192 protein-coding genes, 4 tRNA genes and 1 pseudogene (2 of these 197 cut by a window edge) are annotated in these 230,686 nt (G+C 71.7%); 73 read left to right on the top strand and 124 right to left on the bottom strand.

Annotated features, from left to right (window positions below):
• Positions 1–589: the 3' portion of an SDR family NAD(P)-dependent oxidoreductase gene (locus OG259_RS27965; RefSeq protein WP_328944760.1), read on the top strand. Its footprint begins 173 nt before the window's first position; the window shows 589 of its 762 coding nt (coding positions 174–762); its start codon lies beyond the left edge, outside the window; its stop codon occupies positions 587–589.
• A gap of 15 nt (positions 590–604) precedes the next feature.
• On the opposite strand, the gene OG259_RS27960 is transcribed toward OG259_RS27965, so the two are convergent.
• Entirely contained in the window at positions 605–1,018 is a 414-nt protein-coding gene (locus OG259_RS27960) for a VOC family protein (protein WP_328944759.1), read from the bottom strand.
• 112 nt (positions 1,019–1,130) lie between these two features.
• On the bottom strand, positions 1,131–1,580 hold the full coding sequence (locus OG259_RS27955) for a group III truncated hemoglobin (RefSeq protein ID WP_328944758.1): 450 nt from the start codon (positions 1,578–1,580) through the stop codon (positions 1,131–1,133).
• A gap of 342 nt (positions 1,581–1,922) precedes the next feature.
• Between OG259_RS27955 and OG259_RS27950 the strand changes: the two genes are divergently transcribed.
• Positions 1,923–3,080: an alkaline phosphatase PhoX gene (locus OG259_RS27950; protein ID WP_328944757.1), complete on the top strand. Its 1,158-nt coding sequence runs from the start codon at positions 1,923–1,925 to the stop codon at positions 3,078–3,080.
• A 134-nt stretch (positions 3,081–3,214) separates the two neighbouring features.
• Here the strand turns inward: OG259_RS27950 and OG259_RS27945 are convergent, their stop codons facing one another.
• The 3 genes from OG259_RS27945 to dusB form a co-directional block, all read right to left on the bottom strand.
• A complete protein-coding gene (locus OG259_RS27945; RefSeq protein WP_328944756.1) occupies positions 3,215–4,237 on the bottom strand; it encodes an ArsR/SmtB family transcription factor in 1,023 nt (340 codons plus the stop codon).
• 567 nt (positions 4,238–4,804) lie between these two features.
• Positions 4,805–7,516: a pyruvate, phosphate dikinase gene (gene ppdK / locus OG259_RS27940; protein ID WP_328944755.1), complete on the bottom strand. Its 2,712-nt coding sequence runs from the start codon at positions 7,514–7,516 to the stop codon at positions 4,805–4,807.
• A gap of 366 nt (positions 7,517–7,882) precedes the next feature.
• On the bottom strand, positions 7,883–9,019 hold the full coding sequence (gene dusB, locus OG259_RS27935; protein ID WP_266891669.1) for a tRNA dihydrouridine synthase DusB: 1,137 nt from the start codon (positions 9,017–9,019) through the stop codon (positions 7,883–7,885).
• A 52-nt stretch (positions 9,020–9,071) separates the two neighbouring features.
• Here dusB and OG259_RS27930 point away from each other — a divergent pair, with 52 nt between their 5' ends.
• On the top strand, positions 9,072–10,529 hold the full coding sequence (locus tag OG259_RS27930; protein WP_328944754.1) for an MFS transporter: 1,458 nt from the start codon (positions 9,072–9,074) through the stop codon (positions 10,527–10,529).
• Here OG259_RS27930 and OG259_RS27925 read toward each other — a convergent pair.
• Positions 10,516–11,400 (bottom strand): MmyB family transcriptional regulator, encoded by an 885-nt coding sequence (locus OG259_RS27925; protein ID WP_328947194.1) that lies wholly within the window; start codon positions 11,398–11,400, stop codon positions 10,516–10,518. The genes OG259_RS27930 and OG259_RS27925 overlap by 14 nt on opposite strands.
• 110 nt (positions 11,401–11,510) lie before the next feature.
• Here OG259_RS27925 and OG259_RS27920 point away from each other — a divergent pair, with 110 nt between their 5' ends.
• Positions 11,511–12,953 (top strand): MFS transporter, encoded by a 1,443-nt coding sequence (locus tag OG259_RS27920; RefSeq protein ID WP_328944753.1) that lies wholly within the window; start codon positions 11,511–11,513, stop codon positions 12,951–12,953.
• A gap of 75 nt (positions 12,954–13,028) precedes the next feature.
• On the opposite strand, the gene OG259_RS27915 is transcribed toward OG259_RS27920, so the two are convergent.
• Positions 13,029–13,247: a DUF6243 family protein gene (locus OG259_RS27915; RefSeq protein WP_328944752.1), complete on the bottom strand. Its 219-nt coding sequence runs from the start codon at positions 13,245–13,247 to the stop codon at positions 13,029–13,031.
• A gap of 238 nt (positions 13,248–13,485) precedes the next feature.
• Between OG259_RS27915 and OG259_RS27910 the strand changes: the two genes are divergently transcribed.
• The 3 genes from OG259_RS27910 to OG259_RS27900 all read left to right on the top strand — a co-directional run bounded on the left by OG259_RS27910 (position 13,486) and on the right by OG259_RS27900 (position 16,003).
• Positions 13,486–14,523 carry an aldo/keto reductase gene (locus OG259_RS27910; RefSeq protein WP_328944751.1) on the top strand — a complete coding sequence of 346 codons (1,038 nt, stop codon included), beginning with the start codon at positions 13,486–13,488 and terminating at the stop codon, positions 14,521–14,523.
• A gap of 41 nt (positions 14,524–14,564) precedes the next feature.
• Positions 14,565–15,155, top strand: coding sequence for a TetR family transcriptional regulator (locus OG259_RS27905; protein WP_328944750.1), 591 nt, complete (start codon positions 14,565–14,567; stop codon positions 15,153–15,155).
• Between the two features lie 104 nt (positions 15,156–15,259).
• Positions 15,260–16,003 (top strand): VC0807 family protein, encoded by a 744-nt coding sequence (locus OG259_RS27900; RefSeq protein ID WP_328944749.1) that lies wholly within the window; start codon positions 15,260–15,262, stop codon positions 16,001–16,003.
• Positions 16,004–16,066: 63 nt separating this feature from the next.
• Here OG259_RS27900 and OG259_RS27895 read toward each other — a convergent pair whose 3' ends face one another.
• Positions 16,067–17,449 carry a glycine--tRNA ligase gene (locus OG259_RS27895; protein ID WP_328944748.1) on the bottom strand — a complete coding sequence of 461 codons (1,383 nt, stop codon included), beginning with the start codon at positions 17,447–17,449 and terminating at the stop codon, positions 16,067–16,069.
• Positions 17,450–17,615: 166 nt separating this feature from the next.
• Between OG259_RS27895 and OG259_RS27890 the strand changes: the two genes are divergently transcribed.
• From OG259_RS27890 to OG259_RS27875, 4 genes are all read left to right on the top strand, one after another.
• Positions 17,616–18,605 carry a metal ABC transporter substrate-binding protein gene (locus tag OG259_RS27890; RefSeq protein WP_328944747.1) on the top strand — a complete coding sequence of 330 codons (990 nt, stop codon included), beginning with the start codon at positions 17,616–17,618 and terminating at the stop codon, positions 18,603–18,605.
• Between the two features lie 26 nt (positions 18,606–18,631).
• Positions 18,632–19,405 carry a metal ABC transporter ATP-binding protein gene (locus OG259_RS27885; RefSeq protein ID WP_328944746.1) on the top strand — a complete coding sequence of 258 codons (774 nt, stop codon included), beginning with the start codon at positions 18,632–18,634 and terminating at the stop codon, positions 19,403–19,405.
• A 16-nt stretch (positions 19,406–19,421) separates the two neighbouring features.
• Complete coding sequence (locus tag OG259_RS27880) at positions 19,422–20,315, top strand: metal ABC transporter permease (RefSeq protein WP_328944745.1); 894 nt, start codon at positions 19,422–19,424, stop codon at positions 20,313–20,315.
• A 71-nt stretch (positions 20,316–20,386) separates the two neighbouring features.
• Complete coding sequence (locus OG259_RS27875) at positions 20,387–20,797, top strand: Fur family transcriptional regulator (RefSeq protein WP_055603560.1); 411 nt, start codon at positions 20,387–20,389, stop codon at positions 20,795–20,797.
• A gap of 61 nt (positions 20,798–20,858) precedes the next feature.
• On the opposite strand, the gene OG259_RS27870 is transcribed toward OG259_RS27875, so the two are convergent.
• A complete protein-coding gene (locus tag OG259_RS27870) occupies positions 20,859–21,404 on the bottom strand; it encodes a YcxB family protein (RefSeq protein ID WP_328944744.1) in 546 nt (181 codons plus the stop codon).
• 98 nt (positions 21,405–21,502) lie between these two features.
• On the opposite strand from OG259_RS27870, the gene OG259_RS27865 reads away from it, so the two are divergent.
• Positions 21,503–22,552 carry a helix-turn-helix transcriptional regulator gene (locus OG259_RS27865; RefSeq protein ID WP_328944743.1) on the top strand — a complete coding sequence of 350 codons (1,050 nt, stop codon included), beginning with the start codon at positions 21,503–21,505 and terminating at the stop codon, positions 22,550–22,552.
• Positions 22,553–22,697: 145 nt separating this feature from the next.
• The gene (locus OG259_RS27860) at positions 22,698–25,421 is read left to right on the top strand and encodes a M4 family metallopeptidase (RefSeq protein WP_328944742.1); all 2,724 of its coding nucleotides are present in this window, start codon (positions 22,698–22,700) and stop codon (positions 25,419–25,421) included.
• A 58-nt stretch (positions 25,422–25,479) separates the two neighbouring features.
• Here OG259_RS27860 and OG259_RS27855 read toward each other — a convergent pair whose 3' ends face one another.
• The 4 genes from OG259_RS27855 to OG259_RS27840 form a co-directional block, all read right to left on the bottom strand.
• A complete protein-coding gene (locus OG259_RS27855) occupies positions 25,480–26,304 on the bottom strand; it encodes an isoprenyl transferase (RefSeq protein ID WP_328944741.1) in 825 nt (274 codons plus the stop codon).
• 17 nt (positions 26,305–26,321) lie between these two features.
• Positions 26,322–27,071, bottom strand: a complete 750-nt coding sequence (recO, locus tag OG259_RS27850) for a DNA repair protein RecO (RefSeq protein WP_328944740.1) — start codon at positions 27,069–27,071, stop codon at positions 26,322–26,324.
• Between the two features lie 282 nt (positions 27,072–27,353).
• Positions 27,354–27,569: a hypothetical protein gene (locus OG259_RS27845; protein ID WP_030317441.1), complete on the bottom strand. Its 216-nt coding sequence runs from the start codon at positions 27,567–27,569 to the stop codon at positions 27,354–27,356.
• Positions 27,566–27,787 carry a hypothetical protein gene (locus tag OG259_RS27840; RefSeq protein WP_328944739.1) on the bottom strand — a complete coding sequence of 74 codons (222 nt, stop codon included), beginning with the start codon at positions 27,785–27,787 and terminating at the stop codon, positions 27,566–27,568. The genes OG259_RS27845 and OG259_RS27840 overlap by 4 nt, the downstream gene beginning before the upstream one ends.
• Before the next feature lie 132 nt (positions 27,788–27,919).
• On the opposite strand from OG259_RS27840, the pseudogene OG259_RS27835 reads away from it, so the two are divergent.
• The 7 genes and pseudogenes from OG259_RS27835 to OG259_RS27805 all read left to right on the top strand — a co-directional run bounded on the left by OG259_RS27835 (position 27,920) and on the right by OG259_RS27805 (position 35,254).
• Positions 27,920–28,514: pseudogene (locus tag OG259_RS27835) on the top strand (Scr1 family TA system antitoxin-like transcriptional regulator).
• Positions 28,496–28,690, top strand: a complete 195-nt coding sequence (locus OG259_RS27830) for a DUF397 domain-containing protein (protein WP_328944738.1) — start codon at positions 28,496–28,498, stop codon at positions 28,688–28,690. Before OG259_RS27835 ends, OG259_RS27830 begins: the two are co-directional and overlap by 19 nt.
• Positions 28,687–29,481, top strand: a complete 795-nt coding sequence (locus OG259_RS27825; RefSeq protein WP_328944737.1) for a hypothetical protein — start codon at positions 28,687–28,689, stop codon at positions 29,479–29,481. Before OG259_RS27830 ends, OG259_RS27825 begins: the two co-directional genes overlap by 4 nt.
• Positions 29,482–29,633: 152 nt before the next feature.
• Entirely contained in the window at positions 29,634–30,467 is an 834-nt protein-coding gene (locus tag OG259_RS27820; RefSeq protein ID WP_328944736.1) for a hypothetical protein, read from the top strand.
• A 137-nt stretch (positions 30,468–30,604) separates the two neighbouring features.
• Positions 30,605–31,975: an FAD-dependent oxidoreductase gene (locus OG259_RS27815; RefSeq protein ID WP_328944735.1), complete on the top strand. Its 1,371-nt coding sequence runs from the start codon at positions 30,605–30,607 to the stop codon at positions 31,973–31,975.
• Between the two features lie 70 nt (positions 31,976–32,045).
• Complete coding sequence (locus tag OG259_RS27810) at positions 32,046–33,779, top strand: LuxR C-terminal-related transcriptional regulator (RefSeq protein WP_328944734.1); 1,734 nt, start codon at positions 32,046–32,048, stop codon at positions 33,777–33,779.
• A 95-nt stretch (positions 33,780–33,874) separates the two neighbouring features.
• Positions 33,875–35,254, top strand: coding sequence for an FAD-binding oxidoreductase (locus OG259_RS27805; protein WP_328944733.1), 1,380 nt, complete (start codon positions 33,875–33,877; stop codon positions 35,252–35,254).
• Between the two features lie 9 nt (positions 35,255–35,263).
• Here OG259_RS27805 and OG259_RS27800 read toward each other — a convergent pair whose 3' ends face one another.
• The 3 genes from OG259_RS27800 to leuA all read right to left on the bottom strand — a co-directional run bounded on the left by OG259_RS27800 (position 35,264) and on the right by leuA (position 39,429).
• A complete protein-coding gene (locus tag OG259_RS27800) occupies positions 35,264–35,956 on the bottom strand; it encodes a TerB family tellurite resistance protein (protein ID WP_328944732.1) in 693 nt (230 codons plus the stop codon).
• 121 nt (positions 35,957–36,077) lie between these two features.
• Positions 36,078–37,436: a choice-of-anchor A family protein gene (locus OG259_RS27795; RefSeq protein WP_328944731.1), complete on the bottom strand. Its 1,359-nt coding sequence runs from the start codon at positions 37,434–37,436 to the stop codon at positions 36,078–36,080.
• A gap of 229 nt (positions 37,437–37,665) precedes the next feature.
• Positions 37,666–39,429, bottom strand: coding sequence for a 2-isopropylmalate synthase (leuA, locus tag OG259_RS27790; RefSeq protein ID WP_328944730.1), 1,764 nt, complete (start codon positions 39,427–39,429; stop codon positions 37,666–37,668).
• Positions 39,430–39,723: 294 nt separating this feature from the next.
• Between leuA and OG259_RS27785 the strand changes: the two genes are divergently transcribed.
• Both OG259_RS27785 and OG259_RS27780 read left to right on the top strand, forming a co-directional pair.
• The gene (locus OG259_RS27785; protein WP_328944729.1) at positions 39,724–40,776 is read left to right on the top strand and encodes a M4 family metallopeptidase; all 1,053 of its coding nucleotides are present in this window, start codon (positions 39,724–39,726) and stop codon (positions 40,774–40,776) included.
• 21 nt (positions 40,777–40,797) lie between these two features.
• Entirely contained in the window at positions 40,798–41,049 is a 252-nt protein-coding gene (locus OG259_RS27780; protein WP_328944728.1) for a protealysin inhibitor emfourin, read from the top strand.
• Positions 41,050–41,052: 3 nt separating this feature from the next.
• Here OG259_RS27780 and OG259_RS27775 read toward each other — a convergent pair whose 3' ends face one another.
• From OG259_RS27775 to OG259_RS27745, 7 genes are all read right to left on the bottom strand, one after another.
• Positions 41,053–42,396, bottom strand: coding sequence for a TerD family protein (locus OG259_RS27775; RefSeq protein WP_328944727.1), 1,344 nt, complete (start codon positions 42,394–42,396; stop codon positions 41,053–41,055).
• A 50-nt stretch (positions 42,397–42,446) separates the two neighbouring features.
• Entirely contained in the window at positions 42,447–43,397 is a 951-nt protein-coding gene (era, locus tag OG259_RS27770) for a GTPase Era (protein WP_374115426.1), read from the bottom strand.
• Positions 43,398–43,418: 21 nt separating this feature from the next.
• Positions 43,419–44,387, bottom strand: a complete 969-nt coding sequence (locus OG259_RS27765; protein ID WP_328944726.1) for a WxL protein peptidoglycan domain-containing protein — start codon at positions 44,385–44,387, stop codon at positions 43,419–43,421.
• 62 nt (positions 44,388–44,449) lie between these two features.
• Positions 44,450–45,781 carry a beta-xylosidase gene (locus tag OG259_RS27760; protein ID WP_328944725.1) on the bottom strand — a complete coding sequence of 444 codons (1,332 nt, stop codon included), beginning with the start codon at positions 45,779–45,781 and terminating at the stop codon, positions 44,450–44,452.
• Positions 45,782–45,996: 215 nt separating this feature from the next.
• Entirely contained in the window at positions 45,997–46,473 is a 477-nt protein-coding gene (locus OG259_RS27755) for a hypothetical protein (RefSeq protein ID WP_266891734.1), read from the bottom strand.
• A 242-nt stretch (positions 46,474–46,715) separates the two neighbouring features.
• On the bottom strand, positions 46,716–47,078 hold the full coding sequence (locus OG259_RS27750; RefSeq protein ID WP_328944724.1) for a cytidine deaminase: 363 nt from the start codon (positions 47,076–47,078) through the stop codon (positions 46,716–46,718).
• A gap of 116 nt (positions 47,079–47,194) precedes the next feature.
• On the bottom strand, positions 47,195–48,016 hold the full coding sequence (locus tag OG259_RS27745; RefSeq protein WP_443052143.1) for a helix-turn-helix transcriptional regulator: 822 nt from the start codon (positions 48,014–48,016) through the stop codon (positions 47,195–47,197).
• A 180-nt stretch (positions 48,017–48,196) separates the two neighbouring features.
• Between OG259_RS27745 and OG259_RS27740 the strand changes: the two genes are divergently transcribed.
• Positions 48,197–49,600, top strand: a complete 1,404-nt coding sequence (locus OG259_RS27740) for an MFS transporter (protein WP_328944722.1) — start codon at positions 48,197–48,199, stop codon at positions 49,598–49,600.
• A gap of 19 nt (positions 49,601–49,619) precedes the next feature.
• Here the strand turns inward: OG259_RS27740 and OG259_RS27735 are convergent, their stop codons facing one another.
• The 5 genes from OG259_RS27735 to OG259_RS27715 all read right to left on the bottom strand — a co-directional run bounded on the left by OG259_RS27735 (position 49,620) and on the right by OG259_RS27715 (position 54,069).
• Positions 49,620–49,973: an MmcQ/YjbR family DNA-binding protein gene (locus OG259_RS27735; RefSeq protein ID WP_328944721.1), complete on the bottom strand. Its 354-nt coding sequence runs from the start codon at positions 49,971–49,973 to the stop codon at positions 49,620–49,622.
• Positions 49,970–51,265 carry a hemolysin family protein gene (locus tag OG259_RS27730; protein WP_328944720.1) on the bottom strand — a complete coding sequence of 432 codons (1,296 nt, stop codon included), beginning with the start codon at positions 51,263–51,265 and terminating at the stop codon, positions 49,970–49,972. Before OG259_RS27730 ends, OG259_RS27735 begins: the two co-directional genes overlap by 4 nt.
• Positions 51,266–51,270: 5 nt before the next feature.
• Positions 51,271–51,768 (bottom strand): rRNA maturation RNase YbeY, encoded by a 498-nt coding sequence (ybeY, locus tag OG259_RS27725; protein WP_250760877.1) that lies wholly within the window; start codon positions 51,766–51,768, stop codon positions 51,271–51,273.
• A 10-nt stretch (positions 51,769–51,778) separates the two neighbouring features.
• Entirely contained in the window at positions 51,779–52,822 is a 1,044-nt protein-coding gene (locus tag OG259_RS27720; protein WP_328944719.1) for a PhoH family protein, read from the bottom strand.
• Positions 52,823–52,950: 128 nt separating this feature from the next.
• The gene (locus OG259_RS27715) at positions 52,951–54,069 is read right to left on the bottom strand and encodes a carbohydrate kinase family protein (RefSeq protein ID WP_328944718.1); all 1,119 of its coding nucleotides are present in this window, start codon (positions 54,067–54,069) and stop codon (positions 52,951–52,953) included.
• Between the two features lie 271 nt (positions 54,070–54,340).
• Between OG259_RS27715 and OG259_RS27710 the strand changes: the two genes are divergently transcribed.
• Positions 54,341–55,669, top strand: a complete 1,329-nt coding sequence (locus OG259_RS27710) for an MFS transporter (RefSeq protein WP_328944717.1) — start codon at positions 54,341–54,343, stop codon at positions 55,667–55,669.
• A 136-nt stretch (positions 55,670–55,805) separates the two neighbouring features.
• Here the strand turns inward: OG259_RS27710 and OG259_RS27705 are convergent, their stop codons facing one another.
• The 5 genes from OG259_RS27705 to OG259_RS27685 all read right to left on the bottom strand — a co-directional run bounded on the left by OG259_RS27705 (position 55,806) and on the right by OG259_RS27685 (position 60,551).
• A complete protein-coding gene (locus OG259_RS27705) occupies positions 55,806–56,807 on the bottom strand; it encodes an adenosine deaminase (protein ID WP_328944716.1) in 1,002 nt (333 codons plus the stop codon).
• A gap of 13 nt (positions 56,808–56,820) precedes the next feature.
• Positions 56,821–57,723: a ribonuclease Z gene (locus OG259_RS27700; protein ID WP_328944715.1), complete on the bottom strand. Its 903-nt coding sequence runs from the start codon at positions 57,721–57,723 to the stop codon at positions 56,821–56,823.
• 23 nt (positions 57,724–57,746) lie between these two features.
• Positions 57,747–58,106, bottom strand: coding sequence for a histidine triad nucleotide-binding protein (locus OG259_RS27695; RefSeq protein ID WP_328944714.1), 360 nt, complete (start codon positions 58,104–58,106; stop codon positions 57,747–57,749).
• 76 nt (positions 58,107–58,182) lie between these two features.
• Positions 58,183–59,277, bottom strand: a complete 1,095-nt coding sequence (locus OG259_RS27690; RefSeq protein ID WP_328944713.1) for a tetratricopeptide repeat protein — start codon at positions 59,275–59,277, stop codon at positions 58,183–58,185.
• Positions 59,274–60,551, bottom strand: coding sequence for an ATP-binding protein (locus OG259_RS27685; RefSeq protein ID WP_328944712.1), 1,278 nt, complete (start codon positions 60,549–60,551; stop codon positions 59,274–59,276). Before OG259_RS27685 ends, OG259_RS27690 begins: the two co-directional genes overlap by 4 nt.
• A 76-nt stretch (positions 60,552–60,627) precedes the next feature.
• Between OG259_RS27685 and OG259_RS27680 the strand changes: the two genes are divergently transcribed.
• Positions 60,628–60,990: a hypothetical protein gene (locus tag OG259_RS27680; RefSeq protein WP_328944711.1), complete on the top strand. Its 363-nt coding sequence runs from the start codon at positions 60,628–60,630 to the stop codon at positions 60,988–60,990.
• Between the two features lie 38 nt (positions 60,991–61,028).
• Here the strand turns inward: OG259_RS27680 and OG259_RS27675 are convergent, their stop codons facing one another.
• From OG259_RS27675 to hrcA, 4 genes are all read right to left on the bottom strand, one after another.
• The gene (locus OG259_RS27675) at positions 61,029–61,772 is read right to left on the bottom strand and encodes a 16S rRNA (uracil(1498)-N(3))-methyltransferase (protein WP_328944710.1); all 744 of its coding nucleotides are present in this window, start codon (positions 61,770–61,772) and stop codon (positions 61,029–61,031) included.
• A complete protein-coding gene (locus OG259_RS27670; protein WP_328944709.1) occupies positions 61,769–62,848 on the bottom strand; it encodes a nitronate monooxygenase in 1,080 nt (359 codons plus the stop codon). The genes OG259_RS27675 and OG259_RS27670 overlap by 4 nt, the downstream gene beginning before the upstream one ends.
• 147 nt (positions 62,849–62,995) lie before the next feature.
• Positions 62,996–64,132 (bottom strand): molecular chaperone DnaJ, encoded by a 1,137-nt coding sequence (gene dnaJ / locus OG259_RS27665; RefSeq protein WP_328944708.1) that lies wholly within the window; start codon positions 64,130–64,132, stop codon positions 62,996–62,998.
• Complete coding sequence (gene hrcA / locus OG259_RS27660; RefSeq protein WP_266891771.1) at positions 64,133–65,152, bottom strand: heat-inducible transcriptional repressor HrcA; 1,020 nt, start codon at positions 65,150–65,152, stop codon at positions 64,133–64,135.
• 148 nt (positions 65,153–65,300) lie between these two features.
• Between hrcA and OG259_RS27655 the strand changes: the two genes are divergently transcribed.
• The gene (locus OG259_RS27655; RefSeq protein WP_328944707.1) at positions 65,301–66,029 is read left to right on the top strand and encodes an MBL fold metallo-hydrolase; all 729 of its coding nucleotides are present in this window, start codon (positions 65,301–65,303) and stop codon (positions 66,027–66,029) included.
• Between the two features lie 10 nt (positions 66,030–66,039).
• On the top strand, positions 66,040–66,840 hold the full coding sequence (locus tag OG259_RS27650) for a DUF3097 domain-containing protein (RefSeq protein ID WP_328944706.1): 801 nt from the start codon (positions 66,040–66,042) through the stop codon (positions 66,838–66,840).
• Between the two features lie 144 nt (positions 66,841–66,984).
• Here the strand turns inward: OG259_RS27650 and hemW are convergent, their stop codons facing one another.
• The 3 genes from hemW to lepA all read right to left on the bottom strand — a co-directional run bounded on the left by hemW (position 66,985) and on the right by lepA (position 72,228).
• A complete protein-coding gene (gene hemW / locus OG259_RS27645) occupies positions 66,985–68,217 on the bottom strand; it encodes a radical SAM family heme chaperone HemW (RefSeq protein WP_328944705.1) in 1,233 nt (410 codons plus the stop codon).
• A 69-nt stretch (positions 68,218–68,286) separates the two neighbouring features.
• The gene (locus OG259_RS27640; protein WP_328944704.1) at positions 68,287–70,164 is read right to left on the bottom strand and encodes an AMP-dependent synthetase/ligase; all 1,878 of its coding nucleotides are present in this window, start codon (positions 70,162–70,164) and stop codon (positions 68,287–68,289) included.
• A gap of 198 nt (positions 70,165–70,362) precedes the next feature.
• Positions 70,363–72,228, bottom strand: a complete 1,866-nt coding sequence (gene lepA / locus OG259_RS27635) for a translation elongation factor 4 (RefSeq protein WP_266891780.1) — start codon at positions 72,226–72,228, stop codon at positions 70,363–70,365.
• 184 nt (positions 72,229–72,412) lie between these two features.
• Here lepA and rpsT point away from each other — a divergent pair, with 184 nt between their 5' ends.
• On the top strand, positions 72,413–72,679 hold the full coding sequence (gene rpsT / locus OG259_RS27630) for a 30S ribosomal protein S20 (RefSeq protein ID WP_030317512.1): 267 nt from the start codon (positions 72,413–72,415) through the stop codon (positions 72,677–72,679).
• Between the two features lie 201 nt (positions 72,680–72,880).
• Here rpsT and holA read toward each other — a convergent pair whose 3' ends face one another.
• Entirely contained in the window at positions 72,881–73,873 is a 993-nt protein-coding gene (gene holA, locus OG259_RS27625; protein ID WP_328944703.1) for a DNA polymerase III subunit delta, read from the bottom strand.
• A gap of 38 nt (positions 73,874–73,911) precedes the next feature.
• On the opposite strand from holA, the gene OG259_RS27620 reads away from it, so the two are divergent.
• Complete coding sequence (locus OG259_RS27620; protein ID WP_443052027.1) at positions 73,912–74,172, top strand: hypothetical protein; 261 nt, start codon at positions 73,912–73,914, stop codon at positions 74,170–74,172.
• A 120-nt stretch (positions 74,173–74,292) separates the two neighbouring features.
• Here the strand turns inward: OG259_RS27620 and OG259_RS27615 are convergent, their stop codons facing one another.
• The 10 genes from OG259_RS27615 to OG259_RS27570 form a co-directional block, all read right to left on the bottom strand.
• Positions 74,293–75,186: a YceI family protein gene (locus OG259_RS27615; protein ID WP_328944701.1), complete on the bottom strand. Its 894-nt coding sequence runs from the start codon at positions 75,184–75,186 to the stop codon at positions 74,293–74,295.
• Between the two features lie 98 nt (positions 75,187–75,284).
• Positions 75,285–76,130, bottom strand: coding sequence for an arylamine N-acetyltransferase family protein (locus OG259_RS27610; RefSeq protein WP_328944700.1), 846 nt, complete (start codon positions 76,128–76,130; stop codon positions 75,285–75,287).
• A gap of 38 nt (positions 76,131–76,168) precedes the next feature.
• Positions 76,169–77,431 carry an MFS transporter gene (locus OG259_RS27605; protein ID WP_443052026.1) on the bottom strand — a complete coding sequence of 421 codons (1,263 nt, stop codon included), beginning with the start codon at positions 77,429–77,431 and terminating at the stop codon, positions 76,169–76,171.
• Positions 77,432–77,436: 5 nt separating this feature from the next.
• Positions 77,437–78,060 (bottom strand): winged helix-turn-helix domain-containing protein, encoded by a 624-nt coding sequence (locus OG259_RS27600; protein ID WP_328944698.1) that lies wholly within the window; start codon positions 78,058–78,060, stop codon positions 77,437–77,439.
• A 43-nt stretch (positions 78,061–78,103) separates the two neighbouring features.
• Complete coding sequence (locus OG259_RS27595) at positions 78,104–80,647, bottom strand: ComEC/Rec2 family competence protein (RefSeq protein WP_328944697.1); 2,544 nt, start codon at positions 80,645–80,647, stop codon at positions 78,104–78,106.
• Positions 80,644–81,687: a helix-hairpin-helix domain-containing protein gene (locus tag OG259_RS27590; RefSeq protein WP_443052025.1), complete on the bottom strand. Its 1,044-nt coding sequence runs from the start codon at positions 81,685–81,687 to the stop codon at positions 80,644–80,646. The genes OG259_RS27595 and OG259_RS27590 overlap by 4 nt, the downstream gene beginning before the upstream one ends.
• Positions 81,688–81,866: 179 nt before the next feature.
• The gene (locus OG259_RS27585) at positions 81,867–82,712 is read right to left on the bottom strand and encodes a DegV family protein (RefSeq protein WP_328944695.1); all 846 of its coding nucleotides are present in this window, start codon (positions 82,710–82,712) and stop codon (positions 81,867–81,869) included.
• Positions 82,713–82,834: 122 nt separating this feature from the next.
• A complete protein-coding gene (locus OG259_RS27580; protein WP_328944694.1) occupies positions 82,835–83,584 on the bottom strand; it encodes a hypothetical protein in 750 nt (249 codons plus the stop codon).
• A 193-nt stretch (positions 83,585–83,777) separates the two neighbouring features.
• Positions 83,778–86,651, bottom strand: coding sequence for a leucine--tRNA ligase (leuS, locus tag OG259_RS27575; protein WP_328944693.1), 2,874 nt, complete (start codon positions 86,649–86,651; stop codon positions 83,778–83,780).
• Between the two features lie 331 nt (positions 86,652–86,982).
• Positions 86,983–87,055, bottom strand: a tRNA-Ala gene (locus tag OG259_RS27570).
• Between the two features lie 124 nt (positions 87,056–87,179).
• Here OG259_RS27570 and OG259_RS27565 point away from each other — a divergent pair.
• Positions 87,180–88,400, top strand: a complete 1,221-nt coding sequence (locus OG259_RS27565; RefSeq protein ID WP_328944692.1) for a glycosyltransferase 87 family protein — start codon at positions 87,180–87,182, stop codon at positions 88,398–88,400.
• Here OG259_RS27565 and OG259_RS27560 read toward each other — a convergent pair.
• Together OG259_RS27560 and OG259_RS27555 are read right to left on the bottom strand one after the other, a co-directional pair.
• Positions 88,379–88,612 (bottom strand): hypothetical protein, encoded by a 234-nt coding sequence (locus OG259_RS27560; protein WP_328944691.1) that lies wholly within the window; start codon positions 88,610–88,612, stop codon positions 88,379–88,381. The genes OG259_RS27565 and OG259_RS27560 overlap by 22 nt on opposite strands.
• 137 nt (positions 88,613–88,749) lie before the next feature.
• Positions 88,750–90,183 (bottom strand): MFS transporter, encoded by a 1,434-nt coding sequence (locus OG259_RS27555; RefSeq protein ID WP_328944690.1) that lies wholly within the window; start codon positions 90,181–90,183, stop codon positions 88,750–88,752.
• 101 nt (positions 90,184–90,284) lie between these two features.
• On the opposite strand from OG259_RS27555, the gene OG259_RS27550 reads away from it, so the two are divergent.
• On the top strand, positions 90,285–91,193 hold the full coding sequence (locus OG259_RS27550) for a helix-turn-helix transcriptional regulator (RefSeq protein WP_328944689.1): 909 nt from the start codon (positions 90,285–90,287) through the stop codon (positions 91,191–91,193).
• Positions 91,194–91,196: 3 nt separating this feature from the next.
• On the opposite strand, the gene OG259_RS27545 is transcribed toward OG259_RS27550, so the two are convergent.
• The 7 genes from OG259_RS27545 to OG259_RS27515 form a co-directional block, all read right to left on the bottom strand.
• Positions 91,197–91,269: transfer RNA gene (locus OG259_RS27545), tRNA-Ala, on the bottom strand.
• 95 nt (positions 91,270–91,364) lie between these two features.
• Complete coding sequence (locus OG259_RS27540; protein WP_328947193.1) at positions 91,365–92,018, bottom strand: histidine phosphatase family protein; 654 nt, start codon at positions 92,016–92,018, stop codon at positions 91,365–91,367.
• Complete coding sequence (gene rsfS / locus OG259_RS27535; protein WP_266891812.1) at positions 92,015–92,482, bottom strand: ribosome silencing factor; 468 nt, start codon at positions 92,480–92,482, stop codon at positions 92,015–92,017. Before rsfS ends, OG259_RS27540 begins: the two co-directional genes overlap by 4 nt.
• Before the next feature lie 83 nt (positions 92,483–92,565).
• Positions 92,566–94,326 (bottom strand): LCP family protein, encoded by a 1,761-nt coding sequence (locus OG259_RS27530; protein ID WP_328944688.1) that lies wholly within the window; start codon positions 94,324–94,326, stop codon positions 92,566–92,568.
• Between the two features lie 19 nt (positions 94,327–94,345).
• On the bottom strand, positions 94,346–94,966 hold the full coding sequence (nadD, locus tag OG259_RS27525; protein WP_328944687.1) for a nicotinate-nucleotide adenylyltransferase: 621 nt from the start codon (positions 94,964–94,966) through the stop codon (positions 94,346–94,348).
• 51 nt (positions 94,967–95,017) lie between these two features.
• Positions 95,018–95,182 (bottom strand): hypothetical protein, encoded by a 165-nt coding sequence (locus tag OG259_RS27520; RefSeq protein WP_266891817.1) that lies wholly within the window; start codon positions 95,180–95,182, stop codon positions 95,018–95,020.
• 83 nt (positions 95,183–95,265) lie between these two features.
• Positions 95,266–95,538, bottom strand: coding sequence for a hypothetical protein (locus tag OG259_RS27515; protein ID WP_328947341.1), 273 nt, complete (start codon positions 95,536–95,538; stop codon positions 95,266–95,268).
• A gap of 128 nt (positions 95,539–95,666) precedes the next feature.
• Between OG259_RS27515 and OG259_RS27510 the strand changes: the two genes are divergently transcribed.
• The gene (locus OG259_RS27510) at positions 95,667–96,791 is read left to right on the top strand and encodes a M48 family metallopeptidase (protein WP_328944686.1); all 1,125 of its coding nucleotides are present in this window, start codon (positions 95,667–95,669) and stop codon (positions 96,789–96,791) included.
• A 76-nt stretch (positions 96,792–96,867) separates the two neighbouring features.
• On the opposite strand, the gene OG259_RS27505 is transcribed toward OG259_RS27510, so the two are convergent.
• From OG259_RS27505 to OG259_RS27475, 7 genes are all read right to left on the bottom strand, one after another.
• On the bottom strand, positions 96,868–97,953 hold the full coding sequence (locus OG259_RS27505; protein ID WP_328944685.1) for an SCO2583 family membrane protein: 1,086 nt from the start codon (positions 97,951–97,953) through the stop codon (positions 96,868–96,870).
• Positions 97,954–98,107: 154 nt separating this feature from the next.
• The gene (locus OG259_RS27500) at positions 98,108–98,668 is read right to left on the bottom strand and encodes an SCO2584 family spore wall biosynthesis protein (protein WP_328944684.1); all 561 of its coding nucleotides are present in this window, start codon (positions 98,666–98,668) and stop codon (positions 98,108–98,110) included.
• An 86-nt stretch (positions 98,669–98,754) separates the two neighbouring features.
• Positions 98,755–100,038 (bottom strand): glutamate-5-semialdehyde dehydrogenase, encoded by a 1,284-nt coding sequence (locus OG259_RS27495; protein WP_328944683.1) that lies wholly within the window; start codon positions 100,036–100,038, stop codon positions 98,755–98,757.
• 112 nt (positions 100,039–100,150) lie between these two features.
• Positions 100,151–100,672 (bottom strand): hypothetical protein, encoded by a 522-nt coding sequence (locus OG259_RS27490; protein ID WP_266891828.1) that lies wholly within the window; start codon positions 100,670–100,672, stop codon positions 100,151–100,153.
• A gap of 157 nt (positions 100,673–100,829) precedes the next feature.
• Complete coding sequence (gene proB, locus OG259_RS27485) at positions 100,830–101,933, bottom strand: glutamate 5-kinase (RefSeq protein WP_328947192.1); 1,104 nt, start codon at positions 101,931–101,933, stop codon at positions 100,830–100,832.
• A 168-nt stretch (positions 101,934–102,101) separates the two neighbouring features.
• Positions 102,102–102,569, bottom strand: a complete 468-nt coding sequence (locus tag OG259_RS27480) for a GtrA family protein (protein ID WP_328944682.1) — start codon at positions 102,567–102,569, stop codon at positions 102,102–102,104.
• Positions 102,569–103,564, bottom strand: a complete 996-nt coding sequence (locus tag OG259_RS27475; RefSeq protein ID WP_266891832.1) for a glycosyltransferase family 2 protein — start codon at positions 103,562–103,564, stop codon at positions 102,569–102,571. Before OG259_RS27475 ends, OG259_RS27480 begins: the two co-directional genes overlap by 1 nt.
• Positions 103,565–103,797: 233 nt before the next feature.
• Here OG259_RS27475 and OG259_RS27470 point away from each other — a divergent pair, with 233 nt between their 5' ends.
• The 3 genes from OG259_RS27470 to OG259_RS27460 all read left to right on the top strand — a co-directional run bounded on the left by OG259_RS27470 (position 103,798) and on the right by OG259_RS27460 (position 109,598).
• Positions 103,798–105,468, top strand: coding sequence for a hypothetical protein (locus OG259_RS27470; RefSeq protein WP_328944681.1), 1,671 nt, complete (start codon positions 103,798–103,800; stop codon positions 105,466–105,468).
• A 90-nt stretch (positions 105,469–105,558) separates the two neighbouring features.
• Entirely contained in the window at positions 105,559–108,429 is a 2,871-nt protein-coding gene (locus OG259_RS27465) for a bifunctional glycosyltransferase/CDP-glycerol:glycerophosphate glycerophosphotransferase (protein WP_328944680.1), read from the top strand.
• Positions 108,430–108,491: 62 nt separating this feature from the next.
• Positions 108,492–109,598 carry a glycosyltransferase gene (locus OG259_RS27460; protein WP_328947191.1) on the top strand — a complete coding sequence of 369 codons (1,107 nt, stop codon included), beginning with the start codon at positions 108,492–108,494 and terminating at the stop codon, positions 109,596–109,598.
• Between the two features lie 85 nt (positions 109,599–109,683).
• Here the strand turns inward: OG259_RS27460 and galE are convergent, their stop codons facing one another.
• The 8 genes from galE to OG259_RS27420 form a co-directional block, all read right to left on the bottom strand.
• Positions 109,684–110,670: a UDP-glucose 4-epimerase GalE gene (galE, locus tag OG259_RS27455; protein ID WP_328944679.1), complete on the bottom strand. Its 987-nt coding sequence runs from the start codon at positions 110,668–110,670 to the stop codon at positions 109,684–109,686.
• A 15-nt stretch (positions 110,671–110,685) separates the two neighbouring features.
• Positions 110,686–112,290, bottom strand: a complete 1,605-nt coding sequence (locus tag OG259_RS27450) for a glycosyltransferase family 2 protein (protein WP_328944678.1) — start codon at positions 112,288–112,290, stop codon at positions 110,686–110,688.
• A gap of 171 nt (positions 112,291–112,461) precedes the next feature.
• Positions 112,462–113,901, bottom strand: coding sequence for a GTPase ObgE (gene obgE, locus OG259_RS27445; protein WP_328944677.1), 1,440 nt, complete (start codon positions 113,899–113,901; stop codon positions 112,462–112,464).
• Between the two features lie 107 nt (positions 113,902–114,008).
• Positions 114,009–114,263 carry a 50S ribosomal protein L27 gene (gene rpmA / locus OG259_RS27440; protein ID WP_024756701.1) on the bottom strand — a complete coding sequence of 85 codons (255 nt, stop codon included), beginning with the start codon at positions 114,261–114,263 and terminating at the stop codon, positions 114,009–114,011.
• Positions 114,264–114,276: 13 nt separating this feature from the next.
• The gene (gene rplU, locus OG259_RS27435) at positions 114,277–114,597 is read right to left on the bottom strand and encodes a 50S ribosomal protein L21 (protein WP_015033583.1); all 321 of its coding nucleotides are present in this window, start codon (positions 114,595–114,597) and stop codon (positions 114,277–114,279) included.
• A gap of 249 nt (positions 114,598–114,846) precedes the next feature.
• Positions 114,847–118,722 carry an Rne/Rng family ribonuclease gene (locus OG259_RS27430; protein ID WP_328944676.1) on the bottom strand — a complete coding sequence of 1,292 codons (3,876 nt, stop codon included), beginning with the start codon at positions 118,720–118,722 and terminating at the stop codon, positions 114,847–114,849.
• A 233-nt stretch (positions 118,723–118,955) separates the two neighbouring features.
• Positions 118,956–119,747 carry a TIGR03936 family radical SAM-associated protein gene (locus OG259_RS27425; protein WP_328944675.1) on the bottom strand — a complete coding sequence of 264 codons (792 nt, stop codon included), beginning with the start codon at positions 119,745–119,747 and terminating at the stop codon, positions 118,956–118,958.
• A 256-nt stretch (positions 119,748–120,003) separates the two neighbouring features.
• Complete coding sequence (locus tag OG259_RS27420) at positions 120,004–120,639, bottom strand: hypothetical protein (RefSeq protein WP_328944674.1); 636 nt, start codon at positions 120,637–120,639, stop codon at positions 120,004–120,006.
• Between the two features lie 271 nt (positions 120,640–120,910).
• Between OG259_RS27420 and OG259_RS27415 the strand changes: the two genes are divergently transcribed.
• Positions 120,911–122,887, top strand: coding sequence for a glycosyltransferase (locus OG259_RS27415; protein WP_328944673.1), 1,977 nt, complete (start codon positions 120,911–120,913; stop codon positions 122,885–122,887).
• Positions 122,888–122,983: 96 nt separating this feature from the next.
• Here the strand turns inward: OG259_RS27415 and OG259_RS27410 are convergent, their stop codons facing one another.
• Positions 122,984–126,592 (bottom strand): bifunctional glycosyltransferase/CDP-glycerol:glycerophosphate glycerophosphotransferase, encoded by a 3,609-nt coding sequence (locus tag OG259_RS27410; RefSeq protein ID WP_328944672.1) that lies wholly within the window; start codon positions 126,590–126,592, stop codon positions 122,984–122,986.
• 420 nt (positions 126,593–127,012) lie between these two features.
• Between OG259_RS27410 and OG259_RS27405 the strand changes: the two genes are divergently transcribed.
• Positions 127,013–129,334, top strand: a complete 2,322-nt coding sequence (locus OG259_RS27405) for a bifunctional glycosyltransferase/CDP-glycerol:glycerophosphate glycerophosphotransferase (protein WP_328944671.1) — start codon at positions 127,013–127,015, stop codon at positions 129,332–129,334.
• Positions 129,335–129,404: 70 nt separating this feature from the next.
• Here the strand turns inward: OG259_RS27405 and OG259_RS27400 are convergent, their stop codons facing one another.
• The 10 genes from OG259_RS27400 to folC form a co-directional block, all read right to left on the bottom strand.
• The gene (locus OG259_RS27400; protein WP_328944670.1) at positions 129,405–131,333 is read right to left on the bottom strand and encodes a TIGR03960 family B12-binding radical SAM protein; all 1,929 of its coding nucleotides are present in this window, start codon (positions 131,331–131,333) and stop codon (positions 129,405–129,407) included.
• A gap of 52 nt (positions 131,334–131,385) precedes the next feature.
• Positions 131,386–132,903 carry a CYTH and CHAD domain-containing protein gene (locus OG259_RS27395; RefSeq protein ID WP_328944669.1) on the bottom strand — a complete coding sequence of 506 codons (1,518 nt, stop codon included), beginning with the start codon at positions 132,901–132,903 and terminating at the stop codon, positions 131,386–131,388.
• Between the two features lie 63 nt (positions 132,904–132,966).
• Positions 132,967–134,166 (bottom strand): rod shape-determining protein RodA, encoded by a 1,200-nt coding sequence (rodA, locus tag OG259_RS27390; RefSeq protein WP_328944668.1) that lies wholly within the window; start codon positions 134,164–134,166, stop codon positions 132,967–132,969.
• Between the two features lie 3 nt (positions 134,167–134,169).
• Entirely contained in the window at positions 134,170–136,389 is a 2,220-nt protein-coding gene (gene mrdA, locus OG259_RS27385) for a penicillin-binding protein 2 (RefSeq protein ID WP_328944667.1), read from the bottom strand.
• 19 nt (positions 136,390–136,408) lie between these two features.
• Positions 136,409–137,077: a rod shape-determining protein MreD gene (gene mreD / locus OG259_RS27380; RefSeq protein ID WP_328944666.1), complete on the bottom strand. Its 669-nt coding sequence runs from the start codon at positions 137,075–137,077 to the stop codon at positions 136,409–136,411.
• Positions 137,074–138,066 carry a rod shape-determining protein MreC gene (gene mreC, locus OG259_RS27375; RefSeq protein WP_266891863.1) on the bottom strand — a complete coding sequence of 331 codons (993 nt, stop codon included), beginning with the start codon at positions 138,064–138,066 and terminating at the stop codon, positions 137,074–137,076. The genes mreD and mreC overlap by 4 nt, the downstream gene beginning before the upstream one ends.
• 92 nt (positions 138,067–138,158) lie before the next feature.
• Complete coding sequence (locus tag OG259_RS27370; protein WP_266891865.1) at positions 138,159–139,178, bottom strand: rod shape-determining protein; 1,020 nt, start codon at positions 139,176–139,178, stop codon at positions 138,159–138,161.
• A gap of 300 nt (positions 139,179–139,478) precedes the next feature.
• On the bottom strand, positions 139,479–139,892 hold the full coding sequence (ndk, locus tag OG259_RS27365; RefSeq protein WP_015033594.1) for a nucleoside-diphosphate kinase: 414 nt from the start codon (positions 139,890–139,892) through the stop codon (positions 139,479–139,481).
• A 66-nt stretch (positions 139,893–139,958) separates the two neighbouring features.
• Positions 139,959–140,324, bottom strand: a complete 366-nt coding sequence (locus OG259_RS27360; RefSeq protein WP_328944665.1) for a DUF4233 domain-containing protein — start codon at positions 140,322–140,324, stop codon at positions 139,959–139,961.
• Between the two features lie 5 nt (positions 140,325–140,329).
• Positions 140,330–141,829: a bifunctional tetrahydrofolate synthase/dihydrofolate synthase gene (gene folC / locus OG259_RS27355; RefSeq protein WP_328944664.1), complete on the bottom strand. Its 1,500-nt coding sequence runs from the start codon at positions 141,827–141,829 to the stop codon at positions 140,330–140,332.
• A 101-nt stretch (positions 141,830–141,930) separates the two neighbouring features.
• Here folC and OG259_RS27350 point away from each other — a divergent pair, with 101 nt between their 5' ends.
• The gene (locus OG259_RS27350) at positions 141,931–142,953 is read left to right on the top strand and encodes a rod shape-determining protein (protein WP_328944663.1); all 1,023 of its coding nucleotides are present in this window, start codon (positions 141,931–141,933) and stop codon (positions 142,951–142,953) included.
• A gap of 106 nt (positions 142,954–143,059) precedes the next feature.
• Here the strand turns inward: OG259_RS27350 and OG259_RS27345 are convergent, their stop codons facing one another.
• Positions 143,060–144,199 (bottom strand): sensor histidine kinase, encoded by a 1,140-nt coding sequence (locus OG259_RS27345; protein ID WP_328944662.1) that lies wholly within the window; start codon positions 144,197–144,199, stop codon positions 143,060–143,062.
• A gap of 156 nt (positions 144,200–144,355) precedes the next feature.
• Complete coding sequence (locus OG259_RS27340; protein ID WP_328944661.1) at positions 144,356–146,983, bottom strand: valine--tRNA ligase; 2,628 nt, start codon at positions 146,981–146,983, stop codon at positions 144,356–144,358.
• Between the two features lie 138 nt (positions 146,984–147,121).
• Between OG259_RS27340 and OG259_RS27335 the strand changes: the two genes are divergently transcribed.
• Positions 147,122–148,081 (top strand): hypothetical protein, encoded by a 960-nt coding sequence (locus tag OG259_RS27335; RefSeq protein WP_328944660.1) that lies wholly within the window; start codon positions 147,122–147,124, stop codon positions 148,079–148,081.
• A gap of 69 nt (positions 148,082–148,150) precedes the next feature.
• On the opposite strand, the gene clpX is transcribed toward OG259_RS27335, so the two are convergent.
• The 5 genes from clpX to OG259_RS27310 all read right to left on the bottom strand — a co-directional run bounded on the left by clpX (position 148,151) and on the right by OG259_RS27310 (position 152,809).
• Positions 148,151–149,434 carry an ATP-dependent Clp protease ATP-binding subunit ClpX gene (gene clpX / locus OG259_RS27330; RefSeq protein WP_024755522.1) on the bottom strand — a complete coding sequence of 428 codons (1,284 nt, stop codon included), beginning with the start codon at positions 149,432–149,434 and terminating at the stop codon, positions 148,151–148,153.
• Positions 149,435–149,590: 156 nt separating this feature from the next.
• Positions 149,591–150,253, bottom strand: a complete 663-nt coding sequence (locus OG259_RS27325) for an ATP-dependent Clp protease proteolytic subunit (protein WP_328944659.1) — start codon at positions 150,251–150,253, stop codon at positions 149,591–149,593.
• A 63-nt stretch (positions 150,254–150,316) separates the two neighbouring features.
• The gene (locus tag OG259_RS27320) at positions 150,317–150,934 is read right to left on the bottom strand and encodes an ATP-dependent Clp protease proteolytic subunit (protein WP_266891887.1); all 618 of its coding nucleotides are present in this window, start codon (positions 150,932–150,934) and stop codon (positions 150,317–150,319) included.
• A 240-nt stretch (positions 150,935–151,174) separates the two neighbouring features.
• Positions 151,175–152,560 carry a trigger factor gene (gene tig, locus OG259_RS27315; RefSeq protein ID WP_328944658.1) on the bottom strand — a complete coding sequence of 462 codons (1,386 nt, stop codon included), beginning with the start codon at positions 152,558–152,560 and terminating at the stop codon, positions 151,175–151,177.
• A 172-nt stretch (positions 152,561–152,732) separates the two neighbouring features.
• Positions 152,733–152,809 (bottom strand) — tRNA-Pro (locus OG259_RS27310).
• 132 nt (positions 152,810–152,941) lie between these two features.
• Between OG259_RS27310 and OG259_RS27305 the strand changes: the two genes are divergently transcribed.
• A tRNA-Gly gene (locus OG259_RS27305) sits at positions 152,942–153,015 on the top strand.
• A 160-nt stretch (positions 153,016–153,175) separates the two neighbouring features.
• Positions 153,176–154,741 (top strand): hypothetical protein, encoded by a 1,566-nt coding sequence (locus OG259_RS27300; RefSeq protein WP_328944657.1) that lies wholly within the window; start codon positions 153,176–153,178, stop codon positions 154,739–154,741.
• 73 nt (positions 154,742–154,814) lie between these two features.
• On the opposite strand, the gene OG259_RS27295 is transcribed toward OG259_RS27300, so the two are convergent.
• Entirely contained in the window at positions 154,815–155,009 is a 195-nt protein-coding gene (locus tag OG259_RS27295; protein WP_266891893.1) for a hypothetical protein, read from the bottom strand.
• A 145-nt stretch (positions 155,010–155,154) separates the two neighbouring features.
• Positions 155,155–156,300 (bottom strand): PP2C family protein-serine/threonine phosphatase, encoded by a 1,146-nt coding sequence (locus tag OG259_RS27290; protein ID WP_266891895.1) that lies wholly within the window; start codon positions 156,298–156,300, stop codon positions 155,155–155,157.
• Positions 156,301–156,406: 106 nt separating this feature from the next.
• Here OG259_RS27290 and OG259_RS27285 point away from each other — a divergent pair, with 106 nt between their 5' ends.
• The gene (locus OG259_RS27285; RefSeq protein WP_328944656.1) at positions 156,407–157,636 is read left to right on the top strand and encodes a GNAT family N-acetyltransferase; all 1,230 of its coding nucleotides are present in this window, start codon (positions 156,407–156,409) and stop codon (positions 157,634–157,636) included.
• A gap of 13 nt (positions 157,637–157,649) precedes the next feature.
• Here the strand turns inward: OG259_RS27285 and OG259_RS27280 are convergent, their stop codons facing one another.
• Both OG259_RS27280 and OG259_RS27275 read right to left on the bottom strand, forming a co-directional pair.
• Positions 157,650–158,459, bottom strand: coding sequence for an Fpg/Nei family DNA glycosylase (locus tag OG259_RS27280; protein WP_328944655.1), 810 nt, complete (start codon positions 158,457–158,459; stop codon positions 157,650–157,652).
• Positions 158,459–158,953 (bottom strand): ribose-5-phosphate isomerase, encoded by a 495-nt coding sequence (locus tag OG259_RS27275; RefSeq protein ID WP_328944654.1) that lies wholly within the window; start codon positions 158,951–158,953, stop codon positions 158,459–158,461. The genes OG259_RS27280 and OG259_RS27275 overlap by 1 nt, the downstream gene beginning before the upstream one ends.
• A gap of 196 nt (positions 158,954–159,149) precedes the next feature.
• Here OG259_RS27275 and OG259_RS27270 point away from each other — a divergent pair, with 196 nt between their 5' ends.
• Positions 159,150–160,610 carry an amino acid permease gene (locus OG259_RS27270; RefSeq protein WP_328944653.1) on the top strand — a complete coding sequence of 487 codons (1,461 nt, stop codon included), beginning with the start codon at positions 159,150–159,152 and terminating at the stop codon, positions 160,608–160,610.
• A gap of 74 nt (positions 160,611–160,684) precedes the next feature.
• Here OG259_RS27270 and OG259_RS27265 read toward each other — a convergent pair whose 3' ends face one another.
• Positions 160,685–161,281: a biotin transporter BioY gene (locus OG259_RS27265; protein ID WP_266891904.1), complete on the bottom strand. Its 597-nt coding sequence runs from the start codon at positions 161,279–161,281 to the stop codon at positions 160,685–160,687.
• Between the two features lie 256 nt (positions 161,282–161,537).
• On the opposite strand from OG259_RS27265, the gene OG259_RS27260 reads away from it, so the two are divergent.
• Positions 161,538–162,911: an amino acid permease gene (locus OG259_RS27260; protein WP_328944652.1), complete on the top strand. Its 1,374-nt coding sequence runs from the start codon at positions 161,538–161,540 to the stop codon at positions 162,909–162,911.
• A 116-nt stretch (positions 162,912–163,027) separates the two neighbouring features.
• Positions 163,028–164,446, top strand: a complete 1,419-nt coding sequence (locus tag OG259_RS27255; protein ID WP_328944651.1) for an amino acid permease — start codon at positions 163,028–163,030, stop codon at positions 164,444–164,446.
• Positions 164,447–164,545: 99 nt separating this feature from the next.
• Here OG259_RS27255 and OG259_RS27250 read toward each other — a convergent pair whose 3' ends face one another.
• Positions 164,546–165,442, bottom strand: a complete 897-nt coding sequence (locus tag OG259_RS27250) for a hypothetical protein (RefSeq protein WP_328944650.1) — start codon at positions 165,440–165,442, stop codon at positions 164,546–164,548.
• Between the two features lie 187 nt (positions 165,443–165,629).
• On the opposite strand from OG259_RS27250, the gene OG259_RS27245 reads away from it, so the two are divergent.
• On the top strand, positions 165,630–166,274 hold the full coding sequence (locus OG259_RS27245) for a superoxide dismutase (protein WP_266891910.1): 645 nt from the start codon (positions 165,630–165,632) through the stop codon (positions 166,272–166,274).
• A gap of 138 nt (positions 166,275–166,412) precedes the next feature.
• Here OG259_RS27245 and OG259_RS27240 read toward each other — a convergent pair whose 3' ends face one another.
• The gene (locus OG259_RS27240; RefSeq protein WP_328944649.1) at positions 166,413–167,048 is read right to left on the bottom strand and encodes a DsbA family protein; all 636 of its coding nucleotides are present in this window, start codon (positions 167,046–167,048) and stop codon (positions 166,413–166,415) included.
• A 172-nt stretch (positions 167,049–167,220) separates the two neighbouring features.
• On the opposite strand from OG259_RS27240, the gene pepN (OG259_RS27235) reads away from it, so the two are divergent.
• Complete coding sequence (gene pepN / locus OG259_RS27235; RefSeq protein WP_328944648.1) at positions 167,221–169,782, top strand: aminopeptidase N; 2,562 nt, start codon at positions 167,221–167,223, stop codon at positions 169,780–169,782.
• 179 nt (positions 169,783–169,961) lie between these two features.
• Positions 169,962–170,966, top strand: a complete 1,005-nt coding sequence (locus tag OG259_RS27230) for a hypothetical protein (RefSeq protein ID WP_328944647.1) — start codon at positions 169,962–169,964, stop codon at positions 170,964–170,966.
• Between the two features lie 4 nt (positions 170,967–170,970).
• Here OG259_RS27230 and OG259_RS27225 read toward each other — a convergent pair whose 3' ends face one another.
• The 5 genes from OG259_RS27225 to OG259_RS27205 form a co-directional block, all read right to left on the bottom strand.
• A complete protein-coding gene (locus OG259_RS27225; RefSeq protein WP_328944646.1) occupies positions 170,971–172,113 on the bottom strand; it encodes a serine hydrolase domain-containing protein in 1,143 nt (380 codons plus the stop codon).
• Between the two features lie 112 nt (positions 172,114–172,225).
• Positions 172,226–172,693, bottom strand: coding sequence for an NUDIX hydrolase (locus tag OG259_RS27220; protein ID WP_328944645.1), 468 nt, complete (start codon positions 172,691–172,693; stop codon positions 172,226–172,228).
• A gap of 9 nt (positions 172,694–172,702) precedes the next feature.
• Positions 172,703–173,272, bottom strand: coding sequence for an HPP family protein (locus OG259_RS27215; protein ID WP_328944644.1), 570 nt, complete (start codon positions 173,270–173,272; stop codon positions 172,703–172,705).
• Positions 173,273–173,340: 68 nt separating this feature from the next.
• A complete protein-coding gene (locus tag OG259_RS27210; RefSeq protein ID WP_328944643.1) occupies positions 173,341–174,249 on the bottom strand; it encodes a pyridoxamine 5'-phosphate oxidase family protein in 909 nt (302 codons plus the stop codon).
• A gap of 11 nt (positions 174,250–174,260) precedes the next feature.
• Positions 174,261–174,716: a VOC family protein gene (locus OG259_RS27205; RefSeq protein WP_328944642.1), complete on the bottom strand. Its 456-nt coding sequence runs from the start codon at positions 174,714–174,716 to the stop codon at positions 174,261–174,263.
• Between the two features lie 131 nt (positions 174,717–174,847).
• Between OG259_RS27205 and OG259_RS27200 the strand changes: the two genes are divergently transcribed.
• The 3 genes from OG259_RS27200 (at position 174,848) to pepN (OG259_RS27190) (ending at position 179,274) form a co-directional block, all read left to right on the top strand.
• Entirely contained in the window at positions 174,848–175,390 is a 543-nt protein-coding gene (locus tag OG259_RS27200; RefSeq protein ID WP_328944641.1) for a CGNR zinc finger domain-containing protein, read from the top strand.
• A gap of 103 nt (positions 175,391–175,493) precedes the next feature.
• Complete coding sequence (locus tag OG259_RS27195) at positions 175,494–176,513, top strand: aspartate-semialdehyde dehydrogenase (RefSeq protein WP_328944640.1); 1,020 nt, start codon at positions 175,494–175,496, stop codon at positions 176,511–176,513.
• Between the two features lie 184 nt (positions 176,514–176,697).
• Entirely contained in the window at positions 176,698–179,274 is a 2,577-nt protein-coding gene (gene pepN, locus OG259_RS27190) for an aminopeptidase N (RefSeq protein ID WP_328944639.1), read from the top strand.
• Positions 179,275–179,342: 68 nt separating this feature from the next.
• Here the strand turns inward: pepN (OG259_RS27190) and OG259_RS27185 are convergent, their stop codons facing one another.
• From OG259_RS27185 to OG259_RS27165, 5 genes are all read right to left on the bottom strand, one after another.
• Positions 179,343–181,067: a VCBS repeat-containing protein gene (locus tag OG259_RS27185; protein ID WP_328944638.1), complete on the bottom strand. Its 1,725-nt coding sequence runs from the start codon at positions 181,065–181,067 to the stop codon at positions 179,343–179,345.
• 128 nt (positions 181,068–181,195) lie between these two features.
• Entirely contained in the window at positions 181,196–182,317 is a 1,122-nt protein-coding gene (gene alc / locus OG259_RS27180; RefSeq protein WP_328944637.1) for an allantoicase, read from the bottom strand.
• Between the two features lie 59 nt (positions 182,318–182,376).
• Positions 182,377–183,303 carry a LysR family transcriptional regulator gene (locus OG259_RS27175; RefSeq protein WP_266891936.1) on the bottom strand — a complete coding sequence of 309 codons (927 nt, stop codon included), beginning with the start codon at positions 183,301–183,303 and terminating at the stop codon, positions 182,377–182,379.
• 10 nt (positions 183,304–183,313) lie between these two features.
• Positions 183,314–184,240 (bottom strand): DMT family transporter, encoded by a 927-nt coding sequence (locus tag OG259_RS27170; RefSeq protein ID WP_443052024.1) that lies wholly within the window; start codon positions 184,238–184,240, stop codon positions 183,314–183,316.
• A gap of 5 nt (positions 184,241–184,245) precedes the next feature.
• The gene (locus OG259_RS27165) at positions 184,246–185,187 is read right to left on the bottom strand and encodes an EamA family transporter (RefSeq protein ID WP_328944636.1); all 942 of its coding nucleotides are present in this window, start codon (positions 185,185–185,187) and stop codon (positions 184,246–184,248) included.
• 135 nt (positions 185,188–185,322) lie between these two features.
• Between OG259_RS27165 and OG259_RS27160 the strand changes: the two genes are divergently transcribed.
• A complete protein-coding gene (locus tag OG259_RS27160; protein WP_328944635.1) occupies positions 185,323–185,829 on the top strand; it encodes a MarR family winged helix-turn-helix transcriptional regulator in 507 nt (168 codons plus the stop codon).
• Positions 185,830–185,994: 165 nt separating this feature from the next.
• On the opposite strand, the gene OG259_RS27155 is transcribed toward OG259_RS27160, so the two are convergent.
• The 3 genes from OG259_RS27155 to OG259_RS27145 are packed head-to-tail and all read right to left on the bottom strand — an operon-like array spanning position 185,995 to position 188,541.
• A complete protein-coding gene (locus OG259_RS27155; protein WP_266891942.1) occupies positions 185,995–186,222 on the bottom strand; it encodes a hypothetical protein in 228 nt (75 codons plus the stop codon).
• 20 nt (positions 186,223–186,242) lie between these two features.
• Positions 186,243–188,342: a 4-alpha-glucanotransferase gene (malQ, locus tag OG259_RS27150; RefSeq protein WP_328944634.1), complete on the bottom strand. Its 2,100-nt coding sequence runs from the start codon at positions 188,340–188,342 to the stop codon at positions 186,243–186,245.
• A 1-nt stretch (position 188,343) separates the two neighbouring features.
• A complete protein-coding gene (locus OG259_RS27145; RefSeq protein ID WP_328947340.1) occupies positions 188,344–188,541 on the bottom strand; it encodes a hypothetical protein in 198 nt (65 codons plus the stop codon).
• 237 nt (positions 188,542–188,778) lie between these two features.
• On the opposite strand from OG259_RS27145, the gene OG259_RS27140 reads away from it, so the two are divergent.
• A complete protein-coding gene (locus tag OG259_RS27140) occupies positions 188,779–191,994 on the top strand; it encodes a beta-N-acetylglucosaminidase domain-containing protein (protein ID WP_328944633.1) in 3,216 nt (1,071 codons plus the stop codon).
• Between the two features lie 76 nt (positions 191,995–192,070).
• Here OG259_RS27140 and OG259_RS27135 read toward each other — a convergent pair whose 3' ends face one another.
• Entirely contained in the window at positions 192,071–192,634 is a 564-nt protein-coding gene (locus OG259_RS27135) for an HNH endonuclease (protein WP_030325842.1), read from the bottom strand.
• 237 nt (positions 192,635–192,871) lie between these two features.
• On the opposite strand from OG259_RS27135, the gene OG259_RS27130 reads away from it, so the two are divergent.
• The 10 genes from OG259_RS27130 (at position 192,872) to OG259_RS27085 (ending at position 205,096) form a co-directional block, all read left to right on the top strand.
• A complete protein-coding gene (locus tag OG259_RS27130; RefSeq protein WP_443052022.1) occupies positions 192,872–193,951 on the top strand; it encodes a mechanosensitive ion channel family protein in 1,080 nt (359 codons plus the stop codon).
• 243 nt (positions 193,952–194,194) lie between these two features.
• Positions 194,195–195,409: an ROK family transcriptional regulator gene (locus tag OG259_RS27125; protein ID WP_328944631.1), complete on the top strand. Its 1,215-nt coding sequence runs from the start codon at positions 194,195–194,197 to the stop codon at positions 195,407–195,409.
• A gap of 72 nt (positions 195,410–195,481) precedes the next feature.
• Positions 195,482–196,828, top strand: a complete 1,347-nt coding sequence (locus OG259_RS27120) for an ABC transporter substrate-binding protein (RefSeq protein WP_328944630.1) — start codon at positions 195,482–195,484, stop codon at positions 196,826–196,828.
• Positions 196,829–196,961: 133 nt separating this feature from the next.
• Complete coding sequence (locus OG259_RS27115) at positions 196,962–197,843, top strand: carbohydrate ABC transporter permease (protein WP_328947189.1); 882 nt, start codon at positions 196,962–196,964, stop codon at positions 197,841–197,843.
• A gap of 2 nt (positions 197,844–197,845) precedes the next feature.
• The gene (locus tag OG259_RS27110; protein ID WP_328944629.1) at positions 197,846–198,730 is read left to right on the top strand and encodes a carbohydrate ABC transporter permease; all 885 of its coding nucleotides are present in this window, start codon (positions 197,846–197,848) and stop codon (positions 198,728–198,730) included.
• A gap of 7 nt (positions 198,731–198,737) precedes the next feature.
• Positions 198,738–200,003, top strand: coding sequence for a 6-phospho-beta-glucosidase (locus tag OG259_RS27105; RefSeq protein WP_328944628.1), 1,266 nt, complete (start codon positions 198,738–198,740; stop codon positions 200,001–200,003).
• Positions 199,994–200,983, top strand: a complete 990-nt coding sequence (locus tag OG259_RS27100; RefSeq protein WP_328944627.1) for an N-acetylglucosamine kinase — start codon at positions 199,994–199,996, stop codon at positions 200,981–200,983. The genes OG259_RS27105 and OG259_RS27100 overlap by 10 nt, the downstream gene beginning before the upstream one ends.
• A 257-nt stretch (positions 200,984–201,240) precedes the next feature.
• Positions 201,241–202,668 carry a hypothetical protein gene (locus tag OG259_RS27095; protein ID WP_328944626.1) on the top strand — a complete coding sequence of 476 codons (1,428 nt, stop codon included), beginning with the start codon at positions 201,241–201,243 and terminating at the stop codon, positions 202,666–202,668.
• A gap of 11 nt (positions 202,669–202,679) precedes the next feature.
• Positions 202,680–203,711, top strand: coding sequence for a glutamate ABC transporter substrate-binding protein (locus OG259_RS27090; protein ID WP_328944625.1), 1,032 nt, complete (start codon positions 202,680–202,682; stop codon positions 203,709–203,711).
• Between the two features lie 107 nt (positions 203,712–203,818).
• A complete protein-coding gene (locus OG259_RS27085) occupies positions 203,819–205,096 on the top strand; it encodes a hypothetical protein (protein ID WP_328944624.1) in 1,278 nt (425 codons plus the stop codon).
• Between the two features lie 42 nt (positions 205,097–205,138).
• On the opposite strand, the gene OG259_RS41800 is transcribed toward OG259_RS27085, so the two are convergent.
• Complete coding sequence (locus OG259_RS41800; protein ID WP_443052021.1) at positions 205,139–205,426, bottom strand: hypothetical protein; 288 nt, start codon at positions 205,424–205,426, stop codon at positions 205,139–205,141.
• A gap of 10 nt (positions 205,427–205,436) precedes the next feature.
• Here OG259_RS41800 and OG259_RS27080 point away from each other — a divergent pair, with 10 nt between their 5' ends.
• The 4 genes from OG259_RS27080 (at position 205,437) to OG259_RS27065 (ending at position 212,005) form a co-directional block, all read left to right on the top strand.
• Complete coding sequence (locus tag OG259_RS27080; protein ID WP_443052020.1) at positions 205,437–207,677, top strand: tetratricopeptide repeat protein; 2,241 nt, start codon at positions 205,437–205,439, stop codon at positions 207,675–207,677.
• Positions 207,678–207,679: 2 nt separating this feature from the next.
• On the top strand, positions 207,680–209,095 hold the full coding sequence (locus tag OG259_RS27075) for a PP2C family serine/threonine-protein phosphatase (RefSeq protein WP_328944623.1): 1,416 nt from the start codon (positions 207,680–207,682) through the stop codon (positions 209,093–209,095).
• A 61-nt stretch (positions 209,096–209,156) separates the two neighbouring features.
• Complete coding sequence (locus tag OG259_RS27070) at positions 209,157–210,488, top strand: vWA domain-containing protein (protein WP_328944622.1); 1,332 nt, start codon at positions 209,157–209,159, stop codon at positions 210,486–210,488.
• 41 nt (positions 210,489–210,529) lie between these two features.
• Complete coding sequence (locus OG259_RS27065) at positions 210,530–212,005, top strand: FHA domain-containing protein (protein ID WP_328944621.1); 1,476 nt, start codon at positions 210,530–210,532, stop codon at positions 212,003–212,005.
• On the opposite strand, the gene OG259_RS27060 is transcribed toward OG259_RS27065, so the two are convergent.
• A complete protein-coding gene (locus OG259_RS27060) occupies positions 212,006–213,004 on the bottom strand; it encodes a methyltransferase domain-containing protein (RefSeq protein ID WP_328944620.1) in 999 nt (332 codons plus the stop codon).
• 85 nt (positions 213,005–213,089) lie between these two features.
• Here OG259_RS27060 and OG259_RS27055 point away from each other — a divergent pair, with 85 nt between their 5' ends.
• From OG259_RS27055 to OG259_RS27030, 6 genes are all read left to right on the top strand, one after another.
• On the top strand, positions 213,090–213,494 hold the full coding sequence (locus tag OG259_RS27055) for a globin (RefSeq protein ID WP_328944619.1): 405 nt from the start codon (positions 213,090–213,092) through the stop codon (positions 213,492–213,494).
• A 147-nt stretch (positions 213,495–213,641) separates the two neighbouring features.
• Positions 213,642–214,073, top strand: coding sequence for a hypothetical protein (locus OG259_RS27050; RefSeq protein ID WP_328944618.1), 432 nt, complete (start codon positions 213,642–213,644; stop codon positions 214,071–214,073).
• Positions 214,074–214,209: 136 nt separating this feature from the next.
• Positions 214,210–217,563, top strand: a complete 3,354-nt coding sequence (locus OG259_RS27045; protein WP_328944617.1) for an FtsX-like permease family protein — start codon at positions 214,210–214,212, stop codon at positions 217,561–217,563.
• Between the two features lie 101 nt (positions 217,564–217,664).
• Entirely contained in the window at positions 217,665–220,460 is a 2,796-nt protein-coding gene (locus tag OG259_RS27040; RefSeq protein ID WP_328947187.1) for an FtsX-like permease family protein, read from the top strand.
• Complete coding sequence (locus OG259_RS27035; RefSeq protein ID WP_328944616.1) at positions 220,457–221,458, top strand: ABC transporter ATP-binding protein; 1,002 nt, start codon at positions 220,457–220,459, stop codon at positions 221,456–221,458. The genes OG259_RS27040 and OG259_RS27035 overlap by 4 nt, the downstream gene beginning before the upstream one ends.
• A gap of 48 nt (positions 221,459–221,506) precedes the next feature.
• Positions 221,507–222,253 carry a hypothetical protein gene (locus OG259_RS27030; protein ID WP_328944615.1) on the top strand — a complete coding sequence of 249 codons (747 nt, stop codon included), beginning with the start codon at positions 221,507–221,509 and terminating at the stop codon, positions 222,251–222,253.
• On the opposite strand, the gene OG259_RS27025 is transcribed toward OG259_RS27030, so the two are convergent.
• The 8 genes from OG259_RS27025 to OG259_RS26990 all read right to left on the bottom strand — a co-directional run.
• A complete protein-coding gene (locus tag OG259_RS27025) occupies positions 222,159–222,581 on the bottom strand; it encodes a GNAT family N-acetyltransferase (RefSeq protein ID WP_328944614.1) in 423 nt (140 codons plus the stop codon). The genes OG259_RS27030 and OG259_RS27025 overlap by 95 nt on opposite strands.
• Positions 222,578–223,252, bottom strand: a complete 675-nt coding sequence (locus tag OG259_RS27020) for a hypothetical protein (protein WP_328944613.1) — start codon at positions 223,250–223,252, stop codon at positions 222,578–222,580. The genes OG259_RS27025 and OG259_RS27020 overlap by 4 nt, the downstream gene beginning before the upstream one ends.
• Complete coding sequence (locus OG259_RS27015) at positions 223,249–223,671, bottom strand: acyl-CoA thioesterase (RefSeq protein WP_266891986.1); 423 nt, start codon at positions 223,669–223,671, stop codon at positions 223,249–223,251. The genes OG259_RS27020 and OG259_RS27015 overlap by 4 nt, the downstream gene beginning before the upstream one ends.
• A gap of 2 nt (positions 223,672–223,673) precedes the next feature.
• A complete protein-coding gene (gene ettA / locus OG259_RS27010; RefSeq protein WP_328944612.1) occupies positions 223,674–225,338 on the bottom strand; it encodes an energy-dependent translational throttle protein EttA in 1,665 nt (554 codons plus the stop codon).
• Between the two features lie 326 nt (positions 225,339–225,664).
• On the bottom strand, positions 225,665–227,116 hold the full coding sequence (locus OG259_RS27005; protein ID WP_328944611.1) for an LAETG motif-containing sortase-dependent surface protein: 1,452 nt from the start codon (positions 227,114–227,116) through the stop codon (positions 225,665–225,667).
• A 225-nt stretch (positions 227,117–227,341) separates the two neighbouring features.
• Positions 227,342–227,863, bottom strand: coding sequence for a single-stranded DNA-binding protein (locus OG259_RS27000; RefSeq protein ID WP_328944610.1), 522 nt, complete (start codon positions 227,861–227,863; stop codon positions 227,342–227,344).
• 168 nt (positions 227,864–228,031) lie between these two features.
• Positions 228,032–229,705 carry a GTPase gene (locus tag OG259_RS26995; RefSeq protein WP_328947186.1) on the bottom strand — a complete coding sequence of 558 codons (1,674 nt, stop codon included), beginning with the start codon at positions 229,703–229,705 and terminating at the stop codon, positions 228,032–228,034.
• A 289-nt stretch (positions 229,706–229,994) separates the two neighbouring features.
• Positions 229,995–230,686: the 3' portion of a dynamin family protein gene (locus OG259_RS26990; protein WP_443052142.1), read on the bottom strand. 919 nt of this gene lie beyond the right edge of the window; only the last 692 of its 1,611 coding nucleotides appear in the window; its start codon lies off the right edge, out of view — the gene reads right to left on this strand; its stop codon occupies positions 229,995–229,997.

The raw sequence follows: 230,686 nt of genomic DNA, 5'->3' as shown, positions 1-230,686 counted from the left end.
CGCGGCCGTCACCGCCGACGTCGCCAGCGCCGGGTCCGTACGGGAGCTGGTCCGGCGTACGGTCGAGGTCTTCGGCGGTCTCGACGTGGCCGTGAACAACGCGGGGGTCTTCCGGGGCGGCCACAGCGCCGCCGACTTCCCCCTGGACGACTGGCAGACGCTGCTCGACATCAACGTCACGGGGGTGCTGCACGCCCTGCAGGCCGAGGTGGCGCACATGCGGGCGCACGGCGGCGGGGCGATCGTGAACATCGCGTCGAACCTGGGCCCGCACGTCCGGATCCCCGGAGTCTTCGGCTACCAGGTCTCGAAGGCGGCCGTCTCGGCGCTGACCAGGGCCGCGGCCCTCGACCACATCGCCGACGGGGTCCGGATCAACGCGGTCAGCCCCGGCGCCTCGGAGTCGTCGATGTCGCTGCGGCCCGGCGAGACGGAGGCCGAGCGGGAGGTCCGGATGAAGCAGGAGTCGCCGCTGGGCCGGATCTCCTCCGCCGCCGAGGTGGCGGCGGCCGTGCTGTACCTCGCGTCGGACGCGGCCGGCTCCGCCGTCGGCACGGACCTGGTGATCGACGGCGGCGTCTCCGCCTGACGCAGGGCGCCGGGCTCAGCCCTGGGCGGCCGCCGGGTCCATCCAGAAGACCTCCCACTGGTGGCCGTCCAGGTCGGCGAAGGAGCGGCCGTACATGAAGCCGAGGTTCATCGGCTCCTTGGCCGGGGTGCCGCCGGCGGCGAGGGCGGCGTCGGCCAGCTCGTCGCACTTCTCACGGCTCTCGGCGCTGAGGGTGACCAGGACCTCGGTGGTCTTGGTCGCGTCGGAGATCTCCTTGCCGGGCGCCATGAACGACGTGAACTTGGGCTCTTCGAGCAGCATCGCGAAGATCGTGTCGCTGAAGACCACACAGGCGGTGGTCTCGTCGCTGAACTGCGGATTGCTGGAGAACCCGAGCTTCTCGAAGAAGGCCTTGCTGGCGTCGACACTCTTGACGGGCAGGTTCACGAAGATCATCTGCGGGGCCATGATGCGCTCTCTTCCTTCGGCCGGCCGGCCCGCTGGGTGCGTTCCGGCGCTTTCGAGAGGTAAGACGGGCGTCCCGCCCGTAACTCATCGCTCTCCCGAAGATTTTTCGCGCTCAGGCCACCGACCGCAGCTCAAGGGCCGCCAAGGGTACGAACCCGCCGCCGGAGCCCGCCGTGTCCGCCCCGGGCCCGGCGAGCCGCCGCAGCAGGGCGAGCGCGATCCGCTCGCCCTGCGCCTTGGCCCGCTCGGCCCGGGGCCCGGTGTGGAGGCCGTCGACGCAGGCGTGCCAGAGCTGCACCCAGCGCCCGAAGTGGGCGGCGGTGAGGGGCCGGGCGGAGTGGAGCGCGGCGTGCGGGGCGAAGGCGTCGCGCCCGTAGTCGGCGGTACGGAGGAGGGCGCGCTCCCAGAAGTCGGTGATGCGCGGCAGATGGGCCTCCAGGTCGGTCCCGGCGATCTCGGTGAAGAAGGGCCCGATGAGCGGGTCGGCGAAGGCGGCGGAGTAGAAACGGCGCAGCAACACGTCGAGGTCGTCACGATCACGGATGTCCCGGCTGGCGCTCATGGGTCCATTGTCCCGTCCCGGCGGTCGACGCCCAAGTGCCGAAGGTCCCCGCCTCCGGCCTCCGGGCCGCCGGGCCGCCAGGCCGCCGGGCAGGCGGGCAGGCGGGCAGGCGGGCAGGCGAGCAGGCGAGCAGGCGTACCGGATCGAGCAGGTGTGCGGGGACCGCCATGGCCCGAAGTCCGCCCCCGGCACCGACCTCGACGCCCCGCCGGGTAGCCGCCGCTTCCCCTTCACCGCTTGTTGATGCACAGTCAATTCCGTACTCCTAGGTTCCGGAAGCGCGCGACCCCGTCGCCCGACCGGCGTGGCGGGGCGGTTCACCACCCTTCTCAGGAGTGAGACGTGGAGCGACGCAGTTTCCTGCGTGGAGCGGTCATCGGCACGTCGGCCGCCGCCTTCGGCGGCAGCCTGTGGCACGGCGCGGCCTTCGCCGCCCCCGCCCAGCCGGGCGCGGGCCCGTACGGAGCACTCGGCGCGGCGGACGCCAACGGCATCCTGCTGCCCGCCGGGTTCACCAGCCGGGTGATCGCCCGGTCCGGCCAGTCGGTCCCGGGCACCTCGTACACCTGGCACAACGCCCCCGACGGCGGCGCCTGCTTCGTCGACGGCACGGGCTGGATCTACGTGTCGAACTCGGAGATCAACCCGAGCGGCGGCGCGAGCGCGGTGAAGTTCGATGCGTCCGGCACGATCACCGGCGCGTACCGCATCCTCTCCGGCACCCGGCAGAACTGTGCCGGCGGCGCCACCCCGTGGAACACCTGGCTCTCCTGCGAGGAGGTGTCCCTCGGCTACGTCTACGAGTCGAACCCGTGGGGCGGCACCGCCTACCGCCGCGACGCCATGGGCCGCTTCAAGCACGAGGCCGCCGCCGCCGACCCGGTCCGCAAGGTGATCTACCTGACCGAGGACGAGACGGACGGCTGCTTCTACCGCTTCATCCCCACCACCTGGGGCAACCTCTCCTCCGGCACCCTCCAGGTCTTCAAGGCCTCCACCGCCACCTCCGGCACCTTCACCTGGCAGAACGTGCCGGACCCGGACGGCTCCCCGACCACCACCCGCAACCAGGTCTCCGGCGCCAAGCGCTTCACCGGCGGCGAGGGCTGCTACTACGCGAACGACACCGTCTGGTTCACCACCAAGGGCGACAACCGCGTCTGGCAGGTCAACCTGGCCTCCGGCACGTACGAGCTGGCCTACGACGACTCGCTCGTCGTCGGCGGCGGCGCCCCGCTCACGGGTGTCGACAACGTCACCGGCACCTCCTCCGGTGACCTGTTCGTCGCCGAGGACGGCGGCAACCTGGAGATCTGCGTGATCACCCCGGACGACGTCGTCGCCCCGTTCCTGCGGGTCAGCGGTCAGTCCTCCTCGGAGATCACCGGCCCCGCCTTCTCCCCCGACGGCACGCGGCTGTACTTCTCCAGCCAGCGGGGCACCAGCGGCAGTTCCTCCGGCGGCATCACCTACGAGGTGACGGGCCCGTTCCGCACCTGACGGCCGCCCGGCGACGGGCCCTTCCGCGACTGACGGCCACGACGCGACGGGCCCGTTCCGCGCGTGACACCCACGGCGCGGCGCGGGCCCGTTTCGCGCGGACCCGTGCCGCGCGGCCCCGTTTCGCGCCGGACCTACGACGCGGCGGGCCCGTTTCGCGCGTAGACCCGCAGATCCACCGTCCGTTGGGCGCCGCCGAGCAGGGCGGCGCCCAACGGCGTCAGTGTGTGCAGGACCGCGTTGCCGTGGCGCAGGGTCGCGATGAGCCCGGCCTCGCGCAGGACGCCCGCGTGCTGGCTCGCCGAGGCGAGCGACACCCCGGCCCGGCGGGCGAGTTCGCTCGTCGTACCGCCGTCGCCGATGGCGTGCAGGACGGCCGAGCGGGTCTGGCCGACCAGCTTGGCGAGCGAGGAGCCGCCGGGCGCGCGGACGGTCGGCGCCTCGCCGTGGGTGACCGGGTAGACGAGGACCGGCGGCAGCGCGGGATCGCGCAGCACGACGGGGGTCCCCCGGCAGAAGTACGAGGGCTGCAGCAGCAGTCCCCGCCCGTCGAGGTGGACGTCCCGGTCGACCGGGTAGTCGGCCTCCAGGACGGGCGCGCGCCAGCGCAGCATCGGCGGCAGCGAGGCGAGGAGCTCGTCGGCGCCGCCGTCCAGGAGCGCCCGGCCGCGGCGGGCCCGGTCGGCCTCGACGCGGGCCCGGATGTGCGGCCAGTACGGCTCCACGGCGGCCCGGTGATAGCTCCGCAGCGCCCCCACGAGCCGGTCGAAGGGCTCCGCGCCGCCGTCGGCGAGGGCACGCAGCGAATGGGGTACGGTCCGCCCGCCGGACCGGTCGGCGGCGAGCAGCGAGAGCTCGCCGCGCAGTCGGCCGGCGTCGGTGGCACGGATCGCCTGGAGGCCCTCGTCGAGCCCGTGGACGCCCTCCGGAGGCGTCAGGAAGTCGGGAAAATAGCCGCGGCTGGGGACGAGAGCCGCGAGGAGACGGGTCTCACCGCCGAGCCGCATCCGGGTTTCGGAGCGCCATTCTCCGAAGACGACGGGGCCGCGCCGGTCCCTTAAACGGTGAAAACTCAGAATCGTTTCCCACAGAACATCGGGCCGGGCGGCGGTCCGCACCCCCGCCAAGTCGTTTCCGGTGAAATGAATCCGCAGCATGACGTCCCCACCTGTGCACTCGCAACCACCCCCGACGACGAGTATGCACAGCATCACAGCACGTTACCAGGGTGTTTCAGCCACAGTTGAAAAGCATCGCGGCAATCGGGGCGGAACCGAAAAGCTGTACGGGTCGGGCAGGAAACCTTCAGGACCGAGGTGACGTGGTGAAGACCGTGGGGGGCTTTGCCCGTCCGGCGGCGGTCGGCGAGGTTGCGGCTCACCTGCCCGGCATCGGTAAAGGGCGCGGCCTCCGGGTGGGGATCCGGAGGTCGCGCCCGCACCATTCTTTGCGGTGAGGAAGCGAAGAAGTTCAATGGCCAATAATTCAATCAGGCGCAATTGAACAACTACTCACATCCGCTCAACAAACAAACGACGGGACGGACACCTCCGCACAAAGGTGTCCGTCCCGTCTCTGTGATTCCGGAGCCGCCGCCCGTCGGTGAGGGTGGAGAGATGACCGACGACGACCCCGGTGGTACCGGGGTGGTTCCGTGATTCCCGCTGCTGAACGGGGGTTCAGGAGGGCCCGACCGCCGCTCCTGACCCCCCGTTCAGCAGGACTCAGCGGCTGTCGCTGCCCTTGGACTCGGCCGCCGCGCGGCCGGCCTCCAGACGCGCCACCGGGATCCGGAAGGGCGAGCAGGAGACGTAGTCGAGACCGACCTCGTGGAAGAAGTGCACCGACTCCGGGTCGCCGCCGTGCTCGCCGCAGACACCGAGCTTGATGTCGGGGCGGGTGGCGCGGCCGGCCTGGACGGCGCTGCGCACGAGGGCGCCGACACCGTCCTTGTCGATGGTCTCGAAGGGGCTGACGCCGAAGATGCCCTTCTCCAGGTACGCGGTGAAGAACGAGGCCTCCACGTCGTCGCGGGAGAAGCCCCACACCGTCTGGGTCAGGTCGTTGGTGCCGAAGGAGAAGAACTCGGCGGCCTCGGCGATCTGACCGGCGGTCACGGCGGCGCGCGGCAGCTCGATCATGGTGCCGAGCGCGAGCTTCAGCTCGACGCCGGTCCGGGCCTGGACCTCGGCGATGACCGTCTCGGCCTCCTCGCGGACGATCTCCAGCTCCTGGACGGTGCCGACGAGCGGGATCATGATCTCGACGCGCGGGTCGCCCTTGGCGTCGATGCGCTGGGCCGCGGCCTCGGCGATCGCGCGGACCTGCATGGTGAACAGGCCGGGGATGACCAGGCCGAGGCGGACACCGCGCAGACCCAGCATCGGGTTCTGCTCGTGCAGCCGGTGCACGGCCTGCAGCAGGCGCAGGTCGTTCTCGTGCGGCTCCTTGCGGGACTCGGCGAGGGCGACGCGCACCGACAGCTCGGTGATGTCGGGCAGGAACTCGTGCAGCGGCGGGTCGAGCAGCCGGACCGTGACGGGCAGCCCGTCCATGGCCTCGAAGAGCTCGACGAAGTCGGTCTTCTGCAGCGGCAGGAGGGCTTCCAGGGCGTCGTCGCGCTCGACGTCGGTGTCGGCCAGGATCAGCCGCTCGACGAACTGGCGGCGCTCGCCGAGGAACATGTGCTCGGTGCGGCAGAGGCCGATGCCCTGGGCGCCGAAGCGGCGGGCGCGGTTGGCGTCCTCCGCGTTGTCGGCGTTGGCGCGGACGCGCAGCCGGCGGACGCGGTCGGCGTAGGCCATGATCCGGTGCACGGCGGCGACGAGCTCGTCGGCGTCGTCGGCGCCGGCGTGCATGCGGCCCTCGAAGTACTCGACGACCGGGGACGGTACGACGGGTACCTCACCGAGGTAGACCTTGCCGGTGGAGCCGTCGATGGAGACGACGTCGCCCTCCTCGACGACCTGGCCGTCGGAGGTGGTCATCCGGCGGCGCTTGGTGTCGACCTCGAGCTCTTCGGCGCCGCAGACACAGGTCTTGCCCATGCCGCGGGCGACGACGGCGGCGTGCGAGGTCTTGCCACCGCGGGAGGTGAGGATGCCCTCGGCGGCGATCATGCCGTCCAGGTCGTCCGGGTTGGTCTCGCGGCGGATCAGGATGACCTTCTCGCCCGAGCGGGACCACTTGACGGCGGTGTACGAGTCGAAGACGGCCTTGCCGACGGCCGCGCCCGGGGAGGCTGCGATGCCGCGCCCGATCTGCTCGACCTTCGCGTCCTCGTCGAACTTGGGGAACATCAGCTGGGCGAGCTGCGCGCCGGTGACGCGCTGGAGCGCCTCGGCCTCGTCGATCAGGCCCTGGTCCACGAGCTGCGTGGCGATGCGGAAGGCGGCACCGGCGGTGCGCTTGCCGACGCGGGTCTGGAGCATCCAGAGCTGGCCGCGCTCGATGGTGAACTCGATGTCGCAGAGATCCTTGTAGTGGGTCTCCAGCGTGTTCATGATGTGCATGAGCTGGTCGTACGACGTCTTGTCGATCGACTCGAGGTCGGCCAGCGGCACGGTGTTGCGGATACCGGCGACGACGTCCTCGCCCTGCGCGTTCTGCAGGTAGTCGCCGTAGACGCCGGCGTGACCGGAGGCGGGGTCGCGGGTGAAGGCGACGCCGGTGCCGGAGTCCGGGCCGAGGTTGCCGAAGACCATCGAGCAGACGTTGACGGCGGTGCCGAGGTCGCCCGGGATGCGCTCCTGGCGGCGGTACAGCTTCGCGCGGTCGGTGTTCCAGGAGTTGAAGACGGCCTCGATGGCGAGGTCCATCTGCTCACGCGGGTCCTGGGGGAAGTCGCGGCCGGTCTCGGCCTTCACGATCTTCTTGAAGTGCTCGACGACCTTCTTCAGGTCGGCGGCGTCGAGGTCGGTGTCGCTCGCGACCTTCTTCGAGGCCTTCGCCTCGTCCAGCGCGTCCTCGAAGAGCTCGCCCTCGACGCCGAGGACGGTCTTGCCGAACATCTGGATGAGACGGCGGTACGAGTCCCACGCGAAGCGCTCGTTGTCGGCCTGGCGGGCGAGGCCGACGACGGACTCGTCGGAGAGGCCGATGTTGAGGACCGTGTCCATCATGCCCGGCATGGAGAACTTCGCTCCGGAGCGGACGGAGACGAGCAGCGGGTCGTCCGCCTGCCCGAGCTTCTTGCCCATCTGCTGCTCAAGGGCGTCGAGGTGAGCACTCACCTCGTCGCGGAGCTCGACCGGCTCCGAGCCGCTCTCGAGGTAGACCTTGCACGCTTCGGTGGTGATCGTGAAGCCGGGAGGGACCGGGAGGCCGAGGTTGGTCATCTCGGCGAGGTTCGCGCCCTTGCCACCGAGCAGGTCCTTCAGGTCCCTGTTGCCCTCGGTGAAGTCGTACACGAACTTCTGATCATTGTTTTCCGACACGGGTCCCGACTCCTCGATGACTCGGTTGGCTGCCCTGACGGCGAGGAACATACCCAGATCGAAGGCTTCTGGGGAGGTACGCCTAGCGGTCACGTGGCCTTAACCACCCGTCCGCCAGCACTTCGAAAGTAACCGAGAAGTAGCTTCCGGTTTCAGACCCCGAAGACGACATGACCCAAACCAGAGGGAAGTCGCTCACATGAGCGCGCATACGAGCACTTGCGTTCAAGTCTTGAACGCAAAAAGGGTGGCACCCCGTGCCACCCTTCAGGCGATGCAGCCGTTTGTAACCTGCTCATCTGAGCACCACCCCCCTCAAGGGTGGCGAGGATCACTCCCCCGGAAAGGCCGAATCGAGGCCGAATCTCAGCCGCCGGACGTGTCCAGCTCGGCTTCCTCGCTCACGCCGGAGCAGTCGTACGGGTCCTTCAACCAGCCGTCCGGCAGGACAACTCGGTTGTTTCCGGACGTACGACCCCGAGGACCGTCCGCACCGACCGGCCACGACTGGTCCAGGTCCAGCTCGCTCAACTGAGCGCTCAGTTCGTCGAGGGAAGAGGTGATCGCCAGCTTCTTGCGCATCTCGGAGCCCACCGAGAAGCCCTTCAGGTACCAGGCCACATGCTTGCGGAAGTCGATGACACCGCGTGCCTCGTCGCCGAGCCACTCCCCGAGCAGCCGCGCGTGCCGCACCATCGCGTCCGCGACCACCCGCAGCCCGGGAGCCGCATAGGCCCCCGTGCCCTCGAAACCCGCCACCAGGTCCGCGAAGAGCCACGGCCGCCCCAGGCAGCCGCGCCCGACGACCACGCCGTCGCAGCCCGTCTCCCGCATCATCCGCAGGGCGTCGTCGGCGGACCAGATGTCGCCGTTGCCGAGGACCGGGATCTCCGGCACGTGCTCCTTGAGGCGCGCGATCGCGTCCCAGTCCGCCGTGCCGCCGTAGTGCTGGGCCGCCGTCCGCCCGTGCAGGGCGATCGCCGTGACGCCCTCCTCCACCGCGATCCGGCCCGCGTCCAGATACGTGATGTGGTCGTCGTCGATGCCCTTGCGCATCTTCATCGTGACCGGCAGGTCGCCCGCGTTGGTCACGGCCTCGTTCAGGATCGCGCGCAGCAGCGGCCGCTTGTAGGGCAGGGCCGAGCCGCCGCCCTTCCGGGTCACCTTGGGGACCGGGCAGCCGAAGTTCAGGTCGATGTGGTCGGCGAGGTCCTCGTCGACGATCATCCGCACGGCCTTGCCCACCGTCACGGGGTCCACCCCGTACAGCTGGATCGAGCGCGGCTGCTCGGTCGCGTCGAAGCGGATGAGCTGCATCGTCTTCTCGTTGCGCTCGACCAGGGCGCGTGTCGTGATCATCTCGCTCACGAACAGCCCCTTGCCGCCGCTGAACTCGCGGCAGAGGGTACGGAAGGGGGCGTTGGTGATGCCGGCCATCGGGGCGAGCACCACCGGCGGCTGCACGATGTGCGGCCCGATGGCGAGAGGGGAGAACGCGGTCATTGGGCCATTGTCGCGCACTGCGGCGGTCATTAGTTAGCCGTACTATCCGAACATGCCAGAGCTCACACGCCCGCAGCTCCCCCGGGGCCGGCAGCTCGTCGTCCTGGCGATCTGCTGCATGAGTCTGCTGATCGTCAGCCTGGACAACACCGCCCTGAACGTCGCCCTGCCCTCCCTGCGGCGCGACCTGGGCGCCTCCGTCTCCGGTCTGCAGTGGGTCATCGACGCGTACACCCTCGTCCTCGCCTCGCTGCTCATGCTCGCGGGCTCCACCGCCGACCGCATCGGCCGCCGCAAGGTCTTCGTCACCGGCCTCGTCGTCTTCGCACTCGGCTCGCTGCTCTGCTCCCTCGCCCCGAACCTGGAGGCGCTGATCGCCTTCCGCGCCGTGCAGGCGGTGGGCGGCTCGATGCTCAACCCGGTCGCCATGTCGATCATCACCAACACCTTCACCGAACCCGCCGCACGCGCGCGTGCCATCGGCGTCTGGGGCGCGGTCGTCGGCATCTCCCTGGCCCTGGGGCCGCTGGTGGGCGGTGCGCTCGTCGAGTCGGTCGGCTGGCGGGCGATCTTCTGGGTCAACCTGCCGGTCGCCCTCCTCGCCCTGCTCCTCACCCTGCGGTACGTCCCCGAGTCCCGCGCCCCCCGGCCCCGGCGCCCGGACCCCGTCGGACAGCTCCTGGTGGCGGCCCTCCTCGGCTCGCTGACGTACGCGATCATCGAGACCGACCCGCTCTTCGCGGGGATCGCGGCCGGGGCGCTCGTCGGACTGCTCGTGTACGAGCCGAGACGCCGCGAGCCCCTCATCGACCTGCGGTTCTTCCGCAGCGCGCCGTTCAGCGGGGCCACCGTCGTCGCGATCTGCGCCTTCGCGGGGTTCGGCGGCTTCCTGTTCCTGAACACCCTGTACCTCCAGGAGGTACGCGGCCTCTCCCCGATGGACGCCGGCCTGTACATGCTGCCGATGGCGGGCATGACCTTCGTCTTCGCGCCGCTGTCGGGGCGGCTCACGGGCGCGCGTGGGCCCCGTCTGCCGCTGCTCCTCGCGGGCACGGCGATGGCGGCGGGGGCGCTGCTCTTCGCCGCCTTCGGGGCTGAGACCCGTGATCCGCTGCTCTTCACCGGCTACGTGGCCTTCGGCATCGGCTTCGGGCTGGTGAACGCCCCCATCACCAACACCGCCGTCTCCGGGATGCCCCGCGCGCAGGCCGGGGTGGCGGCGGCGGTGGCCTCGACGAGCCGCCAGGTCGGCCAGACCCTCGGGGTGGCGGTCGTCGGCGCGGTGCTCGCGGCGGGCGTGGGCGCCGGGATGTCCCCGGACGACTACGTGGCGGCGGCGAGGCCGGCGTACTGGGTCGTGACGGCCTGCGGCCTCGCCGTCCTCGCGGTCGGCGCGTTGACCAGCGGAAAGTGGGCCCGGCGTACGGCGCAACGGACGGCACGGTGCCTGGAGACGGAGGACGGGCCTCAGGTGGGGGCGGGGGCGGGCACGGGCCTCAGGCGGCGGTGAGGGCCTCGTCGTCCCGACGGATCTCCTGTTCGCGTACGACGAAGTCCAGCAGCCGTTGGACTCCGGCGCGGGTCGCGTCGTCGACGGGGACGTAGGTGACGAGGTGCGGCCCGGCGGTCGGGCCGAGCCAGAGGTTGGTGTGCTCGAACTTGAGCACGCCCACGTGCGCGTTGTGGATGACCTTGGTGCGACCGCCCGGGGCGACCACATCGTGCCGCGCCCAGATCTCCCGGAACTCCGGCGAGGCCGCTTCGAGCCGCTGGACCAGCGCCTTCCAGGCGGGCTCGGCCAGGTGCTCGGCCATCGAGGCGCGCAGCTTCCCGGCGAGGATGGGCAGGAGGTCCGGAAGGTCGGTGGCCGCGGCCCGGAAGTCGTTGTCGGTGAAGGCGAGCCACAGGGAGTTGCGGTCCTCGCGGGGCAGCGCGTCCAGGTCGCAGAAGAGTCGCCCGAAGGTCCGGTTGTGGGCGAGGAAGTCGAAGCGGCTGTTCTGGACGGCGGCCGGGACGGGCTCCAGCTGCTCCAGGAGCGCGCGCAGCGCGGGCGTCACGGCCGGGCAGGGCGCGCCGGGGTGCGGGTCGGCCTGCCCGGCGAGGGCGAAGAGGTGGCTCCGCTCGGTCGGGTCGAGGAGCAGCGCGGCGGCGAGCGCGTCCAGGACCTGCGGGGAGACCTGGATGTCACGGGCCTGCTCCAGCCAGGTGTACCAGGTGACGCCGACGGCGGAGAGGTGGGCGACCTCCTCGCGGCGCAGGCCGGGGGTGCGGCGGCGGCGCCCCCGGGGCAGGCCGACCTGCTCGGGGGTGATGCGCTCGCGGCGGCTGCGCAGGAAGGCGGCGAGTTCGTGTCGTCGCGTACCGGGTCCGGCCGTCTTCATGGTCGTCACGCTCCCAGGGTGCCGGGGCGGTCAGCCCGTCGCCAGGTAGTGCTTGTACCAGGATAAAGACACTCTGGTACCAGGCTGAGAGGCGGCGGATCGTCGGATGCGTGACTTCGACCTCCGTTTCTCCCAGAGCCGGCACCCCGGCCGTCCCCGACAGCCGTCCGGCGCTCGGCGCCCTCGGCCTGTTCACCGTCCTCCTCGGGGCCGCGCTGCCCCTGATCGACTTCTTCATCGTCAACGTCGCCCTGCCGTCCATCGACCACGACCTGGCGGCGGGCCCGGCGCTCCTCGAACTGATCGTGGCCGGTTACGGACTGTCGTACGCCGTCCTGCTCGTCCTGGGCGGGCGGCTCGGCGACCTCTTCGGGCGCCGCCGGCTCTTCCTCGCGGGCATGGCGGCCTTCGGCCTCACCTCGCTCGCCTGCGGTGTCGCCCCGGACGCCTGGACGCTGGTCGGGGCGCGGGTGGCGCAGGGCGCGGCGGCGGCGCTGATGCTGCCGCAGGTCCTCGCGACCATCCACTCCTCGACGGAGGGCGCCCGGCGGGCCAAGGCGCTGAGCCTGTACGGGGCGACCGCGGGGCTCTCCATGGTGACCGGGCAGATCCTGGGCGGGGTGCTCGTGGCGGCCGACCTCGCGGGCTCCGGCTGGCGTGCGGTGTTCCTGGTGAACGTGCCGGTGGCGGTGGTGGGCCTCGTCCTGGCCGTCCGTACGGTCCCGGAGACCCGGTCGGACCGCCCGGCGCCGGTGGACGTGGCGGGAACGCTGCTGCTCGCCCTCGCGCTGATCACCCTGCTCGCACCGCTGACGGAGGGCCGGGCCGCGGGCTGGCCGCTGTGGACCTGGGTCTCCCTCGCGGTGTCACCGTTCGCCGCGGCGGCCTTCTGGTGGGTGGAGCGGCGGGCGGACCGCCGGGGCCGCACCCCGCTGGTCCCGCCGAGCCTGCTCGACCTGGTCTCGCTGCGGCGCGGGCTGCTCCTCGTCCTGCCGCTGTCGGGCGGTTTCGGCGGCTTCATGTTCGTGATCGCGGTGGCGCTCCAGCAGGGTCTGGGCCTGGGCGCGGTCGCCTCGGGCCTGGCGCTCGTCCCGATGGCGGTGGCCTTCTTCGGGACCTCGCTCGCGGGTCCCCGGCTGGTGCGGCGCTGGGGCACGCGCGTGGTGGTGGCGGGCGCCCTGCTCCAGGCCCTCGGCCTCGGGCTGATCGCCCTGACCGCCTGGCGCTCCTGGCCGGACATGTCGGTGCTCGGCCTGCTTCCGGGCATGGCGATCGCGGGCATCGGGCAGGGCCTCCAGCTCCCGGTGCTCTTCCGGGTGGTGCTCTCCGAGGTGCCGGCGGAACGGGCGGGCGTGGGCAGCGGCGTGATGGTGACCACCCAGCAGACGGCGCTGACCCTGGGCGTCGCCACCCTGGGCACCCTCTACCTGAGCCTCACCGCCTCCGCCCCGGCCGACTCGGGCACGCCCCTGACGGTGACGGTCCTCCTCCAGCTGGCGATGGCGCTGTTCACGGCCCTGCTGGCACTGCGTCTGCCGAGGACGGTGCGGTAGCGGACAGGGGGTCGAGACGGGCGAAGGGCCCGAGGCGGCGAACGCCTCGGGCCCTTCGTCACGCGGTGGCCGCGGCTACTCCTGGCCGGTGCCCGTGGTGTCGGCGCCGGCCGTGGTCCCGGTGGCGTCGGCTCCCTGGGTGCGCTCGCGCATCTTCTTCAGGAGGTCCTGCTTGCGGTCGTCGGCGGAACGCTGGGCCGCCGTGCGGGTCTGACCGCTGCCGTGCTGGTCGGCGCGGGACAGCTTCTTGCGCTGTCCTCCGACGCCCAGGAGGTTGTTGCGGCTCTTGGACATGGTGTTCTCCCGTCGCTGAGGTGGGCTGTGGTCGAGCTGGATCTCTGCCGGCGACGGCTCTCACTCGTAGATCTGGAAGAACGCATTCATGCCGGTGACGCTACCCCGGCCCCTTGGCGACGGCACTCGGTTTTCTCTGCCCCACCCGAACGAATGACAGATATTGAAATCTGTCATCGGTCATGTCATGGTTGTCGTGTCACACCGTCCGTCCCCTCCCGAACCCCAGGAGACAGCCATGACCACCACCAGGCAGCCCGTCCCCACCCGCCCGCTCGGCACCACCGGCCCGCGGGTCTCCGCCCTCGGCCTCGGCTGCATGGGCATGTCCGCGCTGTACGGCGAGAGCGACCGCGCCGAGTCGATCGCGACGATCCACGCCGCCCTGGACGCGGGGGTGACCCTGCTCGACACGGGCGACTTCTACGGGATGGGGCACAACGAACTGCTGATCGCCGAGGCGCTGCGGAGCGCGCCCGTCGCCGCCCGCGAGCAGGCGCTGACCAGCGTGAAGTTCGGCGCGCTCCGCACGGTCGAGGGCGGCTTCACCGGGTACGACGGGCGGCCGGCCGCCGTGAAGAACTTCGCGGCCTACTCGCTCCAGCGCCTGGGCACCGGCCACATCGACATCTACCGGATCGCCCGCGTCGACCCGGACGTGCCGATCGAGGAGACCGTCGGCGCCATCGCCGAGCTGGTCGAGGCGGGGCACGTGCGGCACATCGGGCTCTCCGAGGTCGGCGCGGACACCCTGCGCCGGGCGGCGGCCGTGGCCCCGATCGCGGACCTCCAGATCGAGTACTCGCTGATCTCCCGCTCCATCGAGGAGAAGATCCTGCCGACCGCGCGCGAGCTCGGCATAGGCATCACGGCGTACGGGGTGCTGTCGCGCGGACTGATCAGCGGCCACTTCAGCCGGGACCGGGAGCTGGCGGCGAACGACTTCCGGGGCATGAGTCCGCGCTTCCAGGGCGAGAACCTCCAGCGGAACCTGGACCTGGTGGACCGGCTGCGGGCGCTCGCCGAGGCCAAGGGCGTGACGGTCGCGCAGACCGCGATCGCCTGGGTCCTCGCCCAGGCCGGGCGACAGGGCGCGGACATCGTCCCGCTGGTGGGCGCCCGCCGCCGGGACCGGCTCGCGGAAGCCCTCGGCGCCCTGGACATCACGCTCGACGCCGCCGACCTGGCCGCGATCGAGAAGGCCGTCCCGGCGGGCGCGGCGGTCGGCGAGCGGTACCCGGCAGCACAGATGGCACACCTGGACAGCGAGCACTGACCGGCCCCGGGACGGCGACGACTGACGGGTACTGTCATTCCATGGCCGCCACCGAGACCCTGACCGCAGAGCGCATCCTCGAAGCCACCGAGGAGGTGCTGCGGCGCTACGGGCCGGCGAAGGCGACCGTCGTGGACGTGGCCCGGGTTCTCGGCGTGAGTCACGGCAGCGTCTACCGCCACTTCCGCACCAAGGCGGCACTGCGCGAGGCGGTGACCGAGCGGTGGCTCGAACGGACGATCGTCGCGCTCCGGCCGTACACCGAGGCGTCGGGGTCCGCCGACGAGCGGCTGACGGGCTGGCTGACCGAGCTCTTCACCCTGAAGCGCCGCAAGGCGGGCGGCGACCCGGAGCTGATGGCCACCTTCCAGGTGCTGATCGGCGAGAACAGCGCGGTGGTCCACCGGCACGAGGAGCACCTGGTGGAGCAGATCGCCCGCATCGTGGAGGACGGCCACCGCGAGGGGGTGTTCGCCGCACCGGAGCGGGACTACGCGACGACGGCGCGGGCGGTCTTCGACGCCACCGACCGTTTCCACGACCCCGCGCACGCCGCCGACTGGTCGACCACGGACATCGAGGACGCGTTCGCGGCGGTCATCTCCCTGACCCAGCGCGCGCTGCGAGCCTGACCCGCACCCTTTTGAAGATCATTTGGCTCGGACTTTTCCGTTCCCTGTCCGGATCCTGACTAGCGTCCTTCAGACCGCACCAGAAGACGCTCCCAGGGGGAACCATGTCCGCGCACGAGGGGCCACCGGCCGTACCGGCCACAGCGACCGACGAACGACCCGGGCCGCCGGCCCGCTCCGGGGCCGCCTCGGCGATCGGCTGGGTCCTGACCATCGGGCTCAACGTCGTCGCGCCGATCCTCACGTACAACACCCTGACCGAGGACCACGGTTGGTCCGAGTTCGCCGCCCTGCTCGCCGGCAGCGCCTGGCCGGTCCTGGACAGCGCGATCATGGTCGCCTGGCGGCGCAAGATCGACGAGTTCGCCGTCGTGACCCTGGTGTTCCTGGTGATCACGGCCCTCGTCTCCCTGATCGGCGCGCACACCGGCCGCGCGTTGCTGATCAAGGACTCGGGCATGACGGGCCTGTTCGGGCTGCTCTGCCTGGCCACCCTGCTGGCGCCGCGGCCGCTGATGTTCTACTTCGGCCGCAAGTTCGCCACCGACGGCACCCCGGCGAGCACCGCCTGGTGGAACGGCATGTGGCAGTACGAGGGCTTCCGCTCCACCATGCGCACGATGACGCTGGTGTGGGGCGTGGCGTACGTGGTCGAGGCGGCCGTTCGCGTCGCCCTCGCCTACGCGCTGCCGACGAAGACTATGGTCACCCTGAGCCCGGTCATGATCTACGGGGTGCTCGGCGCCCTGGGCGTGTGGACGGCCTGGTTCGGCAAGCGTCGCGCGGCCGAGGGCGCGCGGCGCCAGGCCGAGGCCGCGGCGGCGGCGGCGGCGGCGGCGGCCGCCTGACGGCAGGGGAAAGCCCCCGGTTCCGAGTCGGAACCGGGGGCTTTCCCGTGCGTACGAACAGACTCAGCAGCCGAGCAGGCGGCTGCCCAGGTAGCTCTGGATCTGGTCGAGGGAGACGCGCTCCTGCTTCATGGTGTCGCGCTCGCGCACGGTCACCGCGTTGTCGTCGAGGGTGTCGAAGTCGACGGTCACGCAGAACGGGGTGCCGATCTCGTCCTGGCGACGGTAGCGGCGGCCGATGGCGCCGGCGTCGTCGAACTCGATGTTCCAGTTCTGGCGCAGGTCGGCCGCAAGGCCCTTGGCCTTCGGCGAGAGCTGCGGGTTGCGGGAGAGCGGCAGGACGGCGACCTTGACCGGCGCCAGGCGCGGGTCGAGACGCAGGACGACGCGCTTCTCCATGACGCCCTTGGCGTTGGGGGCCTCGTCCTCGTTGTACGCGTCGAGGAGGAAGGCCAGCATCGCGCGGCCGACACCGGCGGCGGGCTCGATGACGTACGGCGTGTAGCGCTCGCCGGTCTCCTGGTCCAGGTAGGTCAGGTTGGCGCCGGAGGCCTTGGAGTGGGCGTTCAGGTCGTAGTCGGTGCGGTTGGCGACGCCCTCCAGCTCGCCCCACTCGCTGCCGCCGAACTGGAAGCGGTACTCGATGTCGGCGGTGCGCTTGGAGTAGTGGGAGAGCTTCTCCTGCGGGTGCTCGAACCAGCGCATGTTCTCCTCACGGAGACCCAGGCCCGTGTACCAGTTCCAGCGCTGCTCCATCCAGTACTCCTGCCACTGCTCGTCCTCGCCCGGCTTGACGAAGAACTCCATCTCCATCTGCTCGAACTCGCGAGTGCGGAAGATGAAGTTGCCCGGAGTGATCTCGTTCCGGAAGGACTTGCCCATCTGGCCGATGCCGAACGGGGGCTTCTTGCGCGAGGTCTGCTGCACCTGACCGAAGTTGGTGAAGATGCCCTGCGCGGTCTCGGGACGCAGGTACGCGACGGAGCCGGTGTCCTGGGTCGGGCCGAGGTGGGTGGAGAGGAGGCCGGAGAACTGCTTGGGCTCGGTGAAGGTGCCCTTGTTGCCACAGTTGGGGCAGTTGAGGTCGGCGAAGCCGTTCTCGGGGAGACGGCCGTGCTTCTCCTCGTACGCCTCCTCCAGGTGGTCCGCGCGGTAGCGCTTGTGGCAGGAGGTGCACTCGGTGAGCGGGTCGGTGAAGGTGGCGACGTGGCCGGAGGCCTCCCAGACCTCGGTGGCCAGGATGACCGACGAGTCGATGCCGACGACGTCCTCGCGCGAGGTGACCATGTAACGCCACCACTGGCGCTTCAGGTTCTCCTTGAGTTCGACACCCAGCGGTCCGTAGTCCCAGGCGGCCTTCTGGCCGCCGTAGATCTCACTGCACGGGTAGACGAAGCCACGGCGCTTGCTCAGGCTGACGATGGTGTCGATCTTGTCGGCGGCCACGGTGCTCTCTTCATTACGACGACGAAGTGCGAATGCCTCAGGTTACCGGCGCCCGCACCCCCCGTATCAAATCGGTTCGGTACGCGGATCCTCCGAGGGGGCTCGTGGGCGGAGCCACACGTACGACAATTGACAATCGTTTCCAGTTTTGTTGAAAATGAGTGTCATGAACGTACGCCGCCTGATACCCACCACCGCCGTCGCCGGAGCCGTCGCGCTCGGGCTCGTGACCCTCTCCGCCTGCGGCGGCACCTCCGACGCGGCCGACAAGGGCAGCGACGGCAAGCTGGACGTGGTGGCGTCGTTCTACCCCATGCAGTACCTGGCCGAGCAGATAGGCGGCGGCCACGTCGCCGTCGAGACGCTCACCAAGCCCGGCGTCGAACCCCACGACCTGGAGCTCAAGCCGAGGCAGATCGGCGAGCTCGGCGAGGCCGACGTCGTCCTCTACCTCAAGGGCGTCCAGCCCGCCGTCGACGACGCGATCGCCCAGGCCGGCGTCGAGAACACCGTCGACGCCGCCACCCTCACCAAGCTCGAGGCCCACGGCACCGAGGTCGGCCACGCGGGCCACGACCACGCCGAAGGCGAGCACGCGGAAGAGGAAGCCGGTCACGACCACGGCTCCGAGGCCGGCGCCGACCCGCACATCTGGCTCGACCCCGTGAAGTACGCCGAGGTCGCCAAGGGTGTCGGCACCGCACTGGAGAAAGCCGACCCGGCGAACGCCGCCGACTACAGGAAGAACACCGACGCGCTGGTCAAGAAGCTCGGCGACCTCGACACCGACTTCGCGACCGGTCTGAAGAACACCGCGACGAAGACCTTCATCACCACCCACTCCGCCTTCGGCTACCTCGCCGAGCGGTACGGGCTGGACCAGGAGGGCATCTCCGGCATCGACCCCGAGTCCGAGCCGAGCCCCGCCCGGATCAAGGAACTCCAGGACATCGCGAAGAAGGACAAGGTCACCACCGTCTTCTTCGAGACCCTCGCGAGCGACAAGACCGCCAAGACCCTCGCGGGCGACGCCGGCCTCAAGACCGACGTGCTCGACCCGCTGGAGGGAATCACGGAGACCTCCAAGGGCGATGACTACATCGAGGTCATGCGGTCCAACCTCGCCGCGCTGCAGAAGGCTCTCGGCGCCAAGTGATCACAGCACAGCAGGAGGTACGAGCCATGGCAGCCCCCGAAGCGGAACCCGTCATCTCCGTCCGCGGAGCCTCGGCGGCCCTCGGCGCCCGGCCCGTCCTCCGGGGCGTCGACCTCACCGTCCGGCGCGGTGAGGTCGTCGCGCTGCTGGGCGCCAACGGCTCCGGCAAGTCCACCGCGGTCCGCTCCGTCATCGGCCAGGTGCCGCTGACCGGCGGCACGATCGAGCTGTTCGGCACGGAGCGGAAGCGGTTCCGCGACTGGGCCCGGGTCGGTTACGTGCCCCAGCGCACCACCGCGGCGAGCGGCGTCCCCGCCACCATCCGCGAGGTCGTCGCCTCCGGCCGGCTCTCCCGCCGCAGGTTCGGCTGGCTGACCAAGGACGACAAGGCCGCCGTCGAGCGGGCCATCGGTCTCGTCGGCCTCGCCGACCGCGCCAAGGACTCCGTCTCCGCCCTCTCCGGCGGCCAGCACCAGCGGGTCCTGATCGCCCGCGCGCTCGCCTCCGAGCCCGAGCTCCTGATCATGGACGAGCCGATGGCCGGCGTCGACCTGGCCAGCCAGGAGATCCTCGCCTCGACCCTGCGCGAGCAGGTCGCCGGCGGCACCTCCGTCCTCCTCGTCCTGCACGAGCTGGGCCCGCTGGAGCCCCTGATCGACCGCGCGGTCGTGCTCCGCGACGGCTGTGTCGTCCATGACGGCCCGCCGCCCGAGGCGCTCGGCCAGCACGCGCTGCCGGGCCACGACCACGTCCATCCGCACGCGGCCGGGGAGCCGCTCCGTACGGGTCTGCTGACCTGAGGAAGCTGACCTGATCATGGAAATCCTCCAGCTCGCCTTCATGCAGCGCGCGCTCCTCGCGGCCGTGCTCGTCGGCATCACCGCGCCCGCCGTGGGCATCTACCTGGTCCAGCGCCGACAGGCGCTGATGGGCGACGGCATCGGCCATGTCGCCATGACCGGTGTCGGCCTCGGCTTCCTCCTGAACTCCAGCCCGGTCTGGATGGCGACCGCCGTCGCCGTCGTCGGCTCGGTCGCCATGGAGCTGATCCGGGCGTACGGGAAGACCCGCGGCGACCTCGCGCTCGCGCTGCTCTTCTACGGCGGCATGGCCGGCGGCGTCCTGCTGATCAACCTCTCGCCGACCGGTTCCAACGCCAACCTCAGCTCGTACCTCTTCGGCTCGCTCTCCACGGTCTCCACCGAGGACATCACCGCCATCGCGATCCTGGCCGCCTTCGTGGTCCTGGTCACGGTCGGTCTGCGCCGGCAGCTCTTCGCGGTCAGTCAGGACGAGGAGTTCGCCCGCGTCACCGGCCTCCCTGTGCGGGCCCTGAACCTGCTGATCGCGGTGACGGCCGCGGTGACCGTCACGGTCGCCATGCGGGTCGTCGGCCTGCTCCTGGTCAGCGCGCTCATGGTGGTGCCGGTCGCGGCGGCCCAGCAGCTGTCGAAGTCCTTCCGCGCGACCTTCGTCCTCGCGGTGGTGACGGGCATCACCGTCACCCTGGCGGGCACGGTCACCTCGTACTACCAGGACGTGCCGCCCGGCGCGACGATCGTTCTGTACGCGATCGGGGTGTTCGTCCTGCTCACCCTGCTCGCCACACCGCTCGCCAAACGGCGGGCGCGGGCGGCCGAGGCGGGCGCGGAGAGCTGTGACGCACCGGTTCCGGCCACCCGGCGGCCCTCGGACGACGTGAAGGTCTGATCCGGCCCGGACTCAGGTGCGTGGGGGGCTGGCAGAATGGCGGGGGCAGACAAGCATTCAAGGAGGCCCCCGTGGTGACGGCAGGACCCCCCGTACGAGGCCGCTCGACCAAGCAGCGTGCCGCCGTCTCCGCGGCACTGAACGAGGTGGACGAGTTCCGCAGCGCCCAGGAGCTGCACGACATGCTCAAGCACCGCGGCGACTCGGTCGGCCTCACCACCGTCTACCGCACGCTGCAGTCCCTCGCGGACGCGGGCGAGGTCGACGCGCTGCGCACCAGCGAGGGCGAGACGGTGTACCGCCGCTGCTCGACCGGCGACCACCACCACCACCTGGTGTGCCGTCTCTGCGGCAAGGCCGTGGAGGTGGAGGGCCCGATGGTGGAGCAGTGGGCCGAGACGATCGCCTCGGAGCACGGCTTCGTGAACGTGGCGCACACGGTGGAGATCTTCGGCACGTGCGCGGACTGCGCCGGCAAGTGACCTGACAGGCGACGAACGAGGCGGCCCGTACCGGATCTCCGGTACGGGCCGCCTCGTTCGGTCATCTCCTGGTGATGTGCCGGTCGAGGACCGCCCGCAGCCGGTCGGCGTCGGCCGGGTCGGCGAACCCGCTCTTGGGCAGGTACGCGAAGCCGGTGCCGGTCCGCCGCGCGGTGAGCAGGACGAAGAGCCGGGGGGTCTCGACGTACTGGGGCAGCATGGCCCAGCGGATCACGACGTCGGTGTCCCGGGTGATCCACCGTCCGCCGTCCGCGTCCACGAGGGCCCTCGCCTCGCCCTGCGACCGGATCATCAGGAAGAGGCTGCGGGCGGTCGCCCAGGGCAGCACCTCCGCGGCGGACACGGCCAGGAGGCCGAGCAGGGTCATCACCACCGCCGTCCCCGGATCCGGGTCGCGCACGACCAGCAGCTCCAGGGCCGCGACGGCGAGGGCGAGCACACAGGCGCCGCGGGCCGTCCACCGCAGGACCCGCCACCATCGGGTGGCCCGCAGACGGACCCGTACCGCCTCGCTCACGTCCGTGAAGACCGGGGGGTAGACGAGTTCGAGCCCGTCCCGGGTGCCGTTGTCCGTCGCTTCGTTCACGGCGGAGAGCGTAGCGGTACGAACAGCCGGGCACCGTACCGGTTTTCGATCATCCCCCTTAGCCTGACCCCCGTCGTCGGCCGCGGGAGGGGAAGCGCATGGAGAGCACGCCGAAGGACCTGCCTGCGGCCCCCGATTCCTCGCTGCTCTCGCTCCTGGGTCTCGACGCCGAGCAGGACGCCGTCTACCGGCTGCTCGTCGACCGGCCGGACAGCGTCCCGGCGTCGGTCACGGAGCCCGGCACGGACCCCGGGGCGGTCGTCCGCGCACTCCAGGGGCTGGTCGACCGGGGGCTCGCGAGTGCCGAGCGGGACGGGGACGGCGTACGGTACCGGGCCGCGTCGCCCGTCCTCGCGCTCGGCCCGCTCCTGGAGTCGCGCCGGTCCGCGCTGCACCGGGTCGAGCATTTCGTCTCCGAGCTGGCCGAGCGGCACCGGGCGGCGGCGTCGTCCCTGACCGGCGGCGTCCCGGTGGAGGTTCTGACGGGGGCGGCGGCGATCCGGCGGCGGCTGGTGGAGATGCAGCGGAAGGCGCGGCACGAGCTGCGGTCGCTGGTGCCGGCGATGGGCAGGACGGTCGCGATCAGCTTCGAGGACAACCTCGACGCGGTCGAGCGCGACGCGATGCGCCGGGGCGTGGTCGTGCGGGCGGTGGTGGCGCGCGCGTGGCTGGAGGAGCCCCGGGCGGCCCGGTGGCTCACCGCCCTGGCGTCGGAGGGTCAGCGGATCGCGGTGACGGAGTCGCTGCCGATCAAGCTGGTGCTGGTCGACGAGGACGTGGCCCTGCTGCCGCTGGATCCGGCGCGGGACGAGACGGTCGAGGAGCCGGTGGCCCTCGTGGTGCACCGCAGCGGTCTGCTCACGGCCCTGATCTCGCTGTTCGAGCAGTACTTCGCGCTCGGCCGGGAGTTGAGTCCGGCCGTCCGGGGGTCGGAGTCCGAGGGGCCGGGGCCGCTCGATCCGGTGGACCGGCAGATCGTGGCGCTGCTGCATGTGGGGCTCACGGACGCGGCGATCGCCCGGCAGTTGGGGATCGGGCACCGGACGGTGCAGCGGCGGCTGCACGAGCTGATGGAGTCGGTGGGGGCGGCGACCCGGTTCCAACTCGGCTGGCACGCCTCGGAGTCGGGCTGGCTGCCGGCACCGTGACGGCGGAGCGAGGCGGCTTTACGCCTGGGCGGTTTTGCGCCGTGTCTCACCCCTTGTAAGCGGAACCTCACCTACCGAACCATCGACCCCATCAGTCGCGAGGGTCCTTCCGGCCCTCGCGAACGTGTGTGATGGGGAGGGCTTCGTGAGGACTCAGAGAACCCGACGGATACGCCGGATGCTCGCGACCGGTGTGGTCATGGCGGCCACCGGTTCGGTGCTGCTGACCGCTCCGGCGCAGGCCGAGGAGGTGAACGAGCCCACCCCGGCCGCCACACAGGAGGCGCCGGAGGCGGTGGTCGCGCCCCGCATGACCCAGGGCCTCGACGGCGCCACCACCCGCCGGGGCACCCCGGCCGAGGCGGCCCGCGCCCATCTGAAGGCCCACCAGGACACGTACCGCGTGCCGGAGACCGACCTCGCGACGGTCAGGACGAGCGCCGACGGCGGTCAGGCCTCGGTCCGTTTCCGGCAGAAGCGGAACGGCGTGCCGGTCTTCGGCGCCGAGTACGCAGTGCAGACGGAGGCGGCCGACGGAGGTCAGCACGTGACCTCGGCGACCGGCACGCTCTACCCGGAGCTGACCGTCTCCACCACCCCGAAGGTCACCGAGGCCACCGCCGAGCGGCGGATGCTCACCCTCGACACCCGCCTCGCGGCCGCCGAGGGCACGGCGACCGAGCGCCACGGCCTGACCGTCCTGCCGGGCGCCGACGGCGGCCGTCTTGCCTGGCACTTCACGGTGACCGGTGCGACGGCGGCCGGTGAGCCGCTGCGCCAGGAGGTCTTCGTCGACGCCCACGCCGGCGGCATCGCCCTCTCGTACAACAACATCGACGCCGCGACGGCCGCCCCCGAGAAGGGCACGGGCGTCCGCGTCGACGGCACGGAGACCCCGCTCGACGTCAACAAGGAGACGGACGGCTCGTACACCCTGGTCGACTCGGCGCGGGCGATGTTCCCGGTGACCGGCGGCCAGGTCATCACGTACGACGCGAACCGCCAGAGCTATCTGGACGTCGCCAACGGCCCGGTGAGGGAGGGCACCACGATCGTCTCCTCCCCGACGAACCGTTTCGCCGGTACGGCGACGAGCTCGGGTGCGGTCGACGCCCACGTCAACGCGAGCAAGGTCTACGAGTACCTCAAGGACCAGCTCGGCCGGGACGGTGTCGACGGCAAGGGCGGCACGATCCACTCCGTCGTCAACGTCGCCAGGAGCGGCAAGGACTACGCGAACGCCTTCTGGGACGGCACCAAGATGGTGTACGGCCACATGAACGGCGTACCGCTGTCGGTCGGGCTCGACGTCGTCGGCCACGAGATGGCGCACGGCGTCACCGAGCACAGCGCGGGGCTGGTCTACCTCAATCAGTCCGGCGCGCTCAACGAGGCGATCTCGGACTACTTCGGCAACGCCATGGAGACCGCCGACAAGGGCGTCGCCATGACCGACCCGACCTCGGGCCTGATCGGCGAGTACCTCTGCAACGGCACCAAGCCGCTCGCCGAGTGCGCCCTGCGCGACATGAACGACGGCCGGGTCGCGGGCGAGGACTACCTCCCGGCCTCGCTCGACATCGACAACGGCGGGGTGCACCTCAACTCCACCGTCGTGTCCGGCGCGATGTGGGACATGCGCAAGAGCATGGACACGAAGCTCGCCGACCGGATCGTCTACCGGGCCGCGCAGAACTACCTCACCCCGCTCTCCGGTTTCAGCGACATGCGGAACGCGGTCACACTGGCCGCGAAGTCCCTCAAGGTCTCCAAGGCCGACCTGGCCGTGATCGACGCCGCCTTCGAGGCCCACGGCATCCGGGAGGGCTGGGAGAAGCGCGGCGGCACCCACGACGGCCGGACGGTCGCCGCCGACGTCCTGCCCGCGTACGAGGTGTACAGCGGCGTCGACGAGCAGGCCGCGCAGATCAGCGGCGACGTGTACGCGATCGGCCACGGCTCGGCGGAGGCCTGGGGCGCGAACAGCGCGGCCTTCGGCATCACCGTCGGCCGCTTCTCGAAGGAGCACGGGACGTCGGACCACGAACTGGCCGAGAAGGACGCCTACCTCCTCGACCCGTCGGTCGACGACGACCGGATCGTCTTCACCCGGATCACCGCCGACTCGGTCGGTGTCTGGACGGCGAAGGACAAGGGCCACGGCAAGATCCGGAAGCTGGTCGACGGCCCCGCGGACGAGCTGGAGCCCGCGACCGCCGACGGCCGCCTCGCCTACATCAGCCGCGAGGGCGCCGAGTCGGACGTCATGCTCCTGGACCGTGACGGCACGACGGTGAACCTGACCCCGGCGGTCGGTTCGGACGCCACCAACCTGACGATGAAGCACGGCACGGTCGCCTGGCGCGACGAGCGCGGCAAGTTCGTCAACGTGTACGACATCGCCACCGGCGAGACCAAGCGGCAGAAGATGACGAGCTTCGCGCTCGGCGAGATCACCGACGTGCAGCTGTCGAAGGACCGGGTCTTCTGGCGCGAGACCACGGCCTTCCTCTTCCGCCTCGACTCGTTCTACTCGGCGCCGCTCTCCGACCTCACGAAGCGCGCGTCGCTGAAGAAGCCGGGCACGACCTACGGCGGCCAGTTCTCCGTCAGCGACGAGTACTTCGCCTACTCGACGTACGACGCCTCGGGCGCGCTGGGCGGCTGGACCGGGAAGATCGGCAAGGTGTACGCGGCTCCGCTCGCGGACGTCGTCGACGGCACCCCGGAATTCCAGCGGATCTCCTGCTCCTCGGGCATGCAGCTGGCCCCGGCGCTCGGTGACGGGCAGCGCGCGGCCTGGCTGGACACGACGGCCGCCTCGACGGACGTGGTGACCCGGAAGACCTTCGCCGGCACCTGCTCCTGATCACATGACGAGGCGCCCACCGTCCGAGGACGGTGGGCGCCTCGTCGTCGGCTTCGGCTCAGCCCTTTTCGAGGACGGCCATGTCGGCCGGGTCGACGCCGCCGAAGCGGCGGTCGCGCTGGGCGTACTCGACACAGGCCCGCCACAGGTCGCGGCGGTCGAAGTCGGGCCACAGCACGTCCTGGAAGACCATCTCGGCGTACGCGCTCTGCCAGATCAGGTAGTTGGAGGTGCGCTGCTCGCCGCTGGGCCGCAGGAACAGGTCCACGTCCGGCATGTCCGGGTAGTAGAGGTACTTCTGGATGGTCTTCTCGGTGATCTTCGCCGGGTCGAGGCGGCCCGCCTTCACGTCCTCGCCCATCGCCTGCGCCGCGTCCGTGAGCTCCGCGCGGCCGCCGTAGTTCATGCAGAAGTACAGCGTGAGCTTGGTGTTGTCCTTGGTCTGCTCCTGCGCGATCTGGAGCTCCTTGGCCACCGACTTCCACAGCTTGGGCATCCGGCCGACCCAGCGCACCCGCACGCCGAGCGAGTCGAGCTGGTCGCGGGACTTGCGGATGAAGTCGCGGTTGAAGTTCATCAGGAAGCGCACCTCCTCGGGCGAGCGCTTCCAGTTCTCGGTGGAGAAGGCGTACAGCGAGATCGAGCCCACGCCCATCTCGATCGCGCCCTGGAGCACGTCGAGCACCTGCTCGGCGCCGACCTTGTGGCCCTCGGTGCGGGGCAGGCCGCGCTCCTTGGCCCAGCGGCCGTTGCCGTCCATGACGATCGCGACGTGCTCGGGGACCAGCTCGGACTGGAGCTTCGGCGGCCGGGCACCGGAGGGGTGCGGCTCGGGGGTGCTGTACTCCCGGCGCTGGCGACCGAGCAGTCGTGCGATGGCCATGACGTGGTCTCTCCTACCTAGCTTTTCTCTACGTACCGCAGCGAGCGCAGGCCGCGCTCCAGGTGCCAGTGCAGATAGGCGGACACGAGTCCGCTGCCCTCCCTGACGTGACGCGGCTCACACGCGTCCGCCGTCGCCCAGTCGCCGGTGAGCAGCGCGCTGAGCAGGCCGATGGCCTCCGCAGAGGGTACGACGCTTCCGGCCGGCCGGCAGTCGCCGCATATGACGCCACCTGCCGCGACCGAAAAGAACCGGTTGGGGCCGTGAAGTCCACATTTGGCACAGTCGTCGAAGCTGGGCGCGTAGCCGTTCACGGCGAGCGAGCGGAGGAGGAAGGCGTCCAGGATGAGGTGGGGTGCGTGCTCGCCCCGGGCGAGGGTCCGCAGACCGCCCACGAGCAGCAGGTACTGCTGCACGGCGGGCTCGCCCTCGTGGTCGGTGAACCGTTCCGCCGTTTCCAGCATGGCGGTGCCGGCGGTGTAGCGGGCGTAGTCGGTGACGATGCCGCTGCCGTAGGCGGCGATGGTCTCGCTCTGGGTGCAGAGCGGCAGGCCGCGCCCGATCAGCTCACTCCCCCGGGCGAAGAACTGCACGTCCACGTGCGAGAACGGTTCGAGTCGCGCGCCGAACTTCGACTTGGTCCGCCGGACCCCGCGCGCGACAGCGCGTACGCGCCCGTGACCGCGCGTGAGGATCGTGATGATGCGGTCCGCTTCACCCAGCTTCTGGGTGCGCAGCACGATGCCGTCGTCACGGAACAGACTCATGCGCCCATTCTCGCGTACGGGAGGGAGCCTCCGGACCGGTACGGGGTGACGGCGGCCCGGCGCCCGGGGAGCAGCCCTCGGCGGCGGCGGCGATCAGCGCCTGGAGCTGTTCGGTCCCGCGACCGGCCCGGCCCGGCTCCGCCGGAGGCCCTGCCGGAGAAGCACCTCAAGCCCGTGTTCGTACGCGACCTCCCGCCGCGCCGACCCGGGCACCCTCGGTACGACGGACGCCCGGCCGGGTTCCCTCCCGGCCGGGCGTCCCTGGTTCCGCACGATGCGGAGTCAGGGCACCTCGCCGCGACTCCGCGCGTTCACGTGCGCCGTGGCCGCGCTCAGCCGCTCGGCCGAGGTCGCCTCTCGTACCCCGTCGGGCTCCACGTCCCATTCCCGCCCGCCACCCAGCGGCCGGACCTGGACGTAGGGCCCCTCGTGCCCCATGACCCTCCCGACCCGCCCGGTGCGGATCTCGACGACGTACGACCCGATGGGCAGTGTCATGACCGGTCCTCCTCCCCCGGCAGGACGGCGGCGGCGAGGAGCCGGGCCGTTTCCACCGTGCAGCATCCCAATGCGACGAGCGGCCTCGGAGGATCGGCGGCGAGGGTGACGACGTCGAGCCCGAGCGAGGGAAGCCGGATTCCGGCCCTCGCGAGCGCCTCGCGCAATTCCGTCACTGCCTCTTGTGCGACGTCGATGGCCCCCGTGGTCGTCTTCATGATGTCTTCCTTCACCAACGTATGCCTTTCTGAATCCATTTCCTGCTTCGCCTCACCAGGGTGGGGGCGGATCCGTAGAATCGACAGATGCGCAGGTCGTACAACTACGGCGCAGGCTTGGGAAGTTAGCCCATGGCCAAAGGCAAGCAGCAAGACAGCGCATGGGTGTTCTTCGGGGAGGTACTGAAGGAGCGCAGAGAGGCTGCGGGCCTTACCCGGGAAGAACTGGGCGGACTGGTGTTCGTCTCGGGCGCCTACATCGGCCTGTTCGAGCAGGGAATTCGAAAGCCGCAGCTGGATGTGGCAATGCGAATCGACGAGGTCCTGCAAACCGGCGGCATTTTCGAACGGACGTGTCGCCGACTCATCGACAAGTCGCCGTACGCCTCTTATTTCCACGAGGTGGCGGAGCTGGAGTCGGTGGCGACGAAGATCTGCGAGTTCGCGCCGACGGTGGTGCCGGGCATTGGTGACCGTCCTGCCCCGATCGGTCGGCGCGCACGCCTACATGACCGGCTCGCTCAAGCTCATGGAGTTCCAGGACCAGCCGCCAACCGCCTATGCGGAGACGGGGTTTTCGGGCACGCTCCTCGACGATCCGGCAGTGGTGAAGCAGGCACAGCGCGCCTACGATCTGCTCAGGGTCGCCACACTGTCGCCGGAGGCGTCCCTCGCACTGATCGAGTCGGCGGCGGAGGACTGCAGACGATGCCCGAGTACGGCCTGACCGACAGCCACTGGTTCAAGAGCTCCTACAGCGACGGCGACGGCGGCGACTGCATCGAGGTCTCGCACGACGTCCCCGGTGTCGTCCCCGTCCGCGACAGCAAGAACCCCACCGGCCCCGCCCTCCTCGTCCCCGCCGCCGCGTGGACCGCGTTCGTCGCCGGCATCAAGAGATGACGACGCCGGTCGTGCTGCGCGGCGGCAGCGACGCCACCCTCCGGTTCGAGGGTGGGGCCGTGAACCTCCGCCAGGCGGACGGGGAGCACCACATACCCCTGGCAGCCGTCGCGCGCGTCCGCGCCGGAGGCGGGGTCGTCGAGATCGAGCTGACCGCGCTCGACGAGGACGAGGCGGTCACGTACCGCGTCGAGAGCGCGAGCGCGGCGGACGCCACCGCCTTCGCCGAGGCCGTCACCGCCGCCCTCCCCGAGCACGGAACGGTGAGCGACGGCTCCGAAATCGTCGTCAGCCGGCTCACACCCGTCCCGCTCCCGCGGCGGATCGCGGAGTGGGGCGGGGCCGCGCTCTGCGCTCTCGTGCTGCTGGGCATGCTCTACCGCGACGTGCGGCGGTCGGCCGACCATGGCGAGTACGGCTGGGCCCTCGTCTTCGCCGGTCCCGTCGCCTTCGTGGGGGCCGCCCTCGCCTTCAATGCCGGCCATGCGCTCCACCGGCGGTGGTCCTACCGGCGGGACGGCAGCACGGCGACGGCGGAGTTCTCCCACCGGACGGACGGCAGGAGGGCCCGTCGGGTGTACCGGTACACGGACGCGACCGGGCGGAGCCACACGTACACCTCGAAGAGCGGCGGCGGCGAGGTCCGGGTGAGTTACCTGCCGCACGCCCCGCACCGCGCCGTCACCGCCCTGACGCCCGGGCGACTGGTCGGCCTCGTGACACTGCTCCTGGCCGGAGCGGCCGTCTGCACGGGCGGGATCTTCGGTGTCGTCCTGTCGCTCGGCGACTGAGAAGGGCGGGCCCCCGGCGCCACCGCGGTGGGCGCCGGGCTCTGCGGTGGGCGCCGGGCTCCACGGCACCGGACAGGTCGTCCAGCGGGTGCAGTGAACCCCGGGGACCGGAGGGGTTCAGCCGTGCGTGATCACGCCCTACCCTCTCCGTCATGCCCATCACCCCGTCCACCCCCGTCATCCAGGGGGCCGGGAGGACCTGCCTCCAGCTCGACGGCGACGCACTGCTCCTGAGCCTGCCGCACGAGCAGGCGCTCATCCCGCTGGCGGCGATCGAGCAGATCACGGCCGCGGGGCGGACGGTCACCGTCGAGCTGACGGCTCCGGCGGGAGCCACGCGGTACGTGCACAGGATCAACGGGGTGAGCGAGGCGGCGGGCACCATGTTCGCCGCGACCGTGAACGCCTCGCTGCCCGGGACGACCGGGCGGGACACGACGGCCGACGGGACCGCCCTCGTCGAGACGCGCCCCCTCCCCCTGACCCGGCGGGCGAGGAAACTGCGCCGCATCCTGTGGGGGTCGGCCGGCGCCCTCGGACTGCTCGCCGCCCTGTGCGTACTCGTCGCCGTCGCCGGGGAGCCGATCCTCCTGCTGAGCCTCATACCCGGAGGCCTCGTCTCGACGGCGGTCCTCGCCATCGGCTCGAACGCGCTGGCCAACTGGTACCGCGAGTGGCGTCTGATCCGGCACGGCATCACGACCTTCGCGGCCGAGGTCCCGGAGAGGCCGGGGATGTACCTCTACACGGACCCGGCCGGGCTGATCCGCCACGTGTTCACCTGGGCGGGCGGCATGGCCGTCAAGGTCAGCTACGACCCCGTCGACCCGGGGAACGTCGCCCTCCCGAGGGCCGCCCTGTTCCGCCGCGGGGAACTCTGCCTCGGACTGTTCTTCGCCCTCTTCGGGCTCGCCGCGTTCGTCGGCATGATCGCACTGACCGTCATGGCGTTCGTCGACCCCGAGGCGATCTCCGGCACCACCTAGCACCGCTTATGGAAGTCATAAGTCCGCCTTATGAGGCCATAGACCGGGGGCGGGTACCACTCCGCTCCCGGGATTATTTAGGGTGACCTAAGTGTCGGCGGCTTCGCCGCCACGTCGCTTGCGAAGGGAACCCAGTCATGCCCCGCCCCCTCCGGGTCGCGATCGTCGGCGCCGGCCCCGCCGGAATCTACGCCGCCGATGCGCTGCTGAAGTCCGAGGCCGCCGCCGAGCCGGGTGTGTCCATCGACCTCTTCGAGCGGATGCCCGCCCCCTTCGGCCTCATCCGTTACGGCGTCGCCCCCGACCACCCGCGCATCAAGGGCATCGTCAACGCCCTCCACCAGGTCCTCGACAAGCCGCAGGTCCGCCTCTTCGGCAACATCGACTACGGCACCGACATACACCTCGACGACCTGCGCGCCTTCTACGACGCCGTGATCTTCTCGACCGGCGCCATGGCCGACCGCCCGCTGAGCATCCCCGGTGTCGAGCTGGACGGCTCGTACGGCGCCGCCGACTTCGCCTCCTGGTACGACGGCCACCCGGACGTCCCGCGCACCTGGCCGCTCGAAGCGGAGAAGGTCGCCGTCCTCGGCGTCGGCAACGTGGCCCTCGACATCGCCCGCATCCTCGCCAAGACCGGCGACGAGCTGCTGCCGACCGAGATCCCGGCGAACGTCTACGACGGCCTCAAGGCCAACAAGGCCGTCGAGATCCACGTCTTCGGACGCCGCGGCCCGGCCCAGGCCAAGTTCAGCCCCATGGAGCTGCGCGAGCTGGACCACTCGCCCACCATCGAGGTCATCGTCAACCCCGAGGACATCGACTACGACGACGGCTCGATCGCCGAGCGGCGCAAGAACAAGCAGACCGACATGGTCGCCAAGACTCTGGAGAACTGGGCGATCCGCGACGTCGGCGACCGCCCGCACAAGCTCTTCCTGCACTTCTTCGAGTCGCCCGTCGAGATCCTCGGCGAGGACGGCCAGGTCGTCGGCCTGCGCACCGAGCGCACCGAGCTGGACGGCACGGGCAACGTCAAGGGCACCGGCCAGACCACCGACTGGGACGTCCAGGCCGTCTACCGCGCCGTCGGCTACCTCTCCGACGAGCTGCCCAAGCTGCCCTGGGACGCCGTCAGCGGCACCGTCCCGGACGAGGGCGGCCGGGTCATCGAGGAGACCGGCGAGCACATGGCCTCCACGTACTGCACCGGCTGGATCCGCCGCGGCCCCGTCGGCCTCATCGGCCACACCAAGGGCGACGCCAACGAGACCGTGGCGAACCTCCTGGACGACTTCGCCAACGGGCGCCTGCTCACCCCCGACACCCCGGAGACGGACGCGGTCGTGTCCTTCCTGGAGGGCAAGGGCCTCACGTACACCACGTGGGAGGGCTGGTACGCCCTGGACGCCGCCGAGAAGGCGCTCGGCGAGCCGCAGGGCCGCGAGCGCATCAAGATCGTCGAGCGCGAGGACATGCTGCGCGCGAGCGGCGCCATCGAGTAAGGCCTGCGCCTTCGCGGGCCCTCGCCCCTTCCCGGTCCTACCCTGAAAGGACCGGGAAGGGGCGAGAGCCATGTCCGCACCCACCACGACCGACGCGGTCGAACGCGCCAGGGACGCCGCCGCCCGTGAGTCCTGGGCAGAGGCGTACGAACTGCTGCACGACCACGACCGGCACCCATCGCGCGGCCTGACCGCCGACGACCTCACCGTCCTCGCCGACTCCGCCTGGTGGTCCGGGCACGTCGACGAGTCCGTCACCGCCCGGCTCCGCGCGCACGCCGCCTATCTCGCGGCCGACGACCACCGGGGCGCCGGACTCACCTCCTGGTGGCTGCACTACGAGTACGCGAGCCTCGGGCGGCCCGCGGCGGCGGCCGGCTGGCTCCACCGCGCCCGGCACCACCTGGAGGACTTCCCGGACTGCCCGGAGCAGTGCTTCCTGGCCTGGACGACGTCCGAGGAGGCCGAGGCACACGGCGACCACGAGGCCGCCCTCGCCGCGACCCGCCGCATGACCGCCCTCGCCCTCGCCTCCGGCAGCCCCGACCTCCTCGCCCTCAGCCGCCAGGCCGAGTCCCATGTGCTCCTCGCGGCCGGCCGCAGGGCCGAGGGCCTCGCCCTCCTCGACGACGCCATGTGCGCGGTGGTCGCGGGCGAACTGAGCGGCATGGTCACGGGCTGGCTGTACTGCCTGGCCCTGACCCAGTGCATGGAGGCCGCCGACCTCTCCCGGGCCGTGGAGTGGACGAACGCGGCGATGGAGTGGTGCGCCCCGCCCTGGTCGGGCCACCCGCCGGCCGACGACACGACGGCAGCCGCCCGTACCCCCGGCCCGCTCCCCATGACCGTCCCCTCCGGCGAGAACCCCTTCCGGGGCGTCTGCCGGGCCCACCGCGTCGAGGTCCTCGACCTCCTCGGGGCCTGGGCACTCGCCGAGGCGGAGGCCCGGCAGGCCTGCCGCGAGGTGCCGGTGGACTGTCTGGAGTCGGCCGCCGCCGCGTACTACGCCGCCGGAGACGTCCAGCGGCGCCAGGGCCGCCTGGAAGCGGCCGCCGTCTCGTACGGGCACGCCCACGAACTGGGCCGGATCCCGCAGCCGGGCCTCGCCCTCCTCCGCCTCGCGCAGGGCCGGGCCGAGGCGGCGGTGGCGGGCGTCGACCTGGCCCTGGCCTGCCGGAACGACCCCGACCACGACGTCCTGGGCCGGGCCCGGCTGCTCGCCGCCCGTACGGAGGTGGCCCTCGCCGTCCGTGACGTGGCCGGAGCGGCGCGTGCCGCGAAGGAGCTCGACGCACTCGCCGGGGACGGAGACGTACCGCTGCTGCGTGCCCTGGCCGACACGGCCCTCGGCTCGGTGGCCCTCGCCGAGAAGGGACCCGACGCCCTGCTCCCGTTGCGCCGGGCGCTCGCCGGGTGGCTGGAACTGCGCGTGCCGTACGAGGCCGCGCAGGTGCGGATGCTGCTCGCGGCGGCCGACCGGGCCGCCGGCGACGAGGAGGCGGCCCGCCTGGAGCTGGGCACCGCGCGGGCGGTCTTCGAACGTCTCGGGGCCGTACCGGACGCCCGGCGCGCGGCGGCGCTGGTCAGCGGCGGGTCACGGCGGCGGCTGCCGGGCGGGCTCACCGCGCGGGAGGCCCAGGTGCTGCGGCTCGTCGCCTCCGGCGGGACGAACAAGGACATCGCCCGTGAGCTGGTGATCAGCGAGCACACGGTCGCCCGGCACCTGAACAACATCTTCGCCAAGCTGGGCGTCGGCTCCCGCGCCTCGGCCACGGCCTACGCGTACGCGCACTCCCTCCTGTGACGCGGCATGGTCCGAACGGCCCATGGGGGCCCGCCGCCGGTACATGGGTGGTTCCGGCGATGCGTCCCGGGCGGCCACCGGGCTAGACCGGAGACATGACCACCACGACCGGCCCCCAGACCACTCCCGACACGCTCCGCGGTGCCGTGCGCGGCACCGTCGTGACCCGCGACGACCCGTCGTACGACGAGTCCCGCCGGGTCTACAACGCCCTGCACGACCGCCGCCCGGCCGTCGTCGTCCACGCCGTGGACGCCGGCGACGTGATGGCGGCGGTGCGGTACGCCCGGGAGCACGAGCTCCCGCTGGCGGTGCGCGGCGGCTCCCACTCGGTCGCCGGATTCGGCACCGTGGACGACGGCCTCGTCGTCGACCTGTCCCGGATGCGGGGGGTCAGGGTCGACCCGGCGGCCCGTACCGCACGGGCCGAGGGCGGCGCCACCTGGGGCGACTTCAACCACGCCACCCACGCCTTCGGGCTCGCCACCACCGGCGGGGTGGTCTCCACGACCGGGATCGGCGGCCTCACGCTCGGCGGCGGCATGGGCCACCTGGCCCGCCGCTACGGTCTGAGCTGCGACAACCTGATCGCGGCGGACGTGGTGACCGCCGAGGGCGCGCTGGTCTCCTGTGACAACGAGCGGCACCCGGACCTGTTCTGGGCGCTGCGCGGCGGCGGCGGGAACTTCGGGGTCGCCGTCTCCCTCGCCTACCGGCTGCACCCGGTGACGGACGTCTTCGGCGGTCTGAGCTGCTACCCGCTCGACGGGGGCGTGGCCCGGGCCTGGCAGGAGATGATCACGGTGGCGCCCTGGGAGCTGAACTCGATCCTCGTCCTCGCGCTCGGCCCGGAGGAACCGTTCCTTCCCGAACGCTGGCACGGCCGCCCGATCTGCGCCGCGTTCACCTGCTTCAGCGGCCCGGAGGCGGAGGACGAGAAGGTCCTCGCCCGCCTGGACGGGCTGGGTCCGGTCATCGGCCGGTTCATGGAGCGGATGCCGTACCCGGTGATCAACACCCTCTTCGACGAGCAGCTGCCGCCGGGGCTCTACCACTACTGGAAGGGCAACTTCAGCCGCGGGCTCTCCGACGGCGCCATCGCGGCCCACATGGAGTACGGCGCCACGATGCCGTCCCTCGAATCGGACACGGCGATCTTCCCGATCGACGGCGCCTGCCACCGCATGGGCCCGGAGGACACCGCGTTCGCCTACCGCGACGCCGACTTCTCGCACTCCTTCGGCGGCACCTGGACCGACCCGGCGGACTCGGACGACAACATCGCCTGGACCCGCGCCTACGACACGGCGCTGCGCCCGCACACCCAGGAGGGCGGGTACGTCAACTTCATGGACACCGACGACCAGGACCGGGTGCGGGTCAACTACCGCCAGAACTACGACCGGCTGCGGACGGTGAAGCGCGCGTACGACCCCGACAACGTGTTCCGGCTGAACCAGAACATCGAGCCGTAGCGGATCGTCCTACGCCACGGTCCTGGCCGAGGCGAGCAGCCTGACGACATCGTCCGGAGCGAGCGCGAGCGCGTTCCCGACCGTCCCCAGGACCTCCCGCTCGGCCGGGCTGTAGGCCCCGTCGGCGAGGGCGATCCGGGCGGCCTGGAGCAGGATCGACTCCCGCCCGGAGGGTGCCAGGTGCGGGGTCAGCGGCTCCAGGGCCTCGTGCAGCTCGATCGCGAGGAGCGCCCCCTCGGGGTTCACCTCGGGCATGAAGCGCCCGGTGTCGGCCTCCAGGGCCTCGACGAGGTCGACGAGCTGGACGGCCGTGCACTCGGCGAAGCCGGCGGACCGCACCGCGCTCACGGCCCGGTCGAGGACCGCGCGCGAGTCGGTGCCGCCGGCCGCGAGCACGGCGAGCGCGACGGTGTGCACGGCGTCCCGCAGCATCGCCGAGAAACGGCTGGTCGTCGGGTGGTCGAGCACCTCCGTGCCGAAGTGCGTGTGACAGGCCGCGCATTCGACGACGGGGCCCGTACAGCCCCGGGGCAGGACCGGGACGCCCAGGACGGCGAACCTGCGGCGGCCGGTGCGGCGCCGGTAATTGCGGTCGCCTCCGCACTCCTCGCAGAAGAACTCGCCGTCTCCGACCGTGTTCCAGGAGGTGCGGATTCCGCAGACGCCCACTTTCCCACCACGTGAATTCCGGGCAGACCGCACACGCACCTCCTCAACGGCCCGGCTGCACTGCCGGCGTTGGCGTGATGTTAGCCACATCCTTGATGTGGCGTCAGCACCCCGTCAGGACTTCACCGTGGAGATGGCCGAGACACGTCACCGTTCAGGAGGCGCGGCGACGGCGCTTTGCGAAGGCCAGGAAGCCTCCGCCGACGAGGACGGCGGCCACGGCGGCGCCGATCGCACCGGGTCCGATGGCCGAACCGGTCGTCGCGAGATCACCCTCCGGGGTGGCGGACGGCGCCGGGGTCGGGGTGCCCGCCGGGGCGGTGGTGGCCTCCCCCGGGGTGGCGGGGGTGGACGGGGAGGCGGACCCGCCGGGGGTCGTCGCCGTCGCCGTGGGCGTCGAGCCGCCCTCGCTGGGGGTGGCCTCGGGGGTGTCGGGGGTGGCCGACGGGGTGGGGACGGTGGTCTCGGTCGGCGTCGGGGGCTCCGGGGTGACGACCGGGCCCGGCGTGGTCTCCTTCGGGAGGCAGCCGGTGAAGTTCATCTGGTGGGTCTCGGCGCCGGGGACCGTGTCGAGCGACTCGGCGATGACGGAGCCGTTGACGTGGCCGGGGCCGTAGGTCGCGCTGCCCATGGAGACGGCGGCGTTGGGGGCCAGGATGGTGCCGGGCCAGGAGGAGTAGTTCTTCTTGACCGTCTCGGCCTGCGGGAAGTTCCACAGCAGCCGGGAGCGGACCTGCTTGAAGGCGTCGCTGCCGGAGGCGTAGTCGTCCTGGACGAAGCCGTTGGCCTGCTCGTCCCAGATCCACACGCCGTAGGTCGGCTTCGCGTGCATGTCGTACGAGTCGCCGAGGACGTTCACGAGGGTGGAGGAGCCGGCCGGGACCTTGAGGGATATCGCGCCGGCCTTCTCCAGGTCGGAGGCGTTCACGGCGAAGACGTTCAGCTTCGCGTCGGTGCCGGTGAGGAAGACGCCCTGCCCGCTCGGGTCCGCGGAGACCGTGCCGTTGGGCTTGACGCCCGCCCAGCCGGTGGACAGCGCGCGCAGTTCGGCGAACTCCTTGCCGAAGTCGACCGGGGAGGCGCCCGTCGCGACCTTGTCGCCGTCGACGCCGAAGCCCGCGCCCGGGGTGGAGCGGTCGACGACCTTGCCGGCGATGCCCGTGCCGTTGTCGAGGACGACCTGGTTCGCGTAGAGCGTGCCGCCGACGACGAGGCTGTGGCCGCCGGGCAGCTTGGCGAGGTCGGCGCCGGTGAGCTTGTGACCGATGGAGAAGCCGGAGGGCTGCTTCGGGTCGCCGAAGGTGGCGTCACCGCCGACCGCGACCGCGCCCTCGGAGTCCGAGTGGCGGGTGGAGTTCTTCTCGACGAACTCGGCGTAGAGACCGGCCGTGCCGAGCGGCTGCGTCACGCACTCGGTGGTGGTGGCGGACTCGGCGGCGGAGGCGACGGGGGCCCAGCCGATGGCGGCACCGGTCACCGCGAGAACGGCGGCCACGGCAGCGGTCGTGCGCATGCGAAACTCCAGGTCAGGGAGGTGACGAAGGGGGCGCGTGGGGGGTGTGTCCGAGGGGACGAGTGGACCATCCGCCATTCCCCGATGTGCCGTCAACTCACCTGATATGCCACTGATTCCGACATGGCGTGATGATCTTCCTTAAGCGAACCTGAAACCGTGACGCAGCTCACATACGAGACCGCCCCGCCCCCTCGGAAGGGGGCGGGGCGGTCCGGTGCGGAGCGGGTCAGCGGGCGGAGCGGTTGACCGCCGAGATGACCGCCTTCAGGGAGGCGCGGGTCGTGTTGGCGTCGATGCCGATGCCCCACAGGACCTGGCCGTCGATGGCGCACTCGATGTACGAGGCGGCCTGCGCGGAGGCTCCCTCGCTCATCGTGTGCTCCTGGTAGTCCAGCAGGCGGGCGTCCACGCCGACGCCCTGCAGCGCGGCGAAGAAGGCGGAGATCGGGCCGTTGCCGGAGCCGGACAGGACGGTCTCGGCGCCGTCGACGATCGCCTCGACGGTCAGCGTGTCCGTGCCGTCGGTGTCGGAGGTCGTCTGACCGGAGCGCAGCTGGATGCGCCCCCAGGCGTTGTCCGGGTTGGGCAGGTACTCGTCCTGGAAGACCGACCAGATCGCGGCCGGCGTGACCTCGCCGCCCTCGGTGTCCGTCTTCTGCTGGATGATCTTCGAGAACTCGATCTGCATCCGGCGGGGCAGGTCCAGCTTGTGGTCGTTCTTCAGGACGTACGCGATGCCGCCCTTGCCGGACTGCGAGTTGACCCGGATGACGGCCTCGTAGGAGCGGCCGACGTCCTTCGGGTCGATCGGCAGGTACGGCACCGCCCACTCGATGTCATCGACGGTCTTGCCCTGGGCGGCCGCGTCGGCCTCCATGGCGTCGAAGCCCTTCTTGATGGCGTCCTGGTGGGAGCCGGAGAAGGCGGTGTAGACCAGGTCGCCCGCGTAGGGGTGGCGCGGGTGGACCTCCATCTGGTTGCAGTACTCGGAGGTGCGGCGGATCTCGTCGATCTGCGAGAAGTCGATCTGCGGGTCGACGCCCTGGCTGAACAGGTTCATGCCCAGGGTGACCAGGTCGACGTTGCCGGTGCGCTCGCCCTGCCCGAACAGGCAGCCCTCGATGCGGTCGGCGCCGGCCATGATCGCCAGCTCGGCCGCCGCCACGGCGGTGCCGCGGTCGTTGTGCGGGTGGACCGATACGCAGATGTGCTCGCGGCGGGTCAGGTTCCGGGACATCCACTCGAAGCGGTCCGCGTGCGTGGACGGCGTCGAGCGCTCCACGGTGGCGGGCAGGTTCAGGATGATCTCGCGGCCCGGGCCCGGCTGCCAGACGTCACAGACCGCCTCGCAGACCTCCAGGGCGAAGTCCAGCTCGGTGTCGGTGAAGATCTCGGGGCTGTACTGGTAGCCGAAGGTGGTGCGCTCGTCGAGCAGCTTCTCCGCGTACTCCATGACCAGGCGGGTGCCGTCCACGGCGATCTGCTTGATCTGCTCCTTCGAGCCGCGGAAGACGACCCGGCGGAAGGTGGGCGCGGTGGCGTTGTACAGGTGGACGGTGGCGCGCTTCGCGCCGACCAGGGACTCCACGGTCCGCTCGATCAGGTCCTCGCGGGCCTGGGTCAGTACGGAGATGGTGACGTCGTCCGGGATCGCGCCCTCTTCGATGATGGAGCGCACGAACGCGAAGTCGGTCTCGCCGGAGGACGGGAATCCGACCTCGATCTCCTTGTAGCCCATGCGCACCAGCAGGTCGAACATCTCGCGCTTGCGGGCCGGGGACATCGGGTCGATCAGGGCCTGGTTGCCGTCGCGCAGGTCGGTGGACAGCCAGCGCGGGGCCTTGGTGATCCGCTGCTCGGGCCAGGTGCGGTCGGGGATCCGTACCTGCTCGTACTGGCCGTACTTGTGGATCGGCATCCCGGACGGCTTCTGCAGCTGCGTCGCGTTGGTGACCGGCGTGGGGCGGCTGACGAACGGAGACTGGGACATGTGCGTTGGGCTCCTCGGGTCCTACGGGAGGGACGGCCGACTGTCGAACGCAACACCAGGTCCCGCGGGGAGGGGGTCGGCCTACGACTACAGGCCCTCGCCGCGGCAGCTAAGGAGAAGCAGCCCGAAACGCATGATGTGCCGCAGCCTAGCCCAGGGACGCCGGAGACGGACGCCCCGTATCAGTATGCGGGACGGCGTCCGCGTCAAGGCCGAACAGTGACGCATCACTCCATTTCGCCAATCCTCGTCTCATCCCGTGACAGTGGGCTCACGCAGTGCCACATTGCGAGGATGACTCCCCAGACGCCTGCCTTCTGCTCGATCGTCCCCCCGCACCTCCTGGAGCACCTGGCGCACTCCTCGAACCCGGCCGTCGCCGCCGCCGCGCGCCGCACCCTCGTCGCGGACGCCTCGGCCCGTACGTTCCGGATCCTGCCGCTGCCCGGCACCGCCCCCACGCTCGGTCCCGCCGAGGCCGGCAAGCCGCACCGCACGATCTACGACTGCGAGCGCGGCACCGACCTGCCCGGCGCCAAGGTCCGCGGCGAGGGCGACGCGGCGACCGGGGACGCCACCGTCAACCGGGCGTACGCCGGTCTGGGCGCCACCTTCGACCTCTTCCTGAACGCCTTCGGGCACAACTCGATCGACGGCGCCGGACTGCCGCTGCTCGCCTCCGTCCACTACGACGAGAACTACGGCAACGCCTTCTGGAACGGCGAGCAGATGGTGTTCGGCGACGGCGACGACGAGATCTTCCTCGACTTCACCCTCCCCGTCGACGTCATCGGCCACGAGCTGGCCCACGGATTCACCCAGTACTCGGCGAACCTGGAGTACTTCAGCCAGTCCGGCGCCCTCAACGAGTCCGTCTCCGACGTCTTCGGCTCCCTCGTGAAGCAGTACGCGCTCGGCCAGTCCGCCGACGCCGCCGACTGGCTCATCGGCGAGGGCCTCTTCCACCCGAACGTGGAGGGGACGGCCCTGCGCTCCATGAAGGCCCCGGGCACCGCGTACGACGACGACGTCCTCGGCAAGGACCCGCAGCCCGGCCACATGGACGACTACGTCCGCACCGGCCGCGACAACGGCGGCGTCCACATCAACTCCGGCATCCCCAACCACGCCTTCTACCTGGCCGCGACCGAACTCGGCGGGAACGCCTGGGATCGCGCCGGGCAGATCTGGTACGACGTGATGACCGGCGGGACGCTCACCCCCGAGGCCCGCTTCTCCGAGTTCGCGGCGGCCACGGTGGCGGCGGCGCGGTCGCGGTACGGCGACGGCGAGGAGATCCAGGCCGTCCTGAAGGCCTGGTCGGCGGTGGGCGTACCGACCGACTGATCCGGCTGGTACACAGGTCCCATGCGGATTCGAGTGCGGCGCACGGGCGGTTTCGCGGGCATCGAGCGGTCGGCGGAGGTGGTGGTCACGGACGCCGAGTGGGAGTCTCTGGCCGCCGTCGTCCTCGCCGACGGTGACGGCGACGTCCGGGGCGTCCCGGACGGCTTCTCCTACGAGATCACGATCGACGGCGTCACCGTCCGCTGCTGCGACCCCCGCCTCTCGGAGGCGCAGAGGACCCTCGTCACGAGGGTCCTCAAGGAGGGCGCGTAGGCCTCAGCGGGAGGCGCGCCGCCAGAACCTGCTCTCCTTCGGCGGCCGGACCTTCAGGGACCAGTCCCCGTCGGCGCTGACGAGCTGCACGAGCAGGGGCCCCTCGGGCAGGGGACGCGTCTCCCGGGGGAACCTGCTCGCCTCGTTGGCGAGCAGGTGATCGCGGCCGTCCGGCTCGTAGCCGTGCACGTTGAACCACTCGAAGCCGAGCCTCGTGCGGAGCCGGGAGGAGAGCAGGCCGGCCGGGCCCGTGTACAGCAGCACGTCGGAGCCCCGCCCCTCGGCAATGCCGTCGAGGACCTCCACGGTGCTCACCGGACGGACGGCGACCGTCCACGACTCGCCGTAGGCGCTCACGCGCAGGCGCAGCGGGGCCTTGCCGTCGTACCGCAGGACCCGACGGGCCCCCTGGTCCTTCAGCAGCGTGTTCGCGAGCAGGGCGTCGCTTTCGCCCTTCTCGCCGATGCTGTGCACGGCGAAGTAGCCGTCGCCCTTCCGGGTCGATTCGACGACGACGTAACCGGCCGGGATCGGCACGTCGACGGTGATGTCGGCCTTGCCCTCGCCGCTGCGGACGAAGTCCGGGAAGTCCCCGCCGAACAGCTCGGCGTCCGACCGCGGGCCGGTCCGCGGGAGACGCTGTGCGGGGACCTGCGGCGGTGTCCGTACGAGGGCGGCCTCGGCCTCGGCCTCCCGGACCTTGGCGAGGAGCTCCTCGGGGATGGCCTCCGGAGAGGCGCCGACGGAGACGGGCTCGTCGATCGGGTCGGGCCCGCCGTCGTGCACGGGCTCGTCGTCGGGGGCGGGCTCCGGGTCCCCGCCCACGATGCCGAAATCCTCGGCGAGGCCGACGAGGCCGGAGTCCCACCCCTGGCCCACGGCGCGGAACTTCCACGCCCCGTCGCGCCGGTAGAACTCGCCGAGGACGAACGCCGTCTCGGTGCTCGCGTCGTCGACCTCGTACAGCGCCAGCTGCTCGCCGGTGCCGGCGCTGATCGTCCGGATGTGGAGCCCTGGCACCTGGCCGAACGTCCCCTCGTCGGAGGAGGCGGTGATCACGATGCGCTGGACGGCGGGCTCCACGAGCGCGGTGTCGATCTCCAGCCAGTCGGCGACCCGCTGCTCCTCGTCCCGCGCCTGCCCGGTCAGGCGCACCGCGCCGGACGCGTGCGCGGGCTGGTTGTAGAAGACCAGGTCACCGTCGCCCCTGACCCTGCCCGAGGCGTCGAGCAGCAGGGCCGAGGCGTCGACCTCCGGCACCCCGTCGCCGCCGGCCCGCCGGACGACCGCGATCCGCCACACCTGCCCGGGGACCGGCAGGTTTCCCCCCTTGACGATCTTTGTCACCGCGCCATGCTGGCACGCGGTGACCGGGAAGTCGACGGGTGCGGATCGCTCTAGAAGCCCAGCTTGCGCAGCTGCTTCGGGTCGCGCTGCCAGTCCTTCGCGACCTTGACGTGGAGGTCGAGGAAGACCGGGGTGCCGAGCAGCGCCTCGATGTGCTTGCGGGACTTCATGCCGACCTCCTTGAGGCGGCTGCCCTTCGGGCCGATGATGATGCCCTTCTGGCTGGGGCGCTCGATGTACACGTTGGCGTGGATGTCGAGCAGCGGCCGGTCCGCCGGGCGGTTCTCGCGCGGGATCATCTCCTCGACGACCACGGCGATGGAGTGCGGCAGCTCGTCCCGTACGCCTTCGAGCGCGGCCTCGCGGATCAGCTCCGCGACCATGACCTGCTCCGGCTCGTCCGTGAGGTCGCCCTCCGGGTAGAGCGGCGGGGACTCCGGGAGCAGCGGGATCAGCAGGTCGGCGACGAGCTGGACCTGCTTGTTGCCGACGGCCGAGACCGGCACGATCTGCGCCCACTCGAAGCCCAGCTCCTTGCCGAGCTGGTCGACGGCGATCAGCTGCTCGGCGAGGGTCTTGGAGTCGACCAGGTCGGTCTTGGTGATGATCGCGACCTTGGGGGTCTTCTTGATCCCGGCGAGTTCCTTGGCGATGAACTTGTCACCGGGGCCGAGCTTCTGGTCGGCGGGCAGGCAGAAGCCGATCACGTCGACCTCGGCCCAGGTGGTGCGCACGACGTCGTTGAGCCGCTCGCCGAGGAGGGTGCGCGGCTTGTGGAGGCCGGGGGTGTCCACCAGGATCAGCTGCGCCTCGGGGCGGTGCACGATGCCGCGGACGGTGTGCCGGGTGGTCTGCGGCCGGTTCGAGGTGATGGCCACCTTCTGGCCGACCAGAGCGTTCGTAAGGGTGGACTTGCCCGCGTTGGGGCGGCCGACGAAGCAGGCGAAGCCGGCCCGGTGGACGGCTTCGGTTTCTTGGTTGCGAGCGCTCATGGGGGCCATTGTCCCCGATGAGCGCCCGCCTCACGTACTCACGTACGCACTCGGCTCCGTACGGACCGTCCGGCGCCTGCGGATCCGCAGGCCGAAAAGGCCCGCGGCACCCCCCACGACCAGGGTCGCGGCGGCGAGCCAGGGCAGGGCGAGGAAGGACACCGTGCCGGTCTCCCGCACGTCCTTCGCGGTGGCGGTGAGGGTCACGTCACCCCAGTCGAGCTGCGGGGAGCCGGTCCAGCGCTCGGTGAGCCGGATCTTCTGCCGGGGCAGCAGCTCGGAGGGCACCTTGGCCAGGTCGCGGTCGAGGAGGGTGCGGCCGAAGAGGCCCTCCGCGCGGAGGGCGACCTTGGGGTTGAGGGTCACGTTGCCCCGGTTGTGCAGCGTGTACGAGACGACCGCGCTGCTCGAACCGGCGCCGGGGACCAGCGGCCGGTCCTGGTCGAGCGTGACGTCCTCGACGGCGAGGGCGGGGACGGTCGGCCCGTTGACCCGCAGGTAGAGACGGGCGGCGACGGCGCGCTGGACGCCCATGGCGACGGAGCCCTTCCCGCCGGGGCTGATCCGCTCGTCGAGGGCGACGAGGGCCCCGGGGTGGTCGCCGGGATCGGCGTCGGCGGGGACGGCCAGCGTGTACCGGACGGTGACGGCGGAGCGGGCCGGGACGGTGATCCGGGTCCGCTCGGGCTTGATCCAGGCACCGGCGCCGGTCTGCTTCTCGCGCTGGGTGCGGACGGCGAAGCCGCCGTCCCGGTCGGTGTTGTAGGCGTCGGCGCCGTAGAGCCGGAAGGTCAGCGGGGCGGCCGTCTTGTTGGCGACGGTGACCCGGTCGGTGACCGTGGAGCCGGGGTCGGCGGTGAGGAAGAAGTAGGGGCGGCTGCCCAGCTGGGCGGCGGCCGGATAGACGGCCCACTCGCCGTTCTCGGCGGCCTGGGCGTGCGGGGCGAGGCCCAGGAGCAGGAGCAGGGCGCTCAGGAGAAGTACGTACAGCGTGCGCACGAGTCGGAAACCCCCGGGGTGCGGAGCGGGCCGGCCGGGTGCGCGCCCGGCCCGCACGGTGGTCAGGACAGGGTGAGCGTCAGCACGCCCGCGTACGAGCCCGGCGCCGTGAAGGCCGGGACGTCGAGGGAGAGCCCCGCGTCGATCGTGAACTCGCCGCCCGTGAGGGCGCCGTTCGGCGTGGACGCGAGGGTCGCGCCGCCGCTGCCGACCGGACCGGACGAGCCGGCCGCGCAGGCGCTGGGACTGCCGGCCTTGGCGGTGCAGGCCGGGCTCCAGCTGAGGTTCCCGGCGCCGATGGAGCCGCCGGTGCCGGTGAAGTCGGTGACCTTGCCGGTGAGGGACCAGCCCGCGGGGCCGCCGCGGAAGTCCTTGACCGTCACCGTCTTGAGGGCGCCGGTCGCCGCGCCGCCCTGACCGAAGTCGACGGACGACAGCTCGACGGCGTCCCCGGCCTGGGTCATGGACAGCTCGCCGGCGGTGACGGCCGCGGTGATCGTCTGGCTGTTCGGCGGGGCCGGTACGACGACCTTGTACGCGGCGGGTCCCGCTCCCTTGTCGGGGTCCCAGGCCGCACCCTCGTAGGCCACGATCCCGGTGGTCGCCACGTCGTTGACCTTCAGACGGGCGGCGAAGGAGCCCTCGCTGTCGGTCGTGACGGTCATCTTGTCGGCGGTCTCCGCCGCCCCGGCGCGGCCGACGACGGTGACGTCGGTGAGCGGGGTGAACTTGGAACCGTTGACGGTCACCCGGACGCCCGGGTCGCCGGACGCGGTGTCGAGCGACAGCGCGCGGGTGTTGGGGTTGGTCACGGGGCTCGCGACGACCGTCTCGGAGACCGGGGCGGGCGGGTCGAGCACCGTACAGGGGGTGTCCAGCTCCATGAGGTAGCTGGTGTGGATGTTGTAGTCGCCGGGCGAGAGGGTGATCGACCCGGCCTGGGTGACGGTGAAGGTGCCGGTCATCGAGAAGGCCGGGAAGGAGCCCTTGCCGGGGACCGGCGGGTTCTTCTTGGGGCCGTTGACGGTGACCGCGCCGCTCTGGGCGCCGCCGAGGGTGACCTTGCCGCTGGGCGTCATGATGTCGGCCGGGAGTGCGAGGTCGACCGGGTTGGACGCGGCGGGCTTGGTGATCGTGTACGTCACCGTGACCGTGTCGCCGACCTTGGGGCTGGCCTTGTCGACGGTGATCTCGGCGGTGGTGGTGCCCGTGATGGGCGGGATGCCGGCGATCGGCGGCGGGACGCAGCGGGTCTGGAATTCCACCGGCTGGGAGGTGGTCGTCGCGCCGGCCGGGGCCGCGAGCGCGCCTCCTGCGACCGCGAGGGCGGTGGCGCCGAGGACGGCGGTCCAGCGCCGTCTTCGGGCCGCCGCCCGGGATCGGGTGAGTGCCATGGGTGTGCCCCCTCCTGAGGGATGAGTGGGCGCCATTGACGGCTGCGGGCGGAGAGAAGTCAATGCAAGCGAAAGACATCGACTGATGACCCATCAGATACTGTCAAGATCCTCGAATCCAAGGCGTTTCCCCAGGTCAGCCACCCCTTCCAGGTGCCGGAACACGACGGAGACCGGTGCCGCCCAGGGCGACACCGGTCCGGTTGGTGCGGGGCTCAGCTGAAGACGAACGGGCCGGGCGACTGCGAGGTCAACGCGTCACAGTTCACCGTGACCCCGAAGATCACCATCTTGAGGGCGACACCCGCGAAGTACGAGTTGAGGCTGTCGCCGGAGGCCACGGTCCCGCTGAGGGGGCCGATGGTCACGGGACCCACGGGGAGCGCCGGGTTCTTCTTGCCGCTGAAGACCCGTGTGCCGCCACCGGCCTTGGCCAGCGTCAGCGTGGCGTTGATCTGGTCGGCGCCGACCGGGATCGGCGTCGTCACGGACGAGGTGAGGGTGATGGTCGCGGCCGTGCCGTTCTGCGTCGCGACGAGGGTGGCGCTGCCGCCGCCCCACGAACCGCAGTCGTACGTCGCCGTGGCCGACCCCGGCGAGACGGCGGCGGCCGTCGGCGCGAAGGCGAGCGAGGCGGCGGCGAGTCCTCCGGCGATGACCGCGACGGTCCCTAAGGTGCTTCTGCTTCTCATGGCGAGTTCGAACCCCTTCCGATGGCGAACGCAGGGGTGCGGACACTGCGTGGATGATGGAGATCTGACGGTCCGTCGGGCGAACCGCTGTTCATTGAGACGCAGACCGCATGGGAAGGCAAGAGAAGATGCGGTGATCCTTCACAAACACACAAACGCCGTGACGCGCAAGGGCCCGGCGCGTGTGCGCCGGGCCCTCGATGTCCCGTTCTCGCCGCTCGCGCGCGCGGCGGCCGAGTCGCTCAGCCCGCCGTGACCGCCACGCGCAGCTGTCCGTCCGGGCCGGCCAGCAGGACCGGGGTCTCCGGGCCGCCGAGGTCCCGTACCGCCGCGCGGTCCTCGTCCGACGCGGACTCGGCGCTCGACACGACGGCCGCCGCCTCCAGGGACCGGGCGCCGCTGGCCACGGCCATCGCGACCGCGGTCCGCAGCGCGCTCAGCTTGAGCGACTCCAGCTCCACGGTCCCCGCCACGTACGTACGACCGGTCTCGTCCCGTACGGCGGCCCCCTCGGGCACACCGTTACGGGCGCGGGCGCTGCGCGCCAGGGTGATGATCTTGAGGTCCTCGGCGCCGAGGTCGCCGTGCTCGCTGCTGAGTGTCATGCCCCTGAGCATAGGTCCGCCCCGGGACTCGGCCCGCGACCGGCCCCGGGTCGGCCCGCGACGTCCGAGGGCTCGGCCCGCGACCGGCCCCGGGCCGGGCCACCGCGTCCGAGCACTCAGCCCGCGACCGGGTACATCGCCCCCCGGCGGCCCTCCGGCGACACCAGCCACTCCAGCTTCTCCGCCGTGCCGGCCTCCGGAAGCGGGGTGTGGAGCACGATCACCAGGTCCGGGCGGGCCGGGACCCTGAGCTGGGTCGCCTCGACGTACAGCGTGCCGACCAGCGGGTGCTCCAGCTCCTTGCGGTTCTGGCCGCCGGGGATCACGTCCCGCCGCTCCCACAGCTCCGCGAACTCCGGGCTCAGCTCCTTGACCTCCTCGACGACCTGCCGGAAACCCTCGTCCTCGGGGCTCTCCGAGCACGCCGAACGGAACTGGGCGACGACCCGGGGCGCGATCTCCTCCCAATGGGTCATGCGGGTGCGGTACAGCGGGTCGGTGAAGAAGGTGACCAGGCAGTTCTGCGCGATGTCGGGGCCCATCCCGAGCACGATCGCCGCCGCGTCGTTGTACAGGACGGTGTTCCAGTACGCGTCCATGATGTGCGCGGGAAACGGCATCCACGCCTCGATGAGCCGCCGCAGCCCGTCGCACATGTCCCGGTCCTCCGGGGCCGTCTCCGGCGCCGGCGGGTTCAGCGCCGCCAGGACGTAGAGGTGACGCCGCTCCGCCGGGCTCAGCCGCAGCACCCGCGCCACCGAGTCGAGCACCTGCGGCGAGACCGTGATGTCCCGGCCCTGCTCCAGCCACTGGTACCAGGAGACGCCGACGCCCGCGAGGACCGCGACCTCCTCCCGGCGCAGCCCCGGTGTCCGGCGGCGCGCGCCACCGTCCGGAAGGCCCGCCTCCGCGGGGCTCACCCTGGCCCGACGGCTCATCAGGAACTCGCGCAGCTCGCCCAGTCGGTGCTGCTTCGTCGTGGTGCTCTCGAGAGCGGTGGCCACGTGTGCTTCCTCCCCCTGGATGCGTGGTGGTGCCTGGCGGTGGTGCCTGGTGGTGCGACCAACAGGATAAGTACCCGCTCCCCACCCTTGTTCCCGGACGCCGAAGGTGGGGACATGGCAACCCTGACCTCTCCGCCCACGGACGACCTCGCCCCCGCCGCTCCCCCGAAGCTCACCGGCCGCACCCGGCTCATCCTCTTCGTGCTGTGCGCCGCCCAGTTCATGGTCGCGCTCGACTTCTCCGTGCTGAACGTGGCGCTGCCCGTCCTCGGCGCCGACCTCGGCCTCGGCCAGTCCGCCCTCCAGTGGGCCGTCACCGCCTTCGCACTGCCCTCCGGCGGCTTCCTGCTCCTCTTCGGCCGCGTCGGCGACCTCTACGGACGCAAGAAGCTGTTCCTCGCCGGACTCGCCCTCTTCGGCCTGGCCTCGCTGCTCGCCACCTTCGCCTGGAACCCGGCCGCCTTCCTCACCGGGCGCGCCCTCCAGGGCATCGGCGCCGCCGCGATCGTGCCCACCGGCATGTCCCTGCTGACGACGACGTTCCCCGAGGGGCCGCTGCGCGACAAGGCGCTCGGCATCTCCGGCACCCTGCTCTCGCTCGGCTTCACCGTCGGCATGCTCCTCGGCGGTGTCATGACGGACACCCTCGGCTGGCGCTCCACCATGGGTCTGCTCACCCTGTTCGCCGTGATCGTGCTGCCGCTGGCCCCCGGCCTGCTCCCCGAGTCCCGCACCCCCGAGCGGCCCCGGCTCGACGTGCCCGGCGCGGTGACCGTCACCGGTGGTCTGCTCGCCCTGATCTACTCCCTGTCGACGGCGGCCGAGCGGGGCTTCGGCGGCACGGACGTGCTGTTCACCCTGGTCGCGGGCATCGTGCTGCTCGCGGTGTTCGTGCGGGTCGAGTCCCGGCACCCGGCCCCGCTGGTCTCGCTGCCGATGCTGCGCCGCCGCACGGTCGCCTTCGGCAACCTGGGCGGCCTGATCACCTTCTCGATGATGTCGACCGTCGTCTTCGTCCTCACCCTGTACCTGCAGGAGACGCTGGACCTGTCGGCCTTCGCGACCGGACTGATCTTCGGTGTACAGGGCGTGATGTCGGTCGTGGCCGGCCTGCTCGCGCCGAAGGTGATCGGCCGGATCGGCGCCCGTGCCACCCTGGTCGGCTCGCTGGCCGGGCAGGGCGTGCTGACGGCCGCGCTGCTCGGTCTGGGCGAGGAGTCGGGCGTGGTCCTGGCGACCGTCGCGGTCTCGCTGGCCTCGATGTGCCACCTCGGCGCGATCATCTCGTACGGACTGACCGTCACCTCCGGTGTCCCGGACGAGGAGCAGGGCCTGGCGACCGGCCTGGTCACCACCACCCAGCAGGTCGGCCTCACCATCGGCATCCCGCTGCTCGGCGTGCTCGCCACCACGGGCGGTGATCTGTTCGGGGGCGTCCGCACGGTCCTGGTCCTGGACGCGGCCATCGTCCTCGGCACGGCGGCCCTGGTCGCCCTCGGCCTGCGGCGCAAGTCCTGAACCCAGGCCGCGTGGAGAGCTACGGCCTGTCGAGGCGGAGCCGTACGGCCTTCGGCAGACCCGCGACCACCAGGTCGTACGAGTCCTCGACGAGCTCCCGGACCATCCGGTCCGGGAGCTCTCCCACGGTCACCGTGTTCCAGTGCCGCTTGTTCATGTGATAGCCGGGGGCGACCGCCGGATGCTCCTCGCGGAGCCGTACCGCCTCGTCCGGATCACACTTGAGGTTGACCCGCAGCGGCTCGGATTCGAGCCACGAGAGCGCGAACAGCTTCCCGGCGACCTTGAAGACGGAGACGTCGGGCCCGAACGGGAACTCCTCCGTCGCGTCGTTGAAGTCCAGGCAGAAGACGCGCAGCTCGTCGGGGGTCATTCCGTGCTCTCCTCCGGTTCCAGCGGTTCGACGAGAACGGTGACGATCTTGTTCCGCCGGCCGGCCGGGGACTCGGCCGTGAGCCGCAGCGAACGCCCGTCCGGCAGCTCCACGACCGCCTTCGCGCCCGCGATCGGAACCCTGCCGAGCGCCTTCGCGAGCAGACCGCCGACGGTCTCCACGTCCTCGTCGTCGTACTCGTCGGGCCCCAGACCGTACAGCTCGCCGAGGTCGCCGATGTCGAGGCGCGCGGTGACCCGGTGGATGCCCTCGCCGAGGTCCTGGACCGGCGGAAGCTCCCGGTCGTACTCGTCGGTGATCTCGCCGACGATCTCCTCCAGGATGTCCTCGATGGTGACGATGCCGGCCGTGCCGCCGTACTCGTCGATGACGACGGCGACGTGGTTGCGCTCCTGCTGCATCTCGCGCAGCAGGTCACCCGCGTTCTTGGTGTCGGGCACGAAGGCGGCGGCCCGCATCGCGGTCGACACGAGGTCCGACTCGGACTCGCGGTTGATGTGCGTCTTGCGGACGAGGTCCTTCAGATACACGATGCCGACGATGTCGTCCTCGTTCTCCCCGGTGACGGGGATCCGGGAGAAGCCGGAGCGCAGCGCGAGGGTGAGGGCCTGACGGATCGTCTTGTACCGCTCGATGCAGACGAGGTCGGTGCGGGGCACCATGACCTCCCGTACGAGCGTGTCGCCCAGCTCGAAGACGGAGTGCACCATCCGGCGCTCGTCGTCCTCGATCAGCGACTCCTGCTCGGCGAGGTCCACCATGGCCCGCAGCTCCGCCTCGGAGGCGAACGGGCCCTTGCGGAAGCCCTTGCCGGGCGTCAGCGCGTTGCCGATGAGGATGAGCAGCTGCGGGATCGGCCCCATGATGCGGGCCAGCGGCAGCAGTACGTACGCGGCGGCCGTCGCCGTGTTCAGCGGGTGCTGGCGGCCGATCGTGCGCGGTGAGACGCCGACGGCCACGTACGACACGAGGACCATCACGCCCATGGCGACGAGCAGCGCCTCCCAGGTCTCCGGGAAGGCTTCGAGGCAGGCGTACGTGACGAGGACGCCGGCCGCCATCTCGCAGGCGACACGGACGAGCAGCGCCACGTTGAGATAGCGGGTCGGGTCGGAGGCGACCTGGGCGAGCTTCTCGGCCCCGCGCCGGCCGGACCGTACGGCCTCGGCGGCGCGGAAGCTGGTGACGCGCGCGAGACCGGCCTCGGCGCAGGCGGCGAGCCAGGCCACGACGACCAGGGCCACCGCGCCGAGGATCAGCGAAACGTCCATCGGGGTCAGGAGACGGTCGGCGCCGGGGACGGGCCGGTGAGGCCCTTCTCCGCGCGCCAGCCGTCGACGATCGCCGCCTGGAGGCCGAACATCTCGGCCTTCTCGTCGGGCTCCTCGTGGTCGTACCCGAGGAGGTGGAGCACGCCGTGGACGGTGAGCAGCTGGAGCTCCTCGTCCATGGAGTGCTCCGTCGGCGCGTCCTTGCCCTGCTGGGTGGCGACCTCGGGGCAGAGCACGATGTCGCCGAGGAGCCCCTGCGGGGGCTCCTCGTCGTCCTTCGCCGGCGGGCGCAGCTCGTCCATCGGGAAGGACATGACGTCCGTCGGGCCCGGCAGGTCCATCCACTGGATGTGGAGCTGCTCCATCGCCTCCGCGTCCACGACGATCACCGAGAGCTCGGAAAGCGGGTGGATGCGCATGCGCGCGAGCGCGTAGCGGGCGATGTCGAGGATCGCCTGCTCGTCGACCTCGGTACCGGACTCGTTGTTGACGTCGATCGACATGGTGCTGGAACTACTTCCCGTTGCGGCCGTTGCGGCTGTCGTACAGCTCGTACGCGTCGACGATACGGCCGACGAGCTTGTGCCGGACGACATCCTGCGACGTGAGCGTCGAGAAGTGGACGTCCTGGACCCCGTCCAGGATGTCGCGGACCTGTCGCAGACCGCTCTTCGTCCCGTTCGGCAGGTCGACCTGGGTGACGTCACCGGTGATGACGATCTTCGAGTCGAAGCCGAGGCGGGTGAGGAACATCTTCATCTGCTCGGGGTTCGTGTTCTGTGCCTCGTCCAGGATGATGAACGCGTCGTTCAGCGTCCGGCCGCGCATGTACGCCAGGGGCGCGACCTCGATCGTCCCGCTCGCCATGAGCTTGGGGATCGAGTCGGGGTCGAGCATGTCGTGCAGCGCGTCGTAGAGCGGGCGCAGGTAGGGGTCGATCTTCTCGTAGAGGGTGCCGGGCAGGAAGCCGAGGCGCTCGCCGGCCTCGACGGCCGGGCGGGTCAGGATGATCCGGGTGACCTGCTTGGACTGCAGGGCCTGGACCGCCTTCGCCATGGCCAGATAGGTCTTTCCGGTGCCCGCGGGACCGATGCCGAAGACGATCGTGTGCTTGTCGATCGCGTCGACGTACCGCTTCTGGTTGAGGGTCTTGGGACGGATGGTGCGACCGCGGTTGGAGAGGATGTTCTGCGTGAGCACCTCGGCGGGAGTCTCCTCGCCGCCCTCCGAACCGTTCTCGCTCGCCCTGAGCATGGCGATCGAGCGTTCCACTGCGTCCTCCGTCATCGGCTGACCGGTGCGGAGCACCAGCATCATCTCGTCGAACAGGCGCTGGATCAGAGCGACTTCCGCCGCGTCACCGACCGCGCTGACCTGGTTGCCCCGGACATGGATGTCCGCCTGCGGGAACGACCGCTCGATCACACGGAGCAGCGCGTCACCGGAGCCGAGCAGGGTGACCATCGGGTGCTTGGCGGGGACGGTGAAGTGGGCGCGGGCCTGACCGGGCGTCCCGTCCTGGGGCGAACCGTTGTGGGCTGTGGGTGTCTGAGTCATGGGCCGGCACTGTGGCCTGCACATACCTCCCGTTGCAGGGTTCTCGCTGCTCGACAACCTCTGGGCTACCAAGCCTACGACTTGGCACCGACAAGCCCGTAGCGGTTTACGGAGGGGGCCGCGGCGGCTCAGGAGTGGGCGGCGCGGAAGCCGATCGTCGGCACCGCCCGGCGCAGCGGCCACGCGCGCGCGGGGGCCGGCAGGAGCCGCTCCAGGAAGGCGTAGCGGGCGCGCAGGGCCTCGGGGTCCTGGCAGGCGTGGCCCTGGACGTGCTGCCACCAGGCGGCGATCTCGCCCCAGGTGGGGGCGGACAGGGAGCCGCCGAACTCCTGGACGGAGAGGGCGGCGGTGAGCCCGGCGAAGGCGAGCCGGTCGGCGAGCGGCCAGTCGGCGAGGGTGCCGGTGACGAAACCGGCGACGAAGACGTCCCCGGCGCCGGTCGGGTCGAGGGCGGAGACCTGGATGGCGGGGACCTCGGCGGTCTCGCCGGTGGCGCCGTCGACGGCGTAGGCGCCCTCGGAACCGAGGGTGACGACGGCGTAGCGGACCTTGTCGGCGAGGGCGCGGGCGGCGGCCCGGGGGCAGTCGGTGCGGGTGTAGCGCATCGCCTCGGCGGCGTTGGGCAGGAAGGCCTCGCAGTGCGCGAGGTCGGTGAGGCCCGCCAGGTCCCAGCGGCCGGTGTCGTCCCAGCCGACGTCGGCGAAGACCTTGGCGCCGCCGCCGGCGGCCTGGGCGACCCAGTCCTCGCTGCGGCCGGGGACGAGGGAGGCGACGGCCGCCCGCGCGTGCGGCGGGTAGGCGGGCAGCGCGCCGTCGAGCGGCGGGGCCTCGTGGCCGTGGGAGACCATCGTGCGCTCGCCCTCGTAGGCCATGGAGACCGTGACCGGGGAGTGCCAGCCGGGGACGGTGCGGGAGAGCGACAGATCGATCCCCTCGCCCTGTTCGAGGGCGTCCCAGCAGTACTCGCCGTAGTGGTCGTCGCCGAAGGCGGCGGCGAGGGAGGTGCGGAGCCCCAGCCGGGCGAGGGCGGTGGCCATGTTGGCGACGCCGCCGGGGCTGGAGCCCATGCCGCGGGCCCAGGACTCGGTGCCCCGGACGGGGGCGCTGTCGAGGCCGGTGAAGATGATGTCGAGGAAGACCGTGCCGGTCAGGAAGACGTCGCAGGCGGGGTCGGTGGGCTCGCGCAGGCACACCAACGGGTCGACCCCGGCGTCCTGTTGCGACTGGTCTCCCCTTGCTGTGGTCACGGCGGACTCCCCGGTCGTGGTGCGGGTGGATCGGCACCGTGGTGCCGATCTGGACAGTGTGCCCGATGGGGCTCGGGAGACGGCGGTGACGCAACACGCACGTCGCGCGATACCCAGTCCACCCGACCCCAAACCGATTGTGACCCGTATCACGGACCGAATCGGGGGATACCGCCTTCTCCGCTCACTCGGATGCTTGATACACATGGTGCCGTGACCCGTGGATCACCGGGCGCCCATCTCATTTCCCTGTTCAGTCCCTGGAACGCCCATGTCGTCGCGCCCGCGCGTCCCGGGGGCCCTCGTCGCCCTCGTCGCCCTCTTCACGGCCGGTTACCTCGCCCCGTACCTGCTGCCGACCGTCGTCGGCCGACTCTCCGCAGGGCTCGGCCTCACCCCCGCGCAGGCGGGCCTCGTCGGCTCCGTCCTGCTGCTCGGCTCCTCCTCCGCGGGCTTCACGCTCGCCGCCCGCGGGGAGCGGATCGGTCCGCGCCGGGCGGCCCGCGCGGGACTGCTCGCGATGACGGTCGGATACGGCACCGCCGCCGCGACCGGCATCGTGCCCCTGGTCGTCGCGGGCGCGGTCCTCGGCGGAGTCGGCTCGGGCACGGCGACGGCGGTGGCCGCGGCGGGGATCGCCGGACAGCGCGACCCGCACCGGGCCTCCACCCTCGGCCTGCTCTCGGTCTCGGCCACCGCGGGCGCCCTCTATCTGACCCTCCCGCACCTGGCCGGCGGCCACGCCCCGCCGCTGCTCGCGATCGCCTGCGCGGCGGCCCTCGTGTGGCCGCTGACGGCCCGGCTGCCGGGCACGAACCGCGAGCCCCGCGAACCCGCTCCGACCGGCCCGCTCCCCCACCGCCGGGCAGGAGCCGTGCTCGCGGCCGGAATCCTCCTCTGGTCCCTCTCGCAGAACGCGCTGTGGGGCGTGAGCGGCCGCATCGGCCTCACGCAGGCCGGACTCTCCGAGGTCACCGTCGGCGCGGTCTTCGCGGCGGCGCTCGGCGCGGGACTCGCCGGGGTCACGGCGGCGGGCGCGCTCGGCTCCCGCCTGGGCCGGGCGGTACCGATCGGCGGAGGCACCGTCCTCATCGCGGGCTGCGTACTGCTCAGCTCGGCGGCTGAGGACCTCACCTCCTTCGCGACGGGCGAGATCCTGTGGAACGCCTGCTACCCGGTGGTCCTCTCCTACCTGCTGGGCCTGGCCGCCTCCCTCGACCCCCGCGGCCGCTGGGCGGTCCTGGTCGGCGCGGCGTCCTCCCTGGGCGTGGCCTGCGGCCCCCTCACGGGCAGCCTGCTGTCGGAGGGCGCCGGGTACCCGGGCATGGGCGTGGTCCTGTGCGCGCTGCTCGTCCTGGTCGCGATCCCGATGACGGCGGTGGCCCGCCACGTCTCGGGCCGCCCCCTGGTACCGGGCTCGGTGCGGCGCAGGGGCGGCGCGGCGGGCGCGGTCCTGGCGGGCACGGCGGCGGCGACACCGCCGACGGTCCCGCAGATGGGCGCTCCGGAGCAGGAGATCGCCCCGATCCGGGTCCCGGCGGGCCGCCGCCGCCTCGTGAAGTCGACCTTCCGCCTGGCGAGGCCGAGCGACCGGGGGTGAGGGGGCGCCTGCGGCGGGCTGAACTTCCGCCCAGGCGGAGATCTCAGCCTCGCCGGCGTCTGAGGCGCGGGGTTCCGGGGGGCAGAGCCCCCGGTCACGGGAAGGGGCGGGGTGGGGAAGAAGCCCGCCGCAGGCGCTACGCCGGGCCGCCGAACTCGTACGCCTCGACCTCGGCCAGGTAGCGCGCCCGACGCGCCTCGTCGTCCTCCAGGAACGACGCCTCGAACGAGTTCCGCGCCAACGCCCGAAGCTGCTCCGGCGTCAGCCCCAACGCATCCCGCACCCCGTCGAAGTTGTCCCCCACATACCCGCCGAAGTACGCCGGATCATCGGAGTTCACGGTGACGACCAGCCCCGCCGCCATCATCGCGGGCAGCGGATGATCACCCAGCACGTCGATCGCCCGCAGCCGCACGTTGGACAGCGGACACAGCGTGAGCGGCACCCGCTCCCGCACGAGCCGCTCGACCAGCTCCGGGTCCTCCATGCACCGCAGCCCGTGGTCGATCCGCTCCACACCGAGAACGTCCAGGGCCTCGCGGATGTACGCGGCCGGCCCCTCCTCCCCCGCGTGCGCGACCCGGCGCAGCCCGAGCGCCGCGGCGGCCTCGTACACCTCACGGAACTTGGCCGGCGGATGCCCGACCTCCGCCGAGTCGAGGCCGACGCCGGTGATCCGGTCCAGATGGGGCTTCGCGGCGTCCAGGGTGGCGAGTGCCGACTCCGCCGACTCGTCGCGCAGGAAGCACATGATGAGCCGGGTGGAGATCCCGTACCGCTCCTCGGAGCGTTCGAGGGAGGCGCTGAGGCCCTCGATGACGGTGCCGATCGGGACGCCGCGGGCGGTGTGCGCCTGCGGGTCGAAGAAGATCTCGGCGTGCCGGACGCCCTGGGCGGCGGCCCGTTCCAGATAGGCGTCGGTGAGTTCGGTGAAGTCCTCGGCGGTGCGCAGGACTGCCATCAGGCCGTAGTAGAGGTCCAGGAAGGACTGGAGGTCGCTGAACCGGTACGCCTCGCGCAGCGCGGCGGTGTCCGCGTACGGCAGGGTGACGCCGTTGCGCGCGGCGAGCGCGAAGGCCAGCTCGGGTTCGAGGGTGCCTTCGATGTGGAGGTGCAGTTCGGCCTTGGGAAGGGGCATGGTGTTTCCGGGTCTATCTCTTCGGTACGGGGACCCTCATGAGGTCCTGGGCAATGCTCAGTTCGCCGTCGAACCCCGCCGCCCGCGCCTGCCGCTCGAACTCGGCGGGGTCGGAGTAGCGCTGCGAGAAGTGGGTCAGGACGAGATGCCGTACGCCCGCGTCCCGGGCGACGCCGGCGGCCTGTCCGGCCGTCAGATGGCCGTGGTCGGTGGCGAGGCGGACGTCCTCGTCGAGGAAGGTCGATTCGATGACGAGCATGTCGGCGCCGTCGGCGAGCGCGTGCACGCCGTCGCAGAGCCGGGTGTCCATGACGAACGCGAACCGCTGCCCGCGCCGGACCTCGCTGACGTCCTCCACCGTCACCCCGTTCAGCACGCCCTCGCGCTGGATCCGGCCGACGTCGGGCCCCTTGATGCCGTGGGCGGCGAGCCGCTCGGGCAGGATGCGGCGCCCGTCGGGTTCGGTGAGCCGGTAGCCGTACGACTCGACGGGGTGCGAGAGCCTGCACGCGTCGAGGGTGTACGCGTCGGTGACGGCGAACGGCCCGTCGGCGGCCACCGGCGCCTCGGCCAGCTTCACCGTCTCGCGGTAGGCGGTGGCGTACCGCAGCCGCTCGAAGAAGTGCTGTCCGCTCGCCGGGTAGTGCGCGGTGACCGGATGCGGGACCTGGTCGAGGTTGATCCGCTGGATCACCCCGGCCAGGCCGAGCGAGTGGTCGCCGTGGAAGTGCGTGACGCAGATCCGGTCGATGTCGTGGGCGGCGACCCCGGCCCGCAGCATCTGCCGCTGGGTGCCCTCACCGGGATCGAAGAGGATGCCCTGTCCGTCCCAGCGCAGCAGATAGCCGTTGTGGTTGCGGTGCCGGGTCGGGACCTGGCTGGCGGTCCCGAGCACGACGAGTTCTCGTACGGACATGTCCGATCCGGTCCGATGCGGGTCTAGCCGGGGGGCCAGTTGAGGCCGCGGCCGCCCAGCACGTGCGCGTGGGCGTGGAAAACGGTCTGGCCCGCGCCCGCGCCGGTGTTGAGGACGATCCTGAAGCCGCTGCCGTCGACCTTCTCCTGGGCGGCGATCTCACCGGCCTCGCGCAGTATGTCGGCGGCGACGGTCGGCGCGGCGGTGGCCAGGGAGGCGGCGTCCGGGTAGTGGAGGCGCGGGATCACGAGGACGTGGGTGGGCGCCTGCGGGTTGATGTCGCGGAACGCGAGCGTCGTCTCCGTCTCGCGCACGATCGTCGCGGGTACTTCCCCCGCCACGATCTTGCAGAACAGGCAGTCGCTCTGCGGCTCTCCGGCCATGGCCCTGGGCCTCCTCGCCTCGTCGGTCGCTACACGCGCATGCTATCCGCCGCACCGGGCGTCGCCGCGTCCCCGGTCAGTCCTTGGGGGCGCGCCGGTTGAGGGCCGAGCGGCTCACCCAGTACGTGATGATCACGCCCCAGAAGAGGGGTGTGCCGAATCCGCTCACCACGCCCGAGTCGAAGGACCACAGGGCGAGCGAGGCGAGCGAGTAGAGGCCGAGGAGTCCGACGGCCCCGGCCATGAACAGCACGGGCCGGCAGTTGCGCGCCACGAGGAGCAGCGGGCGGCGCAGGCGGGGCGGCACCCGGCGGGCCATCCACACCGCCCATCCGGTCCAGGCGCCGAGGATCACGGCCCCGCCGACCAGGAGCGGGACGGCCGCGTCGGCCCAGGTCGCGCGCCCGGGGATCGCGACGACGGCGGCGGCGGAGGCCACGAAACCGACGAGTGCCACCCAGCGCGCACCCGCCACGGTGTTCCAGGCCATGGCCTCCAGGTTGTAGCGGGCCTTGCGGTCCTGGAGGTCGAGCGCTGCGGAGGCGACGAAGCCCTCGGCGGCCTGGGTCCAGGCCCCGCGCCGGAACCAGCGGCGCCGCAGCCGCAGCAGCGACAGGTTGTTGTGGGCCTCGCTGCTCTGCGGGTTGAGCCGCAGAGCCGTCTCGTACGCCCGCTGCGCGGTGGCGTGGTCGCCCCGGCGCTGGGCGGTGAGCCCCACCAGGAAGTGGGCGGCGTCCTCCTCGGGGGCGAGGCTGACGGCGGCCCGCGCCGCCTCGTACGCCTCGACGGTACGCGCGGGCGTACGCGCGTGCTCCGCGAACTGGGCGAGGGCGGTGCCGAGGGCGTAGTGGGTGCCCCAGTACTGCGGGGCGAGCTGCACGGCGTACCGGGCGGAGGTCTCCGCGTCCTGGAACCGCTGCAGGCCGAGCAGGATCTGGACGCGCATCAGCCAGGCCATGAGCAGCTCGGGTTCGGCGCGCAGCGCGCCGTCGACGGCGTCCAGGGCGGCCTGGTGGTCCTCGGCGCGGTGGTGGCAGCGGGCGAGCAGGACCAGCGCCTCGGCGTCCTCCGGCTCGCTCGCCAGGTGCTGGGCGACGAGCTGCCCGGCCTGCGCGTACCGCCCGGTGTCGTACAGGGCCTCGGCGCGCAGCAGCGCGGTCGGGGTGGTCACAGCTTGCGCTTCTTCTTGAGGTGGGCGAGGAGGTCGTCGTACAGGCCGCCCTCGTTGGCGAACATGGCGACGTTCCGGGCGGCGGCGAACCACGGCTCGGTGGACGGCTTGATCTGCTTGGCCGCGCCGAGCAGGTCCTTGGTGGTGATGAGGCGTACGGAGCCGCTGCGGGCGGAGTCGAGGAGCGCGGCCTCGGCGGCCGTCTCGCAGACGTGGGCGAGGTCGGCGCCGGAGAAGTCCTCGGTGGCCTTGACGAGCTTGCCGAGGTCGACGGCCTCGATGGGACGCTCGCGCAGGTGGTAGCGGAGGATCGACTCGCGCGCGGTGGCGTCCGGCGGCAGCACGAGGAGGGTGCGGTCGAGGCGGCCTGGGCGGCGCAGCGCGATGTCCACGTCCCAGGGCACGTTGGTGGCGGCGAGCACGAAGACGCCCTCGTTGCCGGCGCCGCTCGCGATGCCGTCGAGCTCGGTGAGGAGCTGGTTGACGACATTGCGCAGACCGCTGTGGTGGGTGCGGGAGCGCTTGGCGCCGAGGGCGTCCAGCTCGTCGAGGAAGACGACGCAGGGGGCCTGGCGGCGGGCGGTCTCGAAGATGTCGTGGATGTTCTTCTCGGACGCGCCGATCCACATGTCGAGGACGTCGGAGAGCGAGACGGTGAGGAAGTTCGCGCCGAGTTCACCGGCGACTGCCCTCGCGATGAAGGTCTTGCCGCAGCCGGGCGGGCCGTAGAGGAGCAGGCCGCCGCGCAGCGACTTGCCGTACAGCCTGCGCAGTTCGGGGTTGCGCATGGGGGCGAGGAAGGCGGCTTCGAGCCGGTCCTTGACCTCGTCCATGCCGCCGACGTCGGCGAGGCGTACGGAGCCCGGCGCGTCGACGTCCCAGGCGGCGGTGTCCCCGGTGGCGCCGCCGCCGTCGGCGGCCTGCGGGTCCTCCAGGAAACGAGGTCCGACGAGGTCCTGGACCTGCTGCTCGGCGGCGTCCCAGTCGAAGCCGGGGGCCTGGCCGGCGGGCACCTCGGGCGGCTCGGGCGCACTCGCGGCGGGAGCGGTGGCCGGGGCCGGGGCCGGCGGCATCCCCATGGCGCGCACCATCAGCGCGCGGGCGCCGGCGTCCCCCGGCGCGTGCTGGAGGGCCACGGCCGCCTCCGCGACGGCCTCGTCGTTCCGTCCCTCGGAGAGGAGGAGTTCGCCGAAGTGGAGACGGAGGGGCACGTCGTCGGGCGCGGCGGCGACCGCTGCGCGCAGACTGCGGATCAGGGGGGACTCGTCGGCCATGCGATCAGCCTAAGGAGCGCACGGGGGCCGGTGTCCACCGGGTTCGGTCCGGTGCCCGCTCCGTACACTTCGCCGGATGAGACGGGACCGGGTACCGCGCAGGCTGACGGTGGACGACACGGTGTGGCTGTGGACGGTCGGTCACCGGCACGACCCGGACTGTCTGACCTTCCTCACCCTGCGCCGCACCGAGAACCGCCACAGCGGGCTCCGTCTGGTCTTCCGGGACGCCCCGGGCCGCATCGTCTCCGGCTATCCCTTCGGCGCCGGGGACATCGCGTCGACGGGCGGCGACATCCTCAACCTGAACGAGCCGGGCGTCGTACGCCGCTTCCTCGACGAGGCCACGGCCCGCGATCTCCTCCCGACCGCACACGGCATCCGGGACGAGGACGGCTGGCCCCTCTACGACACCCTGACGAAGGCGGACACGACCTAAGGACTGCCCGGCCCCGGCCATGATCCGTCGGACAGGTTCTAGCTCCAGCGCCCGGTACGCCCCAGGACGAGCGCCGTCGCCGCCGTGCCCGCCGTCGAGGTGCGCAGCACGCTCCGGCCGAGCCGGTACGGCTTCGCCCCGGCCGCCTCGAACGCGGCGAGCTCCTCCGGGGAGACCCCGCCCTCGGGGCCGACGACCAGCACGATCGAGCCCTTCACCGGGAGTTCGGCGGTGGCGAGCGCCCCGCTCGGGTGGTCGCGGTCCTCGTGCAGGACGGCCGCGAAGTCGGCGCCGGCGAGCAGCGCGGCGACCTGCTTGGTCGTCATCAGGTCCGCGACCTCGGGGAACCGGGAGCGGCGCGACTGCTTGCCGGCCTCGCGCGCGGTGGACCGCCACTTGGCGAGCGCCTTGAGGCCCCGGTCGCCCTTCCACTGCGTGATGCAGCGGGAGGCGGCCCACGGGACGACGGCGTCCACCCCGGTCTCCGTCATGGTCTCGACGGCGAGTTCGCCCCGGTCGCCCTTGGGCAGTGCCTGGACGACGGTGATCCGGGGCTCCTCCTCGACGTCTTCGTGGACCTCGTCGACCCGCACGGTGAGCTGGTCCTTGCCCTCGGCGGCGAGCACCACACACGCGGCCCAGCGGCCCCGGCCGTCGGCGAGGACGAGTTCCTCGCCCTCCCGCAGCCGCTTCACGGAGACGGCGTGCCGGCCCTCGGGGCCGTCCAGGAGGAAGCTCCCGGGGCCGGGGACGGCGTCGACGACGAAGACGGGTGCGGTCATGAGTTGCTCCTGTGGGCCGGCTCGGAGAGCGCGGTGTCGAGTTCGGCGGCCAGCACCTCGACCAGCTGCCCGGCGGGGAGTTCACGGGCGAGCCGGTGGCCCTGACCGGCCCACAGGGCCATGCCCTGCGCGTCGCCCGCGGTGGCGGCCGCCTTGCGGATCGGGGCGGTGAGGTGATGGATCTCGGGGTACGCGGAGGGGGCGTACGGCCCGTGCTCGCGCATGAAACGGTTGACGAGGCCGCGCGCCGAGCGCCCGGAGAAGGCCCGGGTGAAGGCGGTCCGGGTGAACAGCGGATCGGTCAGGGCCCGCTTGTGCAGCGGGTGGGCGCCCGACTCGGGGCAGCAGAGGAAGGCCGTGCCGAGCTGGGCGGCCTCGGCGCCGGCGGCCAGGACGGCGGCGATCTGCGCGCCGCGCATGATGCCGCCCGCGGCGACGATCGGCAGGGCGACGCTCTCACGGACCTGGGTGAGGAGGGCGAGCAGTCCGGTGCCCGGGGCGTCGTCGGCGGGGTCGTCACGGAACGTGCCCTGGTGTCCGCCCGCCTCGACGCCCTGGACACAGACGGCGTCGGCTCCGGCCCGCTCCGCGGCGAGGGCCTCCTCGGCGGAGGTGACCGTCACGATCGTGAACGTACCCACGCGCGCGAAGGAGGCGAGGACCTCGGACGCGGGGCAGCCGAAGGTGAAGGAGACGACGCGGACCGGGTCCTCCAGGAGGATCGCCAGCTTGGCGTCGTAGGCGTCGTCACGGCAGTCGTCGGTATCGCCGAGCGGGGTCTCGTACCAGGTGGCCTCACCCGCGAGCTGATGCCGGTAGACCTCGACGGCGGCGGGGTCGGCGGGCCGTCCGGACTCCGGCAGGAAGAGGTTGACACCGAAGGGGCGTGCGGTGAGCCCGCGCACCTGCTTGATCTCCTGGTAGAGGCCTCCGGCCGTCTTGTACCCGCCGGCCAGGAAGCCGAGCGCCCCGGCCGCGCACACGGCTCCGACCAGCTCGGGACAGGAGGCGCCACCCGCCATGGGGGCCTGCACGATCGGAAACCGAGAGAGATCGTTCAGTGCGGTGGTGGACATACGGGCATCGTGCCATGCCGCCGCTTCCGGGCCGAATTCGTACGTCAGGTACGTAATACGTCACGTACGGAATGCGTCACGTACGGAAAGGGCGGCACCCGCCCGATCGCGTGTGCCGCCCTTCCGTACAACGGATACCGCCGCTGTCTACCGCCCGTTGAACGCGTCCTTGAGCCGCGAGAACAGCCCCTGCTGCCCCGGCTGGAACTGCCCCGTGGGCCGCTCCTCGCCGCGCAGCTTGGCCAGTTCGCGCAGGAGGCGCTCCTGCTCGGCGTCGAGCTTGCCCGGGGTCTGCACCTCGACGTGCACGATCAGGTCGCCCCGGCCGTTGCCACGCAGATGGGTGACGCCACGGCCGTGCAGCGGGATCGACTGGCCGGACTGGGTGCCCGGACGGATGTCGATCTCCTCGACGCCGTCGAGGGTCTGCAGCGGCACCTTGGTGCCGAGCGCGCCCGCGGTCATCGGGATGGTGACCGTGCAGTGCAGGTCGTCGCCGCGCCGCTGGAAGGTGTCGTGCGGCGTCTCGTGGATCTCGACGTACAGGTCGCCGGCGGGGCCGCCGCCCGGGCCGACCTCGCCCTCGCCCGCGAGCTGGATCCGGGTGCCGTTGTCGACACCGGCCGGGATCTTGACGGTGAGGGTGCGGCGGGAGCGGACCCGGCCGTCGCCCGCGCACTCGGGGCACGGGGTCGGGACCACGGTGCCGAAGCCCTGGCACTGCGGGCAGGGGCGCGAGGTCATGACCTGGCCCAGGAAGGACCGGGTGACCTGCGAGACCTCGCCACGGCCGCGGCACATGTCACAGGTCTGCGCGGAGGTGCCGGGAGCGGCGCCCTCGCCCGAGCAGGTCGTACAGACGACCGCCGTGTCGACCTGGATGTCCTTGGTGGTGCCGAAGGCCGCCTCGTTGAGGTCGATCTCCAGACGGATCATGGCGTCCTGGCCGCGGCGGGTCCGCGAGCGCGGGCCGCGCTGCGAGGCCGTGCCGAAGAAGGCGTCCATGATGTCGGAGAAGTTGCCGAAGCCACCGGCCCCGAAGCCGCCCGCGCCGCCTCCGCCGGAGGCCGAGAGCGGGTCGCCACCCAGGTCGTAGACCTGCTTCTTCTGCGGGTCCGAGAGGACCTCGTAGGCGGCGTTGATCTCCTTGAAGCGTTCCTGCGTCTTCGGATCGGGATTCACATCCGGGTGCAGCTCGCGCGCGAGCCTCCGGAAGGCCTTCTTGATCTCGTCCTGGGAGGCGTCGCGGCGCACGCCGAGTACGGCGTAGTAGTCCGTGGCCACTTACGACTCCGCCAGGATCTGTCCGACGTAACGTGCCACTGCGCGTACCGCTCCCATCGTTCCGGGGTAGTCCATGCGGGTCGGTCCGACCACGCCGAGTTTGGCGACTGCCTCGCCGCCCGAACCGTAGCCGACCGAGACGACGGACGTGGAGCTCAGCCCCTCGTGGGCGTTCTCGTGCCCGATGCGTACGGTCATGCCCGATTCCTTGGCCTCGCCCAGCAGCTTGAGGAGCACGACCTGCTCCTCAAGGGCTTCCAGGACGGGCCTGATCATCAGGGGGAAGTCGTGTCCGAAGCGGGTGAGATTGGCGGTTCCGCCGATCATCAGCCGCTCCTCGTGCTCCTCGACGAGGCTTTCGAGGAGGGTGGCGAGCACGGTCGAGACCGTGGCTCGGTCCTCGACCTCCTCGAAGGACTCGGGGAGGTCCTGCACCAGCTGCGGCACGTCGGCGAACCGGCGGCCGACGACCCGGCTGTTGAGCCGGGCCCGGAGATCGGCGAGCGAGGTCTCGCCGAAGGGTGCGGGGCAGTCGATGAGGCGCTGCTCGACGCGGCCGGTGTCCGTGATGAGCACCAGCATCAGGCGGGCGGGGGCCAGCGAGAGCAGCTCCACGTGCCGGACGGTCGAGCGGGTCAGCGAGGGGTACTGGACGACGGCGACCTGACGGGTCAGCTGGGCGAGCAGCCGGACCGTGCGGCCGACGACGTCGTCCAGGTCCACCGCGCCGTCGAGGAAGTTGTGGATGGCCCGGCGCTCGGGCGTCGACAGCGGCTTGACGCCGGCGAGCCGGTCGACGAAGAGGCGGTAGCCCTTGTCGGTCGGGATGCGGCCGGCGCTGGTGTGGGGCTGGGCGATGAAGCCCTCCTCCTCCAGCACGGCCATGTCGTTGCGCACGGTGGCGGGCGAGACGCCGAGCTTGTGGCGCTCGGTGAGTGCCTTGGAGCCGACGGGCTCCTCCGTCCCGACGTAGTCCTGGACGATGGCACGCAGGACCTCGAGTCTGCGTTCGCTGAGCATCGTGCGCACCTCCAGCTGTCGTCGTCGTTCCGGTTGCTCCGCTTTTGGCACTCGCCCTGTCCGAGTGCCAGCGATCCCCCGGCCAGTGTACGGCGGCGGGCGTCGCTCCTGGCAAGGAGGCGACGCCCCCACCGGTTAGCGTCGCGGCATGGACGTGGATTGGGAAGCGTACGGATGGGAGCGGCTCGCCGACGGAGTGGGCCGGCGACGGCTGCCCGGGTGGGACGCCACGGTCGGACTGGTACTGGGTGAACGGGCGGTGCTGCTGTACGACACGGGCTCCTCGCTCGCGGAGGGCGCCGAGCTGCGGAGCCAGATCGCGGGCCTCACGGGCGACCGGAGAGTGACGCACATCGCACTGAGCCATCCCCATTTCGACCACGTTCTCGGCACGGCGGCCTTCTCCGGCGCGGAGGTCTTCGGCGCGGTGGGCTCGGACGAGCTCCTCGGCCGGGTGCGGGACCGGGAGGCGCTGCGCGAGGACGCCGTACGGCACGGGCTCGACGAGACGGCCGCGACGGAGGCCGTGGACGTCCTGGTGGCCCCCCGGCACGTGGTCTCCGGCGAGTGGACGCTCGACCTGGGCGGCCGGCAGGTCCTCCTCGCGAACGTCGGCCCCGGCCACACGGGCCACGACCTGGTGCTCCTGGTGCCGGGCGAGCGGGAGGTGGTCTTCTGCGGCGATCTGGTCGAGGAGTCGGGCGAGCCGCAGGCGGGCCCGGACGCGATCCCCTCCCGCTGGCCGGACGCGCTGGACCGGCTCCTCGGGCTCGGCGGCGAGGAGGCGGTGTACGTGCCGGGGCACGGGTCGGTGGTGGACGCCACGTTCGTACGACTCCAGCGGGAGGAACTGGCACACCGCTTCCAGGTGGCCTAACGTCACCGAAATGCGCAGCTACAACCCGGATCTGACACCCCCTTGGAAGAAGTCGGCGCCCGTTCCGGAGGTCCCGGCCGACCGTGACCTCGTCGTCGAGGAGGTCACGACGGGCTTCTGCGGGGCGGTGATCCGCTGCGAGGCGGGCACGGTGACCCTGGAGGACCGCTTCGGCAAGCACCGCGTGTTCCCGCTCGACCCGCGCGGCTTCCTCCTGGAGGGCCGGGTGGTGACCCTGATCCGCCCGTCCGCCGCTCCCACCCGCCCGACCCGCACGGCCTCGGGCTCGGTGGCGGTCCCGGGAGCACGGGCAAGGGTGGCGCGAGCGGGCCGGATCTACGTGGAGGGCCGCCACGACGCGGAACTCGTCGAACGGGTCTGGGGCGACGACCTGCGCATCGAAGGCGTGGTCGTCGAGTACCTGGAAGGGGTCGACGACCTCCCGTCGATCGTCGCGGACTTCGCCCCGGCACCCGACGCCCGGCTGGGCGTCCTGGTCGACCACCTGGTCCCGGGTTCGAAGGAGTCGAGAATCGCCGCCCAGGTGACCTCCCCGGACGTCCTGGTCGTGGGCCACCCGTACATCGACGTCTGGGAGGCGGTGAAGCCGTCGTCGCTGGGCATCAGGGCCTGGCCCCAGGTCCCGAGGGGTCAGGACTGGAAGACGGGCGTGTGCCGGGCGCTGGGCTGGCCGGAGAACACGGGGGCGGCCTGGCAGCACATCCTGTCGAGGGTGACGTCGTACAAGGACCTGGAACCGGAGCTGCTGGGCCGGGTGGAGGAACTGATCGACTTCGTGACGTCCCCGTAGCTCGTGGCGTCGTCGTGGCTCGTGGCGTCGCCGTAGCTCGTGGCGTCGCCGTAGCTCGTGGCGTCGTCGTAGTCCTTGGGCCGTACGTCGATCGACGGGCGCACCCCGCGCCCGAGCCGCCTCGCGGCTCGGGACGCCCCCGTCCTAGTCCACCAGGTCCCGCACCACCGCGTCGGCGAGCAGCCGGCCCCGCAGGGTCAGGACCGCGCGCCCGGCCTCGTACGGCCCCGGGTCGAGGAGTCCGTCGGCCAGGGCCTTGGCGGCCGCCGCGAGCCCCGCGGGCTTCAGGAGGGACAGCTCGACGCCCTCCTTGAGCCGCAGCTCCAGGAGGACCCGCTCCACCCGCCGGTCCTCTTCGGACAGCAGCTCCCGCCCGGCGCCGGGCGACTTCCCGCCGGCCAGCGCCGCCGCGTACGCACCCGGATGCTTCACGTTCCACCAGCGCACCCCGCCCACGTGCGAGTGCGCACCGGGCCCGGCCCCCCACCAGTCGGCGCCTCGCCAGTACAGCTCGTTGTGGAGGCAGCGCCCGGCCTCGGAGGTGGCCCAGTTGGAGACCTCGTACCACTCGAATCCGGCCTGGGAGAGGACGTCCTCGGCGATCAGGTACCGGTCGGCGTGGACGTCGTCGTCGGTCATGGGGACCTCGCCGCGCCGGATGCGCCGCGCGAGCTGCGTACCCTCCTCGACGATCAGCGCGTAGGCACTGACGTGGTCGGGCCCGGCGCCGATGGCCGCGTCGAGCGAGGCCCGCCAGTCGTCGTCGGTCTCACCGGGGGTGCCGTAGATCAGGTCCAGGTTGACGTGCTCGAATCCGGCGGCCCGCGCCTCGGCGACGCACGCCTCGGGGCGTCCGGGCGTGTGGGTCCGGTCGAGGATCTTCAGGACGTGCTGCTTGGCGCTCTGCATGCCGAAGGAGATCCGGTTGAAACCCCCCTCCCGCAGCTCGGCCAGATAGGCCGGGTCGACGGACTCCGGATTCGCCTCGGTGGTCACCTCGGCGTCCTCGGCGAGCCCGAACTCCTCGCGGACGGCTCCCAGCATCCGTACGAGATCGCCGGCGGCGAGCAGCGTGGGCGTACCGCCGCCCACGAAAACGGTTCGCACCGGCCGGGGATCGTCGCCGAGCACCTTCCGGGCGAGCCGGATCTCCTCGGCGACCTGATCGGCGTAGTTGTCCCGGGAGGCGAGCACGCCTCCGGTCCCCCGCAGCTCACTGGCCGTGTAGGTGTTGAAGTCGCAGTAGCCGCAGCGCGTCGCGCAGTACGGCACGTGCAGATAGAACCCGAGCGGCCGCTCCCCCGCCCCTTCGAGGGCGTGCGGGGGCAGCGCCCCGTCGTCGGGAACGGTCTCACCATCGGGCAGTACGGAAGGCATGAGCCCCATTGTCCCGTACTGCCCGAGGTGAACGCCGTGCCTGTGGACAACGAGGTCCTCAGGGCGAGGTCAGGACTCCCGGGACCCCGCGTACATCTCCTCGATGAGCGCCTTGTACTCGCGCTCCACGACCGGTCGCTTCAGCTTCAGGGACGGGGTCAGCTCGCCGTGCTCGATGTCGAGGTCGCGCGGCAGCAGGCGGAACTTCTTGATCGTCTGCCAGCGCTGGAGGCCCTCGTTGAGGCGGTCGACGTAGCCCTGGACCATCGCGACGGTCTTCGGGTCGGCGACGACGTCGGCGTAGGACTTGCCCGCGAGGTCGTGCTCGGCGGCCCAGCCGAGGACGGTGGGCTCGTCGAGGGCGATCAGGGCGGTGCAGAAGTTCCGGTCGGCGCCGTGGACGAGGATGTTCGAGACGAACGGGCAGACGGCCTTGAACTGGCCCTCGACCTCGGCCGGCGCGATGTACTTGCCGCCGGACGTCTTGATCAGGTCCTTCTTGCGGTCGGTGATCCGCAGGTAGCCGTCGGCGGACAGCTCGCCGATGTCACCGGTGTGGAACCAGCCGTCGGACTCCAGGACCTCGGTGGTCTTCTCCGGCAGGCCGTGGTAGCCCTCCATGACGCCGGGGCCGCGCAGCAGGATCTCGCCGTCGTCGGCGATCCGGACCTCGGTGCCGGGGAGCGGCTTGCCGACGGTGCCGGTGCGGTAGGCCTCGCCCGGGTTGACGAAAGAGGCTGCGGAGGTCTCGGTGAGGCCGTAGCCCTCCAGGATGTGGATGCCGGCGCCGGCGAAGAAGTAGCCGATCTCGGGGGCGAGTGCGGCGGATCCGGAGACGCAGGCGCGCAGGTTGCCGCCGAAGGCCTCACGGATCTTGGCGTAGACGAGGGCGTCGGCGACCTTGTGCTTGGCGGTGAGGCCGAAGGGTGCGGAGGCGGTCCCGGTGCGGCGGAAGTTGTCCTGGGTGGCCTTGGCGTACTCGCGGGAGATGCCGGCCGCCCACTGGAAGATCTTGTACTTGGCTCCGCCTGCGGCGCGGGCCTTGGCGGCGACGCCGTTGTAGACCTTCTCGAAGATGCGGGGCACGGCCGCCATGTAGGTCGGCTGGACGACCGGCAGGTTCTCGATGATCTTGTCGACGCGGCCGTCGACGGCGGTGACGTGCCCGACCTCGATCTGGCCGGAGGTGAGGACCTTGCCGAAGACGTGGGCGAGCGGCAGCCAGAGGTACTGGACGTCGGCCTGGGTGACGAGGCCGGTGGCGGCGATGGCCTTGGCCATGTACGACCAGTTGTCGTGCGGCAGGCGGACGCCCTTGGGGCGGCCCGTGGTGCCCGAGGTGTAGATGAGGGTGGCGAGCTGCGTGGCGGTGATCGCCGCGACCCGCTCCTTGACGGCCTCGGGGTGCTTCTCCAGGTAGGCCTTGCCGCGCGCCTCCAGCTCGGCGAGCGTGAGGACGAACTCGCCGTCGCTCTCCACCCCGGTGGCGTCGATGACGACGACATGGCGGAGGTTCGGCAGGTCGCCGCGGCGCTCGACGGCCTTCGCGAGCTGGGCCGCGTCCTCGGCGATGAGGACCCGGGACTCGGAGTCGGCCAGGATGAACGCCGACTCCTCGGCGTTGGTCTGCGGGTAGACCGTGGTCGTCGCGGCGCCCGCGCACATCACGCCGAGGTCGGCGAGGATCCACTCGACCCGGGTGGCGGAGGCGAGGGCGACCCGCTCCTCGGACTGCACGCCGAGGTCGACGAGGCCGGCGGCGATCGCGTAGACCCGTTCGGCGGCCTGTCCCCAGCTGAGCGACTTCCAGTCGTCCGGGCCGGCACCGGAGGCGGCGGGCACAGGATAGCGGTAGGCCTCCGCATCCGGAGTCCGCTCGACGCGCTCAAGGAAGAGGGACGCCACGGAGGGCGGCCGATTCTCGATCTGGGTCTGTGTGTCGCTCACGACGTCCTCCGGGCGGCGGCGGTGCCTTCTGGTGGTTCGTAACTAACTGGCGAGTAACCTTCGATTCGGGATCAGAGTAAAGGCCTGAGGACCGGCGCGTAAGGGGCTACAGGGCGTCGCTTCATAACGAACGGGCCCACGCGCGCATGGCACGTGGACCCGTTGTTTGCACAGGACAGCTACTTGGGGCGGCCTGGGCTACTTCTTCTTGCCGGAGGACTCGTCGCTCGACAGAACGGCGATGAAGGCCTCCTGCGGCACCTCCACCGAGCCGACCATCTTCATGCGCTTCTTGCCTTCCTTCTGCTTCTCCAGCAGCTTCCGCTTACGGGAGATGTCACCGCCGTAGCACTTGGCGAGGACGTCCTTGCGGATGGCTCGAATCGTCTCGCGGGCGATCACCCGGGAGCCGATCGCGGCCTGGATCGGCACCTCGAAGGCCTGCCGCGGGATGAGCTCGCGCAGCTTGGCGACCAGCCGCACACCGTAGGCGTACGCGGCGTCCTTGTGGGTGACGGCGGAGAACGCGTCGACCTTGTCGCCGTGCAGCAGGATGTCGACCTTGACCAGGCTGGAGGCCTGCTCGCCGGTGGGCTCGTAGTCGAGGGAGGCGTAACCGCGCGTCTTGGACTTCAGCTGGTCGAAGAAGTCGAAGACGATCTCGGCGAGGGGCAGGGTGTAGCGGATCTCGACCCGGTCCTCGGAGAGGTAGTCCATGCCGATCAGGGTGCCGCGACGGGTCTGGCACAGCTCCATGATCGCGCCGATGAACTCGCTGGGGGCGAGGATCGTGGCGCGTACGACGGGCTCGTACACGTCGTCGATCTTGCCCTCGGGGAACTCGCTCGGGTTGGTGACCGTGTGCTCGCTGCCGTCCTCCATGACCACGCGGTAGACCACGTTGGGGGCGGTGGCGATCAGATCGAGCCCGAACTCGCGCTCCAGCCGCTCACGGATCACGTCGAGGTGGAGCAGGCCCAGGAAGCCGACGCGGAAGCCGAAGCCGAGGGCGGCGGAGGTCTCCGGCTCGTAGACCAGCGCGGCGTCGTTGAGCTGCAGCTTGTCGAGGGCCTCGCGGAGGTCCGGGTACTCCGAGCCGTCCAGCGGGTAGAGGCCCGAGAAGACCATCGGCTTCGGGTCCTTGTAACCGCCGAGGGCCTCGGTGGCGCCCTTGTGCAGGGAGGTGATCGTGTCACCGACCTTGGACTGGCGGACGTCCTTCACGCCGGTGATGAGGTAACCCACCTCGCCGACGCCGAGACCGTCGGACGGCGTCATCTCCGGGGAGGAGACGCCGATCTCCAGGAGCTCGTGGGTGGCGCCGGTCGACATCATCTTGATGCGCTCGCGCTTGTTGAGCTGCCCGTCGATCACTCGGACGTACGTCACCACGCCCCGGTACGAGTCGTACACGGAGTCGAAGATCATCGCGCGCGGGGGCGCGTCGGCGACACCGACCGGGGCGGGAACGTCCCGAACGACCCGGTCGAGCAGCGCGTCGACACCGACACCGGTCTTCGCGGAGACCTTGAGGACGTCCTCCGGCTGGCAGCCGATGAGGTTCGCCAGCTCCTCGGAGAACTTCTCCGGCTGGGCGGCCGGCAGGTCGATCTTGTTGAGCACCGGAACGATGGTGAGGTCGTTCTCCATCGCCAGGTAGAGGTTGGCGAGCGTCTGCGCCTCGATGCCCTGGGCCGCGTCGACCAGCAGGACCGTGCCCTCACAGGCGGCGAGCGACCGGGACACCTCATAGGTGAAGTCGACGTGCCCAGGAGTGTCGATCATGTTCAGGATGTGCGTGTCGCCCTGACCCGGACCCTCGGTCGGCGCCCACGGCAGCCGGACCGCCTGGGACTTGATCGTGATGCCGCGCTCCCGCTCGATGTCCATGCGGTCGAGGTACTGGGCACGCATCTGCCGCTGGTCGACCACACCGGTCAGCTGGAGCATCCGGTCGGCGAGCGTGGACTTGCCGTGGTCGATGTGCGCGATGATGCAGAAGTTGCGGATCAGAGCCGGGTCGGTACGGCTCGGCTCGGGCACGTTGGTAGGAGTCGCGGGCACGCAGGGTCTCGTCTCGGGGCGATGTCGGATCGATACGTAGGCTCCATGGTCCCATGCCCGTCGCCCTGCGCCCGGTTTGGGCGGGCACGAGAGTGGCTGATAGTGTGGACAGCTGTGTCTCGTGTGCCCTCTCAGCCTGCGAGACGCATCCAGAAGGAACATCGAACCTGTAAAGGCTCTTTTCGTGGCGAACATCAAGTCCCAGATCAAGCGGAACAAGACGAACGAGAAGGCGCGCCTGCGCAACAAGGCCGTCAAGTCCTCGCTCAAGACCGCGATCCGCAAGGCCCGCGAGGCCGTCGCCGCGGGTGACGTCGAGAAGGCCACCGTGGCTTCTCGCGCCGCCTCCCGCGCGCTCGACAAGGCTGTCTCGAAGGGCGTCATCCACAAGAACGCCGCCGCCAACAAGAAGTCGGCGCTGGCCACCAAGGTTGCCGCTCTCCAGGGCTGAGCTCTGATGTAACCGGCCGCAAGGGACCCAGCGGGCCCTCTCTCCCGCTCCCACCCGGCCACCCAGGACTCGCACGCGGACGCGTTCGCCACGCGGGTGCGAGCCCACCATCGTGAACACCGAAGGCCCCACCACCTCCTTCCCCAGGAGCGGTGGGGCCTTCGGCGTAGGGGACGACGGTCCGCCGCCACCCCCGACCGACTACCCGCCCCGCCGCATCCTCGCCGCCCGAGCCACCGCGACGACCGCCTTCTCCAGGGCGTACTCCGGGTCGTCCCCGCCGCCCTTCACCCCCGCGTCCGCCTCCGCGATCGCCCGCAGCGCCACCGACACCCCGTCCGGGGTCCAGCCCCGCATCTGCTGCCGCACGCGGTCGATCTTCCAGGGCGGCATACCCAGCTCCCGCGCGAGGTCCGCCGGACGGCCCCCCCGCGCGGACGACAGCTTGCCGATCGCCCGTACGCCCTGCGCGAGCGCGCTGGTGACGAGCACCGGCGCGACCCCTGTCGAGAGCGACCAGCGCAGCGCCTCAAGCGCCTCCGCCGCCCGCCCCTCGACCGCGCGGTCCGCGATGTTGAAGGAGGAGGCCTCGGCGCGGCCCGTGTAGTACCGCCCGACGACGGCCTCGTCGATCGTCCCGTCGACGTCGGACGTGAGCTGCGCGACCGCGGACGCGAGCTCCCGCAGATCGCTGCCGATCGAGTCGACGAGCGCCTGGCAGGCCTCGGGCGTGGCCGAACGCCCCAGCGTCCGGAACTCCTGCCGTACGAACGTCAGCCGCTCCGCCGGCTTCGTGGTCTTCGGGCAGGCCACCTCCCGCGCCCCCGCCTTGCGCGCCGCGTCGAGCAGGCCCTTGCCCTTGGCGCCGCCCGCGTGGAGCAGGACGAGCGAGATGTCCTCGATCGGGTCGTCGAGGTAGGCCTTGACGTCCTTGATCGTGTCGGCGGACAGATCGTGGGCGTTCCGCACGACCAGCACCTTGCGCTCGGCGAAGAGCGAGGGACTGGTCAGTTCCGCGAGTGAGCCGGGCTGGAGCTGGTCGGGCGTGAGGTCGCGCACGTCCGTGTCGGCGTCGGCGGCACGGGCGGCAGCGACGACCGCCTGGACGACGCGGTCGAGGAGCAGGTCCTCCTGCCCCACGGCGAGCGTCACGGGGCCGAGGAGGTCGTCGGGGGAAGTCTTTCTGGTGGCCATCGCGGTCCAGCATCCCACGGACCACTGACAGCACGGCGATGCCCGAGAATGACGGGGTGAGTGAACGACACGTACTGGTACTCCCCGACCGCGACGCCGCCGAGGAGGTCGCCGGAGAACTCCCCGACCGTTTCGGCGTCGCCGAGGAACCACAGCTCGTACGGGACTCCCTGGCCGGGGAGGACGACGCCGAGGACGCGCAGTGGCTGGTGGTGGTCGAGGACCCGGACGGCCGGCTCGACCCGGCGGCGCTGGACGACCTGGCCTCCGAGTACGAGGGCTGGCTGGAGGCCCCGTAACCGACAGCGCCGGCCGGCCCCATACGCCATCCGTCGGACCCAGGCAGCGTCCGCCGGCCCCACCCGCCCGGCATCCGTCATCGGCCCCACCCGGCATCCGCCGGCCCCGCACGCCAGGCCTCAGCCCCGCACGGCGGCCTTCGGCACGATCTGAATGTCGAGGTCGATGCTGATGCTCGACCCCACGGCGGCGATCCCCCGGGCGAGCAGCGTCTGCCAGGTGAGGGTGAAGTCCTCCCGGTGCAGCTCGGTGGAGGCCCGGCAGGCGCACCGGGTCTCGCCTTCCAGGCCGCTGCCGAGGCCCAGGTACTGGGTGTCGAGGGTCACCGTGCGGCTCACCCCGTGGAGGGTGAGCGCCCCGGTGACGGCCCACCGGCTGCCGCCCCTGTGCGTGAAGCGCTCGCTGAAGAACTCCAGCGTCGGATACGCCCCGACGTCGAGGAAGTCACCGGACCGCAGATGGTCGTCGCGCATCTGCACCCCGGTGTCGATGGAGGCCGCGTCGATGACGACGTGCATCGCCGAGTCCTCCATGCGGTCACCGATCCGCACCGCCCCGGCGAAGCCGTTGAACCGGCCGTGGATCCGGGCGAGCCCGATGTGCCGGGCCGTGAATCCGATCTGCGAATGCGTCGGGTCGATCTCCCAGTCGCCGGGTTCGGGGAGTTGGGGCTGCGGGGCGATCTGGAGCAGCACGTCGTCGAGGCCCGTGTGGCCGCCCTCGGCGACAACGACCCTGCCGTGGTGCGGTGTGTAGCCCTCGGCGGTGACCGCGAGCCGGTACTCCCCCGCCGGCACGGTCGCGAGCGCCGTGCCGTACGGGTCGGTCTCCCCGGCGAGCACCTTGCGCCCGGCGGCGTCGTTGAGGACGAACTCGGCCTGCCGGACCGGTTCGTGCACGGGGTCGAGCACCCGACAGGTCAGCACCCCCGCCGAGGCGGGGACGGTGAGACCGGCGAGCGGGCCGCCTCGCGCGGCGCCCGCCGCACGCTTCCCGAAGAGACCAACGAACATTCTTCACGCACCCCCGTGCGACTCGTTCACTGTGCAACGAAGTCGCATTCGATCACCGTTGGGGCGTTCGACGCAAACCGGGCAACCAGCAGCAAGCGTTACCGAGGGTTCGAATCGGAAATTCCGCCGCGTACGACCGGCAGCGTGTCGAGCTCGATCCCGAACAGGTCCCGGTAGGCACCCCGCACCTCGTCCTCGCTCCCCAGGGTCCGCTCGTCCCGCTCGCCGCGGGCCCGGGTGATCAGTTTCCGGTCGCTGAGGGTGATCCGGCCCTCCTCGGTGAGCAGGGAGCAGACGAGACTGCGCGGGAAGTGCGAGTCGGGCGAGGTCTGGTGGTACCAGGCGCCCGCCGTGAAGTCCGCGAGCCGGCGCGGCCGCACCTCCAGCCGGTACTGCGGCTTCCCGTCCCGCAGCACGTCCACGTCGCCCTCGGAGGTGTCCACGAGCAGGAAGACGCCGCCCGGGTCCTCCTGGTCCTCGCGGTCCTCGAAGGACAGCGGGAAGTGGCTGTGGTCACCGAAGCCGACGTCGACGAGCCGCCGCTCCCCGTCCGCCGTCTCCACGAGCAGCGCCAGGTGGTCGTACGGGATGCCCGGCTTGCCGTCCGGCCCGAAGACCCGCGCCTGGAGCAGCGATACCCGGTAGCCGAGCCCCCGCAGCAGTACGGCGAACGCGGTGTTGAGCTCGTAACAGAACCCGCCCCTGTGCGCCCCGACCACCTTGTCGAGCAGCGCCTTCTCGTCGAGGACGATGTCCTCGCCGAGATGGATGGAGAGGTTCTCGAAGGGCACGGTCAGCAGGTGTCGCAGCTGCAGGTCGCGCAGGGCTTCGGTGTCCGCGCGGTCCGGCCGCTCGGCGCCGATGCGCCGCAGATAGGCCCGAACGTCCCCCGGCGTGGGGGTGAAGGGCTCGGCGGGAAGGGGGGCGGTCGGTCGCGTAGTCATTCCGCCAGTCTGCCCGGTCGGCCTTCCCCTCCACCCGGCTATCCGACCGGTGCCGACTCCTCTTTCGGAGAGGGCAGTTCCCGCATCCGGGGCAGCGGCGAGGGCAACACCCACAGCACGGCGAAGACGGCCCCGACGGTGGCGATCCACAGCGTCGGGCGCAGCCCGATCACGGTGCCGAGGAAGCCGCCGGCAAGCGCGCCGAGCGGGCGGAACCCGTGGTTGAGCGTCCGGAAGGCGCCCATGACCCTGGCCCGTACGGCGTCGGGTATCAGCGCCATCTGGAGCGATCCCGCGGCGATGTCGACGATCATGACGCCGACGCAGGAGAGGAACTCCGCGACGAACAGCACGAACACCACGAGCGGAAGAGGACCGCCGGCCAGGGGTATCAGGACCAGAGGCAGGGTGAATCCGAGGAAGCCGGCGACGAGCGAGCCTCCGATGCCGATCCGCCGGACGACCGCCCCGCTGCAGACCGCCCCGAGGAGACCGCCCACGGCCCCCGCCCCGAGCACCAGGCCGAGCAGACCGGCGCCGATGCCGAGTTCGGTGGTCGCGTAGATCACGAAGAGGGTGTGGAACATGTAGTTGAAGAACTGCACGGTGCCGGAGGCGGCGAACAGCGCGCGCATCGAACGCTCCCGGACCACCCAGCGCAGCCCCTCGGTGAAGTGCCCCTTGGCCACCGGGGCCGGCGGGGGTTCGACCGGCTTGATCCGGGCCAGGTACCCGGCCGACACCAGATAGGTCAGGGCGTCCGCGACCAGCGCGAAGGGCGCGGTGAGGAACTGCACGAGGAGCCCGCCGACCCCGGGCCCCGCCAGCCAGGCCGTCGAACGGCTGCCGTTGACCAGGGAGTTCGCCTGCACATAGCGCTCGGTGGGTACGAGCGCCACGAAGAGCGTGGTGTTGCAGACCTCGAAGAGCACGGTGAGCGCGCCGAGCCCGAAGGCCACCACGTACAGCTGGGTGAGCGTCAGCATGTCGAGCAGATGGGCCACGGGAAGGGTCAGGACCAGCGCCGCCCGCCCGATGTCGGCCGCGATCATCGCGCGTCTGCGGCTGGTCTGCCGGTCGGCCCAGGCTCCGAAGGGCAGGTTGAGCAGGAGCGCGGGCAGGAGTTCGGCGGCCTTGAGCCAGCCCATCGCCGCGGCGTCGGCGCCCAGGACCAGGACGGCGGCGAGCGGGATCGCCATGAGCGATATCTGGTCCCCGGCGAGCGAGATGGTCTGCCCGGTCCAGTAGCGACGGAAGGTCCGCTCGCGCAGCAGTGCCGGTACGCGTTCCATCAGGGCCATCTCGGTCACTCCTCTTCGCTCTCGGGGATCTCCTGGTCGAGGTGGGCGATCAGGAGGACGCTGACGGGGCGTGCGCCCTCCGGCCGCAGGGACGGGTCGGACCCGCGTGCCTCGTAGGGCCGGAGCAGCTCGTCGAACCGCGCCCCGAGGCCGGCCAGCTCCTCGGGGGTGAGGTGGAGCAGGGAATCGCCGAACTGCTCCGCCTCCCGCCACTCCTTCGGCAACGTGTGCCGGTTCCCCATCGCCCGGGTGACCCGCTCGAAGTACCGCTCTGCGATCGCGATGCTCAGCGCGTCGGCCGCCTCCGCGACGGCCGCGTCCTCGCTGTGATCGGGCCACTCCGTGTACCGGGCCGTGGCTCGCCAGGGCTTCTCCCGCCCCCGGCCGCCCGGCGCCTCCTCCACGAGCCCGTACTTGGCCAGTATCCGCAGGTGGTAGGAGCAGCTGGCCACGGATTCACCGGTCAGCTCGGCGGCCCTGGTGGCGGTGAAGGGCCCGCTGCTGCGCAGCAGTCCCACCAGGGACATCCGCAGGGGGTGGGCGTAGGCCCGCAGGGCTCGCGGGTCGGTGAGTCGGATACTGCGGGGCTGCTCGCCCTCGGGCTGCGGATCACTCGTCTCCTCCGGCATGATGAAAAGGTATCTTTAGAAAGATTTCTTTACAAGGATTTCTCTACTTCGGCGGGTCACCTCCCCTCGGTACGGCCACGAGCCCGGGTCCCGCCCCCACGACCGCGATCGCCCCGTCCCGATCCGTCCGCAGCACTCGCGCCCCACCGGCCCGCAACGACTCCACCGTCCGGGGCGACGGATGCCCGTACGGGTTGTCGCGCCCCGTCGACACCAGCGCGAGCCTCGGCCGTACGGCCCGTAGCAGCCCCGGGTCCTGGTGCGCGGAGCCGTGGTGGGCCACCTTGAGCACGTCCACCGGCGCGAGAGTGGGATGGGCCCGCAGCAACGCCCGCTGGGCCGGCGGTTCAAGATCCCCGAGAAGCAGCAGAGTCAGCCCACCCGCGGCTCGGACGAGCAGCGTGACACTGGCATCGTTCGCCCCGCCCGAAGCCTCCCCGGAGCCGGCCGTCGGCCAGAGCACGCTCCACTCCAGCGCCCCGGCCCTCCGCCGCTCCCCCGGCCCCGCACGGATCAACGGCACACGCGCCGCCGCCGCCGTCCGCCGTACGAACGCCGCCTGGGCCGGCGGCTCCTCAAGCCCCGTCGTCTGGATCGCCCCCACCGACCGGCCCCGCAGCACCCCCGGCAAGCCGGCCACATGGTCCGCGTGGAAATGCGTCAGCACCAGCAACGGCACTCTCCGCACCCCGAGTTCACGCAGACAGCGATCGACCGGTACGGGGTCGGGACCGGCGTCCACCACGACGGCCGCATCCCCACCCGCCGCGAGGACCGTCGCGTCCCCCTGCCCCACCTGACACATCGCGAACACCCAGCCCGGCGGAGGCCACCCGGTGACCCACCGGGTCAACGGCACCGGCCGCACCACCACCAGCAGAAGCAGAACGGCGACGAGCAGGGTGGCCGGCCCCCGGTACGGCAGCTTGCGCGCCCCGAACACCACCAGAGCGGTCACCAGCGCGAGAGCGAGCCCGCCCCACCATCCGCCGGGCCAGGTCAGCTCCGCCCCCGGCAGGCCCGCGCCCGTCCGGGCCACCCGTGCGATCCACCCCGCCGGCCAACCCGCCACCCAGGCCAAACCCTCCGCCGCCGGAGTCCAGACCGCCGCCACGGCGAGGGCGGCGAAGCCGAACACCGTCGCGGGCGCCACCGCGAGCTCGGCGAACAGGTTCGCCGGGATCGCGACCAGGCTCACCCGGGCGGCGAAGACCACCACCACCGGAGCGCACACCGCCTGCGCGGCCAGGGACGCCGCCAACGCCTCCGCAAGGCGGCCCGGCACCCCGCGCCGCCGCAGCGCCTCGCTCCATCGCGGGGCCACCGTCAGCAGGGCCCCGGTGGCGAGCACCGAGAGCAGGAAGCCGTAACTGCGCGCGAGCCAGGGATCGTAGAGCACCAGGACGAGCACGGCGGCGGCCAGCGCGGGGATCAGCGACCTCCGCCGCCCGGTGCCGATGGCGAGCAGGACGACCAGTCCGCAGGCCGCGGCGCGCAGCACGCTGGGGTCGGGCCGGCAGACGACCACGAAGGCGAGCGTCAGCGCTCCCCCGGCCACCGAGGTGACCCGCAGCGACATCCCCAGCCGGGGAGCGAGCCCGCCGCGCTCCACCTGATGCGCCCGCCCGGGACGGCCGACCAGCAGAAGCAGGACGATGGACAAGTTGCTTCCCGAGACCGCCAGCAAGTGCGTGAGATCGGTCGCCTCGAAGGCGTCCCGCAGATCGGGCCCGACCCGCGAGGTGTCCCCGACGACCAGGCCGGGCAACAGGGCCCGCGCGTCCGGTTCGAGGCCGTCGGTCGCCCGCCGCAGACCGGCACGCAGCTCCCCCGCCGTCCGCTGCAACGCGCTCGGTGGGCCGATGATCCGAGGCGGTCCCGCCCCGCTCACCTTGAGCACCGCCGCGAAGGGATCACCGGGATGTGAGGGCGGCGCCACCCGGGCACCGACCTTCAGCCGGGTGGAGGGCAGGAGCCGCAGCCACTCCGTCCGCTCCTCCCCCGGCGCCACGATCACCAGCACCGGCGCCCGGGTCCGGTGGACCGTCCCGTCCGGCCCCTCGACCCGGGTCACCTCGCCGTCCAGGACCACGGAGACCGGCACCGACTCGCTGCCCCGCACATGGGGACGGGTGAGCCGAGGATCGGAGGTCACCGTCACCTCCAGCTGCGCCCGTGCGTACTCCCGTGCCAGGGCGGGTACGGGCCCGCGCCGCAGATCCGCCGTGTGCAGCCCCGCAGAGGCGGCCCCAGTGGCGGCACACAGCAGGACCCCGGCGTACGCGGTCGCCCGTAACCGCCACCCCGGCGTGCCCCGCGGCCCCCGCCCGTCGTCCGCGGCGAGCCGCTCACCCGGCCGGGCGGCCCCGCCGAGCCACCGAGCCGCCACCGGCGTCAACAGGAGAGCGGCTCCCAGCAGACAGACCACGACCCCGGCCACCGTCCACCACCCGGCGACCCCCACCGCACAGGCCGCCGCCACCCAGGCCGCCACCGCGAGCGGAACGAGCCGAAGATCGACGGGCCCCTCCTCCTGTGCGGCCTTCCGGCCCGCCGGCTCCTCGGCCACCGCACCGCCGCGGTTCACGGCCGCACCAGCCGTTCGAGTTCGGCGAACCTGCGCTCACCGATGCCGTTGACCTCCCGCAGCTCCCCGACCGACCGGAACCCTCCGCGCTCCGCGCGATGGTCGACGATGTGCCGGGCAAGGACAGGGCCGACACCCGGGAGCGTGTCGAGCTGCTCGACCGTGGCCGTGTTGAGGCTCAACGGCACCCCCTGCCCGCCACCACCCGGGCCGCTCCCGGAACCCGGCCCCGAGCCGGAACCCGAGCCGCCGGCCGGCGTCCCCGGCAGGCCGACGAGAACCTGCTCACCGTCGAACAGGACACGGGCCCGGTTGAGTCCGGTGAGATCGGCGTCCGGCTTCGCCCCACCCGCGGCGCGCAGGGCGTCCGCCACACGCGAGCCCGCGGGCAGGGTCAGCACCCCGGGCCTGCGCACCTTGCCCCCGACGTCGACGATCACCCGCGCCCCGCCCGCCGCGGGCCCCGGCCCTGATGGCGCCCCGGGCCCGGCCCGCGTGGCGGGTGCGACGGGTAAGGCCGCAGCAGGGGCCGCGCGAACGAGCTCCGGGGCACGCACCGGCTCCGGCCGCCCCGTCCAGAAGTAACCGCCCGCGAGACCCGCGGCCACGATCAGGATCACGGTCAGCGCGGCCAGCGTCCTCGGTTCGAGCCCGCACCGCGTCTGCACCCACATCGGGGTCCGCTCACGCAGCACCGCCCGCAGCCGCTCCCGCGCCGCCCCGGGCGGAGAGCCGCGTTCCTGTGCCCCGGCCGGTGATCCACGCTCCTCCGCTTCCGGGTCCGCGGCCGCCTCCGCCTCCGCCTGCGCCTGCGCGGCCGCCGGGAACAGGGCGTCCCCCCGCCGCCGTACGACGGCCTCGGGAGCCGCGCCGACCCGCCTCACCCGGGTCCGCCTCCTGGCCCGCCCCGGAACCGCGCCGCGCGCTCCGGGGCGGCCCCGCCCGTCGGAGCCCGGCGCCCTGCCGGGACCGCTGGTCGGAGCGCCCGCCGTGCTCGAAACGCCGGGGGTGGTCGATGCGATGCGTGTACGAAGAGTCATGCAAGTGACGGTAGGAATCACCGTCGTGCTGTGCGGAGATCACCCACGTTCCGTGGACAGCGCCCCCACTGTGGACAACTCCGTCACTCCCACGAGGGACGGCGCCGATGTGGAGGGCCCGGCGACGGAGGGCCCCGCGACCGAAGGCCCGGCGACGGAGGGCCCGGCGGCAGCCGGACTCAGCGTGGCGACACGACGACCGCGAGGAGCCCGGGCCCCGTGTGCGCGCCGATTACCGCTCCCACCTCGCTGACGTGCAGCTCCACCATGCCCGGCACCCGCTCCCTGAGCCGGTCCGCGAGGGCGGCTGCCCGCTCGGGCGCGGAGAGGTGGTGGACTGCGATGTCGACGGCGCCGGACCCGGCGCGCTCCACGGCGATCTCCTCCAGCCGGGCGATGGCCTTCGAAGCCGTCCGCACCTTCTCCCGCAGCTCGATCCGCCCGCCGTCGAGTTCGAGGAGAGGCTTGACCGCGAGCGCGGAGCCGAGCAGAGCCTGCGCCGCCCCGATACGCCCACCGCGGCGCAGATAGTCCAGGGTGTCGACGTAGAAGTAGGCGGAGGTCCCCGCGGCGCGCTTCTCGGCGGCCGCGACGGCTTCGTCGAGTGATCCGCCGGCCTCGGCGACCTGGGCCGCGGCGAGCGCGCAGAAGCCCACCGCCATGCCCATCATGCGGGTGTCCACCACGCGCACGGGAACGGGGGCGTCCTTCGCGGCCAGCACGGCCGCGTCGTAGGTCCCGGAGACCTCGGCGGACAGATGGAGGGAGACGATGCCCTGCGCCCCGGCCTCGGCGGCCTCGCGGTAGGCCTCGGCGAAGATCTCGGGGCTCGGCCGCGAGGTGGTGACAGCCCGCTTCTTCTGCAAGGCCTCGACGAGCGCCCTGGCTGAGACCTCGGTGCCCTCCTCAAGGGCGCGGTCGCCGATGACGACGGTCAGCGGGACCGTGGTGACGGCGTGCCGCTCCCTCGTCTGGCGTGACAGGTAGGCCGTGGAATCGGTGACGATCGCGACATGCCGGGACATGAGCGGGAGGTTACCCGCCGAGACCGGCACACGGCAGCCCGGCCCCCACCGTGAACGCGCGAACACCCCCGCGCGCCCGTCCGGGCTCGGCTCCCGGCAGGGCCTACCGGTCCGCCGTTCTGTCAGGTGGTGGTCTCCGGGCGAGCCGACTTCTCCCAGGGGTAGGCGGTCCGCCGGGGGTCGGGGGCCGTGATCGCGGACGGCTCACCGCCGGTACCCGGACCCGCGTGCCCGGCGCCCGCTCGCCGACCCGTGGTCCCGGAAACGGCACCCGGCGCCGTGGTCCCGGTCGTCGCCCCCGGCACGGTCCCGGACGCGGTCTCCGGATCCGTCCAGTGCCGCAGCGCACCCGCCTCGACGTCGATCTGGGCGCTGAGCGCCGACAGGTCGTCCTCGGCGAACTTCAGGGCCCGGTCCCGGGCGGCGTGGCGCAGGGCGTCGGCCGAGCCGGTGATCCGCTCGGTCCGCGCCGTGAGTTCGGGGAGCTGCCCGGCGACCCATGCCCGGTCGGGCTCCCGCTCGAGACGCTTGAGATCTCCGTCCAGTTCGAGCCCGTGCGCGCTGAGCCGGTGGAACAGGTCGAGCGACTCCTTCAGCGAGGCGTCCTCGCCGACCCCGGCCTGCAGCGCCTCCTGGGTGGCCCGCATCGAGGTGCGCAGCGAGAGCCGCAGTCGGGCCAGCTCGCCCGCGGCACCGGCCTGGCCGAAGCTCTTGGCCCGCAGCGTGGTGTCCTCGACCGTGCGCCGGGCCTGGTCCAGGGTGCGGTCCACCCCGCGCTTGGCGGCCTTGACCGCCTTCACCGTGACGAAGACTCCCAGCGCCACGAAAGACAAGAAGAGCAGCGCCATGATCGTGATAATCGCGGCTTCCATGTGCGCCCCTCCGGCGTCCGTCCGGTCCCCACGGATGTGGTTCCTCCACGGTAAACGGAACGGGCAGGCCAGGGGTTCCATCTGAACCCCCAACCTGCCCGTAGGGGAAACCCCCTATGTGTCCTTGGACGGGCATGTGCGCCGGTCGGCGCACATGCCCGTCCAAGGGCCGCGCCACCCGGCGCGCGTGCCGTCAGGCGACGATGTTGACCAGCTTCGGCGCCCGGACGATCACCTTGCGGATCTCCGCGCCGCCCAGCGCCGCGACCACGTGCGGGTCGGCCAGCGCCAGCGTCTCGAGGTCCGCGTCGGTGATCGACGGAGAGACCTCCAGGCGGGCCTTGACCTTGCCCTTGATCTGCACGACACACGTCACGGTCTCGTCGACGACGTACGCCGGGTCGGCGACCGGGAAGCCCTGGTGGACGACCGACTCGCGGTGGCCCAGCTTGCGCCACAGCTCCTCGGAGATGTGCGGGGCCAGCGGGGCGACCAGCAGCACCAGCTGCTCGGCGACCGGCCGGGAGAGCGCACCGCCGGACTTCGTCAGGTGGTTGTTCAGCTCGGTGATCTTGGCGATGGCGGTGTTGAAGCGCATCGCGACCATGTCCTGACCGACACCGTCGATCGCCTTGTGCAGGGCACGCAGCGTGTCCTCGTCGGGCGCGGTGTCGACGACGGTGACCTCACCGGTCGACTCGTCGACGATGTTGCGCCACAGTCGCTGCAGCAGCCGGTACTGGCCGATCACCGCGCGCGTGTCCCAGGGACGGGAGACGTCCAGCGGGCCCATCGCCATCTCGTACAGGCGCAGGGTGTCGGCACCGTACTCGGAGCAGATCTCGTCCGGCGTCACGGCGTTCTTGAGGGACTTGCCCATCTTGCCCAGGACGCGGCTGACCTTCTCGCCCTCGTACCAGAAGCCGCCGTCCCGCTCCTCGACCTCGGCCGCCGGCACGGCGATCCCGCGCGCGTCCCGGTAGACGAAGGCCTGGATCATGCCCTGGTTGTACAGCTTGTGGAACGGCTCGGCCGAGGAGATGTGGCCCAGGTCGAACAGCATCTTGGACCAGAAGCGCGCGTACAGCAGGTGCAGCACGGCGTGCTCGGCGCCGCCGACGTACAGGTCGACGCCACCGGTGGGCATGCCCTCGCGGGGGCCCATCCAGTACTGCTCGACGGCCGGGTCGACCAGCTTCTCGGAGTTGTGCGGGTCCAGGTAGCGCAGCTCGTACCAGCAGGAACCGGCCCAGTTGGGCATGGTGTTGGTCTCGCGGCGGTAGCGGCGCGGACCGGCGCCGTCACCCAGGTCCAGGGTGACGTGGACCCAGTCCTCGTTCCGGGACAGCGGGGTCTCCGGCTGGGTGTCCGCGTCGTTCGGGTCGAAGGTGCGCGGCGAGTAGTCCTCGACCTCCGGCAGCTCCAGCGGCAGCATCGACTCGGGCAGCGAGTGGGCGACACCGTCCTCGTCGTAGACGATCGGGAAGGGCTCGCCCCAGTACCGCTGGCGGCTGAACAGCCAGTCGCGCAGCCGGAAGTTGACGGTGCCCTCGCCGATGCCGTGGTCGGCCAGCCAGGCGGTGATCTTGGCCTTGGCGTCGACGACGCCCAGGCCGTCCAGGGCGATGTCCTCGTTCGAGGAGTTGACCAGCTTGGCCTCGTACGAGGAGAAGGCCTCGTCCCAGGTCGACGGGTCGGTGCCGCGGTCGTCGCTCGGCTCCACGACGCAGCGCATCGGCAGCTCGAAGGCGCGCGCGAAGGCGAAGTCGCGGCTGTCGTGCGCGGGGACGGCCATGATGGCGCCGGTGCCGTAGCCCATCAGGACGTAGTCGGCGATGAAGACCGGGACCTGCTCGCCGCTGACCGGGTTGGTCGCGTACGCGCCGGTGAAGACGCCGGTCTTCTCCTTGGCGTCGGCCTGCCGCTCGACGTCGGACTTGGAGGCGGCCTGCTTGCGGTAGGCGTCGACGGCCTCGGACGGGGTGGCGTGTCCGCCGGTCCACACGTCGTGGGTGCCCTCGGGCCAGGTGGCCGGAACGATCTTCTCGACCAGGTCGTGCTCGGGCGCCAGGACCATGTAGGTGGCGCCGAACAGGGTGTCCTGGCGGGTGGTGAAGACGGTGATCGCACCGGTGTCGCCGACCTGGAAGTCGACGCGGGCGCCCTCGGAGCGGCCGATCCAGTTCCGCTGCTGCAGCTTGATGGCCTCGGGCCAGTCCAGCGCGTCCAGGTCGTCCAGCAGGCGGTCCGCGTAGGCGGTGATCCGCATGTTCCACTGGCGCAGCTTGGACTTGAAGACGGGGAAGTTGCCGCGCTCGGAGCGGCCGTCGGCGGTGACCTCCTCGTTGGCCAGGACCGTGCCCAGGCCGGGGCACCAGTTGACGGGCGCGTCGGAGGCGTACGCCAGGCGGTACTCACCCAGGACGTCGGAGCGCTCGGCGGCGCTCAGCTCGCTCCACGCGCGCGTGGTGCCGGGAACCTCACGCGTGCCGTTCTCGAACTGCTCGATCAGCTCGGCGATCGGACGGGCCTTGGCGGCCTCGTCGTCGTACCAGGAGTTGAAGATCTGCAGGAAGATCCACTGGGTCCACTTGTAGTACTCGGGGTCGATCGTGGCGAACGACCGGCGCTTGTCGTGGCCCAGACCCAGCCGGCGCAGCTGGACCTTCATGTTCTCCATGTTGGCCTCGGTGGACACGCGCGGGTGCGTGCCCGTCTGCACGGCGTACTGCTCGGCCGGCAGGCCGAAGGCGTCGAAGCCCAGGGTGTGCAGCACGTTGTGGCCGGTCATGCGCGCGTGGCGGGCGAAGACGTCCGTGGCGATGTAGCCGAGCGGGTGGCCGACGTGCAGGCCCGCACCCGAGGGGTACGGGAACATGTCCATGATGAACTTCTTGGGCCGGGCGGCGACCGCGGGGTCGCCCGCCAGGTCACCGGTGGGGTTCGGGGCCTCGTACGTGCCCTCGGCGTCCCAGAAGTCCTGCCAGCGTGCCTCGATGTCGGCGGCCATGGCCGCCGTGTAGCGATGCGGGGCCGCCGTCTCGGCGGCCGTATTGATCTCGGTCATGGTCCTTGAAGCTCCATCGATCGTCTCTGCCCACTGCCACGGACTGCCGTGAAATGAAAAATCCCCTCGCACAGGAGGGGACGCCGCGCCGACTCCGACAGATGTCTGTCATCCGTCGGGACTGATCAGCGCGGCTCGGTAAGCAGAAGGCGTACGGCACGCATGGCGTCAGGGTACCGCAGGGCCCGAGCGGGCCGCACCGACGTTTCGCGGAGCGGAGCGGAACCGAGCGGAAGGGAAGGGAGGGAAGGGAGCAGGGTGAGGCCTCGGCGGCCGGGAGCCGAACACGAAGAAGCGGGCCACCCGATCCGGGTGGCCCGCTTCTTTTCTGTGGAGCTAAGGAGAATTGAACTCCTGACCTCCTGCATGCCATGCAGGCGCTCTACCAACTGAGCTATAGCCCCTTGCTTTCTTCCGTCTCCGTTTCGGTTTCCCTCGCGGCGACAGACAGAACATTAACCGGCTCCCCGGCAGATCTCCAAATCGATTCTCCGAGCCCCCCTGACCTGCCGGGTAGGGTCGCCGACTGTGTCCGTCTCCGTGCTCTCCAAGACCCGCGCCCGGCCCTGGCCCCTGGCCACCGCCGCGGCGATCTGCCTGCTCTCCTTCGCGGCCTTCTGGGTGGCGCAACGCCTCGCCCACGTGAACATGCTCGACGTGATGGTCTACCGGGCGGAGGGCGAGACGGTCCGGGCCGGCGGGGACCTGTACGCGATGCGCGCCACCTCCGCGAACCTCGGCATGACCTACCCGCCGTTCGCGGCGCTGCTGTTCGTCCCGCTGACCCTGGTGAGCGTGCCGCTGATGCGGACGCTCACCACCGCGGGGAACCTGCTCCTGGTGGTGGCACTGGTCCAGCTGTCGATCCAGCTGGTCCGCCCGTCGCTGTCCCGTACGGACCTGTGGCGTACGACACTGTGGGTCGCCGCGGTCGTGGTCTGGTGCGAACCGGTCTGGACGACCCTGCGGTACGGCCAGATCAACCTGCTCATAGCGGTGGCGGTGCTCTGGGACCTCACCCGGCGCCAGGGCAGCCGTTGGGCCGGTCTGGGCATCGGCCTGGCGACCGCGGTGAAGCTCACACCGGGGCTCTTCGTGGTCCTGCTGCTCGTCGTGGGCGTGCTGCTGTGGCGCCGTGACCGGACCTGGAACACCTGGCTGCGTACCGCGGTGACGGCGACCGGGGTGTTCCTCGGGACGACGCTGGCCGTCGCGCTCGTCCTGCCGGCGGACTCGAAGCGGTTCTGGACGGAGACGCTGTTCGAGACCGGCCGGGTGGGCTTCGCGGAGGAGACCGCCAACCAGTCGATCCGCGGGGTCCTGGCCCGGATGATGCACACCGACGACCCGGGGATGTGGTGGGCGGTGACCGCGGCCGTCCTGGGCGGAGTGGCGATGGTGCTCGCGGTGCGGGCCGCGCTGCGCGGCGACAAGGCGGTGGCGGTGGTCGTCTGCGCGTTCACGGCGCTGATGATCAGCCCGATCTCCTGGTCCCACCACTGGGTCTGGTGTGTGCCGCTGCTGATCCTGCTCGCGGACCGTGCCACGCACGTGTGGCCGGTGACGGGGGCGGTGGGCCTGGCGTTCGCGTCGTTCGCCCTGTGGTGGGTTCCGCACGACCCGGGCCGGCCCGAACTGGACCAGAACGTGGGTCAGATGGTGCTGTCCGCCGTCTATCCGCTGACGACGACGGCGCTGCTCGTGGGGTACGTGCTGACGCTGCGGCGTCAGGCCGTGGCGAAGGAGTAGAACCGCTTGAGGGTGCAGTGCTCGTCGAGGAGCCGGCCGTAGATCGGCTCCCCCTCCAGCTCGCGGTACGTCTCGATGGGGTCGCCTTTTATGATCAGCGCCCGTGCGCACTCCTCGCACCAGTACTGGAACCCTGAGTTGACGGGGTCCATGTCGCGCACGATGGGCGTGCCGCTGCCGCACCAGTCGCACTTCCGCCTGTGTGCACCCATCAGTCAGCTCCAGCTGTGGCCGCAGGCCGTGCACCCATAGGACACCCCGCCGTTGTCGCCGAGCACTTGGGCCACCCTCCCGTCCGGATCCTCGTCCCCCTCCGGCCGTCCGATTCTGCCATGGCCTCGCAAGAGGGTCAGCGTGCTCGGCGCCACGGTCCGGCCACCGCGCCGACAGCGGCGGCGACAGCCAGGGCGATCATGGTCGCCCACAGTGCGTCGGCGGAGTTCCGCGCCCCGGATCCGGCCGTCGCACCGAGGAAAAGGGTCCCGAACGCGGCGACCCCGATGAGCTGACCGAGCTGGGTGACGGTCGCGAGCAGTCCGCTCGCGTCGGCCGCGTCCTCCGGTCGTACGGTGGCCAGCGCGCCGGTCAGGGCCGGGCTGAAGGCCAGCGAGACACCCGCGCCGAACGCGCCCAGGGCCGGATAGAGGCCCCAGCCGCCCGTGCCGCCGTCCGCGAGCAGCCCGCCGACGGCGAGGGCTCCCGCGGCGGCCAGCAGGAAGCCGCCCGGGACCAGCGCGCGGTGCAGCCTGGCCGGCCAGCGCCGCCAGGTCAGCCCGATGGCGCCGAAGACGACGGCGGCGGGACCGAAGGTGAGTCCGGCGCGCAGGGCGCTGTGTCCCAGCCCGCCCTGCAGATGCAGGGTGAGGGTGAACAGGAAGCCGGCGTTGACTCCCATCGAGACGGTGATCCAGAGGACGGCCCGCCCCATGCCGGGGAGCCGCAGCACGCGCGGGGCGATGAGCGGGGCGCCGCCGCGCCGGGCGAGCCGCGACTCGTACGCGCCGAAGAGGGCGAGGAGGACCAGGGAGGCGCCGAGCGAGAGCCAGGACCACAGCGGCCAGTCCTGCTCCTGGCCGAGGACCAGGGGGACGGTCAGCAGGGACACGGCGGCGGCGAGCAGGACGAGACCCGGCAGATCGAGGGCACGCGCCCGCGTGGGTGCCGTCCGGGTGTCGCGGGGCAGGACCCGGGCGCCGAGGACGAGCAGCGCGATGCCGATCGGCACGTTGACGAGGAAGACGGGGCGCCAGCCGGTGCCGAAGAGGTCGGCGCTCACCAGGACACCGCCGACCACCTGTCCCGCGGCGGCGCCGGTGGCCAGGACCGCGGAGTAGGCACTGAGGGCCCGGACCCGGCGCTCGCCGGTGAAGTTGCGCTGGATGAGGCTCAGCACCTGAGGGATCATCAGGGCCGACCCCACGCCCTGCGCGAACCGGAAGGCGATCAACTGCCCCGTGTCGGCGGCGAGTCCGCAGGCGAGGGAGGCCACGGTGAAGAGGGCGAGGCCGCCGAGGTACATCCGGCGGTGCCCGACGAGGTCGCCGAGGCGCGCGCCGGTGATCAGCAACACCGCGTAGGCGATGGTGTATCCGGCGACGACGAGCTGGAGCGCGGCTCCGGAGGCGGAGAGCTCGGCACGGATCGTGGGGGCGGCGACGTTGACGATGAAGACGTCGAGGAGCGCCATGAACTGGGCGGCGAGAACCACTCCGAGCAGCAGTCCGGGGCGGTTGTCGGTGCCACCGTCTTTACTGAGTACGGGACGTGTTGCGGTCGAGGTCATGCGTCGAGCGTGACCTCGATCGGATACGGGTAACGAGAGCCCGCTGATGCTGGTACTGACACCACCTGGCAGCGGCGGCACGGGGACTCGACCATGGGGGTGTGACGATCGTGGCAGCAGTACCGACACAGCGACGCCGACGGCCGGAGCTGGCCGCGTTCCTGCGCAGCCGCCGGGCCAGGGTGACACCGGAGGACGTGGGGATGCCCCCGGGACTCCGCCGCCGCACGCCGGGGCTGCGCCGTGAGGAGGTCGCCCAGCTCTCCGGGGTCGGCGTCACCTGGTACACCTGGCTGGAGCAGGGGCGCCCGATCAACGCCTCGGCGCAGGTGCTCGACGCGGTCGCCAGGACGCTCCGGCTCGACCGACCCGAGCGCGAGCACCTCTACCACCTGGCCGAGGTGCCGTACGCGCCGGAGAGATCGGGTTCGGACGTGGCGGTGGTCAGCCCGGAGATCCAGGGCATCCTCGACGCCCTGGACCCGCACCCGGCGGTGCTCTACAACGCGCGGTACGACGTGCTCGCGACCAACGCCATGTACGAGCTGCTCTTCTTCCAGGAGGGCCGGAACGACCTGGACACCGGCCCGTTCGGCATACGCAACGTGCTGTGGGCGCTGTTCAGCGACACCGGACCCACCTGCCCGGTGGTCGACCGGAAGCGGGAGCTGCCGCTGATGGTGGCCCAGCTGCGGGGCGCGTACGGACGCCATGTCGGCGAGCCGGCCTGGGAGGAGTACGTACGGGCCCTCGCGGAGGCCAGCCCGGAGTTCGCCCGGCTCTGGCGCAGCGGCGACGTGGTCCCGCCGGGGACGCGGGTGAAGACCTTCCGTCACGCGCTGACCGGCGAGCTCCGGTTGTCCTCGGTCTCCCTCTCGGTGAACGGGATGCCGGAGTGCCGGATCGTGGCCTACACGCCGAACGACGAGGAGAGCCGCCACGGGCTCACGTCCCTGCGAAAGGTGACGGAACGACGAATCCCGCCCCCTGCTGGGGACGGGATCCGGTGATTGTGGAGCTAAGGAGAATTGAACTCCTGACCTCCTGCATGCCATGCAGGCGCTCTACCAACTGAGCTATAGCCCCTCGTGTTCTTCGCGCTCTGCGCTGCGAACAAGAAGAACTTTAGCCTGTGACCTGCCGGAAAGTGAAATCCGGGTCCGGCAGGCCGGTCGCGGGGCTCAGTCGTCGTCGCCGAGGACCGGCTCGGGCAGCGTGCCCGCGTTGTGCTCCATCAGACGCCAGCCTCGGGCACCCTCGCCGAGGACGGACCAGCAGCAGTTCGAGAGGCCGCCCAGGCTCTCCCAGTGCTGGGACTCCAGGCCGAGGAGCCGGCCGATCGTGGTGCGGATCGTGCCGCCGTGGCTGACCACGACGAGCGTGCCGTCCTCGGGCAGCTTGTCGGCGTGCTCCAGAACCACCGGGGCGGCCCGGTCGGCCACCTCGGTCTCCAGCTCGCCACCGCCCCGGCGCACGGGCTCGCCGCGCTTCCAGGCGGCGTACTGCTCGCCGTACCGCCCCACGATCTCGTCGTGGGTCAGCCCCTGCCACTCCCCCGCGTACGTCTCGCGCAGCGCGGAGTCGTGGTCGACGGTGTGACCGGTGAGCGCGGCCAGCTCGGCGGCGGTGGCCGCCGCCCGCTTCAGGTCCGAGGCGACGATGGCGTCCGGCTTGAGCGCGGCAAGCAGCCGGGCGGCCCGGCGCGCCTGGGCGACACCGGCCTCCGTCAGCTCGATGTCGGTCGAACCCTGGAAGCGGCGCTCCAGGTTCCATGAGGTCTGGCCGTGGCGCCAGAGGACGATGCGGCGGCCGATGCCGCCCTTGGTGGTGCTCAGCTCAGCTCACCGTCCGGTCCGTCGGGCAGCCCGGCGGCGTGCTCGGAGAGGTCGACACCGGTCAGCTCGGCGTGCTCGGCACCCTTGCCGCGGGTCTTCACCGCGTCTTCGGGGAGCGCGAGCTCGGGGCAGTCCTTCCACAGGCGCTCGAGCGCGTAGAAGACGCGCTCCTCGCTGTGCTGGACGTGGACGACGATGTCGACGTAGTCCAGGAGGATCCAGCGGGCGTCGCGGTCGCCCTCACGGCGGACCGGCTTGGCGCCGAGGTCCTTGTTGAGGCGCTCCTCGATCTCGTCGACGATCGACTTGACCTGGCGGTCGTTGGGCGCGGAGGCGAGCAGGAAGGCGTCGGTGATCGACAGCACATCGCTGACGTCGTACGCGATGATGTCGTGCGCGAGCCGGTCGGCGGCCGCCTGAGCGGCGGCGTTGACGAGTTCGATGGAGCGGTCCGTGGCGGTCACATGCAGGCTTTCGTCGGCGGTCCAGTACCCCTCCAGGGTCTCACGGACCGCCGACGGCCCCGCCAACGTTTTCCGGAGCGCCGTTACCGGGCCCTCGGCACCTTGTAGTCCTGGCCCAGGATCACGGTGACCGCGGCCGCTCCCGAGGTCTTGCCCTTGGTGACCGAGCCGGCCGGCAGACCCAGGGTCTCGGCCACCTCGGCCGCCGTCGCCTTCTGGGCGTCGTCACCGTAGACGACCTGCGACTTCTCCTGGGTGTCCGCCTCGGTGCCACCCACGAACGAGTAGCCGCCGTTGATCAGGACGACCCTGGCCGCCTCGGTCGCCTTCTTGCCGGAACCGTCCCGCAGCGAGACCCGGGTCACGTCGCCCGCCTCGGGCGCGGTGACCTTTCCGCCCAGGATGTCCTTCACCACACTGTCGCTCGCGCCCTCGGTCAGCGCGCCGTCCTGTCCCACCGGGAGCAGGGCCGTCTTGTAGTCGCCGACCTTGGCGTGCTCGGCGAGCTTGGCGAGGGAGGCACCGAGGTCCTTCTCGGAGAGCGAGGGGTCGAAGATCTGGGTGAGGCTCTCGACGGTCATCGTGGCGGACTCGGGGTTGTCCGAGATCTTCCGCAGTACGGCGTACATGACCTGGCCGAAGCGCTGGAGCTGCTTGGTCTCGGCCTCGCCGGGTGCCCGGTAGGTCGCGTAGGCGACGGCGGCGCGGCCGTTCAGGGACTGCTTCTCGCCCTTCCTGACCAGCGGATCGGCGCCCTTCTTCGTGTCGGGCACCTCCGTGTCGGTGTCCATCTCGATCCCGCTGACGAGGTCGACGAGGGTGTCCAGGTACGGAGTGTCCAGGCGCCAGGTGCCGGTGATCGGGGCGCCGAGGAGGTTGCCGATCGCCTCGCGGGTGCCGCTGGAGCCGTCGTCCTCGACCGACTTGCCGAGGGTGGTCGCGGCGCCCTCGCCGTCGGCGACGACGACGGAGTTGGGCAGCAGGACCGTCGTGCCCTGGCGGGTGGTGCTGTTGTTCACGAGCAGGGCGGTGGAGGTTCCGCCGCCCGTGGTGTTGTGGAGGTGTACGACGATCGTGTCGCGCTTCTGCGGACCGGTCGCGGTGTTCTCCTTCCGCTCCCCGTCCGACGACCCGGGGAGCATTCCCGCGGACCAGAGGTAGCCGACGCCGCCCACGGCGGCGAGGACGAGGACGACGACGAGCGCGATGATCCGGACGCGGCCCCGGCGCCTGGCCTCCTCGCGCCGCTCCGAGCGGCTCTCGGTGAACTTCAGCCAGTCGATGACGTCTTCGGAGTCCTCGTCCGGCTCCTCGATGAACGAGAACTGCTCGGTGCGGTACTCACGGTCGTCGTCGTCAGCTCCGGCCCGCCGGGCCGGAGCGGGCCGCTCGGGCGCGGGGCGCTGACCGGGAACGCCGGGCGGGGCCGCGACGGGCGCGGCCGACGGGGCCTGCACAGGGGTCTGCGCGGGGGCAGGGGCCTGCGCGGCGGACGGGTCCGCCTGGACGGACCACTGCTGTCCCGTGTCGTAGGAGGGGTAGGCGTAGCCCTGCTGCCCGTACGGGTCGTACTGCGGCTCCTGGGGCTGCTGAGGTGCCTGAGGCTGCTGGTGAGCCGGTGGCTGCTGCGCCTGGTACTGCTGCTGGGCGTAAGGGTCGTAGCCGTACCCCTGCTGCGGCTGCGACTGCTGGGACTGCTGCTGACCGCCGTACGGGTCGTAGTGCTGTCCCTGAGCCTGCTGGGACGCCTGTGGCTGCTGGTACACCGGCTGCCCGTACTCGTCGTAGCCGATGATCTGCGGCTGCGGATAGTACGGGTCGTACGGATGCTGCTGATCGTTCACCGGTGCCCCTCCCCGAAGCTCACTCGCCGCGGTACAACTGGCGCTTGTCGATGTAGCGCACCACGCCGTCCGGGACCAGGTACCAGACGGGATCGCCCTGTGCGACCCTCGCCCGGCAGTCGGTGGAGGAGATGGCGAGCGCGGGCACCTCGACGAGCGAGACGCCGCCCTTGGGCAGCCCGTCGTCGGTGAGGTCGTGGCCCGGCCGGGTGACGCCGATGAAGTGCGCGAGCGAGAAGAGTTCCTCGGCGTCGCGCCAGGTGAGGATCTGCGACAGCGCGTCGGCCCCGGTGATGAAGAAGAGGTCCGAGTCGCTGTTGAGGGAGCGCAGGTCCCGCAGGGTGTCGATGGTGTACGTCGCACCGCCGCGGTCGATGTCGATCCGGCTGACCGAGAACTGCGGGTTGGACGCCGTCGCGATGACCGTCATCAGATAACGGTCCTCGGCCGCCGACACGGTCGTGTCGCTCTTCTGCCACGGCTGCCCGGTCGGTACGAACACGACCTCGTCCAGGTGGAACAGGGCGGCGACCTCGCTGGCCGCCACCAGGTGTCCGTGGTGGATCGGGTCGAAGGTCCCGCCCATCACCCCGAGTCGGCGCTTCCCGCGCCCGCCAGTAGGCATTTCCTGCTCTCCCATGCGTGCAGAGCCTACTGGCACGGCAGCGGACGCCTGATCAGGGGCGGTGGTTCAGCGGTCGCGGTTGAAGCGGGTGGTGATCCACAGCAGCAGAAGCAGGGCGCCGAAGGCGCCGAAGCCGGTGAGGTAGGGGCTGAGGCTTTCGTGGTTGCCGCCGCCGTGCTCGGAGCCCTCGGCGAGGGAAACCAGGTTGGCGGCGGTGCTGTGGAGGCTCATCTTCGACAGACCTATCGATCGGGGATGGGAGCGGAGACTTCGCGCACATCGTATGCGGGCGGTCCGGGCAGGCTCACGCCGACTCAGGCGTTGGCGTCACGGTCCGTGGTGACGTCCGTGGTGACATCCGTGTCGGTGTCCGTGCCGGCGTCCGTGCCGCGGCGGGCCGCGTCGCCGGTGCCGCCGCCGGTGCTGTCGTCCCCGGTGTCGTCGGAGCGATAGCCGCGGAGCAGGAACCAGGCGAGCAGGGCGCCGCCCACCATCGAGACGAGCAGCACGATGCGGAGCGTGTCGCCCGGTCCCTCCTGCGCGGCGGCGGCGAGCAGGGCGGCAGCGGTGTCGACGGTGTCCGGCATGTCGGTCGTGCTCCTCGGTCGTCCTTGGTGCCCGAGTTATCCACAGGCCCCGGCACACCGTAGCGCCAACGCCTACGCTGGGGTTCGTCAGGGGGACGAGCACCGACTCGTACGAACAGGGGGCATCCATGACCGAGAACGACCAGGGGAACGTGCCGAGCAGGCAGCGGAAGCGGTTCCCCGGTATCTCCTCGCGGGCCTACGAGCATCCGGCCGACCGCTCGGCGCTGGTGGCGCTGCGCAAGCTCAGCGGCTTCGACACGGTCTTCAAGGCGCTCAGCGGACTTCTGCCGGAGCGCAGCCTGCGACTCCTCTTCCTCTCGGACTCCGTCCGGGTGAGCGACGCGCAGTTCAGCCATCTCAACGACATGCTGCGGGACGCCTGTTACATCCTGGACCTGGAGAAGGTCCCGCCGATGTACGTGACGCAGGACCCGAAGCCCAACGCGATGTGCATCGGCCTGGACGAGCCGATCATCGTCGTCACCACCGGCCTGGTGGAGCTCCTCGACGAGGAGGAGATGCGGGCGGTCGTCGGCCACGAGGTCGGACACGCCCTCTCCGGACACTCCGTGTACCGCACGGTCCTGCTCTTCCTCACCAGCCTCGCGCTCAAGATCGCCTGGATTCCGCTGGGGAACGTCGCGATCATGGCGATCGTCACGGCGCTGCGCGAGTGGTTCCGCAAGTCGGAGCTCTCCGCCGACCGGGCCGGGCTCCTCGTCGGCCAGGACGTGCAGGCCTCGATGCGCGGTCTGATGAAGGTCGCCGGCGGCAACCACCTCCACGAGATGAACGTGGACGCGTTCCTCGCCCAGGCCGACGAGTACGAGAAGGCCGGGGACCTGCGGGACTCGGTCCTCAAGATCCTCAACGTACTGCCGCGTACGCACCCCTTCACCACCGTCCGGGCGGCGGAGCTGAAGAAGTGGTCGGAGAACCGCGACTTCCAGCGGATCATGGACGGCCACTACCCGAAGCGCTCGGAGGACAAGGACGCCTCGGTCACGGACTCCTTCCGCGAGTCGGCGGGGCACTACGCCGACACCGTGCGGACCAGCAAGGATCCGCTGATGAAGCTGGTCGGCGACATAGCCGGGGGCGCCGGCGACCTGGCGGGCGACCTGGGCGGGAAGCTGCGCAACGCCTTCGGCGGCGGCCAGGCCCCGAGGAAGCCGGACGCCGAAGGGACCGCCGGGGACGGCGGGAGCGGCCCGGACGACGACACCGGCGGCGCTCGGAGCGAGGGCTGAGCGGAACCGGCCGGGCGGAACCGTCGGTGCGAGGGCTGAGCGGAACCGGCCGGGCGGAACCGGACCGGCGGAACCGTCAGAGCGAGGGCTGAGCGCTCGGCGCCAGCGCACCGCACAACGAGGGGGCGGCGGGCCGGCCCGTGGCGTACGGGTCGGTGACCACCGGTCCGCCGTCCGCTTCGGGGGCCCGCGCTCCGGCCAGGAGCGGCTTCAGGGAGCCCGTGGTGTCCGCGCCGCACGCCTGCGGGCCCGCCTCCACGGTGCTCGTCACCAGCTCGGCCCGGTGCATGCGCAGGTCCTCGCGGTCGAAGCGGAAGTGCACCTCGCGGTGGACGGTGAAGAGGGATGCCTGCCCGACCGGTCCCGCGCCTTGGGCGGCCGGGCGGAGGGCGTAGGTGTACGTGTGGTCCGCGGTGACGTCCAGTGTGTCGGGGCTGGTCTCCTCGTAGCGGAGGGTGCCCTGGACGCGGGCCGAGGGGTCCGCGAGGACGGCCTGCCGCGGGTCGAAGCGGACGAGCCAGCCGGCGAGGGCGTGCCGGCCGTCGTCGGCCGGTGCCTCCATGCTCCGGTCGAACTGTTCCAGCTGGTCGGGGTCGAGCAGCAGGCGCGCGGGCCGCACGGTCACCCCGGACAGGACGTCGGGCTCCAGGGAGGAGGCCACCAGATAGTCCTTGGCGATGCTGAGGGCGGTGACGACCTGGCTCTCGGCGAAGTGGGTGGTGCGTCCGGCGACGGGCAGATTGATGCCGGCGGCCCCGGTGCGGTACTCGGCGACCGGGCTGTGGTCGAAGAGCCGGTCGGGCACACCGCCGACGACGGGGCCCTGCGGGGCGAGCGGGACCACGGTGGTCCGCAGGGGTTCGGCCCGCTGGTCGACCGGGGGCTGGTACGGGTTGCGGACGCCGAGATAGATGGCGGTGCCGAAGGCCAGGAGGATCAGCAGGACGAGCAGGATGGCCTGGCGGGAGCCGCTGCGGCCCTCCCAGGAGGACGGGCGGCTGCGGACGGCCTGGGAGTGCTCGCCCATCCGTTCCTGGGCCGAGAACTCCTGGAGATGGGCAGCGCGGACGAACGCCTCGTCGAAGACGACGGATCGGTATTCGTCCTCACCGCCGGGGAGGCCCTCGGGCGTCCCCTCAGGCGGGTCGCCACGCCCTGCCATACCTTCAGGGTAGGTCCGCGAGGGCTTCGGTAAACGCCGAGGTCCACGACAAGTTCGGAAGAATTCCGCCGTCAGGGTGTGCGGGGGCGGCCAGGGAGCCGAACGGCTCGGCCACTCGGAGGACGCGGACCGCTTCCGACGCGGACGCGGACGGCTACTCGGGGGACGCGGAGCGTGCCGCGGGGGCGTGGGCGGCGGGCGGCGCCGGGTTCGGGTTGGGCGTGTCCACGCCGGTCGTGGCCGGCGGGGGGACCTGGTCCTGGCGGTTGGCGGCCGCGCCCCGGTAGACGGCGCTGAAGGCCAGGGCGACCATGCCGACCCCCATGACGAGGGCGAGGAGCCAGGCGACGGGCCGGTGCCAGCGGGCGCTGCCCCGGTAGGGGCGCAGGGCGCCGCCGTGGCGGCCGTAGGGGCTGGCGTCGTCGCCGACGTCGTCCGGCTCGTAGGTGAGGCCGGAGGGGTCGTGGAAGTCCTCGTAGAGGTCGTCGTCGGCCGATCCGCCCCCGGCTCGGGCGCGGGCCGCCTCGGCCTCGGCACGGGCCTGGGCGGCGGCGAGGAGCCGCTCGACCGCGGTCGGCTCGTGAATGGTCGCGGCCCGTACGAAGTCCTCGTCGAACACCACGTCGGCGTAGACCTCGTCGGCGCCTCCGCGGTCGACAGAGTCCTCAGGGTCCCCGCCGTTCTGGAACGGCGTGCCCCCCACGTCGTCCGGCACGGGTTCAGAGTAGACCCGGAAGGTGGTTTTGGGCAGGGAGAGTGCGAAGCCTCCCTGCCCGTCCCTCCCCGTACCTAAAGGAGCGGTTACCGCACGTGACCGTCACCGGTGACGATGTACTTGGTCGAGGTCAGCTCCGGAAGGCCCATGGGGCCCCGGGCGTGCAGCTTCTGGGTGGAGATGCCGATCTCGGCGCCGAAGCCGAACTGTCCGCCGTCCGTGAACCGGGTGGAGGCGTTCACGGCGACCGTGGTGGAGTCGACCAGCTGGGTGAAGCGGCGCGCCGCGGCCTGCGAGGTGGTGACGATCGCCTCGGTGTGGCCGGAGGACCAGGTCCGGATGTGCTCGACGGCCCGGTCGAGGGAGTCGACGACGGCGGCGGCGATGTCGTACGAGAGGTACTCGGTCTCCCAGTCCTCGGGGGTGGCCGGGACGACGGTGGCCTTGGAGCCCGCGGCGAACGCGAGGACCCGCTCGTCGGCGTGGACGGTGACGCCGGCCTCCGCGAGGGCGTCGAGGGCCCTGGGGAGGAAGGCCGCGGCGACGTCCTGGTGGACGAGGAGGGTCTCGGCCGCGTTGCAGACGCTGACCCGGTGGGCCTTGGAGTTGATCAGGATCTCGACGGCCATGTCGAGGTCGGTCTGCGCGTCGACGTAGACGTGGCAGTTGCCGGTGCCGGTCTCGATCACCGGGACGGTGGACTCCTCGACGACCGTCCGGATCAGGGAGGCGCCGCCGCGCGGGATGAGGACGTCGACGAGGCCGCGGGCGCGCATCAGCTCGCGGACCGATTCGCGGGACTCGCCGGGGACGAGCTGGATGGCGTCGGCGGGCAGTCCGGCGCCGCCGATGGCGTCGCGCAGGACCTTCACCAGGGCGGTGTTGGAGGCGTACGCGGAGGACGAGCCGCGGAGCAGGACGGCGTTGCCGGACTTCAGGCAGAGGGCGGCCGCGTCGACGGTGACGTTGGGGCGGGCCTCGTAGATGATGCCGACGACCCCGAGCGGGACGCGGACCTGGCGGATGTCGATGCCGTTGGGGAGGGTCGAGCCGCGGACGACCTCGCCGACGGGGTCGGGCAGCGCGGCGACGTCGCGGACGTCGGCGGCAATGGCCCGGACGCGCTCGGGAGTGAGGGTGAGGCGGTCGATGATCGCTTCGCTGGTCCCGGCTTCGCGGGCCTTGGCGATGTCCTCGGCGTTGGCCTCGACGATTTCGGCGGTGCGCACTTCGAGGGCGTCCGCGATCGCCAGCAGGGCGTCGTCCTTGGCCGCGCGCGGGAGTGGCGCGATTTCGGCGGCGGCGCCACGGGCCCGGTAGGCGGCCCGGGTGACCGGGGACAGGTTGTCGAGGGGCGTGAGCGAGGTCATGCCCGCAGGGTACTGGCACCCCTGCGGACATCCCTCACGTATCCCGCACTCCGAGACGTACCCCGGTCGTTCCGAGACGCCCCGCACGGGGAGGCGTCTCGAACGCCCCCGCTCAGTACGGGTGGACGCCGACCGGGGCCGCGGGTGGCGGGCCGTAGCCCTCCGCGATCCGCTGGTGGTAGGTCTCGCGGTCGATGACCTCGAGACCGACGATCTCCCACGGCGGCAGCTTGGCGGTCTGCCGGTGCTCGCCCCACAGGCGCAGGGCGACGGCCGCGGCGTCGTGCAGGTCGCGGGCCTCTTCCCAGTACCTGATCTCGGCGTGGTCGTTGGCGTAGCGGCTGGTCAGCAGGAAGGGGTGGTCGTGGGCCAGCTGTTCCAGCCCGCGTCGCACCTCCTTCAGCGGTGACTCCACACCCGACACGCTGAGGGTGATGTGCCAGAGTTTGGACACGGGCTGTTCCTTGGCGCGTGCCTCTCGTGGCTCACGAACCTCGCGTGTCTCGGTGGTGGTCTCGGTCTTGGTGTCCGTGGACCTGTCCCGTGCCTCGTCGAAGTCGGCTCCGGCCTCGACACTGGTCAGGGCGCGTTCGGCAGTCCCTCGGGGCGGTGCCCCTGGGCGCGCTCGTCTCACCGGCGGCCTCCTGTGTGATGCGTGTGGTGCTGTACCCCGCCCTGCTCTCTTACCCCCGAGACAAAGTTGACCAGCCCGAGGCGGCACTTGGGGCGGTTTTGGTAAACGTCCCTTCCGGATGGCCGCACTTTCAGCCGTTTCGGGAGGGACGTGAGGGTCAGCGGATGACGACCAGGTCGTCGCGGTGGACGACCTCGCGCTCGTACTCGGGCCCCAGCGCCTTGGCGAGTTCGTGCGTGGAGCGCCCGAGCATCCGGGGCATCTCCTTGGCGTCGAAGTTGACGAGACCGCGGGCGACGGCCCGGCCGGCGGTGTCGCGGAGTTCGACGGGGTCACCGGCCACGAAGTCGCCCTCGATGCCCGCGACACCGGCCGCGAGCAGGGACTTCTTGCCCTCGACGACGGCTCGTACGGCTCCGTCGTCCAGGGTGAGGGAGCCCTGCGGGGTGGAGGCGTGGGCGAGCCAGAGGAGCCGGTCGGCGGAGCGGCGGCCGGTGCGGTGGAAGTACGTGCCGGTGTCACGGCCGGCGAGGGCGTCGGCGGCGCGGCTCGCGGAGGTGAGGACCACGGGGATGCCGGCTGCGGCGGCGATCCGGGCGGCCTCGACCTTGGTGACCATGCCGCCGGTGCCGACGCCCGCCTTTCCGGCCGAGCCGATCTCCACATGGGCGATGTCGTCGGGGCCCGTGACCTGCGCGATCCTCGACGTACCGGGCTTGGCCGGGTCCCCGTCGTAGAGGCCGTCGACGTCGGAGAGCAGGACGAGGAGGTCGGCGCGGACGAGGTGGGCGACGAGGGCGGCGAGCCGGTCGTTGTCGCCGAAGCGGATCTCGTCCGTGGCGACGGTGTCGTTCTCGTTGACGACCGGCAGCGCGCCCATCGCGAGGAGCTGGTCGAGGGTCCGGTAGGCGTTGCGGTAGTGGGCGCGCCTGCTGGTGTCGTCGGTGGTGAGGAGGACCTGTCCGACGCGGACGCCGTAGCGGGCGAAGGAGGCGGTGTACCGGGCGACGAGGAGTCCCTGGCCGACGCTGGCGGCGGCCTGCTGCCGGGCGAGGTCCTTGGGGCGCCGGGTGAGTCCGAGCGGTGCGAGGCCCGCGGCGATGGCGCCGGAGGAGACGAGGACGATCTCCTTCTCGCCGCCGCTGCGGACCTTGGCGAGCACGTCGACGAGGGCGTCGACGCGGTCGGCGTCCAGGCCTCCCGAGGCCGTGGTGAGCGAGGAGGAGCCGACCTTGACGACGATCCTGCGGGCCTCCGTCACGTACTGCCTCGCCGCGTCCGTCTGTCCGGTCGTCCGTCCGTCCGCCGGTCCGTCCGCCGGTCCGGTCGGCTGTCCGGTCGTCTCTGTCGTCACCTGTGCCGCCACCTGCGTCGTCCTCACTCGGCTGTCCCGCGCGCCGTGTGTTCCCCGCCGCGACTGCCAGGCAATCTACGCGAGCCGGGAGGGCTGCCGCTCGTCCGTTTCGCTCCCTGGACCGGAGTCGTCGGCGTCCTGTCCGTTGCTCCGGGGGACGAGGATCCGCTGGGAGATGAGGTAGGTGAAGGGGATGGCGACGACGGCCGCGACGAGTGGCGCGATCCTGTCGTCCATTCCGGCCCAGGTGACGAGCGCGTACAGACCGACGCTCTGCACCAGGTAGTTGGTGACGTTGGTGAGCGGGAAGAGGGCGAACTTCTTCCAGGTCGGCCGGGTGCGGTAGGTGAAGTAGGTGTTGAGGAAGAAGGAGCCGATCATGCTGAGGACGAAGGCGAGGGAGTACGCGGCGAAGTACGGCATCCACGGGTGGAGCAGCAGGTAACAGCCGAAGAAGGTGGCCGTGTTGACGCCGCCGACGATGGCGAAGCGGAATATCTCGGCGAGCCGTCCGCGTCGCGCGGTGGGAGAACCGGTCGCCATCAGTGCTCTCCCTCGGTGGCCGCGACGCGGATCCGCTCGGCGGCGACGCGTTCGGACGCCCCGCGCCCGAAGGAGCGGTGGGTCTCCTTCACGAGGAAGTGCGGCCGGCGCTTGGTCTCGTAGTAGATGCGGCCGATGTACTCGCCGATCAGCCCCAGCATCACCATCTGCACGCCTCCGAGTCCCGCGATGATCGCGACCAGGGTGACGTATCCGGGGGCGGTGACGCCCTGGGTGAGGGCGGCGGCGACGACCCAGACCGCGTACAGGGCGGCGAGGCCGGTCAGCATCATCCCGAGCCAGAGGGCGATGCGCAGCGGACGGTTGTTGAAGGAGATCAGCCCGTCCATGCCGTAGTTGATCAGGGAGCTGAACTTCCACTTCGTCTCACCGCCCTCGCGTGCGGCGTTCTGGTAGTCGAAGGTGACGGTGTCGAAGCCGATCCAGGAGAAGAGCCCCTTGGAGAAGCGGTTGTACTCGGGCAGCGAGAGCAGCGCGTCGACGGCGGGGCGGGACAGGAGGCGGAAGTCGCCGACGCCGTCGGTGAGTTCCACGTCGACCCAGCGGTTGACGCCCCGGTAGTACATCCGGCTGAGGGCGGAGCGGAGCTTCTTGTCGCCTTCGCGGGTCCGGCGCGCCATGACCTGGTCGTGGCCCTGGTGGTGCAGGTCGAGCATGCGGGCGAGGAGCTCGGGCGGGTGCTGGAGGTCGGCGTCCATGATGACGACGGCGTCTCCGGTGGACTTGCGCAGGCCGGCGAGCATGGCGGCCTCCTTGCCGAAGTTGCGGCTGAAGGAGGCGTACTGGGTCCGGTGCGGGTGCCGGGCGGCGATCTCGCGCAGCTTGCCGAGCGTTCCGTCGGAACTGCCGTCGTCGACGTAACAGATCTCGTAACCGACCGGAAGGGTGTCGAGCACCTGGCGCATCCGCGCGTCGAAGCGTTCGACGACGTCCTCCTCGTTGAAGCAGGGGACGACGACGGAAAGCCTGGTCATGAACGGTCACTCCAGAGGGATGGGCAAGAGTACGTCCTGAGGGACCGCCACCGAACTCTCCTTCGAGCAGCGCGGCCAGGGTACGAAGTGGCGGTGACCGTCCGACGTCGTCCGGGTGGCCGCACCCGGTCGGCATGTCGTCCATGCGGCAAAGCATGTGGGGAAGATATTGATATACGCGGCATTTCTTGTCTTTTGTCACCCGTAGAGCCCCGCAGTTGGAGCGATGACCCGTGAGTAGAACGACCCTGACGGAGCGCGGTGACGCACGGATGACGGACGAGGGCGGACAGGACACCGACATGGCGGGCGGACTCCGGCAGGCACTCCCCTGGGTCGCGTTCGTCATCGCCGCGGGAGCCGGGGCGCTGCTCTCGGTCGGCGCGTTCCTCGGCGTGTACGTACGCCCCACGTCGGACGACTGGTGCGCCCTCTGGAAGGCCAGGGACATGGGCGTCCTCGGCATCACCGCGGACTTCTACAACACCCAGAACGGGCGCGTCACCAACGCCTTCCTGACCGGCCTGCTCTACTCCGACGGCATGTGGGGGCCGAAGCTGCTGCCCGCGTTCCTGGTGCTCGCGCTCGGCGCGGGGCTGTTCCTCCTCGCCCGCGTCACGCTGCGCGCGCTCCGCCTGCCGTTCCCCGCGGCAGCGGCCGCGGCGGCGGTCCTGGTCCTCGAAGCGCTGCTGTTCTTCGCGGGAACCCGCTCGTACCAGCTGCTGCTCTGGGCGCCCGCCACCATCTCCCACACCCTACCGAGCATCCTCGGCGTCTGGGCGGTCCTCTCCGGCGTGTGGGCGGCCCGCAGCCGTCGGCGCTGGGCACGGAGCACCGCCGTGGCCGCCGCGGCGCTGCTCGGCACGGCGGCCGGCATGCTCAGCGAACCCTTCGTCGCGATGTCCGGTCTGATGGCCGCGGCGGCGGGCCTGCTCTGCCTGCCCCGGCTCGGCCGGACGCGCGACCGCTTCGCGTCGACCTGGTGCGCGGCCTGGTGCCTGGGCCTCCTGATCGGCCTGGTGCTGCTCACCACGTCGCCCGGCGCCCGCTGGCGGCGCGCCCAGCAGCCGAAGGAGCCGCTGACCCTGTCGGGGCTCGGGGAGACGGTCCGCGACTGGTCCCGGATCTGGGAGACGATCGGCGGGCAGTGGGCGTACGCGGGCGCCCTCGCCGCCGGGGTGCTCCTCGGTCTGGCGGTGGCCCTCTCCGATCGCCGCCGCCCGCACGGGGAGGACACGCCGACCGACCGCGTCCCGGGAGGAACGTTTCGGGTCGCCGTCGTGCTGCTGCCCCTGCCCCTGATCGCGCTCGGCAGCCTCGTGGCCGCGTACGGGCTCCGCAGCGGATACGGGGCGGGCGGCTGGACCTACGCGCGCACGTGGACCAGCTTCCTCGTGCCCTTCCTGCTGGCGCTCTGCGGCTACGGGGCATGGCTCGGCCACCGACTCGGGCGCGGGATCGACGGCGTCCGCGGGCTCGCGGACAGGGGAGGACTCACGGACAGGGGAGGGCTCGACGACACGCGCGGGCAGGAAGACGATCGCGGGCCCGACGGCGCCGACGGACCCGGAGACGAGCCCGCAGCCCCAGCGGCACCCTCCGGCGTCCGTGCCGCCCGCCTCGCGGTCCTCGTCGCCACCGGTGCCGTCGCCGTGGCGAGCACGGCGGCCCTGGTGCCGGCGGTACAGACGCTGACGACGCAGACGGTGGCGCGCAGCCTGGCCTGGGACCGGCAGGACGCCCGGATCCGCGCCGAGGTGGCGGCCGGCCGGCGGGAGGTCACGTACCGCCCCCTGCACATCGGCGGGCTCGCCGAACCCTTCTTCACCACGGTGTACGAGAAGGACTGGGCCGCCCGGTGCACGGCCGAGTACTACGGCGTGGAGCGGATCAACCGGCCCTGACCGAACACCTCTGCGGTGGGTGACATTGCGTAACGGATGGTGAACACCAGGTAGTTTGAGGAGGAGTGGACGAACGACAAGTGAATCGAGGTGCACGTGCCTGACGTCTCCGTGGTCGTCATCGCCTACAACGACGCAGAGCGTCTGCCGACTGCCGTCCGGTCGGTGCTGGAGCAGACCCTGCACGGCGTCGAAGTCGTCATCGTCGACGACTGCAGCAAGGACGACACCTTCACGGTCGCCCAGGCTCTCGCCGCCGAGAACCCGGACCGGGTCCGGGCGTACCAGCTGCCGCGGAACAGCGGTGGCTGCGGGGCGCCTCGCAACCACGGCATCCAGCGCGCCACCGGCACGTACGTCATGTTCCTCGACAGCGACGACGTGCTGGAGCGCAACGCCTGCCGCAACATGCTCGACGCCGCCGAGAGCACCGGCTCCGACCTGGTCTCCGGCCTGTGCGTCCGCGTCCACCTCGACAGCCGCCACAAGAAGACCACCGAGTGGTATCCCTGGCTCTACTCGCGGACCCGGACGATCGAGTCGATCACCGAGCTCTCCGACCTGCTGGTCTTCGACACCCTGTCGACGAACAAGTGCTACCGGCGCGCGTTCCTCCTCGAACAGGGCCTGGAGTTCCCGGTCGGCATCCATTACGAGGACCTGCTCTTCTCGGCCCAGGCCTATGTCGCCGCGAGCCGGATCACGCTCATCCCGAACCACGTCTACTACTGGAACGTGCAGGAGAGCGCCTCCGCCAAGTCGATCAGCAACAGGCGCCACGAGATCGCCAACTTCGTGCACCGCATGGAGATCCACCGCCGGGTGGACGCCCTGCTGGAGAGCAGGGGCTACGACGAGCTGAAGTACCGCAAGGACATCAAGTTCCTCAAGCACGACCTCGTCCTCCACCTGCGCGACCTGCCGCTGCTCGGCGACGACTACCGGCGCGAGTTCGCCGAGGTGGCCAACGGCTACCTCGCCGAGATCGACCCGAAGGCGTACGAGGAAGTGCAGCGCATGCACGCCATCTGCGCCTATCTGCTGAGCAAGGAGGACTGGCCCAACCTCCTCCCCGCCACCGACGCGCTCACCAACCCCGGCCGGCTCACCACCCCGCTCGCCGAGCGGGACGGCCAGGTCTACTGGTGCGCCGAGCACCTGGACACCGAGCAGGGCCGCCAGATCCTGGACGTCACCTCCTCCCGCTACGACACCAGGCCGCTGACCTCGCTCGCCCTGGGCAACCGGCTGACCTCGTACGCCAGTCGTGACGGAGTCGTCAGCCTCGCCGGACGCGTCGTCAACCCGCTGGGCCGGATCGGCCCGGACGCGGAGCTCGGCGCGGTCCTGGAGTTCTCGGCCCGCCGCAGCGTCGGCGGGAAGACCGCCCGCATCCCGGTCACCACGATCCGGCACGCCGACGCCTGGATCGAATGGGAGGGCGAGGCGGACATCGCCCGCACGGTCCGCCCCCTCGGCATCATCGACGCGGTCTGGGACGTCCGGCTGATCCTCACCGTCGACGGCCAGGACCTCCGGACCCGGGTGTCCGTCGGCGGCGCGCCCATCGACGAGGCCGACAGTCTGCGGATCCGCCCCCGGCTGACCCAGCTGGTGTCCGACCGCTTCGTGCCCGAGGTCACCAGGAAGGGCAATCTGTCCTACGTCCTGGCCGCCGAGGGCAGGGCCGCCGTGCACACCACGGCGATGATCGAGGGCGCCATGCACGGGCGCACCGCCGAGCTGGCGAAGACGAGCCTGCGCCGCCTGCTCAGGGCGAAGAAGGACCTGAACTCGGGCGAGACCAAGCTGCGCGTCTACCACGAGTTCTACAGCAGGCTCCCGATCCGCAAGGGCCTCGTGGTCTTCGAGAGCCACCTCGGCAAGCAGTACAGCGACAGCCCCCGGGCCGTCTACGAGGAGATGCGCCGCCAGGGCGTCCCCTTCACGGCCGTCTGGTCGTACGCGGGCGCGCGACCGACCGGCTTCCCCGAGGACGTCACCCTGGTGAAGCGCTGGAGCTGGCAGTACCTGCGGGCGCTGGCCCAGGCCGAGTTCTGGATCGACAACCAGGGCTTCCCGCTGCGCCTCACCAAGCGCCCGGGGACCACGTACATCCAGACCTGGCACGGCACGGCCCTCAAGCGGATGGGCTTCGACGAGCCCCACACCAAGTCGCGCGGCCTCGCCTCCCAGGCCTCCTTCCAGAAGGCCCTGGACCGTTTCGACCACTTCCTGATCCGCGGCGAGCACGACCGGCGCACCCTCGCCAAGGCCTTCCGGCTCCGCGACGAGGTGCTGCTGCCCTACGGCTACCCGCGCAACGACAGCCTCGTCGAGGCGCGCCGCGAGGAGACCGGGACGGGCCACCGGGACCGCGGACCGCTCGCGGCCGAACTGGGCGTCGACCCGGAGAAGAAGATCCTGCTGTACGCGCCGACCTTCCGGGCCGCGCCCGGCGGCAAGGTGCGCGCCTTCCGGTGCCCCTTCGACATCGAGGAGTTCGCCGACCGCTTCGGCGACACCCACACGCTGCTGATCAGGACGCACTACCTGAACAGCGTGACGCTGCCGCCGTCGGTCCGCGGACGCGTCGTCGACGTCTCCCGCCTCCACGACGTCACCCCGCTGCTCGCCCTCGCGGACGGGCTGATCACCGACTACTCGTCCGTGATGTTCGACTACGGGCTGCTCGACCGTCCGATGATCTTCTTCGCGTACGACTACGACGAGTACGCCAAGGAGAACCGGGGCACCTACTTCGACCTGAAGGAACACGCCCCCGGTCCCGTCGTGGAGACGGAGGACGAGCTCTTCGGGGTGGTCGCCAACCTGCGGGACGAGGCCGACAGCAAGTACGCGGCGGCCCGGCAGCGGTTCAACGCCGACTTCAGCGAGTACGACCGGGGCGACGCGGCCCGCCGGATCGTCGACACGTTCTTCACCAGGAGCGGGAAGTGACCAACCAGACCACCGCGTCCGGCGGCCGTGACATCTTCATCGTCGCCAACAGCGTGGACGAGATGGGCGGTGTGACGACCTGGACGCACCAGATGGCCGGGGCGTTCACCGACCGGGGCCACCGGGTGCACGTCATCGGGATCCGCCCGGCCCCCGCCGGACGCGGGCACGAGTTCCCCGACCCGCTGCCGTACGCCACCACCACGCTGTACGACGCGCATCCGCCGCAGGTCCGCTCCCTGCGCGGACTCAAGGGCAGGCTGAACGCCGTCGAGCGCCGGCGTCACGCCGTCCGCGCCGCCGGGATGCGGGAGCGGGCCGACCTGATGACGGCCCTGTTCGCCGCCGCCCGGCCCGGCGCCGTCGTGATCGTGACGCAGGTGTGGGCGATGGAATGGGTGGCCCTCTCCGACACCAAGGGGCTCGTCGTCATCGGCATGAGCCACGAGTCGTACGCCGCGAGCGCGGCCGCCTCCCGGCTCGCCCGGGTGAAGCGGCACTACCGGGACGTCGACCGGCTGCTCGTCCTCACCCCCGGCGACGCGGACCGGTGGATCCGGGCCGGCATGGACAACGTCGGCCACATGCCCAACGCACTGCCCTTCATGCCCGCCGCCCCCGTGGCGCGCACCGAGAAGGCCGTCGTCTCCGTCGGGCGTCTCTCGCACGAGAAGGGCGTGGACATACTGCTCGACAGCTGGGCGGAGATCGCGCCCCGCCACCGCGACTGGAAGCTGCGGATCTACGGCACCGGGGACGAGGAGCAGTCGCTGCGGGCCCGCACGACCGAGCTCGGCCTCGACGGCTCGGTCGAGTGGATGGGCCGTACGAACGACGTCCTCGGGGCGCTCTCCGGGGCCTCGGTCTTCGCCCAGGCCTCGCGCGCCGAGGGCTTTCCGATCACCCTGCTGGAGGCGATGGCGGCCGGGGTGCCCTGTGCCGCGTTCGACTGCGCGCCGGGCGTGCGCGAGATCATCCGGGACGGCGAGGACGGCCTGCTGGCCCGGCTCGGCAACACCGTGGAGCTCGGCGGCCGCATCAGCACGCTGATCGCCGACAAGGAGCTGCGGGACCGCATGGGCGACGCGGCCTTCGAGAACGTGAAGCGGTACTCCGCCGACCGGATCACCGACCGCTGGGAGGCGCTCTTCGCCTTCCTGGAGCGCTGAGCGGCGCGAACTGTCGGGTGGGCAAGGACAAGGGCCGGGGAGTCGATCTCCCCGGCCCTTGTCCGTTGTCGTGGCGTTGCCGCGGTCAGACCGTCGCGCCGCGGCGCGCGACCCAGCCGGCCCAGGCCGAGGAGATCATGTCGCGCACGTCGTGACGGGCCTTCCAGCCCAGCTCCGACGCGATGCGGTCGGCTGCGGCGACGACCCGGGCGGGGTCGCCGGGGCGGCGCGGGGTGACCAGGGGCTCGGTGGTGTGGTCGGTGATCTCGTTGATCAGCTCGACCATCTCGGTGACGGAGACGCCCTCGCCACGGCCGATGTTGACCGTCAGGTCGCGCGGCTCGCCCGCCTCGGCCCACTCCGTGAGCTTGCGCGCGGCGACGAGGTGCGCGTCGGCCAGGTCCTCGACGTGGATGTAGTCACGGATGCAGGTGCCGTCGGGCGTGGCGTAGTCGTCGCCGAAGATCCGCGGGGCCTCCCCCGCGTCCAGGCGCTCGAAGACCATCGGGACCAGGTTGAAGACACCGGTGTCGGCGAGCTCGGGGGTCGCGGCGCCGGCCACGTTGAAGTAGCGCAGGCAGGCCGTGGAGATGCCGTGGGCCGCGCCCGCGGCGCGCACCAGCCACTCGCCGGCCAGCTTGGTCTCGCCGTACGGGCTCAGCGGCAGGCAGGGGGTCTCCTCGGTGACGAGGTCGACGTCCGGCATGCCGTAGACGGAGGCGGAGGAGGAGAAGAGGAAGGTGCGCACACCGGCGGCGGCCACGGCCTCCAGGAGGACGGTGGTGCCGAAGACGTTCTCGCGGTAGTAGTGCAGCGGCAGCTCGACGGACTGCCCGACCTGCTTCTTCCCGGCGAGGTGGACGACGCCCGTCACACCGTGCTCGGCGATCGTCCGGTCCAGGACCTCACGGTCGAGCGTGGAGCCGACCACCAGGGGGACGCCCTCCGGCACCCGCTCCACGTATCCCGTGGACAGGTCGTCGAGGACGACGACCCGCTCGCCGGCCTGCGTCATGGCACGGACGACGTGGGAGCCGATGTATCCGGCGCCACCGGTGATCAGATAAGTCATTGCCCCAAACCCCTTTCAATGAGAGCTGCGGGAGATCCTGCGGAGTTTTGCTCCGATCGCCCGGAGCCCGTCACGGACACCCGGTGCGAGCCGCAGCGCCAGCGAACCGTTCGCCGTCGTGTACTGCCGCACCAGCAGTACACCGTACCGGCTGCTCGGCACGAGCGACCGACGCTGCCGGTCCTGCGGCAATCGGAGCGCCGTCGTGAAGACCCCGCCGTCCGCGCACGTCACCGTCACCCGGACGTCCCAGAGCTGGACCCCCCGGTTCCCCCGGCGGCGGCCCTCGCGGGCCATCGCGGTGAGTCCCGCGGGGACACGGCCGGACCAGCCGGCGGCCCCTTCGACCAGCTCGGCCGACTCGGTACGGGCGGGCGTGTCGGCGCCCCGGGGCAGGAAGTCGATCAGCGCGGTACGGGGTACGGCGGCGCCCAGCCTTCCGTACAGGTCGCGGACCGTGAACCGCAGTTGGCCGCCGACGCCGGCACCCGCGCCGCCGGTCGCTCCGGCGCGCAGGTCCCCGTCGACGAGCAGCGGAAGTCCGTCGACGGGCAGGGCGTCCAGACCGTCCAGCTCCACGGGGAGGTCCTCGGACCATACGGCGACGCCGCCGCTCCGGGCATGGGGCGGGAGCAGCCGGGCCGGGTCGGCGGTGAGCCGGGAGAGCCGCTCCAGGTCCCGGGGCTCCTCGGCGGTCAGGACGAACCGGGCGGCCCAGCGGGCGGGCGCGGGCGCGGCGGCGATCTCGGCCTCCCCGAAGGTCCCGAGGTACTCCCGGGCGAGCGTCCACCACGCGGTGCGGTACTCGGCCTCGCGCAGCCGCAGGTCACGGGCGTACAGGCGCAGGTCGTGTTCGAGGAACTTGGTGCGGCAGGCGGTGGCGAGTTCTTTGCGGCCGGCGGCCTCGAAGGTCTCCACGGCGGTGCGGTGGGCGGCGATCCTCGACTGCCAGTTGGCGATGCCCTCCCGGTCGAGGGAGATCGACAGCCGGGCGGTGGCCCGGCGGACGTGCCAGATGTAGACGGTGTCGGGGACGACCGCGACGCGCGGTGCGGCGGCCAGGACGCGGGCGGTGAAGAGGAAGTCCTCGTAGACGCAGCGGCCTTCGGGGAAGCGGATGCCGTGCTCGGCAAGGAAGGCCCGGTCGTAGACCTTGTTGACGCAGAGGGTGTCGTGCACGAGCGGCACGAGGTCTTCCGTGGTCTCCAGGACGGCGGGCTCGCGGTAGAGCGCGGGCTGCCAGCGCACGTCACGTCCCTCGGGCAGCTCGCGCCGTACGCAGGCGCCGACGGCGACGGGGGTTCCGTGACGCTCGGCCGCCGCGACGAGGGTCGCGGCCGCGCCCTCGGGCAGGACGTCGTCGCTGTCGAGGAACATCACGTGGGGGGCGGTGACGGCCCGGAAGCCGTCGTTGCGGGGGGTGCCGCAGCCGCCGCTGTTCACCGTGCGGTGGACGACGCGCAACCGGGGGTGCAGTGCGGCCAGTTCGTCCAGGACCCGGGCCGTACCGTCGCTCGATCCGTCGTCGACGGCCACGACCTCGGCGACCACGGGGCCCTGTTCGAGCACGGACCGGATCGCGTCACCCACCAGCTCCTCGTCATTGTGTGCGATTACCACAACGCCGAGCTTTCCTGCCACCTCAGTGGACGTGATGCTGCTCACTTCGAGGATGCTACGGGTCCTCGGACACCCGAATGGCCTCCGCGCCACCCGTCCAGCATGACGGGTGAGACGAAGGCCATTCGGTTGACGAAAAAGCGGGGGCGACCCGGGGCCGCCCAGGCTCCGCTAGAACGGGTCGAACTCGTCGTACTCGCGCTGGGCGTCGTCGCGCTCCGCATCGCGGTCGCGGCGGCGCTGGGCCGCGGGACGCGGGGCCTCCAGGCGGTGGTCCTCGCCTCGGCGGCCGAGCATCTCGGCGCCGGCCATCATCGAGGGCTCCCAGTCGAAGACGACCGCGTTCTCCAGCGAGCCGATCGCGACGCCGTCGCCCGCGCGGGCGCCCGCCTTCATCAGCCTGTCCTCGACGCCGAGGCGGTTGAGGCGGTCGGCCAGGTAGCCCACGGCCTCGTCGTTGTTGAAGTCGGTCTGGCGGACCCAGCGCTCCGGCTTCTCGCCGCGCACCCGGTAGACCTCCTCGGCCTCGTCGTACACGACCGTGAAGCCCGCGTCGTCGACGGCCTTCGGGCGGATGACGATACGGGTCGCCTCCTCCTGCGGCTTGGCCGCGCGCGCCTCGCCGACGATGCCGGCGAGGGCGAAGGAGAGCTCCTTGAGGCCCATACGGGCGACGGCGGAGACCTCGAACACCTGGTAGCCGCGGTCCTCCAGGTCCGGGCGGATCATCTCCGCGAGGTCCTGGCCGTCCGGGATGTCGACCTTGTTGAGGACGACGATGCGGGGCCGGTCCTCAAGGCCGCCGTACTGCCGCAGCTCCTCCTCGATGATGTCGAGGTCGGTGACCGGGTCACGGTCCGACTCCAGGGTCGCGGTGTCGAGGACGTGCACCAGGACCGAGCAGCGCTCGACGTGACGCAGGAACTCCAGGCCCAGGCCACGGCCCTGGCTGGCGCCCGGGATCAGACCCGGCACGTCGGCGATCGTGTAGACGGTCGAGCCGGCCGTGACGACGCCCAGGTTGGGGACCAGGGTGGTGAAGGGGTAGTCCGCGATCTTCGGCTTGGCGGCCGACAGGACCGAGATGAGCGAGGACTTGCCGGCGCTCGGGTAGCCGACGAGGGCCACGTCGGCGACGGTCTTCAGCTCCAGGACGATGTCCCGGGCCTCACCGGGCTCGCCGAGGAGCGCGAAGCCGGGGGCCTTGCGGCGCGCGGAGGACAGCGCCGCGTTGCCGAGGCCGCCGCGGCCGCCCTGGCCCGCGACGAAGGTGGTGCCCTGGCCGACGAGGTCGGCGAGCACGTTGCCGTCCTTGTCGAGGACGACGGTGCCGTCGGGCACGGTCAGGACGAGGTCCTGGCCGTCCTTGCCGGAGCGGTTGTCGCCGGCGCCGGGCTGACCGTTGGTCGCCTTGCGGTGGGGCGAGTGGTGGTAGTCGAGGAGCGTGGTGATCGCCTGGTCGACGACCAGGATCACATCGCCGCCGCGGCCGCCGTTGCCGCCGTCGGGGCCGCCGAGCGGCTTGAACTTCTCCCGGTGAACGGAGGCGCAGCCGTGGCCTCCGTTACCCGCGGCGACATGCAGCTCGACGCGGTCCACGAAGGTGGTCATGGTTGTGCCTCCATTTACTTACGTACGGAATGTCTATCTAGTAACACGCGAAAGGCGGACCCGCTTCCCGATACGGGAAGTGAGGTCCGCCTCCGCAAAAGATCCGATCAGGCGACCGGAACGATGTTCACGACCTTGCGGCCACGGTGGGTGCCGAACTGCACCGAGCCGGGCAGCAGGGCGAACAGCGTGTCGTCGCCGCCACGGCCGACGCCGGCGCCCGGGTGGAAGTGGGTGCCGCGCTGGCGGACGAGGATCTCACCAGCGGAGACGACCTGACCGCCGAAGCGCTTCACGCCGAGCCGCTGAGCGTTGGAATCGCGCCCGTTCCGGGTGGACGATGCGCCCTTCTTGTGTGCCATGTCTCAGTCCCTCTTACTTCGCAGCCGCGGGGATACCGGTGACCTTGATCGCCGTGTACTGCTGGCGGTGACCCTGGCGACGGCGGTAGCCGGTCTTGTTCTTGTAGCGCAGGATGTCGATCTTGGCGCCCTTGTGGTGGTCCACGACCTCGGCCGTGACCTTGATGCCGGCCAGGACCCACGGGTCGCTGGTCACAGCGTCGCCGTCGACAACGAGCAGGGTCGAGAGCTCGACCGTGTCGCCAACCTTGGCAGTGGAAATCTTGTCAACCTCAACGATGTCGCCGACAGCAACCTTGTGCTGGCGACCACCGCTGCGCACGATGGCGTACACGCGGATCTCTCTCTCACTCGGGATCGAAACCTCTGAAGCCAGCCACTCACACGGACCCGAGGGCCCGCGGCGTTCCGGAATCGGACGAGCGGCCTCTCCCGACGAGCGGGAGGGAGTTGCTCAGAGGCGCGACGCGTCTACAGACACGCCGACGGTCTAGGTTACGGGCGGCTGCCTCGGAGGGTCAAATTCGCCCGTTCGGCACGGGCCGCCGCCCCGACACGCGGGGCGGCGGCCCGTGCCCACCGGTCAGTCCTGGGCCGGGGCGGCGGTCTTCTCCGCCGCCTTCTTGGCCGGGGCCTTCTTGGTGGTGGTCTTCTTCGCCGCGGTCTTCTTGGTCGCCGCCGTCTTCTTGGTGGCGGCCTTCTTGGCCGTGGTCTTCTTCGCCGCGGTCTTGCGCGCCGCCGTCTTCTTGACGGGGGCGGGCTCGGCCTCGGCCTCGGCGGACGCCTCGACGGGAGCCTCGGTGGCCTCGGCCGGAGCCGCGGTCACCACGACGACGGCCGCGTCCTCGGCGCCCGAGGGCGAACCGGCGGGAGCGGTGGCCTTACGGACCACCCGGCGGCGGGCACGCGGCGGGGCGGCCACGGGGGCCTCCTCGACGGCGGGCTCGACGACGGCCTCGGCGACCGGCGCCACGACGGGCTCCGGCTCGACGACCGGCTCGACGGCGGTCGGCGCGGCGGCCGGCTCCGTGGTCGAGACGACCGGGGAGGTCACACGACGGGTGGCACGACGACGGCCGCGCGGGGCCGGGGCGGCGGTCTCCTCGACCACCGGCTCGGCCACGGGCTCGACGACGGCCTCGGCGACCGGCGCCACGACGGGCTCCGGCTCGACGACCGGCTCCGGCGCCGCGACGGGCTCGGCGACGCGCTTCGGCTTCGACTCGAACTCGACGGCCTCGGTCTCCACGACCGGACGCGCGGCGACCGGCGCGGACACCCTGCGGGTGGCGCGACGACGGCCACGGCCGCGGGTGGCGGCGGCCTCCGCCTCGGCGATGGAGCCGTACAGCTCCTCGTCCGCGGCGATCGGCTCGGGCAGGGCCACCGGGGCGGCCAGCTCGGCCGCGACCTCGGCCTCGGTCTCGATCTCCGGGGCCTCCGAGATCTCCGCGGCCTCGCCGCCCTCGGCGTGCTCGTGCTCGTGGACGTGCTCGGCGCCGCCGCGGCCGCGCTTCTTCGAGCGCTTGCCGCCGCCACCGCCACCGGCGGTGGTCGGCTGCTCCATGTGCACGATGACACCGCGGCCGTTGCAGTGGACGCAGGTCTCGGAGAAGGACTCCAGGAGGCCCTGGCCGACCCGCTTACGGGTCATCTGGACCAGGCCCAGCGAGGTGACCTCGGCCACCTGGTGCTTGGTCCGGTCCCGGCCCAGGCACTCCAGGAGGCGACGGAGCACCAGGTCGCGGTTGGACTCCAGGACCATGTCGATGAAGTCGATGACGACGATGCCGCCGAGGTCGCGCAGCCGCAGCTGACGCACGATCTCCTCGGCCGCTTCGAGGTTGTTCCTCGTCACGGTCTCTTCGAGGTTGCCGCCCTGGCCGGTGAACTTGCCGGTGTTGACGTCGACGACGATCATCGCCTCGGTCTTGTCGATCACCAGCGAGCCGCCGCTCGGCAGCCAGACCTTGCGGTCGAGCGCCTTCATGAGCTGCTCGTCGATCCGGTACGTCGCGAAGACGTCGACCTCGCTCGTCCACCTGGACAGGCGGTCGGTCAGGTCCGGGGCGACGTGGTGCACGTAACCGTGGATGGTCTCCCACGCCTCGTCACCGCTGACGATGACCTTGGAGAAGTCCTCGTTGAAGATGTCGCGGACGACACGGACGGTCATGTCCGGCTCGCCGTAGAGCAGCGTCGGGGCGTTGCCGCTCTTCGCCTTCTTCTGGATGTCCTCCCACTGCGCCTGCAGTCGCTCGACGTCACGGCGCAGCTCGTCCTCGCTCGCGCCCTCGGCGGCGGTGCGCACGATGACGCCCGCGTCCTCGGGGACGATCTTCTTGAGGATGGTCTTGAGGCGGGCGCGCTCGGTGTCCGGGAGCTTGCGGCTGATGCCGGTCATCGAACCCTCGGGCACGTACACGAGGTAGCGGCCGGGCAGCGAGACCTGGCTGGTCAGACGGGCACCCTTGTGGCCGATCGGGTCCTTCGTCACCTGGACGAGGACCGACTGGCCGGACTTGAGCGCGGTCTCGATGCGACGCGGGCCGTTGCCCATGCCGAGCGCCTCGAAGTTGACCTCACCGGCGTACAGGACGGCGTTGCGGCCCTTGCCGATGTCGACGAAGGCGGCCTCCATCGACGGCAGGACGTTCTGGACCTTGCCCAGGTAGACGTTGCCGACGTACGAGGTGGCCTGCTCCTTGTTGACGTAGTGCTCCACGAGCACGTTGTCTTCCAGGACGCCGATCTGGGTGCGCTCGCCGCTCTGGCGGACGACCATGACGCGCTCGACGGCCTCACGGCGGGCCAGGAACTCGGCCTCCGTGATGATCGGGACGCGGCGGCGGCCCTGCTCGCGGCCCTCGCGGCGGCGCTGCTTCTTGGCCTCCAGGCGGGTCGAGCCCTTGATGGACTGGACCTCGTCGGCGCCGGTGCCGGGCTCGGCCTTCTCACGGGCCGGGCGGGGCTCGCGGACCTTGACGACCGTACGGACGCCTTCCTCGTCGGCGCCCTCGGCGTCGGCGGAGGCGTCCCCGCTGCGACGGCGACGGCGACGGCGACGGCGGGAGCTGCTGGAGCCGCCGGCGAAGCCCTCGGCCTCGTCCTGCTCCTCGTCGCTCTCCTCGGCCTCGTCGGACTCGTCCTCGGCGTGCGGCTGCTCCTCGCCCTCCTCGGCCTCCTCGGCCTCGGAGAGCTCACCGCGACGGCGACGGCGGCCGCCACGGCGGCGACGGCGGGACGGGCGGTCCTCGTACTCGTCCGTCTCCTCGGCCTCCTCGGCCTCGTCGATCTCGTCGGCGACGGCCTCGACCTCGGGCTCGTCGGCGACGGTGGCCGGTACGGGCTCGACGGCGACGGGCTCGCCACGGCGACGACGGCGACGGCGGGAGCCGGCCTCGGCGCGCTCGGCGGCGGGCTCCGGGGCCTCCACGGCCTCGGGCTCGACGGCCTCGACGGTCTCGACCGTCTCGTCCGCCTCGACGAGCTCGTCCTCCTCCGGCTCCACCGCGGCGGAGGCGGCGGCAGCGGCGGCGGTCTCCGGGGTCTGGAACATCGGCTCGGTGAAGACCGGCGCCTGGAAGACGGCGACGGAGGGACGCGCGGCACGGCGGGACTCACCGGCCGGGGCGGGCTCGGAGGTGAACTGCGGGGAGGTCGCGCGACGGCGGCCACGGCCACGGGTGGCCGCGGTCTCGGCGGCGGTGACCTCGGCCTCCTCGGCGGCGATCTGCGCGACGGTCGACGTCGGCAGCGACTCGCCGGCGACGGGGGCCTCGGCGGCCGTCTCGGGCGAGGTGACCTTGCGGGTGGCGCGGCGGCGGGCACGCGGGGCGGGCGCGGCGGCCTCCTCCGCGACCTCGGCGGCCGGGGCGCTCTCGACGACCGGCTCGGCGGCCGGAGCCACGACCACGGTCTCCTCGGCGGCGGCAGGCGCGCCGGCCGGGGCGGTGGCCTTACGGGTGGCACGGCGGCGGGCGCGGGCCGGCGGGGCGGCCTCGACGGCCTCCTCCGCGACGTCGGCGGCCGGGGCGGCCACGGGCTCGTCGGCGGGCTGCTCGGCGGCGGCCGTGGAGGTCACCGGCGAGGTGGCCTTACGAGTGGCGCGGCGGCGCGGGCGGGCCGGGGCGGCCTCGGGGGCCTCCTCGACGGCCTCGGCCACGGCGGCGGTCTCCGCGACCGGCTCCGGGGTCTCCACGGCGGGCGCCGTGGTCTCCTCAGCGGCCGGTGCGGTGGCCTTGCGGGTGGCCCGGCGGCGGGTACGCGGCGCGGGTGCGGCCTCGGCCTCGGCCGGGGCGGCCTCGACGGCCGCGGCCTCGGGGGCCGCCGTCGTCTCGGTGGTGTCGGCGGTCGCGCCCGTCACCGGCGGACCGGCGGGGCGGGAAGCGGCGCGGCGCCTGCGGCGCGGCGGCAGCTTGTCACCGGGGGCGTTGGTGTCTTCGTTGGACTCGAGCATGCGGGGTTCTCCCGTCACGCTCCCGGGCGCCGCGTCTGGTTCCGGTCCGGCGGCACGGTCGCGCCTGAGGCGCGGTGCCGCCGTCCGGGGCGCGGGCGCCGCACGGGAGCTCTATGTCTGGCTCGCCGGTTCCGTACGCCCTGTGCGGACGGCCTGGCGAAAGTCTCCTGGTCTGTGCGCTGCCCGACCCAGGTGGCTCCCGAGTACCAGGGCGGCGCTACAACGACCGCTCCTTACGCGGTGCCGGCACCCGGCGCCGTCGCAGAGGCGGTCGCGGCGGCCGTGGTAGATGCGGCCGTGACTGCCTCGCGGTCGGGCGCGAGCGGGTCGGTCACCGTGCCGGACTCCTCGTCGAAGAGCCCCTGCGCCAGCCTGGTCACCGCTGCGGGGACCGGCGGCGCCAGGTCGGCCACAGCTCGGAGACCGGACAGGACGTCGTCGGGTCGTACGGCAGGTGTCACGTGCCGAACAACCAGCCGCAGTATCGCACAGGCGCTGTCCAGCGACCTATCACCCTGGGGATCGCCCTGGGGAGCGGCTGCCGTCAGCTCGGTGACCGCGGAACGGGCGTCGAAGGTGCGGATGCCGTTCTTGGTCTTGCGCTGTACTTCCACGGTCTCGGCCGCGAGAAACGCCTCGGCGGCCTTCGCCACGTCCTCGACGGTGACGCCTTCGAGGCGCAGCTCCCAGATGGAGGCGGTGAGCCGGTCGGCGAGGCCCGAGGTCCGGGCCTCGACGGCGTCGGTGATGTCGAGGCCGGCCGGGAGGGACTCGTCGAGCAGGGCCCGCAGGGTCTCCGGGTCGCGTGCCTCGGTGAGGGCGATCTCCAGGTATTCGGCCTCGGAGCCCGTGCCCGTCGGGGCGGCGTTGGCGTACGACACCTTGGGGTGCGGGGTGAAGCCGGCCGAGTACGCCATGGGCACCTCGGCACGGCGCAGCGCACGCTCGAAAGCGCGCTGGAAGTCACGGTGACTGGTGAACCGGAGGCGGCCGCGCTTGGTGTAGCGCAGTCGGATGCGCTGCACCGCCGGTGCGGGCGGCGGGCCTTCGGGCTGTCGCTTGCCCAGTGGTTCTTCTCCTCGGTGCGGGGCGAGCGCGGGTGGCGCGCCGCCCGGAAGCTTCGGGACCACCCCCGGGGGGCCCGCCCGGCTCACCCCCGCGTCCTGCGGGGAGATCTCGGGGGCGGGCGCCGCGCCAGGGACGTTCGTTGCACTACCCAGAGTACGCGCCCCCGGCCGCCCCGGGCTCCCGGGAGGAGTGCCGGGGCCGGTGGCCGACGGGTCAGCGGGGGCCGCCGAAGAGGGCGGTCCGCACCTCCCGGGCGGCGGCGCGGACGGCCCGGCCGACGGTGGCGAGGGGTTCCCACACCCAGGTCCGGAGCCAGTGTCCGACCGGGGTGAGGATCGCCCGGTACACCCAGGCGAGGGGGCGGCCGACGGCGTTCCACAGCACCCAGCGGATCGCCCGGCCGATCGCCCGCGCGACCACTCCGGCGATCCGCCAGGCCCAGGCGAGGGCGGCGCCGACCGAGCGGCAGACGGGGCCGAGCAGGTGCCGCCAGAGCCAGGTGAGCGGGGTGACGAGGAGGAGGTCGACGACCCACCACAGGGCCTTGCCGACGGGGACGAGGACCCATTCCCACAGCCACTGCAGCGGGATGACCAGGATGTAGTGGAGGAGGCGGCCGAGGACGCGGCCGACCGGGACCAGGATCCATTCCCACAGCCACTGCAGCGGGATCACGAGGAGGTGGTGGATGAGCCATCCCAGGGCTCGGCCGACCGGGGCGAGGATCCAGCGCCAGAGCTGCCGGAGGCAGTAGGCCAGGGCGTCCCAGACCAGCCGGACGGGAAGGACGACGACGAGGGCGATGGCGCGCGCCACTCCCGTGAGACAGCCCGGGTTTTCCGTGTTCATGCCCAGAACGACGCCTCTGCCAGGCCGGGGGTTTCCCGTTCCACAGGCCGTCACCAAGGCGTTACGCGGTGGACGCGTCCGTGAAAAGGCGGTGCGGACGGACCGGCCCCGCTTCCCGGGCACGGCCCCGTAACCTAAGGTGCGTCACCTCCGTGCTCGCCCGCACGTCCCGCACGCCCCTCCCCCCAGGGGTCCCCAACTTACGCAGACATCGAGGCTCGGCGTGAAAATATCCTTCATCCTGGTAGACCGCTGTCACATCGGCGGCGTGGTGAGCGCGATCCATAACCTGGCCAAGGCGCTCGCGGACCACCACGAGGTCGAGCTGGTCTCCCTCCGCCGCAACCGTGACCAGGCGTTCTTCCCGCTCGACCCCCGGGTGAAGACCCTCGCCCTCTCCGACATGCGGAAGCACTCCCACACGTACGACGGTGACGACCCGATGATCGAGGTCTTCCCGCACATCTACCCGAACGAGCCCACGGACAAGAAGCCGTGGATCAGCCGTCTGGCAGAGAAGCGGCTCCTGGAGTACCTGGCCACGACCGACGCCGACGTCGTGGTCAGCAACAACCCCAAGATCACCATCATGCTGGCCTACGCGGACCGCGACTTCCTGAAGGTCGCGATGGAGCACTCGCGGCCCGCGCAGTACGGCCCGCACATCCGGGACGCCCTCTTCAAGGACGCGTACCCGAAGATGGACGCGATCACCGCGCCGACGCCGGACGAGTGCCGGACCATCGCCGGGGTCGTCCCCGCCGTGAGCCACCTGCTCTCCCCGATGCCCAACTGCATCCCGGCCCACGAGGGCCAGATGTCCACCGGCGACAACAAGATCGTCGTCACCGCCGGCCTGCTCAAGCCGCACAAGGGCTTCAACGACCTCATCGAGGCCTTCTCCAGCGTGGCGCCGCGCCACCCGGACTGGAGCCTGCGGATCTACGGCTCCGGCCCCGAGCACGGCAAGCTGCGCAAGCAGATCGACGACACGGACAGCAACAACCAGGTCTTCCTGATGGGCCCGGCCACCCCGGTCACCCCGGAGTTCGCCAAGGCGTCCGTGTTCGTCCTCCCCTCCCGCCTGGAGGCCTTCGGCAACGTCACCGTCGAGGCGATGGCGGCCGGCCTGCCGGTGGTCGCCTACGACGCGCCGCACGGCCCGCGCAACATCATCACGCAGGGCGAGGACGGCTACGTCGTGCCGCTCGGCGACAAGAAGGCGCTCGCCGCGCACATCGAGAAGCTGATCGCCGACGAGGACCTGCGCCGGAAGATGGCGGCCGCCGCGGTGGCCAACGTGGTCCGCTTCCAGGAGGCCGAGACGGTCAAGCGCTTCGAGCAGCTCGTGGAGACCATGCGGGCCCGCCGGGCCATCCCCCGCACGGCCACCGCCGTGGTCACCCCGCAGGGCGACGTCCGGGTGAAGGTCGAGGGGCTGCCCGCCGGCAGCGACGCCGAGCTGGTCTGCAAGGACATCCGCAAGAAGGCCGACGAGGTCGTCCTCCCCCTCATCGGCGGCGAGGCGCTCGTCCCCGCGCTCGGCATGCTCGTCGAGGGCGACTGGGAGCTGGCGATCCGCGCCGCCGGCTTCGACATGCCGCTGCGGTCGGCCGGCTGCGACACCCTCCAGATGCTGTCGCTGAAGCTGCCCCGCACCGAGGGCCCCGCCCTCTCCGTGCTGCTGCCGCACGACCACACGGACGGCACCCTGCGGGTGCAGAGCCGGGTGCGCGCCGAGCACGTCGAGGTCGCGGGCCTGAAGGCCGGCGCCACCTCGATCGTCATCGACGCCGCGGCCTGGGGCGCCGAGCCCGGCAAGAACAGCGTGATCGAGGCCGTCCACCGCAAGGAGGCCGACAAGAACTTCACCTTCCCGGTGAAGGTCGGCGCCGACGGGCGCTTCACGGCCTCCCTGGAGAACGCCGCCGCGGCCCGCCTCCACCAGCCCGGCACCGAGGACATCTGGGACTTCTGGCTGCTGCCGGACCGGAACTCCGCCCGGATCCGCGTCTGCAAGCTGGCCACCGACGTGCTCACCCCGATGAGCGTCTTCACCTACCCGTACCCGGTGGTGAAGGCGTCCGGCGCGCCGGCCGCGGCCGCGGCGGACACCAAGCCGAAGAGCGGCTGGCGCAACCGGCTGTCCGCCGTCCCCACCGCCGTCGCCGGCGTCCAGAAGTACGAGCTGCGTCCGTACTTCTCCAGCAACGGCCAGCTCTCGCTGAAGATCATCGACAAGAAGTGACCGGCGAGCGGTAGACGGGTCCCGGCCCGTACGACGGAGCCCCGGCCCGCAGGGAGACCTGCGGACCGGGGCTCTTCCGTACGCCCGGGGCACCGCCTACAGCGGCGCGCCCTCCTCGGCGATCTTGAACATCAGGTCGGCCAGCCGCGCCGACGCGTGACCGTCGTCGAGGTCGCAGAACTGGTGGTGGAACTCGTCGTACTTCTCCCGGTACTCGACCTCGACCTCGTCGATCTCCCGGATGGCCTGGAGCAGGTCGTTCGAGTTGTCGACCAGCGGGCCCGGGGCGTCGTTCTCGAAGTCGAAGTAGAACCCGCGCAGCTTGTCGCGGTAGTGCTCCAGGTCGTACGTGAAGAACAGCATCGGGCGACGCAGGTGGGCGTAGTCGAACATGACCGAGGAGTAGTCCGTGATCATGATGTCGGCGGCCACGTAGAGGTCCGCGATGTCGGGGTACTCGGAGACGTCGAAGACGAAGCCGTTACCGGCACCGGGGATGCTGTCCACGATGTTGGAGTGACGCCGGATCAGGAAGACGTGGTCGTCCCCCAGTCGGCGGCGGGCGTCCTCGAGGTCGACCCGGAGGTCGAACTTGAACTGGCCGCGGCTGTGCGAGAGGTCGTCACGCCAGGTCGGCGCGTACAGCACGACCTTCTTGCCCTCGGGCAGCCCCAGCTTCTCCCTCACCTCGCGGGCCCGCTCGTCGCGGTCCTCGGCGTACAGGTAGTCGTTGCGCGGGTAGCCCGTCTCGGCGATCAGCCCGTCGTAGCCCATGGCCCGCTTCAGGATCGGCGTGCTGAAGCGGTTGGACGAGACGAGGATGTTCCAGTTCGCCGCCTCCTGGACCAGCCGCTCGTGGTAGTTCGGGTCGAACTTCGGCGCGTCGATGTCGAGGCCGATCTTCTTCAGCATCGTGCCGTGCCAGGCCTGCACGATCACCTGGCCCGGCCGCCGCTTGATCCAGTGCGGAAGGTGGGCGTTGGTGACGATGTAGCGCGAGCGGGCCAGCGCCTCGTACCAGTCCTTGCCCTGGAACTTGACGGCCTTCACCGTGTCGGGGAGCTCGACCTGGCCGTCCCGGACCAGCCACAGGTGCTCGACGTCCGCACCGCGGCGCAGCAGCTCCTCGTGGACGGCGCGCGGGCTGTCCGAGAACTGCTTGCCGTTGTAGCTGATGTACAGCACCGAGTCGCGCAGCGGCAGCTCGCGGCCGGCCTCGTAGACCTCCTGGCGCAGCTGGTACTGGCGGTTGGCGCCCTTCTCCATGGCCGAGAGGTCGGTCTTGCAGTTGAGCTGCGGGTGGTCCTGCCAGTGGACTTCGAGCTGGTACTCGCGGCCGTTGTGCGTGCCCTCCAGCGGGAACTGCGTCGCGGCGAGGCGGTCCACGACGAGCGGGATCGACGGCTCGTCGCCGGAACCCTCCAGGCGGAACACCCAGCGGCCGGCCTTCAGCGGCAGCCTGCCGTCGGCACCCGACATGGTGGAGGGGCGGAAGGACGCCTCGAAGGTCCCGTCCTCGTGGGCGGTCAGCGGGACCGTCTTCTCGTCGAAGCGGTTCTTGGCGCTGACGACCAGGTGGTGGCCGTCCAGCTCCACCGGGGCCGTACCGCGGATCGTGAACACCCCGTCGGCCTCGGCGATGTCGGTGATCTTGGCGCGCAGCGGGCGGCCGGAGAACTTCAGATAGCCGTTGGCGCCGGAGAGGACGGCCACCTCGTTCAGCGGGGCCTCCTCGCCGAACGCCTCGGGCAGGCGGACCTGGAGGTCGGCGAGACCGTCCCGGACGACGACGCGGAACCGGCGCGGGTCCTTCGCCGGCTCGTCGACCTGTATCTGGGTGCTCCAGTTGCGGCGCATCAGCTTCGCCGGGTCGGCGCCACCGGCGGCGCGGGCCTCGGCGGTGTCCAGGTGCTCCGGCAGCAGGGCGATGTCACGCAGGGGAACCCGCATGCGCAGCGGCGTACGCCCGCCGACGGGCGAAAGGAGCTCCGCCGGGTAGAGGAGCACCTCGCCGCTGTTCTGGTTGGTGACGCGCAGGGATATCTCGCTGCCCGGGACGACGGGCTCGCGGAGGTCGCCCTCGATGAGGATGTCGTCGCCGGACGGCTCGAAGCCGGTGACCAGGACCGGCACCTTCTCGACACGCAGCTTGAGGGCCGCGCGGCGCATCTCCGGGACCATCCGGTAGTCGTCGTCGAGCCACTGGTAGGGCGGGTAGGTCAGGTGGTCCGAGCCGTACGAGTGCACGGAGCGGGAGCGCACCAGACCGCCGGACAGGACGCGCATGCCCACGTGCCAGAGGCCTTCCTGCCACTGGTCGCCCTTGCGGAACCGGGCCGGGTCGATGACCGTCTCCCAGCCGGCCCAGTCGAAGCTGTGGCCCCGCCCCTTGTGGCCGGAGCCGGTGGTGGCCTCGGGGTTGTAGAGGTTGCTCAGCGGAAGGAGCATGCGGCGCTGGGTGCCGTCCTTCTTCAGCTGGAGCAGCTTGACGAGGCTGCGCTTGCCCGTCTGGTCGACGCGGTCGATCCAGGCGTGGCCGGCCAGTCGCAGCTTGCCGTCCTCCCAGTACAGCTCCTTCAGCGGGGAGCGCAGCTGGAGGTCCTTGTCGACCCGCAGGACCTTCTTCGGCAGCAGGTTCCCGTGGGATTCCAGCGAGGGGTACTTGGCGTACTTGCGGATGACGCCGCCGAGCTCGACGGGCTCGCCGAGCCGCTCCGCCTCGATGAACTCGAGGATCTCGGTCATGGCGTGCTTGCGGACGAGCAGCCACTTGACGCGCAGCGCCGTGGGGAGCCGGTCGAGGGTCTTGAGGTCGACCTGGTCGAGGTACTTGTTGGCCACGCGCAGGAACTCGGTGCGGTACTCCTCGTCGCCGTCGGGCAGCACGTTGAGGAAGATGCGCAGGTCGCCGGTGAGCACGGTGTGGTCGTACTCACGCTTCAGCGAGTCGGCGAGGGGCTCCTTCTGCGCGGCGAAGAACCGGCTGACGGACTCCACGGCGGACGCGCGGTCGCGGGCGGCCTTGGGCTCGTTGCGGCGCTGGGTGATCGAGGGGCTCGCCTCGCCCTCGCGCAGACGCCAGTAGTACGTGGCCTGGCTGATGATGTCGACGGACTCGGCGAGGTACTGGGCCGGCACGATGACCGGGGTGTCCTCGTACAGCACGCCCTCGGGGAAGCGCAGCGCGTGCTGCTCCCAGAAGTCACGCCGGAACACCTTGTTGCAGGCGATCCGGTCCGTGAGGAGCTGGCGCTTCTTCCGGACGTGCGTGCGCTTGACCGCGCCACGGGAGAGGAAGCGGTGCATGGGGGACTGCCACACCTTGGTCGAGTTGATGTGCTCGACGTTGCCCGTGGCGAAGGAGGAGCCGGTCTCGTCCAGGCTGCTGATCATCATCCGGTAGGCGTCCGGCGGGATCATGTCGTCGCTGTCGACGAAGGCGAGGAACTCGCTCTCCGGCGCCAGGCTGTCCAGGCCGGTGTTACGGGCGGCACCCAGGCCGGCGTTCTCCTTGCGGATCAGCCGGAAGCGGGCGTCCTTGGCCGCGAACTCCGCCGCTATCCCGTTGGACTCGTCGGTGGACCCGTCGTCGATCATGAGCACTTCCAGGTCCTGGAAGGTCTGCACGGCCAACGAGTTGAGGCAGGCGGGTAGGTACTGCGCCACGTTGTAGATCGGGACGATGACGCTGAGCCGGGGTGCCATGTAGTTCTGCGTTCCTTTCCGTTTCAGACCCGCTCGACGAGCTCGAGCGCCTGAGGGATGACGGGGCGTGCTTTTCGGTTTTTCAGCGGACCGATGAGGGGCGTCTCCGCCCTCCGGGAAAAACCCGCCCAGCCCTCGGCAAGACCTGGTTCCGCTCGGCCTATACGACTCTGCGGCGACCTCCCCGGCCGCCGCAGCACTCCAGAATAGACGATCCGTACCACAGGCGTTTTCCTGCCGTTGTGTCCGACATCACCCATCCGTCGCCGGATCACCGAACGGACGGACCGCCCCTCGGGGGGCCAAAACGGCCGTGACGTGGGCGGGAGCCCCCGGCCCGTGGGCGCCCACGGCCTCCGGGGCGCGGAAGCGCTCCTGTCATACTTCATTTGAGCGGTTCGACTGAGGAGACAACAAGGCATGACGGCTGCAGCTACCCCCAGATTCAGCGTGATCATCCCTGTCTACGGGGTCGAGGGCTACATCCGTGAGTGCCTCGAGTCGGTGACGTCGCAGGGTTACGAGAACTTCGAGGTCATCGCGGTCGACGACTGCTCCCTCGACAGCAGCGGCGCCGTCATCGACGAGTTCGCCGCCCGCGACCCGCGGGTGCGCGCCGTCCACCGCGCCGAGAACGGCGGCATCGGCGCCGCCCGCAACACCGGCGTCGAGCACGCCCGCGGCGACTACCTGCTCTTCATCGACGGCGACGACTCGATCCGCCCCGGCTCCCTGCAGGCCATGGCCGACCGCCTCGACGAGGCCCAGGACCCCGAGATCCTGCTGTTCGACCACGTCCGCACCCATGTGGACGGCAGCGTCGAGGCCAGCAAGACCGGCCCGTACCTGGCCGACATCCGTGACCGGGTGGTCCGCCCCGTCGACCAGCTCGAACTGCTGCGGATCTTCGCCGTCGTCTGGAACCGCGTCTACCGCCGCGACTTCTTCACCGGCGAGGGCTACACCTTCACCGACGGCCTGTACGAGGACGCGCTCATGGTCTACACGACCATGGCCGCCGCCGAGCGCGTCGCGGGCCTGGAGTACGTGGTCGTCGAGTACCGCCAGCGCCGCCAGGGCAGCTCGATGCGCAGCAGCTCCCCGCGCAAGCACTTCGTGATCTTCGACCAGTACCAGCGGGTCTTCGACTACCTCGAAGGCCGGCCCGGCCTCGACGCGTACCGCGAGCTCGTCTTCGAGCGGATGGTCTCCCACTTCCTGTTCACCTTCGCCCGCGGCTTCCGAATACCCCGCAGCCACCGGCGCGCCTACCTCAAGCAGGCCGGCAAGACCTACCGCCGGAACGAGCCCGCGGGCTACACCCCGCCGCCCGGCATGGTCGGCCTGAAGTTCAAGGTGCTGCGGACCGGCTCGTACACCGCCTTCGAGGCCCTCAAGACGGTCAACGGCACCCGCGAGACGGCCTTCGGGGTCCTCGGCAAGTCCAAGCGCTGGGGCAGCCGCAAGGCCCTGCGCACCTACTACGCCGTGCAGCGCCGCCTCCCCGTGGACGACAACCTCGCCGTGTACTCGGCGTACTGGGGCCGCACGCCCAGCTGCAACCCGCTCGCCGTGCACGAGGCCGCCAGGAAGCTCGCGCCCGGCATCCGCGGGGTGTGGGTCGTGAACAAGGAGCACGCCGGCAGCACACCGCCCGGCCTGAAGCGGATCGCCCCGGCCACCTTCGGCTACTGGAAGGCGCTGGCCCGGGCCAAGTACCTGGTCAACAACGTGAACTTCCCGGACGCCGTGATCAAGCGCCCCGGCCAGATCCATCTGCAGACCCACCACGGCACCCCGCTCAAGCGGATGGGCCTGGACCAGCAGGGCTACCCGGCCGTCGCCCGCAGCATGGACTTCGACAAGCTCCTGGAGCGGGTGGACCGCTGGGACTGGAGCGTCTCGTCGAACCAGCACTCCACCGAGCACTGGGAGCGGGTCTACCCGGCCGCCTTCCGGACCCTGAACACCGGCTACCCGCGCAACGACGTCTACTACCGCGCCACCGCCGCGGACGTGCGCCGGATCCGCGGCGAACTCGGCATCGGGCACGGCAAGAAGGCGATCCTGTACGCGCCCACCGTGCGCGACCACCAGAAGGACGCCTTCGTCCCGCGCCTCGACTTCGCCCGCTTCGCGCGTGAACTCGGCCCGGACTACGTCCTGCTGGTCCGCGCCCACTACTTCTACGGCGGCGACCCGGAGCTGAACGTCCTCGCCGAGCGCGGCGCGCTCGTCGACGTGTCGCGGCACCCGTCGGTGGAGGAGCTCTGCCTGGCGGCGGACGCGCTGATCACCGACTACTCGTCGATCATGTTCGACTACGCCAACCTCGACCGGCCGATCGTGACGTACGCCGACGACTGGGAGATGTACCGGACCTGTCGCGGTGTGACCTTCGACCTGCTCTCCGGTGAGCCCGGTGACACCCCCGGTGTGATCACCACCACCGAGGACGAGCTGATCGAGGCCTTCCGCGGCGGCGCCTGGGAGGGCGAGCAGGCCGCCGCCCTGCGGCAGGCCTTCCGTGAGCGGTTCTGCTCGTGGGACGACGGCTTCGCCGCCGAGCGGGTCGTCCGCCGGGTCTTCCTCGGCGAGGAGCGGCCGCGGCCGCTCGTGGTCCCCGTGGCCGACCGCACCCCGGCCCCGTCGCCGCGTCTGGCCGAGGACCCCGCCCCGCTGCCGCAGCGGCAGGCGGACGAGGAAGAGGACGAGCTCGCCGTGGCGCGGGCCGACCGCTAGATCCACCGGATCCACGCACGAAGAGGCGCCCGGGGCGATTGCCCCGGGCGCCTCTTCGTGGTTTCGGCGACTACTTCACGACCGACAGCGGCAGCAGCTTCTTGCCGGTGGGGCCGATCTGGATGTGGGTGTCCATCTGCGGGCAGACACCGCAGTCGAAGCACGGGGTCCAGCGGCAGTCCTCGACCTCGGTCTCGTCGAGCGAGTCCTGCCAGTCCTCCCAGAGCCAGTCCTTGTCGAGACCGGAGTCCAGGTGGTCCCAGGGCAGGACCTCCTCGTAGGTGCGCTCACGAGTCGTGTACCAGGCGACGTCGACGCCCATCCCCGGCAGCGTCTTCTCGGCGCAGGCCATCCAGCGGTCGTACGAGAAGTGCTCGCGCCAGCCGTCGAAGCGGCCGCCGTCCTCGTACACCGCGCGGATGACGGCGCCGATGCGGCGGTCGCCGCGCGAGAGCAGGCCCTCGACGATGCCGGGCTTGCCGTCGTGGTAGCGGAAGCCGATCGACCGGCCGTACTTCTTGTCGCCGCGGATCTTGTCGCGGAGCTTGCGCAGCCGCTCGTCCGTCTCCTCGGCCGACAGCTGCGGGGCCCACTGGAACGGGGTGTGCGGCTTGGGGACGAAACCGCCGATGGAGACGGTGCAGCGGATGTCGTTCTGACCGGAGACCTTGCGGCCCTCGGCGATCACGTTCATCGCCATGTCGGCGATCTGGAGGACGTCCTCGTCGGTCTCCGTCGGCAGGCCGCACATGAAGTACAGCTTCACCTGGCGCCAGCCGTTGCCGTACGCGGTGGAGACGGTCCGGATCAGGTCCTCCTCCGAGACCATCTTGTTGATGACCTTGCGCATGCGCTCGGAGCCGCCCTCGGGGGCGAAGGTGAGGCCGGAGCGGCGCCCGTTCCTGGTCAGCTCGTTGGCCAGGTCCACGTTGAAGGCGTCGACACGGGTGGACGGGAGGGACAGACCCACCTTGTCCTCCGTGTACCGGTCGGCGAGGCCCTTGGCGATCTCACCGATCTCGGAGTGGTCGGCCGAGGACAGCGAGAGGAGACCGACCTCCTCGAAGCCCGTCGCCTTGAGACCCTTCTCGACCATCTCGCCGATGCCGGTGATGCTTCGCTCCCGCACGGGGCGCGTGATCATGCCGGCCTGGCAGAAGCGGCAGCCGCGGGTGCAGCCGCGGAAGATCTCGACGGACATGCGCTCGTGGACGGTCTCCGCGAGCGGCACGAGGGGCTGCTTGGGGTACGGCCACTCGTCGAGGTCCATGACGGTGTGCTTGGAGACGCGCCACGGCACGCCGGACCTGTTGGGCACGACCCGGCCGATGCGGCCGTCCGGCAGGTACTCCACGTCGTAGAACCGCGGGATGTACACCGAGCCGGTCTTCGCGAGGCGGAAGAGGACCTCCTCGCGGCCGCCCGGCCGGCCCTCGGCCTTCCAGGCGCGGATGATCTCGGTCATGTCGAGGACGGCCTGCTCGCCGTCGCCGATGATCGCCGCGTCGATGAAGTCCGCGATCGGCTCGGGGTTGAAGGCCGCGTGGCCGCCCGCGAGCACGATCGGGTGGTCGACGGTCCGGTCCTTCGACTCCAGCGGGATGCCCGCCAGGTCGAGGGCGGTGAGCATGTTCGTGTAGCCGAGCTCCGTGGAGAAGCTCAGGCCGAACACGTCGAACGCGCCGACGGGCCGGTGGCTGTCGACCGTGAACTGCGGGACCTTGTGCTCCCGCATCAGCTCTTCGAGGTCCGGCCAGACGCTGTAGGTGCGCTCGGCGAGGACGCCCTCGCGCTCGTTGAGCACCTCGTACAGGATCATGACGCCCTGGTTGGGCAGACCGACCTCGTACGCGTCCGGGTACATCAGCGCCCAGCGGACATCGGCGGACTCCCACGGCTTGACCGTGGAGTTCAGCTCTCCACCGACGTACTGAATCGGCTTCTGCACGTGCGGGAGCAGAGCTTCGAGCTGCGGGAAGACAGACTCGGCAGCAGACATCTCGAACCTTCGTGAGCTGGCAGGGGGGCGACTCTCAAGCGTACCCCGGTGCTCAGCGGGTCAGAGACGCAGTGAGTTCCGGGGCCGATGCCCGGGCCCAGACCTCGGGGAGTCCGCGCTCGGCGGCCTCGGCGGCGGCCTCCTCGCGTCCGTACAGAAGTCCCCAGGTGAAGGCCGATTCCCCGGCCCCGTGGGCGATGATCGCGAGCTCGCGCAGGGCCCCGCGGGCGACGACGGCGTCCTGGTGTTCGCCGAGCAGGGTCTGGACGTCCTTCACTCGTCCCGCCAGCCGCTTCGCGGGCTTCCCGAGGGTCGGCTCGGCGGCCTCGGCCGCGTAGCGGGCGCGCTTGGCGGCCTTGCGGGCCTCGTGGAGGGCGAGGTCGCGCTCGTCGCCGGGGGCGAGGGAGAGGGCGTGGTGGATCCGGCCGGCGAGGCGGTCGTGGTCCTTGCGGACGGCGCGGGCGAGGGCCTCCCGGGCGTCGAGTGCGGCGTCCTTGCGCAGCGGCGGGTCGGCGAGGAGCGCGTCGAGCCTGTCGAGGAGGGCGAGGTAGCGGGCGGAGTCGAGGGCGGCGAGGGCCTGGCGGCGGGCGCTCCTGCCGTGGGCGGCGTCCCGGCGGCGCAGCCTGGCCTTGACGGGGCCGAGGACGAGGGTGCGGGGCAGGTCGGTGAGGCGGGCGCGCAGCCGTTCGTCGAGGACCTCCTGGTCGCGGGCGACGCCCAGCTCTCCGGCGAGCCATTTCAGCTCCTCGCCGACGGGGTCGGTGACCTCCCGGTCGAGGACGCGGCGGTACGTCTTGAAGGCGCTGCGCAGCCGGCGGCAGGAGACGCGCAGCTGGTGGACGGCGTCGGGCAGGTCGCGTCGCACGGCGGGGTCGTGGGCGACGATCGCCTCGACGTGTTCGCGTACGTAGCCGAGGACAGCGGCCGCCGCGGTGCCGGGCGTCCCGGGGGTGACCGGGGCCGCGGCGGGCTCCACGCCCGTCTCGGCCAGGGCGCGCGACAGTTTGGAGGGCGAGTCCGAGGGCCGGATGCCGGCCTTCCTGAGGCGCTTCTCGACGGCGTCGAGGATCGCCGGGTCGGTGTCGTCGGCGAGCTCGACCTCGATCTCGGTCCAGGCTGCCTCGCCGCCGCTCGTGAGGCCCTCGGCGTGGACGGTGTCCACGGACAGTTCCGCGAGGAGGGTGCCGTCGCCGTCGCGGAGGTGGCGGACGTCCCGGGAGGAGCGGAGGCGGACCACGGGGACGACCTCGCCGTCCCGGACCCGGGAACGCAGGAGCCCCGCCAGGGAACGCGGGAGCGTGTCCGAGAGCGGGGCTCTGATCTCGTCGCGGATGCCGGAGGCGACGGGGAACTTCAGGTGCCAGCCGGCGTCCTCGCCGCCGGTGCGGCGCCGCAGGGTGAGGGCGTCCGCGGCGAGCCGGAGGCCGGGGGTGTCGTAGTAGACGGCGTCGAGTTCGGTGACGCCCTCGTCGGTGACCGAGGCCACCCCGGCCGCCCGGGTCAGGTCCGGGAGGCCGGTCCGGGGGGTGGCTTCGTACTTCCGCTCGATCTCGCGCTTCGTGTCCGCCATGAATCGAATCTAGACGGGAAGTGAACGCCGCGGGAGTGCGCCTCGGTTCCGGCCGGAAACCGCCTACGCGGTCATGGGCCGCTGCACCCTGATCGACTGGAGCAGCCCGATCGCCACCCACACCGCGAACATCGACGAGCCGCCGTACGAGACGAACGGCAGCGGCAGGCCCGCGACCGGCATGATGCCGAGGGTCATGCCGATGTTCTCGAAGGACTGGAAGGCGAACCAGGCGATGATCCCGGCCGCGACGACCGTGCCGTAGAGCTCGGTGGTCTCGCGGGCGATCCGGCAGGCGCGCCAGAGGACGACGCCGAGGAGCACGAGGATCAGGCCGGCGCCGACGAAGCCCAGCTCCTCCCCCGCGACCGTGAAGACGAAGTCGGTCTGCTGCTCGGGCACGAACTGGCCGGTGGTCTGGGAGCCCTTGAAGAGTCCCGCGCCGAGGAGGCCGCCGGAACCGATCGCGATACGGGCCTGGTTGGTGTTGTAGCCGACGCCGGCCGGGTCGAGGTCGGGGTTGGCGAAGGCCGCGAAGCGGTTGATCTGGTACTCGTCGAGCATGCCGAGCGCGGTGACGAGGACCGCGCCTCCGACGCCCGCGCCGATCAGTCCGAGGACCCAGCGGTTGGAGGCGCCGGAGGCGAGCAGCACACCGAGCACGATGACCGCCATGACCATGACCGAGCCGAGGTCGGGCATCAGCATGACGATGCCCATCGGGAGCGCGGCCAGGGTGAGGGCCTTGGCGACGGTGCGGTGGTCGGGGTGGAGCTGGTCGCCGGCGTCGACCTTCGCGGCCAGCAGCATCGCCATCACCAGGATGATCGTGATCTTCACGAACTCGCTGGGCTGGAGCGAGAAGCCGCCGCCGACGACGATCCACGCGTGGGCGCCGTTGATGGTGGCGCCGAGCGGGGTGAGGACGGCAAGGATCAGCACGATCGAGAGGCCGTAGAGGACCGGGACCGCGCCGCGCAGGGTGCGGTGGCCGAGCCAGATCGTGCCGATCATCAGGGCGACGCCGATTCCGGTGTTGAGCAGGTGCCGGAAGAGGAAGTAGTACGGGTCGCCGTTGTTGAGTTCGGTGCGGCCGCGGGTGGCGGACCAGACGAGCAGCGCGCCGATGAAGGAGAGCGCGAGCGCGGAGAGCAGGATCGGCCAGTCGAGCCGGCGGACCACCGAGTCGCGGGCGGCGAGCTTGGCGAGCGTGCCGCGCTCGGGGGCGTAACGGGAGACGGAGAAGCCGTGGGGTGTGGTCACGGGTCAGTCCCCCACTCGGCGCGCGGGCGGGCCCGCGAGTTCCTGGTCGTCGTCGTCCGGCTGCTTGGTGGCGTCCGGTGCCTTCGGGGGCGCGTTCGGGTCGATCTTCCCGACCTCGGGGTCGTACGGCTTGATCTTCGGGGCGTCGATGGAGCCGTCGGCCTCGATCCTCGGCAGAGCCTTCTGCGGCTTCGGCAGCAGGGCCCGCTTGAGGTCCTGGTTGCCGGCGTCGTCGAGTCCGTAGAGCGCGTCGTAGATGTTGCGCACGGCGGGGCCGGAGGCGCCGGAGCCGGTACCACCCTGGGCGATCGTCATGATGATCGCGTAGTCCTTGGTGTACGTGGCGAACCAGGAGGTCGTCTGCTTGCCGTAGACCTCGGCGGTACCCGTCTTGGCGTGCATCGGGATCTTGTCCTGCGGCCAGCCGCCGAATCGCCAGGCGGCCGTACCGCGGGTGGCGACTCCCGCGAGGGCTTCCTCTATCAACGCCTGCGTCTTGGCGTCCATGGGGAGCTTGCCGTGGGACTTGGGCTTGATCTCGGTGACCTTCTTGCCGTCGGGGCTGACGACGGCCTTGCCGACGGTGGGGTTCCAGAGGGTGCCGCCGTTGGCGATGGCGGCGTAGATGGTGGCCATCTGGATGGGGGTGACGAGGGTGTCGCCCTGGCCGATGGAGTAGTTGACGGAGTCACCGGCGCGCATGAGGTTGCCTTCGAGGCAGTTCTCGTAGGAGAGCTGCTGCACGTAGGTGCCGCCGCGCTTGCCGATCTTGCACCAGTAGTCCTTGTTGGCCGCCCAGAAGTTCTGCTTCCACTTCCGGTCGGGGACGCGGCCGGTGACCTCGTTGGGGAGGTCGATGCCGGTCTCGGCGCCGAGGCCGAACTGATGGGCCGTCTTGTAGAACCAGTCCTTGGCGTCCTTCTTCGGCTTCATGCCGCCGTCGTTCAGCCACTGCTGGTGGGAGAGGGCGTAGAAGACGGTGTCGCAGGAGACTTCGAGGGCCTGGCCGAGGGTGATGGAGCCGTGGCCCTGGGACTCGAAGTTCTTGAAGACCTGGCCGCCGATGGAGTACGAGGACGGGCACGGGTAGCGGCCGTTGAAGTCGTATCCGGCGTTGACGGCGGCGGTGGTCGGGACGACCTTGAAGATCGAGCCGGGGGCGGCCTGGCCCTGGATGGCCCGATTGAGGAGCGGGAAGTTGGAGTCCTTGCCGGTGAGGGCCGCGTAGTCCTTGCCGGAGATCCCGCCGACCCAGGCGTTGGGGTCGTAGTCGGGCTGGGAGGCCATGGCGACGATCCGGCCGGTCTTGGTCTCCATGACGACGACGGCGCCGGAGTCGGCCTTGTAGTTCTCGCTGGTGTTCTTGTCGTGCACCTTGCGGGCTTCCACCATCGCGTTGTGGAGCTCCCACTCGGCGACCGCCTGCACGCGGGCGTCGATGGAGGTGACGACGTTGGAGCCGGGGACCGCGGGGTCGTTCTTGGCCTGGCCGATGACCCGGCCGAGGTTGTCGACCTCGTAGCGGGTGACGCCGGCCTTGCCGCGCAGTTCCTTGTCGTAGGTGCGCTCGAGTCCGGACCGGCCGATCTGGTCGGAGCGGAGGAACGGCGAGTCGGTGTCCTTGGCCTTCTCGATCTCGCTGTCGGTGACGGGCGAGAGGTAGCCGAGGACCTGCGAGGTGCGGGCCTTGCCGGGGGCCGGGTAGCGGCGTACGGCGGTGGGTTCGGCGGTGATGCCGGGGAAGTCCTCGGCGCGCTCGCGGATCTGGAGGGCCTGCTGGGTGGTGGCCTCGTCCGTGACCGGGATCGGCTGGTACGGCGAACCGTTCCAGCAGGGCTTCGGGGTCTTGGAGTCGCAGAGCCGGATCTTGTTGATGACCTCGTCGGGCTTCATGTCGAGGACGTCGGCGAGCCGGGTCAGGACGGCCTTGCCGTCGTCCTTCATCTTCATCAGCTCGGTGCGGGACGCGGAGACCACGAGCCGGGTCTCGTTGTCGGCGAGCGGGACGCCGCGGGCGTCGAGGACGGAGCCGCGCACGGCGGGCTGCACGACCTGCTGGACGTGGTTGTTCTTCGCCTCGTCCGTGTACTCCTTGCCGTTGCGGATCTGGAGGTACCAGAGCCGGCCCCCCAGGGTCAGCAGCAGTGAGAAGACGAGGATCTGGATGACGACGAGCCGGATCTGGACCCGGGGGGTCCGCCCTGTCTCGGGGATGTTGCTCATACCGCCGGTGCCCCCTCGGTCACAGTCGCTTGACTCCCTTGATGCGTCCGGCCCGTGAGGCGCGGCTCCGGGCGGCCTTCACCCGCAGGCCGCCGCGCTGGTTCCCGATCCTCAGTCCGGTGCCGGAGGACAGCCAGCCGGAGGCGACGTCGGCGCCGTTGCCCCCGCCGGCGTCGGCGAGCGGGTCGTTCTCCGCGCGGCGGGCCAGCGCCATGATGAGCGGCACCGTGAAGGGCGCGAGGAGCAGGTCGTACACGGCCGCGGTGAAGAGCAGGGACCCCAGGCCGACATGGCGCGCGGCGGTGTCGCCGACGAGGGCGCCCACCCCCGCGTACAGCAGGGTGGAGCCGACGGCGGCCGCGACGACGACGGCCATGGGGCCGGTCGCCGAGGTCAGCCGGCCGTTCTCCGGGCGGGCCAGGCCGACCAGGTAGCCGATGACGCAGAGCACGAGCGCGTAGCGGCCGGCGGCGTGGTCGGCGGGCGGGGCCAGGTCGGCGAGGAGGCCGGCGGTGAAGCCGATGAGCGAGCCGCTGACGGGTCCGTAGACCAGGGCGAGGCCGACGACGGTGAGCAGCACCAGGTCGGGCACGGCGCCGGGGAGCTGGAGGCGGGCGAGGACGGAGACCTGCACGACCAGGGCCACCACGATCAGGGTGGCGGAGAGGAGGATCCGGTTGAACTTCACGGTGTCGCGTCCCCCTGGTCCTGGCCCTGCTGGTTCTGCCGGTCGGCGTTCGGCTGCTGTCCGTCTGCGGCCTGTTGTCCGTCCGGTGGCGGCGGCGTGACCGTGACGGTGACGGTCGGAGCGGGCTTGGGCTTCTGCGGCAGGACCGTGTCGCGCGGGTCTGAGCGGGGGGCCTGGACGACGACGCCGACGATGTCGAGCTTGGTGAAGCCGACGTACGGGCGGACGTAGATGTTGCGGGTCAGGCCGCCGCCCGCGGGGTCGACGCGGACGACCTCGCCGACCGGGACGCCGGGCACGAAGGGCTTGTCGGCGCGCGAGCCGAAGGTGACGAGCCGGTCGCCCGGCTTCACCTTGGCCTTGCCGTTGAGGAGCTGCACGAGCAGCGGGCGGTCGCCCTGGCCGGTGGCGAAGCCGAGTTCGTCGGACTTCTCCATGCGCGTACCGACGGTGAAGTCGGGGTCGTTGGCGAGGAGGACCGTGGAGGTCGACGGGCCGACGGTGGTGACGCGGCCGACGAGCCCGGAGCCGTTGAGCACGGTCATGTCCCGCTGGATGCCGTCGCGGGCGCCGACGTCGATCGTGACGGTCCAGGAGAAGCCCTGGGCCGCTCCTATGGCGATGACCTGCGCGCCCTTGATGCCGTACTGCCCGGCGCCGGCGGTCTTCAGCATGGAGTCGAGCTCGCGCAGCCGGTTGCGGTTGCGGTCGTCGCTGCCGAGCTCCGCCTTGAGCTCGGCGTTCTCCTTCTCCAGGGCGGCGATCCGGGTGTGCCGCTCGCCGGAGTCCCGGACCGCGCCTATGGCGTTGCCGATGGGATCGACGGCGGCCGCCACACCGTTCTCGACCGGCCCGAAGACCGCCGCTGCGGCCTGTCGGGCACCGTCGACGGGTGACTCCTGGCCGCCTCGGATGTCCACCGTGATCAGTGCGAACGCGATGGCGATCAGCAGCACCAGGAGCAGCCGGCTCTCTCGTGTGTCCCTCACGTGCGGCGGCCGTGCCTTTCCTCGTGGTTCGGTTGTTCGGCTGTGCGGGTGAAGCGGCTGTGCGGTTGTGCGGTGGGGCCGTACGGGTGGTGCTAGCGGCGCGGTTGGGCGTCCAGCACCTGCTGGAGGGCCTCGAACTCCTCCACGCACTTGCCGGAGCCGAGCACCACCGAGTCCAGCGGGTCCTCGGCGATGTGGATCGGCATGCCGGTCTCGCGGCGGAGGCGCTCGTCGAGGCCACGGAGCAGGGCGCCACCACCCGTGAGAACGATGCCGCGGTCCATGACGTCACCGGAGAGTTCCGGCGGGCACTTGTCGAGGGTGGTCTTCACCGCGTCGACGATCGCGTTGACCGGCTCCTCGATGGCCTTGCGGACCTCGGCGGCCGAGATGACCACGGTCTTGGGCAGACCGGAGACGAGGTCGCGGCCGCGGATCTCGGTGTGCTCGTCCTTGTCGAGGTCGTACGCGGAGCCGATGGTGATCTTGATCTGCTCGGCGGTCCGCTCACCGAGGAGGAGCGAGTACTCCTTCTTGATGTGCTGGATGATCGCGCTGTCCAGCTCGTCGCCGGCCACCCGGATCGACTGTGCCGTGACGATTCCGCCGAGGGAGATCACGGCGACCTCGGTGGTGCCGCCGCCGATGTCCACGACCATGTTGCCGGTGGCCTCGTGGACCGGGAGGCCCGAGCCGATGGCCGCCGCCATGGGCTCCTCGATGATGTGCACCTGGCGGGCGCCGGCCTGCGTCGAGGCCTCGATGACGGCGCGGCGCTCCACCCCGGTGATGCCGGAGGGCACGCAGACGACGACCCGGGGGCGGGCCAGGTAGCGGCGCTTGTGGATCTTGAGGATGAAGTAGCGGAGCATCCGCTCGGTGATCTCGAAGTCGGCGATCACGCCGTCCTTCAGGGGCCGGACGGCGACGATGTTGCCGGGGGTCCGGCCGATCATCTTCTTCGCCTCGGCGCCCACCGCGAGGATGCCGCCGGTGTTGGTGTTGATCGCGACGACGGACGGCTCGTTGAGGACGATGCCACGCCCCCTGACGTACACCAGCGTGTTGGCAGTCCCGAGGTCGATAGCCATGTCACGGCCGATGAACGACATTGAGTTCCCCTTGTTTCCCATGAGGATGCTTCGGGCCTTCCCCAGCGAGCGTTGACGGCTTCTCAGGCAGGCGAAACGGTGGCTGAAATGGGTGGCTGAAGGTGGTGCGGCGTGGAGTTTTCCATCGTAGTGCCGCCCGCCCGGATACCGCGCGGTGGTCCACCTCTGTACAGGTGACGGTAGGACGCGGCGATCCGTTCCCGGGATCGGCGTTCATATGCCTGGGGGCGACCGAATTCCTTCGGTCGCCCCACAGGCTGCTGCGTTCGGCTGACGCCGAGTCAGCGAAGTCGGGTCCGCTCAGACCAGACCGGGGAAGAAGATCTTCAGCTCACGCAGCGCCGACTCCTCCGAGTCGGAGGCGTGGATCAGGTTCTCCCGGACGATGGTGCCGAAGTCGCCGCGGATCGAACCGGGCGCGGCGGCGATCGGGTCGGTCGGACCCGCCAGCTGGCGGACGCCCTCGATGACCCGCTCACCCTCGACGACGAGCGCGACGACCGGACCGGAGGACATGAAGCCCATCAGCGGCTCGTAGAAGGGCTTGCCCTTGTGCTCGCCGTAGTGCTGCTCCAGGGTCTCCTGGTCCAGCTCGCGCAGCTCCAGGGCCGCCAGGGTCCAGCCGGCCTTGCGCTCGATACGGCCGATGATCTCGCCGATCAGGCCACGGCGGACGGCGTCGGGCTTGAGCAGGACGAGCGTGCGCTGGCTCACGGGGGAACTCCTTCGGAAAAGCGGTGTGCGGGACCTCCGAGGCTACAGGTCCCGCACGCCCCTCGATTACGCAGCGTCAGGCCCTGCCGAGGCCCCTGCGGCCTGGGCCTCGGCCCACCGTGCCTTGATGTCGTCGATCCGTCGCCCATAGTGAACGGAGGCCCACCACAGACCGGCGAAAACCGCCCCGAGGAAGAACATCGTCGGCACGACGAAGCCACCGAGGATCAGGCCGATCTGCAGGGCCCAGCCGAGCTGCACGCCGCCGGGGCGGGTGACCATCCCACAGAGCAGCACCGAGATGACCATCGCGACGCCGCAGACCCACCAGACGGTGGACATCGCGAGGCTGTCGTCCTTCATGGCGACGAGACCGGCGAAGCCGATCACGAAGAACTCGCCGATGAGCGTCGAGGAACAGAGCGTACGCATCGGGTTCAGCCCCTTCGCAGCAGCAGCCGGGCGTCGCCGACCGTGAAGATCGAACCGGTCACGAGGACGCCCGCGCCGCCGTACTCGGCCTCTTCCTCGGCGAGGGTGATGGCCGCCTCGATGGCGTCGGGCAGCCGCGGCTCGACGACGACCCGGTCGTCGCCGAAGACCTCGACCGCGATCGCGGCGAGCGCGTCCACGTCGGTGGCACGGGGGTTGGAGTTCGCCGTGACGACGACCTCCGCGAAGATCGGCTCGAAGGCCTCCAGGAGACCCCGGGCGTCCTTGTCGCCGCTCGTGGAGACCACGCCGATGAGCCGCGAGAAGCCGAAGGCCTCACTGACTCCCTCCGCCGTCGCCCGCGCGCCGTGCGGGTTGTGCGCGGCGTCCAGGATGACCGTCGGGGACGAACGGACGATCTCGAGCCGACCGGGCGAGGCCACCTGCGCGAAGGCCTGCCGGACCGTGTCGAGGTCGAGGGTCCGCGCGTGCTCCGCGCCGATCCCGAAGAAGGCCTCGACCGCCGCCAGCGCCACCACCGCGTTGTGCGCCTGGTAGGCGCCGTGCAGCGGCAGGAAGACGTTGTCGTACTCGCCGCCCAGGCCGCGCAGGGTGAGCAGCTGGCCGCCGACCGCGACCTCGCGGGAGACGATGCCGAACTCCATGCCCTCGCGGGCGACGGTGGCGTCCGCCTCGACGGCCTTCTTCAGCAGGACCTGCGCCGCGTCCACCGGCTGCTGGGCCAGGATCACGGTCGCGCCCTGCTTGATGATCCCGGACTTCTCGGTGGCGATCTCGGCGGTCGTGCCGCCGAGCCGGTCGGTGTGGTCCAGGTCGATCGGGGTGACGACGGCGACCGAGGCGTCGATGACGTTCGTCGCGTCCCAGGTGCCGCCCATGCCGACCTCGACGACGGCCGCGTCGACCGGGGCGTCGGCGAAGGCCGCGTACGCCATTCCGGTGAGGACCTCGAAGAAGGAGAGCCGGTACTCCTCGCGGGCGTCGACCAGTTCCACGTACGGCTTGACGTCCTCGTACGTCTCGACGAAGCGCTCGGCGGAGATCGGCGCGCCGTCCAGGCTGATCCGCTCGGTGATGGTCTGCACGTGCGGCGACGTGTACCGCCCGGTGCGCAGCTCGAAGGCGCCGAGCAGGGCCTCGATCATGCGGGCCGTCGACGTCTTGCCGTTGGTTCCGGTGATGTGGATCGAGGGGTACGCGCGCTGCGGGTCGCCGAGGACGTCCATCAGGGCCGCGATCCGGGTGACCGAGGGCTCCAGCTTGGTCTCGCCCCAGCGGGTGGACAGCTCGGTCTCGACCTCGCGCAGCGCCTTGTCGACCTCCGGGTCCTCGGGGCGGCCGGGCACGGGGTCACCCTGGGGCACGCCGCCCTGCGTGCGCAGGGTGCGGCTGCCGGCCTCGATCACCGCCAGGTCGGGGTCTCGGTCGGTCTCGGTGTCGACGATGTCGTCGAACTGGTCATTCGGGTCGCTCGGCTCGCTCACGGGCCCCAGTCTACGGAGCGGTACCGACAGGACATTGGACCCACCCCATTCGGGACTTTCGGTCCACCGTCCGCCGGGCCGGCCGGGCAAACTTGGCGATCATGGACATAGGGATCGACCTCGGCACGGCGAACACGCTCCTCTACGCACGGGGCCAGGGCATCGTCCTGAACGAACCGTCGGTGGTGGCGGTTCAGGACGGCTCGCGGCAGGCGCTCGCGGTCGGCACGGAGGCGAAGGAGACCATCGGGCGTACGCCGGGCTCGATCACCGCGATCCGCCCGCTCAGGGGCGGCGTGATCAGCGACTACGAGGCGGCCGAGGAGATGATCCGGCACTTCGTGCGCAAGGCCGTCCCGGGCCGCCGCCGGCCCCGTACCCGCATGGTGGTGTGCGTGCCGAGCGGGGTCACCCAGGTCGAACGGCGGGCGATCGTGCACGCCTCGCTCTCGGCGGGCGCGCGGGCGGTCCATCTGATCGAGGAGCCGATGGCGGCGGCGATAGGCGCCGGGCTGCCCGTCTCCTCCCCGCGCGGCTCGATGGTCGTCGACATCGGCGGCGGTACGACCGAGGTGGCGGTGATCTCGCTCGGAGGGATCGTCACGGCCCAGTCGCTGCGGGTGGGCGGCGACCGCCTCGACGCGGCCGTCACCGACTACGTCCGCAAGGAGCACTCGCTGCTCATCGGCGAGCGGACCGCCGAGGACGTGAAGGTCGCGATCGGCACGGCCTGGCCGGTGCCGGGCGAGGAGGAGCGGGAGGCGCGGACCTTCACCGTGCGCGGCCGGGAGAAGGTCAGCGGACTGCCCCGGACGGTGGAACTGACGGTGCCGGAGGTGCGGACGGCGCTCGACGAGCCGGTGGAGGCGATCATCTCGGCGGTACGGGTGACGTTGGAGGAGTGCCCGCCGGAGCTGTCCGGCGACGTCATGGAGCACGGCATCGTGCTGACCGGCGGCGGGGCGCTGCTGCCGGGCCTCGATCTGCGGATGGCCTCGGCGACCGGCATCCCGGTCTTCGTCGCGGACCGGCCGCTGGACTGTGTGGCGCTGGGGTCGGGGCGGTGCGTGGAGGACTTCGACGGGCTGCAGCGGGTGATGGGGAAGGCGGAGACGGTGCGCTGACCGCGTCTCAGCGGGTGGCGGGGGCCGTCGGCGCCTGTCGGCACCGGGGCCTGTCGGCACCGGGCGGCACGGCACGCCGTCGGCGCCGGCCGGTACCGGGCCGCACCTAGCGCTGCAGGCCCGTCGGGAGCAGCGCCGTCACCTGGTAGCCGTCGTCCTCCCGGCGGGCCCTCAGCGTGCCGCCCATGCTGGTGACCCGCTCCTCCATCGAGAGCAGGCCGGTGCCGGTCGAGACGGGGGCCGGGTCCGGCGGGGTCTTCGGCAGCGGGTTGCGCACCTCGATGCGCAGGTCGGGGCCCTCCAGCGTGATCACGACGGTCACGGGCAGCCCGGGCGCGTGCTTGGCGGCGTTCGTCAGGCACTCCTGGACGACCCGGTGGACGGCCGCCTGCCGCAGCGGCGACAGCGCCTTCGCCTCCTCGGCGACCGTCAGCTCGACGGCGCCGCCCATCCGCTCGCTCTCCCCGGCGAGCGCGGAGAGCCCTTCGAGGCCGGGGGTGGCCGCGTCCCGGTCGGCGCGGCGCACGATCGTCTCGTTGAGCATGAGGTGGGCGCGCCGGGCGGTGTCCGCGAGCTCCTCGAAGTCCTTCTGGTGGGCCTCTCCCCTGGCCCGTACGGCGAGGACCTCGGCCCGCACCGCGAGGACCGTCAGCTCGCGGCCGACCAGGTCGTGGACGTCCCGGCCGACGGAGATCCGCTCCTCCTGGACGGCCTCCCGGGCGACGGCCTCGCGCCGCTGGACCTCCAGGGCGCGGACGAGGTCCTGCCGGTACGCGGCGATGCCGACGCCCGCCGCGAGGACACCGATCGGGACGACCAGGCTCAGGAAGTCGCTCAGGGTGTCGCCGTGTCTGGCCGGCCAGCCGGGCGTCTGGAAGAGGGCGTAGGCGACACCGACGTACAGCAGGGTGGCGACGACGGCGGCGCGCCGCCCCCGGTACCGGCCGATCGAGTACAGCGCGAACTGGATCATGGTCAGTTCGTGCAGCCAGCCCATCAGGCCGAGCGCCACCACGTACGGCACCCAGGGCAGCCGGCGCCGGAGCGCCAGGGTGGCGGCCCCGGCCGCGAGGACCAGGGTCGCGGTGACCCCGGTCAGGGAGTTGTCGGCGCGGGCGAGCCCCGGCACGTCCAGCACCATGAGGCCGAAGGCGCTGAGCGCGGCGACGACGTCGAGGGCGCGGGGCGAGACCGCCCACCGGTCCACGCAACGGCGCAGCGCGGGGACGGTGGGGAGGCGGAGCATGCCTTCCATCATCCAAGGTCTTTCGTCCCGACGTCGTGGACCTGAAGTCCCGTCTGATGTGACATCGGGCACTTCGTCCCTATTCCTACTTGAAAAGCGAGTACGCGAAGGGGCCCGGAACCGTGACACGGTTCCGGGCCCCTTCGTCATGCCGTACTAGGCCTGCGGCAGGCTCGCCAGCTGGGCCTCGATGCGGGCGATGTCCTCGTCCGCCTTGGCGAGGCGACCGCGGATCTTGTCGACCACGTTGTCCGGGGCCTTGGCCAGGAACGCCTCGTTGCCGAGCTTCCCGTTCGCCTGGGCCTTCTCCTTCTCCGCGGCCGCGAGGTCCTTCGCGAGGCGCTTGCGCTCCGCGACCACGTCGATCGTGCCCGACAGGTCGAGCGCGACCGTGGCACCGGCGACCGGCAGGGAGGCGGTGGCGGAGAAGCCCTCGCCCTCCGGCTGGAGGCGCAGGACCTGGCGGATGGCGGCCTCGTGGGCGACGAGCGGGGTGCCGTCGACGGTGAGGCGGGCCGGGACCTTCTGGGCGTCCTGCAGGCCCTGCTCCTTGCGGAAGCGGCGGACCTCGGTGACGACCCGCTGGACCAGCTCGATCTCCTGCTCCGCGGCCTTGTCGCGGAAGCCGCTGTCCTTCGGCCAGTCGGCGATCACCAGGGACTCACCGCCGGTGAGGGTGGTCCACAGGGTGTCGGTGACGAACGGGACGATCGGGTGCAGCAGCCGGAGCATGACGTCGAGGACCTCGCCGAGGACCCGGCCGGAGACCTTGGCGCCCTCGCCGCCCGCGAAGAACGTGGTCTTCGACAGCTCGACGTACCAGGCGAAGACCTCGTCCCACGCGAAGTGGTAGAGCGACTCGCTGAGCTTGGCGAACTGGAAGTCCTCGTAGTACGCGTCGACCTGCGCGACCGTCTCGTTGAGGCGGGACAGGATCCAGCGGTCCGTGGCGGACATCTCGGAGGCGTCCGGCAGCGGGCCCTCGATCGTGGCGCCGTTCATCATCGCGAAACGGGTCGCGTTCCAGATCTTGTTGGCGAAGTTCCGGGACGCCTGGACCCAGTCCTCGCCGATCGGGACGTCGGCGCCCGGGTTGGCGCCCTTGGCCAGGGTGAAGCGGACGGCGTCGGAGCCGTACGCGTCCATCCAGTCCAGCGGGTCGACCGCGTTCGGGTTGGACTTCGACATCTTCTTGCCGAACTCGTCGCGGACGAGGCCGGTGAGGGCGACGGTCTTGAAGGGGACCTCGCCGTCCATCGCGTACAGACCGAACATCATCATCCGGGCGACCCAGAAGAAGATGATGTCGTGGCCGGTGAGCAGGACGTCGGTCGAGTAGAACTTCGCCAGGTCCGGGGTCTTCTCCGGCCAGCCGAGCGTGGAGAACGGCCACAGACCGGAGGAGAACCAGGTGTCCAGGACGTCGGGGTCCTGGGTCCAGCCCTCGGCCTCGGTGCCGGGCGCCTCCTCGTCGGGTCCGACGCAGACGACCTGGCCCTCGGGGCCGTACCAGATCGGGATGCGGTGGCCCCACCACAGCTGGCGCGAGATGCACCAGTCGTGCATGTTGTCGACCCAGTCGAAGTAGCGCCTGGAGAGCTCCTTCGGGTGGATCTCGACGGAGCCGTCGCGGACGGCGTCGCCGGCCGCCTGCGCCAGCGGGCCGACCTTGACCCACCACTGCATCGAGAGCCGCGGCTCGACGGTCGTCTTGCAGCGCGAGCAGTGGCCGACGGAGTGCATGTACGGGCGCTTCTCGGCGACGATCCGGCCCTGCTCCTTCAGCGCGCCGACGATCGTCGAACGGGCCTCGAAGCGGTCCAGGCCGAGGAACGGGCCGTGGACGGTGATGACGCCGTGCTCGTCCATGACGGTGAGCGAGGGCAGGTCGTGGCGGCGGCCGATCTCGAAGTCGTTCGGGTCGTGCGCCGGGGTCACCTTGACGGCGCCGGTGCCGAACTCCGGGTCGACGTGCTCGTCGGCGACGACGGGGATCGTACGGTCGGTCAGCGGCAGCTTGATCTGCTTGCCGACCAGGTGCTTGTACCGCTCGTCCTCGGGGTGGACGGCGACGGCCGTGTCACCGAGCATCGTCTCGGCGCGGGTCGTGGCGACGACCAGCGAGTCCTCGCCCTCGCCGTACCGGATGGAGACCAGCTCGCCGGCGTCGTCCTGGTACTCGACCTCGATGTCGGAGATGGCGGTCAGACAGCGCGGGCACCAGTTGATGATGCGCTCGGCGCGGTAGATCAGCTCGTCCTCGTAGAGGTCCTTGAAGATCTTCTGGACGGCCTTGGAGAGGCCCTCGTCCATGGTGAAGCGCTCGCGCGACCAGTCGAGACCGGCACCGAGGCGGCGCAGCTGGCCGAGGATCCGGCCGCCGTACTCGTCCTTCCACTGCCAGACGCGCTCGACGAACTCGTCACGGCCCAGGTCGTGGCGGGACTTGCCCTCCTCGGCGAGCTGCTGCTCGACCTTGTTCTGGGTCGCGATGCCCGCGTGGTCCATGCCCGGCAGCCAAAGCGTCTCGAAGCCCTGCATGCGCTTGCGGCGGGTCAGTGCGTCCATGAGCGTCACCTGGAAGGCGTGGCCCAGGTGGAGGGCGCCCGTGACGTTCGGCGGCGGGATGACGATGGTGTACGGCGGCTTGTCGCTGTTCGCGTCAGCGGTGAAGTACCCCCGGTCTACCCAGCGCTCGTACAGCTCCCCCTCTACCTCGGCCGGCGCATAGGTGGTCGGCAGTTCGGTGGTGGGCGCTGTCTGCTGCTGAGTGTTCTCGGTCACGGGGCCAGTTTAGGGGTGTCCTCGCCCTGTCCTGAAACGCTTTGGTTCGGTAACGGTGTGGCCCCCGCCGCACTTCCGCGCCGACGGTTCCGCCAGGATGTTCGGTAGGCATAAACATCCTGTGAGGGGAACCTGTCGATGAGCTACAACCAGCCGGGCCCGTACGGCCAGCAGCCGCAGCAGCCCGGGCCCTACGGCCAGCAGCCGGGCCCGTACGGCCAGCAGCCGCAGCAGCCGGGCCCGTACGGCCAGCCGCAGGCCCCCCAGCCCGGTTACGGTTACCCCCAGCAGGCCCCGCAGGGCGTCCCGCCGCAGCAGCAGCCGTACGGCTACCCGCAGCAGGGCCAGCAGCCCGGCCCCTACGGCCAGCAGCCCCAGTACGGCGCCCCCCAGGGCCCCGGCGGCTACGTACCGCACCCGCCGGCCCCGAAGAAGTCCAAGACCGGCCTCATCATCGGCGCGGTCGCGGTGGTCGCGGCGCTCGGCGTGGGCGCGTACTTCGTTCTGGGCGGGGGCGGCGCGTCGGTCGCGGACGACGGTCCGCACAAGCTGACCACCCCGGACACGGTACTCACCGAGTACAAGAAGGACGCCAAGGAGAAGGACTCCGACGGGAAGAAGTTCCTGGAGCAGGCGGAGAAGAGCGGCGTCAAGAACGCCACTCAGGTCGACGCCAGTTACAAGGTGGAGGACAAGAGCAACCCCCTGGCGGGCAAGGCTCTCTCCTTCAGCGGGCTCTACGGCGAGATCGACGACCCGGAAAAGGTCGTCGACACCATCTTCGCCAGCATCAAGGCCGAGGCCGACAAGGACGCGGGCAAGAAGGACGAGCCGCAGCTCGTCGGCAGCCCCGAGGCGTACACGCCCGCGGAGGCCGACGGCGCGGTCCTCAAGTGCCAGCAGAGCAAGGCCGAGGCCGACGCCACCGAGGGAACCCCCGCGATGAGCATCACCATGTGCATCTGGGCCGACCACAGCACGGTGGGCTTCGTCGTCCCGATCGACGTGGCCTCGCTGCTCGCCGGCAAGGCCGGTACCGGCGAGGAGGCGGCCGCCATCACCGCCAAGCTCCGCAAGGAGATCCGCGTCAAGCTCTGATCCACGGCACGCACACGGAGAAGGGGCGCCCCGCCGACCGGCGGGGCGCCCCTTCCATGTCCGTACGGCTCAGGCCGACTTCTCGTGCCTGCCGTCGTTCTTCACGATCCGCGGGACCAGCGTCGGGTTGACGTTGTTGCGGACGACGTCCGCCGTGATGACGACGCGGGCCACGTCCTTGCGGGACGGGACCTCGTACATCACCGACTGGAGGACCTCCTCCATGATGGCCCGCAGGCCACGCGCGCCGGTGCCGCGCAGGATCGCCTGGTCGGCGATGGCCTCCAGGGCCGGGCGGTCGAAGTCCAGTTCCACACCGTCGAGTTCGAAGAGGCGCTGGTACTGCTTCACCAGTGCGTTCCGCGGCTCGACCAGGATCTGGAGGAGCGCCTCGCGGTCCAGGTTGTGGACGGAGGTGAGGACGGGGAGACGGCCGATGAACTCGGGGATCATCCCGAACTTCACCAGGTCCTCCGGCATGACCTCCTGGAACTGGTCGCTCGCCTCGATCTCGCGCTTGGAGCGGATGGTCGCCCCGAAGCCGATGCCCTTGGCGCCCGCCCGCGACTCGATGATCTTCTCCAGGCCGGCGAAGGCGCCGCCCACGATGAAGAGCACGTTCGTCGTGTCGATCTGGATGAACTCCTGGTGCGGGTGCTTCCGGCCGCCCTGCGGCGGCACGGAGGCGGTGGTGCCCTCCAGGATCTTCAGGAGGGCCTGCTGCACGCCCTCGCCGGAGACATCGCGGGTGATCGACGGGTTTTCGCTCTTACGGGCGACCTTGTCGATCTCGTCGATGTAGATGATCCCGGTCTCGGCCTTCTTGACGTCGTAGTCGGCCGCCTGGATCAGCTTCAGCAGGATGTTCTCGACGTCCTCGCCGACATAGCCGGCCTCCGTCAGCGCCGTCGCGTCGGCGATGGCGAACGGAACGTTGAGCATGCGCGCCAGCGTCTGGGCCAGGAGCGTCTTGCCGGAGCCCGTGGGGCCCAGCAGCAGAATGTTGGACTTCGCCAGCTCGATGGCGTCGTCACGCCCCGCCCCGCCGCCGTTCTCGCCGGCCTGGACGCGCTTGTAGTGGTTGTACACCGCGACCGAGAGGGCCTTCTTCGCGGGCTCCTGACCTACGACGTATCCCTCGAGGAACTCGTAGATCTCGCGGGGCTTGGGGAGTTCCTCCCAGCGCACCTCGCTCGTCTCCGCGAGTTCTTCCTCGATGATCTCGTTGCAGAGGTCGATGCACTCGTCGCAGATGTACACACCGGGTCCTGCGATGAGCTTCTTCACCTGCTTCTGGCTCTTTCCGCAGAACGAGCACTTGAGCAGGTCGCCGCCATCACCGATGCGTGCCACGAGGTGCTTCCCCTTCGCCTGGGAGCGCTTGGTTCAGCGACTCCTGGTGCCTCATATTCGACGGTACCTTGCCGGGCCCCCCGTTCGGGCCCCCCTTGGCACGGTTCACATGGTCGGGATTCGGCCATGCGTACCGTGCCACGGGAAGGTCGGGCGTCAGCGCTCCGCGGAGGCCGTGCTCTTACGGGTCGAGACGATCTGATCGACCAGGCCGTACGCCAGGGCGTCCTCGGCCGTGAGGATCTTGTCACGCTCGATGTCGTCGCGGATCTTCTCGATCGGCGTCGAGGAGTGCTTGGCCAGCATCTCCTCGAGCTGGCTGCGCATACGCAGGATCTCGCGGGCCGCGATCTCCAGGTCGGAGAGCTGCTCACGGCCGGTGCCGCCGGACGGCTGGTGGATCAGCACGCGGGCGTTCGGCAGGGCCATCCGCTTGCCGGGCGTACCGGCGGCGAGCAGCACGGCCGCGGCGGAGGCCGCCTGGCCCATGCAGACCGTCTGGATGTCCGGCTTCACGAACTGCATGGTGTCGTAGATCGCCGTCAGCGCGGTGAAGGAGCCACCGGGGCTGTTGATGTAGATGGAGATGTCACGGTCCGGGTCCATCGACTCCAGGCACAGCAGCTGCGCCATGACGTCGTTGGCCGAGGCGTCGTCGATCTGCACGCCGAGGAAGATCACGCGCTCCTCGAAGAGCTTCGCGTACGGGTCGTACTCGCGGATGCCCTGCGAGGTGCGCTCGACGAAGCGCGGCACGACGTAGCGGTTGTCCATCGGCGCGCCGGTGTAGAGGCCGCTCGCGGAGAGGTTGTTCTGCATCTGGGTGTTCACCGTCCTGGTGGCGTTCGGCGGGGGCTGGGGATCTTCAGCGGTCTGCCGGGCTCAGGCGCCCGTGCCGCCGCCGCCGGGAACGCCCGCGGCGTGGGTGATGATGTCGTCGATGAGGCCGTAGTCCTTGGCCTCGTCCGCGGTGAACCAGCGGTCGCGGTCGCCGTCGCGGATGATCGTCTCGACGGTCTGGCCGGAGTGGTGCGAGGTGATTTCGGCCATGCGCTTCTTCGTGCGAAGAAGGTACTCGGCCTGGATCTTGATGTCGGAGGCGGTGCCGCCGATGCCGGCGGAGCCCTGGTGCATCAGGATGTCGGTGTTCGGCAGCGCGAAGCGCTTGCCGGGGGTGCCGGCGGTGAGCAGGAACTGGCCCATCGAGGCCGCCATGCCCATACCGATGGTGACGACGTCGTTCGGGATGAACTGCATGGTGTCGTAGACCGCCATGCCCGCCGTCACCGAGCCGCCGGGGCTGTTGATGTACAGGAAGATGTCCTTCTCCGGCTCGGCGGCCAGGAGGAGCATCTGGGCGGTGATCTTGTTGGCGATCTCGTCGTCGACCTGCTGGCCGAGGAAGATGATCCGCTCGCCGAGCAGCCGGTTGTAGACATGGTCGCCGAGGCCGCCACCGATGGACGGCTCACCCGCGGCGTAAGGCTTCAGATTCGTCACGTATCCACCTGCTCGTCTCCGACGGCCAGGGCCGTCTCAGCGTCTCGTTCCGAGGGCACTGCCCTCTCTTCATGGACCCTAACGCGCAGGTAGGACAACGCCATCCCGGTTCCCGAACTGTTCGCTGGGAGCGCAAGGTAGTTGGGGGCGCGTAACCGGGTCCTCGTACGTCCACGGGCCCGTACGCACTGGAGTGCGTACGGGCCCGTGGAGCGGGGTCCGCGCGGGGCGGAGGGCCCCTTACTTGTCCTCGGAGACCTCGGCCTCGCCGGTGACGGCCTCGACGGCCTCGGCGGCGGTCTCGACCTCGTCCTCGTCGTCGGAGAGGTCGACGACCTCACCGTTGGTGTCGAGGACCTTGGCGGCCTCGACGACGACCGCGAGGGCCTTGCCGCGGGCGACCTCGCCGACGAGCATCGGAACCTGGCCACCCTCGGCCACGGCCTGGGCGAACTGGTCGGGGCTCATGCCGGAGGAGGCGGCACGGCGGAACAGGTGCTCGGTGAGCTCCTCGCGGGAGACGTCGAGCTTCTCCTTGTTGACGAGCTCATCGAGGATGAACTGCGTCTTGATGCCCTTCTCGGCCTGCTCCTTGGTCTCGGCCAGGAACTCTTCCTCGGTCTTGCCCTGGATCTCCAGGTACTTCGCGAGGTCGAGGCCCATCTGGCCGAGCTGGTGGTGCTCCAGGTTGTGCTTGCGGGTGTTGATCTCGTCCTCGAGAAGCTTCTCGGGCATCGGGACCTCGACCAGCTTGAGGAGCTCGTCGAGGACGCGCTCCTGGGCCTGGGTGGCCTGGTCGAACTGCTTCATGTTCTCGAGGCGCTTGCGGCTGTCGGCCTTGAGCTCGTCGAGGGTGTCGAACTCCGACGCCATCTGCGCGAACTCGTCGTCGAGCTCGGGGAGCTCACGGGCGGAGACGGTGGTGACCTTGACGGCGACCTCCGCGTCCTTGCCCTCGGCGGAGCCGCCCTTCAGCTGCGAGGTGAAGGTGGCCTCGCCACCGGCCTCCAGGCCCTTGACGGCCTCGTCGATGCCGTCGAGCAGCTCGCCCGAACCGATGGTGTACGAGACGTCGCTCGCGACACCGTCGGGCAGGACCTCGCCGTCGACCTTGGCCTCGAGGTCGATGGTGACGACGTCGCCGTCCTGGGCGGCACGCTCGACCGCGGAGGTCGAGGCGAAGCGCTCGCGGAGCTGCTCCACGGACTTCTCGACGTCCTCGTCGGTGACCTCGACCGCGTCGACGGTGACCTCGATGCCGGAGTAGTCCGGGATCTCGAGCGTCGGGCGGATGTCGACCTCGGCGGTGAAGGCCAGCAGCTCGCCGTCCTTCAGCTCGGTGATGTCGACCTCGGGCTGGCCGAGCGGGTTCACGTCGGCCTCGTTGACGGCCGCGGTGTAGAACTTCGGGAGCGCGTCGTTGACGGCCTCTTCCAGCACGGCGCCGCGGCCGAACCGCTGGTCGATCACGCGAGCAGGGATCTTGCCCTTACGGAAGCCCTTGACCGTGACCTGCTGGTTGATCTTCTTGTACGCCGCGTCGAGGCTGTCCTTGAGCTCCTCGAAGGGCACCTCGACAGTGAGCCGAACCCGGGTCGGGTTCAGGGTCTCCACGGCGCTCTTCACGGTTCGGTCTCCTTGTGGCTGATTCCTGGAATCCACCGTCGCCGCTGTGTGGCGGTTCCGGCGGGTCGGCCCGGTCAGAAAGACACACGGGCACGCAGCTTGCATAGTAACCGCTAGCGGGATGACGCCCACAACGTGATCAAGAGCGCGCGACGTGGCCGCGTGATCGTCATGGTCGGGGTGGCGGGATTTGAACCCACGGCCTTCCGCTCCCAAAGCGGACGCGCTACCAAGCTGCGCCACACCCCGTCGGTGCGACACGTAGGGTACATGGACGGGGACTGTCCGGCGCCCCCTGATTTCGGGGTGTGCGCGAACGGCCCCGGAACCGCTACCATGCTCTTCGTGCCGCGGTCCTCGTGACCTGCGGCGCGATGCTGTGCGGGTGTAGCTCAATGGTAGAGCACTAGTCTTCCAAACTAGCTACGCGGGTTCGATTCCCGTCACCCGCTCCAACAGGCCCACGGCCCGGTCCGCTTCTCGCGGACCGGGCCGTGGTCGTTTCCCGGCCATGTCTGGCGCGGACCCCTCTGTTTCGCCGGAATTTCCTCGCGCGCCCGCCCTGCCTGCGGTTACGTTCCCGCCGTTGATCAACGGATCCGGGGAGGGGAACACATGGAGAAGAAGAGAAGACCTGCCGTGGTGGCCGCGCTGGCGCTGGCCTGTGCGGCCGGGCTGCTCGGCGGGGGAACCGCGCACGCCGCCGAGTACCCGTACACGGCGACCGAGCCCACGGCGTGGCCGGGCGGGTGCGTGACGGGCGGCGAGCTGCCCTGGGTGGGGAACACCGACGTCAGCCTGTCCGTGCGGGTCGAGGGCGAGAACCCCAGCAGTTCCCTGGACGCCCGGTTCCGGGTGTGGAAGGAGGGCGCCTCGGAGACTCCCGTCGCCGACATCGCCGTCTCCGCATCGCCCGGATCGGTGGCCACACTGGTGGTTCCCAAGGGGCACATTCCGGCGGAGGGCCCGTACTGGTGGCAGGCCCGGATCGAGAGCACGGACGGCGCCTCCGCGTGGACCGCGCCCTGCGGCTTCGGTACCGACCAGACCCGGCCCGCCACTCCCACGGTCGAGTTCCTGGACGCCGCGTCGTACCCGAACGGGGCGCCTTCCGGCACCGTGCGGACGGTGCGCATCAGCCTGCCGGCCGGGACGGAGGCCGCGTACTTCTGCCTCGACCCGCTGGCCGACACGGGCACGTTCTCCTGCGAGGGCGACCGCCGCGTCCCGGTCGGCGCGGACGGTGCCGCCGTCACGACGACCTTCGTCACTCCGGAGCGGGCCGGGCCGGCCAGCGTCTGGGTGCGGGCCTTCGACCGGGCGGGCAACCTCTCGGACACCGCCAACGCCGACTACTGGGTCACCCGCCCGTTCATCGAGCCGTTCGGCGACTACGACAGTGACGGCCGCCCCGATCTGCTCGGCGTCGACGCGGCGGGCCGGCTGACGCTGCTCGCGGGCCGGGAGGGCGGCGGTTTCGCGGCTCCGGCCGTGGCCGACACCCGGGACTGGGCGAACACCCGGGTGGCGCGGGCCGGTTGGCTGGTCAACCGGTACGGGCCGCAGGAGGCGAACGACGTCCGCAACGACCTCGTGGCGCTGCGGGACGGGAAGCTGTTCGCGTACCCGGGTGACGGCGAGGGCCGTTTCGGGGAGCCGGTGGAGATCACCGGCTTCGACTGGTCCGGTGTCACCCGGTTCGCGATCAGCCGCCAGGACTACGGCTCTCCGGGCCTGGTCGCCGTGAAGAACGGCCAGTTGCTCTACTTCACCGTGTACTCCAGCTGGCAGGGCATCCACGTCGCCGAGCCGACGGTCCTCGCCGCGAGCGGCTGGGGCACGAAGGAGCTCGTCGCCTCGGACACCACCCCGAACGCCCTCCTGGGGGCGTTCTGGGCGCGTGACACCCGTAGCGGCACGCTGGAGTACTTCGGCGTCGACTACGGCACGGACGCTCCGCAGCAGCTGGTCGCACCGGTGACGGTCGCCGCCTCGGGCTTCGGCGTCCGGCAGGCGCCGTCGCTGGTCGCCGTCGGGGATCTGACCGCGGACGAGCGGATCGACCTGGTCACCGCTGACCGGCAGGGCGCGCTCGCGCTGCGTCCGGTGGGCGAGGACAGGGCTCCGGGCGCCGCCCAGGCCGTCCAGGGCGCGGTGCCGGCCGGGACGCGGCTGTTCTGAGTCGACCGGTCTCGCGCGAAGGGCCCCCGCCGGTCTCGGCGGGGGCCCTTCGTCGTACGCGCGGCACGCCCGCTCAGAACTTTATGGAGGCGACCGTCTGCGTTATCGAGTCGAGGAAGCGCTGGATGTCGTCGGCCATGCCGGTCGAGGCGAGGAAGAAGCCGAAGAGCACCGCGACCACGGCCGGGCCGCCCTTGAGGCTCCCCCCACGGATCAGCACCACCAGGATGATTGCCAACAGCAACACCACAGACAGTGAAATGGCCACAACTGATCACACCCTCGGTCGGTCCCACCTTGCCCACCAGGGAGTCCGTGTCCCGGAACACCCCCCGCTGTCTCCATCGTGCCACCAACCCCCCTGCCCCCGCTGCCTGGTGACGAATCGTCCCGGCGACGCTTGATGCGCGGGTTCAGGCGCGGCGGGAGATGAGCAGCAGGGCCCGGTCGTCGTTGACGTCCTTGGCGACGGCCTCGATCAGGTGCCAGGCGACGCCGTCGAAGCCCTCGGCGACGCAGCGGTCGGCCTCGCCGGTGAGGCGGTCGATGCCCTCGGCGATGTCCCGGTCGGCGGCCTCGACGAGGCCGTCGGTGAAGAGCATGAGGACGTCGCCGGGGCGCAGCGAGCCCTTGACCGGGTGGAACTCGGCGCCGTCGTAGACGCCGAGCAGGGGTCCGTCGGCGGCCTTCTCCTCCCAGCGTCCGTTGCCCGCGTGGAGCTGCAGGGCGGGCAGGTGGCCGGCGGAGAAGAGTTCGTAGTCGCCGGACTCCAGGTCGAGGACGAGGTGGATGGAGGTGGCGAAGCCCTCGTCCCAGTTCTGGCGCAGCAGATAGCCGTTGGCGGCGGGCAGGAAGCCGTCCGGCGGGAGCGAGCCGAGGAGGCCGCCGAAGGCGCCGGAGAGCAGCAGGGAGCGGGAGGCCGCGTCCATGCCCTTGCCGGAGACGTCGGTGAGGACGACCTCCAGGGTGCGGCCGCCGTGGGTGCGGGCGGCGACGACGAAGTCGCCGGAGAAGGACTGGCCGCCGGCCGGGCGCAGTGCCATCTCGCGGTGCCAGCCCTGCGGGAGCCGGGGCAGGGCGCTCTGGACGCGGATGCGTTCGCGCAGGTCGAAGAGCATGGTGCCGCCGCGCCGCCAGGGCACCCCGACGCGGGCCCGGAACTGGGCGATGAGCAGCCCGAAGAGGCCGCAGGCGGCGACGACCAGGACGGTGCCGGGGGTCACCCGTGCGGGGCCCTGGGTGTACGGGCCGAGGACGACGGACTCGACGATGAGGGCGCCCGCGGCGGCCGCGTACAGGCCGAGCAGGCTCGCGGGGCGCAGCAGCAGGCCGCCGGCCACGATGGGCAGGACCAGTGCGGCGGGTGCGCACCAGACCGGGTCGAGGAGGGTTCCGACGGCGATGGCCGGAATCATCAGCAGGAGTCCGGCGAAGGCGAGCCAGTCGGAGCCGTCCCCGCGGAAGTAGTCGACGCCGGACTTGCGCAGCGCGATGCGGGCCCGGCGGGCGCGTCTGCGCATGCGGGCCGCGTACGTGTTCACTCCTGCGCGGTGTCCCATTGGCCTGGACCCTATCCATCCCGTCCGACATCGCGCAGGGGTACCCCGGTGACAATGTGCGCGAAATCGGGTCGCCCCGGGCGGGCGCCGCTGATATCGATGGCATATGACTACTGAACTGCGGGTTCTCGACCCGACGGAGTGGGACCGCTGGTACGAGGTCCTGGAGCTGGCCTTCGGGGGTGTGGCGGAGGCCCCGGAGGAGCGGACGCTGTGGCGTGATCTGACCGAGTTCGACCGTTCTCTGGGGGTTTGGGACGGTGACCTGTGCGTCGGCACGGCGGGGGCGTTCACGTTCCGGCTCACGGTGCCGGGCGGGGCGTCGGTCCCGGCCGCCGGCGTGACGATGGTGAGCGTGGCCGGTACGCACCGGCGGCGCGGGATCCTGACGTCGATGATGCGACGGCAGCTGGACGACCTGCGGGCCGCCGGCGAGTCGATCGCGGTGCTCACGGCCTCGGAGCCGGAGATCTACGGGCGGTTCGGGTACGGCGTCACCGCGTACACGGCGCGGACGACGATCGACACCACGCGGGTGCGGCTCACGGTGCCGGAGGGCACGGACGAGGTGCGGCTCCGGCTGGCCGATCCCACCGAGTCCTCGGCGGCGTGCGAGGCCGTGTACGCGCGCCTCGTGCCCACGCGTCCGGGCATGCTCGCCTCGATGCCCGGCTGGGAGCGCCTCGCGCTGCTCGATCCGGCGGGCGACCGGGAGGGCGCGTCGCCGCGGCTCTGTGTGCTCGCCGAGCGGGACGGGGAGGTCGTGGGCTACGCCCATTACGCGATCAAGCCCGACTGGTCGTTCGAGGGGGCGACGGGGGCGGTGATCGTGCACCGGCTGTTCGGTCTCGACCCGGCGGCGGAGGCGGCGCTGTGGCGGTTCCTCTGCTCGGTGGACCTGACCTCGGAGGTGCGGATCCTCAGCCGGCCGGTGGACGACGGCTGGCAGCACCTGGTGAGCGACATCCGGCGCTGCGCGCCGCGTCTGCGGGACGCCCTGCATCTGCGCCTCGTGGAGGTCGGGGCGGCGCTGGAGGCGCGGACGTACCAGGCGCCGGTGGATGTGGTGTTGGAGGTCGAGGACGCGTTCTGTCCGTGGAACGAGGGGCGGTGGCGGCTGGTCGGGGACCAGAAGGGCGCGACGTGCGTCCGGACGGCCGATGCGGCTGATCTCTCCCTTTCCGTACGGGAGTTGGGCGCGGCGTACCTGGGCGGGATCTCGCTGGCGTCGCTGGCGGGGGCCGGGCGGGTGCGGGAGCTGCGCGAGGGGGCGCTGACCGAGGCGTCCGTCGCGTTCGGGTCGCCGGTCGCGCCGTGGCTGCCGCACGGGTTCTAGCGGGGCGCGCCCCCTAGCGCGTCTGGCAGCCCGGGCACCAGAAGAGGTTTCGGGCTGCCAGGTCCGCCGTGCGGATCTCCGTCGCGCAGAGGTGGCAGGGCAGGTGGGCGCGGCGGTAGACGTAGACCTCGCCGCCGTGGTCGTCCACGCGCGGCGGGCGGCCCATCGCCTCGGGGGTGTGCTCGGGGCGGACCGTGTCGATGCGGTTCAGACGGACGCCCTCGCGCATGAGCGCCACCAGGTCCGTCCAGATCGCGTCCCATTCGCGGCGCGTCAGGTCCTTGCCCGCGCGGTAGGGGTCGATGCCGTGCCGGAAGAGGACCTCGGCGCGGTAGACGTTGCCGACGCCCGCGATGACCTTCTGGTCCATGAGCAGGGCGGCGATGGTGGTGCGGGACTTCGAGACGCGGTGCCAGGCCTTGTCGGGGTCGTCGTCCGCGCGGAGCGGGTCCGGGCCCAGGCGGTCGTGTATCGCCCGCTTCTCGGCGTCCGTGATCAGGGCGCACGTGGTGGGGCCGCGCAGGTCGACGTACGACTCCTGGTTCGCGAGGCGCAGCCGGACCGTGTCGGTGGGCGGCGGGGCGGGCGCGTCGCCGAAGTTCACCTTGCCGAAGAGGCCCAGGTGGATGTGGACCCAGCCCATGCCGGCGAAGCCGAGGAAGAGGTGCTTGCCGTGGGCCTCGGTGGTGTCGAGCACCGCGCCGTCGAGCAGCGCCGCCGAGTCCGTGAACTTGCCCTGCGGGCTGGTCACCCGCGCGGACCGGCCGCCGAACCGTTCCCGGTGGTCGGCGGCCAGTCGGTGGATCGTGTGCCCCTCGGGCATCAGGCGGTCGGCTCCTGCGGGTGGTGGGCCGGGATCGGGGGGAGCTCGCCGGTGGTCTCGTACGCGGTGAGCATGTCGATCCGGCGGGTGTGACGCTCGTCACCGGAGTACGGGGTGTTCAGGAAGATCTCGACGAACTTGGTCGCCTCTTCCCGGGTGTGCATCCGGCCGCCGACGGAGACCACGTTGGCGTTGTTGTGCTCGCGGCCGAGGGCGGCGGTCTGCTCGCTCCAGGCGAGGGCGGCGCGCACCCCCTTCACCTTGTTCGCGGCGATCTGCTCGCCGTTGCCCGATCCGCCGATGACGATGCCCAGGCTGTCCGCGTCCGCGGCCGTCTTCTCGGCGGCACGCAGGCAGAACGGCGGGTAGTCGTCCAGGGCGTCGTAGATGTGGGGACCGCAGTCGACGGGCTCGTGGCCGTGAGCCGTGAGCCACTCGACGAGGTGGTTCTTGAGTTCAAAGCCGGCGTGGTCGGAACCGATGTAGACGCGCATGAAGCCGAGTGTGGCATGTCGGGAGCCGGGTAGCAGGCAGCGGGGTCGGGACCTTCACCCGACCTGGTACGGACCTTCGCCTCTCGCACCGTGGCCCGCACAACAATCCGGAATGAGGTCTTCCGATCATCCCTGTTCACAGGGTTCAATGCTCGGGCTCGCGATCCGAGCGCCCCCCACACGCAAGGAAGCGTTCATGAACTCGCAACCGACCCTGACGAAGGACGGCGAGGAGACCGGAGCCCTCGGGGCCCCCGACTCCTCCGACGGCCTCAAGGCCGGTCTCAAGAACCGCCACCTGTCGATGATCGCCATCGGTGGCGTCATCGGTGCCGGTCTCTTCGTCGGCTCCGGCTCCGGCATCGCCGCAGCCGGTCCCGCGATCCTGCTGTCCTACGCGCTCGTCGGCGCCATGGTCGTCTTCGTCATGCGGATGCTCGGCGAGATGGCCGCCGCCCGGCCGTCCTCCGGCTCCTTCTCCGCCTACGCCGACCGGGCCCTCGGCCGCTGGGCCGGCTTCAGCATCGGCTGGCTCTACTGGTTCTTCTGGGTCGTCGTCCTCGCCGTCGAGGCGACCGCAGGCGCCAAGATCCTGGAGAGCTGGATCCCGGCCGTCCCGCAGTGGGGCTGGGCGCTCATCGTGATGGTGGTGCTGACCGCCACCAACCTCGGCTCGGTCGCCTCCTACGGCGAGTTCGAGTTCTGGTTCGCCGGCATCAAGGTCGTCGCCATCGGCGCCTTCGTCGTCATCGGCATGCTCGCCGTCTTCGGCGTGCTGCCCGGCTCGGACAACCCGGGCGCCGGATTCGCGCATCTCACCGACAGCGGGGGCTTCTTCCCGATGGGTGCGGGAGCGATCCTCACCGGTGTGCTGATGGTCGTCTTCTCCTTCATGGGCAGCGAGATCGTCACGCTGGCCGCCGGTGAGTCCGAGGACCCGCAGAAGGCGGTCACCAAGGCCACCAACAGCGTGATCTGGCGGATCGGCGTCTTCTACCTGGGCTCGATCTTCGTCGTCCTGACGCTGCTGCCGTGGAACGACAAGTCGATCGTCGAGAAGGGCTCGTACGTCGCCGCCCTCGACTCCATCGGCATCGCGCACGCCGGTCAGATCATGAACGTGATCGTCCTCACCGCCGTGCTCTCCTGCCTGAACTCGGGTCTCTACACCGCCTCCCGCATGGCCTTCTCGCTCGGCCGGCGCGGTGACGCGCCCAAGGCCTTCGCCAAGGTCAACAAGCGGGGCGTGCCGACGGCGGCGATCCTCGGCTCGGTCGTCTTCGGCTTCGTCGCGGTCTTCTTCAACTACAAGTGGCCGGACACCGTCTTCGCGTTCCTGCTGAACTCCTCCGGCGCGGTGGCGCTCTTCGTCTGGCTGGTCATCTGCGTGACCCAGCTGCGGATGCGCGGCATCATCCTGCGCGAGACGCCGGAGAAGCTCGTCGTGAAGATGTGGCTCTTCCCGTACCTGACCTGGGCGACGATCGGCATGATCGTCTTCGTCCTCGGCTACATGCTCTACGACGGCGGCAGCGCCCGTGAGCAGGTCGTGCTCTCGCTGCTCGTGGCCGCGCTGGTGATCGCGATCGCGCTGGTCAAGGAGCGCGTGACGAAGGCCTCGGCGAAGGAGCCGGCCGAGATCTCCGAGCGCGTCTAGCGCCCGGGGCACCCACGCGAGAGGGCCCGCCGTTCCTCGGGGAACGACGGGCCCTCTTCGTACGCGCGGACGGCTCAGCCCTTGCGGCCGCCGACCAGCTTCCAGGCGGCCGGCAGGGCGCCCATGGCGAGGGCCGCCTTGAGGGCGTCGCCGATGAGGAACGGGGTGAGGCCGGCCGCGACGGCCTGGCCGAGGCTCATGCCGGTCGCGAGCGCCAGGTAGGGCACGCCGACCGCGTAGATGATCGCGGAGCCCAGGACCATCACGCCGGCGGTGCGGAGCACCGAGCGGTCCGCGCCGCGGCGGGCGAGGGCGCCGACGACGGTCGAGGCGAGCAGCATGCCGAGGACGTAGCCGAAGGACGGCATCGCGTAACCGGAGGAGGCCTGCGCGAACCACGGCACGCCCGCCATGCCCGCCACTGCGTACAGGGCCAGGGCGAGGAAGCCGCGGCGGGCGCCGAGCGCGGTGCCGACGAGCAGGGCGGCGAAGGTCTGACCGGAGACCGGGACCGGGGAGCCGGGGACCGGGACGGAGAGCTGCGCGGCGAGGCCGGTGAGGGCGGCGCCGCCGACGACCAGCGCGATGTCGCGGGTGCGGCTCGCCGGGAGCAGGTCGGCGAGGACGGTGCCCGCACGGAGGGAACGGACGGGGGCTGCGGCGGTGCTCATCGGTACTCCGCGGGGGGGTGAGGGTGGGTGGGACGCCTTGACGGTATGCCAGGAGTGAACGCTCGATCACCGTCAGCCGCCGACAAAGCGACGGTCGACTGCTTCGTGGAGATCGAACAAACCCCGCCGATCACACCTCTCGCCACGTGACGCTTGTCACTAGGAACTCGTGCGCGGAGGTCCCTTTTGCGCCAGGGGTCGTTCACTGGAGAGACTGTGGGGTCTCCATAAACCGTCAGAGAGCACGAGCCCCCACATGCACGACTCCTTCGCCTCCGAACCGGAGCCCCTCTCCCACGGTCTGAAGCAGCGTCATCTGACGATGCTGGGGCTCGGCGGCGTGATCGGCGCCGGACTCTTCGTCGGCTCGGGCGCGGGCATCGCCGTCGCCGGGCCCGGCATCGTGGTCTCGTATCTGATCGCCGGGGCGCTCGCGATGCTGGTGATGCGGATGCTCGGCGAGATGTCGGCGGCGATGCCCGCCTCGGGGGCCTTCTCGGTGCACGCCGAGCGCGCGCTCGGCCGGTGGGCCGGATTCTCGGTGGGCTGGCTGTACTGGTTCCTGCTCGTCGTCGTCCTCGCCGTGGAGGCGACGGGCGCGGCGCGCATCGCGAACGGCTGGGTGCCGGGGGTCCCGCAGTGGGGCTGGGTGCTGATCTTCATGATCGTGTTCACCCTCGCCAACCTCGCGGCGGTGAAGAACTTCGGAGAGTTCGAGTTCTGGTTCGCGGCGCTGAAGGTCGGCGCGATCGTCCTCTTCCTGGCGCTCGGCACACTGGCGATCACGGGCCGGCTGCCCGACACGGATCCGGTGGGGCTCGCGAACCTGACCGGGCAGGGCGGTTTCCTGCCCAACGGCTGGTCGGGAGTGATCTCCGGAGTCCTCGCGGTCGTCTTCGCCTTCGGCGGTCTGGAGGTCGTCACCATCGCGGCGGCCGAGTCCGACGACCCGGCGCGGAACGTGGCGCGGGCGGTGCGCAGCGCGGTCTGGCGGATCCTCCTCTTCTACGTGGGTTCGATGCTGGTCATCGTGACGCTGCTGCCCTGGACCTCGATGAAGCCGGGCGAGTCGCCGTACGTCGCGGTCCTGGACTCCATAGGGGTGCCGGCGGCGGGCCAGATCATGAACGTGGTGGTGTTCGTGGCGCTGCTCTCGGCGCTCAACGCGAACCTGTACGGCTCCTCGCGGATGGTGTTCTCGCTCGCGGAGCGCGGGGAGGCGCCGAAGGGGCTGCTCCGGGTCTCCGGCGGAGGGGTGCCGCGCCGGGCGGTGCTCGCCTCGGTGGCCTTCGGCTTCGTCTCCGTACTGCTCAATCTGAAGTGGCCGGATTCCGTCTTCCTGTACATGCTCAACGCGGTCGGCGCGGTGCTGCTCTTCGTCTGGGCGCTGATCGCGGTGTCGCAGCTGCGGCTGCGGCGCCGGATCGAGCGGGAGGCGCCGGAGACGCTGACGCTGAGGATGTGGGGCTTCCCGTGGCTGACCTGGGTGGCGCTCGCCGCGATGGGCGCGGTGCTGGTCCTGATGCTGACCGATGACGCGGCCCGGCCGCAGGTGCTGTGGTCGGGGGCGGCGACCGGGGCGGTGCTGCTCGTGGCGTGGGCCCGGGAGCTCCGTACGAAACGCAGCTGAATCTTCACCTTGTGTGAAGGTCGTGCCCGTATAGCGGACATGCGTTCCCTGTGAGCGGTGGTGCCCCACAGACTGTGGGCTCCCTCCCCGTCTCAGCTAGTGAACAGGGCTCGCCCATGTCTCGGACCACCGCGCCCGCGCCGGCCGACCGCAAGGACGGCGCGACCGCACCTGCCGAGGGCCTCACCCACGGCCTCAAGCAGCGCCATCTCTCGATGATCGCCCTCGGCGGCGTCATCGGTGCCGGGCTCTTCGTCGGCTCCGGCGCCGGCATCGCCGCCGCCGGGCCCTCGATCGTGATCGCCTACGCGATCTCCGGCATCCTCGTGATGCTGGTGATGCGGATGCTCGGCGAGATGTCCGCGGCGAACCCGGCCTCCGGCTCGTTCTCCGTGCACGCCGAGCGGGCCTTCGGCCCCTGGGCCGGCTTCACCGCCGGCTGGGCGTTCTGGTTCCTGCTCTGTGTCGCCGTCGGCCTTGAGGGCATCGGCGCCGCGAAGATCATGACCGGCTGGTTCCCGGACAGCCCCGAGTGGGCCTGGGTCGCGCTCTTCATGCTGGTCTTCTGCGTCACCAACCTGGCGGCCGTGAAGAACTTCGGCGAGTTCGAGTTCTGGTTCGCCGCGCTCAAGGTCGGCGCGATCGTCCTCTTCCTCGGCATCGGCGTCCTCGCGATCGTCGGCGTCCTGCCCGGCACGGACGCCCCCGGCACCGCGAACCTCACCGGCGACGGCGGCTTCTTCCCGCACGGCTCCGAGGGCCTGATCGTGGGTCTGCTCGCCTCGGTCTTCGCGTACGGCGGTCTGGAGACGGTCACCATCGCGGCGGCCGAGTCGGAGCACCCGGTGCAGGGCGTCGCCAAGGCGGTCCGTACGGCGATGTGGCGGATCGCGCTCTTCTACATCGGCTCGATGGCGGTCATCGTCACCCTCGTCCCGTGGGGCGACAAGGCGGTCGTCGAGAAGGGCCCGTACGTCGCGACCCTCGACCACCTGGGCATCCCGGCGGCCGGCCAGATCATGAACGTGGTCGTGCTCGTCGCGCTGCTGTCGGCGATGAACGCCAACATCTACGGCGCCTCCCGCATGGCCGGTTCGCTCGTCTCGCGCGGCCAGGGCCCGAAGGCGCTCGGCCGCACCTTCGGCGGGGTCCCGCGTCCGGCGGTGCTCGTCTCCTCCGTCTTCGGCTTCGCCTGTGTGCTGCTCAGCTACTGGCGTCCGGACGACATCTTCGTCTGGCTGCTCAACACGATCGGCGCGATCATCCTGGTCGTCTGGTTCTTCATCGCCGCCTCCCAGCTGGTGCTGCGCCGCCGCACCGAGCGCGAGGCGCCCGAGAAGCTGGTCGTGCGGATGTGGGCCTTCCCGGTGCTGACCTGGGTGGCGCTCGCCGGCATGGCGGCGATCTTCGTCCTGATGGCCCGTGAGGAGGGCACGCGGGTGCAGCTCTACTGGACGGGCGGTCTGACGCTCCTGCTCGCCGCCGTCGGCTTCGCCCGCCAGAAGCTGCGGGGGCCGGTGGCCGAGGAGGTCTGAGCCTCCCTTCCCCTTCCCGACACACATCGCGCCCCGTCGAGCAGCTCGTGCTCGGCGGGGCGCGGTGCCGTGTTCGGAGGGGGTGGGGTCGGTACGGGGTCAGACTCCGCAGTACGGGGCTGTCCGGACGTACCCGCCGGTGTTCTCGTCGTCCGTGCCGAGCAGGGCGTCGCCCGTATCCGGCAGGCACTCCACGGCCTCGATCTTGTAGCCGGGGAAGGTGCCGAGGACCTTCGGTGCCGCGTCGAGCGAGATCCGTACCCGGCCGGCGGACGAGAGGGTCACCCGGCCCGCGTCGCTCACGGCCGAGTCGAACGGGCCGTCGTCCCCGGCGTCCGACGCCGAACCGACCAGGATCCGGCCGGAGTCGGTCACCGTGATGTCGGAGATGTGGCGCGTCCCGGCGTCGGTCGGATACGTCGACCGGTAGTCCCGTCGGCTGACGGCGCCGAAGAGCACCTGGCCCCAGGACGCGAACGACAGCGGCGCCGCGTACAGGGTGGCGGGCCGGTCCGTACCGGCACCGCGGTCCGCCCAGAGCGCGGCGAACCTCCCGTCCCTGGACACGAGGGCGAAGCTCTCGAAGTCGTCGCCCTCGCCGATCCCCGGGAGCGGGGAGTGGTCGAGGACGGTGGCGGTGCCGCCGTCGACCTTGATGCGGTAGACCATGCCGCGGGAGGCGAGGGCCAGGTAGTCGCCGGGTGCGCCGGGGACGGCCTCGACGGCCTCCAGGTCGATGGGCTCGGCCCCGGTCCAGGTGAGCGGGGTGACGGTGGCGGGACCCTCCGCGTAGGCGAGGCGGGAGAGGCGCTGCTGTCCGGTCCGCTTGTTGTCGTGGACGACCAGCGCGCCCGCTCCCTCGTGGGCGACGCCGCTGATGCCGCTGCGGGTGTCGGTGCCGACCCGCTGCCAGTCCTCGGGGGCGGCGACGGCGGGGGTGGCGCCGAGCACGGCGAGGAGCGCGGTCGCCGCGAGAAGTCTCAGGGGGAGTCTCATGCCGGCACGTTATGGATCTTGATGGTCCCGGCTCCAGCATCGATGGGCCCGTTCGGCGGAGCGCGCGGAAGCACTCCGCGATCGGGCGATCGGCCTAGGACCAAGGGCTGATCAACTTCTCTTACAGCTGCTGCTAGCCTGCACTTGCATATAGGTTGCAATAAGAGGTCAGGCGAAGGGCTCGGCAATGGCGATCTACACACTTCCGGAGCTGCCGTACGACTACGCGGCGCTGGAACCGGTGATCAATCCGCAGATCATCGAGCTGCACCACGACAAGCACCACGCCGCGTACGTCAAGGGAGCGAACGACACCCTGGAGCAGCTGGAGGAGGCGCGCGACAAGGACCAGTGGGGCGCGATCAACGGCCTGGAGAAGAACCTGGCCTTCCACCTCTCCGGCCACATCCTCCACTCCATCTACTGGAACAACATGAACAGCCCGAAGGACGGGGGCGGCGGCGAACCGCTGGCCGCCGACGGCGTCGGTGACCTCGCGGACGCGATCACCGAGTCCTTCGGCTCCTTCGCCAAGTTCAAGGCCCAGCTGACCAAGGCCTCCGCGACCACCCAGGGCTCCGGCTGGGGCGTCCTCGCGTACGAGCCGATCAGCGGCCGGCTCATCGTCGAGCAGGTCTACGACCACCAGGGCAACGTCGGCCAGGGCTCGGTCCCGGTCCTGGTCTTCGACGCCTGGGAGCACGCCTTCTACCTGCAGTACAAGAACCAGAAGGTCGACTTCATCGAGGCCATGTGGCAGGTCGTCGACTGGCAGGACGTGAGCAAGCGCTACCACGCCGCCAAGGCCTCCGTACCGCTGATCTCCTTCTGATCAGGGCCTGAGAGGGCTCCCCCGTCGTCCTGCTCGTGATCGTCTTCTCAACCTTCACTCGCAGGCGGATGAAAGAAGAACCCCCGTGATGACGTGAATCACGGGGGTTCTTCCATGCCTCGGAGGAGGCCTCACGGACTACTTGAAGCTGGGCTCCGCCGTCCGGGTGCGCTTGATCTCGTAGAAGCCCGGCGTCGACGCCACGAGCAGCGTGCCGTCCCACAGCCGGGCCGCCGCCTCGCCGCGCGGGGTCGGGGTGACCACGGGACCGAAGAAGGCGACCTCGTCGCCGTCCGGGCCCGGGACCGCGATGACCGGGGTGCCGACGTCCTGGCCGACCTTCTCGATGCCCTCCGTGTGGGAGGCGCGCAGCTCGGCGTCGTAGGTGTCCTTGTCGGCGTACGCGGCCAGGTCCTGCGGCAGACCGACATCGGCCAGGGCGCCTTCGATCGCCTCGCGGGTCGCACCCTCGCCGTTGTTGTGGAAGCGGGTGCCGAGCGCCGTGTAGAGCTTGCCGACGACCTCGTCGCCGTGCAGCTGCTGGGCGGCGATGACGACCCGGACGGGGCCCCAGGCCTGGGTCTCCAGCATCTCCCGGTACTCGGCAGGGACCTCGTCGAGCCGGTCCTCGTTGAGCACGGCCAGGCTCATCACCTTCCAGCGCACGTCGACCGGGCGGACCTGCTCCACCTCCAGCATCCAGCGGGAGGTCATCCAGGCCCAGGGGCACAGCGGGTCGAAGTAGAAGTCGGCGATGGTCCTGCTCTCGGACATGTCACTCCTCGGTGCGGCCGTGGGGAAAGACGGCGGAAAAGATGGCGCGAAGTAGAAGGCGGTACGCCGAAAGGAAGGAACCCGCGAACGCACGACGGCATTCCCGTGTCCCGGCCGACAGCCGCACATGGGAAGATCGGTGCTGTTTCGAACGTGCCACGAAGGAGTGACCGTGCCCGGTGAGAATCTGTCCCGCGACGAGGCCCACGAGCGGGCGGCCCTGCTGTCCGTCGACGGGTACGAGGTCGTCCTCGACCTGCGCTCGGCGGTCGGCGACTCGGCCGAGGCGGTGCGCACCTTCCGCTCGGAGACGACGATCCGCTTCCGCCGCACCGGCGAGGGCACGAGCACGTTCGTGGACCTGATCGCCCCGTCGGTGACCGCGGTCACCCTCAACGGGCGGTCCCTCGACCCGGCGGTCGTCTTCGACGGCTCCCGGATCGCCCTCGACGGCCTCGCCGACGAGAACGTCCTCGTGGTGGACGCGCAGTGCGCCTACAGCCGGACCGGCGAGGGCATGCACCGCTTCGTCGACCCGGAGGACGGCGAGGTCTACCTCTACACGCAGTACGAGCCGGCCGACGCCCGACGGGTGTACGCCGACTTCGAGCAGCCCGACCTCAAGGCCCCGTACCGCTTCTCGGTGACCGCCCCCGAGGGCTGGACGGTCTGGTCGAACGGCGTGGGCGAGCAGGACGCCGAGGGCGTCTGGCGGTTCGCGGAGACGGCGCCGATCTCCTCGTACATCACCTGTGTCGTGGCGGGGCCGTACCACTACGTCACGGACACGTACACGCGGACGCTGGACGACGGGACCGAGCTGGAGATCCCGCTCGGCGCGATGTGCCGCAAGGGGCTCGCGAAGCACTTCGACGCGGACGACGTCTTCCTGATCACCAAGCAGGGCTTCGACTTCTTCCACGACAACTTCGACTACCCGTACCCCTTCGGGAAGTACGACCAGGCCTTCGTCCCCGAGTACAACCTCGGCGCGATGGAGAACCCGGGCATGGTGACCTTCCGCGAGGAGTACATCTACCGGGGCAAGGTGACGCAGGCGGCGTACGAGCGCCGGGCGAACGTCATCCTGCACGAGATGGCCCACATGTGGTTCGGCGACCTGGTGACCATGGTGTGGTGGGACGACCTGTGGCTGAAGGAGTCCTTCGCCGACTTCATGGGCTCCTTCTCGCTCGCCGAGGCGACCCGCTTCACCAACAGCTGGGTGACCTTCGCCAACAACCGCAAGGCCTGGGCGTACCGCGCCGACCAGCTGCCGTCCACCCACCCGATCACGGCCGACATCCGTGACCTGGAGGACGCCAAGCTCAACTTCGACGGCATCACGTACGCCAAGGGCGCGTCGGTGCTCAAGCAGCTCGTCGCGTACGCGGGCCGGGACGCCTTCCTCGAAGGTGCGCGCCGCTACTTCAAGCGCCACGCCTTCGGGAACACCCGCCTCGCCGACCTCCTCGCGATCCTGGAGGAGACCTCGGGCCGCGACATGAAGTCCTGGGCGAAGTCCTGGCTCCAGACCTCCGGCGTGAACACCATGACGCCGGCCGTCACCTACGACGCCGAGGGCCGGATCACCGAACTCGCCGTCCTCCAGGAGGGCGACGAGCTGCGCCCCCACCGCGCCGCCGTCGGCCTCTACCGGCTCTCCGGCGGGGAGCTCGTCCGGTACGCGCGCGCCGAGGCCGACATCACCGGGGCCCGGACCGTCGTCGCCGACCTGGCGGGCGAGGAGAAGCCCGACCTGGTCCTCGTCAACGACGACGACCTCACCTACTGCAAGGTCCGCTTCGACGAGGGCTCGCTGGCCACCCTGCGCACGCACCTCGGCGACATCACGGACCCCCTCGCGCGGGCCCTGTGCTGGTCGGCGCTGTGGAACCTGACCCGCGACGGGCTGATGCCCGCCCGGGACTTCGTCTCCGTCGTCCTCGCCTTCGCGGGCCGCGAGACCGACATCGGCGTCCTCCAGATGGTGCACGCCTGGGCCGATTCGGCGGTCACCCACTACGCGGCCCCCGAGTGGCGCGAGGAGGGCGGGCGGCTGCTCGCCGAGGGCGCCCTGCGCGAGCTGCGGGTGGCCGAGCCGGGCAGCGAACACCAGCTGACCTGGGCGCGGTTCTTCGCCGCGACGGCCTCCTCCGACGCCGACTTCCAGCTCCTGGAAGGGCTGCTCGACGGTACGGCGAAGATCGACGGGCTGGACGTCGATCAGGAGCTGCGCTGGTCGCTGCTCTCGCCGCTCGCCGTGCACGGTCGCGCGGACGAGACCCGGATCGGCGAGGAGCTGGCCCGGGACGACACGGCCACGGGCAAGCGCCACCAGGTCCGCCTGCTGGCCTCGCGGCCCTCGGCCGCCGTCAAGGCACAGGCCTGGGCGCAGGTCGTCGAGTCGGACACCCTGTCGAACGCGCTGGTCGAGGCGACCATCGCGGGCTTCGTCCAGCCCTCGCAGCGTGAACTGATCGCGCCGTACGCCGAGAAGTACTTCGCGGTGATCGAGCGGCTGTGGGCCGAGCGGTCGATCCAGATCGGCATGGACATCGTCCGGGGCCTGTTCCCGGGCCTCCAGGACGACCCGTCGACGCTGGCCGCGACGGACGCCTGGCTGTCGGCGCACGAGTCGGCCGCGCCGGCGCTGCGCCGTCTGGTCCTGGAGTCGCGGGACGACCTGGCGCGGGCACTGCGGGCGCAGGACTGCGACCGCCTGGCGGCCTGACGCTTTTCGCGAAGGGGGTCGCGGGCTTCGGCCCGCGGCCCCCTTCGGGCTTTCCGGAGCATCCGGGCGCGCCCCTCATCGGCATTCGAACGCGCGTACTTTAGGGCAGGCTTGTCCCCAATTGTCGACGAACGTGTAACAGGGGTTAGGGGAGCCTTCCGGAGCGGAAGACCCCCGGCATGAACCACAACACCCCCATCACCCCCCGCCCCCTCCCCCTCGCCTCCCCCACCGAGCGGGTACAACGCCTGGCGTCCGCCGACCAGTTGAGGACCCAGGGCATGCCCGCCGGCGAGGTCGCCGCACGCTGCCGGCCCGGCGGCTGGCAGCAGCTCCTTCCCGGCGTCTTCCTGCTCCAGCCGGGACCGCCCACCAGCGAGGACCGGCTCCACGCGGCGCTCCTCTACGCCCGCAGGACCGGGGCCGTACCCCCGCAGGGCCCCGACGCGATGATCACCGGACTCGCCGCGCTGACCCTGCACCGCTTCTCCTCCGCTCCCCCGCTCACCGCCCTGGACCGGATCGACCTGCTCGTCCCGCGCACCCGGCGGCTGCGCTCCACCGGCTGGGTGCGGGTGGTGCGCGCCCCCGACTCCCCCGAGCCGGTGGAGCTGACGGGCGTGCCCGTCGCCCCGGTCGCCCGGGCCGTCGCCGACGCGGTGGCGGGGCTCTCGGACGCGGAGACCGTACGTCGGCTGCTCACCGAGGCGGTGCGCGGGGGCCACTGCGAACCGGGCGCGGTGGTACGCGAGTTGAGCCGGGCCCGGCTGCTCACCCGGCCGCACGTGGTCGACGCGGTGGACGCGCTGCTCGCCGAGGGGCGGTCGCTCTCCGAGCAGCGGCTGTACGAGATGGTGCGGGAGTTCGCCCTGCCGGACCCGCTGTGGAACGTGGACCTGCGGCTGCCGGGCGGCCCGCACCTGGGCGGGGTGGACGCCTACTGGCCGGACCAGGCGGTCGCCGTCGAGCTGGACACCCGGGCGCCGCGGCAGGACAAGGACGCGCTCTGGTCCGAGTACACCCGCAAGCGGGAGCACCTGGAGCGGCTCGGCATCACGGTCGTCCACCTCACCCCGCGCAAGCTGCGCGAGGCGATGGACCAGCAGGCCACCGTGGTGCGTACGGCCCTGATGGCCTCGCCCGACCGGCAGCCCGCCGCGTATGTCGTCGTCCTGCCGCGGTGACGGGTCAGCGCTTCGGGGTGACGCCGCAGAACTCGGCCTCCAGGACGCTGTTGCCGTCGCCCGTCCAGTCGGCGTTGAAGTTCATCGCGAGGGAGTGCCCGCCGTCGCGGGTGGCCTGGGCCTCGGAGGAGGAACCGTGGATGCCACCGCCGTGACCCCAGATCTCCTTGCCGCAGCTGAGCTTCTGCTTCATGAGCCCGAGTCCGTACCCCGCGCCGGGGAGTTCGGGGGACACCGGGACGGTGGTGGTCATCTCCCTCATCTCGGCCTTCGGGAGCAGCCGGCCCTTGAGCAGGGCGCGGTAGAAGGTCTGCAGGTCGTTGGAGTCGGAGATCATCTCGCCGGCCGCGTAGGCGATGGTGGGGCTCAGCTCGCTGACGTCGTGGACCTGCGCGCCCGGGTCGACGGAGAGCGTGGACCAGGCGGGGGAGCTCGGCTTCGGCATCCGCACGTCGGTGCCGGGGACGCTCGTGGCGCGGAGCTTGAGCGGCTTGATGATGCGGTTCTCGACCGCCTTGCCGTAGGGACGCCCGGTGACCTTCTCGACGACCATCCCGGCGAGGACGTAGTTGGTGTTGGAGTAGTTCCAGTCGGTGCCGGGGGCGAAGTCCGGCGCGTGGGTCATGGCGATGTCGACGAGCTGACGCGGGGTCCAGCGGTCGTAGCGGTGCTCCAGGAAGCCGGGGCCGAAGATCTTCTCCTGGAAGCCGGGGTCGGAGGTGACGCTGTAGACGCCGCTGGTGTGGTTGAGCAGCTGACGGACCGTGATCTTCCGGCCGTCGTGGCCGTTGCCCCGGACGACACCGGGCAGCCACTTCTCGACCGGGTCGTCGAGGTCGAGCCGGCCCTCCGCCTGGAGCTGGAGGAGGACGGTGGCGACGAAGGTCTTGGTGATGGAGCCGACCCGGAAGCGGTCGTTCCCCCGGCGTTCGCCGGCGGTGCCGGTCCAAGCGCCCCGCCCGTCCCGCGCCTGGGCGACGACCCCGGGCACGCCGGCGTCGACCGCGGCCTGGAGCGCCTGCTGAGTGGCCGAGTGGTCCCGCTCCACCGGTGCGGCGGCGAGGGCGGGGGTGGCGAGCGCCGTCGCGGTGAGCCCCGCGACCAGGGCGGCGGCGAGGACGGTGCGGGTCGTGCGTACGGCTGACATGCGGGCTCCCCTGTGTGTCTGCTGTGCGTGTACTGCGGTCGGCGGGGAGGACCGCGGGCCCTGCGGGACGGTTGAGCGGGGTTGCGCCGGTTGAGCCCTTTCCGGCCGATCTTCAGTCGTTCGACGGATCGGCCAGCCGGGAGCGGCCGACCGGGGGCCGCTCGCGCCACAGATCGAGGCCGATGTCGACGAGCCGCACGCGGGCCAGATCGGGGACGGAGTCGAGCGGGTGCCAGGCGGCGAGATCCGTGGAACCGCCGGTCTCGTTGCGCAGCTCACCCCCGGTGACCTGCGCCTCGTAGATGATCCGCAGGCCCTGGAAGTCGCCGGGGGCCGCGAGGCGGCGCAGCCAGGAGCGGCGGATGGAGTCGATGCCGAGGAGGACGGTGGGCTCGGTGAGATAGCCCGTCTCCTCCTCCACCTCCCGGACGACGGCCTGGACGGGTTCCTCGCCGTGGTCCATGCCGCCGCCGGGCAGCGTCCACCGCTTGGTGCCGTCGCTCGCCACCCAGCGGGCGAGGAGCAGCTCGCCGTCCCGTACGCACACGGCGTAGGCCGCCACCCTCAACTCCTGCTTCATGAGCCGAGGTTAGAACCAGTACGCGGGGTACGTCCGGCCGGTGGCGCGGGCGGCCCCGAGACCGACGGCGACGAGGAGGGCGGAGGCGAGGGCGAGAAGGCCGAGAAACAACCAGAACGGCGGGGACTGGAGGGCGACGATCACGGCGGTGGCCGCGGCGGGCGAGTGCGGGGTGCGGGCCGTCATCATCACGCCCAGGGCCAGGCCGCCCGCGACGGCGGCGCCCCAGAGGCCGGGGCCGGCCACGGCCAGGACGGCGAAGCCGGTGAGGGCGGAGAGCAGCTGGCCGCCGACGACCGAACGCGGCTGGGACAGCGGCAGATCGGGGGCGCCGGCGACCAGGGCCATGCTCGCGGCAAGCGGCGGGATGAGCAGGGGCTGGTCGAGCGCGGTGCCGACGGCGACCAGGAGGAGAAGCGCGGCGACGCTCCCGGCGGTGGAGAGGAGAAGGATCCGGGGGCGGGGGCGCGGGGGCGGGCCGGGCCTGGTTCCGGTCGCGGCCGGGGCCGGGTTCGGGGCGGAGGCGGGTGCGGCTCCGGTGGTGGGCAGCGTGGCGTCGGGGGCCGGGGTGGTGGTCACGGGCGGTCCTCGGGGTGTCGGCGTCCCGGCGCGGGCCGCGTCCGGGTGGGTTCGGGGTCGGGCCGTGGTCAGGCCGCGGTCGGGTTGGCCGGGGAGTATTCCGGGGGTGACCAGCGCAGGGGGCTGGCGGCCGGGATCTCGGCCGTCCGCTCGACGCGGAAGCGGGTGACCCGCCCCTCGGGGCCGTACTCGGTGTGGGCGAGGCCGCTGAGCTGCAGGGTCGTCCCGGTCTCCCAGTCGAGGAAGAGCAGGCCCGCGCGGCCGTCCTCCTCCAGGTTCCCCAGGGTCAGGAACATCGCGTTGCCCGGGTAGTCGCGCCAGCTGAGCTCCCTGGGCGCGTCGACCCGGACGAAGCCGGGGTTGCCGCCGCGGTGACTGGTGTCGACACCGTCGGGGGCGACGGTGGCCACGAAGAAGGTGTCCGCCGCCCGGACGCGGCGCACCTGGTCGGGGGTGAGCTCCTCGCCGTGCCGGACGGTGCCGGTCCCGGGGCGGGTGTCCTCGGAGCCGTACCACTCCCTCTTCTGGAGGTATTTCGGGCAGTTGGAGAAGACCTGTTCGGCCTCGATCGTGAAGCCGCGAGCGCTGGGCCGGGCGATGCCGTTGAGGCGCATGCGGCGGCGGGTGCGGGGGTCGAGGGCGAGGGTGCCGACGGGCGTGCCGGCGGCGGTGATCGCGTCGGCGAGCGGGTCGGCGGCGGGGATGCCGCCGGCGACGGAGACGGTGTGCGGGCCGGTGGCACGGGTGAAGCCGGGCGCGCCCGTGAGGAGACTGCCCCAGACGCGGCCCGCGGGGTCCGCCGCGCCGATCATCAGCATCGGCTGGGCCTCCAGGAAGGCGGCGGCGACGGGGCGGATGCCGGGGGTGATGGAGCGGGCCACGTGTTCTGCCAGCTCCTGTACGCCTACGCGAGCCTGGACTGCTCGGGAGCCTCGGTGGTAGGCGGCCGGTACGGGGTGCGGGGTTTGGGTGCCCATTGTGGGTCCTCCTAGAAGAAGCCGCAGGTGGGAGCGGTTTCGCTGGGGGCTTCAGCCACCTCCGCGCCCTTGGGGACCGAGATTTCCAGGCGGGTGCCGTCGGGGTCGTGGAAGAAGATGCCGCCCGAGGCCGCGCCCTCGCGGTGGGCCACGACGCCCTCGTACGCGAAGGTCGCGCCGCGGGCGAGCAGCGCGGCCTCGGCGGCGCGGACGTGGTCGAGGGATTCGGCCTCGAAGGCCAGGTGGTGGAGGCCCGCGCGGCCGGGGGCGTAGTTCTCGTCGGCCTGCTGCCAGAGGGTGAGGACCAGGCGGCCGTCCCGGCCGAGGAACGCGAAGCGGCTGTCGCCCTCCTTGCCCTCGCCGAGGGTCTCGAAGCCGAGGACCTCTCCGTAGAAGGTGAGCGAGCGGTCCAGGTCGGTGACGTTGAGGCCGACGTGGTGGGTGTTGAGTGTGCCGATCGCAGTCATGACGGGTCCGTTCCCGGTGCGGCCAGCCCCCTCCGAGCTAACCTCTTAATTCGACTTTAGAGGTTAGGCACGACGGGCGTCAACCGCTCACGTACTCTTGAGGGGTTAGTTCATCGAGGAGGGTTCCCGCCATGACCGCCATCGACCCACGGCCGCTCGTCGGCGAGCCCGTCTCCCTTGATCTGCTCAACACCCGCTGGAACGACGAGGGCGCCCGACAGGACCTGCTCACCGGGGTCGAGGGGCTCGCCGTCTGGCTCGCCGCCAACCGTCTCGACGGGCGGTTCACCGCCGACGCCACCACCCTGCGCCACACCCTCACCGCCCGGGACGCCCTCGCCGCGCTCGTCGACCACCCCGGCGACCCCACGGCCACCGCCCGCGTCGACACCGTCCTCGGCCACGGCCGCATCCGGGCCACGCTCACCGCCGACGGCCCCGGCGAGCGGCCCGAGTTCACGGACCCGGCCTGGGGTCCCGGCTGGACCGCCGCCCGCGACTACCTCGACCTGCTGCGCACCGCCCCCGACCGCATCCGGGCCTGCGCGCACGAGGCGTGCATCCTGCACTTCTTCGACACCTCGCGGAACGGCACCCGCCGCTGGTGCTCGATGGCGATCTGCGGCAACCGCGCCAAGGCCTCCCGGCACTACGCCCGCACCAAGGAGAGCTGACCCTCTTTCGTCCCGTCCCTTGGACAATGGATTGGACAAGGCGACCCGGGACATACGCATCATGGACCGGCAGCAACCTGCACATACGTACGGAGGAGTCCCCGTGAAGGTCGGAATCGTCGGAGCCACCGGTCAGGTCGGCACAGTCATGCGCAGCATCCTGGCCGAGCGGAGCTTCCCCCTCGACGAGCTGCGGCTCTTCGCCTCCGCCCGCTCCGCCGGCACCGTCGTGGACGGCGTCACGGTCGAGGACGCCTCCACCGCCGACTACACCGGCCTGGACATCGTCCTGTTCTCCGCCGGCGGCGCCACCTCCCGCGCCCTCGCCGAGAAGGTCGCCTCCCAGGGCGCCGTCGTGATCGACAACTCCTCCGCCTGGCGCGGCGACCCCGAGGTCCCGCTGGTGGTCTCCGAGGTCAACGCGCACGCGATCAAGGACCGCCCCAAGGGCATCATCGCCAACCCGAACTGCACCACGATGGCCGCCATGCCGGTCCTCAAGCCGCTCCACCAGGAGGCCGGCCTCACCGCGCTGATCGCCACCACCTACCAGGCCGTCTCCGGCTCGGGCGTGGCCGGTGTCGCCGAGCTGCGCAACCAGGCGTGCGCCGTGGCCGAGACCGCCGACCAGCTGGCCTTCGACGGCGAGGCCGTCGAGTTCCCCGAGCCGACCGTCTACAAGCGCCCGATCGCGTTCAACGTGGTCCCGCTGGCCGGTTCCCTCGTCGACGACGGCTCCTTCGAGACCGACGAGGAGCAGAAGCTCCGCAACGAGTCCCGCAAGATCCTGGAGATCCCCGGCCTCAAGGTCTCCGGCACCTGCGTGCGCGTCCCGGTCTTCTCCGGCCACTCCCTCCAGGTGAACGTCCGCTTCGAGCGCCCGATCAGCGTCGAGCGCGCCTACGAGCTGCTCAAGGACGCCGAGGGCGTCGTGCTCTCCGAGATCCCGACCCCGCTCCAGGCGGCCGGCAAGGACGCCTCGTACGTGGGCCGCATCCGCGTCGACGAGACCGTCGACAACGGTCTCGCGCTGTTCCTCTCCAACGACAACCTGCGCAAGGGCGCGGCGCTGAACGCCGTGCAGATCGCGGAGCTCGTCGCGGCGGAGCTCAAGGGCGCCTGACGCCCCCAGCGGTACGAGGGCGGCCATCCGGGGACGGGTGGCCGCCCTCTCGCGTTCGCCCCGGAAAACGTCCGGCGTTCGTCCTGGGAAATGTCTCGCGTTCGCCCTGGGAAATGTCTCGTGCGTTGCCGACGCGCCCCGTGGAAGGATGGGCCAAACATCACAAAACCGAGGAGTTGACCGGGTGCCTGGCACAAACCTGACCCGTGAAGAGGCGCAGCAGCGGGCGAAGCTGCTGACCGTGGACGCGTACGAGGTCGAACTCGACCTCTCCGGTGCGCAGGAGGGCGGCACCTACCGGTCCGTCACCACCGTCCGCTTCGATTCCGCCGAGGCCGGTGCCTCGACCTTCATCGACCTCGTCGCGCCCGCCGTCCACGAGGTCGTGCTGAACGGCCACGCGCTCGACGTCGCCGCCGTCTTCCGCGACTCGCGGATCGCGCTGGCCCACCTGGTCGCGGGCCGCAACGAGCTGAAGGTCGTCGCCGACTGCGCGTACACCAACACCGGTGAGGGCCTGCACCGCTTCGTCGACCCGGTCGACGACCAGGCCTATCTGTACACGCAGTTCGAGGTGCCGGACGCGCGTCGCGTCTTCGCCTCGTTCGAGCAGCCCGACCTCAAGGCGACCTTCCAGTTCACCGTGAAGGCGCCGACGGGCTGGAAGGTCATCTCCAACTCGCCGACCCCGGCGCCCAAGGACGACCTCTGGGTCTTCGAGCCGACCCCGCGGATCTCCACGTACATCACCGCGCTGATCGTCGGCCCGTACTACTCGGTGCACTCCTCGTACGAGAAGGACGGGCAGAACGTCCCGCTGGGCATCTACTGCCGTCCGTCGCTCGCCGAGTTCCTCGACGCGGACCACATCTTCGACGTGACCCGTCAGGGCTTCGACTGGTTCCAGGAGAAGTTCGCGTACGACTACCCGTTCGCGAAGTACGACCAGCTCTTCGTGCCGGAGTTCAACGCGGGCGCGATGGAGAACGCGGGCGCGGTCACCATCCGCGACCAGTACGTCTTCCGCTCTAAGGTGACGGACGCGGCGTACGAGCGGCGCGCCGAGACCATCCTGCACGAGCTCGCCCACATGTGGTTCGGCGACCTCGTCACCATGGAGTGGTGGAACGACCTCTGGCTGAACGAGTCGTTCGCCACCTACACCTCCGTCGCCTGCCAGGCCTCGGTGGCGGGCACCCGCTGGCCCAACGCCTGGACGACCTTCGCCAACGCGGAGAAGACCTGGGCCTACCGCCAGGACCAGCTGCCGTCGACGCACCCGATCATGGCCGAGATCAACGACCTGGAGGACGTGCTCGTCAACTTCGACGGGATCACGTACGCCAAGGGCGCGAGCGTCCTGAAGCAGCTCGTGGCCTACGTCGGCCAGGACGAGTTCTTCAAGGGCGTCCAGGCCTACTTCCAGGCCCACGCCTTCGGCAACACGCGCCTGTCCGACCTCCTCGGCGCCCTGGAGGAGACCTCCGGCCGCGACCTGAAGACCTGGTCGAAGGCATGGCTGGAGACGGCCGGCATCAACATCCTCCGTCCGGAGATCGAGACCGACGAGAACGGCGCCATCACCGCCTTCGCCGTCAAGCAGGAGGCCCCCGCGCTGCCCGCCGGCGCCAAGGGCGAGGCCGTCCTGCGCCCGCACCGGATCGCGATCGGCTTCTACGACCTCGACGCGGCCGGCAAGCTGGTCCGCACCGAGCGCCTCGAACTCGACATCGAGGCCGCCGAGCTGACCGCCGTACCGCAGCTCGTGGGCAAGTCCCGCCCGGCGGTCGTCCTCCTCAACGACGACGACCTGTCGTACGCCAAGGTCCGCCTCGACGAGGTGTCCCTGCAGAACGTCACCGCGCACCTCGGCGACTTCGCCGAGTCGCTGCCGCGCGCCCTGTGCTGGGCCTCGGCCTGGGACATGACCCGCGACGGCGAACTGGCCACCCGCGACTACCTGGAGCTCGTGCTCTCTGGTGTCGCCAAGGAGTCGGACATCGGCGTGGTCCAGTCGCTGCAGGGCCAGGTCAGGGCCGCCCTCGAGCTGTACGCGGCGCCGGAGTGGCGGGCCACCGGGCTCGCGCGCTGGGGCACCTTCTCCCAGGAGCAGCTGCGCGCCGCCGACGGCGGCAGCGACCACCAGCTGGCGTGGGCGCGTGCCTTCGCGGCGACCGCCCGTACGGACGCGGAGCTCGACGTGCTCGCGGGGCTGCTCGACGGCTCCGAGGTCATCGAGGGTCTGGCCGTCGACACCGAGCTGCGCTGGGCGTTCGTGCAGCGCCTCGCCGCCACCGGCCGCTTCGACGAGGCGGAGATCGCCGCCGAGCTGGAGCGCGACCGTACGGCGGCGGGCGAGCGGCACGCGGCCACCGCGCGCGCGGCCCGTCCGACGGAGGCGGCGAAGGCGGAGGCCTGGGCCTCGGTCGTCGAGGACGACAAGCTGGCGAACGCCGTGCAGGAGGCCGTCATCGGCGGCTTCGTCCAGTACGACCAGCGCGAGCTGCTCGCCCCGTTCACGGCGAAGTACTTCGCGTCGATCAAGGGCATCTCGGAGACCCGCAGCCACGAGATCGTCCAGCAGATCGTGGTCGGTCTCTACCCGTCGCTCCAGGTCTCGCAGGAGACCCTGGACGCGACGGACGCGTGGATCGCCGAGCACAACCCGGCGCCGGCGCTGCGGCGTCTGGTGACCGAGAGCCGCGCGGGCGTCGAGCGTGCGCTCAAGGCGCGGGCGGCGGACGCGGCCGCGGCGAAGTAGCCACCTGTCGGAGGGGCCCCGGACCGACGCGGTCCGGGGCCCCTTCGGCGTACCGGCGTTCCGGTGGATCAGCCCAGGGCCTTCATCCACTGCCAGCCGCCGGTGCCGATGGTCGTCGGGCTGCCGAGTCCGGTGGGCGTGCCCGGGAGGAACTCCAGGTTCTCGGCGGTGCCGGAGGTACGGGTGGTCCACAGGTCCGGGAGGCCGTCGCCGGTCACGTCGCCGGCCGAGACGGAGAGACGGCGGTCGGCCGCGGTCCACGGGCCGCCGGTGAGGTCCACCGGGTCGGCCAGGTGCAGGCCGCCCCGGCTCGCGTACAGCTTGAGCTCGCCGGTGGCCCGGTCGCGGCCCCATACGTCGGCCTTGGCGTCGCCGGTCACGTCGCCGGGCAGGAGCACGTCGTAGCCGGCCCACTCGGAGTCGCCGATCTGCAGCGCGGCCTTGGCGGCGAAGGTCGGCCGGCCGTCGACGGCGGGGCCGCCGCGGTGCAGCCACAGGCCGGTCACGCTGCGGACGAGGACGTCGGGCAGGCCGTCGCCGTCCACGTCACCGGCCGCGAACGGGGTGATGTTCGTCCAGCCGGTGGGGCGGCCGCCCATGGCGATCCGGGTGCCGAGCTCGCCGCTGCCGGTGTTGGGGTAGACCCACAGGTCGTCGCCGATCCGGGCGACGACGTCCTCGCGGCCGTCGCCGGTCCAGTCGCCGCGGTGGCTGATCACCGCGGTGGCCCAGCCGCCGGTGCCGATCTGGCGCTGGACGCCGACACCGCCGCCGCCGGTGCCGGAGTAGAGGCGCAGGTTGCCGTCGTCCTTGGCGGCCAGGAAGTCCGGTCGGCCGTCGCCGGTGAGGTCGCCGCCGGTGCCGGAGCCCGCGCGGGTCTCGGGGTGGGCGGCGGCGCGCAGCAGCTTGTGGTCGGAGAGCGGCTTGGTGCCGGGCGACTCGGGTTCGAGCGCGTCGGCCCGTACGGTGTGGAAGTCGCCCGCGGTGAGGAAGACGTGGTCGAACTTCCTGCCGCTGGCCACCGTGGCCTCGCCGGAACGGCAGGAGGTGGCGCCGCTCGTGACGCACTCCTCGGTGAAGAATTCCCGGTCGTTCTCGTCGGCCTCGGCGAACGGTCCGGTGCCGGGGCCGCCGCGCCGTATCGGGTCCAGGGCGGGGTCGTAGACCGGTTCCGTGCCCGCGTTGAGGTCGGTGCCCAGGATCACCGGGACTCCCGCGGCCCAGGTGTCGATCTTCGCGATCGCCTGCGCGGAGCCGTTGTCCGGCTTGATGTACTGGGCGAGGTGGGTGGTGCAGGCCAGGGTCGTACGGCCGTCGACCGGGCCGCGCGCGCAGAGCACCGCGCGGGCCTCCGTGTTCGCCGGGACGGTCAGGTTCGCCGCGTACCGCTCCACGGCCGGGGCCTTGACGAAGACGCCGAGGCCGAACCGGGTGTCGGTGGGCGACCACTTGGCGCAGTCGGGGTCGGTCGTGGTGGAGGTCCACACGCCGCTGTAGCCGGGGAGGGCGTCGCGCAGGGCGGCCCACTGCCCGAAGCACAACTCCTGGAGCATGAGGGCGTCCGTGTCCCAGGCAAGCGTCTGGTCACGGAGTCGGGCCGTCCAGGTCGCCGGGTCGAGGTCGCTCTGGCAGACGTGCGCGCCGCAGACGTTGTACGTGATGGTGCGCACCGGCGGCGCGGTGGCCGGGTCCACGGTGTCGGCCGCGGCCACGGTCACCGTGCCGGCGAGCAGCGCCAGGACGGCGGTGAGCCGAACTCCCCAGCGCAGGGCGGTTCTTCGAAGGCGTGTCATTCGGATCACCCTACTGATCATCATGACGCGTACCGATCATCGAGAACCTGCCGTGAGGTCCGCCCGGCGGGCGGGCGTCGGCGCGCGGCCGCGCCGCCGGGCGGAAGTCCTGTGGCTCTCGGCCTCGCTCAGCCGCCGAGTGCGGTGAACCGGGCGCGCAGATCGGCCGCGCCCTGCTCCGTCAGCGCCCCGTGCAGCCGCATCCGGGCGACGCCGCCGTCGGGGAAGGCGTCCAGGCGGACATGGGTGACGACGGCCTGGGCGGGCAGCTTGAAGCGGTGGAGGGTGTCGGGCTGGAGCTTGGTCCGGGGGATGATCTCGAACCACTCCCCCGTCTCACCGTTGCGCCCCTGGAGGGCGATCCAGCCCGCCGAGTTGCCCTTGAGGTAGGCGGTGTCGATCTCGACGGCGCGGACGGCGCTCTGCGCGGCGAGCCGGAAGCGCACCCAGTCGTTGGTGCCGCGCACCCGGCGGCGGCGGTTCTCCCAGCCGTCGTCCATCTTGCGGGAGGTGCCGGGCAGGATGATCTGGGTCGGCGAGGAGTAGAACTTGTCCGAGGCGTCCTCGTACGAACCGCCGTTGAGTACGGAGATGAGGTCGAGGGTGCCGAGCAGCTCCAGCCACTCGGGGTCGGGCACGACCTCGCCGTGGACGCGGAGGCGGGCGATGCCGCCGTCGGGGTGCTGGCAGACCCGGAGGTGGGTCCAGCGGCGCTCGGCGGTGATGGTGAAGCCGTTGGCGGCGTGGCCCCGGACGGGGGTCGGCGGGACGAGCTCCTCCCACTTGGCGTCGAGCAGTTCCTCGGGGCTGGGCGAGCCTTCCACCGAGGTGGCCTGGATGCTCACGCGCTGCGGGTAGTTGCCGCGGAAGTGGGCGGTGTCGACGATGATGCCGCGGATCACGCCGGGGGCGCCGAGCCGGACGATCGCCCAGTCGTGGTCCTCGGGGGCGGGGAAGACGTTCTCGGCGTCGGCGCCACGGCGGCGGCGGGTCTCCCAGCCGTCCATGATCTTGCCCTTGTGGCCGAAGTGCTCCGGGTCGAAGACGGCCCGCTCGCGGACGAGGAGGTTCTCGCGCTCGGCGAAGAACTCGTCGTTCGCGGCGACGACCCCGGCGCCGAGGCGCCGGTCCGCGAGGTCGACGAGCTCGGTGAAGGGGAAGTCACCGGTCCGGTAGTCGGCGTACGGGTCGCCGCCGGAGTAGGGGGCGGCGTCGTTGGCGTGCGGGTCCTGGCTCGTCTCGAAGGTCATGCGTCGACTGTGCGCTCGGAGCACCTGGTCGGTCCATCGAATGTTTTCGACAGACATCTTCAGTTCTGCTGAACGGTTTCCCGTTGGGCGGCCGCCTGCCGGAGCGCGGCGAGCACCCTGGCCACCGCCGGGCCCTCCTCCGCCCCGCGCCGTACCGCCGCGACGACATGGCGGCGCGGCTGGTCGGCCGCGAGGACGCGCATGACGACCCCGGCGCCGCCCCGGCGTTCCGCCGAGGCCATCCGGGGCACCAGGGCGACGCCCATCCCGGCCTCGACCATGGCGAGGATCGCGGTCCAGCCGGAGGCGCTGTGCGCCTGCTCGGGCACGAAGCCGGCGGCCTCGCAGGCGGCGGTGGTGATCTCCGACCACGGGCCGGAGCCGCCGAAGATCCACGGCTCGGCGGCGAGGTCGGCGAGCCGCAGTCCCGGCGCGTCGGCCTGCGGGTGCCCGGCGGGCAGGGCCACGTCGAGGGGGTCGGCGAGCAGCGGGACCCGGCTGAACTTGGGGTCGCGCACGGAGGGGGCGTGCGCGGCGAGCGAGAGTGCCAGATCGACCTCGCCGGCCGAGAGCAGTTCGTACGCCTCCGCCGCCTCGGCCTCCCGGATCCGGACGTCGAGCCCCGGGTGCGCGCTCCGCAACTGCCGTACGGCGGGCACCAGGAGGGCGGGCACGGACGTCGAGAACGCCGCCACCCGCACCTGTCCGGCCTCGCCCCGCAGATAGCCGTCGAGTTCGGCGTCGGCGCGCTCCAGCTGGGCGAAGACCACCTCCGCGTGCCGCAGCACCAGATGGGCGGCGTCGGTGAGGCGAACCCGGCGGCCCTGGGCTTCCAGGAGCCGTACGCCGAGCTGTTTGGCGAGGTTGGTGAGCTGCTGCGACACGGCCGAGGGGGTCATGAGCAGCGCCTCCGCGGTCGCGGTGACGGTGCCGCGGTCACGGAGGGTGCGGAGGATCTGGAGCTTCTTGATGTCCCACTCGGTCATGGGGCGCAACCTATCGGGCGGAGCTCAGCGCCACTCCGCCGAGGATGAGGGCCATGCTCGCGCCGCCGAGGAGGCCGAGCCGCTCACCGAGGAGGGCGTACGAGAGGAGGGCGACGCAGACGGGCTGGAGGTAGTAGACGATCCCGGCGCGGGCGGCGCCGATGAGGCCGATGGCCTTGTTCCAGGCGAAGAAGGCGACGGCGGAGGAGAACACGCCGACGTAGACGAGCGGGCCGACGGTGCCGGTCGTGGGCGCGAAACCGCCCTGGGTCGCGAGGCTGACCGCGTACACCGGAAGCAGCATCAGGGCGCCGAGGAGGAAGGTCGCGTAGAGGAAGACGACCCCGCCGAGTCCGTCGGGACGGCGCTTGAGCAGGGCGCTGTACGAGGCGAAGCTGAGGGCCGCGGCGAACATCCACAGGTCTCCGGCGCCGAGCCGGACCGGAAGCGCGCCCTTGCCGACCAGGAGCAGCACTCCGGCACAGGCGATCGCCATGCCCGTCACGCGCCGGGCGCCGAGCCGGGCGCCGCCGAACCGCTCGTACAGCGCCATGATCACCGGCGAGGCGGCCATGATCATGCCCATGTTGCCGGCGGAGGTGGTGAGTCCGGCCTGGTTGACGAGGGTGTTGTAGACGGTGATGCCGAGCAGCGAGGCGAGGGCGACGAAGCCGAGGTGGCGACGGACCAGGTGCCGTTGCCGCCAGGTGGCGCGGGCGGCGAGGGGGGTGACGACGAGGATCGCCACGATCCAGCGCCAGAAGGCGGCCTGGACGGGCGGGACGGTGTCGTGCAGGGCGCGGGCGGCGACGAAGCTGCCGGACCAGACGACGGTGGCGAGCAGGGCGAGGAGCACGCCGAAGCCGGCGCCTCGGACGGGCGCCGGCTTCCGGGTGGCGGTCGTGGTCGGGTGACGTGCGGCGGTGATCAGGCTCATGCCGCCTACCGTCGCACCCCCGAAACCTCCAGGTCCATCGAAACTTCCTGACCGTTCTTTTCAGTTTCACTGAACGATTCGGGTCCCTTCGGAGTGCGGGGGCTCAGCTGGCCCGCCAGGGTGGCGACGAAGGCGATCACCATGCCGAGCAGCTGCACCGGACCGAGCGCCTGGCCGAGCGCCGCCCAGCCGATGATCGCGGCGGTGATCGGGGAGAGCGGGCCGAGGAGGGTGACCGAGGAGGCGCTGAGCCGCTCGATGCCGCGGAACCAGAGGAAGTACGAGATCGCGGTGTTGCCGAGGGCGAGGTAGGCGTAGCCGGCCAGGTTGGTGCCGGTCAGGGCCGGCGGGGCGCCTTCGATCAGGAAGGCGATCGGCAGGATGACCAGGCCGCCGGCGGTGAGCTGCCAGCCGGTGAGCGCGAGGGCGCCGACACCCTCGGGGCGGCCCCAGCGCTTGGTGAAGACGACACCCGCCGACATGGACAGGGAGGAGAGCAGTCCGGCGAGCACACCGATCGTGTCGAACGCCGCCCCGGCCTTGAGGACCACCAGGCTGACGCCGAAGGCGGCGGCGATGGCGGTGAGCAGGGTCTTCGCCGTGGGCTTCTCGCCGAGGAAGAGGGCGGCCAGGCCGACGACGAAGAGCGGGCCGACCGAGCCGACGACGGCGGCGATGCCGCCGGGGAGCCGGTAGGCGGCGAGGAAGAGCAGCGGGAAGAAGGCGCCGATGTTGAGGGCTCCGAGGACCGCGGACTTCCACCACCAGGCACCCTGCGGGAGCTTGCGGGTGAGCGCCAGGAGCATCAGTCCGGCGGGCAGGGCACGCATCAGGCCGGTGAAGAGCGGCCGGTCGGGCGGCAGGAACTCCGTGGTGACGAAGTAGGTGGAACCCCAGGAGATCGGGGCCAGGGCGGTCAGCGCGACGACGGCGGCCTTGCGGGACATGACGGTTTCCCCCTTGATGCGGATGCCGGTGCGGTGGGCCCCGGACTGGCTTGGCGGTGATTAACTTACCACTAAGCTACTCACTTGCAAGTGGCTTAGTTGCCATCGAGGAGGAAAGGAGGGAAGACTGGAACCATGGACACGCAGACCCCCGCCCACGACGCCGTCGACGCGATCGCCGACCAGTGGGCGGCCGTCCGCCCGGACCTGGACACCGTCCCCATGGCGGTCTTCGGGCGGATCTACCGACTGGCCAACGCCATGCGCGGCAAGGTGGACAAGGCGTACGCGCCCTACGGCATGGCGCTCGGGGAGTTCGACGTGCTCGCGACCCTGCGCCGCTCCGGGGAGCCGTACACGCTCTCACCCCGCGAACTGACCGCCACGCTGATGATCACCACCGGCGGGATGACCGGCCGGCTCGACAAGCTGGAGAAGGCCGGACTGCTGACCCGCAGCCCCGACCCGAACGACCGCCGCGGGTTGCGGGTCACCCTCAGCGAGCGCGGCAAGGAGCTGGTGGACCAGGCGGTCGGGGCCGGTCTCGGGGAGCAGCGGGCGGCCCTGGAGGGCGCGCTCACCGCCGAGGAGGCGGAGCAGCTGGCCGGGCTGCTGCGCAAACTGCTCGCGACCACGGCGTGAGGCCCTCCGGGGCCCGAACGGGCCCCGGAGGCCGCTGGGCACGCCCTGGAACGGGCTCAACGCACGCAAGGGCGCCGCACGGTACGAGTACCGCTCAACGCACGCAAGGGCGCCGCACGGTACGAGTACCGTGCGGCGCCCTCGGCGAAGCGGAGGAGAAGGCGGTCAGACCTTCTTGGACTTGTCGAGCACCATCACCAGGCCGATGATCACCAGGAACAGCGCCAGCGGTGCGGCCACGAAGAGGCCGAGGGTCTCGATGACCGACAGCTTGGGGGCCGGGTCGTCGCCGTCGTCGCGGGTGAGCGCGAGCGCGGGGGACGACATGAGCAGCATCATCAGCGTCGTACCGGCCGCGAGCGAGCCGGCGCGCAGTGCGTTCTTCTTGTCCACGGTGCAAACGTAGCGAACACCTAATCGGACCGCGCGCCCGGGGGTGCCGTACGGGCGTCGGGGCCGCTCGTACGCGCGTGCAGTTCGCGCAGCAGGGCGTGCGCCCGGGGCGAGGCCGCGAGCCGCTCCAGGGTGATCGGCTGTCCGTCCGCGTCCGCGAGCGGCAGGCGCCAGTTGGGGTACTCGTCCCAGGTGCCGGGCAGGTTCTGCGGTCTGCGGTCCCCCACCGTGTCCGGCAGCCACACCCCGACCATCCGGGCGGGGGTGTCGAGCAGGAACCGGTGGACGGCCCTGATCTCGGCCTCCTCGCCCCCCGGGCCCTCCGGGAGCAGTCCGCGCCGCTGGAACAGGCCCAGCCACTCCGCGGTGTCGGCCGCGTCCGCCGCCCGCTCGCGCTCCAGGTCTCCGGAGAGCAGGCCGAGGCGGTGCCGCAGGGTGACGTGGTCGCCGGAGAGCCGGGCCGCGGTCGGGGGCAGGTCGTGGGTGGTGGCGGTGGCCACGCACGCGGCGCGCCACTCGTCCGGGTCCAGCGGGCGGCCGGTACCCGCCCAGTCCCGCTCGAACCAGAGCACGGAGGTGCCGAACACCCCGCGCGCGGCCAGCTTCTCCCGTACGCCCGGCTCGACCGTCCCGAGGTCCTCGCCGATGACGAGGGCGCCCGCGCGGTGGGCCTCCAGGACCAGGACGGCGAGCATCGCCTCCGCGTCGTACCGGACGTACGTGCCCTCGGTGGGCTCGCTGCCCTCCGGCACCCACCAGAGCCGGAACAGGCCCATCACGTGGTCGATGCGCAGCGCGCCCGCGTGGCGCAGGAGTTCGCGCAGGAGTCCCCGGTACGGGGCGTAGCCCGCGGCGGCGAGGGCGTCGGGCCGCCAGGGCGGCAGGCCCCAGTCCTGGCCCCGGGAGTTGAAGGCGTCGGGCGGGGCGCCGACCGACATGCCGGCCGCGAAGGCGTCCTGCTGGGCCCACGTGTCGGAGCCCTCCGGGTGGACGCCGACCGCCAGGTCGTGGACGATCCCGACCGCCATCCCGGCCTCGCGGGCGGCGGCCGCGGCGTCGGCGAGCTGCCGGTCCGTCAGCCAGGCGAGCCTGCAGTGGAAGTCGACCCGGGCGGCGAGGGCGGGGTCGTCGCGCACGACGGCCTCGGCGGCGCGCGGTGTGCGCAGCTCCCGGGGCCAGCTGCGCCAGTGGTGGCCGTGGCGCTCGGCGAGGGCCTGGTAGGTGGCGTGGTCCTCCAGGGCGCGGCCGCGGGCGGCGAGGAAGTCGTGGAAGTCGGCGCGCCGCCCGGGGCCGGGTTCCACGCCGCCGACGACGAGTTCGAGGGCGCGCCGCTTGACCTCCCACACGGCGTCCCGGTCGATCGCCGCGCCCTTGCCGAGGACCCGCTCGCGCAGGTCGGCGGCCTCGGCGAGGATCCGGTCGAGCTCCTCGCGGCGCTCGGGGCCGATCAGTGCGTACTCGGGGATCTCCTCGATCCGCAGATGGACCGGGTCGGGGAAGCGACGCGAGGAGGGGCGGTACGGGGAGGGGTCGCTCGGAGACCCGGGCACGCCCGCGTGGAGCGGGTTGACCTGGATGAAACCGGCGCCGTGCGTGCGGCCCGCCCAGCCGGCGAGTTCGCGCAGGTCGCCGAGGTCGCCCATGCCCCAGGAGCGGGTGGAGAGCAGCGAGTAGAGCTGGACGAGCAGCCCGTACGCGCGCCGCTCGGGGGCGGGCACGCGCGCGGGGCTGACGATCAGGGTGGCGGTGGCGGCGCGCCCGTCGGGGGCCTGCGCCCGGACCGTGTGGACGCCGAGGGGAAGGCATCCCCAGTCCTGGCCGGTGAAGGCGTCGCCGTCCTCGGTGGTGACCCGGAGCCGGGTGCCGGGCGGCAGGTCCGCCGGCGGGCGGGCGGGTTCCTCGCCGCGCCATCGGACCAGGGTCGGGGGCAACAGGCGCTCCCGGTCGGCCCGTTCGGCCGCGCCGAGGGCGGCGGCGACCGCTTCCGGCGTCGCCGCGTCCACTCCGAGGGCGCCGAGGACGGCCACCACGGTCGCGTCCGGCACGGGCACGGTGACGCCCACGGAGGGGCTGTGGGCGGTGGCGACGCCGTGACGGGCGGCGAGACGGGCCAGGGTCACTTCACACTCCGGGGGACTCCGTGCCCGCACTTCCTGGGGCGGTGGGTTCGCTGGTGAGGGGGGCCGCCACGGTCAGGGGCGGTTCGCTGGTGAGGGGCGCGGCGTCGGGGAGCGGCGGTTCGCTGGTCAGCGGTTCGCCGGCCGGGGCGGGCTGCTGCGGAATCCGTATCCGTCCGAGGTGGTGGGCGGTCGTGGTCACGGGGGTCTCCCGATTCGTCTCGACAGGTGGGACCTGGGTAACGACTGAGCCCTACCCACCGCACCTCGTTTTACCGGCGGAAAGTGGCGAAGTGACGTCACCTCGCCGACGGCTCGCCGGGCAAAGCCGACACATCGGCCACGTGCATTGACACCTCAGTGCGACGGGTGGTGGGCTCGTGACCCACTCGTGACCAAACAGGCGAGCGGCCGGCGGCCCCGGCCGAAGGGAGACTCCGTGCACCTCGGGCACCTCGGGCGCAGGAAGCGCACCGCGACGGCCGTCGCCGCCGCCGTCATCGGCGGCCTCCTCGGCGGCGCGGTGCCGGGCTCGGCGCAGGCGGTCCCGAAGGCGGTCCCGTTCGCCCCGACGGCGCCGCGGGCACCGCTCGCTCCGGCGGACCCGGCCACACCGACGACCCCGACGCCCACGGCCCCCTCCCCCACCACCGCGGACGCCGCCATCACCGCGGACGCCGCCACCCCGCGCGTGCCCGCCGTCTGGCCGCGCCCTCAGTCCCTGACCGGCTCCGGGCCCGCCGTACACCTCGGGGACGAGGTGACGCTGCTCGCGGACGCCGACGCCGATCCGTACGCCCTCGCCGCCCTGCGCGAGCTGCTGCGGGCCGCCGGGGTGCGGACCGTCCACACCGGGCTCCCGGGCCGGGGGCCGCTCTTCCGGGTCGCCGGGCCCTCCGGCGAGGCCGCCGAGGACGCACTGAGCGCCCTGCGGGTGCCCGACCGGATCGATCTGCCGCGCGGCGGCTACCGGCTCGCCACGGGCCGCCTCCAGGGCCGGGACACGGTCGTCCTGGACGGGGTGGGCGAGGACGGCCTGTTCCACGCCGTGCAGACCCTGCGTCAGCTCCTCGGCACCGGCCGGGAGATCCCCGGGGTCGTCGTGCGCGACTGGCCGGGCACGGTCGAGCGCGGGATCACCGAGGGGTTCTACGGGACCCCTTGGACCGCCGAACAGCGGCTCGACCAGATCGACTTCCTGGGCCGGACCAAGCAGAACCGCTATCTGTACGCGCCCGGCGACGACCCGTACCGCGGGGCGCAGTGGCGCGAGCCCTACCCGGCCGCCCAGCAGGCCGAGTTCCGCGCCCTCGCGGAGCGGGCCCGCGCCAACCACGTGACGCTCGGCTGGGCCGTGGCGCCCGCCCAGTCCATGTGCCTGTCCTCGGCGGGTGACATGGCGGCGCTGACGCGGAAGCTGGACGGGATGTGGGAGCTCGGGGTGCGCTCCTTCCAGCTCCAGTTCCAGGACGCCTCGTACGACGAGTGGCACTGCGACCGGGACGCCGACACCTTCGGGCGCGGTCCCGAGGCCGCGGCCGCCGCCCACGCGCGCGTGGCGAACACCGTCGCCCGGCACCTGGCCGAACGGCACCCGGACGCCGAGCCGCTGACGGTGATGCCGACGGAGTACTACCAGGACGGCACCACCGCGTACCGCACGGAGCTCGCCCGGGCGCTCGACACGGACGTGCGGGTGGCGTGGACCGGCGTCGGCGTCGTGCCCCGCACGATCACCGGCGGCGAACTGGCCACGGCCCGGGGCGCCCTGCGCCATCCGCTGGTCACCATGGACAACTACCCGGTCAACGACTACGCGCAGGACCGGCTGTTCCTCGGTCCCGCCACGGGCCGGGAGCCGGCCGTGGCCGCCGGCTCCGTCGCCTTCCTCGCGCTCGCGATGGAGCAGCCCGCGGCCTCCCGCGTCCCGCTCTTCACCACCGCCGACTACGCCTGGAACCCGCGCGGCTACCGGCCGCTGGAGTCCTGGCAGGCGGCCGTCGACGACCTCGCGGGCCCGGAGCCCGCGGCCCGCGAGGCGCTGCGTGCGCTCGCCGGGAACGGCGCCTCCTCGATCCTCGACCCGGCGGCCGAATCGGCGTACCTGAAGCCGCTCCTGGCGGCCTTCTGGGCCTCCCGCACGGGCGCGGGCACCGGCACGGACGCCCGGCGGGACGAGGCGGCACGGGAGCTGCGGGCCGCGTTCACGGTGATGCGCGAGGCACCCGGCCGGCTCTCCGGCACCGCCGGCGGCACCCTCGACGACGAGACCGGCCCCTGGCTGGAGCAGCTCTCCCGGTACGGCCGGGCGGGCGAGGCGGCGGTCGACATGCTGGTCGCCCAGGCGGCCGGTGACGGTGCGGCGGCCTGGCGGGCGCAGCTGCGCCTCGAAGAGCTGCGCAAGGAGCTGAAGGGGAGCCTGGTGACGGTCGGCGCCGGGGTGCTCGACCCGTTCCTCACGCGCGCGGTGGAGCGGGCGAAGGCCTGGACCGGCGCCGACCGGACCCCGGCGGCCCGTCCCGACCGCGCCACCGACTCGTACACCGTGCGGCTCGACCGGGCGCGGCCCGTGGAGGCCCTGACGGTGATGACGGAGCCGGGTACCGGGGCCGTGGGCGACGCGCGCGTGGAGGCGTACGTCCCGGGCGAGGGCTGGCGGGCGCTCGGCCCGCTGTCGGCGTCCGGCTGGACGCAGGCCGAACTCGACGGGCTGCGGGCCGAGGCGCTGCGGGTGGTGTGGAGCGGCGGAGGTCCGGCGCCCGAGGTGCGTTCGCTGGTGCCGTGGTTCGCGGACGGGCCTCGCGCGGGGCTCGACCTGGCGCGTACGGAGACGGACGCGGAGATCGGCGGCCCGGCCCAGCGGGTGGACGTGGAACTGTCGGGTCTGCGCGCGGGCGAGGTGCGCGGGCCGCTGACGGCGAAGGCCCCCAAGGGGATCGCGGTCGCGCTGCCGAAGCAGGCGGTGGTCGAACGCGGCGCGCGGACGACCGTTCCCCTGGAGGTGTCGGTGGCGCCGGACGCGCCCGCGGGCACGTACCGGGTGCCGGTGTCCTTCGCGGGCGAGGAGCGGGTGCTGACCGTGCGGGCCTTCCCCCGTACGGCGGGCCCCGATCTGGCTCGGACGGCGACGGCCTCCTCCTCGGGCGACGAGACGGCGGACTTCCCGGCCTCCTCGGCGGCGGACGGCGATCCGGCCACCCGCTGGTCCTCCCCGGCGGAGGACGGCGCCTGGTGGCAGCTGGAGCTTCCCGAGCCGGCCCGGATAGGGCAGGTGGTGCTGCACTGGCAGGACGCGTACGCCTCCCGCTACCGGGTCCAGGTCTCGGCCGACGGGCGCGTGTGGCGCACGGCGGCGACGGTCGCGGACGGCAAGGGCGGCCGGGAGTCGGTCCGGATGGACGCGGCGGACACCCGCTTCCTGCGGGTGCAGGGGGAGACGCGGGCGACGCGGTACGGCTATTCGCTCTGGTCGGTGGAGACCTACGCGGTGGCCCCGAAGGACCCGCCGAAGGACGCGCCGAAGAAGCCCGCGGACGAGCCCACCGGCGAGCCGGCCGCGGATCCGGCGGAACCGGAGACGGGCACGCCGGGAACGGGCACGCCGGGAACGGGCACGCCGGGAACGGGCACGCCGGAAGAGCGGCCCGCCCCCTGAGGGGCCCGCCGCTCCCGTGCCGGTGCCCGCCCCGCGTACGCGCGCCAGTCCCGCGCGCGTACGCGAAAGGCCCGGCTCAACCCGTCGTCAGCGCCCTCACTGGGGCGTCGGCGACGGAGTCGATCCGGGCCATCACATCCTCGGCTCCGTACGGCTGGAGGTACGGCAGCCAGCGGGGGTCCCGGTGTCCGGTCCCGATGATCCGCCAGGCCAGGCCGGTCGGCGGGGCCGGTTGGTGGCGCAGCCGCCAGCCGATCTCGCGCAGGTGCCGGTCGGCCTTGACGTGGTTGCAGCGGCGGCAGGCCGCCACCACGTTCTCCCAGGCGTGCGTACCCCCGCGGCTGCGCGGGATGACGTGGTCGACGCTGGTCGCGACACCCCCGCAGTACATGCAGCGCCCGCCGTCACGGGCGAAGAGGGCTCTGCGGGTCAAGGGAACGGGCCCCCGGTAGGGGACCCGCACGAAGCGCTTCAGTCGCACCACGCTGGGCGCGGGGACGACTTGGGTCTCGCTGTGCAGGAAGGCGCCGGATTCCTCGAGGCAGAGAGCCTTGTTCTCCAGGACGAGGACGAGTGCGCGGCGGAGCGGTACGACGCCGAGCGGCTCGTACGACGCGTTGAGGACCAGGACATGCGGCACGGATGCCTCCTATGACGCCGGCGGCGCGTGGCTCGCGCCGGGACGAACTGCTCTCAGTCTCTCCTCATGCCTGGTCGGAACGCCACCACGTACCGGGATCGGGGTGACGGGCCCGGCGTGTTCTCGACCACATCGGCATGTCTCCTTCTCTTTGCCCGGGTGAGGTCGGTCTCTCCCTCGAACAGGGCTACGGGACCACGTCCGACGCCCCGTTACTGTGGATGGTCTGCGTACGCGATGCCTGGAGGTTCTCCCGTGTTTTGGTCCGCCCGAGCGGCTGCCACCGAACCCGAGCCCATTCCGGTGACCCTCGACGAGGCGGCGGAGAAGGCCACGAACGCGGCGAGCTGGGTGGAGCAGAACTGGTCCACCTGGCTGAACACCGGCCTGCGCATCCTGCTGATCCTGATCGTCGCGCTGCTCCTGCGGATGGCGGTCCGGCGCGCCCTGACGAAGCTGATCGAGCGGATGAACCGCTCGGCCCAGGCGGTGGAGGGGACGGCCCTCGGCGGTCTCCTCGTCAACACCGAGCGGCGGCGGCAGCGCTCGGAGGCGATCGGCTCGGTCCTGCGTTCGGTGGCGTCGTTCCTGATCCTGGGCACGGCCGGGCTGATGATCCTGGGCGCCTTCAAGATCGACCTGGCGCCGCTGCTCGCCTCGGCCGGTGTGGCCGGTGTGGCGATCGGTTTCGGCGCCCGGAACCTGGTGACGGACTTCCTGTCGGGCGTCTTCATGATCCTGGAGGACCAGTACGGCGTCGGTGACTCGGTCGACGCGGGCGTGGCCTCCGGCGAGGTCGTGGAGGTCGGCCTGCGGGTGACGAAGCTGCGGGGCGTGGACGGCGAGATCTGGTACGTGCGCAACGGCGAGATCAAGCGGATAGGGAACCTCAGCCAGGGCTGGGCGACGGCGGGCGTGGACGTGACCGTCCGGCCGACGGAGGACCTGGATCGGGTGAAGTCCGTGATCGTCGAGGCGGCGGAGTCCATGGCGAAGGAGGAGCCGTGGAACGAGCGCCTGTGGGGTCCGGTGGAGGTGCTCGGTCTGAGCGAGGTGCTCCTCGACTCGATGACCGTCCGCGTCTCGGCGAAGACGATGCCGGGCAAGGCGCTGGGCGTGGAGCGCGAGCTGCGCTGGCGGATCAAGCGGGGCCTGGACGAGGCCGGCATCCGGATCGTGGGCGGGGTCCCGGCGCAGGCCGAGGAGTCGGCCGCCGATCCGACCGCGGGCATGGCCGCGCCTTCGGCCTTCGCCTCGACGACCTCGCCGCAGTCGGCTGCGGCGACCCCGCTGCCGAGGACGGACCTCACCAAGTAGCGGCACGCGTACGGGAACGACAAGCGGAAGCACGCGAGCGTACGGGGACGACGCGTACGAGGACGAGGACGAGCAGAAGCACGCGCGCGTGGAGACGCCCCCGCAGGTAACGCTTTGGTTGCCTTCGGGGGCGTCTCGCGTGCCCGGGTATTGACGCTTACGTGACGGCCGCCTTATTTTCCTTCCCACCGAATAGGAAACTTTCCTAACAGTGCTTCACCGTACGAGGGCAGGTGCGACCTCATGGCCGGTACGACTCCGGGAACCCCCGGCACGCCTCGCGTGCTGCGCGCCATGAACGACCGCGCCGCCCTCGACCTGCTGCTTGAGCACGGCCCGCTCTCGCGGACCCGGATCGGCAAGCTCACCGGCCTGTCCAAGCCGACCGCCTCCCAGCTGCTCGCCCGCCTCGAAGCGGCCGGGCTCGTCGTCGCCACCGGCACCACCGCGGGCAGGCCCGGACCGAACGCCCAGCTCTACTCGGTCAACGCGCGGGCCGCGTACGCCGCCGGACTCGACGTCGACCAGCACCGCATCCACGCCGCCGTCGCCGACATCACGGGCGAGATCGTCGGCGAGTACGAGCTCCGCACCCCCGGCCGCGCCGCCTCCGGCGTCGTCCGCCAGGTCACCGACGCCCTCGACGGGGCCGTCAAGGCGGCCGGGATCGACCGCGAGGACGTCCGGCGCCTGGTCATCGGCACCCCCGGCGCCTTCGACCCGGCCACCGGGCGCCTGCGGTACGCCTCCCACCTGCCCGGCTGGCACTCCCCCACCCTGCTGGAGGAGCTGGCCGCCGTCCTGCCGATGCCGTTCGAGTACGAGAACGACGTCAACCTCGTCGCCGTCGCCGAGCAGCGCCTGGGCGCCGCCCGGGGCCACGACGACTTCGCCCTGCTGTGGAACGAGGGGGGCCTCGGCGCCGCCCTCGTCCTCGGCGGGCGGCTGCACCGCGGCTTCACCGGGGGCGCCGGCGAACTCGGCTTCCTGCCCGTGCCCGGCACCCCGCTCGTACGGCAGGTCACCAAGGCCAACTCCGGCGGCTTCCAGGAGCTCGCGGGCATCCAGTCCGTGCCCCGGATCGCCCGCGCCGCCGGGATCGAGACCCCCGACCACCCGTACGTACCGGTGGTGACCGGGCTGCTCACGCACGCCGCCGAGGCGCACGGCGACGACCCCCGGTACGCGGAGCTGCTCGACCGGTACGCCGAGCGCCTCGCCACCGGGCTCGCCTCCCTCGTGGCCGTCCTCGACCCCGAACTGATCGTGCTGTCCGGAGACGCCCTCGTCACCGGCGGCGAACCCCTGCGCGCGCGGGTGCAGTCCGAACTCGCCGACCTCGCACCTTCCCGACCCCGGCTCGTCCTCTCCGCCGTGCGCCGGAGCCCCGTGCTGCGCGGCGCCCTCGAAAGCGCCCTCGCCACCACGCGCGACGAGGTCTTCGACACCTCGCGCTGACCCACCGACCTTCACCCCGCCTGCCCCATCGTCCTTCGCCCCATCGCCCCTTCGCCACCGGGAGACACCGTCATGCCCGTACGTACGCGCAGAGCCGCCGCCGCGCTCGCCGCCACCGCCTCGATCGCCCTCTTCGCCTCCGCCTGTACGGGCTCCGCGAACAACGCGGCCTCCGACGACCCCAAGGCCGAGACCACCATCACCTTCTGGCACGGCTGGCAGGACCCCGCCGAGGTGAAGGCCATCACGGACAACGTCGCCCGCTTCGAGAAGGCCCACCCGAACATCAAGGTGAAGGTCGTCGGCGGCATCAACGACGACAAGCTGGGCCAGGCGCTGCGCGCGGGCGGTTCGAAGGGCCCGGACGTCGTCTCCTCCTTCACGACGGCCAATGTCGGCAAGTTCTGTGCCTCGGGCGCGCTCGCCGACCTCAAGCCCTTCATAGAGAAGGACAAGCTGGACCTGGACAAGATCTTCCCGAAGGTCCTCCAGTCGTACACGCAGTTCGAGGGCAAGCGCTGCTCCCTGCCGCTGCTCTCCGACGCCTACGGCCTCTTCTACAACAAGGACGCCTTCAAGGCGGCCGGTCTCGACCCCGAGGCCCCGCCGAAGACCTGGTCCCAGTTCACCCAGGTCGCCAAGGCGCTCACCAAGGCCAAGGGCGACTCCTACGAGCAGCTCGGCGTCATGCCGAACTACCTCGGCTACGAGACCGTCGTCTCCCACTACATGTCGCAGTGGAAGCACAGCGGGTACTTCGACGCGGACGGCAAGTCGAACATCGCCAAGGACCCGGCGTTCGCCGAGATGATGACGTACCAGAAGTCCCTGGTCGACGCCCTGGGCGGGTTCCAGAAGCTGGACAAGTACCGCACCACCTTCGGTGACGAGTGGGGCTCCAAGCACCCCTTCCAGACCGGTCAGGTCGCCATGCAGCTGGACGGCGAGTGGCGGCTGAACTTCGTCAAGAACGCCAAGGTCGACTTCGAGGTCGGCGTCGCGCCGCTGCCCGTCGCCGACGACGAGATCGCCGAGTACGGCAAGGGCTACCTCTCCGGCACGATCATGGGCATCGCCCCGCAGAGCCAGAAGCAGAACGCGGCCTGGGAGCTGGTCAAGTACATGACCACGGACACCGAGGCCGTGGTGCAGTTCGCCAACAGCATCGGCAACGTCCCCTCCACCCTGGAGGCGCTGAAGTCCCCGAACCTGAAGTTCGACGCGCGCTTCAAGACCTTCCTGGACATCGCCGGGCACCCCGCCTCCACCACCTCGGACGGCGCCGTCAACGGCTCCGCCTACCAGGACACCCTCCAGAAGTTCGCCCAGCAGTACGAGAAGGGCCAGGTCACGGACCTGAAGAAGGGGCTCGCCGACACCGCGGCCCAGATCGACCGCGACATCGCCGCGGCGAAGTGACGGCCGGAACCCACTCATGAGCACGGACACCCTGCCCGCGAAGGAGGCGGTCGCACCGGCCGCCCCCTCTCCCGGAGGACGGAACACGCTGCGGCGCAAGCGCAGGCGCAACGCGCTCCGCACCCTGGCGTTCATGTCGCCCTGGCTGATCGGATTCGGCGTCTTCTTCGCCTATCCGCTCGTCTCCACGCTGTACTTCTCGTTCATGCGCTACGACGGGCTCAACCCGCCGACCTGGCGGGGCATCGAGAACTGGACATACGTCTTCTCCGACCTGCCCCAGTTCTGGCCCGCCCTCCAGAACACCCTCTGGCTGGCCGTCGTGATGGTCTCCTGCCGGGTGGTCTTCGGCCTCGGCATCGGCATGCTCATCACCAAGATCAAGACGGGTGCCGGTGTCTTCCGCACCCTCTTCTACCTGCCCTACCTGGCCCCGCCGGTGGCCGCCACGCTCGCCTTCGTCTTCCTGCTCAACCCCGGTACCGGACCGGTCAACTCGCTCCTGGAGGCGGTCGGCATCCCCGCCCCCTCCTGGTTCAACGACGCCGACTGGGCCAAGCCGGCCCTGACGGTCCTCGCCGTGTGGGGCGTCGGGGACCTCATGGTCATCTTCATGGCCGCCCTCCTCGACGTACCGAAGGAGCAGTACGAGGCCGCCGAACTCGACGGAGCGTCCCCCTGGCAGCGGTTCCGCTTCATCACGCTGCCGAACATCTCGCCGATCGTGCTCTTCGCGGTCGTCACCGGGGTCATCGGCGCCATGCAGTACTACACCCAGCCGATCGTGGCCGCGAAGGTCGCCTCGGGCAAGATGGGCGGCTCCGGCGAGGTCTTCGTCCCCGGCTACCCGGACGACTCCACGCTGACCCTCCCGCAGCTGGTCTACAGCCTCGGCTTCAGCCAGTTCAACTACGGCGCGGCCTGCGTGGTGGCGCTCGTGCTCTTCGCCTTCTCCATGGCCTTCACCGCGCTGCTCATGCGGCGGCGCGGCGGCCTGATCGGCTCGGGTGACTGACCATGACCACCGCAACCGCTCCCACCCGTCCCGCCGCGAGCCCCGCGGAGAAGCAGGCCCGCCGCAAGGCCCTGCTGCACTGGATCGCCGTGCACTCGCTCGGCATCGCCGCCGCCCTGTTCTTCGTGCTCCCGTTCGTCTTCGTCCTCCTGACCTCCCTGATGAGCGACCAGCAGGCGCTCACCCGGGACCTGACGCCGAACTCCTGGCACTGGGAGAACTACGTCAAGGTCTTCCAGACCGACGGCTTCCTCGCCTGGTGGCGGAACTCGCTGCTGTACGCGGGCCTCGGCACCGTCCTCGTCGTGGTGTCGTCGATACCCGTGGCGTACGCGCTCGCCAAGTTCCGCTTCCGCGGCCGGCATCTGTCGCTGCTGCTGGTCATCTCGATGATGATGCTGCCGCCGCAGGTCGTGATCATCCCGATGTACCTGTTCTGGGCCAAGCAGATGGACCTCTCCGGCACCCTGTGGCCGCTCATCATCCCGATGGCCTTCGGCGACGCCTTCGCCATCTTCCTGCTGCGCCAGTTCCTGCTGACCATCCCGAACGAGTACGTCGAGGCCGCGAGGATCGACGGATGCGGCGAGTTCCGCACCCTCGTCCGGATCGTGCTCCCGATGGCGAAGCCCGGCATCGCCGCCGTCGCCCTGTTCCAGTTCTTCTACTGCTGGAACGACTACTTCGGGCCGCAGATCTACGCCTCGGAGAACCCGGGTGCCTGGACTCTCAGTTACGGCCTGGAGTCCTTCAAGGGCGCGCACCACACCGACTGGAATCTGACCATGGCCGCGACCGTCCTGGTCATGGCCCCTGTGATCCTCGTCTTCTTCTTCGCCCAGAAGGCGTTCGTCGAGGGAGTCACACTGACCGGAGTGAAGGGCTGAACACACGATGAAGCTCACTGTCGTGGGGGGCGGTTCCACCTACACCCCCGAACTGATCGACGGATTCGCGCGGCTGCGCGACACCCTGCCCATCACCGAACTCGTCCTCGTCGACCCGGCCGCCGAGCGGCTCGACCTGGTCGGCGGCCTCGCCAGGCGCATCTTCGCCAAGCAGGACCACGCGGGCAAGATCGTCACCACCTCCGACCTCGACGCCGGGGTCGAGGGCGCCGACGCCGTCCTGCTCCAGCTGCGGGTCGGCGGGCAGGCCGCCCGTCAGCAGGACGAGACCTGGCCGCTGGAGTGCGGCTGCGTCGGCCAGGAGACCACCGGCGCCGGCGGTCTCGCCAAGGCGCTGCGCACGGTCCCGGTCGTCCTGGACATCGCCGAGCGGGTCCGGCGCGCCAACCCGGACGCCTGGATCATCGACTTCACCAACCCGGTCGGCATCGTCACGCGCGCGCTGCTCCAGGCCGGCCACAAGGCCGTCGGCCTGTGCAACGTGGCCATCGGCTTCCAGCGGAAGTTCGCCGGGCTCCTCGGCGTCGCCCCGTCCGAGGTCCACCTCGACCACGTCGGACTCAACCACCTGACCTGGGAGCGGGCCGTACGCCTCGGCGGCCCCGAGGGCGAGAACGTACTGCCCCGGCTGCTCGCCGGGCACGGCGACGCGATCGCCGACGACCTGCGGCTGCCGCGCCCGGTCCTGGACCGGCTCGGCGTCGTCCCCTCGTACTACCTGCGCTACTTCTACGCGCACGACGAGGTCGTCCGGGAGCTCGGCAGCAAGCCCTCGCGGGCCGCCGAGGTCGCCGCGATGGAGAAGGAACTCCTGGAGATGTACGGGGACCCGGCGCTCGACGAGAAGCCGGCCCTGCTCGCCAAGCGCGGCGGCGCCTTCTACTCGGAGGCGGCCGTGGACCTGGCGGCCTCACTGCTAGGCGGCGGAGGTTCGCCGTACCAGGTGGTCAACACGTACAACAACGGCACGCTGCCGTTCCTGCCGGACGACGCCGTCATCGAGACGCAGGCCGCCGTCGGCGCCCACGGGGCCGCGCCGCTGCCGGTCGCCCCGCTGGACCCGCTGTACGCCGGTCTGATCGCGAACATCACGGCCTACGAGGACCTGGCGCTCGAAGCGGCGCTGCGCGGCGGCCGCGACCGCGTGTTCAAGGCCCTGCTCGCGCACCCGCTGGTGGGGCAGTACGCGTACGCCGACGGGCTCACCGACCGGCTGATCGCGCACAACCAGGAGCACCTCGCGTGGGCGTGAACCCGAACGACGTCCTCCTCGCGGTCGACGCGGGGAACAGCAAGACCGACGTCGCGGTCCTCGGCCGGGACGGCACCGTCCTGGGCGCGGCCCGCGGCGGCGGGTTCCAGCCGCCGGTGGTGGGCGTGGAGACGGCCGTCGACTCCCTGGCGGAGATCGTCGGGCGGGCGTGGGCGGAGGCCGGCGGCACCGGCACCTCCCCCGCGTTCGCCCATGTCTCGGCCTGTCTCGCCAACGCCGATCTGCCCGTCGAGGAGACCGCCCTCCAGGCCGAACTCCTCCGCAGGGGCTGGAGCCGGTCGGTGCGGGTGCACAACGACACCTTCGCGATACTGCGGGCCGGGCTCGACGAGCCGCGCGGTGTCGCGGTGGTGTGCGGGGCGGGGATCAACTGCGTCGGGATGACCCCGGACGGGCGGACCGCGCGCTTCCCCGCGATCGGGAAGATCTCCGGGGACTGGGGCGGCGGCAGCGGCATGGCCGAGGAGGCGCTCTGGTTCGGGGCGCGCGCCGAGGACGGGCGCGGCGAGCCGTCCGAGCTGGCGCGCGCGCTGCCCGCGCACTTCGGTCTGGAGACGATGTACGCGCTGATCGAGGCGCTGCACCTGGGTCTTGTGCCCTTCGAGCGGCGGCACGAGCTGACGCCCGTGCTGTTCCGGGTGAGCGCGGACGGCGACCCGGTCGCGCTCTCGCTGGTGCACCGGCTCGCCGAGGAGGTCGTCGCGCTGTCGGCGGTCGCGCTCGGGCGGCTCGGTCTGCTCGACGAGGAGGCGCCGGTGATGCTGGGCGGCAGCGTGCTCGCCGCCCGCCATCCGCAGCTGGAGGAGAAGATCCGTGAACTCCTCGCCGAGCGGGCGCCGAAGGCCGTCGTCGGCTTCGTGACGGCCCCGCCGGTCCTCGGGGCGGGGCTGCTCGCCCTGGACGAGGTGGCGGCCGGCCCGGAGGCGTCGGCCCGGCTGCGGGAGCACTACGGGGCCTGAGGGCAGGGGCAGTTCGCGGGGCGTCTCTTCGCTGTGGAGAGACGCCCCGCGACCATGTTCACCTGTTCGAGCGATGCCCCGAACGGAACCGATCGCGGCCCGGCGACGTATTCAGAGTGAGGGGTTCGCCCGCGGATGTGCCGGGGGCATGCGGCACGATAAGAACAAGATCCAGTCAATCCCGGTGTGCGGACGGCCCCCTGAGGCCATACTGCAGGCCGGACCGGCCGAAGTCGGCGACCACAGGGGGAGGTCAAGTGACACACCCGCCGAACGCGCCCGCCGCACCGGCGGCGCGGAGCGCGGCGCACGCGCCCGCACGCCCGGCAGGCGTGCCCGCGCAGCCGTCGCCCGCACCCGGCGCCGCCCCGCCCGCGGCGCGCGGCGCCTGGGCCGTGGGCCGGGAGCGGCTGCGGGTCGCCACCACGACCGAGCCGGGCCGGCTCCAGATCCTCGGGGCCGTCCTCGCGCTGCTCGTCGTCGCGTTCGGCGCCGTCACCGCCCTCCAGGTCGACGACCGGGCCACCGCCGCCGACGACGTCGTCAGCCGCAGCCAGCCGCTGTCCGCCGACGCCGCCGCGATCTACCGCTCCCTCGCCGACGCGGACACCACCGCCGCCGGCGGCTTCCTCGCGGGCACCCTGGAGCCCGCGGAGTCCCGCGCGCGGTACGACCGGGACATCGCCACCGCCGCCCGGCTGCTCGTCAAGGCCGCCGCGAGCACGGAGAGTTCGGGCGAGTCGGCCCGGGAGATCGCCACCCTCAACGAACAGCTCCCGCGCTACACGGGCCTGATAGAGCGCGCGCGGGCCGCCAACCGGCAGGGCCTTCCGCTGGGCGGGGCCTATCTGCGGTACGCCAACCAGCAGATGACCAGCACGCTGCTGCCCGCCGCCGAGCGGCTGTACGCGGCCGAGACGGTACGGCTCCACAAGGACGACGAGTCGGCCCGCACCTGGCCGTTCCTCTCCCTCGGCCTCGGACTGCTCACCCTCGCCGTCCTCGTCTGGGCCCAGCGCCGCAACTACGTCAGGACGAACCGGGTCTTCAACCACGGACTGCTCGCCGCCACCGCCGCCACGGTGGTCGTCGTCCTCTGGCTCCTCGCCGCGCACACCGTCGCCCGCACCGAGCTCGACAACGCGCGCAAGCACGGGCAGGAGTCCCTCCAGGTCCTCAACACGGCCCGGATCGGCTCGCTCACGGCCCGCGCCAACGAACTCCTGACCCTGGTCGCCCGGGGCGCCGTCCTCACCGAGGACGGCAAGAACGACAAGTACGAGGCCGAGTACACGTCGAGCACCGGCGCCCTGACGGACGCGCTCGCCACGGCACGGGAGCTGGCCGACGACGACGCCGGCCGTTCCCCCGTCGACGAGGCCGCCTCCCGTACGGGCGAGTGGAAGCAGCGCCACAAGGACGCCCGCGCCAAGGACGACGCCGGCGACTTCGAGGGCGCACTCGGCGGGATCGTCGGCTCCGAGGAGACGACCGGCCAGTCCTTCGACCAGGTCGACGCGGCCCTGGAGCGCGCCCTCGCGCACGAGCAGGCCGAGTTCACCCGCTCCGCCGGGGACGCCAGGGACGCGCTGACGGCGCTGCCCCTGGGCGCGGCGGCCCTCGGGATCCTGGGCGCGGCCGGCGCCGTGCTCGGCATCAACCGCAGACTGTCGGAGTACCGGTGAGAGGGGGCGGGATGCCGAACGGCACGTACCCGCTGGTGCGGCGGACGGCGCAGCGGTTCCGGGGCTGGGGCGGGGTGGCCGCCATGGCCGTGGCCTGCGGGCTCACCGCCTCGCTCACCCTGCTCCCGCTGGCTCACGACGGCGGCGACGCGGCGGCCGTTCCCGGCACGTACGGTCCCGGCGTCGGCACCGGCGTCCAGATCAAGGCGGACACCTGCGAGAAGCCCTGGGCCTCCCTCACGCCCTCGTCGGCGGACGGCCCGTCGATCGAGGCGATCAAGAAGCGCGGGAAGCTCGTCGTCGGCGTCGACCAGTCCAGCTACCGCTGGGGCTACCGGAACCCGGAGACCCGCGCCCTCGAAGGCTTCGACATCGATCTGGCGCGGGAGATCGCCAGGAACATCCTGGGCAGCGAGGACGCCGTCATCTTCCGGGCGATCCCCACGAACCAGCGGATCGCCGCGCTCGACAGCGGCAAGGTCGACCTCGTCGTGCGCACCATGACGATCAACTGCAAGCGGATCCAGCAGGTCGCCTTCTCCACCGCCTACTTCCAGGCCGGGCAGCAGGTCCTCGCGCCCAAGCTGGCCAAGGACATCACCGGCTACGACACCTCGCTGAAGGGCAAGCGGGTCTGCACCGCCGAGGGCTCCACGGCCTACGAGGCCCTGGAGGAGAACTCCTTCGGCGCGCTCTTCAAGGACGAGGCCGACGGCACCAAGGACGACAAGGACCTGCTGACCGTCCCCAACCAGCTGGACTGCCTGGCCAGGCTCCAGATGGGCGAGGTCGACGCCGTCGTCACCGACAACGCCCTGGCGGCCGGCCAGGCCGCCCAGGACCCCGCGGTCGAGCTGAAGGGCCGCCCGTTCACCACCGAGTACTACGGAGTGGCCGCCAAGCTCGGCAACGACGACCTGGTCCGCCGGGTCAACCAGGTCCTCGTCGGCTACCGGCAGGGCCCCTGGCAGCAGGCGTACAAGGACTGGCTGGAGAAGGACCTGCCCGGGATAACCGGCCCGCCCCCTCCGCTGTACAAGTAGCGCTCCCCGTACGACCGAAGCCTGGACGACCGAGCCGAGACCACCGGCCCCGCACGACGAGCCCTGTACGACGACCAACCCGGTACACGGAGAGGAAGAGGTGATCGATGGGCGTCACGGGACCCCCCGGGCCGGTGATGGACCGGGACGAGGTGGACCGTGCGCTGGCGCGGCTCGGCGCCGAGCACAAGGCGGTCGAGGACTCGCTCCTCGCGCTCCAGGACCACGCGGGCCGCAGGCTGCTCGAAGGGGCCGAGCTGACCGGCACGACCCGGGACCGCTGGGCGGCGGCCGAGCGGACCATCACCCTGCTCTGGACCTGCTTCGACGTGTACACCGGCGCCCTGCGGGACGCCCGGGAGGTGCGCGCCCGGCGCCGTTGGCCCGGCCGTGAGGAGCTGGTGGACCTGACCGACCGGCTGCGCGGCGAGAGCGTGCACGTCGCGGGCGGGGCGGGCGAGCAGGGGCTGCTCGCCGAGCGGTTCACCCTTGAGGGTCTCGTCCGGCGGATGAACGAGCTGTACGCGTCCTCGCTCGACCTGGTGGTCACCGCCGACGCCGTCTGGTCGGCGCTGCCCGCCCGGATAGACCTCCTCGCCGCCGAGCTGGGCCGGACGCGCTCGCTCGCGCACTCGGTCGGCGTACGGCCCGGGGAGCACCCGGCAGGCGACGAGCTGGAGGACATCACCGCCGAGCTGACCGCGCTGCGCTCCCAGGTCGTGACCGATCCGCTGGCGTTCTGGCGGCCGGCGGCGGGGAGTTCGGCGCCCGGCGGGGGCCGGCCCGACACCGTGCGGTACGACCGGGCGGCGCTCGCCCTGGAGGACATCCGGCGGGAGATCGAGGCGGTGCTCGCGGTCCGGCAGGACTCCGAGGACCGGCTGCTCCGGCTGCGGGACGTGCTCTCGCGGGCGGACCGTACGCTCGCCGAGGCGCGGGCCGCGCGCGGCGAGGTCCTCGCGAAGATCGCCGCCTCCGAGGTGCCGGCCGTCAGCGGGCCGCCGATCGTGCTCCAGGAGCGGCTCGTGGCCGCCGCCGAGTACCGCAGGCACGCCCAGTGGCACCGGCTCTCCCCGCTCCTGGAGTCCCTGGAGCGGGACGCGGAGGACGAACTGCTGCGGGCCCGGGAGTCGCTGACCGCGGTCACGGCCCCGCTCGCGGTGCGGGCGGAGCTGCGCGGCCGGCTCGACGCGTACAAGGCGAAGGTGGCGCGGCTCGGCGCGGCGGAGGATCCGCTGCTCGTGGAGCGGTACGACGCGGCCCGCCGGATGCTGTGGAGCGCGCCGTGCGACCTGCGGGTCGCGGAACAGGCCGTGCTGCGCTACCAGCAGGCGGCGGCGGACATACTGTCCGGCCCGAGGGACGCGGGAGGACGACAGTGGTGAGCGGGGAACAGTGGTGAGCGGGGAGACGGGCGTGGGGAGCTGTCAGCGGCCTTCGTGCGAGGGTTCGTACGAGGACATGGGAGGCGGCGAGCTGTACTGCGACACCTGCGGGCTCGCCCCGGTGGTCGCACCCGGCGGGCTCATCGGCTCGACGCCGACGGGGATGGCCGTGCCCGGCAGAGGGACGGGTACGAGCAGCGGCGTCGGGGGGCCGGACTCCAGCTCCTCGCGGAGCAGTTCGCGGGCGTCCTCGCGGGCCTCGTCGCGCTCGTCGACCTCCCGCCGTTCGGTCTCGGGGCGGCTCTCGCGCTCGCTCTCCGGGGCCTCCACGTCCCGCTCGGTGTCGGTGCGCAGCTCGGGGACGTCGACCGGTCAGTCCGCCCGCAACCGGCTGGGCGCCGGCCTGGTGTCGATCCCGGAGGTGCCGCGCCCCGATCCGCGGGCGGCGGTCATGGAGAACCCCGAGGTTCCCGAGCGGAAGCGTTTCTGCTCCCGCTCGGACTGCGGGGCCCCGGTGGGCCGTTCGCGGGGTGACCGGCCGGGCCGCACGGAGGGCTTCTGCACCAAGTGCGGACACCCGTACTCCTTCGTGCCGAAGCTGCGCGGCGGGGACATCGTCCACGGCCAGTACGAGGTCGCGGGATGTCTCGCGCACGGCGGTCTCGGCTGGATCTATCTCGCCGTCGACCGGGCCGTCTCCGACCGGTGGGTCGTCCTCAAGGGCCTCCTCGACACCGGCGACCAGGACGCCATGGCCGCCGCGATCTCCGAGCGCCGCTTCCTCGCCGAGATCGAGCACTCCAACATCGTCCGCATCTACAACTTCGTCGAGCACCTCGACCAGCGCACCGGCTCCATGGACGGCTACATCGTCATGGAGTACGTCGGCGGCAAGTCCCTCAAGGAGATCGCCAACGACCGGCGCACCCCGGACGGCCGCCGCGATCCGCTGCCGGTCGAGCAGGCCTGCGCGTACGGGATCGAGGCCCTTGAGGCGCTCGGGCACCTGCACAGCCGGAACCTGCTCTACTGCGACTTCAAGGTCGACAACGCCATCCAGTCCGAGGACCAGCTGAAGCTCATCGACATGGGCGCCGTCCGGCGGATGGACGACGACGAGTCCGCGATCTACGGCACCGTCGGCTACCAGGCGCCGGAGGTGGCCGAGGTCGGGCCGTCGGTGGCGAGCGACCTGTACACGGTGGCGCGCACCCTCGCGGTGATGACCTTCGACTTCCAGGGCTACACGAACGTCTTCGTGGACTCGCTGCCCGACCCGGACAACATCGCGGTCTTCCGGACGTACGAGTCGTTCTACCGCTTCCTCGTCCGCGCCACCGACCCGGACCCGGCCCGCCGGTTCGCCTCCGCGCAGGAGATGGCCGAGCAGCTGACGGGTGTGCTGCGGGAGGTCGTGGCGCTCCAGTCGGGGCGGCCGCGCCCGGCGCTCTCGACGCTGTTCGGCACGGAGGTACGGGTCACGGACACGGCCCTGTTCGCCGAACTGACGGAGGACGTGTCGCTGCTCGGGGCGCGGCGGGGGCGGAAGCGGCCCGCGCTGCCAGGTGCTGTGCCGGGCGGCGTGCCCGATGCTGCGCTGCCCGCCGGGCCGGGGGCCCCGGCGCCCGCCGCCGGGCCGGGGCTCGGGGCGCTGCTCGCGCCGCTCGACACGCCCGCCACCGCGCTCGCGCTGCCCGTGCCGCGCGTCGACACGGGCGACCCCAACGCCGGCTTCCTCGCCGGTCTCGCCGCCGCCGCGCCCGGCGAGCTGCTCGCCGCGCTCCAGGCCGCGCCCGCGCCCTCCGCCGAGCTGCGGCTGCGCACCCTGCGGGCCCAGCTGGAGCTGCGCGACCTGCCGTCGGCCGTCCGGACCCTGGCCGGCCTTGAGGAGCGGGACCCGGACGACTGGCGGGTCGTCTGGTACCGGGGCGTCGCCTCCCTGGTCACCGGCGACCACGAGCACGCGGCGCTCGCCTTCGACGCGGTGTACGACGCCTTCCCCGGCGAGCCCTCGCCGAAGCTGGCCCTCGGGATCTGCGCCGAGGTGCTCGGCCAGCTGGACAACGCCGCCGAGTACTACCGCCTGGTGTGGGCCACCGACCCCAGCTTCGTCAGCGCGGCCTTCGGGCTCGCCCGGGTGCAGCTCGCGGCCGGGGACCGGATCGGAGCCGTACAGACGCTGGAATCCGTACCGGAGGCCTCGATCCACTACACGGCGGCCCGGGTGGCGACCGTACGGGCGCGGCTGCGGCGGCGCCCGGCGCGGGAGCCGCTCGGCGCCGATCTGACGGCGGCCGCGGCGCAGGTCTCGGCGCTCCAGGGCTTCGGTCTGGACGCCGTGCGGCGGGAGCAGTTGTCGACGGAGGTCCTCGGGACGGCCCTCGACTGGGTACTCTCCGGGAGTCCCGGTGCGGAACCGGGCGGCGGCGCGCTGCTGCTCGGAAGTGAACTGGACGAGCGCGGACTGCGCTTCGGCCTCGAACGCTCGTACCGGGTGCTGGCCCGGCTCGCCCAGCAGGGCGAGGAGAGGATCGAACTGGTGGAGCGGGCCAACCGCTTCCGCCCCCGGACGTGGGTGTGAGGATGTCCCAGAAGCCGAAGCCGTCGCACGGTCTCACCGCCTGCCCGGACTGCGCGGAGCCCCTTGAGTCGGGTGACCGGTTCTGCGGGGCGTGCGGTCACGACCTGTTGGCCGTGCCCGCCGCCGGGACCGAGCCGGACCGCCCGACCGTGGTCATCGGCACCCCCGTGGCCTGGCCGGACGCCCCTCCCCGGGACCCCGGTTCGCTGTCGACCGCGACCCAGCACCCGGGCGACCTGCCGGGCACCGACTCCGGTGGCCACGACCTGCCCACGATGGCGGTCCGCACGGACGGGCCGGTGCCGCCCGGCGCGTCCGGGGAGACCACGACGGGCAGCGGTGACTTCGAGCTGGCCGCGCCGGACCCCCGTGCGGCGGTACGGGTGGACCCGACGCCGCCCCCCACCCCGGCCCCCGCCGCTGCTCCGGCCCCCGCACCGGCCCCCGCCGCTGCTCCGGCCCCCGCCCCTGCCGCTGCCGCTGTGCCGACCGCTGCCGCCCTGTGCGTGGCGTGCCGGGCCGGACGGGTGGACACCGACGGCTACTGCGAGAACTGCGGGCACGCGCAGCCCCGCGAGCGCGACCACATGGAGCGGGAGCTCGGCAGCGTCGCCGCCGTCTCCGACCGGGGGCTGCGCCACCACCGCAACGAGGACGCGTTCGCCGTCTCCGCGACGACGCTCCCCGACGGTTCCCCCGCCACCCTCGCGATCGTCTGCGACGGCGTGTCCTCGGCGACCCGGCCCGACGAGGCCTCCGCCGCCGCCGCGGAGGCGGCCGGCGCCTCGCTGCTCGCCGCGCTCCCCCGGGGAACGCACCCGCAGCAGGCGATGCACGAGGCGATCGTGGCCGCCGCCGAGGCCGTCAACTCCCTCGCGGAGGAGCCCGGTCAGGACGGCGCCGAGCACGACTCGCACCGCCACCGCAACGCCCCGGCCTGCACCATCGTGGGCTCCGTCGTCGCCGACGGCCTGCTCGTCGTGGGCTGGGTCGGCGACAGCCGCGTCTACTGGGTGCCGGACGACCGGGCCACCCCGGCCGCCCGGCTCACCGAGGACGACTCGTGGGCCGCGCAGATGGTCGCGACGGGCCTGATGAACGAGGCGGAGGCGTACGCGGACGAGCGCGCCCACGCGATCACCGGCTGGCTGGGCGCCGACGCCTACGAACTGGAGCCGCACACGGCCGCGTTCAAGCCGGACCGGTCCGGTGTGGTCGTGGTCTGCACGGACGGCCTGTGGAACTACGCCGAGGGCGCCGAGGACATGGCCAGGGTCGTCCCGGCCGACGCGTCCGACCGCCCGCTGCACAGCGCCCAGGTGCTGGTCGGTCACGCCCTGGACGGCGGAGGCCACGACAACATCACGGTCGCACTCGTCCCGTTCACCGTCACTCACCAAGGGGCAGGATCCGCCTGAGCGGTCGCCGATCCCCTGTCCCTTCACCGTTTGACCGTTGTTGCCCGAGGAGCCGTAACAAATGGCGAACTTCTCCAAGTCGACCGTGCCGCAGTTCTCGGTGGACGTCTACCAGAACGAGTTCCTGCCCGAGGGCGGCCGGGACGTCAGCGCGATCGTCACGGTCACCTCGACCGGGGGCGGCACCAGCGGCCGGCATCCACTCGCCCCGATGGGCGGCGGCACGGCCGGTGTCGTGATCATGGTCGACTGCTCCGGTTCGATGGACTACCCCGCCACCAAGATGCGCGGCGCGCGCGAGGCGACCGCCGCCGCCGTCGACACCCTGCGCGACGGCACGTCCTTCGCCGTGGTCGCCGGTACGCACGTGGCGAAGGAGGTCTACCCGGGGAACGGCCGCCTTGCCGTCGCCGACGCCAGGACCCGGGCCGATGCCAAGGAGTCGCTGCGGCGGCTGAGCGCGGGCGGCGGGACGGCGATCGGCACCTGGCTGCGGCTCGCGGACCGGCTGCTGTCCTCCGCCGACCTCACCATCCGGCACGGCATCCTGCTCACCGACGGCCGCAACGAGCACGAGACGCCCGAGGAGCTGCGGGCCGCGCTCGACGCCTGCGCGGGCCGCTTCACCTGCGACGCGCGCGGCGTGGGCACCGACTGGGAGGTCAAGGAGGTCACCGGGATCGCCTCGGCTCTCCTCGGCACCGCCGACATCGTCGCCGACCCGTCCGCCCTCGCCGACGACTTCACGTCGATGATGGGGAACGCGATGGGCAAGGGCGTGGCCGACGTCGCGCTGCGCCTGTGGACCCCGGTCGGGGTGGAGATCAGCTTCGTGAAGCAGGTGGCGCCGACGGTCGAGGACCTGACCGGGCGGCGTACCGAGGCCGGGCCGCGCGCCGGGGACTACCCGACGGGCTCGTGGGGCGACGAGTCCCGCGACTACCACGTGAGCGTGCGGGTCCCGCAGGCCGCCGTGGGCCAGGAGATGCTGGCCGCCCGGGTCTCCCTGATCGCGCCGGACCCGCTGGGCGGCGACCCCAAGCCGCTGTCCCAAGGACTGGTACGGGCGGTGTGGACGGACGACCTGGCGATGTCGACGTCGATCAACCCGCAGGTCGCGCACTACACGGGCCAGGCCGAGCTGGCGGACGTCATCCAGCAGGGGTTGGATGCCCGCAAATCGGGCGATCACGACGGCGCGACGGCGAAATTGGGCCGCGCCGTGCAGCTCGCGGCGGCCTCCGGCAACGCGGATACGGCGAAACTGCTTTCGAAGGTGGTCGACGTCGTCGATGCGGCGACCGGTACTGTGCGTTTGAAGGCGAAGGTCGCGGAAGCGGACGAGATGACACTCGAAACCCGCTCCACCAAGACCGTTCGCGTCAAGAGGTAGCCCGGCCAGCGGGCCGGACGACGAGAGGGGGAAGCACCGACATGCCTACCTGCCCGAACGGACACCAGTCGGTCTCCGACGACTGGTGCGAGGTCTGCGGCCATCGCATGGCCGGGGCGGGTGCGCCGACGGGTGCCGTACCGCCGCCTCCCCCGCCGCCGCCCCCCGCGTACGGATATCCCGGCCCCGGCGGCCCCGGCCAGCCCCCGGCGGGCCCGCCGACCGGCGCCCCCGGTGGCCCCGGCGCGTACGGCGGCCCTGACGGCCCCGGTGGCTACGGCGGTCCCGACGGTCCCGGTACTCCCGGTGGCTACGGCGGTCCCGGTGGCCCGGGTGGCTATGGTGCTCCCTCCGCCCCCGGTGGCTTCGGCCCCGGTGGCGACCCGAACGCGACGGCCCAGGCGGAGCTCTGCCCGCAGTGCCGTACCCCGCGCGAGCACATGGCACCGTTCTGCGAGGAGTGCCGCTGGAACTTCCTCACGAACACGGCGACCTCGTACACACCGGTGGCCCCGCAGAACATCCCGTCGCCGCAGCGCCAGCAGGGCCCGCCGCCCGGCCTGAACCTGCCGCCGGGCTTCCAGTCCACGCCGCCGCCCCCGCAGGGACAGCAGCCGGGACCTCAGGGGCAGCCGGGGCAGCAGCAGCCGCAGGACCCGTTCGGTTACCAGGGCTCGCGGCCCTCGCAGGTGAACCGTCCCGCCGAGCCGCTGGGCGGCGACGCCACGCACCACCAGGCCCCGCCGCAGCGCCCGCCGGCGCAGCAGCCGCCGGGTCCGGCCGGTCAGGGTGACCCCTTCGGTCCTCCCGGTCAGCAGCCGCCCGCGCCTCCGGCGTACCTCCAGACCCCGTCCGCACCGCCGGCCGCTCCGGTCCAGGCCCCGGCGCCGCCCGCGCCGCCGCAGCCGCGCGCGGACGACGACTGGGTGCTTTCGCCGCCGTCGCAGCACCAGGCGCCGCCGCAGCCCCCGCAGCACCAGGGGCCCCCGCCGCACATGGCGCCCCCGCCGCCGCACCAGGGGCAGTACGAGGCGCCCCAGCACCAGGCCCCGCCGCCCCCGCCCCAGCATCAGGCACCCCCGCAGCAGCAGTTCCAGCCGCCGCGGCAGCCGCTGTCCTGGACCGCGGTGATCGGCCCGGACCGCGAGTACTTCATGGCGATGATGCAGCGCAGCGGTCCGGAGGCCGGGGGCCTGAACCTGCCCGCGTACTCCCCGGACAAGCACCTGCCGCTCCAGGGCAACCAGATCTCCATCGGCCGCCGCCGGCACTCCACCGGCGAGTCCCCGGACATCGACCTGTCGGTGCCGCCGGAGGACCCGGGCGTCTCCCACCAGCACGCCGTGCTGGTGCAGCAGCCGGACGGTTCGTGGGCGGTGGTGGACCAGAACTCCACCAACGGCACCACGATCAACGGCGGCGAGGAGCCGATCCAGCCCTACGTCCCCATCCAGCTCCAGGACGGCGACCGGGTGCACGTCGGCGCCTGGACGACGATCACGATCCGCGTGGGCTGATCAGGGCCCTTCCGAGGACCGGTGCCGGCCCGGCCCGGGTCCTCGTGCGGCCTCGGGCAGGGGCCAGGCGTACGGCCCTCCGGGGTCGTCCAGCCAGGCCCACTGCCGGTCGCCGCTGACCGTCACACCGAAGCGCTCCCGCTCCGGCCGCCCCTCGCGCAGCCAGAGCGAGAGCGCTTCGCGCCTGTCCAGGGCCTGGTCGACCAGGCCCCAGAAGAAGCGGAAGCGTTCGTCCCCGGCGGGGCCGTGGCGCGGGACGCGGCCGGCGACGCCCCGGAGCGCCACGAAGTACGCCGAGGTCGCGAGGAACCGTCCCTCCGCGTGGGAGACGTCGTGCACCCGCAGCAGGACGAGCCCGGTGGAGAGCGGGGCGAGCACGAGGGCGCCGGTCCTGCACTGGGCGAGCCAGGCGTACGGGACCGAGGGCATCGCGCAGGTCGCCACGATCCGGTCGAAGGGGGCGCGCTCGGGACAGCCGCGGGCCCCGTCGGCGGCGACGACGGTGGGCCGGTATCCGGCGGCGGCCAGATGGGTCCGGGCGGACTCGGCGATCTCCTCGTCCAGGTCGACGGTGGTGACGTGCTCCGCGCCGAGACGGTGGCAGAGCAGGGCGGCGTGATAGCCGGTCCCGGCGCCGATCTCCAGGACGTCGTCCCCGTCGCGTACGTCCAGGGCGTGCAGCATCAGCGCCATCAGGGAGGGCTGGCTGGCGGAGGAGACCAGCTCCCCGTCCCTGACCCGGGTGGCGATCGCGGTGTCCGCGTAGGCCCCACGCAGCCAGCGGTCCCGCCGCTCGGGCTCGGGGTCGCCGGACCAGAGCCGCTCGTAGCCGCCGGTGCCGGGGACGTAGTAGTAGGGCACGAAGAGATGGCGCGGGACCTGACAGAAGGCGTCCCGCCAGACGGCATCGGTGAGCTCGCCCTCCGCCTCGATCTCCCGCACGAGCGCCCGTCGCGCCCGCGCGCCGGCCTCGGCGAACTCGTCCCGCCGCTCACCCATGCCTCCACTCTCCCGCCGCCCGGGGGCCCCGGCGAGCGGTCCTGGGCCTCACGTCCTAGGACCGGTCATCTGAGACGATGGAACGGTGAACGAGATTCCCGGGGAAACAGTGCAGGAGCAGACCTTCTACGAGCAGGTCGGTGGCGAGGCGACCTTCCGCCGTCTGGTCCGCCGTTTCTACGAGGGCGTCGCGGAGGACCCGCTGCTCCGCCCGATGTACCCCGAGGAGGACCTCGGCCCGGCGGAGGAGCGCCTCGCGCTCTTCCTGATGCAGTACTGGGGCGGCCCCCGCACCTACAGCGACCACCGCGGCCACCCCCGCCTCCGCATGCGCCACGCCCCGTTCACCGTGGACCAGGCGGCCCACGACGCCTGGCTCCGCCACATGCGCGCCGCCCTGGACGACCTCAAGCTCGCGCCCGAGCACGAGGCGGAGCTGTGGCGTTACCTCACCTACGCCGCGGCCTCGATGGTGAACACCGCCGGCTGACCGCACCCGGACCACACCATGCCGAGGCTCGATTCGCGTCGGCAATCGCACGATTCGGTCAACGGCCGCGCATCACGGCGCAGTTCGCCTCACCGGCCCCATAGGTTCACGGACGCAACACATCGAACGGGCATCCGCATCCGGCGGATGCCCCTCGTCCTGCGGAGGTTCGTTCGTGCGACGGAGAACCACGCGTCTGGGCGCCGTGACCTGCGGATCCGCCCCGACGGCGGCAGTCGGCCGCGGCGGCACGACGACCGGCCGCCCGCCTGGCCCGGGGTGCTGTGCGGGCTCGGCACCCCGGCCGCGCTGTGGGGCGCGATGACCGGAGACGCCCCCGGCGTCCGGGTCTTCACGCTCGGCACCCTTCTCGCCCTCGCCGGGCTGCCGCCCGAGGCGTACGGAGAGCGCACCGCCCGCACGGAGGCCCTGCGCCGGATGAGCTTCGGCGGTGGCCGGCGGGTGGCTCGCCGCCCGGTTCACGCACCGCGGGGCGCCGCACGGGGACTGACGAAGCACGGCCCGGATCACTCCCACCACCCACGGACGGACACATTCCGGAGTCGGAACCCCGAATAACGGTCACGATCGCATCAAGGTGCGCCCGTAAGCGGTTTCCAGCGGCACACGCACTCTGAAAGCATCCGAGAGAAGTTTCGGGAGCGTTCGGACGTGTTCGACGTGCGCACCGTGATCAGGGTGGCCAGGGGGATGGGTGACGGGGTTCGTATTTCTGCGCGTCAGGGCACACCGGCTGCTGCTCTCCGCGGCGCTGCTCGCCGTGCTCCTGACGACCTCGGTGCTCGCCACCCTCGCCTCGTTCTCCGGGGCGATCGGGGACGCCGCGCTCCAGGCGGGGCTGCGGGGGCGGTCCGCGGCCGCGGCTTCGCTGCTGGTGAGCGGGCAGGTGCCGGCCGCCAAGCGGGAGGGCGCCGAGAAGGCCGTCCGGGAGGGGATGCGGAAGACCTTCGACGGGCTGCCCGTGACCGTACGGCGGCTCGAACGCTCGGGGCCGTACGCGCTGCCCCGGAGTCTCCAGCCGCCCGCCGCCCGTAAGGGCGACCCCGACCTCACCCACTTCGCCGCGCTCGACCGCTCGCGGCTCTCCCTCGTCAAGGGCGCCTGGCCCTCGGCCGCACGGACGGCCGGAGTGGTCGAGACCGCGGTGCCCGAGGAGGCCGCGCGACGGCTGAAGATCGGCCCCGGGAGCGTGCTCGACCTGACCGACCGGCTCGACAACCGGAGACTGAAGGCCCGGATCACCGGCGTCTACCGGCCCGTCGACACCGGGGACCTCTACTGGCAACTGGATCCGGCCGGTGGCCGGGGAGTGCGGACGGTCGCGTTCACGACGTACGGGCCCCTGCTCGCCGACCCGGCCGTCATCGCCTCCGGGACGCTGAGCCCCGGCGAGACGTCCTGGCTCGGCTCCGCCGACTTCACCGGCTTCACCACCGACCGCATCGACGCCCTGCGCGCCACCGCGACCCAGGGCCCGAAGGAACTGGCCGACGCCCCCGACCGCTTCGGCACGACGATCTCCGCGTCCACCGCGCTCCCGACCGTCCTGGAGCAGACCCAGCGGGCCCTGCTCGTCTCCCGCTCCACCCTGCTGATCGTCGCCGTACAGCTGGTGATGCTCGCCGCGTACGCGCTGCTGCTCGTCGCCCGGCTGCTCAGCACCGAGCGCTCCGGTGAGACCGCGCTGCTGCGGGCCCGCGGCGGTTCGCGGCGCCGGATCGCCGGTCTCGCCGCCGCCGAGGCGCTGCTGCTCGCCCTGCCCGCCGCGATCGCCGCCCCGCTCCTCTCGGGGCCCCTGACCCGGCTCTTCGCCGAACGGTCCGCGCTCTCCTCGCTCGGCGTACGGCTCGACACCACCCCCTCGCTCCAGGTGTGGCTGGTCGCCGCCGCCGTCGCCCTGTGCTGCGCCGCGGCCGTCGTCGCGCCCGCGCTGGCCGCCGGGGACGGCTCCACGGTCTCGCTGCGCAAGGCCCGCTCGGCCTCCCTGCCCGGCCCCGTACGGGCAGGGGCCGACCTCGGACTCCTCGCCATCGCCGCCGTCGCGTACTGGCAGTTGCAGCGGCCCGCCGCCGCGGGCGGCACCCTCGGCGCCGACGCGGACGGCGGCGGCTCCATCGACCCGGTGCTCGTCGCCGCGCCCGCCCTCGCCCTGCTCGCCGGCACCGTCCTGACGCTGCGTCTGCTGCCGCCCGCCGCCAAGCTGGCGGAACGGCGCGCGGCCGGCGGGCGCGGTCTCTCCGCCGCCCTCGCCGGCTGGCAGTTCAGCCGCCGTCCGCTGCGCGGCGCCGGCCCGGTCCTGCTCCTCGTCCTCGCCGTGGCGATGGGCATGCTGGCCATCGGACAGAGCGGCTCGTGGGAGCGTTCGCAGCGGGACCAGGCCGACTTCCGCGTCGGCTCGGCCGTCCGCGTCCTCAGCGCCGGCCCCGGCGAGCCCACCGAGACCGAACAGCTGGGCAAGGTGCCCGGCGTCCGCGCGGTGGCTCCGGTGCACCGCACCACCATGGACGTGGCCGGGAAGAGCGCGACCGTCCTGGCCGTGGACACCCGCAACGCCGCCGATGGAGTACTGCTCCGCTCCGACCTCGCCGACGTCCCCGTCCGCTCCCTGCTCTCCCCGCTGGCCCCCGAGGCCACCACCCGCCCCGGCCTCCCGCTGCCCGCCGGCACCCGCGCACTCGACGCCGACCTTCGGCTCGCCGGGCCGAAGGGCGCCGCCCAGGTCACGGCGGTCCTTGAGGACCCGAACGGCGTCCCGTACCGGCAGACCCTGGGGCCGCTGCCCGACGACGGCCGGACGCACCGACTGACCCTCGACCTCGGCGCCATGACCGCGGGATCCGGCGGCAACGACGGAACCCTCGGCTCGACCGGCCTGCTCACCCTCATCGGCCTGGAGTTCACCGGTACGGTCGCCGACGGCGCGAAGGGCACCCAGACCCTGCACGTCGAGCGGTTCGGCGTCGTCGGCGCGGACGGCGCGGAGAAGGTCCACGCCCCTGGACAGGTCCTCGCCTCCTGGACGCACTCCTTCAAGCAGTCCAAGGGCGACACCCTGGCCGAGCCCCCCACGTCCGGTGTCCCCGGCGCCGCGAAGCCGGGCGGCGGCCCCGCCCCGTTCGCCCTCACGTTCACCGTCGCCGGCGCGCCCCTCGACGTCCCCTACTGGGCCACCGAGGAGTTCGTCCTGCGGATGAACGCCCCCGGCCCGAAGGCACCCCGCAAGCTGTCCGCCGTGGCCACCGGGACCTTCATGACAGCCGCCGGCGCCAAGCCCGGCGACCTGATCGAGGTCGTCCTCGGCGGCCGCCGCGTCGCCGCCGCCGTCGACCGGGTCGTCGAGGAACTGCCCACCACCGGCCCGGGCGCCCAGGCCGCCTCCTCGACCGGCCCCGCGGCCACCCCCGAGGACGGCGGCGCGATCCTCCTCGACCTGGCCTCCGTCAACCAGTACCTGTCCACCGACGAAGGACTGAGCGTCTCGGCCACCGAGTGGTGGCTGACCGTCGAACCCGGCCGGGCCGACGACGTCGCCACGGCCCTGCGCGCCCGGCCCAACGCCGACCCCGCCCAGGTCCTCGTACGCGACGAGATCGCCGCCGACCTGCTCGGCGACCCGCTCGGGGCCGGCCCCAACGCCGCCCTCATGGCCGTCGCTGCCGCCGCCGCCGCGCTCGCCGCCGTCGGCTTCGCCGTCGGCTCGGCCGGCGCGATGCGGGAACGGTCCGCCGAGTTCGGCGTCCTGCGGGCGCTCGGCGCACCACGCCGCCGCCTCGCCCGGCTGATCGCCGCCGAACAGGGCCTGCTCATCGGGATCGGCCTGCTCATCGGGATCGGGCTCGGCACCGTCCTGGCCCGGACGGTCGTCCCGCTGATCGTCCTCACCGGGCAGGCCGCCCGGCCGGTACCCCCGGTCCTGGTCGAACTGCCCGTCGGCCAGGTGGCCCTGCTGCTCGCCGGCGTCGCCGCGCTGCCGCTCGCGATGGTGGTCGCGATCGCCCTGCGGCGCACCGACCCGGCCGTGACGCTGCGACACCAGGGGGAGAACTGATGTCCGGCACGGCCGGGGAGAACCCGGACCCGAACAGGGAGAACCCCGACCCGACTAGGGAGAACTCCGACACACCCGCCGTACGCAGGAAGGCCCCCGACATGCCCCGGCCCCGGTCGTCCCGGTCCGACAAGCCCGCCCGCGCCGTGGCACCCTGGGTGCGGACCCGGCTGCGGACCGCGCCCTGGGCCGCGGCCTCCCTCGCACTCCTCGTCCTCGTCACCGCCTATCTCGCGGCCGCGCTTCCCCGCGCCGTGGACGCGTACGAGACCGACGGCCTGCGGCACGACATCTCGACGGCCGCGCCCCGGAACCGCGTCCTCGAAGTGACCGCCGCGCTACCGGTGTCGGCACGCGCCGCGGACGTCTCCACCGCGGTCCTCCGGAAACAGCGCGACGAGCTGCGGGCCCTGCTGCCCGAACCGCTGCGGACCGACCCGAAGGAGACCGTCCACGGCGTCCGTACGGTCAAGCGGGTCGAGGGGCTCGACCCCTGGCTGCCCCGACCGGACGGCATCTCCCCCGAGCTCGTGCTCTCCTCCCCCTCCGACCTGACCGGTCACACCACGCTGCGGAAGGGCCGGCTCCCCACGGGCACGGCCGACCGGCCGGAGGCGGTCGTGACCGCGAAGACCGCCGAGTCGCTGCGCCTGAAGCCCGGTTCCGTCGTCCACGTGCCCGGCCGGCTCAGCGCGGAGCCCATCGCCGTCACGATCACCGGGATCGTGGAGCCGCGCGGCCCCGAGAGCCCGTACTGGGCCGTGGAGCCGCTGCTCCGCACCCCGGTGCTCGCCCCGCTGGTCGGCCAGGAGATCAAGTACTACTGGCAGGGGGCCCTGCTCCTCTCCCCCGCCTCGGCGCCCGCCGTGCTCAACACCCTCGGCGATCCGGAGACCTTCTTCCGCTTCCTGCCGACCTCCGGGCATCTCACCGGACGCGACACCGACCGGATCACCGCCGCGCTCGACTCGGCGACCGGCGGGCCCGACCTCGTCAGGATGCGCACGGTCCTGGGGGACGCCGGCGCGCTGACCACCGACCTCGACTCGATCGTCGACGCGTACGGCTCGATGCGCGAGGCGATCAAGCCGGTCGTCGCCGTCGCCGTCTTCGGGATCGGCGCGGTCGCCGCGGTCGTCCTCGCCATGACCGGCGGCCTCTTCGTCGCCCGCCGCGACAGCGAACTCGCCCTGATCCGCTCCCGAGGAGCCTCGCTCACCGGCATCGGCCTGCGACTGCTCGGCGAGACCTCGGCGGTCGCCGTACCGGCCGCGGCGCTCGCGCTGGGACTGGCCGTGGCGACGGTACGGGGGCCGGACGGCGGGTCCGGCGGGATCCCCCTGCTCCCCTCGGTCCTCGCCGCCTCCGCCGTCGCCCTGCTCGCGATGCTGGTCCTGCCGCTGCGGGCCGTCGTCGTGCACCGGCGGCCGCGGCTGCACGGCGGGCGCGACGACCTGCTCACCGCCCGCCCCTCCCGGCGCCGTACGGTCCTCGAACTCACCCTGCTCGTCCTGGCCGTGGGCGCGGTCGCCTCGCTGCGGCTCCGTGGCACCGGCGACTCCTCGGACCCGCTGGTGAGCGCCGCTCCGGTGCTCGTCGGCCTGATCGCCGCCATGGTCCTCGTACGGATCTATCCGCTGCCGCTGCGGTGGGCCGCCCGACCGGCCCGCCGACTGCGCGGGGCCGTCGGCCCGCTGGCCCTGGCCCGCGCCGGACGCACCTCCTCGGCGGGCACGCTGCCCCTGCTCGCACTCGTCCTCGCCCTGACCACGGCGGCCTTCGGCGGCTCGGTCCTGGCCGGCGTCGCCGACGCACGCGACCGGGCCGCGCTCCTCGCGACCGGCGCGGACGCCCGGATCGACGGCTCGGTCGAGTGGACCCCGCTGCCGGCCGACCTCACCGAGGCGGTACGCGGCACGGCAGGGGTACGGGACACGGCGCCGCTGCAGATCGAGTACGGGGTGTCCCTGCCGTCCTCCCAGGGCGCCTCCGCCCCGCCGATGAGCTCGGCGCTCGTCGGTGTCGAGCCGGACTCGTACACCCGGCTCGCGCGGCGGACCGGTTTCGGCCCGTTCCCGGCGGCGCTCCTCGCGTCCACGGGGAAGGGCGGCAAGGAGGTCGCCGCGGACACGGAGCGGGTGCTGCCCGCGATCGCCTCGCCGTCGGTCGCCGAACGGCTCGGCGGCTCGCCGCAGGAGATCGTGACGGCGGCCGGAGTGTTCCGGGTGAAGGTCGTCGCGGTCCGGTCGAACACCCCCGCCCTGCAGGGCGCCGACTTCCTCCTCGTCAACGCCGCCGACCTCACCCACCGGACGAACACGGCGCTGCTCGTCACGGGCCCGAAGGACGGCGCCGCGCTGCGGGCCCTGGTGAAGGCGAAGTCCGACGCCCTCCTGGTGACGATGCGGACCGAGGAGCGGGCCACCTATGTGGACTCGCCGCTCCAGTCGGGCGCCGAGCGGATGTACCTCGGCGCGATCGGCGCGGGCGCCGGATTCGCCGTGGTGGCCGTGCTGCTCTCCCTGATGCAGAGCGCGCCGGAGCGGACCACGCTCCTCGCACGGCTGCGGACGATGGGTCTGACCCGCCGGCAGGGCCGGCGGCTGCTCGGTCTGGAAGCGCTGCCGCAGGCGGTCCTCGCGGCGATCGGCGGCACGCTCGTCGGCTGGGCGACGGTGCCGCTGCTCGCCCCGGGCATCGACCTGTTCCGGCTCGCGCTGGCGACGACGCCCGGGTTCGCCCCACTGGACAGCGCGCCGCTGCGGGCCGACCCGTGGTCGCTGGTGGTGCCGGCGGTCGCGGTCGTCCTGATCACGGCGTTGGCGGCGGCCGGACAGGCATGGTGGGCGGGACGCAGGGGCTCGATCAAGGAACTCAGGGCAGGAGACGCACGATGACGAAGACCGACACGTCGAGCCGGGCCGACTCGGCGGGGTCCGCCGCGACCGGGTCCGCCGCGGACACCACCACCCTGGAGGAGCTGGAGCGGAAGGCGACCGCGCACCGCGACCGGCCCACGTTCGGTCATGACGCGCTCATCGCCTGCGACCGCCTCGTCCGCATCTTCACCACGGACGGAGTGGAGGTGCAGGCCCTCCAGGGGCTCGACCTCCTCGTGAAGGAGGGCGAGTTGATGGCCCTGGTCGGCGCCTCGGGTTCCGGCAAGTCGACGCTCATGAACATCCTCGCGGGCCTGGACGTACCGACCGCGGGTGCGGCCCGGGTCGCCGGGGCCGACCTCCTCGCGATGGACGGCAAGGCGCGGCTGCGCTACCGCCGCGAGGTCGTCGGCTTCGTCTGGCAGCAGACCGCCCGCAACCTCCTGCCGTATCTGACGGCAGCCCAGAACGTGGCGCTGCCCATGCAGTTGAAGGGCCGCTCCAAGCAGAAGGCAGAGCGGGCCGAGGAACTCCTGGCGATGCTGGGCATCGCGGACGCCCGCGACCGCCGGCCGCACCAGCTCTCCGGCGGCCAGCAGCAGCGGGTGGCCATCGCGGTCGCCCTGGCCAACAACCCGGCCGTGCTCCTCGCCGACGAGCCGACGGGCGAGCTGGACTCGGCCACCGGCGAGCAGGTCTTCGCGGCCTTCCGCCGCGCCAACGAGGAACTGGGCACGACGATCGTGATCGTCACCCACGACCAGGCGGTCGCCTCCGAGGTGCGCCGCACGGTCGCCATCCGCGACGGCCGCACCTCCTCGGAGGTCCTGCGCCGCACGGAGGTCGACGAGCAGGGCAAGGAGTCCCTGGTGGCACGGGAGTACGCGATGCTCGACCGCGCGGGCCGGCTCCAGCTCCCGGCGGACTACACGCAGGCGCTCGGCATGGAGCACCGGGTGGCCCTGGAGCTGGAGCAGGACCACATCGGGGTGTGGCCGGACGACGCGGAGGGCTGAGCAACCGGGCGGCGCGTCCGGACGTCCCACTCCGGGGAGGTGATGTCCATGTCATCTACGCGTACGGGGAGTTCGGCGGGCGCGGGGGGTTCGGCGGGCGCAGGGGGTTCGACAGGCACGGGCGGTTCGGCGGGCACGGGCGGTCACGCCGGCGGAGGCGCGGGGACCTGGGCCGCCACGCTTCTGCCCGCGTTCTGCGCGGTGGCCGTCTACTCCTGGTCGGCCTGGTCCTTCGGGTCCGCGTCGGCGCCGTCCACCACGGTCGCGGTCTCGGTCGGCGGGGCGGCGATCCTCGTCGCGGCGGTGGCCTACTACCTGCTCGTCGACGGGGTCATGGGCCTCTGGGGCGCACTGGCGCTGGTCGGCGCGCTGCTGCTCACGGTGGCCACCGCCGATCAGTGGGCCTCGCGCGGGGCGGTCGCGGACTGTGTCGTCGTGAAGGTCCACGAGGAGAAGCACGTATCGGTCGGTGAGGGCGGCGGCGAGCGGACCGTGTACCGCCACACCCTGCGCTGCCCGGGCGGCTATCCGTCGGCCCTGTCGGAGAACCGCCGGGTCGCCCCGGACGGCGGTGAGGTCCGGGTCGCCTACGACCCGCGGCGGCGGGTGGCACCGGCGGTGGAGGGCTCCTCCCCGCCGTGGGGCCAGGCGTTCCTCGCCGTCGTGCTGCTCGCGGCCGCGACGGCGGGCGCGCGGAGGTTCAGCCGAGCGGGCCGACGGGAGCGAGAGGCTCGTTCAGGTTCATCAGGCCGGCCGCCGTCGGCCGGAAGCCGCACCGCTCGTGGAAGGCGGTGAGGTGGGGTTCGAAATCCACGTGCAGCCAGTGCGCGCCCCGCTGCCGGGCGGCTCCGGCGGCAGCCCGTACGAGGGTGACGCCGAGCCCTTGCCGGCGCTCGTCCGGGTGGACGGTGGTGTCGAGGAGGAAGGCGTGCACGCCACCGTCGCCGACGACGTTCACGTACCCGACGAGCCTCCCCCCACGGCGGGCGGTGACACGGAGGAGGCTGCGGGCGAGGACGGGACCGAAGTCGGTGTCCCGGTGACCGGGCCAGGCGGCGTGGAAGAGGGCGTTGAGCTCGTCCCCGGTGAGTGCGGCGTCGACCTCGACGACGACGTCCGTCATGCGGGACGCCCGGGGGTGACGGTCAGCGACATGGGCACCGTACGGAGCACGATCGAGCCGTAAGGGGTACGCAGCCGCAGCCACGGCCCGGAGGCGAACAGCGCCACGGACGCTTCCGTGTCCGCGGGCGGCAGGAAACCGAGGGACTGCGCGGCGTGCACGGCCCGCAAGGGGAGCCCGGTGGCACCCAGGGTCCTGGACCAGATGTCGCGGCCGATCCGGTCGCGCTCGGCCCTGGTACGCCGCTCCTCGGGCAACTCCTCGTCCCGCGCCCGGAATTCGGCGACGGCCGCGGCGACCGCGCCCCGCATCTCGGCGGCGCCCGGCAGTCCGGCGACCGGCTGCCAGCCGGCCCGCGGCGGGAGGACACCGGCCCACGGGGGCCCGGTGACGGAGTCCGGGACGACGGCCTTGCCCGCCGACTCCTCGATGCCTTCGAGGAGTTCACCGGCGGAGACGGTGACATCGAGGTCGACGGCGTCGACGAGTCGCGCCGTACGGATCGCGAGCACCTCGAAGGACGGCGGCCGTCCGAAGACGGCCAGCGCCCCGCCGCCCGCCTGGAGGCGGACGGCGGCGGCCCGGTCGTAGTGGACCAACCGGGTCAGGAAGGCGGCGAGGGCCGCCGCCTCCCTGGCGTCGGCGAAGTGCAGCGGCGCGAGCACGGTCATGCTGCGGACGTCATCCCGTCGTCGACGTACTCCTGGAGGAACTCGCGCTCCTCGGAGGTGATCCGGCGCGGACGCTGGGCCTCCAGGTCGAAGGGCACGACGACCGTGGACGCCCGGACGTACGTGACGTCCGCGTCCTTGACCTCGTACGCGATCGTCAGCGACGCCGCGCCTATCTTCGTGACCCAGGACTCGATGGTCACCGGCTCGTGCCGGTGGACCAGCGGCCGCTTGTAGTCGATCTCGTGCCGGGCCACGACGGACCCGCCGGAGAACGAGGGGGAACCGTCCCCCGGCGCCAGCCGGAACATGAAGTCGATCCGCGCCTCTTCCAGGTACCGAAGGAAGACGACGTTGTTGACGTGCCCGAAGGCGTCCATGTCCGACCAGCGCAGGGGACAGCTGTAGATGTGGCGCACGCTCAGCCTCGGGTCAGCTTCTTGTACGTGGCGCGGTGCGGACGGGCCGCGTCCGGGCCGAGACGCTCGATCTTGTTCTTCTCGTACGACTCGAAGTTGCCCTCGAACCAGTACCACTTGGACTCGCCCTCGTAGGCGAGGATGTGGGTGGCCACCCGGTCCAGGAACCACCGGTCGTGGGAGATCACGACCGCGGCGCCGGGGAACTCCAGGAGGGCGTTCTCCAGCGACGACAGGGTCTCGACGTCGAGGTCGTTGGTGGGCTCGTCGAGGAGCAGCAGGTTGCCGCCCTGCTTGAGGGTGAGCGCCAGGTTCAGGCGGTTGCGCTCACCACCGGAGAGGACACCGGCCGGCTTCTGCTGGTCCGGACCCTTGAAGCCGAACGCGGAGACGTACGCCCGCGAGGGCATCTCGACATGACCCACGTTGATGTAGTCGAGCTCGTCGGAGACGACGGCCCACAGCGTCTTCTTCGGGTCGATGTTGGCGCGGGTCTGGTCGACGTACGAGATCTTGACGGTCTCGCCGACCCGGACGGAGCCGGAGTCCGGGGTCTCCAGACCCTGGAGCATCTTGAAGAGCGTGGTCTTGCCGGCGCCGTTCGGGCCGATGACACCGACGATGCCGTTACGCGGGAGCGTGAAGGACAGGTCGTCGATGAGGACCTTGTCGCCGAAGGCCTTGGAGAGGTTCTGGACCTCGACGACGATGGAGCCCAGACGCGGGCCCGGCGGGATCTGGATCTCGTCGAAGTCCAGCTTCCGCATCTTGTCGGCCTCGGCCGCCATCTCCTCGTAGCGGGCGAGACGGGCCTTGGACTTGGTCTGACGCCCCTTGGCGTTGGACCGCACCCACTCCAGCTCCTCCTTGAGGCGCTTGGCGCGCTTCTCGTCCTTCTTGCCCTCGACCTTGAGGCGGGTGGCCTTCTTGTCGAGGTAGGTGGAGTAGTTGCCCTCGTAGGGGATCGCGCGACCGCGGTCGAGCTCCAGGATCCACTCGGCGACGTTGTTCAGGAAGTAGCGGTCGTGGGTGACCGCGACGACGGCGCCGGAGTACTTCGAGAGGTGCTGCTCCAGCCAGTTCACCGACTCGGCGTCGAGGTGGTTGGTGGGCTCGTCGAGGAGGAGCAGGTCCGGGGCCTCGATGAGCAGCTTGCAGAGCGCGACACGTCGCTTCTCGCCACCGGAGAGGTTGACGACCGGCCAGTCGCCGGGCGGGCAGCCCAGGGCGTCCATGGCCTGCTCCAGCTGGGCGTCGAGGTCCCAGGCGTTGGAGTGGTCCAGGTCCTCCTGGAGCTTGCCCATCTCTTCCATCAGGGCGTCGCTGTAGTCGGTGGCCATGAGCTCGGCCACCTCGTTGAAGCGCTTGAGCTTGCCCATCTGCTCGGCGGCGCCGTCCTGCACGTTCTCCAGGACGGTCTTCGACTCGTCGAGCTTCGGCTCCTGCATGAGGATGCCGACGGTGAAGCCGGGCGTCAGGAACGCGTCACCGTTGGACGGCTGCTCAAGGCCAGCCATGATCTTGAGAACGGTGGACTTACCGGCACCGTTCGGGCCGACCACACCGATCTTCGCACCCGGCAGGAAGCTCAGCGTCACGTCATCGAGGATGACCTTGTCGCCGTGCGCCTTGCGCGTCTTGCGCATCGTGTAGATGTACTCAGCCAAGAGAAACCGTCCGGCAAGGAGTGAGTGGGCAGATACACCCCATCTTGCCTGACCGCCACCCTCAGGCGGAAACCGGTAAAGCGGGAGCGGGGGCTCGGACGGGGCCGTCGCGGGGCCGTGCCCGGGTCGTTTCGGGGCCGTACCGGGCGGTAGGGGGCGGAAACGGGGCCCGGACGTGCGACGACCCCGGACGCTGACGCGTTCCGGGGTCGTACGGTGATCACGAGGCGATCATGATGTGACGTGGATCACTCCACGGGATCGGATCACTCCACGGGATCGAGTGGCTTCCCGGTGCCGGCGGGGCCGGCACCGGGGGCCTGGGATCAGGCGCCGGCGGTCTTCTTCTTGCGGAGGAAGAACACCGCGCCGCCGCCGATCACGACGAGCGCGGCGGCGATGCCGGCGATCATCGGGGTGGCGTTGGAGCTGCCGGTCTCGGCGAGGTCGCCGCCACCGGTCGTGGTGGTGCCGGTCGTGCCCGTGGTGCCGGTCGTGCCGCCCGTGGTGTCACCGGTCGTGGGAGCGGTGGTCGACGGGGAGGGCTCGGTCGAGGGCTCCGTGGTGGGGGTCTCGGTCGGCGTCGGGCCGGGGGTGGCCGTCTTGCAGTCCAGGACGCCCTCGAAGGTCTCCTCGAAGCCGTTCGGGCCGGTGATGGTGAACTTGTACGCCTCGTCCTCGGCGAGCGGGACCAGGATGGTCTTCGTCTCACCGGCGGCGATGGAGTACGAGGTGCCCTTCAGGTCGAAGGTCCAGGCCTCGTCGCCCTTGTTGGAGGCGATGACCTCAAGGCCACCCTTGGCGCAGTCCTTGGCGACCGTGACGGCCGGGACGGCACCCTTCTTGGCCCACGTGGCCGAAGCCTTGGCGGTCACGGTGGACTCGCTGGAGCCGGCCAGGATCAGGGTCTGCGACGGGCCGTCGATGGAGACGAACGCGCGACCGAGGGAGACCTTGGTGGCGGCCTCGGCGGTCAGCTCGGCGACGCCGTCGGCGGTGCCGGCCGGAACGTCGAAGAAGACCTGGTCGCCGTTCTTGGCCTCGGTGACGGGCTTGCCGTCCTTGTCCACGATCTTGACGCCGTCCGGGGTGCCCGGGGCGGTCGCCAGCTTGGCGATCGAGGCGTTGGTGGAGACGGTGATCGGGCCGAGCCGGTCACCGGCCTTGCCCGCGACCGAGGACGGGGACAGGGACAGGGAGGCCTTCGGCTCCTCGAGCTTGACCGCGTCCTTCAGGAGCGACTCGGTCAGCTTCTGGGCGTCGGGGCTCTTCGGCGTCGCCGTCACGTCGTCGGACAGGGTCCAGATGGCGGCCTGCGTGGCCGCCGCGGCCTCGTCCTTCGACAGGTCGACGTCGAGCTTCTTGCCGAGCTCCTCGGCAGACAGCTTCGGGTAGCCGTTCTCCAGGATCCAGAGGATCTTTCCGGCGTTGTCGTTGTTGTGCAGGGAGGACTCGTCCCAGCCGACTTCCTTGTAGTCGAAGTCGTGCTTGGCCGGCGTACGAAGGTCGATGCAGTAGGTCTGGAGAGTTCCCCCGCCCTCGACCTGCATCTTGAAGAGGCCGCCCTTGACGCCCCACTTCGAACCGTTCTTCTCGGCGATCTCGACGTCGTCACGGTCGGTCATGCCGCCGAGCTTCGCCGTCACGCCACCGGTGCCCGGGGCACCGTCGTCGGCCAGCGCCGGGCCGGCCGTCGCTATCGCTCCGGCGATCACAAGGCCGGAGACGAGGGTCGCGGCGGCAAGGCGGGCAGCGCCTCGCCCACGAACTGAATACATTGCTTTCCCCTCCGAGGCGAGCCGCTCCGCGAACATGGTTGATTCGCGTGGGGGGAGCGCACGCCAGCAGATCACAGACCCGATGGGCTCACGTGCCACATGAGTACCCGGGAATCCTAGGGATGCGGAACCCCCCGGTGCCCGGCCATACGGTCAGATAACCATTCCGACTCGGAATCGTTATCACGCAGGGCGAGTTGGTCGACAAATCGCCACAACTCAAGGTCAGGGGACGGTCACCAACCGAGTTGCCGACTCCGTCACGGCGTCCGCCGCCGCCACCTCCCACGGATCCCGCTCCGGTGCGGGCCCGAGCGCCGGGCCCGGTTCGAGATCCGGCCCCTCCCCCGACTCCCGCTCCGCCGTCCTGAACTCCGGCCTCGGCTCCGGCCGGGCCGCCCGCCGGAAGGCCGCCGTCCCCCGGCTCAGGTCGTGGCCCACCGCCAGCGCGGCCACGTCCACGAAGGTCTTGCGCTGTCCGTCCCGCTCGTCCTCACGCACCCTCAACCGGCCGTGCACCACGAGCGGTTCCCCCACCGACACCGAGGCCGCCAGGTTCGCCCCCAACGAGCGCCAGGCCGACACCGTGTAGAAGCTGGTGGGCCCGTCGGACCATAGCCCCTTCTCGCGGTCCCAACGGCGGGCGGTCACCGCGAATCGGAACCTGGCCACCCCACCCGTGGCCGTGTCCCGGTACTCCACCGCCGTCGCCACGTTGCCGACGAGCGTCACGGTCGTGTCGTTCATGGTCCCGTCCCCCACCCTGCGTTCCCGCTGCTGGCTCTTCTCCGGTACTTCTCCGGTCGGGCACCATCGTGGCGCCGCGGAGCGGATCCCGCCGGGGGCTGGGGACAGCCGCAGGAATGTGGACAACTCCCCCACCCGAAAGGGCGGATCCGAGGAGCGAAAGTGCTGCTACCTCCCCCGTACCCCCGTCCGCGTCGCACCCAGCCGGCCCGTACCGCCGCGGCCTCCGCCGACGATCCGGGCCGACGGGCGCGTCCCCACCACCGTCGCGTACTGCTCGCGCACCTCCCGGTAGCGCATCAGCTCCGCCGCCACCGGGTCGAGCACCCGGGCCCGGCCGCAGGCCGCGGCCGCTTCGCGCAGGCGGCGTTCGGCCTCCTGTCCGTACCGTCGGGCCGGTCCCTTCACGGCCCCCTCGCAGGCCCATTCGACGAGCGGTCCGCCGACGATGCCGCCGAGCATCACGAGCACCGGCGGGAGCAGTCCCGGTTCCACGGCGCCGACGATCTGCCCCACCAGCCACAGCGCGCCGAAGATCTGCAGGAGCGTCATCACGGCCTGGGCGAGGACGGCGGCGGGCCACCACGCGGGGCGGGGCGGCCGGGCCGCCGCGTCGCCGATGGTGACCGTCAGTTCGTCCAGGGCCTCGGGCAGGCCCGCCGCGCCGCGCGCGGCCGCCTCGCGTACCGCCTGCGCCCAGGGGGTCGGGAGCCCGCGCGAGGCCTCGTCGGCGACGATCCGTACCGCCTGCTCCACGCGCTGGCGTGCCGTCAGTTCGTCCTCGACCGGGGTGGCGAGGTGCGGGTGGGCGGGGCCGTGCTCGCGGATCCGCTCGTACCAGCGGTAGAGCCGCAGCCAGGGCGTACCGCAGGCGCGGATGGCGCCTCGGCGCCAGACCCGTTCGGCGGCCTCGCCCGCGGCCTGGGCGCCGACGGCGACGGCGAGCCGGTCCGTGAAGGCGTCGCGGGCCCGCTCGTCGAGGCCGGGCCGTCCGTCGGCGAGATAGGCGGGACGCAAGCGGGCGGCGGCCGCGTCGACGTCGGCGGCGAGCCGGCGTTCGGGGGCGGAGCGTTCCTGGACGAACCCGGCGATCATCTCCCGTAGTTCGGGTACTCCCTCGCCGGTCAGCGCGGAGACGGACAGGACGGTGGCGCCGGGTTCGCCGTGCTCGCCGAGCGCGACACCGTCCTCGTCGAGGAGACGGCGCAGGTCGTCGAGGACGAGGTCGGCGGCCTCCGTCCCGAGCCGGTCGATCTGGTTGAGGACGACGAAGGTGACCTCGGCGTGCCCGGCGAGCGGCCGGAGGTAACGCTCGTGGAGGGCGGCGTCGGCGTACTTCTCGGGGTCGACGACCCAGATGACGGCGTCGACGAGGCCGAGGACCCGGTCGACCTGGTCGCGGTGGGCGGTGACCGCCGAGTCGTGGTCGGGGAGGTCGATGAGGACGAGCCCCTGGAGCCCGGTGTCGGCGGCGCCGCCCGCGAGGGGGCGGCGGCGCAGCCGGCTGGGGACGGCGAGCCGGTCGAGGAGTCCGGCGGCGCCCTCGGACCACGAGAGCGCGATGGGCGCGGAGGTGGTGGGGCGGCGCAGTCCGGTCTCGGATACGGGAACGCCGGCGAGGGCGTTGAAGAGCGTGGACTTGCCGCTGCCGGTGGCGCCGGCGATCGCGATCACGGTGTGCCGGGAGGAGAGCCGCTGCCGGGCGGCGGCCTCGTCGAGCACCCGCCCGGCCTCGGCGAGGGCCTCGCTCTCGACCCGCGTACGGGAGAGCCCGACGAGTTCGTGGAGGGCGTCGAGGCGGGTACGGAGGGGCCCGCCGTAGTTCCCGCCGAGGGGCGGCATGGTGTCCGGCTCCTCCGGGTCGTCTCCGGCGGTCGGCACGTCGGCGGCGACGGCGGCGCCCCGCTCGCTCGCGCGGCGCGCGATCAGCCCGTCGTCCCAGCGGACGGCACGGCCGGGCGCGTCCTCGCCCTGCCGCCCCCGCTCACCGTCCTGGCCCGCCCGGCCCGACTCACCTTCCCGGCCCGCGCGACCCCGCGCACCCTCCCCGCCCCGCGCGCCGTCCCGGCCCGCCCGCCCCCGCGCACCCTCGTCGCCTCGGCCCTCGGCATCCACGTCCACATCCACCACGTCACTTCTCCTTCTGCAGTACGGAGAGCGCGGCGATCAGCTCCGCCTGCGGCTCAGGGGTCACGTCGAGCGCTTCGAGGGGCGCGAGGCGCCGGTCGCGTTCGGCGTGCAGGACACGGTCGACGTACGAGAGGACGAGTTCGCCGCCCTTGTCGCGCAGCCGCAGGGCGGCCTGGGCGCCGAGGAGTTCGGCGAGGCGCTCGCCCGCGGCCCGGGTGCGCCGGCCGCCGAGGAGGGAGGCGGCGAGGAGGGCGGCGACGGTGTCGGCCTCGGGGACGGCCGTACGGGAGGTGGAGGGGCGTTCCACGGTCCGCACCTCCTCCTCGGCGAGTTCTTCGAGGACGCGGCGCCAGCGCCGTACCTCCACGCCGATCCGCTCGGCCGTGTCGCGGTCGCCACCGGTGCGGGCGGGGCCGAGGGCCTCGGCGGCGGGTTCGCGGCGCCAGGCGTCGCGGACGCGTTCCTCGGCGGCGGAGACGGCGCAGTGGAGGAGGGCGGCGAGGGATTCGGCGAGGGCGTCGAGCAGTTCGTCGGCGGTGCTGTCGCGGGGGTAGGCGCGCCAGCGGGTGCGGGCGTCCCCGGCGAGGACGGCGCCGCGGCCCAGCTGTTCGCGTACCCGCTTGGCCTGTTCGCCGTACGCGGCCTCGACGACGCCGCCGAGGCGGACGGCGGCGGCGTACTGGGCGGCGACCG

The sequence above is a fragment of the Streptomyces sp. NBC_00250 genome (assembly GCF_036192275.1).
Lineage (GTDB): Bacteria > Actinomycetota > Actinomycetes > Streptomycetales > Streptomycetaceae > Streptomyces.
This window is presented reverse-complemented; position numbering and strand designations above follow the sequence as displayed.

Coding starts and splice junctions, on each gene's coding strand:
- OG259_RS27285 (WP_328944656.1), top strand. CDS start 156,407: ATGACTACTGAACTGCGGGTTCTCGACCCGACGGAGTGGGACCGCTGG.
- OG259_RS27685 (WP_328944712.1), bottom strand. CDS start 60,551: ATGGCCGACGAGTCCCCCCTGATCCGCAGTCTGCGCGCAGCGGTCGCC.
- OG259_RS27230 (WP_328944647.1), top strand. CDS start 169,962: ATGAACCACAACACCCCCATCACCCCCCGCCCCCTCCCCCTCGCCTCC.
- OG259_RS27020 (WP_328944613.1), bottom strand. CDS start 223,252: ATGACCGTGCTCGCGCCGCTGCACTTCGCCGACGCCAGGGAGGCGGCG.
- OG259_RS27910 (WP_328944751.1), top strand. CDS start 13,486: ATGACCACCACCAGGCAGCCCGTCCCCACCCGCCCGCTCGGCACCACC.
- OG259_RS27170 (WP_443052024.1), bottom strand. CDS start 184,240: ATGAGCCTGATCACCGCCGCACGTCACCCGACCACGACCGCCACCCGG.
- OG259_RS27420 (WP_328944674.1), bottom strand. CDS start 120,639: ATGAACACGGAAAACCCGGGCTGTCTCACGGGAGTGGCGCGCGCCATC.
- OG259_RS27620 (WP_443052027.1), top strand. CDS start 73,912: ATGCCCGAGAATGACGGGGTGAGTGAACGACACGTACTGGTACTCCCC.
- OG259_RS27060 (WP_328944620.1), bottom strand. CDS start 213,004: ATGGGTGAGCGGCGGGACGAGTTCGCCGAGGCCGGCGCGCGGGCGCGA.
- ybeY (WP_250760877.1), bottom strand. CDS start 51,768: ATGTCGATCGACGTCAACAACGAGTCCGGTACCGAGGTCGACGAGCAG.
- OG259_RS27410 (WP_328944672.1), bottom strand. CDS start 126,592: ATGGCACCCCGGCTCAGCGTCATCGTCCCGATCTACAACGTGGCGCAG.
- alc (WP_328944637.1), bottom strand. CDS start 182,317: ATGACCTTCGAGACGAGCCAGGACCCGCACGCCAACGACGCCGCCCCC.
- holA (WP_328944703.1), bottom strand. CDS start 73,873: ATGGCCACCAGAAAGACTTCCCCCGACGACCTCCTCGGCCCCGTGACG.
- OG259_RS27670 (WP_328944709.1), bottom strand. CDS start 62,848: ATGTCCACCACCGCACTGAACGATCTCTCTCGGTTTCCGATCGTGCAG.
- OG259_RS27250 (WP_328944650.1), bottom strand. CDS start 165,442: ATGAGACTCCCCCTGAGACTTCTCGCGGCGACCGCGCTCCTCGCCGTG.
- OG259_RS27755 (WP_266891734.1), bottom strand. CDS start 46,473: ATGAGAAGCAGAAGCACCTTAGGGACCGTCGCGGTCATCGCCGGAGGA.
- recO (WP_328944740.1), bottom strand. CDS start 27,071: ATGAGTCTGTTCCGTGACGACGGCATCGTGCTGCGCACCCAGAAGCTG.
- OG259_RS27700 (WP_328944715.1), bottom strand. CDS start 57,723: ATGTCCGTACGAGAACTCGTCGTGCTCGGGACCGCCAGCCAGGTCCCG.
- OG259_RS27395 (WP_328944669.1), bottom strand. CDS start 132,903: ATGGCGGACACGAAGCGCGAGATCGAGCGGAAGTACGAAGCCACCCCC.
- OG259_RS27115 (WP_328947189.1), top strand. CDS start 196,962: ATGTCGCCCTGGCTGATCGGATTCGGCGTCTTCTTCGCCTATCCGCTC.
- OG259_RS27350 (WP_328944663.1), top strand. CDS start 141,931: ATGGACATAGGGATCGACCTCGGCACGGCGAACACGCTCCTCTACGCA.
- OG259_RS27610 (WP_328944700.1), bottom strand. CDS start 76,130: ATGACTACGCGACCGACCGCCCCCCTTCCCGCCGAGCCCTTCACCCCC.
- OG259_RS27515 (WP_328947341.1), bottom strand. CDS start 95,538: ATGCCGGACACCGTCGACACCGCTGCCGCCCTGCTCGCCGCCGCCGCG.
- OG259_RS27720 (WP_328944719.1), bottom strand. CDS start 52,822: ATGACTCAGACACCCACAGCCCACAACGGTTCGCCCCAGGACGGGACG.
- OG259_RS27915 (WP_328944752.1), bottom strand. CDS start 13,247: ATGTCCAAGAGCCGCAACAACCTCCTGGGCGTCGGAGGACAGCGCAAG.
- OG259_RS27780 (WP_328944728.1), top strand. CDS start 40,798: ATGCGGATTCGAGTGCGGCGCACGGGCGGTTTCGCGGGCATCGAGCGG.
- OG259_RS27480 (WP_328944682.1), bottom strand. CDS start 102,569: ATGGCGACCGGTTCTCCCACCGCGCGACGCGGACGGCTCGCCGAGATA.
- OG259_RS27370 (WP_266891865.1), bottom strand. CDS start 139,178: ATGTCGTTCATCGGCCGTGACATGGCTATCGACCTCGGGACTGCCAAC.
- OG259_RS27105 (WP_328944628.1), top strand. CDS start 198,738: ATGAAGCTCACTGTCGTGGGGGGCGGTTCCACCTACACCCCCGAACTG.
- OG259_RS27615 (WP_328944701.1), bottom strand. CDS start 75,186: ATGTTCGTTGGTCTCTTCGGGAAGCGTGCGGCGGGCGCCGCGCGAGGC.
- OG259_RS27820 (WP_328944736.1), top strand. CDS start 29,634: ATGCCCATCACCCCGTCCACCCCCGTCATCCAGGGGGCCGGGAGGACC.
- OG259_RS27845 (WP_030317441.1), bottom strand. CDS start 27,569: ATGACACTGCCCATCGGGTCGTACGTCGTCGAGATCCGCACCGGGCGG.
- OG259_RS27750 (WP_328944724.1), bottom strand. CDS start 47,078: ATGACACTCAGCAGCGAGCACGGCGACCTCGGCGCCGAGGACCTCAAG.
- OG259_RS27855 (WP_328944741.1), bottom strand. CDS start 26,304: ATGGCCATCGCACGACTGCTCGGTCGCCAGCGCCGGGAGTACAGCACC.
- OG259_RS27160 (WP_328944635.1), top strand. CDS start 185,323: ATGGACACGCAGACCCCCGCCCACGACGCCGTCGACGCGATCGCCGAC.
- obgE (WP_328944677.1), bottom strand. CDS start 113,901: ATGACCACCTTCGTGGACCGCGTCGAGCTGCATGTCGCCGCGGGTAAC.
- leuA (WP_328944730.1), bottom strand. CDS start 39,429: ATGTCCCAGTCTCCGTTCGTCAGCCGCCCCACGCCGGTCACCAACGCG.
- OG259_RS27460 (WP_328947191.1), top strand. CDS start 108,492: ATGGGCGGTGTGACGACCTGGACGCACCAGATGGCCGGGGCGTTCACC.
- OG259_RS27245 (WP_266891910.1), top strand. CDS start 165,630: ATGGCGATCTACACACTTCCGGAGCTGCCGTACGACTACGCGGCGCTG.
- hrcA (WP_266891771.1), bottom strand. CDS start 65,152: ATGCTCAGCGAACGCAGACTCGAGGTCCTGCGTGCCATCGTCCAGGAC.
- OG259_RS27255 (WP_328944651.1), top strand. CDS start 163,028: ATGTCTCGGACCACCGCGCCCGCGCCGGCCGACCGCAAGGACGGCGCG.
- OG259_RS27065 (WP_328944621.1), top strand. CDS start 210,530: ATGCCTACCTGCCCGAACGGACACCAGTCGGTCTCCGACGACTGGTGC.
- OG259_RS27520 (WP_266891817.1), bottom strand. CDS start 95,182: ATGAGCCTCCACAGCACCGCCGCCAACCTGGTTTCCCTCGCCGAGGGC.
- OG259_RS27650 (WP_328944706.1), top strand. CDS start 66,040: ATGCGCAGCTACAACCCGGATCTGACACCCCCTTGGAAGAAGTCGGCG.
- OG259_RS27005 (WP_328944611.1), bottom strand. CDS start 227,116: ATGTATTCAGTTCGTGGGCGAGGCGCTGCCCGCCTTGCCGCCGCGACC.
- OG259_RS27825 (WP_328944737.1), top strand. CDS start 28,687: ATGACGACGCCGGTCGTGCTGCGCGGCGGCAGCGACGCCACCCTCCGG.
- OG259_RS27600 (WP_328944698.1), bottom strand. CDS start 78,060: ATGCCGGAGGAGACGAGTGATCCGCAGCCCGAGGGCGAGCAGCCCCGC.
- OG259_RS27090 (WP_328944625.1), top strand. CDS start 202,680: ATGCCGAACGGCACGTACCCGCTGGTGCGGCGGACGGCGCAGCGGTTC.
- OG259_RS27680 (WP_328944711.1), top strand. CDS start 60,628: ATGAGACGGGACCGGGTACCGCGCAGGCTGACGGTGGACGACACGGTG.
- OG259_RS27580 (WP_328944694.1), bottom strand. CDS start 83,584: ATGGAAGCCGCGATTATCACGATCATGGCGCTGCTCTTCTTGTCTTTC.
- dusB (WP_266891669.1), bottom strand. CDS start 9,019: ATGACCGCGTTCTCCCCTCTCGCCATCGGGCCGCACATCGTGCAGCCG.
- OG259_RS27070 (WP_328944622.1), top strand. CDS start 209,157: ATGGCGAACTTCTCCAAGTCGACCGTGCCGCAGTTCTCGGTGGACGTC.
- OG259_RS27730 (WP_328944720.1), bottom strand. CDS start 51,265: ATGGACGTTTCGCTGATCCTCGGCGCGGTGGCCCTGGTCGTCGTGGCC.
- OG259_RS27130 (WP_443052022.1), top strand. CDS start 192,872: ATGCCTGGAGGTTCTCCCGTGTTTTGGTCCGCCCGAGCGGCTGCCACC.
- OG259_RS27290 (WP_266891895.1), bottom strand. CDS start 156,300: ATGGGACACCGCGCAGGAGTGAACACGTACGCGGCCCGCATGCGCAGA.
- OG259_RS27240 (WP_328944649.1), bottom strand. CDS start 167,048: ATGTCCGAGAGCAGGACCATCGCCGACTTCTACTTCGACCCGCTGTGC.
- OG259_RS27585 (WP_328944695.1), bottom strand. CDS start 82,712: ATGTCCCGGCATGTCGCGATCGTCACCGATTCCACGGCCTACCTGTCA.
- OG259_RS27400 (WP_328944670.1), bottom strand. CDS start 131,333: ATGTCTGCTGCCGAGTCTGTCTTCCCGCAGCTCGAAGCTCTGCTCCCG.
- OG259_RS27805 (WP_328944733.1), top strand. CDS start 33,875: ATGACCACCACGACCGGCCCCCAGACCACTCCCGACACGCTCCGCGGT.
- OG259_RS27345 (WP_328944662.1), bottom strand. CDS start 144,199: ATGCTCCGCCTCCCCACCGTCCCCGCGCTGCGCCGTTGCGTGGACCGG.
- OG259_RS27405 (WP_328944671.1), top strand. CDS start 127,013: ATGACGGCTGCAGCTACCCCCAGATTCAGCGTGATCATCCCTGTCTAC.
- OG259_RS27695 (WP_328944714.1), bottom strand. CDS start 58,106: ATGGCCGGAGAGCCGCAGAGCGACTGCCTGTTCTGCAAGATCGTGGCG.
- OG259_RS27175 (WP_266891936.1), bottom strand. CDS start 183,303: ATGACCGAGTGGGACATCAAGAAGCTCCAGATCCTCCGCACCCTCCGT.
- OG259_RS27110 (WP_328944629.1), top strand. CDS start 197,846: ATGACCACCGCAACCGCTCCCACCCGTCCCGCCGCGAGCCCCGCGGAG.
- OG259_RS26995 (WP_328947186.1), bottom strand. CDS start 229,705: ATGCCGCCCCTCGGCGGGAACTACGGCGGGCCCCTCCGTACCCGCCTC.
- OG259_RS27040 (WP_328947187.1), top strand. CDS start 217,665: ATGCCCCGGCCCCGGTCGTCCCGGTCCGACAAGCCCGCCCGCGCCGTG.
- OG259_RS27265 (WP_266891904.1), bottom strand. CDS start 161,281: ATGAGCACCGCCGCAGCCCCCGTCCGTTCCCTCCGTGCGGGCACCGTC.
- OG259_RS27760 (WP_328944725.1), bottom strand. CDS start 45,781: ATGGCACTCACCCGATCCCGGGCGGCGGCCCGAAGACGGCGCTGGACC.
- OG259_RS27960 (WP_328944759.1), bottom strand. CDS start 1,018: ATGGCCCCGCAGATGATCTTCGTGAACCTGCCCGTCAAGAGTGTCGAC.
- OG259_RS27955 (WP_328944758.1), bottom strand. CDS start 1,580: ATGAGCGCCAGCCGGGACATCCGTGATCGTGACGACCTCGACGTGTTG.
- OG259_RS27495 (WP_328944683.1), bottom strand. CDS start 100,038: ATGACCTCGCTCACGCCCCTCGACAACCTGTCCCCGGTCACCCGGGCC.
- OG259_RS27280 (WP_328944655.1), bottom strand. CDS start 158,459: ATGCCCGAGGGGCACACGATCCACCGACTGGCCGCCGACCACCGGGAA.
- OG259_RS27050 (WP_328944618.1), top strand. CDS start 213,642: ATGCCCCTCGTCCTGCGGAGGTTCGTTCGTGCGACGGAGAACCACGCG.
- OG259_RS27795 (WP_328944731.1), bottom strand. CDS start 37,436: ATGCGCACGACCGCTGCCGTGGCCGCCGTTCTCGCGGTGACCGGTGCC.
- OG259_RS27785 (WP_328944729.1), top strand. CDS start 39,724: ATGACTCCCCAGACGCCTGCCTTCTGCTCGATCGTCCCCCCGCACCTC.
- OG259_RS27945 (WP_328944756.1), bottom strand. CDS start 4,237: ATGCTGCGGATTCATTTCACCGGAAACGACTTGGCGGGGGTGCGGACC.
- OG259_RS27890 (WP_328944747.1), top strand. CDS start 17,616: ATGAACGTACGCCGCCTGATACCCACCACCGCCGTCGCCGGAGCCGTC.
- OG259_RS27810 (WP_328944734.1), top strand. CDS start 32,046: ATGTCCGCACCCACCACGACCGACGCGGTCGAACGCGCCAGGGACGCC.
- OG259_RS27300 (WP_328944657.1), top strand. CDS start 153,176: ATGGAGAAGAAGAGAAGACCTGCCGTGGTGGCCGCGCTGGCGCTGGCC.
- OG259_RS27740 (WP_328944722.1), top strand. CDS start 48,197: ATGGCAACCCTGACCTCTCCGCCCACGGACGACCTCGCCCCCGCCGCT.
- OG259_RS27075 (WP_328944623.1), top strand. CDS start 207,680: ATGTCCCAGAAGCCGAAGCCGTCGCACGGTCTCACCGCCTGCCCGGAC.
- OG259_RS27830 (WP_328944738.1), top strand. CDS start 28,496: ATGCCCGAGTACGGCCTGACCGACAGCCACTGGTTCAAGAGCTCCTAC.
- OG259_RS27505 (WP_328944685.1), bottom strand. CDS start 97,953: ATGGCAGGGCGTGGCGACCCGCCTGAGGGGACGCCCGAGGGCCTCCCC.
- OG259_RS27000 (WP_328944610.1), bottom strand. CDS start 227,863: ATGAACGACACGACCGTGACGCTCGTCGGCAACGTGGCGACGGCGGTG.
- OG259_RS27165 (WP_328944636.1), bottom strand. CDS start 185,187: ATGTCCCGCAAGGCCGCCGTCGTCGCGCTGACCGCCCTGGCCCCGATC.
- OG259_RS27125 (WP_328944631.1), top strand. CDS start 194,195: ATGGCCGGTACGACTCCGGGAACCCCCGGCACGCCTCGCGTGCTGCGC.
- OG259_RS27120 (WP_328944630.1), top strand. CDS start 195,482: ATGCCCGTACGTACGCGCAGAGCCGCCGCCGCGCTCGCCGCCACCGCC.
- OG259_RS27930 (WP_328944754.1), top strand. CDS start 9,072: ATGCCAGAGCTCACACGCCCGCAGCTCCCCCGGGGCCGGCAGCTCGTC.
- OG259_RS27555 (WP_328944690.1), bottom strand. CDS start 90,183: ATGACCTCGACCGCAACACGTCCCGTACTCAGTAAAGACGGTGGCACC.
- OG259_RS27210 (WP_328944643.1), bottom strand. CDS start 174,249: ATGGGCACCCAAACCCCGCACCCCGTACCGGCCGCCTACCACCGAGGC.
- OG259_RS27510 (WP_328944686.1), top strand. CDS start 95,667: ATGACCGAGAACGACCAGGGGAACGTGCCGAGCAGGCAGCGGAAGCGG.
- OG259_RS27430 (WP_328944676.1), bottom strand. CDS start 118,722: ATGCTCGAGTCCAACGAAGACACCAACGCCCCCGGTGACAAGCTGCCG.
- OG259_RS27030 (WP_328944615.1), top strand. CDS start 221,507: ATGTCATCTACGCGTACGGGGAGTTCGGCGGGCGCGGGGGGTTCGGCG.
- OG259_RS27325 (WP_328944659.1), bottom strand. CDS start 150,253: ATGCAGAACAACCTCTCCGCGAGCGGCCTCTACACCGGCGCGCCGATG.
- OG259_RS27745 (WP_443052143.1), bottom strand. CDS start 48,016: ATGAGCCGTCGGGCCAGGGTGAGCCCCGCGGAGGCGGGCCTTCCGGAC.
- OG259_RS27655 (WP_328944707.1), top strand. CDS start 65,301: ATGGACGTGGATTGGGAAGCGTACGGATGGGAGCGGCTCGCCGACGGA.
- OG259_RS27705 (WP_328944716.1), bottom strand. CDS start 56,807: ATGCCCCTTCCCAAGGCCGAACTGCACCTCCACATCGAAGGCACCCTC.
- OG259_RS27710 (WP_328944717.1), top strand. CDS start 54,341: ATGTCGTCGCGCCCGCGCGTCCCGGGGGCCCTCGTCGCCCTCGTCGCC.
- OG259_RS27275 (WP_328944654.1), bottom strand. CDS start 158,953: ATGCGCGTCTACATCGGTTCCGACCACGCCGGCTTTGAACTCAAGAAC.
- OG259_RS27185 (WP_328944638.1), bottom strand. CDS start 181,067: ATGACACGCCTTCGAAGAACCGCCCTGCGCTGGGGAGTTCGGCTCACC.
- OG259_RS27865 (WP_328944743.1), top strand. CDS start 21,503: ATGGAGAGCACGCCGAAGGACCTGCCTGCGGCCCCCGATTCCTCGCTG.
- OG259_RS27840 (WP_328944739.1), bottom strand. CDS start 27,787: ATGAAGACGACCACGGGGGCCATCGACGTCGCACAAGAGGCAGTGACG.
- OG259_RS27880 (WP_328944745.1), top strand. CDS start 19,422: ATGGAAATCCTCCAGCTCGCCTTCATGCAGCGCGCGCTCCTCGCGGCC.
- hemW (WP_328944705.1), bottom strand. CDS start 68,217: ATGCCTTCCGTACTGCCCGATGGTGAGACCGTTCCCGACGACGGGGCG.
- nadD (WP_328944687.1), bottom strand. CDS start 94,966: ATGGGAGAGCAGGAAATGCCTACTGGCGGGCGCGGGAAGCGCCGACTC.
- mrdA (WP_328944667.1), bottom strand. CDS start 136,389: ATGAGCAACATCCCCGAGACAGGGCGGACCCCCCGGGTCCAGATCCGG.
- OG259_RS27735 (WP_328944721.1), bottom strand. CDS start 49,973: ATGACCCCCGACGAGCTGCGCGTCTTCTGCCTGGACTTCAACGACGCG.
- OG259_RS27590 (WP_443052025.1), bottom strand. CDS start 81,687: ATGACTCTTCGTACACGCATCGCATCGACCACCCCCGGCGTTTCGAGC.
- rpmA (WP_024756701.1), bottom strand. CDS start 114,263: ATGGCACACAAGAAGGGCGCATCGTCCACCCGGAACGGGCGCGATTCC.
- OG259_RS27815 (WP_328944735.1), top strand. CDS start 30,605: ATGCCCCGCCCCCTCCGGGTCGCGATCGTCGGCGCCGGCCCCGCCGGA.
- OG259_RS27200 (WP_328944641.1), top strand. CDS start 174,848: ATGACCGCCATCGACCCACGGCCGCTCGTCGGCGAGCCCGTCTCCCTT.
- OG259_RS27225 (WP_328944646.1), bottom strand. CDS start 172,113: ATGTCAGCCGTACGCACGACCCGCACCGTCCTCGCCGCCGCCCTGGTC.
- OG259_RS27205 (WP_328944642.1), bottom strand. CDS start 174,716: ATGACTGCGATCGGCACACTCAACACCCACCACGTCGGCCTCAACGTC.
- OG259_RS27925 (WP_328947194.1), bottom strand. CDS start 11,400: ATGAAGACGGCCGGACCCGGTACGCGACGACACGAACTCGCCGCCTTC.
- leuS (WP_328944693.1), bottom strand. CDS start 86,651: ATGACCGAGATCAATACGGCCGCCGAGACGGCGGCCCCGCATCGCTAC.
- OG259_RS27035 (WP_328944616.1), top strand. CDS start 220,457: ATGACGAAGACCGACACGTCGAGCCGGGCCGACTCGGCGGGGTCCGCC.
- OG259_RS27220 (WP_328944645.1), bottom strand. CDS start 172,693: ATGAAGCAGGAGTTGAGGGTGGCGGCCTACGCCGTGTGCGTACGGGAC.
- OG259_RS27360 (WP_328944665.1), bottom strand. CDS start 140,324: ATGCGTACGCTCTGTTCCTCGACGCTCATCGGCGAGTTCTTCGTGATC.
- OG259_RS27475 (WP_266891832.1), bottom strand. CDS start 103,564: ATGACCAGGCTTTCCGTCGTCGTCCCCTGCTTCAACGAGGAGGACGTC.
- OG259_RS27560 (WP_328944691.1), bottom strand. CDS start 88,612: ATGGGTGCACACAGGCGGAAGTGCGACTGGTGCGGCAGCGGCACGCCC.
- OG259_RS27900 (WP_328944749.1), top strand. CDS start 15,260: ATGTCCGCGCACGAGGGGCCACCGGCCGTACCGGCCACAGCGACCGAC.
- OG259_RS27025 (WP_328944614.1), bottom strand. CDS start 222,581: ATGACGGACGTCGTCGTCGAGGTCGACGCCGCACTCACCGGGGACGAG.
- OG259_RS27335 (WP_328944660.1), top strand. CDS start 147,122: ATGAGCTACAACCAGCCGGGCCCGTACGGCCAGCAGCCGCAGCAGCCC.
- OG259_RS27270 (WP_328944653.1), top strand. CDS start 159,150: ATGAACTCGCAACCGACCCTGACGAAGGACGGCGAGGAGACCGGAGCC.
- OG259_RS27605 (WP_443052026.1), bottom strand. CDS start 77,431: ATGGCCCTGATGGAACGCGTACCGGCACTGCTGCGCGAGCGGACCTTC.
- OG259_RS27260 (WP_328944652.1), top strand. CDS start 161,538: ATGCACGACTCCTTCGCCTCCGAACCGGAGCCCCTCTCCCACGGTCTG.
- OG259_RS27885 (WP_328944746.1), top strand. CDS start 18,632: ATGGCAGCCCCCGAAGCGGAACCCGTCATCTCCGTCCGCGGAGCCTCG.
- era (WP_374115426.1), bottom strand. CDS start 43,397: ATGGCCCCCATGAGCGCTCGCAACCAAGAAACCGAAGCCGTCCACCGG.
- OG259_RS27085 (WP_328944624.1), top strand. CDS start 203,819: ATGGGCGTCACGGGACCCCCCGGGCCGGTGATGGACCGGGACGAGGTG.
- OG259_RS27905 (WP_328944750.1), top strand. CDS start 14,565: ATGGCCGCCACCGAGACCCTGACCGCAGAGCGCATCCTCGAAGCCACC.
- galE (WP_328944679.1), bottom strand. CDS start 110,670: ATGACTTATCTGATCACCGGTGGCGCCGGATACATCGGCTCCCACGTC.
- OG259_RS27675 (WP_328944710.1), bottom strand. CDS start 61,772: ATGACCGCACCCGTCTTCGTCGTCGACGCCGTCCCCGGCCCCGGGAGC.